The organism is Saccharibacillus sacchari DSM 19268, assembly GCF_000585395.1.
In the GTDB taxonomy this organism is placed as follows: domain Bacteria; phylum Bacillota; class Bacilli; order Paenibacillales; family Paenibacillaceae; genus Saccharibacillus; species Saccharibacillus sacchari.
Map to the genome: position 1 here is coordinate 4,580,298 of NZ_KK073875.1, position 230,686 is coordinate 4,810,983.

Annotated in this window: 197 protein-coding genes and 4 tRNA genes (1 of these 201 running past the window's edge); 43 read left to right on the forward strand and 158 right to left on the reverse strand. The window is 52.7% G+C overall.

From position 1 onward, the window contains the following. Positions 1-159: 159 nt before the first annotated feature. On the reverse strand, positions 160-885 hold the full coding sequence (locus tag SACSAC_RS19835) for a hypothetical protein (RefSeq protein ID WP_037289559.1): 726 nt from the start codon (positions 883-885) through the stop codon (positions 160-162). Between the two features lie 1,085 nt (positions 886-1,970). Here SACSAC_RS19835 and SACSAC_RS27300 point away from each other — a divergent pair. Beyond that, positions 1,971-2,606 (forward strand): YtxH domain-containing protein, encoded by a 636-nt coding sequence (locus SACSAC_RS27300; RefSeq protein ID WP_051507276.1) that lies wholly within the window; start codon positions 1,971-1,973, stop codon positions 2,604-2,606. 115 nt (positions 2,607-2,721) lie between these two features. Here SACSAC_RS27300 and SACSAC_RS19845 read toward each other — a convergent pair whose 3' ends face one another. The 29 genes from SACSAC_RS19845 to SACSAC_RS19990 all read right to left on the reverse strand — a co-directional run bounded on the left by SACSAC_RS19845 (position 2,722) and on the right by SACSAC_RS19990 (position 39,779). Further along, positions 2,722-4,344: an ABC transporter ATP-binding protein gene (locus tag SACSAC_RS19845; protein WP_037289563.1), complete on the reverse strand. Its 1,623-nt coding sequence runs from the start codon at positions 4,342-4,344 to the stop codon at positions 2,722-2,724. 106 nt (positions 4,345-4,450) lie between these two features. Continuing rightward, positions 4,451-5,989, reverse strand: a complete 1,539-nt coding sequence (locus tag SACSAC_RS19850; RefSeq protein WP_051507277.1) for a lipopolysaccharide biosynthesis protein — start codon at positions 5,987-5,989, stop codon at positions 4,451-4,453. Beyond that, the gene (locus SACSAC_RS27305) at positions 5,986-7,074 is read right to left on the reverse strand and encodes a glycosyltransferase family 2 protein (protein ID WP_051507278.1); all 1,089 of its coding nucleotides are present in this window, start codon (positions 7,072-7,074) and stop codon (positions 5,986-5,988) included. The genes SACSAC_RS19850 and SACSAC_RS27305 overlap by 4 nt, the downstream gene beginning before the upstream one ends. Beyond that, complete coding sequence (locus SACSAC_RS27310) at positions 7,074-8,207, reverse strand: glycosyltransferase (RefSeq protein ID WP_169833792.1); 1,134 nt, start codon at positions 8,205-8,207, stop codon at positions 7,074-7,076. The genes SACSAC_RS27305 and SACSAC_RS27310 overlap by 1 nt, the downstream gene beginning before the upstream one ends. 216 nt (positions 8,208-8,423) lie before the next feature. Then, positions 8,424-10,373 (reverse strand): PTS fructose transporter subunit IIABC, encoded by a 1,950-nt coding sequence (locus SACSAC_RS19865; protein ID WP_037289565.1) that lies wholly within the window; start codon positions 10,371-10,373, stop codon positions 8,424-8,426. 123 nt (positions 10,374-10,496) lie between these two features. Further along, on the reverse strand, positions 10,497-11,408 hold the full coding sequence (pfkB, locus tag SACSAC_RS19870; RefSeq protein WP_037289567.1) for a 1-phosphofructokinase: 912 nt from the start codon (positions 11,406-11,408) through the stop codon (positions 10,497-10,499). A 3-nt stretch (positions 11,409-11,411) separates the two neighbouring features. Then, on the reverse strand, positions 11,412-12,158 hold the full coding sequence (locus tag SACSAC_RS19875; protein WP_037289568.1) for a DeoR/GlpR family DNA-binding transcription regulator: 747 nt from the start codon (positions 12,156-12,158) through the stop codon (positions 11,412-11,414). Between the two features lie 438 nt (positions 12,159-12,596). After that, on the reverse strand, positions 12,597-13,673 hold the full coding sequence (locus SACSAC_RS19880; protein ID WP_037289570.1) for a suppressor of fused domain protein: 1,077 nt from the start codon (positions 13,671-13,673) through the stop codon (positions 12,597-12,599). 157 nt (positions 13,674-13,830) lie between these two features. Then, positions 13,831-15,819 carry a methyl-accepting chemotaxis protein gene (locus tag SACSAC_RS19885; RefSeq protein ID WP_037289572.1) on the reverse strand — a complete coding sequence of 663 codons (1,989 nt, stop codon included), beginning with the start codon at positions 15,817-15,819 and terminating at the stop codon, positions 13,831-13,833. Positions 15,820-16,103: 284 nt separating this feature from the next. Then, on the reverse strand, positions 16,104-16,883 hold the full coding sequence (locus SACSAC_RS19890) for a hypothetical protein (protein WP_037289574.1): 780 nt from the start codon (positions 16,881-16,883) through the stop codon (positions 16,104-16,106). Further along, positions 16,876-17,754, reverse strand: a complete 879-nt coding sequence (locus SACSAC_RS19895; RefSeq protein WP_037289576.1) for an ATP-binding cassette domain-containing protein — start codon at positions 17,752-17,754, stop codon at positions 16,876-16,878. The genes SACSAC_RS19890 and SACSAC_RS19895 overlap by 8 nt, the downstream gene beginning before the upstream one ends. Beyond that, entirely contained in the window at positions 17,751-18,128 is a 378-nt protein-coding gene (locus SACSAC_RS19900; RefSeq protein ID WP_037289578.1) for a GntR family transcriptional regulator, read from the reverse strand. The genes SACSAC_RS19895 and SACSAC_RS19900 overlap by 4 nt, the downstream gene beginning before the upstream one ends. Before the next feature lie 453 nt (positions 18,129-18,581). Next, on the reverse strand, positions 18,582-20,597 hold the full coding sequence (locus tag SACSAC_RS19905) for a serine hydrolase domain-containing protein (protein WP_051507280.1): 2,016 nt from the start codon (positions 20,595-20,597) through the stop codon (positions 18,582-18,584). Between the two features lie 127 nt (positions 20,598-20,724). Beyond that, positions 20,725-21,192, reverse strand: a complete 468-nt coding sequence (locus tag SACSAC_RS19910; protein ID WP_037289580.1) for a hypothetical protein — start codon at positions 21,190-21,192, stop codon at positions 20,725-20,727. Between the two features lie 119 nt (positions 21,193-21,311). Next, positions 21,312-22,604, reverse strand: a complete 1,293-nt coding sequence (locus SACSAC_RS19915) for a slipin family protein (RefSeq protein WP_084778227.1) — start codon at positions 22,602-22,604, stop codon at positions 21,312-21,314. 987 nt (positions 22,605-23,591) lie between these two features. Then, positions 23,592-24,365: a DUF4253 domain-containing protein gene (locus SACSAC_RS27780; protein ID WP_084778229.1), complete on the reverse strand. Its 774-nt coding sequence runs from the start codon at positions 24,363-24,365 to the stop codon at positions 23,592-23,594. A 62-nt stretch (positions 24,366-24,427) separates the two neighbouring features. Continuing rightward, positions 24,428-25,087, reverse strand: coding sequence for an ABC transporter ATP-binding protein (locus SACSAC_RS19925; protein WP_037289582.1), 660 nt, complete (start codon positions 25,085-25,087; stop codon positions 24,428-24,430). After that, on the reverse strand, positions 25,084-25,902 hold the full coding sequence (locus tag SACSAC_RS19930) for a hypothetical protein (protein WP_037289584.1): 819 nt from the start codon (positions 25,900-25,902) through the stop codon (positions 25,084-25,086). Before SACSAC_RS19930 ends, SACSAC_RS19925 begins: the two co-directional genes overlap by 4 nt. Next, complete coding sequence (locus tag SACSAC_RS27320; RefSeq protein WP_051507281.1) at positions 25,899-26,720, reverse strand: hypothetical protein; 822 nt, start codon at positions 26,718-26,720, stop codon at positions 25,899-25,901. The genes SACSAC_RS19930 and SACSAC_RS27320 overlap by 4 nt, the downstream gene beginning before the upstream one ends. After that, positions 26,714-27,907 (reverse strand): hypothetical protein, encoded by a 1,194-nt coding sequence (locus SACSAC_RS19940; RefSeq protein WP_037289586.1) that lies wholly within the window; start codon positions 27,905-27,907, stop codon positions 26,714-26,716. Before SACSAC_RS19940 ends, SACSAC_RS27320 begins: the two co-directional genes overlap by 7 nt. After that, positions 27,904-28,839, reverse strand: a complete 936-nt coding sequence (locus tag SACSAC_RS19945; RefSeq protein ID WP_051507282.1) for an ATP-binding cassette domain-containing protein — start codon at positions 28,837-28,839, stop codon at positions 27,904-27,906. The genes SACSAC_RS19940 and SACSAC_RS19945 overlap by 4 nt, the downstream gene beginning before the upstream one ends. Before the next feature lie 33 nt (positions 28,840-28,872). Next, positions 28,873-29,658, reverse strand: a complete 786-nt coding sequence (locus SACSAC_RS19950) for a hypothetical protein (protein WP_037289587.1) — start codon at positions 29,656-29,658, stop codon at positions 28,873-28,875. After that, positions 29,606-30,253: an RNA polymerase sigma factor gene (locus SACSAC_RS19955; RefSeq protein WP_051507283.1), complete on the reverse strand. Its 648-nt coding sequence runs from the start codon at positions 30,251-30,253 to the stop codon at positions 29,606-29,608. Before SACSAC_RS19955 ends, SACSAC_RS19950 begins: the two co-directional genes overlap by 53 nt. Positions 30,254-30,752: 499 nt before the next feature. Beyond that, positions 30,753-32,090 (reverse strand): L-lactate MFS transporter, encoded by a 1,338-nt coding sequence (locus SACSAC_RS19965; RefSeq protein WP_051507284.1) that lies wholly within the window; start codon positions 32,088-32,090, stop codon positions 30,753-30,755. Positions 32,091-32,244: 154 nt separating this feature from the next. Continuing rightward, entirely contained in the window at positions 32,245-33,045 is an 801-nt protein-coding gene (locus tag SACSAC_RS19970) for a LytR/AlgR family response regulator transcription factor (protein WP_037293365.1), read from the reverse strand. A gap of 2 nt (positions 33,046-33,047) precedes the next feature. Further along, positions 33,048-34,721, reverse strand: coding sequence for a sensor histidine kinase (locus SACSAC_RS19975; protein WP_037293367.1), 1,674 nt, complete (start codon positions 34,719-34,721; stop codon positions 33,048-33,050). A 97-nt stretch (positions 34,722-34,818) separates the two neighbouring features. Further along, positions 34,819-36,870: an ATP-dependent DNA helicase RecG gene (gene recG / locus SACSAC_RS19980; RefSeq protein WP_037289591.1), complete on the reverse strand. Its 2,052-nt coding sequence runs from the start codon at positions 36,868-36,870 to the stop codon at positions 34,819-34,821. An 11-nt stretch (positions 36,871-36,881) separates the two neighbouring features. Beyond that, the gene (locus SACSAC_RS19985; RefSeq protein WP_037289593.1) at positions 36,882-37,745 is read right to left on the reverse strand and encodes a DegV family protein; all 864 of its coding nucleotides are present in this window, start codon (positions 37,743-37,745) and stop codon (positions 36,882-36,884) included. A 255-nt stretch (positions 37,746-38,000) separates the two neighbouring features. Beyond that, complete coding sequence (locus tag SACSAC_RS19990; protein ID WP_037289595.1) at positions 38,001-39,779, reverse strand: DAK2 domain-containing protein; 1,779 nt, start codon at positions 39,777-39,779, stop codon at positions 38,001-38,003. A gap of 419 nt (positions 39,780-40,198) precedes the next feature. Between SACSAC_RS19990 and rpmB the strand changes: the two genes are divergently transcribed. Then, on the forward strand, positions 40,199-40,387 hold the full coding sequence (gene rpmB, locus SACSAC_RS27785) for a 50S ribosomal protein L28 (RefSeq protein WP_084778233.1): 189 nt from the start codon (positions 40,199-40,201) through the stop codon (positions 40,385-40,387). Positions 40,388-40,590: 203 nt separating this feature from the next. Here the strand turns inward: rpmB and SACSAC_RS19995 are convergent, their stop codons facing one another. From SACSAC_RS19995 to SACSAC_RS20065, 15 genes are all read right to left on the reverse strand, one after another. Beyond that, a complete protein-coding gene (locus SACSAC_RS19995; protein ID WP_037289597.1) occupies positions 40,591-40,845 on the reverse strand; it encodes a hypothetical protein in 255 nt (84 codons plus the stop codon). Beyond that, on the reverse strand, positions 40,842-41,507 hold the full coding sequence (gene rpe, locus SACSAC_RS20000; protein WP_037289599.1) for a ribulose-phosphate 3-epimerase: 666 nt from the start codon (positions 41,505-41,507) through the stop codon (positions 40,842-40,844). The genes SACSAC_RS19995 and rpe overlap by 4 nt, the downstream gene beginning before the upstream one ends. A 2-nt stretch (positions 41,508-41,509) precedes the next feature. Continuing rightward, positions 41,510-42,418 carry a ribosome small subunit-dependent GTPase A gene (gene rsgA, locus SACSAC_RS20005; RefSeq protein ID WP_037289601.1) on the reverse strand — a complete coding sequence of 303 codons (909 nt, stop codon included), beginning with the start codon at positions 42,416-42,418 and terminating at the stop codon, positions 41,510-41,512. A gap of 82 nt (positions 42,419-42,500) precedes the next feature. Beyond that, on the reverse strand, positions 42,501-44,783 hold the full coding sequence (pknB, locus tag SACSAC_RS20010) for a Stk1 family PASTA domain-containing Ser/Thr kinase (RefSeq protein WP_037289603.1): 2,283 nt from the start codon (positions 44,781-44,783) through the stop codon (positions 42,501-42,503). After that, positions 44,780-45,559 carry a Stp1/IreP family PP2C-type Ser/Thr phosphatase gene (locus tag SACSAC_RS20015; RefSeq protein WP_037289605.1) on the reverse strand — a complete coding sequence of 260 codons (780 nt, stop codon included), beginning with the start codon at positions 45,557-45,559 and terminating at the stop codon, positions 44,780-44,782. Before SACSAC_RS20015 ends, pknB begins: the two co-directional genes overlap by 4 nt. Before the next feature lie 6 nt (positions 45,560-45,565). Further along, positions 45,566-46,624, reverse strand: a complete 1,059-nt coding sequence (gene rlmN / locus SACSAC_RS20020) for a dual-specificity RNA methyltransferase RlmN (protein ID WP_037289607.1) — start codon at positions 46,622-46,624, stop codon at positions 45,566-45,568. Positions 46,625-46,822: 198 nt separating this feature from the next. Next, positions 46,823-48,304 (reverse strand): 16S rRNA (cytosine(967)-C(5))-methyltransferase RsmB, encoded by a 1,482-nt coding sequence (gene rsmB, locus SACSAC_RS20025; RefSeq protein WP_425414838.1) that lies wholly within the window; start codon positions 48,302-48,304, stop codon positions 46,823-46,825. Between the two features lie 482 nt (positions 48,305-48,786). Beyond that, complete coding sequence (gene fmt, locus SACSAC_RS20030; protein WP_281175783.1) at positions 48,787-49,728, reverse strand: methionyl-tRNA formyltransferase; 942 nt, start codon at positions 49,726-49,728, stop codon at positions 48,787-48,789. A 5-nt stretch (positions 49,729-49,733) separates the two neighbouring features. Further along, the gene (gene def / locus SACSAC_RS20035) at positions 49,734-50,216 is read right to left on the reverse strand and encodes a peptide deformylase (protein ID WP_037289610.1); all 483 of its coding nucleotides are present in this window, start codon (positions 50,214-50,216) and stop codon (positions 49,734-49,736) included. Positions 50,217-50,318: 102 nt separating this feature from the next. Beyond that, complete coding sequence (gene priA / locus SACSAC_RS20040) at positions 50,319-52,892, reverse strand: primosomal protein N' (protein ID WP_037289612.1); 2,574 nt, start codon at positions 52,890-52,892, stop codon at positions 50,319-50,321. Then, positions 52,889-54,325, reverse strand: a complete 1,437-nt coding sequence (gene coaBC / locus SACSAC_RS20045) for a bifunctional phosphopantothenoylcysteine decarboxylase/phosphopantothenate--cysteine ligase CoaBC (protein ID WP_037289614.1) — start codon at positions 54,323-54,325, stop codon at positions 52,889-52,891. Before coaBC ends, priA begins: the two co-directional genes overlap by 4 nt. 117 nt (positions 54,326-54,442) lie before the next feature. Continuing rightward, the gene (rpoZ, locus tag SACSAC_RS20050) at positions 54,443-54,682 is read right to left on the reverse strand and encodes a DNA-directed RNA polymerase subunit omega (RefSeq protein WP_037289616.1); all 240 of its coding nucleotides are present in this window, start codon (positions 54,680-54,682) and stop codon (positions 54,443-54,445) included. A gap of 95 nt (positions 54,683-54,777) precedes the next feature. Next, the gene (gene gmk, locus SACSAC_RS20055) at positions 54,778-55,350 is read right to left on the reverse strand and encodes a guanylate kinase (protein ID WP_037289618.1); all 573 of its coding nucleotides are present in this window, start codon (positions 55,348-55,350) and stop codon (positions 54,778-54,780) included. An 11-nt stretch (positions 55,351-55,361) separates the two neighbouring features. Further along, entirely contained in the window at positions 55,362-55,622 is a 261-nt protein-coding gene (gene remA / locus SACSAC_RS20060) for an extracellular matrix/biofilm regulator RemA (protein ID WP_005548256.1), read from the reverse strand. A gap of 61 nt (positions 55,623-55,683) precedes the next feature. Next, complete coding sequence (locus tag SACSAC_RS20065; RefSeq protein ID WP_037289623.1) at positions 55,684-56,571, reverse strand: YicC/YloC family endoribonuclease; 888 nt, start codon at positions 56,569-56,571, stop codon at positions 55,684-55,686. A gap of 214 nt (positions 56,572-56,785) precedes the next feature. Here SACSAC_RS20065 and SACSAC_RS20070 point away from each other — a divergent pair, with 214 nt between their 5' ends. Continuing rightward, positions 56,786-57,751, forward strand: a complete 966-nt coding sequence (locus tag SACSAC_RS20070) for a ring-cleaving dioxygenase (RefSeq protein WP_037289625.1) — start codon at positions 56,786-56,788, stop codon at positions 57,749-57,751. A 494-nt stretch (positions 57,752-58,245) separates the two neighbouring features. Here SACSAC_RS20070 and dapF read toward each other — a convergent pair whose 3' ends face one another. Next, positions 58,246-59,082 (reverse strand): diaminopimelate epimerase, encoded by an 837-nt coding sequence (gene dapF / locus SACSAC_RS20075; protein WP_037293374.1) that lies wholly within the window; start codon positions 59,080-59,082, stop codon positions 58,246-58,248. Between the two features lie 277 nt (positions 59,083-59,359). Here dapF and SACSAC_RS20080 point away from each other — a divergent pair, with 277 nt between their 5' ends. Then, a complete protein-coding gene (locus SACSAC_RS20080) occupies positions 59,360-61,114 on the forward strand; it encodes an Rqc2 family fibronectin-binding protein (protein WP_037289627.1) in 1,755 nt (584 codons plus the stop codon). 173 nt (positions 61,115-61,287) lie between these two features. Here SACSAC_RS20080 and SACSAC_RS20085 read toward each other — a convergent pair whose 3' ends face one another. The 6 genes from SACSAC_RS20085 to SACSAC_RS20110 form a co-directional block, all read right to left on the reverse strand. Further along, a complete protein-coding gene (locus SACSAC_RS20085; protein WP_051507285.1) occupies positions 61,288-62,202 on the reverse strand; it encodes a PHP domain-containing protein in 915 nt (304 codons plus the stop codon). Continuing rightward, positions 62,195-63,130, reverse strand: coding sequence for a selenium metabolism-associated LysR family transcriptional regulator (locus SACSAC_RS20090; RefSeq protein WP_037289629.1), 936 nt, complete (start codon positions 63,128-63,130; stop codon positions 62,195-62,197). The genes SACSAC_RS20085 and SACSAC_RS20090 overlap by 8 nt, the downstream gene beginning before the upstream one ends. A gap of 147 nt (positions 63,131-63,277) precedes the next feature. Continuing rightward, positions 63,278-63,715, reverse strand: a complete 438-nt coding sequence (locus SACSAC_RS20095) for a hypothetical protein (RefSeq protein WP_037289631.1) — start codon at positions 63,713-63,715, stop codon at positions 63,278-63,280. A 200-nt stretch (positions 63,716-63,915) separates the two neighbouring features. Then, positions 63,916-64,200, reverse strand: coding sequence for a YlbG family protein (locus SACSAC_RS20100; protein ID WP_037289633.1), 285 nt, complete (start codon positions 64,198-64,200; stop codon positions 63,916-63,918). A 45-nt stretch (positions 64,201-64,245) separates the two neighbouring features. Next, on the reverse strand, positions 64,246-64,683 hold the full coding sequence (locus tag SACSAC_RS20105; RefSeq protein ID WP_037289635.1) for a YlbF/YmcA family competence regulator: 438 nt from the start codon (positions 64,681-64,683) through the stop codon (positions 64,246-64,248). A 152-nt stretch (positions 64,684-64,835) separates the two neighbouring features. Further along, positions 64,836-66,011: a M20 family metallopeptidase gene (locus SACSAC_RS20110; protein WP_037289637.1), complete on the reverse strand. Its 1,176-nt coding sequence runs from the start codon at positions 66,009-66,011 to the stop codon at positions 64,836-64,838. 331 nt (positions 66,012-66,342) lie between these two features. On the opposite strand from SACSAC_RS20110, the gene ftsW reads away from it, so the two are divergent. Further along, positions 66,343-67,626, forward strand: a complete 1,284-nt coding sequence (gene ftsW, locus SACSAC_RS20115) for a putative lipid II flippase FtsW (protein WP_037289639.1) — start codon at positions 66,343-66,345, stop codon at positions 67,624-67,626. Positions 67,627-67,758: 132 nt separating this feature from the next. Here the strand turns inward: ftsW and SACSAC_RS20120 are convergent, their stop codons facing one another. Further along, a complete protein-coding gene (locus SACSAC_RS20120) occupies positions 67,759-68,145 on the reverse strand; it encodes an Asp23/Gls24 family envelope stress response protein (protein WP_037289642.1) in 387 nt (128 codons plus the stop codon). A gap of 193 nt (positions 68,146-68,338) precedes the next feature. Here SACSAC_RS20120 and cax point away from each other — a divergent pair, with 193 nt between their 5' ends. Further along, entirely contained in the window at positions 68,339-69,499 is a 1,161-nt protein-coding gene (gene cax, locus SACSAC_RS20125; protein WP_037289643.1) for a calcium/proton exchanger, read from the forward strand. Positions 69,500-69,592: 93 nt separating this feature from the next. Here the strand turns inward: cax and SACSAC_RS20130 are convergent, their stop codons facing one another. The 4 genes from SACSAC_RS20130 to SACSAC_RS20145 form a co-directional block, all read right to left on the reverse strand. Continuing rightward, positions 69,593-69,880 (reverse strand): Fpa/YlaN family protein, encoded by a 288-nt coding sequence (locus SACSAC_RS20130; protein WP_037289645.1) that lies wholly within the window; start codon positions 69,878-69,880, stop codon positions 69,593-69,595. A gap of 283 nt (positions 69,881-70,163) precedes the next feature. Next, positions 70,164-70,409, reverse strand: coding sequence for an HPr family phosphocarrier protein (locus SACSAC_RS20135; protein WP_037289647.1), 246 nt, complete (start codon positions 70,407-70,409; stop codon positions 70,164-70,166). Between the two features lie 121 nt (positions 70,410-70,530). After that, positions 70,531-71,646, reverse strand: a complete 1,116-nt coding sequence (locus SACSAC_RS20140; RefSeq protein WP_037289649.1) for an aminopeptidase — start codon at positions 71,644-71,646, stop codon at positions 70,531-70,533. A 246-nt stretch (positions 71,647-71,892) separates the two neighbouring features. After that, positions 71,893-73,878, reverse strand: coding sequence for a sensor domain-containing diguanylate cyclase (locus SACSAC_RS20145; protein WP_037289651.1), 1,986 nt, complete (start codon positions 73,876-73,878; stop codon positions 71,893-71,895). Positions 73,879-74,354: 476 nt separating this feature from the next. On the opposite strand from SACSAC_RS20145, the gene rpsD reads away from it, so the two are divergent. After that, positions 74,355-74,954: a 30S ribosomal protein S4 gene (rpsD, locus tag SACSAC_RS20150; RefSeq protein WP_037289653.1), complete on the forward strand. Its 600-nt coding sequence runs from the start codon at positions 74,355-74,357 to the stop codon at positions 74,952-74,954. Between the two features lie 221 nt (positions 74,955-75,175). Next, positions 75,176-78,367: a penicillin-binding protein 1A gene (locus SACSAC_RS20155; protein ID WP_037289655.1), complete on the forward strand. Its 3,192-nt coding sequence runs from the start codon at positions 75,176-75,178 to the stop codon at positions 78,365-78,367. A gap of 276 nt (positions 78,368-78,643) precedes the next feature. On the opposite strand, the gene ccpA is transcribed toward SACSAC_RS20155, so the two are convergent. The 3 genes from ccpA to SACSAC_RS20175 form a co-directional block, all read right to left on the reverse strand. Further along, on the reverse strand, positions 78,644-79,654 hold the full coding sequence (gene ccpA, locus SACSAC_RS20165) for a catabolite control protein A (RefSeq protein WP_037289659.1): 1,011 nt from the start codon (positions 79,652-79,654) through the stop codon (positions 78,644-78,646). 139 nt (positions 79,655-79,793) lie between these two features. Further along, positions 79,794-80,135 carry a bacillithiol system redox-active protein YtxJ gene (gene ytxJ / locus SACSAC_RS20170; protein WP_037289661.1) on the reverse strand — a complete coding sequence of 114 codons (342 nt, stop codon included), beginning with the start codon at positions 80,133-80,135 and terminating at the stop codon, positions 79,794-79,796. Positions 80,136-80,293: 158 nt separating this feature from the next. Beyond that, the gene (locus SACSAC_RS20175; protein WP_037289663.1) at positions 80,294-80,746 is read right to left on the reverse strand and encodes a hypothetical protein; all 453 of its coding nucleotides are present in this window, start codon (positions 80,744-80,746) and stop codon (positions 80,294-80,296) included. Positions 80,747-81,021: 275 nt separating this feature from the next. Here SACSAC_RS20175 and SACSAC_RS20180 point away from each other — a divergent pair, with 275 nt between their 5' ends. Continuing rightward, positions 81,022-81,546, forward strand: a complete 525-nt coding sequence (locus SACSAC_RS20180; protein WP_037289665.1) for a type 1 glutamine amidotransferase domain-containing protein — start codon at positions 81,022-81,024, stop codon at positions 81,544-81,546. Between the two features lie 673 nt (positions 81,547-82,219). On the opposite strand, the gene ptsP is transcribed toward SACSAC_RS20180, so the two are convergent. From ptsP to aroA, 4 genes are all read right to left on the reverse strand, one after another. Next, complete coding sequence (gene ptsP, locus SACSAC_RS20190; RefSeq protein ID WP_037289669.1) at positions 82,220-83,947, reverse strand: phosphoenolpyruvate--protein phosphotransferase; 1,728 nt, start codon at positions 83,945-83,947, stop codon at positions 82,220-82,222. Positions 83,948-84,000: 53 nt separating this feature from the next. Continuing rightward, positions 84,001-85,878, reverse strand: a complete 1,878-nt coding sequence (locus SACSAC_RS20195; RefSeq protein WP_037289670.1) for a glucose PTS transporter subunit IIA — start codon at positions 85,876-85,878, stop codon at positions 84,001-84,003. 236 nt (positions 85,879-86,114) lie between these two features. Beyond that, a complete protein-coding gene (locus SACSAC_RS20200) occupies positions 86,115-86,549 on the reverse strand; it encodes a CoA-binding protein (protein WP_037289672.1) in 435 nt (144 codons plus the stop codon). A gap of 17 nt (positions 86,550-86,566) precedes the next feature. After that, positions 86,567-87,859: a 3-phosphoshikimate 1-carboxyvinyltransferase gene (gene aroA, locus SACSAC_RS20205; RefSeq protein WP_037289675.1), complete on the reverse strand. Its 1,293-nt coding sequence runs from the start codon at positions 87,857-87,859 to the stop codon at positions 86,567-86,569. 108 nt (positions 87,860-87,967) lie between these two features. Here aroA and SACSAC_RS20210 point away from each other — a divergent pair, with 108 nt between their 5' ends. Next, positions 87,968-88,276, forward strand: coding sequence for a rhodanese-like domain-containing protein (locus SACSAC_RS20210; protein WP_037289677.1), 309 nt, complete (start codon positions 87,968-87,970; stop codon positions 88,274-88,276). A gap of 578 nt (positions 88,277-88,854) precedes the next feature. Here the strand turns inward: SACSAC_RS20210 and gndA are convergent. Then, the gene (gndA, locus tag SACSAC_RS20215; protein ID WP_037289678.1) at positions 88,855-90,273 is read right to left on the reverse strand and encodes an NADP-dependent phosphogluconate dehydrogenase; all 1,419 of its coding nucleotides are present in this window, start codon (positions 90,271-90,273) and stop codon (positions 88,855-88,857) included. Between the two features lie 332 nt (positions 90,274-90,605). Between gndA and SACSAC_RS20220 the strand changes: the two genes are divergently transcribed. Then, complete coding sequence (locus tag SACSAC_RS20220; protein ID WP_037289680.1) at positions 90,606-91,241, forward strand: YktB family protein; 636 nt, start codon at positions 90,606-90,608, stop codon at positions 91,239-91,241. A gap of 166 nt (positions 91,242-91,407) precedes the next feature. Here the strand turns inward: SACSAC_RS20220 and SACSAC_RS20225 are convergent, their stop codons facing one another. The 3 genes from SACSAC_RS20225 to SACSAC_RS20235 all read right to left on the reverse strand — a co-directional run bounded on the left by SACSAC_RS20225 (position 91,408) and on the right by SACSAC_RS20235 (position 94,754). Then, positions 91,408-92,202 (reverse strand): SDR family NAD(P)-dependent oxidoreductase, encoded by a 795-nt coding sequence (locus SACSAC_RS20225; RefSeq protein WP_037289682.1) that lies wholly within the window; start codon positions 92,200-92,202, stop codon positions 91,408-91,410. Positions 92,203-92,409: 207 nt separating this feature from the next. Continuing rightward, positions 92,410-93,693, reverse strand: a complete 1,284-nt coding sequence (locus SACSAC_RS20230) for an MFS transporter (protein WP_037289684.1) — start codon at positions 93,691-93,693, stop codon at positions 92,410-92,412. Between the two features lie 137 nt (positions 93,694-93,830). Beyond that, positions 93,831-94,754, reverse strand: coding sequence for a GNAT family N-acetyltransferase (locus SACSAC_RS20235; RefSeq protein WP_084778235.1), 924 nt, complete (start codon positions 94,752-94,754; stop codon positions 93,831-93,833). Positions 94,755-94,894: 140 nt separating this feature from the next. On the opposite strand from SACSAC_RS20235, the gene SACSAC_RS20240 reads away from it, so the two are divergent. Then, complete coding sequence (locus tag SACSAC_RS20240) at positions 94,895-96,373, forward strand: aminotransferase class I/II-fold pyridoxal phosphate-dependent enzyme (protein WP_037289689.1); 1,479 nt, start codon at positions 94,895-94,897, stop codon at positions 96,371-96,373. 398 nt (positions 96,374-96,771) lie between these two features. On the opposite strand, the gene SACSAC_RS20245 is transcribed toward SACSAC_RS20240, so the two are convergent. Then, positions 96,772-97,104: a DUF1292 domain-containing protein gene (locus tag SACSAC_RS20245; protein ID WP_037289692.1), complete on the reverse strand. Its 333-nt coding sequence runs from the start codon at positions 97,102-97,104 to the stop codon at positions 96,772-96,774. A gap of 117 nt (positions 97,105-97,221) precedes the next feature. Next, positions 97,222-97,770, reverse strand: coding sequence for a stalk domain-containing protein (locus SACSAC_RS20250; protein ID WP_037289693.1), 549 nt, complete (start codon positions 97,768-97,770; stop codon positions 97,222-97,224). Between the two features lie 239 nt (positions 97,771-98,009). Between SACSAC_RS20250 and SACSAC_RS20255 the strand changes: the two genes are divergently transcribed. After that, complete coding sequence (locus SACSAC_RS20255; RefSeq protein ID WP_037289695.1) at positions 98,010-98,738, forward strand: MBL fold metallo-hydrolase; 729 nt, start codon at positions 98,010-98,012, stop codon at positions 98,736-98,738. A 349-nt stretch (positions 98,739-99,087) separates the two neighbouring features. On the opposite strand, the gene SACSAC_RS20260 is transcribed toward SACSAC_RS20255, so the two are convergent. Together SACSAC_RS20260 and SACSAC_RS20265 are read right to left on the reverse strand one after the other, a co-directional pair. After that, positions 99,088-102,309, reverse strand: a complete 3,222-nt coding sequence (locus SACSAC_RS20260) for a bifunctional cytochrome P450/NADPH--P450 reductase (RefSeq protein ID WP_037289697.1) — start codon at positions 102,307-102,309, stop codon at positions 99,088-99,090. A gap of 389 nt (positions 102,310-102,698) precedes the next feature. Then, positions 102,699-103,055 carry a winged helix-turn-helix transcriptional regulator gene (locus SACSAC_RS20265; protein WP_037289699.1) on the reverse strand — a complete coding sequence of 119 codons (357 nt, stop codon included), beginning with the start codon at positions 103,053-103,055 and terminating at the stop codon, positions 102,699-102,701. A 286-nt stretch (positions 103,056-103,341) separates the two neighbouring features. Between SACSAC_RS20265 and hxlA the strand changes: the two genes are divergently transcribed. The 4 genes from hxlA to SACSAC_RS20285 all read left to right on the forward strand — a co-directional run bounded on the left by hxlA (position 103,342) and on the right by SACSAC_RS20285 (position 106,247). Continuing rightward, positions 103,342-103,992 carry a 3-hexulose-6-phosphate synthase gene (gene hxlA, locus SACSAC_RS20270; RefSeq protein WP_037289701.1) on the forward strand — a complete coding sequence of 217 codons (651 nt, stop codon included), beginning with the start codon at positions 103,342-103,344 and terminating at the stop codon, positions 103,990-103,992. A 4-nt stretch (positions 103,993-103,996) separates the two neighbouring features. Continuing rightward, a complete protein-coding gene (gene hxlB, locus SACSAC_RS20275; RefSeq protein ID WP_037289703.1) occupies positions 103,997-104,578 on the forward strand; it encodes a 6-phospho-3-hexuloisomerase in 582 nt (193 codons plus the stop codon). A gap of 220 nt (positions 104,579-104,798) precedes the next feature. After that, positions 104,799-105,506, forward strand: a complete 708-nt coding sequence (locus SACSAC_RS20280) for a Na-translocating system protein MpsC family protein (protein WP_037289705.1) — start codon at positions 104,799-104,801, stop codon at positions 105,504-105,506. Positions 105,507-105,551: 45 nt separating this feature from the next. After that, a complete protein-coding gene (locus tag SACSAC_RS20285) occupies positions 105,552-106,247 on the forward strand; it encodes a Na-translocating system protein MpsC family protein (protein ID WP_037289707.1) in 696 nt (231 codons plus the stop codon). Between the two features lie 91 nt (positions 106,248-106,338). Here SACSAC_RS20285 and SACSAC_RS20290 read toward each other — a convergent pair whose 3' ends face one another. The 3 genes from SACSAC_RS20290 to SACSAC_RS20300 form a co-directional block, all read right to left on the reverse strand. Beyond that, positions 106,339-106,605, reverse strand: a complete 267-nt coding sequence (locus tag SACSAC_RS20290; protein ID WP_037289708.1) for a hypothetical protein — start codon at positions 106,603-106,605, stop codon at positions 106,339-106,341. 88 nt (positions 106,606-106,693) lie between these two features. Further along, on the reverse strand, positions 106,694-107,281 hold the full coding sequence (locus tag SACSAC_RS20295; RefSeq protein ID WP_037289709.1) for a hypothetical protein: 588 nt from the start codon (positions 107,279-107,281) through the stop codon (positions 106,694-106,696). Next, positions 107,274-109,607, reverse strand: a complete 2,334-nt coding sequence (locus SACSAC_RS20300; RefSeq protein ID WP_037289711.1) for a beta-glucosidase family protein — start codon at positions 109,605-109,607, stop codon at positions 107,274-107,276. Before SACSAC_RS20300 ends, SACSAC_RS20295 begins: the two co-directional genes overlap by 8 nt. A 218-nt stretch (positions 109,608-109,825) precedes the next feature. Between SACSAC_RS20300 and SACSAC_RS20305 the strand changes: the two genes are divergently transcribed. Both SACSAC_RS20305 and SACSAC_RS20310 read left to right on the forward strand, forming a co-directional pair. After that, a complete protein-coding gene (locus SACSAC_RS20305; protein ID WP_051507286.1) occupies positions 109,826-110,641 on the forward strand; it encodes a helix-turn-helix domain-containing protein in 816 nt (271 codons plus the stop codon). 92 nt (positions 110,642-110,733) lie between these two features. Next, positions 110,734-110,805 (forward strand) — tRNA-Val (locus tag SACSAC_RS20310). A 52-nt stretch (positions 110,806-110,857) separates the two neighbouring features. Here SACSAC_RS20310 and SACSAC_RS20315 read toward each other — a convergent pair. Next, entirely contained in the window at positions 110,858-111,370 is a 513-nt protein-coding gene (locus tag SACSAC_RS20315; protein WP_037289713.1) for a copper amine oxidase N-terminal domain-containing protein, read from the reverse strand. Positions 111,371-111,606: 236 nt separating this feature from the next. Then, positions 111,607-111,819 (reverse strand): hypothetical protein, encoded by a 213-nt coding sequence (locus tag SACSAC_RS20320; protein ID WP_156951052.1) that lies wholly within the window; start codon positions 111,817-111,819, stop codon positions 111,607-111,609. Positions 111,820-111,987: 168 nt separating this feature from the next. On the opposite strand from SACSAC_RS20320, the gene SACSAC_RS20325 reads away from it, so the two are divergent. The 3 genes from SACSAC_RS20325 to SACSAC_RS20335 all read left to right on the forward strand — a co-directional run bounded on the left by SACSAC_RS20325 (position 111,988) and on the right by SACSAC_RS20335 (position 114,442). Continuing rightward, positions 111,988-112,308 carry a hypothetical protein gene (locus tag SACSAC_RS20325; RefSeq protein WP_037289717.1) on the forward strand — a complete coding sequence of 107 codons (321 nt, stop codon included), beginning with the start codon at positions 111,988-111,990 and terminating at the stop codon, positions 112,306-112,308. Positions 112,309-112,458: 150 nt separating this feature from the next. Next, positions 112,459-114,033, forward strand: a complete 1,575-nt coding sequence (locus SACSAC_RS20330) for a glycoside hydrolase family 32 protein (protein ID WP_037289719.1) — start codon at positions 112,459-112,461, stop codon at positions 114,031-114,033. Between the two features lie 151 nt (positions 114,034-114,184). Next, positions 114,185-114,442: a hypothetical protein gene (locus SACSAC_RS20335; protein ID WP_037289721.1), complete on the forward strand. Its 258-nt coding sequence runs from the start codon at positions 114,185-114,187 to the stop codon at positions 114,440-114,442. Positions 114,443-114,481: 39 nt separating this feature from the next. Here the strand turns inward: SACSAC_RS20335 and SACSAC_RS20340 are convergent, their stop codons facing one another. Further along, the gene (locus SACSAC_RS20340; RefSeq protein WP_037293380.1) at positions 114,482-115,045 is read right to left on the reverse strand and encodes a sugar O-acetyltransferase; all 564 of its coding nucleotides are present in this window, start codon (positions 115,043-115,045) and stop codon (positions 114,482-114,484) included. A gap of 48 nt (positions 115,046-115,093) precedes the next feature. Further along, positions 115,094-116,125, reverse strand: coding sequence for an ROK family protein (locus tag SACSAC_RS20345; protein ID WP_037289724.1), 1,032 nt, complete (start codon positions 116,123-116,125; stop codon positions 115,094-115,096). Positions 116,126-116,311: 186 nt separating this feature from the next. Here SACSAC_RS20345 and SACSAC_RS20350 point away from each other — a divergent pair, with 186 nt between their 5' ends. Together SACSAC_RS20350 and SACSAC_RS20355 are read left to right on the forward strand one after the other, a co-directional pair. Next, a complete protein-coding gene (locus tag SACSAC_RS20350; RefSeq protein WP_037289726.1) occupies positions 116,312-116,854 on the forward strand; it encodes an RNA polymerase sigma factor in 543 nt (180 codons plus the stop codon). Next, entirely contained in the window at positions 116,829-118,526 is a 1,698-nt protein-coding gene (locus SACSAC_RS20355; protein ID WP_037289728.1) for a DUF4179 domain-containing protein, read from the forward strand. The genes SACSAC_RS20350 and SACSAC_RS20355 overlap by 26 nt, the downstream gene beginning before the upstream one ends. Positions 118,527-118,630: 104 nt before the next feature. On the opposite strand, the gene SACSAC_RS20360 is transcribed toward SACSAC_RS20355, so the two are convergent. Beyond that, positions 118,631-119,800 (reverse strand): copper amine oxidase N-terminal domain-containing protein, encoded by a 1,170-nt coding sequence (locus SACSAC_RS20360; RefSeq protein ID WP_037289730.1) that lies wholly within the window; start codon positions 119,798-119,800, stop codon positions 118,631-118,633. A 189-nt stretch (positions 119,801-119,989) separates the two neighbouring features. Here SACSAC_RS20360 and SACSAC_RS20365 point away from each other — a divergent pair, with 189 nt between their 5' ends. Then, a complete protein-coding gene (locus SACSAC_RS20365; protein WP_037289732.1) occupies positions 119,990-121,096 on the forward strand; it encodes a glycerol dehydrogenase in 1,107 nt (368 codons plus the stop codon). A gap of 74 nt (positions 121,097-121,170) precedes the next feature. Here SACSAC_RS20365 and SACSAC_RS27325 read toward each other — a convergent pair whose 3' ends face one another. The 12 genes from SACSAC_RS27325 to SACSAC_RS20425 form a co-directional block, all read right to left on the reverse strand. Then, positions 121,171-122,883, reverse strand: a complete 1,713-nt coding sequence (locus SACSAC_RS27325; RefSeq protein WP_051507287.1) for a hypothetical protein — start codon at positions 122,881-122,883, stop codon at positions 121,171-121,173. Positions 122,884-123,070: 187 nt separating this feature from the next. After that, positions 123,071-125,380: a putative bifunctional diguanylate cyclase/phosphodiesterase gene (locus SACSAC_RS27330; protein WP_051507288.1), complete on the reverse strand. Its 2,310-nt coding sequence runs from the start codon at positions 125,378-125,380 to the stop codon at positions 123,071-123,073. 155 nt (positions 125,381-125,535) lie between these two features. Further along, entirely contained in the window at positions 125,536-126,726 is a 1,191-nt protein-coding gene (gene cntE / locus SACSAC_RS20380) for a staphylopine family metallophore export MFS transporter CntE (RefSeq protein WP_211251348.1), read from the reverse strand. Between the two features lie 21 nt (positions 126,727-126,747). Beyond that, on the reverse strand, positions 126,748-127,926 hold the full coding sequence (locus tag SACSAC_RS20385; RefSeq protein ID WP_342666495.1) for a PLP-dependent cysteine synthase family protein: 1,179 nt from the start codon (positions 127,924-127,926) through the stop codon (positions 126,748-126,750). Beyond that, positions 127,923-129,521, reverse strand: coding sequence for a nickel ABC transporter ATP-binding protein NikE (gene nikE / locus SACSAC_RS20390; protein ID WP_037289736.1), 1,599 nt, complete (start codon positions 129,519-129,521; stop codon positions 127,923-127,925). The genes SACSAC_RS20385 and nikE overlap by 4 nt, the downstream gene beginning before the upstream one ends. Positions 129,522-129,554: 33 nt before the next feature. Continuing rightward, positions 129,555-130,385 carry an ABC transporter permease gene (locus SACSAC_RS20395; protein WP_037289738.1) on the reverse strand — a complete coding sequence of 277 codons (831 nt, stop codon included), beginning with the start codon at positions 130,383-130,385 and terminating at the stop codon, positions 129,555-129,557. Next, positions 130,378-131,340, reverse strand: coding sequence for an ABC transporter permease (locus tag SACSAC_RS20400; RefSeq protein WP_037289740.1), 963 nt, complete (start codon positions 131,338-131,340; stop codon positions 130,378-130,380). The genes SACSAC_RS20395 and SACSAC_RS20400 overlap by 8 nt, the downstream gene beginning before the upstream one ends. A 28-nt stretch (positions 131,341-131,368) precedes the next feature. Next, the gene (locus tag SACSAC_RS20405) at positions 131,369-132,955 is read right to left on the reverse strand and encodes an ABC transporter substrate-binding protein (RefSeq protein WP_169833793.1); all 1,587 of its coding nucleotides are present in this window, start codon (positions 132,953-132,955) and stop codon (positions 131,369-131,371) included. Between the two features lie 21 nt (positions 132,956-132,976). Beyond that, positions 132,977-133,780 (reverse strand): class I SAM-dependent methyltransferase, encoded by an 804-nt coding sequence (locus tag SACSAC_RS20410; protein ID WP_051507291.1) that lies wholly within the window; start codon positions 133,778-133,780, stop codon positions 132,977-132,979. A 19-nt stretch (positions 133,781-133,799) separates the two neighbouring features. Next, the gene (locus SACSAC_RS20415; protein WP_037289744.1) at positions 133,800-134,588 is read right to left on the reverse strand and encodes a Rossmann-like domain-containing protein; all 789 of its coding nucleotides are present in this window, start codon (positions 134,586-134,588) and stop codon (positions 133,800-133,802) included. Continuing rightward, the gene (locus SACSAC_RS20420; RefSeq protein WP_037289746.1) at positions 134,585-135,832 is read right to left on the reverse strand and encodes an ATP-grasp domain-containing protein; all 1,248 of its coding nucleotides are present in this window, start codon (positions 135,830-135,832) and stop codon (positions 134,585-134,587) included. Before SACSAC_RS20420 ends, SACSAC_RS20415 begins: the two co-directional genes overlap by 4 nt. Positions 135,833-136,008: 176 nt before the next feature. Continuing rightward, positions 136,009-136,500, reverse strand: coding sequence for a YflT domain-containing protein (locus SACSAC_RS20425; RefSeq protein WP_037289748.1), 492 nt, complete (start codon positions 136,498-136,500; stop codon positions 136,009-136,011). 206 nt (positions 136,501-136,706) lie between these two features. Between SACSAC_RS20425 and SACSAC_RS20430 the strand changes: the two genes are divergently transcribed. Continuing rightward, positions 136,707-137,153 (forward strand): GNAT family N-acetyltransferase, encoded by a 447-nt coding sequence (locus tag SACSAC_RS20430; RefSeq protein WP_037289750.1) that lies wholly within the window; start codon positions 136,707-136,709, stop codon positions 137,151-137,153. On the opposite strand, the gene yfcE is transcribed toward SACSAC_RS20430, so the two are convergent. The 4 genes from yfcE to rnhA form a co-directional block, all read right to left on the reverse strand. Continuing rightward, positions 137,148-137,717: a phosphodiesterase gene (gene yfcE, locus SACSAC_RS20435; protein ID WP_037289751.1), complete on the reverse strand. Its 570-nt coding sequence runs from the start codon at positions 137,715-137,717 to the stop codon at positions 137,148-137,150. The genes SACSAC_RS20430 and yfcE overlap by 6 nt on opposite strands. A 420-nt stretch (positions 137,718-138,137) precedes the next feature. After that, positions 138,138-138,551 carry a hypothetical protein gene (locus tag SACSAC_RS20445; protein ID WP_037289754.1) on the reverse strand — a complete coding sequence of 138 codons (414 nt, stop codon included), beginning with the start codon at positions 138,549-138,551 and terminating at the stop codon, positions 138,138-138,140. Between the two features lie 24 nt (positions 138,552-138,575). Next, positions 138,576-139,244 (reverse strand): uracil-DNA glycosylase, encoded by a 669-nt coding sequence (gene ung, locus SACSAC_RS20450; RefSeq protein ID WP_037289758.1) that lies wholly within the window; start codon positions 139,242-139,244, stop codon positions 138,576-138,578. A gap of 215 nt (positions 139,245-139,459) precedes the next feature. Next, positions 139,460-140,104, reverse strand: a complete 645-nt coding sequence (rnhA, locus tag SACSAC_RS20455) for a ribonuclease H (protein WP_037289761.1) — start codon at positions 140,102-140,104, stop codon at positions 139,460-139,462. Positions 140,105-140,571: 467 nt separating this feature from the next. On the opposite strand from rnhA, the gene SACSAC_RS20465 reads away from it, so the two are divergent. Next, positions 140,572-141,429, forward strand: a complete 858-nt coding sequence (locus SACSAC_RS20465; RefSeq protein WP_037289764.1) for a polysaccharide deacetylase family protein — start codon at positions 140,572-140,574, stop codon at positions 141,427-141,429. A gap of 200 nt (positions 141,430-141,629) precedes the next feature. Here SACSAC_RS20465 and SACSAC_RS20470 read toward each other — a convergent pair whose 3' ends face one another. Continuing rightward, positions 141,630-142,922 carry a Gfo/Idh/MocA family protein gene (locus SACSAC_RS20470; protein WP_037289766.1) on the reverse strand — a complete coding sequence of 431 codons (1,293 nt, stop codon included), beginning with the start codon at positions 142,920-142,922 and terminating at the stop codon, positions 141,630-141,632. A gap of 138 nt (positions 142,923-143,060) precedes the next feature. Between SACSAC_RS20470 and SACSAC_RS28805 the strand changes: the two genes are divergently transcribed. The 3 genes from SACSAC_RS28805 (at position 143,061) to SACSAC_RS20480 (ending at position 143,909) form a co-directional block, all read left to right on the forward strand. Beyond that, on the forward strand, positions 143,061-143,201 hold the full coding sequence (locus tag SACSAC_RS28805) for a MerR family DNA-binding transcriptional regulator (RefSeq protein ID WP_084778239.1): 141 nt from the start codon (positions 143,061-143,063) through the stop codon (positions 143,199-143,201). Between the two features lie 45 nt (positions 143,202-143,246). Continuing rightward, positions 143,247-143,597 (forward strand): hypothetical protein, encoded by a 351-nt coding sequence (locus SACSAC_RS27335; protein WP_051507292.1) that lies wholly within the window; start codon positions 143,247-143,249, stop codon positions 143,595-143,597. A gap of 132 nt (positions 143,598-143,729) precedes the next feature. Further along, positions 143,730-143,909, forward strand: a complete 180-nt coding sequence (locus SACSAC_RS20480) for a DUF554 family protein (protein ID WP_037289769.1) — start codon at positions 143,730-143,732, stop codon at positions 143,907-143,909. A gap of 267 nt (positions 143,910-144,176) precedes the next feature. Here the strand turns inward: SACSAC_RS20480 and SACSAC_RS20485 are convergent, their stop codons facing one another. From SACSAC_RS20485 to SACSAC_RS20500, 4 genes are read right to left on the reverse strand one after another with little or no spacing between them, the layout of a single operon-like run. Continuing rightward, on the reverse strand, positions 144,177-145,118 hold the full coding sequence (locus tag SACSAC_RS20485) for a family 43 glycosylhydrolase (RefSeq protein WP_051507293.1): 942 nt from the start codon (positions 145,116-145,118) through the stop codon (positions 144,177-144,179). A gap of 46 nt (positions 145,119-145,164) precedes the next feature. Then, a complete protein-coding gene (locus tag SACSAC_RS20490) occupies positions 145,165-146,844 on the reverse strand; it encodes a type 2 periplasmic-binding domain-containing protein (protein ID WP_037289771.1) in 1,680 nt (559 codons plus the stop codon). 40 nt (positions 146,845-146,884) lie between these two features. Then, positions 146,885-147,754, reverse strand: coding sequence for a carbohydrate ABC transporter permease (locus tag SACSAC_RS20495; protein WP_037289773.1), 870 nt, complete (start codon positions 147,752-147,754; stop codon positions 146,885-146,887). Positions 147,755-147,770: 16 nt separating this feature from the next. After that, positions 147,771-148,565: an ABC transporter permease gene (locus tag SACSAC_RS20500; RefSeq protein WP_342666480.1), complete on the reverse strand. Its 795-nt coding sequence runs from the start codon at positions 148,563-148,565 to the stop codon at positions 147,771-147,773. Positions 148,566-149,070: 505 nt separating this feature from the next. Between SACSAC_RS20500 and SACSAC_RS20505 the strand changes: the two genes are divergently transcribed. Beyond that, positions 149,071-150,807: a sensor histidine kinase gene (locus SACSAC_RS20505; protein WP_037293392.1), complete on the forward strand. Its 1,737-nt coding sequence runs from the start codon at positions 149,071-149,073 to the stop codon at positions 150,805-150,807. Then, positions 150,785-151,516, forward strand: coding sequence for a response regulator transcription factor (locus SACSAC_RS20510; RefSeq protein ID WP_037289777.1), 732 nt, complete (start codon positions 150,785-150,787; stop codon positions 151,514-151,516). Before SACSAC_RS20505 ends, SACSAC_RS20510 begins: the two co-directional genes overlap by 23 nt. A gap of 530 nt (positions 151,517-152,046) precedes the next feature. Here SACSAC_RS20510 and SACSAC_RS20515 read toward each other — a convergent pair. From SACSAC_RS20515 to SACSAC_RS20550, 8 genes are all read right to left on the reverse strand, one after another. Then, positions 152,047-153,813, reverse strand: coding sequence for a prenyltransferase/squalene oxidase repeat-containing protein (locus SACSAC_RS20515; protein WP_037289779.1), 1,767 nt, complete (start codon positions 153,811-153,813; stop codon positions 152,047-152,049). 18 nt (positions 153,814-153,831) lie between these two features. After that, on the reverse strand, positions 153,832-154,800 hold the full coding sequence (locus tag SACSAC_RS20520) for a sugar phosphate isomerase/epimerase family protein (RefSeq protein WP_037289782.1): 969 nt from the start codon (positions 154,798-154,800) through the stop codon (positions 153,832-153,834). Positions 154,801-154,865: 65 nt separating this feature from the next. Next, positions 154,866-155,738, reverse strand: coding sequence for a carbohydrate ABC transporter permease (locus SACSAC_RS20525; protein WP_037289784.1), 873 nt, complete (start codon positions 155,736-155,738; stop codon positions 154,866-154,868). A gap of 65 nt (positions 155,739-155,803) precedes the next feature. After that, positions 155,804-156,745 (reverse strand): ABC transporter permease, encoded by a 942-nt coding sequence (locus SACSAC_RS20530; protein WP_051507550.1) that lies wholly within the window; start codon positions 156,743-156,745, stop codon positions 155,804-155,806. A 136-nt stretch (positions 156,746-156,881) separates the two neighbouring features. Then, positions 156,882-158,483 carry an extracellular solute-binding protein gene (locus SACSAC_RS20535; RefSeq protein ID WP_037289786.1) on the reverse strand — a complete coding sequence of 534 codons (1,602 nt, stop codon included), beginning with the start codon at positions 158,481-158,483 and terminating at the stop codon, positions 156,882-156,884. Positions 158,484-158,879: 396 nt separating this feature from the next. Continuing rightward, positions 158,880-161,120 carry a helix-turn-helix domain-containing protein gene (locus tag SACSAC_RS20540; RefSeq protein WP_037289789.1) on the reverse strand — a complete coding sequence of 747 codons (2,241 nt, stop codon included), beginning with the start codon at positions 161,118-161,120 and terminating at the stop codon, positions 158,880-158,882. Positions 161,121-161,326: 206 nt separating this feature from the next. Then, on the reverse strand, positions 161,327-162,484 hold the full coding sequence (locus SACSAC_RS20545) for a glycoside hydrolase family 88/105 protein (protein ID WP_084778243.1): 1,158 nt from the start codon (positions 162,482-162,484) through the stop codon (positions 161,327-161,329). 197 nt (positions 162,485-162,681) lie between these two features. Then, positions 162,682-162,764, reverse strand: a tRNA-Leu gene (locus SACSAC_RS20550). Positions 162,765-163,087: 323 nt separating this feature from the next. Here SACSAC_RS20550 and SACSAC_RS27795 point away from each other — a divergent pair. Beyond that, positions 163,088-164,211, forward strand: a protein-coding gene (locus tag SACSAC_RS27795; protein WP_156951053.1) for an IS630 family transposase whose coding sequence is annotated in 2 segments (ribosomal slippage) — positions 163,088-163,511 and positions 163,511-164,211 — 1,125 coding nt in all. Because the reading frame shifts where the segments join, the coding sequence is not laid out codon by codon here. A gap of 32 nt (positions 164,212-164,243) precedes the next feature. On the opposite strand, the gene SACSAC_RS20565 is transcribed toward SACSAC_RS27795, so the two are convergent. The 4 genes from SACSAC_RS20565 to SACSAC_RS20580 all read right to left on the reverse strand — a co-directional run bounded on the left by SACSAC_RS20565 (position 164,244) and on the right by SACSAC_RS20580 (position 169,565). Further along, a complete protein-coding gene (locus tag SACSAC_RS20565; protein ID WP_037289798.1) occupies positions 164,244-165,944 on the reverse strand; it encodes a methyl-accepting chemotaxis protein in 1,701 nt (566 codons plus the stop codon). A 520-nt stretch (positions 165,945-166,464) separates the two neighbouring features. Further along, positions 166,465-167,145, reverse strand: coding sequence for a stalk domain-containing protein (locus SACSAC_RS20570; protein WP_037289808.1), 681 nt, complete (start codon positions 167,143-167,145; stop codon positions 166,465-166,467). 75 nt (positions 167,146-167,220) lie between these two features. Further along, positions 167,221-167,457 carry a hypothetical protein gene (locus tag SACSAC_RS20575; RefSeq protein ID WP_037289815.1) on the reverse strand — a complete coding sequence of 79 codons (237 nt, stop codon included), beginning with the start codon at positions 167,455-167,457 and terminating at the stop codon, positions 167,221-167,223. Positions 167,458-167,747: 290 nt separating this feature from the next. Further along, the gene (locus tag SACSAC_RS20580) at positions 167,748-169,565 is read right to left on the reverse strand and encodes an APC family permease (RefSeq protein ID WP_037289817.1); all 1,818 of its coding nucleotides are present in this window, start codon (positions 169,563-169,565) and stop codon (positions 167,748-167,750) included. Positions 169,566-169,893: 328 nt separating this feature from the next. On the opposite strand from SACSAC_RS20580, the gene SACSAC_RS20585 reads away from it, so the two are divergent. From SACSAC_RS20585 to SACSAC_RS20605, 6 genes are all read left to right on the forward strand, one after another. After that, positions 169,894-170,076 carry a hypothetical protein gene (locus SACSAC_RS20585; RefSeq protein WP_037289819.1) on the forward strand — a complete coding sequence of 61 codons (183 nt, stop codon included), beginning with the start codon at positions 169,894-169,896 and terminating at the stop codon, positions 170,074-170,076. 232 nt (positions 170,077-170,308) lie between these two features. Further along, a complete protein-coding gene (locus SACSAC_RS20590) occupies positions 170,309-170,677 on the forward strand; it encodes a NucA/NucB deoxyribonuclease domain-containing protein (protein WP_051507552.1) in 369 nt (122 codons plus the stop codon). Positions 170,678-170,721: 44 nt separating this feature from the next. Then, entirely contained in the window at positions 170,722-171,096 is a 375-nt protein-coding gene (locus SACSAC_RS20595) for a YidH family protein (RefSeq protein ID WP_037289822.1), read from the forward strand. A gap of 112 nt (positions 171,097-171,208) precedes the next feature. Then, complete coding sequence (locus SACSAC_RS20600) at positions 171,209-171,574, forward strand: hypothetical protein (protein WP_037289825.1); 366 nt, start codon at positions 171,209-171,211, stop codon at positions 171,572-171,574. Between the two features lie 32 nt (positions 171,575-171,606). Then, complete coding sequence (locus SACSAC_RS28090) at positions 171,607-171,744, forward strand: hypothetical protein (protein ID WP_156951054.1); 138 nt, start codon at positions 171,607-171,609, stop codon at positions 171,742-171,744. Positions 171,745-172,323: 579 nt separating this feature from the next. Beyond that, on the forward strand, positions 172,324-172,950 hold the full coding sequence (locus SACSAC_RS20605) for an FMN-dependent NADH-azoreductase (RefSeq protein ID WP_037289827.1): 627 nt from the start codon (positions 172,324-172,326) through the stop codon (positions 172,948-172,950). A 186-nt stretch (positions 172,951-173,136) separates the two neighbouring features. Here the strand turns inward: SACSAC_RS20605 and SACSAC_RS20610 are convergent, their stop codons facing one another. From SACSAC_RS20610 to SACSAC_RS20630, 5 genes are all read right to left on the reverse strand, one after another. After that, on the reverse strand, positions 173,137-173,367 hold the full coding sequence (locus SACSAC_RS20610; RefSeq protein ID WP_037289830.1) for a hypothetical protein: 231 nt from the start codon (positions 173,365-173,367) through the stop codon (positions 173,137-173,139). 546 nt (positions 173,368-173,913) lie between these two features. After that, a complete protein-coding gene (locus SACSAC_RS20615; protein ID WP_037289833.1) occupies positions 173,914-174,843 on the reverse strand; it encodes a ring-cleaving dioxygenase in 930 nt (309 codons plus the stop codon). Between the two features lie 27 nt (positions 174,844-174,870). Beyond that, entirely contained in the window at positions 174,871-175,842 is a 972-nt protein-coding gene (locus tag SACSAC_RS20620; RefSeq protein ID WP_051507295.1) for a ring-cleaving dioxygenase, read from the reverse strand. A 200-nt stretch (positions 175,843-176,042) separates the two neighbouring features. Beyond that, positions 176,043-177,209 (reverse strand): DUF2264 domain-containing protein, encoded by a 1,167-nt coding sequence (locus tag SACSAC_RS20625; RefSeq protein ID WP_037289835.1) that lies wholly within the window; start codon positions 177,207-177,209, stop codon positions 176,043-176,045. Further along, positions 177,203-178,369 (reverse strand): glycoside hydrolase family 88 protein, encoded by a 1,167-nt coding sequence (locus tag SACSAC_RS20630; protein ID WP_156951055.1) that lies wholly within the window; start codon positions 178,367-178,369, stop codon positions 177,203-177,205. The genes SACSAC_RS20625 and SACSAC_RS20630 overlap by 7 nt, the downstream gene beginning before the upstream one ends. Positions 178,370-178,501: 132 nt before the next feature. On the opposite strand from SACSAC_RS20630, the gene SACSAC_RS20635 reads away from it, so the two are divergent. Further along, positions 178,502-179,287: a helix-turn-helix domain-containing protein gene (locus SACSAC_RS20635; RefSeq protein ID WP_037289837.1), complete on the forward strand. Its 786-nt coding sequence runs from the start codon at positions 178,502-178,504 to the stop codon at positions 179,285-179,287. 106 nt (positions 179,288-179,393) lie between these two features. Then, on the forward strand, positions 179,394-180,581 hold the full coding sequence (locus SACSAC_RS20640) for a serine hydrolase domain-containing protein (RefSeq protein WP_245608668.1): 1,188 nt from the start codon (positions 179,394-179,396) through the stop codon (positions 180,579-180,581). 76 nt (positions 180,582-180,657) lie between these two features. Here the strand turns inward: SACSAC_RS20640 and SACSAC_RS20645 are convergent, their stop codons facing one another. The 11 genes from SACSAC_RS20645 to pyrR form a co-directional block, all read right to left on the reverse strand. Beyond that, positions 180,658-182,229, reverse strand: a complete 1,572-nt coding sequence (locus SACSAC_RS20645; protein WP_037289842.1) for a sensor domain-containing diguanylate cyclase — start codon at positions 182,227-182,229, stop codon at positions 180,658-180,660. Between the two features lie 198 nt (positions 182,230-182,427). After that, a tRNA-Ile gene (locus SACSAC_RS20650) sits at positions 182,428-182,501 on the reverse strand. Positions 182,502-182,548: 47 nt separating this feature from the next. After that, positions 182,549-182,622: transfer RNA gene (locus SACSAC_RS20655), tRNA-Met, on the reverse strand. A 65-nt stretch (positions 182,623-182,687) separates the two neighbouring features. Beyond that, a complete protein-coding gene (locus SACSAC_RS20660; RefSeq protein ID WP_037289844.1) occupies positions 182,688-184,247 on the reverse strand; it encodes an ABC transporter substrate-binding protein in 1,560 nt (519 codons plus the stop codon). 235 nt (positions 184,248-184,482) lie between these two features. Then, entirely contained in the window at positions 184,483-185,124 is a 642-nt protein-coding gene (gene pyrE, locus SACSAC_RS20665; protein WP_037289846.1) for an orotate phosphoribosyltransferase, read from the reverse strand. A gap of 30 nt (positions 185,125-185,154) precedes the next feature. After that, positions 185,155-185,901: an orotidine-5'-phosphate decarboxylase gene (gene pyrF, locus SACSAC_RS20670; RefSeq protein WP_051507296.1), complete on the reverse strand. Its 747-nt coding sequence runs from the start codon at positions 185,899-185,901 to the stop codon at positions 185,155-185,157. A 135-nt stretch (positions 185,902-186,036) separates the two neighbouring features. Next, the gene (carB, locus tag SACSAC_RS20675) at positions 186,037-189,261 is read right to left on the reverse strand and encodes a carbamoyl-phosphate synthase large subunit (protein ID WP_037289848.1); all 3,225 of its coding nucleotides are present in this window, start codon (positions 189,259-189,261) and stop codon (positions 186,037-186,039) included. Position 189,262: 1 nt separating this feature from the next. Then, a complete protein-coding gene (gene carA / locus SACSAC_RS20680; protein ID WP_037289850.1) occupies positions 189,263-190,393 on the reverse strand; it encodes a glutamine-hydrolyzing carbamoyl-phosphate synthase small subunit in 1,131 nt (376 codons plus the stop codon). Between the two features lie 450 nt (positions 190,394-190,843). Next, positions 190,844-192,172 (reverse strand): dihydroorotase, encoded by a 1,329-nt coding sequence (locus SACSAC_RS20685; protein WP_037289852.1) that lies wholly within the window; start codon positions 192,170-192,172, stop codon positions 190,844-190,846. A gap of 66 nt (positions 192,173-192,238) precedes the next feature. Then, positions 192,239-193,150: an aspartate carbamoyltransferase catalytic subunit gene (locus SACSAC_RS20690; protein ID WP_037289854.1), complete on the reverse strand. Its 912-nt coding sequence runs from the start codon at positions 193,148-193,150 to the stop codon at positions 192,239-192,241. After that, complete coding sequence (gene pyrR / locus SACSAC_RS20695) at positions 193,147-193,704, reverse strand: bifunctional pyr operon transcriptional regulator/uracil phosphoribosyltransferase PyrR (protein WP_037289855.1); 558 nt, start codon at positions 193,702-193,704, stop codon at positions 193,147-193,149. The genes SACSAC_RS20690 and pyrR overlap by 4 nt, the downstream gene beginning before the upstream one ends. Before the next feature lie 662 nt (positions 193,705-194,366). Between pyrR and SACSAC_RS20700 the strand changes: the two genes are divergently transcribed. Then, on the forward strand, positions 194,367-196,328 hold the full coding sequence (locus SACSAC_RS20700) for a methyl-accepting chemotaxis protein (RefSeq protein ID WP_169833794.1): 1,962 nt from the start codon (positions 194,367-194,369) through the stop codon (positions 196,326-196,328). 209 nt (positions 196,329-196,537) lie between these two features. On the opposite strand, the gene SACSAC_RS20705 is transcribed toward SACSAC_RS20700, so the two are convergent. The 29 genes from SACSAC_RS20705 to SACSAC_RS20845 all read right to left on the reverse strand — a co-directional run bounded on the left by SACSAC_RS20705 (position 196,538) and on the right by SACSAC_RS20845 (position 230,477). After that, positions 196,538-197,791, reverse strand: a complete 1,254-nt coding sequence (locus SACSAC_RS20705) for an LL-diaminopimelate aminotransferase (protein ID WP_037289861.1) — start codon at positions 197,789-197,791, stop codon at positions 196,538-196,540. A 470-nt stretch (positions 197,792-198,261) separates the two neighbouring features. Continuing rightward, entirely contained in the window at positions 198,262-199,233 is a 972-nt protein-coding gene (locus SACSAC_RS20710) for an RluA family pseudouridine synthase (protein WP_037289864.1), read from the reverse strand. Positions 199,234-199,236: 3 nt separating this feature from the next. Then, entirely contained in the window at positions 199,237-199,743 is a 507-nt protein-coding gene (gene lspA / locus SACSAC_RS20715) for a signal peptidase II (RefSeq protein ID WP_037289866.1), read from the reverse strand. 199 nt (positions 199,744-199,942) lie between these two features. After that, the gene (ileS, locus tag SACSAC_RS20720) at positions 199,943-203,035 is read right to left on the reverse strand and encodes an isoleucine--tRNA ligase (RefSeq protein ID WP_037289868.1); all 3,093 of its coding nucleotides are present in this window, start codon (positions 203,033-203,035) and stop codon (positions 199,943-199,945) included. 470 nt (positions 203,036-203,505) lie between these two features. Then, positions 203,506-204,033, reverse strand: coding sequence for a DivIVA domain-containing protein (locus SACSAC_RS20725; protein WP_037289870.1), 528 nt, complete (start codon positions 204,031-204,033; stop codon positions 203,506-203,508). A 166-nt stretch (positions 204,034-204,199) separates the two neighbouring features. Continuing rightward, positions 204,200-204,982 (reverse strand): YlmH family RNA-binding protein, encoded by a 783-nt coding sequence (locus SACSAC_RS20730; RefSeq protein ID WP_037289872.1) that lies wholly within the window; start codon positions 204,980-204,982, stop codon positions 204,200-204,202. A 32-nt stretch (positions 204,983-205,014) separates the two neighbouring features. After that, positions 205,015-205,305 carry a YggT family protein gene (locus SACSAC_RS20735; RefSeq protein ID WP_245608669.1) on the reverse strand — a complete coding sequence of 97 codons (291 nt, stop codon included), beginning with the start codon at positions 205,303-205,305 and terminating at the stop codon, positions 205,015-205,017. Between the two features lie 7 nt (positions 205,306-205,312). Beyond that, a complete protein-coding gene (locus SACSAC_RS20740) occupies positions 205,313-205,765 on the reverse strand; it encodes a cell division protein SepF (protein ID WP_037289877.1) in 453 nt (150 codons plus the stop codon). Positions 205,766-205,767: 2 nt separating this feature from the next. Further along, the gene (locus SACSAC_RS20745; protein WP_037289879.1) at positions 205,768-206,457 is read right to left on the reverse strand and encodes a YggS family pyridoxal phosphate-dependent enzyme; all 690 of its coding nucleotides are present in this window, start codon (positions 206,455-206,457) and stop codon (positions 205,768-205,770) included. Next, a complete protein-coding gene (gene pgeF / locus SACSAC_RS20750) occupies positions 206,454-207,329 on the reverse strand; it encodes a peptidoglycan editing factor PgeF (RefSeq protein ID WP_156951056.1) in 876 nt (291 codons plus the stop codon). Before pgeF ends, SACSAC_RS20745 begins: the two co-directional genes overlap by 4 nt. Positions 207,330-207,514: 185 nt before the next feature. Further along, positions 207,515-208,648 (reverse strand): cell division protein FtsZ, encoded by a 1,134-nt coding sequence (ftsZ, locus tag SACSAC_RS20755; protein ID WP_037289880.1) that lies wholly within the window; start codon positions 208,646-208,648, stop codon positions 207,515-207,517. Between the two features lie 51 nt (positions 208,649-208,699). Further along, positions 208,700-209,953, reverse strand: a complete 1,254-nt coding sequence (gene ftsA / locus SACSAC_RS20760; RefSeq protein ID WP_037289882.1) for a cell division protein FtsA — start codon at positions 209,951-209,953, stop codon at positions 208,700-208,702. A gap of 206 nt (positions 209,954-210,159) precedes the next feature. Next, positions 210,160-210,927, reverse strand: coding sequence for a cell division protein FtsQ/DivIB (locus SACSAC_RS20765; RefSeq protein ID WP_037289883.1), 768 nt, complete (start codon positions 210,925-210,927; stop codon positions 210,160-210,162). Positions 210,928-211,132: 205 nt separating this feature from the next. Continuing rightward, entirely contained in the window at positions 211,133-212,266 is a 1,134-nt protein-coding gene (gene murG, locus SACSAC_RS20770) for an undecaprenyldiphospho-muramoylpentapeptide beta-N-acetylglucosaminyltransferase (RefSeq protein ID WP_037289885.1), read from the reverse strand. A 15-nt stretch (positions 212,267-212,281) separates the two neighbouring features. Next, positions 212,282-213,715, reverse strand: a complete 1,434-nt coding sequence (gene murD / locus SACSAC_RS20775) for a UDP-N-acetylmuramoyl-L-alanine--D-glutamate ligase (protein WP_037289887.1) — start codon at positions 213,713-213,715, stop codon at positions 212,282-212,284. 4 nt (positions 213,716-213,719) lie between these two features. After that, positions 213,720-214,685: a phospho-N-acetylmuramoyl-pentapeptide-transferase gene (gene mraY / locus SACSAC_RS20780; protein WP_037289889.1), complete on the reverse strand. Its 966-nt coding sequence runs from the start codon at positions 214,683-214,685 to the stop codon at positions 213,720-213,722. A gap of 7 nt (positions 214,686-214,692) precedes the next feature. Next, a complete protein-coding gene (locus SACSAC_RS20785; RefSeq protein WP_037293411.1) occupies positions 214,693-216,102 on the reverse strand; it encodes a UDP-N-acetylmuramoyl-tripeptide--D-alanyl-D-alanine ligase in 1,410 nt (469 codons plus the stop codon). Further along, positions 216,102-217,589, reverse strand: a complete 1,488-nt coding sequence (locus tag SACSAC_RS20790) for a UDP-N-acetylmuramoyl-L-alanyl-D-glutamate--2,6-diaminopimelate ligase (protein ID WP_037289891.1) — start codon at positions 217,587-217,589, stop codon at positions 216,102-216,104. The genes SACSAC_RS20785 and SACSAC_RS20790 overlap by 1 nt, the downstream gene beginning before the upstream one ends. A gap of 113 nt (positions 217,590-217,702) precedes the next feature. Then, a complete protein-coding gene (locus SACSAC_RS20795; RefSeq protein WP_037289893.1) occupies positions 217,703-220,102 on the reverse strand; it encodes a penicillin-binding protein in 2,400 nt (799 codons plus the stop codon). 81 nt (positions 220,103-220,183) lie between these two features. Further along, positions 220,184-220,594 carry a hypothetical protein gene (locus SACSAC_RS20800; RefSeq protein ID WP_037289895.1) on the reverse strand — a complete coding sequence of 137 codons (411 nt, stop codon included), beginning with the start codon at positions 220,592-220,594 and terminating at the stop codon, positions 220,184-220,186. 31 nt (positions 220,595-220,625) lie between these two features. After that, on the reverse strand, positions 220,626-221,582 hold the full coding sequence (gene rsmH / locus SACSAC_RS20805; protein ID WP_037289897.1) for a 16S rRNA (cytosine(1402)-N(4))-methyltransferase RsmH: 957 nt from the start codon (positions 221,580-221,582) through the stop codon (positions 220,626-220,628). Between the two features lie 47 nt (positions 221,583-221,629). Next, the gene (gene mraZ / locus SACSAC_RS20810) at positions 221,630-222,067 is read right to left on the reverse strand and encodes a division/cell wall cluster transcriptional repressor MraZ (protein ID WP_037289901.1); all 438 of its coding nucleotides are present in this window, start codon (positions 222,065-222,067) and stop codon (positions 221,630-221,632) included. A gap of 206 nt (positions 222,068-222,273) precedes the next feature. Then, complete coding sequence (gene bshC, locus SACSAC_RS20815) at positions 222,274-223,902, reverse strand: bacillithiol biosynthesis cysteine-adding enzyme BshC (RefSeq protein WP_037289904.1); 1,629 nt, start codon at positions 223,900-223,902, stop codon at positions 222,274-222,276. A gap of 188 nt (positions 223,903-224,090) precedes the next feature. Then, complete coding sequence (locus SACSAC_RS20820) at positions 224,091-225,005, reverse strand: ABC transporter ATP-binding protein (RefSeq protein WP_037293413.1); 915 nt, start codon at positions 225,003-225,005, stop codon at positions 224,091-224,093. A 42-nt stretch (positions 225,006-225,047) separates the two neighbouring features. After that, a complete protein-coding gene (locus SACSAC_RS20825) occupies positions 225,048-226,013 on the reverse strand; it encodes an ABC transporter permease (RefSeq protein ID WP_051507297.1) in 966 nt (321 codons plus the stop codon). Positions 226,014-226,017: 4 nt separating this feature from the next. Beyond that, on the reverse strand, positions 226,018-226,950 hold the full coding sequence (locus SACSAC_RS20830) for an ABC transporter permease (RefSeq protein ID WP_037289906.1): 933 nt from the start codon (positions 226,948-226,950) through the stop codon (positions 226,018-226,020). A 211-nt stretch (positions 226,951-227,161) separates the two neighbouring features. Further along, positions 227,162-228,889 carry a peptide ABC transporter substrate-binding protein gene (locus tag SACSAC_RS20835; RefSeq protein ID WP_037289908.1) on the reverse strand — a complete coding sequence of 576 codons (1,728 nt, stop codon included), beginning with the start codon at positions 228,887-228,889 and terminating at the stop codon, positions 227,162-227,164. 207 nt (positions 228,890-229,096) lie between these two features. Continuing rightward, positions 229,097-229,483: a DUF3397 domain-containing protein gene (locus SACSAC_RS20840; protein WP_037289911.1), complete on the reverse strand. Its 387-nt coding sequence runs from the start codon at positions 229,481-229,483 to the stop codon at positions 229,097-229,099. 40 nt (positions 229,484-229,523) lie between these two features. Then, on the reverse strand, positions 229,524-230,477 hold the full coding sequence (locus tag SACSAC_RS20845; RefSeq protein ID WP_169833795.1) for a ketopantoate reductase family protein: 954 nt from the start codon (positions 230,475-230,477) through the stop codon (positions 229,524-229,526). A gap of 179 nt (positions 230,478-230,656) precedes the next feature. On the opposite strand from SACSAC_RS20845, the gene SACSAC_RS20850 reads away from it, so the two are divergent. Further along, a protein-coding gene (locus SACSAC_RS20850; RefSeq protein ID WP_037293419.1) for a hypothetical protein crosses the window boundary here: on the forward strand, positions 230,657-230,686 show its 5' end (the start). 1,056 nt of this gene lie beyond the right edge of the window; 30 of the gene's 1,086 nt are visible here — the first part of the coding sequence; the start codon lies at positions 230,657-230,659; its stop codon lies beyond the right edge, outside the window.

Genomic DNA, 230,686 nt, shown 5'->3' on the forward strand with positions numbered 1-230,686 from the left:
ATTTCAAAGGCGAACATTTCATTCCTACACTGAATTTCTCTCTTCGTCTTCTCGCTTCCAGCTACGTTGGACTTTTTCGTCATCTTGACGCCCTTCGGGGCGTTTTTTGTTTGTATGGGTAGATAAGGGACAAAAAACCTTAAATAAAAGATTGGATGGTTAGGAAAAATTGCGGCTGAAGCAATTTGGGGATTTGCATTTGATGGTGTACCAAGTTCCGCCGTATAGGTATTGGCTGGGGTGTTCTTGGATCTCTAAGTGATTGCCGCAGCGAATGCACATTTTTTTCTCTAAGCTTTCTGCCTTGTATTCGCTTAGATATTTCTCTGCGACTTCAATTTCCTTGGTTGCACGTGTAAGACCTTCCTCGCTGATATCATAAGGTTTCTGATCTCCTCGACTTGAATCAATCGTTTTTGAAAAAGCCCCGAAGCCTCCTACTAATTCTCCGTGATGCGTACTGATCCCGCCCCCGCCTTTTTCAAATAACATGATCATCGGTTCATAGACATCAGGAAACTGTAAAGCTTTCTCCTCGCCGGCATCGATCAACAAACACCACCGAAGATAGTGCATGCACAAAAACTTCATTAGCCAATTATTGAGCGGCTTGAACTGAGGAAATTGGGCATGAAATTCATCCCAAGCCTCTTCGGCAATCTTGTACCCAATCAACATATCCATCCCCGCATAAATACCCGCCGCTTCCTTCGAAATCGACTGCAAAAACACTCCGACTCTACGATAATACTCCGCAATCAACACCGAATCTGCTTCATACTCCCCCTTCGACCTGATTTCCTCATACCGTTTCCCCTCGTTTCCAATATACCTCTCAACATCAATCCTCCCAACCCTCTCACAAGCTCTCTCGTACACACTCATTCCCCACACTCCCTTTCTTTCTTTTTTGTACCTTGATCTTTCTATTAATCTTTTTCTTTTTCTTTTGCTTTTGTTTTTGCTTTTTTCCCTTCTCCCCTCCAATCGAGAAATCCGATTCCGGCTCAATCCTAGCGGAGGGGGAAATTCAGTGAAAGACGCCTTTGAGCGAGGAAAGCTGCAAGCTTTCTTCGCGAGACAGCGTCTTGAACGAATTTCCCCCGCAGCGTCCCAGCTTCCTTTTCCGGCTCAATCCTAGCGGAGGGGGAAATTCAGTGAAAGACGCCTTTGAGCGAGGAAAGCTGCAAGCTTTCTTCGCGAGACAGCGTCTTGAACGAATTTCCCCCGCAGCGTCCCAGCTTCCTTTTCCGGCTCAATCCTAGCGGAGGGGGAAATTCAGTGAAAGACGCCTTTGAGCGAGGAAAGCTGCAAGCTTTCTTCGCGAGACAGCGTCTTGAACGAATTTCCCCCGCAGCGTCCCAGCTTCCTTTTCCGGCTCAATCCTAGCGGAGGGGGAAATTCAGTGAAAGACGCCTTTGAGCGAGGAAAGCTGCAAGCTTTCTTCGCGAGACAGCGTCTTGAACGAATTTCCCCCGCAGCGTCCCAGCTTCCTTTTCCGGCTCAATCCTAGCGGAGGGGGAAATTCAGTGAAAGACGCCTTTGAGCGAGGAAAGCTGCAAGCTTTCTTCGCGAGACAGCGTCTTGAACGAATTTCCCCCGCAGCGTCCCAGCTTCCTTTTCCGGCTCAATCCTAGCGGAGGGGGAAATTCAGTGAAAGACGCCTTTGAGCGAGGAAAGCTGCAAGCTTTCTTCGCGAGACAGCGTCTTGAACGAATTTCCCCCGCAGCGTCCCAGCTTCCTTTTCCGGCTCAATCCTAGCGGAGGGGGAAATTCAGTGAAAGACGCCTTTGAGCGAGGAAAGCTGCAAGCTTTCTTCGCGAGACAGCGTCTTGAACGAATTTCCCCCGCAGCGCCTCCATTGAGCCACCCCCGTCGAATTTTCTCGATGTTTCCCCCTGCTAACTCTGTTCAGAAACGCAACTATGGGTAATACTAGAGAAGAAACCTTTTGAACAGGAGGCTTACATATGTCGAATTCATCCTTGAAATTTATTGCCGGAATTGCAGCCGGAGCCGCAATTGGCGGGATTACTGCTCTATTATTCGCTCCGCAGCGCGGTTCGGAGACTCGCCGGGTTCTTGCTGACGGTGCGATCGACTTGAAGGACAAAGGCTTGGAACTGAAAGATCGCGGCGTCGTCGCGGCGATCGATCTGAAAGACAGAGGCGTCATTGCAGCCAACGATTTGAAAGACAAAGGTCTGGAACTGAAAGATCGCGGCGTCACAGCCGTGATCGACATCAAAGACCGCAGTGTCGACACCGCCCTGACGCTTCGCGACAAAGGCCAAGCTTCGCTAGAAAACGCGAAGGACAAAGGTCAAAACGCGATTGCGGTTCTGCGAGCCAAAGGCCAAGCCGCAGCGGAAACCAGCCGCGAGCTGATCGCTTTCGGCAAAGAAGTTGGCGAAGTCGCCATGGAATGGAAAGTCGAGATCGAAGCAGCCGTTCGCGACCTGAAGGTCGAGCTGGAAAAATTCCAGAGCGAGCAGGAGAACGACACGAAGCTTCAAGACGATATCGCCAAGCTCAAAAAGCAAACCGAAGAAACGGCAGCTGTCGTTAAAAATGCGCAGCAGCGTATCACCAACGCCGGCTCTTGAGACCACCACTGAACAAAAACGTCCTTAACATCAAGGACGTTTTTGTTTGCTTTTTCGTTGCAGGTCGCCCCTTTTGATCGCTTTTCATCTTGGCATCGTTTGCATATTGCGAATTCTACCATTCAAACGGTTTTTCCCTTTCGCTCAACCTCCCTTCCCGAAATTCAAGCACTCGGTCCGCGTATCGGGTTTCTTCCCGTAAATGCGTGACCACAATAACGATTGCGTTTTTGCCGAGCTTTGAGATCCGCTGCCAAAACAAATCGGCATTGCGCCTATCCAAACCTGCCGTCGGTTCATCAAACACGTAGACGTCGCTTTCGGCAAGCAATGCCCGGATCAATGCGACGCGCTTCTTTTGTCCGCCCGATAAACTGTCCCCGCCCTCCGTCAATACCGTATCGTAAGCGTGAGGCAGCTGTTCGAACACCGTGTCCATATTAAAATCGGCAGCCAGTTCTTTCAACTTTCGTTCAGACTTCAAACGACCCAAATTTAAATTATCCCGAATGCTTGCATCGAACAATACCGACTCCTGCCAAACCGGCATTATGCGTTCGGCGCTGCGGCCTCCCCCTACTATTCTTCCTTCGCTCGGTTCATAAAATCCTGATATCAGCTTGACGAACGTTGACTTTCCAGACCCGCTCGCCCCGACAACGACAATTCGCTCTCCTTTTTTTAAGATGCAATCCACGGAGTGAACCGCATTCGTCGAACCCCCCGGATATCGGAAAGAAAGACCTTCCAGAATCAAATCGCCTTGTTCGGGAGTCGCGGATTTGGCTTCGGGAATCGCCAGGAAAAGCAAAACGCGTGACGCGGAAGCCCAAGCTGCCTGCACTTCGCCCGCCAAGTCGACGGCATGCCTGGCCGGAAAAAAGATGATTTCGATCAAGGCCAAAAATCCGATCAGCTCGCCGATGCCCAGTTCTCCGTTCAGTACGCTTTGTCCTCCGACAGCCAGAACCAGTATATAAGCAGCGATCTCCGAAGCACCGCCGCAAATTTGCATGATGCCGTAGGTTGTGGATTTTTTGACCTCCGTACGCCCGGAGCGCATGCATGCCTTTTCAAAACGCCGAATGCCCCAGCGTTCGGCTCCCACGGACAAAAGATCTTTGGAACCTCGGAGCAGACCCGAGAAGGTCTCCGACATATCGGACATCGAATCCTGCGCCGCGCGATTGACATTGACCATGGTTTTGGAGCCGAATAACGGAATGATGAATCCTAGTGTAAGAAAAGGCAGGATTTGTAGTGCGAGCCCAAAATCGATACGGGTCAAGGCGATTGCCGATCCGACAGACTGAACCGCGGAATGAGCGATCTGCGCAAGCAAGGTGCCGTACAATTTGGCCCATGAAGGCAAATCCGAAAAGGCATAAGTCTGCATTCGTCCGAGCGGCTGACGTTCGTTTTCGATCAACGGAATATTTAACAGATGCGTCCATATCTCTACTCGAAGTCGTACCAGAATCTTTTGATCCAATGAGGTTCCGATACGGCGGGCAGACAAAGAAACCAGCCAACTCATGCCCCATACGCATAAATACGCACCTACGTACACGAATGCTTTGCTTTCCGGATCTTTACTCGCCAATTCGCCGATGATCATCCCGAGCAGCAAAGGCTTGAACAGGTTCAAGCCTGCCGCAGCCGCTCCGATCGCGATCGTCAATAAAACGAGCGGCAGTTCGGTTAGCAAAGGCATCAGCATTTTTTTGCGGGTTGACATGATTCATCTCTCCTTATGAAGGTATAAAAAAAGGAACCGCCTCAGAGAGGTCGGTTCCTTTTTTATGCTTATCAAGTATATATGCGGTTGAATCGATCGTTCAAGACTATCCTTTTTCCGGCGATTGAGCCGCGGAAGCACCGGAAGAGCGGCGGGACAGCCTTACGACAAAAGATAATACGTAGCGAAACGCTTCGCGTTCGAACACGGACAACGCCAGCAGATACGCCGGAACAATCAGAACGCCCAGCAGAGCAGCCCAGGCGAAAAAGGTTCCGTACGAAGAAATTGGCAGTTCGAAGCGGCTATGCAGCCATGCGGCGCCAACGAAAAGAACCGCGCACACAAGCCATTTTCTGAAAGTCAACCACGGGTTGCGACCTAACAGTCGCACGTTCGCATAAAGAATCATATCGACTGAACGGTACAGCAGCGCGGCTATGGTCCCGATCAGAACGCCGTACAAGCCAAGTACGAATACCAGCCCGAACGAAACGACCAAATTGATCGTCGATTCAAAAATCGCGCGACTTTGCGTACCGCGAAAATGTCCCGCAATATCGATCACGGTATCGGAAGGCGTTCGCGCGTTCATCAACAGTTTGGAAAGGGCGAACAATATCGGCAGCCACACATCGATATAATTCGCGTCGGTTATGCCTGCGGTATACAATTTCATGAAAGGCAGAACCAAAAGATAAGCCAATGTCACGATCGCGAAAACAAATCCGATAAAATAAGTCTCGTACGCGTTATAAAGCTTGTCGAACTTTTTCCTGTGTTCGAAAAAACTTTGTCCCAAAGCGAATTTGAGGCTGCCGCCGAACGTCTGCATAAAACTGTCCACCACGTTGAAAATCATGTTGTACAGCACGTACACGCTGACCACTTTCAAGTTGGTGAACAACGTCAAGATCAGCACGTCGGTATTGCGGAAAATCAGGTAGGACAACTCATGGATCAGAACCGAGTTTTTTTGGCCGATTGCCGCGTAGTCCGGTTTCGCTTTGAGGTCCAGCCAGTGATAGTGCCGGCGGATATAGATTTGGTACGCGACGATTTGCAGAATCACGATCACGAAATACGAAAACTGAACCGTCACGATACTGACGCCCTGCAGCAGCAAAACGATGCGAACGAGGCTGTTCACGATATTGCCGATCGTCACGACCGACGATTCGATATAACTTTTGCCCTCGGCAAGCAGCAGCACTTTAAACTTGCCTTGAAAATAATAATTGACCGCTCCGCCCATTCCGCTGAACGCGATGACCGCGAATACGGTGAGCATGGAATATCCGCTTTCCACGAAAAACGGATAAACGGCCGCCAAAAGCAGGACCGCGGCAAAATAGTAAATGCCGGTTTTTTTGTAATAAGCGGACGTGGCGGCAAGAATCGAATTGATTCGGCTCCGATCCCCTTCTGCCACGGGCTTATATAAGGCTTGCAGCGAAGCCGCGCCTACTCCTGCTTCCAGAAGCGCAAGATAAGCGATGATTTGCGAAACGGAATTGACGAGGCCGTTTGTGTCCGAACCGTATCCGACCAAAATCAGACGGGGAATAAAAAAGGCCAGCCCGATCGTGATGATCTGGCTGAGCAGCCCTGTCAGGGCATTGAGCAAAGCGCGTTTGAATCTCACGAATTCCCCTCCCCCGCCGCTCCGGTTCGGTTCGAAGACATTGGTGCGGCAGCGGATCTTGCGCTTCGCCTTGACGCGGCGGAACTTTTAGCGCGCAGAAGCCAACCGTAAGCGAACGGCGAAGCATGGAACAATCTCAATGCGCGAGGCAGCGCGATTCCCTCGGTTCGGCATTCCTGTACGCGTTTTTTCATTTTATCCGGCAAGCCCGGATAATGAAGCTCGATATCGCGAAGCAGCGCAGACATGCGGAAGTCTCCGGCTGCTAAACAGGTACGTATCGTATACAAATAATCTTCCAACAAATAAGGCCCGCCGAGCATGTCCGCGATCCGGTTCAATTCCGCGTCGTTTTGTTCGCGAAGATCCGCGGCCGCCCGATCGAAAGCCGCGGCGAAATCGAACTTGCGCACGTTATACGTGTAGGTTACCGAAGATCGGCGCTGTACGTAAAACATTAGCGGTTCATCGACGAAACGCACTTCCCGGGAACGGCCCAAAGCCCGGTAAATAAATTCCTGATCTTCACCGTTCACGCAGTCCGGTTCGTAAAGCAGTCCGGACTCGATCAAATTCTGCCGATGGTAGGCGATTCCCGAGATCGCGATTCGCAAGTCGCGATCGAAGAATACCTTTTTCAATGTATCGACTCCGCTAAGGGAATGCGGAAGAGCGGACTTGCCGCGGAAAAAATCCGATAAAACCTGGCCGTCTTCGCCGACTTCAAGAAAACGAAACACGACCGCATCGGGCGGCGCCGCATCCGAAATCACCGCATCGGCGATTTTTTCGACTAACGTCGGGTCCACATAATCGTCGCCGTCAAGAAAAATAACATATTCGCCTTTCGCTTCGGCCAATCCTCGGTTTCTCGCCCGGCTGACTCCCCCGTTCTCGGTGTGAATCAGCCGGGCTTGCGGCATATCGGCCAAATACGACTCGGCCGTTTGCGAGGTCCGGTCCGTAGAACCGTCGTTCACGATCAGCACTTCGAAATCGCGCAAGGTCTGCTGACTCAAACTCTCCAGCGTCCTGCCGATGTAGGATTGCACGTTATACGCCGGCACAATAATGCTTATCTTCATTAAATATCATCCTTTTTCGCGGAGATCGTCAAACTTCTTGCGCCGCTTTCCGTTTCCACGCTCAAAAGCGAAGGTCCGGCGGCGCCGAACGCTTTTAAGCTTTTAGCCTTTTTCAAAAATCGAAGTTTTCCGGATGCCGTACATAATGCGCGCAGCCAAAGCACGGCTGCCATATATCTTTTCTTTGCGCAAAGAAAAGCGAAAACGCGCATCGGACGCCAAGTTTCGGAATCTCGCGCGATTGCGTCCATGCGCTCGCTGAATCCGTGATATGTAGCAGCAAATTTCAAATCCTTGATGCTTTCGAAAAGGGCGACTCCGTAATCCGCATCATGCACGCAGCTGTTTTGAACGCGTTCGAAAAAAAGACGATTCAAAATCCGCGCATACACGTTGCGATCATCATAATCGGCGTACCATTCCTCGAATTTTTCGACCAAATGCAATTCTCGCTTCATGTAATCGGGTTTTCGGGTACTGGTGAGCGAGTCGGGACGTTGAAGGTAATAATACAGGGTATGCTTCACGGATACAAATACGTTCGCATGGCGCAAAAAACATAGATTGAATAACACGTCTTCGCTGAACACTTTGCTGTTCGATTCGAATCGCAGGCCGTGCGCCTCGATCAAACTTCTCCGATACAGTTTGTTCCATACCATGACCGCATATTTTTTGCTGTTCCATAATCGGTCCAGTCCGTATTGTTCGATGACGATTCGTTCCGTGCCCAGTCCGAGAACGTCGTGCTCGATCCGGTCTTCGTAAGCGAGCGCGTAATCGCAAGCGCAAATATCGGCTTCTTCGCGCGCAGCTTCTTCATACATCGCGGCCAAAGCATTAATTTCGATCCAATCGTCGGAATCGACGAAAGCGACATAAAGCCCTTTTGCCGCATTCAATGCAGTATTCCTTGCAGCGCTCAACCCTTGATTTTTTTGATCGATAATAATCACTCTGGAATCGCTTTTCGCGTAAGAATCCATGATTTCGCGCGAGCCGTCCGTAGAACCGTCATTCACGACGATAATTTCGATCCGCTTCAATGTTTGATGAATCAAACTATCCAAACATCTTCTTAAAAAACGCTCTACGTTGAATACAGGTACAACGACGCTAACCAACGGTATCACTTTACCGCATCCTCCCCGAATTAAACAATTTGAGCGTAACTTAATCTATGTATAATCGATGCTTCCTTTCCAGCTTGCAGCTTATATAACCCTCATATTTTCAAATTGAATCAAGTGAAGGAAAAATATTATTTAGTGGTTAAATAAGGGAAAACCCCTGCTTCCAGTTAAGGAAACAGGGGTTAAGGATTTCGAGTCTTTCGGTAAGCGATTGATTTATGCCGCTTTTTTAGCCGCGATTTCCGCACGTTGTGCCAATGTTTTTTTCCACAGACCCAGGATCAGGCCGGAGATGACCGAACCGATGATCACCGTCAGCAGGAACAATGCCGCATGGTTGGACAACAAGGCTACGAACACGCCGCCGTGCGGAGCCGGAACGTTGATTGCCCATAGTTGAGTCAGGCCGCCCGCTACCGCGGAACCGATGATACAGGAAGTCAGGACGCGCAGCGGATCTGCCGCAGCGAACGGAATCGCGCCTTCCGTGATGAAGCTCGCGCCGAGCACGTAGTTCGTGATGCCGGATTTGCGCTCTTCGTCGGTGAATTTGTTCTTGAAGAATGTCGTTGCGAGCGCGATCGCCAGCGGAGGAACCATGCCGCCCGCCATAACCGCCGCCATCCAGGCGCCGTCGCCCGTGGAAGTGAAGATCCCGATCGCGAACGTGTAAGCCGCTTTGTTGAAAGGACCGCCCATATCGATTGCCATCATGCCGCCGAGCAGAAGGCCCAGCAGAACCGCGTTGCCCGTACCCAGATTTTCCAGTACGTTCGTGATCCAAGTGTTCAGACCGCCGAAGACCGGATCAATGACGTAGTACATGACGATGCCTGTCAACAGCAGACCAAAGACCGGATAAAGCAAGATCGGTTTCAAGCCTTCGATGCTTTTCGGAATGCCTCTGAATACTTTGCGAAGACCGATCACGATATAACCGGCCAAGAAGCCCGCGACCAGACCGCCGAGGAAGCCCGCGCCGGATACGCTTGCCATGTAACCGCCGACGATACCCGGCATCAAGGCCGGACGGTCGCCGATGCTCATCGCGATAAAACCGGCCAGGATCGGAATCAGGAAGTGGAATGCGCTGTCGCCGCCGATATTCATCAGAAGTTTGAAGATCGGATTATCGGCTCCCCCGCCCCCATACTGCTCGAACAGGAACGAGATGGCAATCAGGATACCGCCGCCGACTACGAACGGAAGCATATGAGAGATGCCGTTCATCAGGTCTTTGTAGATTTTGCCGCCGACGCTGATTTTGGCACCTTTATCGGAACTGCCTGCTGTCGATCCGCCTTCGTGACGGTAGATCGGCGCATCGCCGCTTGCGGCTTTGCGAATCAGTTCTTCGGATTTGCGAATGCCGTCGCTGACCGGACGCTGGAGAACCGGTTTGCCGCTGAAGCGGGCCATCTCGACATTCTTGTCCGCCGCGATGATTACGCCGCTTGCGCGAGCGATTTCGTCGGCCGTCAATTCGTTACCGACGCCTTCCGAGCCGTTCGTTTCAACACGGATGTTCACGCCGAGTTCTTTCGCTTTTTTCTTCAACGCGTCTTCAGCCATGAATGTGTGCGCAATGCCGGTCGGGCAAGCGGTTACGGCTACGACGAATTTGTCGGAATTCGGGTTGCCTACGACAACGCCGGACGTTGCGGAAGCGCTTGCGCTAGCCGGCGGAGCGGAAGGTTGAGCGCCTTCGGATTCAGCTTGGGCCGCGTTGAACAATGCGGTGACTTCGGCCGGCGTGCGCACGTCGCGCAGTTTAGCCAGAAAATCGGGATCCAGCAGCATGCGGGAAAGCACTTTGAGCGCTTGAAGATGCAGGTTGGATTCGCCTTCCGGAACGGCGATCATAAAGAAGAAATGGGCCGGCTGTTCGTCGAGCGATTCGTATTCGACGCCTGCCGAGCTTTTGCCGAACACGATCGTCGGTTGGTTCACCGCGCTCGTTTTGGCGTGCGGCATCGCGATACCTTCGCCGATTCCCGTGCTGGATTGCGCTTCGCGAGCCAAGATCGCCTGCTTGAACGCTACAGCATCGTTGATTCTTCCGCTTTTGTTCAAAGACGCGATCAGTTCGTCGATAACGGCTTCTTTGGTAATGGACCGCAGGTCCAGGATCATGACCGGTTCAATCATCAGGTCCGTAATTCTCATCCTATTCCACTCCTCTGGAGGTGTTGTCGGCGCGCGGTGTCCGCACGCCGTTTATTGCGTTTTGCCTTGTCGGGCTTGAATCGTGATGCTTGCTTGATACTGCATGATCTATGGCGTGAATCGTTACACGGGATTAACTTGAACCTGCGACAGCAGCGAATCGATCTTCGCCCGCTCAGCCAGGTCATCCGAGAATGCAGTGGCGCTTCCCGAAGCTGTACCGGCACGGAGTGCTTCAAGCGGGCTGCCTGTCTTCGCCAGCGTGCCGACAAATCCCGCAATCATGGAATCGCCCGCACCAACGGAGTTGCGCACTTCCCCTTTCGGAACATTGGCGTGGTAGACTTGTTCGTCGGTCACCAGCAGCGCCCCGTCGCCTGCCATGGAGATCAGCACATTTTTGGCTCCCATCTCCAGCAGCTTGCGACCGTACTTGATCAGGTCTTCTTGACCTTCAATCTCAACGCCGAACAGTTCGGCCAATTCATGGTGGTTCGGCTTGACGAGAAGCGGACCGTGAGGCAATGCCTCGAGGAGCGCGTCCCCTGTCGTGTCGATCACGAATTTCGCGCCGCGTTCCTTGATGACCGCAATCAGTCGGTCGTAGAACGAACTCCCGAGCGAAGGCGGAACGCTGCCGGACAGAACGACGATATCCTCTTCGGTAAGCGCTCTCAGCTTCTCCGCCAGCGCATTGGCTTCCTCGTCTCCGATTCGCGGCCCCTGGCCGTTAATTTCGGTCTCGCCGCCATGCTTCAGCTTGATATTGATGCGCGTATCGTCTTGTACGCTGACGAAATCCGTCACGATCGACTCGGATTTGAGTACGTCCTCGATAAACCGTCCTGTAAATCCGCCCAGAAAACCCAGTGCCGTATTCTCAACGCCAAGGCGACTCAGAATTCGCGATACGTTGATCCCTTTTCCCCCCGGGAGCTTCAGGTCACGTTTCATACGGTTGAGTGCATCCAGCTTCAAGTCTTGCACTTCCACGATGTAATCGATGGAAGGATTAAGCGTTACGGTGTAAATCATGATTCATCCCTCGATTATTTTGGTTTTCTCAAGAATCGACTTTCTCCACCGCTCGGGAATCGAGTCGGTAATGATCGCGGCTTCCTTGAGATCGAATAATTTGGCAAAAGCCACTTCGCCAAACTTGCTGGCATCCGCCAATACATACGAACGTTCCGCCAACTGCCGGGCACGGCGCTTGATCAGCGCTTCTTCCGGGTCTGGCGTCGTAAATCCAAATTCGGCGTTCACCCCGTTGGTTCCGATAAAAGCTTTGTCAAATCTGAAGTTGTCCATATTTTGAAGGGCAATACTGCCGATGACGGCTTTCGTATGGCTTTTCATCATGCCGCCAAGTAGATAAGCACGAATATTCTTGCTGACCAGTGCTTCAACATGCGAAAGTCCATTCGTCACGACCGTAATGTCTTGTGCTTCGATAAAAGGAATCATAGCGAGTGTCGTTGTGCCTGCATCGATGTAAATACATTCACCGTCCCGAAGCTGACGGGCGGCTGCACGACCGACTGCATTCTTTTGTTGAACGTTTTTGAACGTTTTCTCTTCCATGCCGGGTTCTTCGCTTCGACGATGCAGCAGAGAAGCTCCGCCATGCACCCGCTTGAGCAGATGCTGCGATTCCAAATCGATCAAATCGCGCCGTACCGTTGATTCGGAGGTACCCAGCAGCTCGACGAGTTCCTGAAGCTTTACAATCCCGGAAACTTGTAAGCGCTGTAGTATGATTCGGTATCTTTCTTCTGTCAACATATTGATTCCTCCATCTGCCACTCATTGTAACCTACGACTCCGTAAAAAACAATCACTTTAATCCAAAAACATTCAAAATATTTCATCAATAATCTGAACTGTCGAAAACCCTTCACTTCTTTTTTATAAAGCTATGGTAACGCTTCCCTATTCATGCTTTTTCTTTCCTCAAAACGTTCAATCTTTCAAATTCATGCTGGTCTTTGAACCTATTATCGGATGCAAGGTTTTGACGGTTTAGCAAATCGGCGACTAATTTCGGTCCTATTTTGAATCAAGCATCAAAAAAGCCCGGGACTAACTTCTCCCCGATGCTTCCCGCAACATCCCTTATTTTCAAAAATAAAACAACGCAAAATACCGCCGCCGACCGCAATCAGCCGGTCGGTGCGGTATCCGTCATGCTTGCGTAACCTTACTTTTAGCGTTGAAAAGGTACTAGCCGATCGTCTCGACGATATTGCCGTCCGGATCGCGCATCAGCGTTTTTACAATGCGAATGGTCAAGCTGTCCATCGTCTCCAGTTGGAACTCGCTTTCTTTGGGCACCAAACGGCGCGTTAATTCAGCTACCGCATCCGCGTTCAGATACAATTGGAGAGCATTATCGAGTTCCACGATGCGATTCTGCACATCGGGGATCATCACGACGCCCGTGTCGGGTCCCATCAATGTTAAATCCCGATCATGCAGCAAACGTCCTGCCAGAATGCGCGCTAACGTTTCCGCCTGTTTAGCGCCAAGTTGAAGCGTGTAGGAATTGCTTTTGAGCAGATTTCTTTTCTCTTCCCAACTCAAACTTTCGAAGTACAGCACACCCGTGCTCGAGCCTTCCGTACGTACGCCCAATTCGGCAGCAGCTCTAATCTCGGAATCTTCGAGCAAAGAACTTCGGGTCAGATCGGTCAAATACAGAGGTAGGCGCTTCTGCGCCAAATCGAGAAAACTCCGCGTATTCCAGACTTTGATCATATCCAATTCATCCGCCGTAATCCCGACCACCTGCAAAAATTGAAACTTGCCGAAAGGCGAACTTGCTTGTCCCAATTCAGGGTCCTCCACAAAAGCGACGGCCGTAATCGGCGTATCCCTCTCTGCTTCGATCGGACCGTTAGCATCGAGATGGTGTCCGGGCTGGAATCCGTTTCCGCTGCTGAATACGTATCGCGCCAGGTTCTGAAGGAAATTGATCGCCCAGGCCGGGGGTTGCTCTTCACCTTCTCGTGCCAAACGCAATGTCAATTCAAAGCCAAAGCCGCTGTATTCCATATTGTCGAATTCCTTTTCATACAACTCGGTAAATCCGTACGTCACATAATGCCAATGAGGAACCGGCTCTTCACGGGCATATACGCTGACCCCATTGAGCGGATCGGGTCCCCCCAGTTGATACGAAATCAAGGTACCGTAATGGTAAGGCTCGACTCCCGGATAACGCTTGTTCAATACCGCATCAATCGCGTTCCAACCCGGTGCTTGATCGTCCTGGGCCTGCAATTCTTCATCTTCCTTCATCGCCCACTGCTCCTTTCGATGGCTTCAATGTCGCTTAAGCACTTCAACTTCGCGTCTCTCTACTTTCAGTTTACCCGAAGCCGGGCTTTTTTGAAAATATGCACAAAAAAACGTTCCCCTTGGCGCCTGCCATGAACAGGGGAACGTTTGGAATGAATCAGGCCGATTCTTCCGTTTTGAACTTGGCGATTCGAGCGCGCAGTTCGTCGGCGCTCACGGACACTTCGCCCGAGAGATCGGAAATGCTGGAAATCGCTTGCGCCTGTTCTTGCGTCGAGGATGCAGCTTCTTCCGTGCTCGCTGCGCTTTGCTCCGCAACGGCGGCGATATCGGTCATGATCGAAGAGACGTGGTCCGCGCTGTGCTTCAATTCATCGGATGCGATGGATACTTCGCGAATCCGGCTCGTGATGCCGTCGACCGAGCCGCGAATGACGTCGAACGCTCCGCGCGTGGAGGCCGCGGCTTCGATCTGCTTGTCTACCGTCGCTTGGAATTCCTGAATTTCGTCGATGCTTTGGCGACCCGCTTCTTGCACGCCCGCCAACAGCGTATCGATATCCGCCGCCGAAGCCCGCGTCTGCTCGGCAAGCTTACGCACCTCGTCCGCGACCACGCTAAAGCCTTTGCCATGCTCGCCCGCACGCGCGGCTTCGATCGCCGCGTTCAAGGCCAACAGATTGGTTTGCTTGGCAACCGTGTGAATCAGGCTGACGGCTTCGCCGATCTTCACCGTCTGGTCGCCGAGGCGACGGTTCGCTTCTTCCACGCGGCTGGCCGAGCTGCGGCTCGCTTCGGTCAAATCGCCTTGCGAAGCCACCGCTTCGAGGCCGCCTTTCATCGCTTCCGTCACGTCGTCCGCACTGGATGCGGCCAGACCCGCGCTGCTCGCGATCGCTTCGATCGATTCGTTCATATCGCCCAACTGCTCAACGCCGGTTTGAATCGAGGAAGCTTGATCGGTTGCGCCTTTTGCCAATTCTTCGATCACGACTGCGATTTGATCCGAGATATGCTTCGCGCCTTCGGCTTGACCGTGCATGTACTTGGCCGAATTTTCCACGCCTTCCGCGGAACCTGCCGCCGCATGGATCAGTTCGCGCAGACTCGCCGACATTTCGTTGAACGCGGTACCCAGCTTGCCGATTTCGTCTTTGCCTTTCACGTCCACGCTAACCGTCAGATCGCCTTCCGCCATGCTTTGCGCGCTCTTTTGCAGCAGGATCAGCGGTTTGATCAGGCGGGCGGCGGCGAATACGGCCAACACTCCCAATAAGACGGCCAGACCGATAATACCGCCGATAAACAGATTGCGCATTTGTACGTATTCGGCAAACGCGTAGCTTTTCGATACCGAAGCAGCTACATACCATCCCGTCCCTTCAACCTTTTGATAATACAGAAGTTGCGGTTCGCCTTTGTACGTGTAAGTCAGACTTCCCGATTCCCCGCCTTGCAGGATTTGATCGGCAATTCCCGAGTAATCCGCAATCTCTTTCAGCGGTTTGTTGACATTGTCTGCATCCGCGTGAGCCAGTACAACCCCTGTCTTGTCCGTCATGAAAGCAAAACCGCCGTCAATTTTGATATTATTAATGGTGTCCGTGAGCGTGGAAAGTTTCATATCGCCTGCAACTACGCCTGCAAATGCTCCGTCGGCTTCATGCAGCGGATAACCGATCGAGACGGCATAATCGCCACTGATCATATCGAGGTACGGATTACTGAAGTTCAGCGCATTCGCTGCTTTGCCTTCCATGTACCATGGACGAACTTTGACATCGTATCCAGCTTCAGGAACCCAGCCGGATCCGTCGATCATGCGTCCGTCTTCCATGCCCACGTAGATGTCGGACAGATTGTTTTTGTTTGATTCCGCCGTATAAGCTTGAAGCTGGCTTTCTTTGATCTGATCCAATGGGACCGAAGACTCAATCACTAAAGCAGTCGTTTCCACGACTTTTGCGTTTTTTCCGACCCAGCCTCCGATTTGCTCCGCCGTATTTTCAGCCGTGCTTCGCAAGTTATCGCTGATTGACTCTTCTGCTTCATTTCTCATAGTGCTCAGTGCCGCGATGCTAATGCTCCCCGTACCCAGCAGGGTCACGACCACCAGCAAAATTGCCAATTTCATTTTCAAATTCATTCCAATGACCCCCTTGATTATGCTAATCCGCTTAAGCTGCTACATGTTTCTCATCACGACACGCTTTCAAGGCATCGATGCCGTTCGAAAGGTGGAAGTATGCTTGGTTTCGATATTTATCGACATAATCAGCAGAAAATTTAGCATAAAAAGGAGGTACAAAAAGAAAAAGTGCAAAAGCATTTGCTTTTGCACAATAGAAACGTTTTTTTAAGGACTATAGACGCATTTGAACTTTTTTTCACATTTTCTTTCATTTAATGCATAGTCTGCTCTTGCACAATTTAGAACGTTCTGCGACGCGTGAACAGCCACGCACCTGCTATCCATACGAGACTCAACCCCAAATTAAGCCCGATCGCCGACACCAACGAATCATTGAATAGTAACGCCAGAAAAAAGTCGGCCACGTGTACCCGCAAAGACGCAATCGATGTACCGATCGGAATGGCCGCGATCAGAACCGTCCAGAGGATCCATGAGATCGGCGACTTTAATCCCGAGAACAACAGATTGAACAGCGTCAAAACAAAGAAGTAAAAAACGGTCTGATACAAAAAGGCTCCGATAAAACCAAACTGTTCCCAGTCGAACACTTCGATGAGGTTGTACGTCTGGCTGTAGGTGCGGATCACGTTTTGCTCGAACGGCCACCACAAGCTATTCACCAATGCCAGTATTATCGCGGACACGGCATAAACTCCGAGCAATCCGGCAAAATATCTGCGACGAGAATCCCCGAAGTTCATCATGGGACGGAACGTTTTTAAAGGCAGGATAATCGCTAGCAAAGGCAGCAGTATCAAAAGCATGTTCGCCGAAGATACATTGACGTTCTCCATCTCGGAAGGCACTTCGATCGACAGATCGTTATTGCCGGTAAGCTCCCGAAGCTCGCCCACGGCTGCGGCAATATCTTGCGCATCCTGCTGAGGATCGCTTCCGAGCGCCATGTTGATGGTAAAGTTGGCAATGACCGAGACCGCGATAGCCGCAATCAAGATCCATATCGCCAGTTTCATGCGGAGCCAGGATACCTGGAGCTGCACCTTCATTTTATTCATCCGTCTGTCCCTCCTCGATCAGGTAAGCAAAAAATTTCTGCAAAGGCACGCCTTCGACGGTCAACCCCTGACTTTCCGCGATCTTCCGGTCGTTCTCCGTCAAATCTCCATACACGATCGCCATCCCCGCATTTCCGTAACGTTCGCCGTGGATCACGCGCCTGCCTTGCACAAAGGTATCGAGCACCGCACCAAGTCCGCTAACCAGATGCGCACGCTCCCGAATTTGTTCAACCTCTTCCTGCATCAAAATGCTCCCCGATTCCATAATGAAGACTTGCTCGACCACGGTCGCGATTTCGTCGATCAAATGCGTGGATAACAAAATGGTACGCGGATGCTCGGCATAATCTTCGATCAGCGTCCGGTAAAAACGTTCCCGCATCAGCACGTCCAGTCCCAACACCGGCTCGTCGAAAATGGTCAAAGGCGCCCGGCTGGCCAGTCCGATCAGATTGCCGACCATCGATTCCATGCCTCGCGACAAATGCCGCATTTTTTTACGCGGATTCAGCTTGAACGTTCCGAGCAGCTTGGAAGCAAATTTCGCATCCCAATCCGGGTGGAACGCCGAGGCCATCTGTAACACGTCGCGAACTCTGGCATTGCCCGGGTAAAAGTTTTTCTCGCGTATGTAGCAGGTTTGTGCAGGCACATCGCCTTTTTTGAGCGGACTTCCGTGAACCGTGATTTCCCCGCCATCCGGAAAGATTCCGCCGGTAATCATGTTTAAAAACGTCGTTTTCCCCGCACCGTTGCGGCCCAGCAATCCATAAATCGTATGCTCGACAAGATCCATGTTCAGGCTGTCCACGGCATCCGTGCGTCCATATGATTTGCTTAGCTGTCTAACTTCCAAAACTGAACTCATTTGCGTTGTTCCCCCTTCTCACGCTTAATCATCTGAATCACGTCTTCGGTCGTCATCCCCAGCTTCTCCGCTTCTTCCAACAGCTTGACCACCAGATCACTGTAAAATCGTTCGCGGCGTTTGGCCATGATCTTCTCCTTCGCTCCGACGGCTACGTACATCCCCAGCCCTCGCTTTTTATAGATGATATCCTCATTCACCAGCAGTCCGAATCCCTTTACGATCGTGGCGGGATTAATCTGGAATATGCGCGAAAACTGAGTTGTCGAAATAATCTGATCTTCTTCCGCATAAGTGCCGTTTAGAATGTCGTCCTCGATTCGCTCCGCAATCTGCTGAAAAATGGGCCGGCTCTCGTCGAATGGAATCGGCATTGTTACCACCTTTCTGGTTTGTTAGTTATGTAACTAACCATAATGGTAGAGGTGGTTTTTGTCAATAGAAAAGGTCTGCGTAGATTCGCAGACCGGTTTTTGAAGTTCCTATTTGTTTTTTTTGAAAAGCTTAGGCGCTGCGGGAGAAATTACAAGCATATGCTTCCGAAGTGCATTTCTTCGAAATGCTTCACAAGACGCTGTCTCACTTGGAAAACTGGGATAAAATTTAAATGGAAGTTTTCCAAGTTCAAAGGCGTCTTTCACTGAATTTCTCCCTCCGCTAGAGCTTTTTTTATTACACACCTACACCTACACCTACACCTACACCTACACCTACACCTACACCTACACGATAAAGTTTAACGGGGTCTTTTCTTGGTGCAGAACATAGGTTAGTCAATATTTCGGTTGATTTGCATACTTCTCGAAAGCGAACGCCTCTTCGATTCTTTACTGCGTAACGTTGACCAGTTTGACCAACGTGATCGCGGCTTCTTGGCGCAGCAAAGGGGCGGTTGGGCGGTAGTTGTAGGTTCCGTCCGGATCGCGCTGCACTTCCTGGTCGTAGAGTTGGGAATCGATCATGAATTTGACGCCGTCGGCGGCCCAAGACGAAGGAGGATCCGAAAAAGTTACGGTACTTTCGCTTAGGGAAGTGCCGTAACTTGCCGAAGCGATGCGGAAGACCATCAATGCGGCTTCTTCGCGCGTGATCGGCTGGTCGGGGCGGAAGGTTCCGTCCGGGTATCCAGTGATTCCGCCAAGCTCGGTGAATAATTGGATGGCTTGGACATTGGGATCATCTTGGACATCGGCGAAGCGCGAAGGCGTGTTGAGGAGCTGACTATTCGCGACTTTGGCTAATTGTCCGACGAATTCGCTCCGGGTCACAGCTTCTTCCGGGCCGAAGTTCTTTTCTGATTCTTCGGTGGATAGGCCCATGAGTCGAATAGCTTCAATTGAGTCGGCATACGGGCCATCGGCGTCAACATCTTGATAAGCTTCGAAATCCGGCATTTTTTCATACCAAGTATCTTTATAATAATCGGAGTAGAGGTAATCGACCCGGCCTTCCTTGTCTTTATGGAATCCGACTCCGTTACCGTAAGTATCCCGGAAAAAATCAGCTTCGGATGACTGCGGCTGTAGTCGGAAATTCAACATTTCACTTGATTGAAATTGTAAAAATCCGTCGTCAGCCGTTACTTGGGCATACCGAGACGGTTGACGCAGATTGCGATAATAGCCTTCGTATTTTGCAAGTTCTTCGGTAGAAAGCGTTGGAAACTCTTCGTTGATCGACGTTGCTTCCGTTTTGGGATAATAATGATCCATGAAGCTTTTGAAAATCCCGTCGTAAGAAGCAAAAGTATCCGTATTGGTCACGAACATCGCGCCGACGCCTTGTTCGGGCAACAGCCACACGTAGGAATGAAACCCTCCCATGTCGCCGCCTTTGCCGGCTACGACTTCTCCGTTATACGACTGGCGCGAGAAAAACTCGAATCCGTAACCGGAAATGGGCTGCCGGTCCGACATTTTGAAATGAACAGCTTCCATATCGGTTATCGTATCCGACTGTAAAATACCGGTCTCCCCTTCACCCAGCATCGCCAGCATAAATTTCGCCATATCGGAACCTGTCGTGACCAAGCCGCCTGACGGCGCATAGGCCGGAGCTAAGCCATTTTTATAAACGTCGAGTTTCTGGCCCTCTGAACTGTAAGCATTCGCCAGACGACCCTCCGTTTGCTCCGCACGACCGAATCCGCTGTTTTCCATACCGAGCGGCTCGAAAATATTTTGTTTAATCACCTCTTCATAAGGCATATCCAAGACTTTTCCGAGTATGTAACCTTGAAGGGTATAAGCAAAGTTGTCGTAGCGATAGACGGTTCCCGGCTCGCGTACAACGGGCGGCATGGACTGTTCGACGAATTCGTCGAGCGTCTTCCGTGCCTCGGGCGGCATCAAAAGACTGATGTCCCCTTCGCCGCGTTCAAATCCGCTCGTATGCGTCAGCAGGTCAGCCATCGTGACCGGCACGTCCGTTTCATTGGGAATATTCAATCCGTCCATATACGTCTGTACATCGGCATCCAGGTCGATTTTTCCTTGCTCGACCTGCTGCATGACCGCGGCTGCCGTAACCGTTTTAGATACCGACGCCATAGCAAATAGCGTCTGATCCGCATCAACCGGCGTTTGCGTCTCGATATCGGCGTAGCCGTAGCCTTTATTGAGCAGCACTTTTCCGTCGCCGACAACCGTAAGCACGGCTCCGGATTGCTTGAAGCGGTTGGTCATCAGATTATCGGCAAACTGTTCGATCTCTGCCGGATCGCTTGGACCGCGAGGCGACGGCTCGGCAGCGGTCGCGGCTCCGGCAACTTGCGGAAGAACCAATAATACTGTCAGTAATAAGATTGCCGCAGGCTTCATCTTTACTCCTCGCAATTGGAACATCCTATTTCCTCCTCCTTGTTTTTTCTAATCCCTATCTATACGTTGCTAAATTGATAACGGTTTCATTCGCATGCCAAAAAACCGTCTTCGAGAAGACGGTTTCGGCATGCGACGCTTGGTTCGACGATCAATCAAAAGATTCGTGGTGCAGATCGAGCATTTTTTCCAACAACCAATTATCCCGCTCCAACTGTGAATAATCGTCGGCCTGCCATCGGCTCACGATTTCTTCAAGCAGCTGCGCGTTGTTGTAAATGCCTCGTTTTTGGCCGCCTTCGATCATTTGATCAAATAGGTTCAAACACCATTTGGACGATAGGAAAATCGGTGTCGACTTCGGACTCAGCTTGGCTTCGGATACGGATTGCATCATGCCGACAATCACGAACTCGTCGGGCCATTCGCCTCTTTTCAGCGAAGCGAAAATTTCAAGCTCCGGGCGGTCGTTGATCACCACAATGTTCGGAGCGTCGGCGATCGGATTCGGGGCGACCGGATAGACGCGTTTGTCGGAATCCGGCGTTTGAGCCGCATACGCGTTTCCGGAGCTCAACAGGATGGCTGCCGCAAATGCGGCGAAGATCGTTTTTTTCAATTCGCAGTCTCCTCTCGGTATGCAGGGTTCTTGATAAAGACGCGGAGCGGACGTAATTCGTTTGCCCAAACGACGAATTTCCCAAGTTTATTCGTCCGATCCGCCCGATCCGTTTCCCCTTAACCGAGCTCTTTTCGATCTTCCCCTTGCCGCAATCCGAGCAGCCCGTTCATCTGCTCAAGCAAATTGCCGCCGCCGCTAAGCGAAATGGTGCCGATCTTTTCGCAGATTTTCTCCACGAACTCCAATTCCTTGAGCCGGTACAGCGTCGCGTTTTCATCCATCAGCTTGGCCGTGTTCAGCAGGCTTCGGGTAGACGCAGTTTCCTCGCGCCGGGTAATCATGTTCGCCTGCGCCTTTTTCTCGGCCAACAGCACCGTATTCAGAATCGCGCGAATCTCGCCCGGCAAAATGACGTCTTTCAATCCTGCCGCAAGAAATTCAACCCCGTATTCGGCGCCGCTCGGCTTCAATCGACCCAGCACGTAATCACCGATCTCTTGTTTCATTTTCAGCAAATCATCCAGCTTCATCGTGCCGACATACTCGCGCAGCAGCAGTTGGAGTTGCACATAGACCTGCTCCTCGAAGCCTTTGATCTCCGCCGCGCGAAGCGGATCGGTAATCCGGTATTGGCAGACGAAATTCAAACGCAGCGACACTTTGTCCTCGGTCAAAATTTCCTGTCCCGTCATATCGAGCTGTTGGCGGCGCAGATCGAACTTTTTGACCGTGACGGCTTCCGAACCGCGCCAGAAGAAGCTGCGTCCCGGCGAAAGCTGACGTTGCAATCGGTTGTCGAAGTACAGCAGTCCAACCTCATGACTGGACACGTCGACCGTCTGAATATAATTCGCTCCGATCTTTTCCAGCAGCGCACGGTTCACTTCCGGTCCGACCTCCGGCGTTGTGGCATCGACACGGACAAAAGTATGCGTAATCGGCTCTTTCCAATAGGCGTACGTGCCGGACATCAATACATCACGGAATCGGCCGTTCTCCAAATGGATCACATATTCGCCGTCGCTGACCTCCGTCACGTTCAACTGAGCCATGAGATCCGCGTCATGACTGAACAAGCGCACATCCATCGCATCCGTCGCGCCAGCCAATGTTGGTCGATAATCAAACGGCTCGGTCGTTTTCTTGAATATCAATGTTCGAAGTCCTTCGCTCCAGGAAAAAAAACGATAAGATCCCGGCATCAGAGTGCGTACATAACGCCCTTGCTCAAAAAGCAAAGCACGCTCGTTATCGCCCACCTCAACCTTGCGGAATCCTGCACCCAGTACCCTTGTGCCGTATGCCCAGTTGTCAGCCGAATCGCTCGGACGGATATCCTTGCCCGGAAGCCCGGGAATTTTGCGCCCATGCGCTTGATTTATGTGGGATTGATGTTGAAAGTTTGTCATGAATAAGTTCCTCCTTGGAATCTTTGGGACGGAAGTTCGCCTATTCTCACGTGCGGAGCTTGGCTTAAGCCGATTCCGGTCGTGCAGGGAAGACAAAGATTCGTACAGCCGAAGATCGGTCCCGACTTCGAACCGACATCAACCTACTTTCCTTCTGCCTCTATGCCCGACCTTTACCGGCGAATCCGCCACGGCTGCAAAGCACACTCGCATATCGGACCCTGTATAAGCAGCACCGCCGGAACTCCTCGTCCTCAAAGATTTTCATTTGTGTCTCCATTTGAAGTGGAGAATGCTCAACCAAGAGCTCGCATCTAAAGCGAGTGGGGATTCGAACCCCGCAAATATTGCGCTTTTTTTGCGAATGCGGCTTCCGGTATACCGCCAGCGCATCGCGCCCGGCACCGCCGAACCTTATCGAAGTCCGTGCCTGGGGAACACATTCGCGAATTCCTCGTGGAATCTGTACCCATTATGTCCGATCCTTCAGAACTCCAACAGGGCGTAACTATGGCGACTGACTTTTTACGCAGCAAAAAAGCTGCCAGTTTGGCAGCTTGGATTGTCGAGAAAGTCACTTTGGCGAGGGAAGCGAGAAAACTCCGAGAGAAATTCGTTCAATCCGCTGTCTCACTTGGAAAACTGGATTTAAATTTGAGTGGTTGTTTTCCAAGTTCAAAGGCGTCTTGAACTGAATTTCTCTCTCCGTCTTCTCGCTTCCAGCTACGTTGGACTTCCTCAATACGTTAAGGCTGCCAAGTCGGCAGCCTTTCCCTTACTCCTATCAGTAAAGTTTGATTTGAAACGAAGCCTCCAGCGGAGGGAGAAATTCAGTGAATTACAGGATTTCGAAGAAAACCTGCGGTAACATTAAGCGCTATGTTGACGCCTTTGAGCGCGGAAAGCCGGAGGCTTTTTGCGCGAGACAGCGTCTTGAATGAATTTCTCCCGCAGCGCCTCGGCTTCCGATTCGAATAGGACTTTCCATCAATCCCACCAAAAGCTCCAGTTAGAGCTTCGCTTCAAATAAGCCGCATAGGCTCCGATCGAAGCGAATCCTTCGAGCACGTACGAACAAAACATAAAATGCTCGCGAGCAAGCTCCAACGCTTCTTCGTCACTTTCCGGCAATCGCGAAGCCCGCAGCAGCCATGAATCTTCGCTGACCGCCGTAGGAACAGCCCCGTACCGTTTTTGCCAATCCCGGAACAATGCCGCTTGCTCCACAGGTTGCGGACATTCGTTATAACCGCCCATCGGGATAGTCAAGGGAGCTGTCCAAGCATCCGCTTCCGGCAGATCCAACAGCAGCAGTTCGCCTTCTTCATTACGCTCCACCCAAGCCGCATTGGGTAAAGGCTCTTGCAGAACAGAACCCTCCTCTTCGACGTTCACAAGCTGCTCATCCATTAACTCAGGCTGCTCCGCCCATAAAGCCGCATAAGCTTTGTATGCAGAGCGCAGATCATCCTGCTTATGATCGATTGTCGGCAATCCGCTATCCGCAAGGGAATCGGCAACGACCTTTTTGAGTACATCCGATACAGACAGGCTCTCGGCCCGTATTAATTGTTCTTCAACATAGCTCCGAATCGAATCCTCACCGTCTGCCGCTTCCTCCAGCATTTCCTCAATGTTATCGCCAGCGACAACCAATACTCGATGCAGACCTTGGGACGCCTGTATCGGATACTGGATTTGTTCCGCCTGAACGACCGCTACCTTGTACGCCTGCAACAAGCCCAACACTATTTCGCTCACTCGCCGTTTCCTCCTTAACTCTATAGAGACATCGATTAAAACTCCTCTGTTTCTACTATAGGTCAAGTCAACGTTGAAACCAATTCCGGCTGTCTCTCCAACTTCCCGTCTTCGATCCGATACACCTCGTCGCACAACATCTCGATATCGTCCCGATGATGGCTGGTCAACAGAATCGTTCGTCCTTCCGTCCGAAACGCCATCAATAATTCTCTCACTTGGCCTACGCTGCGTTCATCCAAAGCGTTAAACGGCTCATCCAGAACTAACACTTGCTGCCCTTCCATAAAAGACTGAGCCAATGCGATCTTCTGCTTCATGCCGAGCGAATAGTGGCGCATCTTCTGACGCAAATCCGGGTCTAGCCCGACAGCTTTCATCGACCGCCGAATCTCTTCTGTGCCGATCAGTCCGCGAATTTGGGCAAGCCGGCGCAGATTTTCGTATCCCGTCTGGCTTGCCAGATAACCCGGACGGTCGATCATGATGCCGAAAGAATCCGGAAAACCTTGCGTACCGCGCCTATAAGCCGGATCGATCTCGATGATGCCGCGATCCGGTAGCATGAATCCGCAAATCATGCGAAACAGCACGGATTTGCCCGAACCGTTCGGACCGACAAGCCCATGGATCTTTCCTTTTTCAAAAACGGCAGACGCTTCCTTAAACAAATGAACGCCGCGAAACGACTTGCTGATTTTGTTCAACTGTATAACACTCACCTTAACAACCTCCTTTTTATTCGAAAGAGTCCTGCAAAAATGATCCGGTTACGCCTCAATGCGATCAGTCCGACGCATCCCAGCATCAGCAGCGGAGAACCGACGAATGCCGGCCAAAACGTACCGAACGTATGCCTCGCGTTGAGCAGCAGCAGCCAATTCGTGATCGACGCCCACTGCCACTCCGGGAAATGGGACTGTTTATGGTAAGCAATCAGACATCCGATCATCAGCCCGGCCGCAAGAAAACTGACCGTCCAGCTTTTTTCCGTATAGATCCAAGCCGTTGCGAGCCATACCGTGAGCATCTGTAAAAACAACGCCAATAGCAAAAACTGCGCGGCGATCGCCCCCCACGGCATCCAACCTTCTACGGCAAAAGAATGCGTGAAAAAATTAAGCCAGTGCGTAGAAGTCGTAAATTCGCTCCACATGTTCTCGAACGGCCTCGTTACAATCGTCGAACCAATCGCCAATCCCCATAGCATAAGCAGGATCACTAGCGGTACGCATAGCTTTTTGACAACCAACCCTAACCAAGCCCGATCATTCCGCACCCGGATCAACACGGTTGTTTCGCCCAATTCGATAATCGTCAGCAGCGAGAGCACCAACCAGATCGGCAGCAGCAGCCACAGCATGGCAAAAGGACTCATCACCTGATCAAAAACAATGTCCCAAACGTTATAAACACGATCTCCTTCATACATGGCCGCCTGATAGATAAAACTCGCTCGCTGCCGCCAACACCAAATCAGAAAAACAGCCAGAATCACAAGCCATTTGAGCTGAAAAATCTCATATTTGATTCTCATAGCAGCCGATTCACTTTTTCTTTAAATGAGTAAATGTACAGCGTCAAAGCTGCACAGCATAAAAGAATAAAGCCAAACGGAACGAACATCACCCACATCGGCTGCTGTACGGCGTTGAACGGAAAGACCGAATCGAAAAAATAAAATCGTCTGTCCGGCATTAGGAACGAACCGACCATATAGAGCAGAAAAGGAATGGATAGGGCAATAAACGAACGTTGAATGACCAGCAGCAGTAAAAATCCGAATGTCGCATACAGCGCAGCATTCAATCCGACCCACCCGGCACACGCGACTCCGTATACCCATTCCCCGTAAACAAGCAGCTGGTTCATCGTATGACGGCCTGCCTGCTCCTGAGTCCGCGCCGCCTCGTCGACAGGTCCGAACGTATTCGGGAAAAATTCGATCCAGCCGTAATGCGGAATGATGATATACGCCGCGATAAAGCAGAGCAGTACCGGAACCGCGAGAGCCGCAAAACTCAGCACGACGTTAGCCGTCAGCTTGATCCTCAGCAGCTTGCCTAAGGGCATCCGTATCCGCTCATAGATCAGAAAGCGGTGGTTCAACGTCTCGGAAAAAGCGACATCGTATACGGCAACCGCCGCAATAGCGAATCCGACCATAGGGATCACGTCCAGCATAAAGGTAAACACATCTATCCAATCGCTGAGCGAATAAGCACTGTGCGCAAACGCCAGATAGACGAACGGGTAGGCGCAAAATAGCACATACAAGATTAAACGAACCGGTGTGAGCATTCGGCGGATCTCGACGGATACGTTATAGGCGTGTGGAACTTTTTGACCTACCATCGGATGCGCCCCTTTTCCCGTTTCCAAGCGATATAAAGCAGTCCGCTCGAAATCGCCAGCAAAACGGCCAATTCGATAAACGTTTGGAACGGAGCCCGACCCAAGCCTACACTGAGAATATTGTTCAACATCGGATTCAAAAAGTAGTCGCCTTCAAAAAATAAAATCAACGTCAAAGCAACGGCTCCGGCCAACACGACATAATTCGGCGCAATAGATGAAAAAAATACGGTTAATAGCGCCGCGATCCAGCAAAGAGCAAATACGGCCATATAGGTCACCAACATATACCGCAAGAAGCTCATATCGTACCAGAAAAAGCCTCCTCCTTTTTGACTGATATCCGCTCCCATTAAACTCCATGTCCCGCTAAAACGATAGGCCAACAGCAAGGCGACCAACAGTACCGCCGCGACCAAGGTTCCCGCCAACAGCGCCGCGGCGACTTTGATGCGAAATACTCCTGTAATCCCCGCTTTCGAGGCTGCTTGTATTTCGCCGAGTCCTGCCCGACGGTCGCCGATATGAATGTGCATGACAAACAGCGAAGTGATCAGCATGGCCGTTATCGCAAGCCGATTCAAAAGATTCGTAGAATTATAGTCGCCTAAAAAACCAATAGGCAGCACTGAAACCCAGTCTCGACTTGTGATTTCCGCGATTCTTTTTGTCTCCTTTTCATTCATCCCGAACGTATTCAAAAAATCGTCTTCATAATACTGCACCCACTCGAACGACGCTTGCAGCTCCGCGAATAAATCGCGGGCCGGTCCCGCTTGGATGATTCGCCAGAGCTGCATCGTGCCGCCGTTCGCCATGCCGGATCGTTTAACGTATCTTTCGTAGCTATCCAGATCGGCTCTGGCGAATGCGGGCGTCGAACGAATATAAGCATCCGCTTCCGCAACCTTCGGCGCCAACGACCGTTTGAATTGTTCCGCCTCGGCTGCATCGATTTGATCTCCGTACTTCGCTTCCATGTCCACGGCAATTGCCGTATGCCAGTTTTTGAACTCCGAGCCGGGATACAATCCGTTGAACGGATACAACCATAACCCGCCGAGTAACAGCACCAACACCGCAAATCCAACCCTTTTCGGCATAAACAACTTCTTAAACTCCAGCCCGATCAAAGAAAGTTTCGACCTCCCGTAACCCTTGCCCGAACCGTTAGCCATCGCCTTCATCGCAGTCTGCCTCCTTCCCCGACACCGATCGGCTCATGCGAGAAAAGCCTCTGCTCCGCCGTTTGCCGTTCACGATCCCGATACACGTACAAAAACACGTCTTCCAATCCCGGCTTCATCGGCTCCCAATGCGGCAGCGTTTCTTCCCTCTCGGACACGAATCGCATCTGCCAACCGTCCGCTTCGCCGCGCTCGGCCAGAATCGGATAGTTTTTTCGAAAAGCTTCCACTTCCGTATCCGGAACCTTCGTCTCGTACACTTTTCCCGCCAGCATGGCGCAGATGTCTTCCGGCTTGTCTTTGGCAAAAACGCGTCCGTTTTTCAGCAGCACGATCTCGTTCGCGACCGACTCCACGTCCGAAACGACATGCGTGGACAAAATAACGATCCGCTCGCGGCCGAGCTTCGTGAGCAGACTGCGGAACCTCGCGCGTTCTTTCGGGTCGAGGCCGCCCGTCGGCTCGTCGAGAATCAGCACGCGCGGATCGTTCAGCAGCGCTTGCGCGATCCCGACCCGCTGAATCATGCCGCCGGAGAACGTCTTCATTTTTTTACGCTTGACCTCGCCGAGCGCTACCGCCTCAAGCAGAAGCTCGGAACGCTCCAAGGCTTCTTTTCGGCCCATCCCTTTGATCGCGGCAAGGTACTGCATATATTTAAGCGGCGTATCGCTGGAATAATAGCCGAAGCGCTGCGGTAAATATCCCAGCTGCATCCGATACTTTTCGTCCAAGGCGGCGATCGATTTCCCTTCGTACGAAATCTCGCCTTCCGACGGCGGAAGCAGGCCTGCCAACATCTTCAGCAGCGTCGTTTTTCCTGCTCCGTTCGGGGCAAGCAGACCGTAAACCCCGTTTTCGAACGACAAGTCGATTCCTTCCAGCGCAAGATCATTTCCGTATCGTCTGCTTACGGCATGTACAGTCAGCATCAACGCTCAACTCCTTTTCTTTTCCATGACCACTCAAGTCAACTTCGGTTTAAAATACAACAGGCGCCGGGCCTGACCCACGTAAACGGCGGCTCCCAGCAGAATCAACGCCGCATAAGCATAAACGGGAATGCTGGACAGCAAACCCAGATATCCGTGCGGCTGCGCGATCCATAGACCGACATTGAGCAGCGGCCACAGACCGACCAGCCCGTAACGGCTTGCAGCAGTCCGTCCGCGCAGTTGTCCGTACAGGAAAGCAGCGGCGAACAAAAACAACGACGACACCGACAACAGCACTCCGCGCAAAATGTCGACCTGCTGCGAAAATATCGCGATCCAGCACACGAATCCGATATTCAACACCAGCGAGACAGCGGCGAAAGTCAGCATGCGAAGCGACGCGAGCTGGTATACGTTGTAGCGGCAGGACATTTCGACCTGATACGTATCGCGCCTGCGCAGATCCGCAAAGAAAATAACGGAGACTGCCAGGTACAGCAAAGGCGACACGATGAAGATAAACGCGTAGATGCCTTCCGTATTGGCATTGGACAGTACGAACAAAGCCATAAAGACGAGGACTCCCAAGCCCAACGCCAGCACGAACACGATCTCCGTCAAATCCCGGAACAGATGCCGGAAGCCGAGCTGACGATACATCGCGCCTACCTGGCTTGAAAAGGAAGGACGAACCGGCAGCGCTTCATCCACGATAGAAGCGACGTGCAGCCGAATGTCGCGTTCGTTCGGATAATCGATATCGTCAAACGCCGGCCGTTCGCCGCTTCGAAGCTGTGTTTCCCGATTGTTCTTCATTCCGCTCCTCCTCGAATTTTTGTTTGATTTTGCGAATAGTCGCGTAGTAGTTCGTTTTGACCGTCGAATCCGGCAAGTTCATGATCTGCGAAATCTCGGCAAAGGTCTGCTCCGCAAAGAGCTTCAGCCTGACGATCTCCTGCGCGCGCCATTCGAACGTCCGCAGCAGTTCCAGCACCCGTCCCGCTTCATCGCGCCGTTCGAGTTCCAGCGTGAAGTCTTCGTTCGTCGAAAACTCGAAGTCTTCGATCGGATCGGTCAGCTTGGCATTCCGATGGGCTTTCGAACGAAAATGATCGATCACCCGATTCGTGGCGATTCGATATAACCAAGTTCGCAGCGACGCCGTTTTCCCTTCGAACGAACCGATGCTGCGCAGCATGCTGACGAATATATCCTGAGTGAGATCCAACGTGTGCTCCCGATCCTGAAGCTGACGGTAGACAAAAGCGTAAATCTCGCGGTAGTAGATCGAAACCAACTCGTCGGCGGCCGCACGGTCGCCTTTTCGTTGAACGCGCCGTATTAACCGGGCCTCATGTGCGTCTAGCTTTTTTTGTCCGTTGCCTTCTTCATTACTATAGGTTGTCTGCATAAACGTATTCCGCCGACCTCCTCTCCCCGATTTCCTCAAACCTTATTATCCGTCTAATCATATATGCGTTAGGCGCAAGCAAAAAGTCGGGAGTTTTTAATCTTTTTTTTAAAACACAAAAAAACCCCGACGTAGATTCGTCGGAGCTTAGTGTGTCGAGAAAATCCAACGTAGCTGGAAGCGAGAAAACGGAGAGAGAAATTCAATGGAGAAATGAAATGTTCGCCTTTGAAATCGGGAAAATTCCACTAAAAATTCAATCCTTTTTCCCGATTTCAACACGCGATCGGAATGAATTTCTCTCGGAGTTTTCTCGCTTCCCGCGCCAAAATGATTTTCTGGACAGACTGAAGCCCCGACGGGAATCCGCCGGGGCTTTTAGCCAACATCATATGTCTTTGTATCAGGGACCCGTTCGTTCCCGGCACCAAGCCGGAAAGTTCCGTAAACCGCTCGAATCCCCGGAAGCTTTTTCTTTCCAAGCCGATGCGTCCGTCGATCAGATGCCTTTGGTTTGCGGGTTAAGCCGCATGCCTTTTCCGTCTTTGCCTTGAGCATCTTTGCCGCGGGTACCTTTTCCAATCTCTTCGTCGCCTGCTGTCATTGCTTCGGAAGCAGATTCCGAGACAATCTGTGCGGCCATCGGTGCTTTGACCCACATGGCAATCAGGAACGAGATGGCACACAGCACGCCGATCACGAGGAACGTCGGTTTGAATCCGCCGAGCAGCGCCGCGATGAACGAAGCGGACAAAGCGCCGAGCCCGAAGCCCTGGTAAATCACGCCGTAGTTTTTACCCTGGTTTTTCAAACCGAAGAAGTCGCTGACGATCGCCGGGAATACGGTGATGTTGCCGCCGAAGCAGAACGCGATAGCCGCAACGCTGGCGAAGAACAACGGATAAGTCAATGTCGCGAAGCTGAGTACCATGACCGCCGCGAACGTAACGAGCAGCGCGCCGGATACGACTTTCAGGCGACCGACTTTATCGGACAGGGGACCGAGGATCAGGCGTCCGGCCGTATTGAAGATCGCGATCATCGCGACGGCGTTGGCGGCTGTCGCCACGTCCAGTCCCGCCAGGCGCACGCCGATGTCTTTGACGCTGCCGATCAGGTACAATCCGCTCATGCAGGCCGTGAAGAACACGACGAACAGCAGGTAAGCTTGTTTGGTTTTGAGCATTTCTTTGACCGTGAAGTCTTTGACGCGAATACCGGAAGCCGAAGCCGGAGTCGCCGCAACGACCGCTTCGCGAATCAGGAACGATCCGAACACGACCATAGCGAGAACGATAATGCCCCAGATCAGGAACGCTTGCGAGACGCCGCGCGATTCGATCATGGCGCCGTTGATGTATTTGAAAATCAAGCTGCCCGTGCCGTACGCGCCGACCGATACGCCGGACATGAGACCTTTATGTTTGGGGAACCATTTGATCAGATTGGACAACGAGCTCATATACGCTGTACCGTCCGCATAGCCAACCAGTAAACCGGCGACCAGATACAGCAGCCCGAGCGACGTGACCTGCGAAGAAAGCATCAGGCCGACGCCGAGCACAATACCCGAGGCGGCGATCAGTTTGCGAATACCGAATTTGTCCTGAAGCTTGCCGGAAAACAACGTGGCAAACGCGAGTGCGAAGCTGGTGATCGAGAACGTCATCGCCGTGCCGCCCAGTTCCCAACCGAATTTGTCCGCGAGCGGTTGGTTGAATAAACTCCAAGTGTAAATCGTGCCGAGTCCCATCTGTACGATGATGGTACCGATCACGATCCATAGGCGGTTAACCTGCGTCGAAGGGTTGTCGTTAGCTTTCGAAATGGCTTTCATCTCTATTCCTTCTCTCATTCGTTTTGCGTTTCGTTTGAACCTCTCTTATGGCTTAATTATAAGCTTGAGCGTTCGGATGAAAGCGTTTTTGGAATGAGATGCCGGAAAAGCGGAATGAAATGCACGGCAGCCGCCTTGAACGTTTTGAAACCGCTTAGAGCCGCATCAACTGCCGGAATTCTTTGGCTTTGCTGCGGCTGACCGGAACTTCCGCGTTCATGTCTCGCAATCGCAGCAGATACGTATTGTTGAACCACGGCACGATCTCGCGGATCTTCGACAGATTGACCGTATACGAGCGATGGCAGCGGAAAAACTTGTCCTGCGGCAGATTCGCCTGAAAATCGGAAATGCTCATGTGCATCGTATACTCTTCTTTGCGCGTGTACACGAGCGTCGTTTTCTCCTGGGCCGAAGCATAATAAATATCGTCCGCGTCGACTACGATGATTTTGTCGTCCTTATGGAGATTGATCCGATGATTAACCGCCGCAAGAGACGCAGAAGCTTCCGGACTCGCTTGAGCCGTCTCGCGGAATGCTCCGTTATGCGCGGAGATCGCTGCCGTTTCGGCTTCCTCCCGCTGCTTTTTCGCCGTAAACGCCGTTTCCAGCTTCATTAGCATCGCCGCAATACGCGGTTCGTGATACGGCTTCAAAATATAGTCAAACGCCTCGATCTCGAACGCTTCCGCCGCATGCTCCTTGTACGCCGTCGTGAACACGATGTAGGGTTTGTTCGCGAACTTGCTGACGCTCTTGGCAAGCAGTACCCCGTCGAGCGACGGAATATTGATATCGAGGAAAATGACGTCCACATCGTTCTCCTGCAAAAATTTCAGCACATCGATCCCGTCTTCGAATTTGTCGACGATCTGTACCGAGCTGTTTTTTCCGATCAGATAGTCCAATTCTTCCATTGCCAGAAATTCGTCTTCCACGATGATCCCTCTCATGCTCATTCGCGCTGCCCCTTTCCGACTGTAAAACCGATCACCGTGCCTTTATCCGCCCTGCGAATATTCACGCCTTCCCCGTAAATCAGCTTGAGTCGTTCGTGCACGTTCGACAGCCCGATTTTATTGGACGGCATGCTGCCGCTTTGGATGTGTTCCATCACGGACGGATCGATCCCCACACCCGTATCCGCGATTTCGAAGCGTACTTGGTCGCCTTCGTTTTTGACGCGGATCGTGACGATGCCTTTGCCTTTGTCTTTTAAAATACCGTGCACGATCGCGTTCTCGACCAGCGGCTGGATAATGAGGCTCGGAATTTTCACGTCCGTCTCGTCGTCGATATCGTACTCCACCTGAAGGCGGTTGCCGAAGCGGGCTTTTTCGATCTCGACATAATCCTTCACCTGCTGAAGCTCGCGATGTACCTCGATTAACTCGTCATTCAGCTCCAGATTATAACGCAGATAGCCGGACAAATTAATAATCAGCTCGCGCGCTTTGTCGGGATCGAGCCGGATCGACGAAGCAATCGCGTTCAGCGCGTTAAACAGGAAATGCGGACTGATCTTGGTCTGGAGCGCTTTGATCTCGGCTTTGTCCGCCATCGCTTTAATCTGCTCTACCCGGGACACCTCCATCAGCGTGGAAATAATCTGCGACAAGCCCACGGCCAGTTCGCGCAGCGAATAGGTGATCTGATGCGCATGCCGATAATAGATTTTAAGCGCGCCGGTCACGACCCCTTTTTCCTGAAGCGGGATAATAATCATCGACTTGATCCACTCGTTGCGGTGATCCGCATCGTTGTTGCGTATCGTGATGCTTCCGCTTCGGATCGACTGCTTCGTTTCCTCCGTCATGATCTCGTGCCCGATATTATAGCGCTCCTGCCCGAAGCCCGAATACGCCAAAATATGACTGGTGTCCGTGATCGCTACCGCGTCCGCGCCGATTTTTCGTTCGATGATCTCGCAAATTCGCAGCAGGGAAACGCTATCCACTTGACGAAAATACGGCAGCGTCTCGTTGGCGATGTCGAGCGCGAGTTTCGCCTGCTTGGCGGCCACGTTTTCTTTTTCCTCCTCGACGCTCTGCACCAGCATGACGATCAACCCGATCATCACCTGGGCCAAAATCATCGGTGCCGCGATTTTCGAAACGATATCCAGCCCCAGCTCATACGGTTCGGCCATCCACAAAATCAGCAGCATGGTCAAAGCTTCGCACAGCATTCCCGCGATAATGCCGTACAACCAGCGTTTGCGCTTGGCGACGCGCAGATGGATCACACCGGAGACGCCTCCTGCCACAATGCTCGTAATCAGACAAGGCAATGCCGTCACGCCTCCGATATCGATCAGGTAACGGTGAACGCCCGCAATAATGCCTGTCACGATCCCGACCCAAGGGCCGAACAGCAGTCCTCCCGACATGATCGCCACGATGCGGACATTCACGAGCGATCCTTCCACGCTGATGCCCATGTAGGTTCCGAAAATGGCAAACAACCCGAAAACGGCCGTAACCGTTACAAGATCCTGCGGACGATACTCTTCTTTTTGAAACACGGCTTTAAAGCGCGGGATGCGCGTGAGCACGAACAAACACATCAACAGCAGCGATCCCCGTTCGAACAACTGCAAAAAAATAGCCAGCGGATGCGTCGGGTCCATAGCGAAAATTCCTCCTTCCGGTTTTTCCAAAAGCAAAACCGCCGGCTTGCCCGCCGACGGTTGAAAAACGATAATTTTATGACCTATAAGCCCCGGCTTAGTCAATCAGCTCGCCGCGGAACTTCTCTTCCTTCTCCAAGTTGGCACGCAAGTTCTCGTAAGCGGGCGACGTCCAGAAAAACGAATCTTCAACCAGCTTCGCCGCATCGTCTCGCGCTTGCTCCAACACTTTGAAGTCGGCAACCATATCGGCCACTTTGAACTCTGGCAGACCGCTTTGCTTCGTGCCGAAAAATTCGCCGGGGCCGCGCAGCTCCAGATCGCGCCGTGAGACTTCGAACCCGTCGTTCGTGTCGGTCATGACGCCCATGCGCTGACGACCCATTTCGGATTTCGGATCGGCAATCAATACGCAATACGATGCATGTTCGCCCCGTCCGACACGGCCGCGAAGCTGATGCAGTTGGGATAACCCGAAGCGGTCCGCGTCCATGATGACCATCAAGGTCGCATTCGGCACGTCGACCCCGACTTCGACTACTGTCGTCGATACCAACAACTGCGTATCTCCGGCATAAAATTGACGCATCGTTTCTTCCTTCTCTGCCGCGTTCATGCGTCCGTGAAGCAGACCCACCTTGAATTCCGGCAGCGACTGGCTCATTTGCAGATGCAGGTCGATCGCATTTTGCACGTCGAGATTCTCCGATTCTTCGATCAACGGACAGATCATGTAAGCCTGCCGTCCTTGTCCCACCTCGCGGCGGATAAAGCCCAGCACCCTCTCCATCATCTCGTGCTTGACCCAATACGTTTCGATCGGCACGCGGCCTTTCGGACGCTCGGCGATTGTCGAGACGTCCATATCGCCGAACGCCGTGATCGCAAGCGTCCGCGGAATCGGCGTGGCGGTCATGGTCAGCACGTCGGGATTATAACCTTTCCGACGCAAAACGCTGCGCTGATTAACGCCGAAGCGGTGCTGCTCGTCCGTCACGACAAGACCCAGCGAGCGGAAATTGACTTCTTCTTGAATCAGCGCATGCGTGCCGATCAGAATATCGATCAAGCCCATTTGCAGGCTCGCCAACAGATCTTTGCGCTTGCGTCCGGTGACGCTGCTGGTCAGCAAACCGACGGTGATACCGAAAGGCTCGAACATTTTTTGCAAGGAACGCGTGTGCTGCTCGGCCAAAATTTCAGTCGGAACCATCAATGCCCCCTGGAATCCGGAACGAACGGAAGTAAAGAGTGCGATCGCGGCGACTGCCGTCTTACCGGAGCCGACATCCCCCTGAAGCAAACGGTTCATGCTGGACTCGGAACGCATATCTTTTAAAATCTCCAATTCGACGTTCTTCTGCGCATCCGTCAATTCAAAAGGCAGACTGCGCACGAACTCGCGAATAACCGAGTTAGGCGTCGTATGCACCACGCCGTCACGGCGCTCGCGATTCAGGGAACGGTACGCCTGAAGCTTGAGCTGGAACAGGAACAATTCTTCATACACCATCCGTTTGCGTGCTTCCTGGCCTTCGGCAAGGTCGCCGGGCTGGTGCAGCAGGCGGATCGCTTGCGGACGCGGCATCAGATCGTACTTTTTCACCAATACTTCCGGCAGCACTTCCTCAAGCTGATCGCCGTATTGGTCAAGCGCGCTTCCGATTGCTTTGCGCAGCGAATTCTGCGTCAGATCGCCGCCGATAGAGTAGACCGGTTGAAGCGATCCGCTGCGAATGACCCCGCGATCCGGAAATTCCGATTGCGTCACGTTCATCTGCAATCGGCGTCCGTCCCATTTGCCTGTCAGAATGATCTCGCGATCCAACTCCAGTTGATCCTTCAGATAATTGCGGTTAAACCATACGGCGGTAAACATCGAATAATCGGCCAACACCTTGCAGCTCAGCTTCGTCTTTTTGCCGAAACGCTGCACGATCGGCATGCCGACGATTTTGGCCTGTACGGTTGCTTTGTCTCCGTCTTTGACGTCGCCAAGCGATTTTTGCCGGTAATCTTCGTAACGAAACGGGAAATATTCAATTAAGTCTTTGACGGTAAAAATGCCAACGGCGTGAAGCTCCTCCACTTTGCGAGCGCCCACACCGTTGACTTCTTTCACCGGGATTTGGTCCAGGTGTATATTCATTGCGCTCTCCCTTATTTAACGGAAGGCCAGATATAGATCGCGTTGCAGCCCGGTCCGACATGCGTACCGACCACGGAACCGATATGCGAGTAGACGACATTGCCGACCTCGAAATGCTGACGCAGCAGTTCAAGGATTTCGTCGGCGGATTCAGGTTTTACCGTATGGCCGATGGCCACGTCGACTTTACCCGCGCTGCCGAGCTCTTGTTTAAACAGTTCCACGACCCGAGCCAAAGCTTTCTTGCGTCCTCTGGCCTTCTCTACCGCGTAAATGACGCCTTCCTTGTCGATGGACAGGATCGGCTTGATGTTCAGCAAAGTGCCCAGCACGGCTGCCGCACGGCCGATACGACCGCCTTTTTGCAAATACTCCAGCGTGTCGACGAGGAAGTACAAGCTTCTCGCCGATTGAAGATGTTCCACTTCGGCTTGAATATCCTGCGGCGAAGCCCCGTTCTGCGCCATCTCTGCCGCACGAACCACCATCAAGCCAAACCCGTAAGAAGCGGATCGCGAATCGATCAGGGTAATATCCGCGTCCTCGTTTTCCAGCATCGACTTTCCGAGCGTCGCCGACTGGAACGTCCCGCTCATTCCCGTCGAGATATGAATCGAAACGATCGGCGCTCCCGGATGCTGCTCCAGCACGCGCTGGTAAGCCTCGGTGAATTCAATCGGCGAAGGCTGCGATGTCGTCGGCAATTTGTCGGCGGCAACAAGGCGCTGATAGAATTCCGGGGCTTTGATATCAACGCCGTCCAGCAGCGCCGTATCGCCGAACATGACTTTGAGCGGTACAACGACAATGCCGAGGCGTTCGATCAGTTCTTCGGGAATATCGGATGTGCTGTCGGTTACGATAATCGGATTCATGAGGGTCACCGTCCTTTAAGTTAGGGGCAGCGGCCTAAGGCTGGCCGGAATTCTTTTTTGAAAGTCCTGTTCGATTGCATGGAGAAGCCAAAAGGACTGCGGGTACATTTCGTCCCAGGCGACTTCGATGAATCGAAAAGACTTTCAAAGCAATTCCGGCCTTTTACGGCCGATTAGGGTGTAGCGGGAAGAATTAAAAGCTAGGTATGTGCTGGAAAGCAGGCCAGCCCATGACGCTTTCATCGTTTTATTCGGTTAAGCTTCGACCGAGAACATGTAATCGTAGACCGGTTGGCCGCCGGTGTGGAATTCGACTTCGGCGTCCGGGTACTGTTCGGTCAGCCATTCGGCCAGCTCGGCGGTTTCGGATTCGGAAGCATCCTGGCCGGTGAGCAGGGTGATGACTTCGTCGCCGCTTTCGACCATGGCCGCCAGCAGGTTTTTGCTGGTTGTCAGGCGGTCTTCGGCCGTGGCGACGATCTTGGAGTTGAAGATGCCGATATAATGGCCGGCCGTGATCTCCAGGTCGTCGAACGTCGTATCGCGCACGGCGTGCGTGATCTGGCCCGTTTTCACGTGTTTGATCGCTTCGTTCATCTGCTCGGCATTGGCTTCCGGAGATTCTTCTTCCTGGAAAGCCAACGCCGCGGCGATGCCCTGCGGGATGCTCTTGCACGGAACGACGGTAATCTGACGTTCGCCTTCGAGCAGATCGCGGGCCTGCTGGGCAGCAAGAACGATGTTCGAGTTGTTCGGCAGCAGGAAGATGTGTTGGGCGGACAACTGGCCGATCGCGTTTACGAAGTCTTCGGTGCTCGGGTTCATCGTTTGTCCCCCGGACAATACGATATCGACGCCGAGGCTTTTGAAGATCTCTTCGATGCCCGCTCCGCTGGCGACCGCGATAAAGCCGTAAGGCGCCACTTCGTCGGCAGGCAAAGCCGAGAGTTCTTCGGGAGCCGGAGTCGGTGCCGGAATATCGGCGAACAATTCCGGCGGAGCTGCGCCGTCCATGCCCGCGTGGAGCAAGTCGCGATGCTGCTCGCGCATGTTCAGGATATGAATTTGCGTGATTTCCCCGTAACGCAGCGCAAGCGTCATCACTTCGCCGGGCGTTTTGGAGTGAACGTGGACTTTAACAATGTCATCGTCCGCAATGATGATGATGGAATCTCCGTTGACGGACAGCGCTTTCCGGAAAGCTTCTTCGTCGAAGAAATCCCGTGGGCCGTCGCCCAGTCCGCGGTTGATGAAAAATTCCATGTCGTACAGGAATTCGATATTTTCGGTTTCCAGTTGAGCCTGGGCGGACGCTTGGATATGCGAAGCTTGGGCTGCGGCGGCAGCTGCCGGAACCGCAGGCTTGGCATTCGTCGAAGCGCTCGTTGCAGACGGACGGGCCGATTCTGCCGATGCTCCATTTTCCAGATAATCCAGGAAGCCTTCGTAAATATAAACAAGGCCTTGACCGCCCGAGTCCACAACGCCGACCTGCTTCAACACGGGAAGCTGTTCCGGTGTACGGTCAAGCGCATATTGAGCCTTAGCAAGCACTTCGCGCATTAGTTCCACAACATCCGTCGTGCGGCGCGCATAGGCAGCCGCGTGCTTGGCTGCTTCTTTGGCAACAGTCAGAATCGTGCCTTCGACCGGCTTTACGACAGCTTTGTAGGCGGTTTCTACGCCAATTTGAAGCGCCGCCGCGAATTGAATCGCATTCAGTTCCTGATGCGAAGCCGCATAACGGCCAAATCCCCGGAACAACTGCGACAAAATCACGCCGGAATTGCCGCGTGCTCCCATCAATAGTCCTTTGGACAAAATGGTTGCCGACTGGCCGATCGACGCCGAGCTTCGCTCGCGAAGTTCGGTTACCCCCGCCGTCATCGTCAAATTCATGTTCGTGCCCGTGTCGCCGTCCGGCACCGGGAATACGTTCAACGCATTCACATGCTCCGCCTGACGCGAAAGTTTCTCCGCACCGGCCAATACCATGCCCGTAAAATCAGTTCCGTTAATCGAACGCCTGCTCAATGAAAATTCCCCTTCCTCAAACCTACTGGATACGCAAACGCCGAAATTCGGAAACGTCCGCTTTCTATTCAATGTCTAAACCCGTACATGCACTCGCTCATGCTCGCTTGCCCATGCTTATCATGCGCGCATCGGAAACCAGGTTTCCGTCCCCCGCGGTAATGTACAGGCTCTTATAACCGATATTACCCACCCTTTGCCGGATCCATACAGGTAACTACGTTTATACTCCCACACATCATGAGCCTTTTGCAAAATCCGGGCAATGTTTCAAAGCAGATTTTGCAAAAGGCCCCACCTAATATTGTACTATAAGCTTACGTAGAAATAAATAAAGTTTTTAGAACCGTTGACGGAGCTTTTTTTGTTGTGTTATGATGTTTGAAGTGTTGTTTGATCTAAGCAAGGAGGTGTCATTCATGGCTCGCAGATGTTTTGTATCGGGTAAAAAACCAAGCACCGGCAACAACGTTTCCCACGCTAACAACCGCAACCGTCGTACTTGGGGAGTTAACGTCCAAAAGGTTCGCATCCTCGTAAACGGCAAACCGAAACGCGTATACGTTAGCACCCGTGCTCTTAAATCGGGTAAAGTAACTCGCGTTTAATCCAGATATAGACGAGAAAGCACCTTCTTTGGAAGGTGTTTTTTAGTTTATGTCTTTCATGCGTCCATATTGTCGCATGAATGCTTCGAACCACAATTCATGGCATGCAAACAAGCCGCAGCGGTTCTCCGATCGAGAACCCTGCGGCTTATTTGTCCGATCCGGCAGGATATCGCGTTCCTGCCCATCCATGAACTTTTTCCTTAAATCAGGCCCATCCGATAACGAATCGACGCAATCAATACCGTGAAGAACAAGAAGTACACGACTACAAAAACGATAAACATAATCTTCGGTCCCCGCTCTTCGAGCTTTCGGAAATACCAGACTACCAAACCCGCGGCAAGCAGACCCACCAATGCGTTAAAAGGCACCGGCAGAAAAGCGAAAACCGCGATCAGCAGCCCGACGACCGAAGTAATAAGCGCAAGCATCAGCGTGGATTTAAAATTGTTCATACGCCTTGCTCCGCACTCTCGCGAATCGTTCGGATAGCCCCCGCACGATCTTCGGCTCCGTATACGGCGCTTCCTGCAACAAGGACGTCCGCGCCTGCCGCAACGACTTTCGCCGCCGTGTCTGCCGCAATGCCCCCGTCTACTTCGATATGCAATCCGGTCAACCCGAGCGAATTCGCCAGTTTCCGGGTCTCCCGAATCTTCTCTACCGTACGTTCGATGAACGCCTGCCCCCCGAAGCCCGGGTTAACGGTCATGATCAACACCAGATCCAGATCTTCCAATACTTCGCGGATCGCCGACACCGGCGTACCAGGATTGAGCGCTACGCCGGCTTTGACGCCTTGCTCTTTGATCAAATGCACGACGCGATGCAAGTGGACGCACGCTTCAGCGTGCACCGTAATGATCGAAGCTCCTGCTTTGGCGAATTCCGGTATGTAATTTTCCGGATTTTCGATCATCAAATGAACATCAAGCGGCAGTTTGGTATGCGGCGCGATCGAACGCATAATCGGCGCGCCGAATGAAATGTTCGGAACGAAATGCCCGTCCATAACGTCGACATGCAGCCAATCCGCACCGCCGTTTTCCACTTCCGCAACGTCGACTCCAAGCTTTGAAAAATCCGCGGATAATATCGAAGGAGCAATCAACACCATATTCAGTACCTCCGTTTTTTATCTTTCATTTCCTGGTAAAAAGCAGCGTAATGCTTGTAACGACTTTCGGCGACTTCGCCTGCTGCCAGCGCTTCGCGCACCTTGCAGCCCGGTTCGTGCAGATGCGTGCAGCCGCGGAATTTGCAGCCTTCCGACAGCTCGGCGAATTCCCGGAAACAGCTTCCGAGTTCCTCGACGCCCAGCTCCAGAAAATCAAGTTGGCTGAATCCCGGCGTATCCGCGATATAACCTCCGTTTCCGAGCTCCACCAATTCGACGTGCCTTGTGGTATGTCGACCTCGTCCCAACCGCAAACTGATTTCGCTGGTGAGCAGGTCGAGCTTTGGAAACATCGCGTTCAGCAGCGAAGACTTGCCGACGCCCGATTGACCGGAAAAGACGCTGATTTCGCCTTGCAGACGCTCGCGCAGCTGATCCGCTCCCACGCCTTGCGGAGAACTGGTTTCCAGCACTTCGTAGCCGATCGACGTGTACAACACCTTCGCGTTTTCGACAGCTTCTCGCGCAGCCGTATCGTCTTCATCGATCAAATCCATTTTGGTCAGACAAATCAGCGCGTCCAGGCCCTCGTGTTCGATATGCACCAAAAATTTGTCAAGGAGATTGAGACTCAGATCCGGTTCCTTAACCGAAAATACCAGCACGGCCAGATTGACGTTGGCAACCTGCGGACGAATCAGTTCCGTCGAACGCGGATGGATCTCGGTTACCGTTCCTTCCCCGTTTTCGGTCAGTACATAAGTCACGCGATCCCCGACTAACGGAGATTTCCCTTTGATTCGAAATACGCCTCTGGCCCGACATTGAACCGAAGCCTCTCCGGGCAATGCTTCGTCGTCCTTCACGTAATAATAACCGCTTAATGCCTTCACAATTAAACCTTCTGGCATGCTTCACCTTCCTTTGCCTTAAAGCGGAAGCGGGCCGGACTTTCGTCCGGCCTCGCCTGTCCGCTTGATTATTTATTCATCGTTATCTGCCGTTTCCATTGCCGTTTGCGTTCCCATTGCCGTTTCCTCGGCCGGAACCCGAAGCGTTCGCGGCCTCTCCGGCGGCAACCGCCTTGCCGGGAGGAACGAATGCCGACGGATCGGCTTCTTCTCCTTCGGCCTGTCCGTCGCCTTCCTGATCGTCGGCGGGCGGCGTTTCGACCTGCAAACCGTCTCCGGCTTCCGTTCCGTCACCGTTACCCGCGTCGCCTTCAGCGGCTCCCTGATCGCCGCCGTTATCGGCAGGAGGGTCCGCAGGAGCCTGCTCCTCCGGCGGAGGCGTTTCTTCCGGCTGCTCCTCCTCGGGGAACTGCGGTTGAACGAACGAACCGTTCTGAACGTCCGAATAATTGACGGTATACGAAGTAACGAATTGTCCGTCGCGATATACCGACACCGCTCCGTTCCGGTTAGGCGCCAGCACAAGGGATACCGGGAAAATACGGTTGGCCGAAATGGTGTCTGTTCCCCACTCGATTCGGTCTCCGCGCGCATCGCTGTATTCCAGACGGATCTTGGTTGCGACGCCATCCTGGGAAGGCTCTACGGGAACTTGCAAAATAAAGCTCGCCGCATCGGCCGGAATGCCGGAGCTGACAACGAATTTCACGACTTCGCCCGGTTTCAGTTCCGTTCCGGCTTCCGGACTTTGGCTCATGACGTTCCCCTTTTCGACGGTGAAACTTGCCTCTTCCGTCGACGACGGCGCCAATGCTTGACCGTTGATCAGATCGAGCGCTTGTTGACGCGTCTTGCCCACGATATCCGGTACCGACTTCTCTTCCACGCCCATGCTGACAGTCAACGTCACCGTGGCTTGATCCGGATCAAAGTCTTCGCCTTGTTCCGGAGATTGCTTGATGACCGTCTCCGGGGCAGCATCGTTGAAGGTTTCTTCGCGCACGATCCGGTCTTCCGTCACGCCGAGCGCCACCAAATCCCGTCGCGCTTCGTCGTAATCCGACTCGGTAAGCTTCGGCATGGCCGTTAACGGCTTTTCCGAACCTACCGTCAACAGCAACGAAGCGCCTTCCTTAACGGTATACCCTTCCAGCTTGCTCTGCCGGAATACGATTCCGGCTTCCGTGGAAGGGTCATACTCGTACTTCACGCCTTCGACTTCCAAATTGCGTGCAGCCAGCGTGCTCCGGGCTTCTTCCTCCGTCATTCCGATTACGTTCGGAACGGTGGTTTCCGGCACGACGAACTGAGCGCGAACATACAGCACCACGATCAGCACGATTGCCAGAAACAAAAGCGTTGCGCCGATAATAATCGCCGGCTTTTTCCAATTCTTTTTGCCTGCCGGCTTCTTCTTGTCCGTCTTGTCTCCTCGGTGCATCTCCGAAACGGGAGGCTCGTACGAAGAAGAACGGATAGCGGGTACGACGAGCGTACGATCCGCATCGTCCACATCATCGAACCGCACCTTTTGCTCTTCGCGGCGCGAAGGCAGCAGGCAGGTATCGAGATCGCTTTGCATCTCGGCTGCGGAAGCATAACGCTCGGACGGGTTTTTTCGCATCGCCCGGACGATAATGTTCTCCACGCTTTGCGGAATGGTCGGATTGAGCTTGCGAGGCTCTTCGTATTCGTCCTGCAAATGCTTCAAGGCTACGCTGATCGGGCTTTCGCCCTCGTAAGGAAGAGAACTCGTAAGCATCTGATACAGCACGATACCGAGCGAGTACAGGTCCGACTTTTCGCCCGCGGTCACGCCTTTGGCATGTTCGGGGGAGAAATAGTGAACCGAACCGACAACGGAGCCGGTCTGCGTGATCGTCGTCGATGTCACCGCGCGGGCGATCCCGAAGTCCGTCACTTTAATCCGTCCGTTGCGGCCGATCAAAATATTATGGGGCTTGATATCCCGGTGGATAATCTGGTTCGTATGGGCATGATCGAGCGCATCGCAAATTTGCGAAGCAATGCGAACCGCTTCTTCAACCGGCAGCGGCGCGCGTTCTTTGATCAGCTCGTCCAGATCGCGTCCCTCGATATACTCCATCACAATATACTGAACTTCGCCGTCCTGACCCACATCATAAATGCTGACGATGTTGGGATGGGACAGCGATGCGGCCGACTGCGCTTCCCGCCGGAACCGGCGGATAAACTCTTCGTCGTGCATGAACTGCTGGCGCAGCACCTTGACCGCAACGAAGCGGTTCAGCAGCAGGTCGAGCGCCTTATACACAAGCGCCATTCCCCCGCCGCCTACGCGCTCTACGATCTCGTAGCGGCCGCTGAACACCTGACCGATCATTGTACCCACTCCTTCGTCGCCGCATCCTGCCCGACGCGTCCGTTTTCAAACAGAGCCACGGTAATGTTATCGTCGCCCCCGGAATTCAACGCCATGCGAACCAGCTTATGCGCGCGATCGTCAAGTGCGGCCCCAGGCTTCAGTACCGTGCGCAGCATCTCGGCTTCCGCTACAAAGTTGCTCAATCCGTCGCTGCACAGCACAAGGCCTTCGCCCGGCTTGAGCACGATTTTTCTGAGATCGACTTTGACTTCCGCATCCGTGCCCAGCGCGCGCGTCAACACATTGCGTCTCGGATGCGCGCCTGCTTCTTTTTCGCTGATCTGTCCGCTTTTGAGCAGCTCGTTGACCAACGTATGATCGTCGGTCAAGCGCTCGATGCCGGAAGAGGTGACTTTATAGGCGCGGCTATCCCCGATATGGGCAATGATCCCTTGTTCGCCGCTAAGCAGCACGGCCACGACGGTCGTGCCCATATTGTGATACCGAATATCCGATTCGCCTTGGCGATAGACCACCTCGTTAGCATGCAGAATCGCATCGCTGAGCGCTGCTTCGCAAGCTTCCGGGGAAAGTCCCGGTTCCAGGCCGCTCAGGTCCGCGACCATGGTCTCGACGGTCAAACGGCTCGCCGTATCCCCGGCCAAATGGCCGCCCATTCCGTCCGCCACGATGCCCAGCGTATAGCCGCCGGGCTTGATCCGTCCCACCCAGGACAAATCTTCGTTGACGTTCCGTACGTTTCCGATATGCGTTGCATGAACGGTATGAATCACCCTAACTCACCTCGCAGCCTTTTCCTGTCCTTTTTCCATATGCTTCGCGCGCAATTGACCGCACGCCGCAGCAATATCGTGGCCTTGCTCGCGCCGGATCGTCGCATTGATGCCGTTTTCGATCAGAATCCGTTGGAAGTTGAAAATGTCGCTGCGCGACGTGCGGACGTATTTGCGTTCCGGTACATGGTTGACCGGGATCAGGTTGACGTGCGCCATGCGTGTTTTCAGCACGTCCGCGAGTTCCTGCGCATGCTCGGCTTGGTCGTTCACTCCGCCGATCAGGGCGTATTCGAACGTGAGGCGACGGCCTGTTTTTTCGAAATAGTAGTCGAGCGAAGCCATTACGTCGTCAAACGGGAAGCGGCGGTTAACCGGCATCAGCTTGGAACGCAGCTTGTCGTTCGGCGCATGGATCGAAATCGCCAGGTTGATCTGCGTGTCTTCGTCCGCGAATTTGTAGATGTTCGGAACGATGCCGCTTGTGGACACTGTAATATGGCGCTGACCGATGTTCAGGCCTTTTTCATGGATCATGATGCGAAGGAAGGTCATCGTCGCTTCATAGTTCTCGAACGGTTCGCCGGAACCCATGATGACGATGCTGCTGACGCGCTCTCCTTTTTCGTCGAGCATCTTTTGCGCTTCGACGACCTGGGCCACGATCTCGCCCGCGGTCAGGTTGCGCTTCAGTCCGCCCAGCGTGGACGCACAGAAGGTGCAGCCGATGCGGCAGCCGACTTGAGTCGTCACGCAGACGCTGTTGCCGTAGTTGTGGTTCATGATAACCGTCTCGATCGCGTGCTCGTCGTGCAGGCCGAACAAGAACTTCACCGTGCCGTCTTTGGACTGGAACTTCGTGATCTCGTTGAGCGTGACGAAAGCGAAATGGTCATCCATCTTTTGGCGCAGCGTTTTCGACAGGTTGGTCATTTCCTCGAAGCTGGATACGCGCTTGACGTACAGCCAGTCGAAAATTTGGTCGGCGCGGAATGCGGCTTCGCCGCTGGCTTTGACCCACTCGCGCAGCTCGTCGAGATTATAGTCGTATATGAAAGGTTTCATGTTGTTAAATATCCCCTGTTCGTTGATTTTATTGACTGTGTTGACTTTATCGGTTTCCATCTTATCTATAGTAGCACAAAAGCCGTTCATGCTAAAGAGGAACCCCTGCCGAAGCGGATAGGCTGCGGCTGCGGTTCCTCTTTTTGGTTCAAAAGCAACTTGTCATATTATCGGCATTTCCGAAAAAAACCTTAGCCTTTAACCTCTGCGGCGCAGCCGCGCAATATAGAATCCGTCCGATCCGAATTGATTCGGGAGGATCTGAACGCCGGCTCCGCCTGCCTGCGGCAAAGATTCCAACGCGGGTATTTCAAAAGGTTCGGCAACGAATTCCGCGTGATCGCGCAGGAACTCCGCAACCGCCCGTTGGTTCTCCTCGCGCTCGATCGTACAGGTACTGTATACCAGAATACCGCCTGGTTTAACGAGTCCGGCTACGGCACTCAGCATTTGACGTTGAAGACGGGCGATCGAAGCCGTATCGTCCGGCGTCTTGGCCCAACGTAGATCCGGCTTACGGCGAATGACGCCGAAGCCGGAACACGGTGCGTCGAGCAGTACGCGGTCAAACGAAGCCGGTTCGAATTGGTCTTTGAGCGCCATCGCGTCGCCGACGCTGGACTCGATGCACGACAATCCCAAACGCTCGGCCTGTTCCATGATCAAGCCCTGTTTATGCTCATGCAAATCGTTGGCGACGATGCGTCCTTGATTGCCCATTTTTTCCGCGATATGCGCCGTTTTGCCGCCTGGAGCCGCGCAGCAATCCAGCACGTTCATGCCCGGTTCGGCTGCCAACGCTTCGGCGACCAGCATCGAACTCTCGTCCTGAATACTGAAACGTCCGTCGCGGTACAAATGGTCGTTCGCCATGTTGCCGCCGCTTTCCACGATGATACCGGAAGGCGAAAGTTCGGATGCGCGCACGGTGCGACCTTCATTTTCCAGCTCGCGCATCAGCTCGTCGCGGTTGGCTCTCAACGTGTTGACGCGAATGCTGACCTTCGGCGGCTGATTGTTCGCTACGCATACCTCTTCCGCCGTCTCTTCGCCGTATTGGGTCATCCAACGCTCAACCAGCCATTGCGGATGCGAGTGTTGCAACGCAATCCGTTCTGCCGTCGGCAGGTCATCCGGAATCACTAGCGCATCTCCTTCACGCAGCACGCTGCGCAATACGCCGTTGATCATGGACGCAATACCTTGATGTCCGCGCTTCTTGGCAATCTCTACCGCTTCGTTCACAGCCGCGTGGGCCGGAATACGATCCAGGTAACGGATTTGATACAGCGACATGCGAGCCAGACTGCGCACCCATGGATTCAGACGCTTGACTTCGCTTTTGATAAAAAGGTTCAAGAAGTAATCAAGCGTGGCCTGGCGTGCAATCGTACCGTATACCAGCTCAGTGACAAGGCCGGCATCCGCCGGACTCAACTCGGCTTGCTGAAGCGAACGGTTCAACAGCAGATTGCTGTACGCCGCCTTTTCGTCGACGCTGGTCAGTACGTTCAACGCCACTTCGCGCGCCGTTAATTCGACTTTGCGTCTGCGCGGTTGTTCGACGCCTTTTGCAGCAGAAGCCGATTGCCGAGGACGTCCTGCGCCAGATCCGACCCGCTGCCCTTTGCTTGCCGGTGCAGTCGGCTGCGTTCCGCTTTTGGCAGCTTTGGCCGCAATGCGTTCGGATGCGCTTGTTGGTTTGGCACGGTTCGCTGTCGAAGCGCTCGGCGAAGTTCCGGACACCTTTTGGCTGGTGGATGGCCGCTGTTGAGATACGCTTGCTGCGGGCTTTGCCGATGCCGACGTTCCCGGCTTGGCAGCAGGCTTCGAATTCGGCTTGGTGCGTACGCTCGATTGTGCGGCAGAATCAGACTTCGGTTTTACGCCCGCCTTTGCCGGACTGCCTGTTTTCGCTTTCGCGCCGCCGGACTTGGCTTCGATCCGTTTAGCGGCACCGGAGGCGTTGCTCCGGCTAAACGAGCTTTTGCGATCCGTGCCGTTTTTTCGATCATCCGTCTTTTTTCCGGTTGTCGATTTTTTATCGTCTGAAGTCTTTTTGCGCTCTGGCAACTTGTTGGGATCGAATCCTCCTGCGGGTTTTGATCCACCGCCGAACATGCGAATACCCGATCCTTCCGAACCTTTTCCGTTATTTTCACTCATCCCAGCACCGTCCCTGCTTGCATCGCTGTACCCCGGACAAACTCGGACACAGGCATTGCTTTTTTACCGGCCGGTTGAACTTTCGTCAGCCGTACCGCGCCGTCGCCGCAAGCCACGACGATTGCGTTATTGCTCACGTCAAGCACCGTTCCCGGTGCCGCTCCGGCTTCGGGTCCGTTTTCTTCAGGACTTTCAACTTCCCAAATCTTGAACACTTCACCGTTCCATAGCGTATACCCGCCCGAAAACGGCGACAGCCCGCGTACCTGATTGAAAATTTCTCGGGGCGAACGCGTCCAATCGATCATTTCGTCCTGACGCGTCAGGTTAGGCGCATACGTAGCCAACGACTCGTCCTGCGGCTGCGCTTCAACCCGGCCTGCCAAAAGACGCGGAAGCTCGCGTTTAAGCAGCGCAGCTCCGGCTGCGCCCATTTTTTCGAACAATGTGCCCGAAGTATCTTCATCCGTAATTTCGACTTCCTCGACCGCGATCATGTCGCCTGTATCCAGTCCCTCGGCCATATACATCAACGTGATGCCTGTCTTGCTCTCGCCGTTGATAATCGAACGCTGAATCGGCGCTCCTCCGCGGTAAGCGGGCAGCAGCGACCCATGCACGTTCACGCAGCCCAGCTCCGGCACCTCCAGCAAAGACTTCGGCAAAATTTGGCCGTATGCCGCCGTGACGATCAGGTCGGGATGGAACGAAGCCAATTCCTCGACCGCTTCCTTATTGCGCATCCGTTCCGGTTGAAGCACGGGCAGATGATGCTTCAATGCCGCTTCTTTTACCGGAGAAGGCGTCAAGACTTTCTTGCGTCCTTGAGGACGGTCGGGTTGAGTCACAACGGCCACAATATTGCATTCCGATTCCAACAAGGCTTCCAGGCACGATACCGCAAATTGCGGGGTCCCCATAAATACGATTCTTTTCAATTCGCTCACTCCTTCGCCCCGCTTTCCCGGACAGGTTCATAGACTTTTTCGGCCACGTCGGTAAACAAGATTCCGTCCAAATGGTCGATCTCATGCTGGAATGCACGCGCTAGCAGCTCGCTGCCGGTCACCGTGAATTCTTCGCCGTCGCGGTTCAAGCCTTTTACCGTTACCGTCATGGCACGGCGAACGTCCCCGTTCAACCCGGGAATGCTCAGACATCCTTCGATCCCGAATTGTTCGCCGCTTTTTTCGACGATCTCCGGATTGATCATCGCGATCAAGCCGTTTTCGTCGCCGACGTCGATCACGATAATCCGCTTCAAAATGCCGACCTGCGGAGCAGCAAGGCCCACGCCGTCGGCGTCGTACATCGTTTCCGCCATGTCCGCCATCAGCTTTTGTACGTTAGGCGTGATTTTCGTGACTTCTTTGGCTCTTTTATGCAAAACCTCATCCGGTTCTTTTACGATCATGCGAATTCCCATTGCCGAACACCTTCCTCAAAAAAGTAATCAATTTTATCTGTGCATTCCGTTCATAACTTACCTGCCCGGTCCATGTCCATAAAAAAGACGCGGAGGACCGCGTCACATCATGACCTGAGGGTCCACGTCGATGCTGATGAGCAGATCCTGCTCCTTCGCCGTGTCTTCCAGTTCATCCGCGATTTCCCGCGCCAGCAGGGCAGCGTCCATTTCTCCACGCCATTTTATCATACATTGAAATCGGTATCTATTCTTGATCCGGGGAATCGGCGACGCGATCGGGCCCAGCAAATCAAGCACGTTCGGTGCCAATTTATCCATTCGGGCCAGCCAACCGCGCGCACGCGCCTTCTCCTTGACCATAGCCGCATAATTTTCGGCCATGCGCACGACAACCGGAAGCTGCTCGTGCGAGAACGTGACCAGAATCAAGCGGCAGTACGGCGGATATCCCAACTTGCGCCGATGTCCCAATTCTTCGCGCACGAACGAATGATAATCATGCTTCGAAGCGTGCTGAATCGAATAATGATCGGGGTTATACGACTGGATAAACACTTCGCCCGGCAGATGATGTCGTCCCGCGCGCCCCGCGACTTGCGTGAGCAATTGGAATGTTTTCTCTCCCGCCCGGAAATCCGGCAGATTAAGCGCGGAATCGGCCGCGATGACTCCGACCAACGTTACGTCCGGGAAGTCCAGACCTTTGGCGACCATCTGCGTGCCGAGCAGCACGTCCGCTTTTTTGTCGCGGAACCGCTGAAGCAGCTTTTCGTGCGATCCTTTTTCGCTCGTCGTGTCCACGTCCATCCGCACGACGCGAATACCGGGGAACAGCTTCGCCAATTCTTCTTCGACGCGCTGCGTCCCTGTGCCGAAATAACGGATATGCTCGCTGCCGCATTCCGGACACGTCTCCGGAACGGGTTCCGCATGGCCGCAGTAATGACAGCGCAGATTATTGGAACGTTGATGGAAGGTCAGCGAGATATCGCAGTTCGGGCATTCGGCCACGTAGCCGCAGGTCCGGCACATGACAAAGGTCGAGTACCCGCGGCGGTTGAGCAGCAGCACCGTTTGCTCTTTTCGCTCCAGTCGCTGCTCGATCGCTTTATGGAGATCGCGGCTGAACATCGAGCGGTTGCCTTCTTTTAACTCCTCACGCATATCCACGATTTGAACGCCGGGCAGCTCGCTTCCGAGCGCACGCAGCGAAATCTCGGCCAGCACGGGCGAGAAATGCGGATCGCTTTGCGAACGGGCCGCATGGTACGATTCCAGCGACGGCGTAGCGGAACCGAGAATAACGACCGCGTTATGCTGCTCGGCCCGTTTGACTGCCACGTTGCGCGCATGGTATTTCGGGCTTTCTTCCTGCTTGTACGAAGATTCGTGCTCTTCGTCCATCACGATTAGACCGATGTCTTTGAACGGAGCAAAAATCGCGGAACGTGCACCGATTGCAACCTGGACTCGGCCTTCGCGAATTTTGCGCCATTCATCGTAACGTTCGCCGCCCGACAGACGGCTGTGCATGACCGCGACCTTGGAGCCGAAGCGGCTTTTGAACCGTTCGACCATCTGCGGTGTCAACGAAATCTCGGGAACCAGTACGATGGCCTGCCGACCTTGAGCAATACAGAGTTGGATCGACTGAAGGTACACTTCCGTCTTGCCGCTTCCCGTGATGCCGTGTAACAGGAAAACACCTTCGCGCCGCGCGTTCAATCGGGCAATAACGGCATCATACACCTGCTGCTGCTCGCCGGTCAGCTTGGGCGGTTCGCTCGGCTTGAAGTTGCGGCCTGCGTAAGGATCGCGGAATACTTCCACGTCCTCCATTTTGACCAACCCTTTTTCCTCCAGTGATTTCACCGTACTTGCGGTTACGCCAAGCGTGCTCAGAATCTCTTTCATCGCCATCGGCACGCCAAGCTGCATCAGGAACTCAAACACTTCTTTTTGTTTTTTCGCACGCGCCGGGAAATGCTCCAATTCTTGCTCAGCCTGCTGCGCATCCACGTTCAAGGCTACGGTTTTGACTGTTTTCCGTCCCATCCGGTCGCGAATTTCCTGACTTTCGAACAGAAGCCCGCCGCGAATCAAAGCTTGTACCGTTTTTTCGCGGCCGGGGAAGTTCTGGCGAAGCTGTTCGGCTTTCACCTGACCGCGACTGCGTACGTATTCCAGAATTTCGTTCGCCGAAGGCACATCCGCGTTGGACGGACTTCCGAACAAAGACAACTCATCGTTGTCTTCCGGGATATCGGCCAATAATCGACCGATTTCTTCCGTCTCCTCGACATCGGCGTCCGGCTGCGCGGCATGAATAAAGCGTTCCGCTTTGCCTTTTAACGCCGAAGGAATCATCGCTTGCAGCGCCATCGTCTTGTGACAGGCATATTTATCAGCAATCCAACCGCCAAGCTCGACCAAATCTTCCGGCAGCGGAGGAACCAGATCCAACAGCTCGCGAATATTTTTGATCCGTCCGTGCTTATACTCGCTTTCGTCCGTCAATCCGACGACAAACCCTTGCACCGTCCGGCCGCCGAAAGGCACTCCGACCCGGCTGCCGACCGCAATCCATTCCTGCATTTCAGGCGGAATTCGGTAGTCGAACGGCCGGCTTACCGCCCGCACCGGCACGTCCACGATGACCCGCGCGAAATTCATCGCACCGCTCCCTTTTCCAAACGACGCGAAGCTTCAAGCAGAATTTCGCGAGCCGTATCGTACTTGGATTGTTTCGGCAGATCGGCGATGCGTCCTTCCGGGCCGAACAGTCGCACGATATTGGTATCCGATCCGAAGCCGGCGCCGGTCTGCGTAACGTCGTTGGCCACGAGCAGATCGCAGTTTTTGCGTTGCAGCTTTTCGGCCGCGTACGTGTCCAGGTCATGCGTCTCGGCCGCAAAACCGATCAGGAATTGATGTTCCTTTTGCGAGCCGAGCGTTTGCAGTACATCTACCGTCTTGACCAGTTCAAGCGCCATCGTATCGCCGACTTTTTTGATCTTGCGCGGGGAGCTGGATTTCGGCCGATAATCGGCAACCGCGGCGGACATAATGAGTATATCCGTCTTCCCCCATTCGTTCAGGCAAGCTTCGTACATGTCTTCCGCCGATTCGATGCGAAGCGTCGGGATGCCTGCCGGCAATTGCACCTGCACCTTGCCCGCAATCAGCTTCACGTCGGCGCCCAGATCTTGCGCGGCTTGAGCCAAAGCGATTCCCATTTTGCCGGACGAATCGTTCGTAATATAGCGGACCGGATCGATGCGTTCGATCGTGCCGCCTGCGGTCACCACGATTTTTTTGCCTGATAACGGTCCTTGCACGGAGTACGCGGCGGTCCCCGCAGAAGTCAAGTCGCCGGCAAGTCCGTGTTCCGAAGCTCCTCCGGCCGTCGCGAATAACGTTTCGCCGCTCGGGTTCACATTTTCATCCGCGCTTGTCGCAGATACGAACGGTTCCGGTCCCGGATCGTAAATATCGTTCTCCGATCCAGTTGCGCGTTCGGACAACGGAAAGCTTGCAAGACGCGAATTTTCGCCGACTTCGCGTTCTGCAAAGAAACGGCGCAATACTTCCACGATCGTCTCCGGTTCTTCCAGACGTCCTTTGCCGACATAACCGCAAGCCAGCATGCCGTCTCCCGGTTCGATCATCAGGGCGCCGCGGTCAACCAGCGTCTGCATATTGTGAACGACAGCAGGATGAGTATACATGTGAACGTTCATTGCAGGCGCAATCATCAGCGGAGCTGTCACGGCAAGCAATGTTGTAGAGAGCATGTCATCAGCCAGGCCGTTTGCTAGTTTCCCCATGATGTTTGCCGTAGCCGGGGCAATCAGCACCAGATCAGCCCAATCGGCCAAGTCAATATGATTCACGACTTTCGGATTATGCTCGTCAAAAGTATCGGTATGCACCGGATTGCGCGTCAGCACTTGAAGCGTCAATGCCGGAATGAACTGCCGAGCAGCATCCGTCATAATGACTTGTACCTGCGCTCCCGCTTTGATCAGCTGACTGCAAAGTGTCGCGGCTTTATAAGCTGCAATCCCTCCGGTCACACCGAGCAAAATCTTTTTCCCGTTTAACATGCGCTTTTCCCCTCCTGAAAAAAAATAACAACCGTGAGGTTGTTAGAGATGGAGCCTTACGGCTTATTTTGCATGATCTGCCCTGCCTGTGCCGTCAGGCCGTGCGTAACAGAACCCTTACAGGTTCCGTTTGCCTTTTTGTTCTTCGACCACTTCGTTCTCGTCGCGAGCTTCAACCTTAATATAATCGCCGTAGATTTCTTCGAGCGCTACGCCGACCTGTTTGTGTGCTCTAGGGCGTTGAAGTTCCGATTCCGAACCTTCGCGAAGCTGTCTCGCGCGTCTGCTGGCTGCTACAACCAAAGAATATTTACTGTCTACTTTGGTCATGATTTTGTCGATGGAAGGATACAGCATGTTTATCGTCCTCTCTGTATGTCCCTTGCGTAAACTGCGTAAGCGTCATAGGCAAGGGAAAAGCCCGGTTCTCCGGCAATCTGTTTGTTGAAAACTTACTTGGCGATACGACAATGTTCGGCCACGATGATCGATTCGATCCGCATGCAAGCCTTATCGACTTCATCGTTAACGACAGCATAATCGTAATGACGCATCAAGGCAATCTCTTCCTCGGCTACCGACATGCGGTTGTGAATCACCGATTCCGTCTCTGTGCCGCGTCCAACGATTCGATCCTTCAATTCTTTGAGCGAAGGCGGCGTCAGGAAAATGAATACGCCGTCCGGGAAGGTCTCCTTCACCTTGAGCGCACCTTGCACTTCAATCTCCAGAATGATGTCGTTGCCCGCTTCGATCGTTTGCTCGACGAAGTCGCGCGGCGTGCCGTAGAAATTCTCGACATACTGCGCATACTCCAACAATTGATCATTCGCAATCATATCACGAAACTCTTCCTGACTTTTGAAAAAATAATTGACGCCATGCTGCTCTCCTTCACGAGGCGAACGAGTCGTCGCGGATACCGAATAGACAAGCCCCGGCAATCTTTTGCGCAGCGCGCTGCATACGGTTCCTTTTCCGACTCCTGACGGTCCGGACAATACAATCAATAACCCTTTAGACATAGTTCTCCCCATTATTCGTCGTTATCGTCGTCTTTGGTGGACAGTCGGTGAGCGACAGTCTCCGGCTGTACCGCGGACAAAATGACGTGATCGCTGTCGGTGATGATTACGGCGCGCGTTCTGCGGCCGTAAGTGGCATCGATCAGCATATGCCTATCTCGCGCCTCCTGAATAATCCGCTTAATCGGTGCGGATTCCGGGCTTACGATGGAAATGATTCGGTTGGCCGATACAATGTTCCCGAAGCCGATATTGATAAGCTTGATTGCCATGTCTAGGTTTTCCCCCTATTAGTTGGTACTCTTTCTGTAAGTCGGGCCAGGCGCCCGGCCGTTATTCGAGATTGGCGGCCTGTTCTCGCATCTTCTCAAGCTCGGCCTTCATCTCGACGACATGGCTTCCGAGCGCCAAATGATTCGCCTTCGAGCCAATCGTATTGACCTCTCTATTCATTTCCTGAATCAAAAAGTCCAGCTTGCGCCCTTTTGCTTCGCTATTGCCCAGCAGCTCCGAGCATTGGTCGAAGTGACTTCGCAGTCTCGCCAATTCTTCATCGATGCTGCAACGATCCGCGAAAAGCGCGACTTCCATGCCTAAGCGGAACTCGTCCACCACGAAGCTCCCGTCTTGCAATTCGGACAATCTCTGCCTCAGCTTCGTCCGATAATCATCGACGACGGTCGGAGCCAAACGAGTCAACTCTGCATGCGCTGCTGTCAGGTTGCTCAATCTGAGACGGCAATCGGCTGTCAAATGATTGCCCTCAGAGCTTCGCATCGAAACAAGTTCAGACAAAGCATGCCCCAGACCTTCCTGAAGCACAACCTCCCAGTCCATCTCCTCTTGTCCCGCAACCGGAGCTTCTGTAGGAAGCATAACGTCCGGAAGCGCGAGCAATTCGGCGGCGCTGAGCTGACTATCCATGCCGTAAATCTGTTCCAGCTCGCGCGCCGCCCGAATATAGGAATCGGCCGCCGCACGGTTCAGCATCATCATGCTTCCCGATGATTCGCTCTCTCTGGTGATGTACACGTCAATCCGTCCGCGCCTGACATGCTGCTGTACAAGCCGCCGGAGACCTTCCTCGAAACTGTTCCATTCCCGGGGCATCCGAAGCACGACTTCGCAGTAGCGATGATTGACGGATTTGACTTCAAATTGAATTTTGTATCCGCCCCGATTCATGGCGGATTGACCATAGCCGGTCATACTGAAAGACATCGTCATCACATCCGTTACCCTATTTTAATGGATTATGCACATCGAAACAAGAGGGCTGGCGCGTGTTTGCGAATTCATGTTCCGGGGTTGCTTATCTTTAATCAAAGATATATACTAAAATTAATAAAGTCACTTAATTTATCTCACTATTTATTTCATTTAAATATTCTTTTCCTTACCCCGTTCCTCCCATTTTGCTAAGGAGATGATCGTTATGCAATTACTCGGACAACACCATGTATCGCTCATGACCGGAAAAGCCGAACAAAACTATGACTTCTTCACCCGGATTCTCGGCATGCGCTTGGTCAAAAAATCGGTAAACCAGGATAATACGACTTCCTACCACCTTTTCTACGGCGATGCAGTCGCAAGCCCGGGAACCGAGGTTACTTATTTTGATTACCCCGGAATCGGCCCTTCCTACCCGGGCGTATCCAGCATTTCTTCAACTTCGCTGAGAGTACCGACTACAGCCTCTTTGCACTTTTGGCAAGAACGTCTGGGCTCGCTCGGAATCAAGCACGGTGAGATCGTTCCGCGCGCCGGACGCAACACGTTGGCATTCGAAGATTTCGAAGGCACGCAGTTAATTTTGGCCGCCGACGAAGGCGAAGCCGGCGTCGCGCCCGGCGAGCCTTGGACTGCCGAAGGCATTCCTCTGGAACACGCGATCGTCGGTCTGGGTCCTGTCACGTTGACCGTGGCCGATGCGAAGCCGACCGCTCTTGTACTGACCCAATTGATGGGCTTCCGCAAAGTGGGAACTTATCCCTCTCCGGCAGGGGATTTCGCGGAAATCGAAGTGTTCGCGACCGGCGAAGGCGGCTCCGGCGCCGAAGTTCACCTGGAAGCCCGTCCGGATCTGCCGAAGTTCCGTCTGGGACGCGGCGGCGCGCATCACGTCGCCTTCCGTATTCCGAACGAGGAAGAGTACGATAAATGGATCGACCGGATCACGGCAAGCGGATTGCAAAACTCGGGGCGCGTCGACCGCGATTACTTCCGGGCGTTGTATTTCCGCGAGCCGAACGGCATTCTTTTCGAACTGTCGACAGACACGCCTGGATTCGATATCGACGAACCGATCGAGTCGCTGGGCGAAAAGCTGGGCCTGCCTTCGTTCCTGGAGCACCGCCGGGCCGATATCGAATCCAAACTCCGCCCCCTCAAATGGTGAGGGCGGAAAGCCTTTTTCATTGGAGTACGACTTTACTCCGTCGGGGAAGTCCTATTCGTGGGCAAAGCTGGGACGCTGCGGGGTAAATTCGTTCAAGATGCTGTCTCACCCGGAAAAGTCGATTGAAATTATAGTGGAATTTTTCCGGGTTCAAAGGCATCTTTCACTGAATTTCCCCCTCCGCTCAAAGCTTTGCTGGAATAACACTTCCTTTGACGTCGAGCCGTTTCCATGAGAACGGCTTTTTTATTTAGTTAAAAATAAAAAAAAGCCGCAACTTTGCGGCGGCTTAAGGGGTCGGTAAAGTCCAACGTAGCTGGAAGCGAGAAGGCGGAGAGAGGAATTCAGTGTAGGAGCGTTAGCGTTCGCCTTTGAAATCGGAAAAATTCAATCAAAATTCAATTCTTTTTTCCGATTTCAACACGCGACCGAAACGAATTCCTCTCGCAGCCTTCTCGCTTCCCCCGCCAAAGCAGCTTTCCCGACAGCTTGATTTAAGCGGTCAAGCTGCCGGTGTAGACGAAGGCGGCCGGGCCGGTCATGTAGACGTGGTTGTCGGATTCGTTCCATTCGATGAACAAGTCGCCGCCTTTGAGCGAGACGGTGGCTTCGCGGTCGCTGTGGCCGTTCAGGACGGAAGAGACCAGTGTTGCGCATGCGCCTGTTCCGCACGCCAAGGTAGGGCCTGCGCCGCGTTCCCATACGCGCATGTCGATCTGTTCGCGGCTGTTGACGGTCGCGAACTCAACGTTAACTTTTTTCGGGAATAACGGATGCTTCTCCAGAACGGGTCCCCACTTCGCAAGGTCGAAGTTTACGGCGTCGTCTACGTAGATCACGCAGTGCGGATTGCCCATGGAGACTGCGGTGAACCGGAACGATTCGCCCAGAGCTTCGATCGGTTGGTCGACCACTTGCTCGCCGTCCACGGCAACCGGGATTTTAGCGCCTTCGAGAATCGGAGCGCCCATATCGACGCGTACCGTTTGGGCGACGCCGTTTTCCGCATGAATCGTCAGCGGTTGCACGCCTGCGCCGATCGTCTCGATCGTGAGCGCTTCGCCTTGTGCCATTTTGTGATCGTATACGTATTTAGCCACGCAGCGAATCGCATTGCCGCATTGCTCGGCTTCCGACCCGTCGGAGTTCATGATGCGCATCATGAAGTTCGCTTTTTCGGACGGCAAAATATAAACAAGTCCGTCCGCGCCGACGCCGAAGAACCGATCACAGACCTTCACCGCAAGTTCTGCCGCATTAGCGGGAAGTTCTTTTTCTCCGTATACAATCACAAAGTCGTTGCCGAGTCCGTGCATTTTCGTAAATTCCATCATGTTATTTCCACTCCTTATCGTTTTCGAAGCCGGGATACGGGGCAATTCGCAAGATCCGAAAAGTTGACGAACGTCCCGGTTTCGCTCAATATATAGATCATGCCGCGTCCATTTGCGGAATCCGACCGTATATGGACTTCTCCGCGAAAGCTACATTAATTAAGATACCCGAACCCCCGCGCGATTACTATTGATTTTCTGCGTGAAACTTTGTGTTTTTCCGCGTGCTGGAGTCGCATTCATTTTGGTCATTAGAGAAAGAGGGTCGTTATAGATGGCATTGGACGGAATCGTTACACGAGCAATTGTCACCGAGCTTGGATCGCTTCAAGGAGCTCGCATTAGCAAAATTCATCAACCTTCCGGCAACGATATCATTTTCCAGATTCGTTCGCGCGAAGGCAACAAAAAGCTCCTGCTCTCCGCAAGCCTTACCTACCCGCGGGTGCAGTTTACCGAGCAATCGTATATGAATCCTCCCGAAGCGCCGATGTTCTGCATGCTGATGCGCAAGCACTGCGAGGGCGGCGTAATCGAAAAGATCGAACAGGTCGGAATGGAACGTATTTTGCATTTCTGGATCAGACAGCGGGACGAAGTGGGAGACGTATCGCTCAAAAAACTCGTCATCGAACTGATGGGTCGTCACAGCAACATCATCCTGCTCGACGCTTCGACGGACACGATCCTCGACGGCATCCATCATGTTACGCCGGCGATCAGCAGTTATCGGATCGTAATGCCGGGATTCAAGTATCAAGAGCCTCCGCAGCAGAACAAACTTAATCCTTTAGAAGCGACCGAAGAACAATTTAAGCAAAAATGGAACGAAAACATCGTCGAGCCTCCGGTCAACCGAATCGTGGACGCGTTCACCGGACTCAGCCCGCTTATCGCTCAGGAAGTGCTTCACCGTGCAGGCGGAGCCGACGAGCAAAACGATTCCGCCCCGGAAGGCGCGTCCGTCTGGACTGCGTTCGATGCGCTGATGAGCGATGTCCGTGAGGGACGTTTTGCGCCAAGCAGCGGTCTTAACGCACGCGGGAAGCTCGTTTTCTCCGCAATTCCGTTAACCCTGATCCAAGGCGAAAAGCGTACGTTTGATTCCATCGGCACCTGCATGGAGCATTATTACGGCGACAAAGCCGACCGGGACACCGTCAAGCAAAAAGTCAGCGATTTGCTGAAGTTTCTCCAGAACGAGCGCGGGAAAAACGTCAAAAAGCTCGACCACCTGGACAAAGACCTCGAAGAGGCCCAAGACGCCGAGCAGTACCGGATTCAAGGAGAACTCCTTTTCGCTTCGCTGCACGAACTTGAACGCGGGATGAAAGAGATCGAGCTGGTCAACTTCTACGACGAAGAACAACGCACGATCAAGATCGGGCTCGATCCTCTATTGAACCCGTCAGACAACGCCCAGCGCTATTTTAAAAAGTACAATAAATACAAAAACAGCCTGGCCGTCATCGACGAGCAGATCAAAAAAACGCACGAAGAAATCGCGTATATGGATAGTCTGCTTCAGCAGTTGAACGATGCTTCCCTGCGCGACGTCGACGAAATCCGCGCCGAGCTGGCCGAACAAGGATATGTCCGCAGCCGAGCGCCTCGCGGTGCCAAAAAGAAGAAAAAGAACGATAAACCGACGCTGCATCTGTACACCTCGTCGGAAGGCATCGAGATCTACGTGGGCAAAAACAATCTGCAAAACGAGTTCATCACCAACCGCCTGGCCCATTCCAGCGACACCTGGCTGCACACCAAAGACATCCCGGGCTCGCACGTCGTGATCCGCAGCAGCGAATACGGCGAAGACACGTTGAACGAAGCCGCCCAACTCGCCGCCTACTTCAGCCAAGCCAAGCACTCCAGCAGCGTTCCCGTAGACACCACCCAAATCCGCCATGTCCGGAAACCAAGCGGCTCCAAACCGGGCTTTGTGATCTACGACCATCAAAAAACCCTCTTCGTCACGCCTGATGAAGACTTAATCAAATCCTTGCCGAACAGCGTGAAAAACGGCTAATCACTTTTGATTTTCCCAAAAAATGCAAACATATTCTACAAGATAATCTTCACAACAAAAAGGTCAGCCTCCAGTCGGAGACTGACCTTTCTGCATATCCAACCTGGCGATGCTGCCAACGGCAGCGAGCCTAACCCCTCCCCCTAATAAAGAGGACGTGCCAGAGGGCGTGGTTAACGATCTAAGCGACTTCGGCTTTCCGTAGGAAAACGAGCGGAGCGAAGAGCGTTAACCACGCCCTCCTCTACAACGTACTCCCCCAACTCCCCATGAAAAACGACGCCTTGCCGTACTCCGTGATAGTCAGACCCCGCCGTCGCAATCAACTTATACTGGCGCGCCAGCTCCCGATACCGCTCTTCACCCGCTGCATCATGATCCGGATGACGTACCTCTATCCCGACAACGTTCGCCCCTTCGATCACTTCGCGCACCAGCTTGTCATCTTCATACAACCCCGGATGCGCTAACACCGGAACGCCGCCCGCTTCGCGAATCCATTCCGCCGCTTCGGTCGGAGTGATCCGCGGAGGAGTCACATAAGCCGCTGCGCCTTCCGCCAAATACCGATCAAAAGCGTCCCGCAAATCGACCGCATAGCCTTTTCGCACCAACACATCCGCCATATGCGGACGGCCGACGCTTTCTCCCGGCTTTAACGGACGACCGCCGCGATCTTTCACTTCGTCCAGTGTAATATCCACCCCGAGCTCCCGCAATCGTGCCAAAATCAGATCATTACGCTGATCGCGTATGCCGCGCAAACCTGCTAACCTCTCCAAAAAAAGCGTATCCGCCGGATTCACAAAATACCCAAGTACATGGATGTCTTTTTCGCCCGCCCGCGTGCTGATTTCGATACCGGGAACAAACTCCAAACCAACGAATTCCGCTTCCTCAGCGGCTTCCCGCGCACCTGCAACGGTATCATGATCAGTCAAAGCAATTCCTCTTAATCCGCGTTCCGCGGCAAGTCGAACCAACTCTTTTGGCGTATTCATTCCGTCTGAAGCGGTACTGTGCATATGCAAGTCGTATCGTTCAGAGTCTGGCAGGGTATCTTTCGAGACTTGATTTCCTTCATTCATCTCGCTTGCCTCCTTCCTCGGACACTTCCCCGATTTGGCGTTCGCGCAGGAAATTCAAAAAAGCGACCGCCGCAATCGGAAGCAGCGTCGACTTTAGTCGAATCGAATAGAACTGCCTTTTAAAAGACGCGTCCGCAACAGGAACCGCATGCAATAGTCCTAGAGCAAGCTCATGCTTCACCGAAGAAGGCGATAGCATCGTAACGCCGAGACCTGCCTCGACCGCCGATTTGACCGCTCCCGTACTGCCAAGCTCCATAACCGTTTGCAACGCGCGCGGATCCATGCCTTTAGCTTTCCATTCTTCCTCCATCACCTGCCGCGTACCCGAACCTTCTTCGCGCAACACGAAAGGATAAGCCGATGCTTCCTCCAACGTAATTGACGTTCGCTCCGCAAGCGCATGTCCGGTCGGCACGATCAAGCGCAATTCATCCTGCATCACCGACTCGCTAATGATATCCGGATGCGCGACAGGAGCTTCAACCAGCCCGAAATTCAAGGTGTGCCGGGCAATCTCGTCTAAAATTTGCGTCGTATTCATCACTTTGAGCGAGATTGCGATATCCGGATGCTGCCGGCCAAACGGGACCAAGAGCGGCGGCAGTACATACTCACCGATCGTGTTGCTGGCCCCGAATTGCAGACGCCCTTCCAACTTATGCGTAAAACGAGCCATTTCCGTGTCCGTTTCCTGCATCAGCTCGATACTGCGCCTGGCAAACGGAATTAGCATGCGTCCCGACTCGGTCAGCTCGATTTTTTTGGTTGACCGGTTGAGCAGCTTCGTCCCAAAATGCTCTTCCAACGCTTGTACCTGCATCGTAACCGCCGGCTGCGTCATATGCATCGCTGCCGCTGCCGCAGAAAAACTCCCTTTCTCCGCAACCGTATGAAAAATATGCAGCTGGTGAAAGTTAAGCGCCATTCCTTCGTCCTCCTCACAAAAAAAGGCATGAAAATCGAAATTTTCATGCCTGGCCTTACCGGCTTGTCAAAGTTAGGCAAGCCATTGCTTATTCGATTGCGGGGTATTCCCCGTATGACCGACGCCCGTGTTCCAACGTCTCGCTCGCTACTTTTTTTTGCGTCCGTTTTTCATCAGCGTCATTCTTCGCGAATGCCGCAGCCAAGAGTAATACGATTTCAAATCGCGCAGCTCAATGGTCTCCGACATTTTGCCAAGAAACGTCACCACGATCATTTTGTGCAGAGGGCCGCCTTCCACCTGGTAAGGGCCTGCCAACTCGCCGAATTCCGCTACGACGACAATATCGTCATCGATCAGATAAACGTCTTCTTCTTTGCGATAATACGGAAGCATTTGCTTGTTCTGCAAGCATTCCCACAGCCAGGCCGTAATCTCTTCCGTACTTTTTTGTCCGCTTTCGATCCGATCGCCATAGCGGCTTTTGGCATGATTCGTAATGACGATGTCTGCCACCTTTTTGTCGCCGAGAGCGATGAAAAAAGGTTCGTAAGTGCTCCATCGTTCCGTCGCCTTATCCCGCACCGTTTATCACTCTCCAGAGACTCGACTTGGTCTTTTCTAACATACAATAGGTCTTTATATCTATGTATATATACCCAATATATTACATCATGCCTCTAAGTTATACAAGCTGTTCAAGAAAAGCCAATTGCCAATCGCCCACGGTGCAGAAGAAGCGGCCCGAGCTGGGCCGCTTCTTCTTGTCTCCGCCAATCCGAAATTCAGCCTGACAGCGCTTCGGAATCCGGAAGCTCCAATGGAGCATCCTCCGGAAGTTTGCTGCCGTAATCCGTCTTCAGATCAGTCCGATGCGATCTTTCGATTTTGCGTACGTAGGAGAGCCTGCGCATATGTTTCGCCGTTTCCTCCGCCCGATCGGCATTGAGATAAACGACGGCGTAGTGCATCCGGCGCGATACGTAATGAAGCGTTCCGTATTTCTCCAAATTACGTGCCGCTTTCAGGTCGTTGACCCACACGATATAACCGATACGTTCCGGAACCATGATGCTCGCACCTTCTTTCTGTAAATAACCGGCCGGCATCTTAGCTTAGCCGCAGCCGCAGGAACCGCCGCTTCCGCAACCCTTTTTGGGCAGCGGATCATTCCCCGGTACCTTGATACTCGAAGAAACCGAATAGGCGATCGTCTCCGACATTTCAAAGAGCAGGTCGTCAAGCGCCTTTTCCGCTTCCTTAAAACGGGATACGGCCTCGATCTCCTCCATCTCCCGTTCGACGAGCTCGACTTCCTCTTTCGCGGCGTGGAAATTCGGGTGAAAATGTCCGAAACGCTGCGTTTCTTCAAATAGTTCTTTCTTGGCGTTCAACTTGCCCATGAGACGCCGCACTTCCGGATGCTCTTGCATCCTTTCGCGCCAATATAAATAATCCGCAACTTCGACAGAACCGTTGATCATATCGCCCAATTCATATGCGCTCATGAGCACACAGGCCATGTCGACTGTTTCAATCTCCGATACGCTCATTGTGTCATCCCGCTTCTGTGCTGAAACTCTACCCGTTCCCACCCGGGAAGGGCAGGTACAATTATCATAGCACAACACCGAGCAGGATGTAAGCCTTTAACAGAAGAGGACAGGGCAGAAGATCTTCCACAATGAGGTCAGAAATACTCCCTTTAAGCCTGGCTTTTATCTGTAAGCGCAGCTTCCGCCATTGCAATCAGTAACGAAGCCGAGGCCGCCATCGCTTGCTCGTCAAAATCAAAGCGGGGATGATGATGCGGATAAACGAATCCCTTTTCGGAATTACCCGCTCCCACGAGCATGAAGCACCCCGGACGTTCTTTCAAATAATAAGCGAAGTCCTCGGCAGGCATAAGCGGAGTCGCCGTTTCGACCTTAAAGCCGGGCAAAGCCGAAGGTGCGACACGGAAAAACCGCTCCGCCTCCTCTGGATCATTGATCAATGCAGGGTAGCCGACCAAATATTCGACTTGTGCCGATGCGCCATAAACTTCTGCAACATGACTGCTGATCGCTTCGATTCGCTGACGAATTAATGCTCGCGTGTTTTCGTCGAACGTGCGCACCGTTCCGGTAATTCGCGTTTTCTCCGCTACTATGTTTTGCGCCGTGCCTCCGCTGATGGTTCCGATGCTCAAGACGGCCGGCCGAAGCGGGTCGACAGATCGGCTAACCACCGTTTGAAGCTGCATGACCAGAGCCGATGCCGCCACGATACTGTCGACGGTCTCGTGCGGCATTCCCCCGTGGCCTCCGCGTCCCGTTATGTCAATGAAAAACTCATCCGTCGAAGCCATCATGGCCCCAGCCACGGAAGCTACCGTACCGACCGGAATCGGAGTCCACAGGTGAACGCCGTACACCGCATCGACGCCTTCAAGCGCTCCGTTTTCGATCATCGGCTTGGCACCGCCCGGGCAGACCTCTTCCGAAGCCTGGAACAACAATCGGATTTCTCCTTGCAAAGATTCCCGACGATCCGCAAAATAACGCGCTACTGCAAGTAACGCGGCCGTGTGCCCGTCATGTCCGCACGCGTGCATAACGCCTTCCCGCAGGGAGGCATACCCCGCTCCGCTTTCTTCCTTGATCGGAAGCGCGTCCATATCGGCCCGCAGCGCGATAACTCGGCCAGGCAACGCTCCGCGCACCGTACCGATTAAACCATAACCGCCCAGGCCTGTACGAACTTCGATACCGAAGCTTTCCAGTTTTTTCGCGACAAAAGCCGCCGTCTCGCGCTCTTTATAGGACAATTCGGGATGTTGATGCAGATGCCTGCGCCATTCTACCATCTCCGCAAATCTGAGTTCCATTGTTTCATTCATTGTTTCAGGTCCCTTCCGTTTAGCTTGTCTTCCACTGATAACCGCTTGCTTAATGCGCCTTTTCGTCATTGTAGCAAAAAACAAAAGCATCGCCCACCGTTGTGGCAGGTCTTGCACCCCGGTTTCAAAGCGACTATGATGAAAGGTGAAGTTTTAGTACCTTATCAACTCTTAATCAAAGGATTATGTTCGCTGGAAACCCACACGCTTTAAGTGGGTTTCCGGCGGGCATAACCTTACTTTTAGCGTTGATAAGGTACTAGACGGGAATTCACATCATCTTACACATAAACGGCGCTTTTCGCAGCGGCCGCCGAAGGATTGAACTTACATGAGCACAATTAGAACCAACAAAAGCAGTCAGACAGGTCGCTCAGGCGTCAAAACGAAAGCCAGGCCGCCCAAAGCTCCGCCCGATTTTCAATTATTGATTCTGACGCTGATTTTGACCGGATTCGGTTTGTTGATGGTATTCAGCGCCAGTTCGAGTTTTACGCTGCTTGGTAGTAAATTCAGAAATGATCCTTTGTATTTTGCCTTACCTCAACTTCAGTACGCTGTGCTAGGCATCTTCGTGATGCTGATCACGATGAATATTCCTTATAAAAAGTTCAAAAAACTGTTTATTCCGATGTTTTTCCTGACCTTTATCCTGCTTGTGGCCGTACTGTTCATGCCTGCCGTCAACGGCGCGCACAGTTGGATCAGAATCGGCTCGTTCACCCTTCAACCAACTGAACTGGCGAAAATCAGCACGATTTTGTACCTGGCTGCTTTGATTTCGAAAAAAGGCGAACGTTTCCGCGATCTTCGCTCCGGCTTTATGCCCGTATTCGTCATTGTGTCGGTGATTGCCGGACTGGTCATGCTTCAACCCGACTTTGGTTCCTGCATGATTCTCGTTCTGGCTTGTCTTCTCGTGATCTATGCGGGCGGAGCGAGCATGAAGCATATTCTGGGCTCGATGTTGATCGTGGCCGTCATGCTCGGACTTTTTCTCGGAGCCAAAGAACTTCTCACTCCGAAAAGCGCTGACGAGGCCAGTGCGAATTCCAGTTATCGCGTCGATCGGATCCAAGCCTATCTTGATCCGTTCGCCGATCCTAAAGGCTCTACCCAAAACCTGCTCAATTCGCTGATTGCCGTTGGCGAGGGCGGCACGACGGGTGCAGGTTACGGACAAAGCATTCAGAAGCTTTCGTATCTGTCCAACCCGCATAACGACTTTATCTTTGCGATTATCGGCGAAGAATTCGGATTCATCGGAACGGCAGCGTTCCTGCTGCTATATCTGTACTTCTTGTGGAGAGGATTGTTGGTTTCGCTTCGCTGTCCGGATATCTTCGGTACGCTGACCGGCGTCGGCATCGTCGGCCTGATCGGTATTCAAGCCTTTATCAACATCGGCGGCGTGACCAATACCATTCCGCTCACCGGCGTTACGCTTCCGTTCATCAGTCACGGCGGCACGTCCCTGCTCATCACCTTGTTCAGCATGGGGATCCTGCTCAGCATCTCGCGCGATTCCAAAAAAGCAAACTCTTCGATCAAGCAAGAGTCGACGGAAACGGTAACCGTGCCGGAACGCCGTCCGGCTTTGTACCGTTCCCGATAATCAAGCGACGGTTGAGGACAATGCGCATGATCGCTTGTCCTACCCGATCGATCCACGTAAAAAGGTTCTCCCTAGTCATCGGGAGAACCTTTTTTTGCTGCATGTGACGAATCGCCCGCTGATCTGCCTGTTTTAGCGGATACGGGAAGGCTCCTCGATCGAGATGTCGTCCTTGAAGGCGACGCCTTCGACTTTGACATTGACTTCGACCACTTTCAGTCCGGTCATATTTTCTACGGCTTCGCGAACATTCTGCTGCAGCATGCGACAGACTTCATGAATCGGCGTTTCATACAAGACGATGATGCGCAGGTCAATCGCCGTCTCCAACTGGCCGACTTCGACGGTCACGCCCTTCTGCACGTTTTTACCGCTCAGACGCTTCGCCCAGCCTTCTGACAAGCCTCCGGACATCGCGGCGATTCCCGGAGTTTCCAGTGCAGCCATTCCCGCAATTTTAGCTACGACATCGTTAGCGATTTGTACATTTCCATTGTCCAATTGCAATTGTTCGGACATGACCATCCCTCCTTACTTCATACCTCTAGTTTAAGGGCTAACCCCCTCGCAGCGCAAATGCCGTTTTTGACATTTTTCGCTTTCTTGTCTGTAAATCGTTTCATAAGCCATAAAAGTGACGTATATTTGGAATGGACCTGTTATATTGATTTTTACATACCAAGCGAGATTTTATCGACGGAGGCCTGACCTTATGAAAAAAATGCTTTCTCCCATCCTGCTCATTCTGACTTTTGCACTGAGCGCAGCGGGGCATCTGCTCCATTGGAATCCCACGCTGGAGTTTGTACTCTCGGCGATCTCGGTCATCTTTGTAGCCGGCTTTCTCGGCCGCGCTACCGAAAGCGTTGCCCACTATGCCGGACAGAGACTGGGCGGATTTTTGAATGCCACGTTCGGCAATGCGGCAGAGCTCATCATCGCCATTTTGTTGGTCAAAGAAGGACTGTTCGATATGGTGAAGGCCAGCTTGACCGGATCGATTATCGGCAATCTGCTGTTGGTGCTCGGTCTCAGCTTGTTTGCCGGAGGAATGAAGTTCAAAGTGCAACGATTCAATGTTCCTCTTGCCGGAATGAACGGATCGCTGATGATCGTCGCAGTCATTGCTTTATTCGTCCCTGCCGTATTCTTGAATACGCACTCCATTGAAGGTTTGCAGATCGATACGCTCAGCCTGATCGTCGCCGGAATTCTGATCGTGGCTTATATCGCTTGGCTCGTTTTCTCGATGATTACCCATAAAGATTATTTGGCTGATCCGGTCGAAACTTCGCACGCAGGTGCAGCTGCAGTCCACGGAGCCGCAGGAGCGACATCCGGCAGTGCCGAAATGTCTCCTCCAGCTGCGTCTGACACAGCCGCCGGGGAGGAACATGCCCCGACTTGGTCAAAAGGCCGCTCCATCCTCTATCTCGTGATCGCCACCGTCATGGTTGCTTTTGTCAGCGAATGGTTGGTCGGCACGCTTGATACGTTTACTACCCAATTCGGGCTCAGCGAACTGTTCGTCGGAGCGTTCGTCGTGGCGATCGTCGGCAACGCCGCCGAGCACAGCGCTGCAATTATGCTGGCCATGAAAAATAAAATCGGGGCTTCCGTCGAGATTGCAGTAGGCAGCAGCTTGCAAATTTCGCTGTTCGTCGCACCGGTGCTGATCTTCGTCAGCTTCTTCATGGGCGGTCTGAGCGGTACGATGGATATCGTATTTTCAACCATCGAGATCGTCGCGATCGCCGTATCCGTGTTCGTAGCCAAATCCATTATTCAGGACGGCGAGACCAATTGGTACGAAGGATTGCTATTGATCGCCGTCTACATCATCCTTGGCGTCTCGTTCTTCATGGTTCACTAAATTTCAAAAGCAAACAAAAAAAGCGCGTACGGAGTCAATTCTCCATACGCGCTTTTGTTATGTCGAAGTCTGAAAGAAGCAACGATCTGTTCGCTATTCCTTGTTGTTCAGAGCTTCGTAGAGAACCGCCAAATTGCGCTCCAGCTTGCTCACGATCTGCTTGCCTTCCGACTCGCCGACGAGGCCTGCACGAATCGCAAAATCAACCTGTCTGGAAAAACCGTACATTTGCGTATCCAGCACTTCCTCATAGAGAGGACAGTAGCGGGTCGCCAGATTCTCCATCTGTACTTCTATCAATTTCTCGATTTTATCTGCATCTTCCTGAAGAAGATTGGCTGCCTTGATTTGAAACTGCTCTTGCACGTCAGATGAAGTCATATTTTCTCCCCCCTATGCCCGAAAGTGTGGCCGGCGTTTCTAATCTAATATTAGACGAATTTGAAGGGTAATACAAGAACCAGCTAACAAAATGTAAACGCGCACGAGCAAAAGCACCGTCCCGTTTAACAACGGGCGGTGCTCAGTACGTCGACTTCGTATCTGATCAACTCTTAATCAGGGGATTACGTTCGGATCGAACCGTTCGCTTTTAAGCAAAGGTTCGCCCGATCCGCTCACCGAGCGTACACGGTCAACGTACAGGCTTGGAACTCGTTCCTGCTTATTCGGGTGCGATCACGACGTTGAGGTCGTGTTTTTCAAACACTTCAACCATAGCCGCTTTTGCCGCCTCGGCGTCCGGACCGATTACATGCAGCTCGTACTGTTGGCTGCTTACCAGCGTCGTGAACAATCCGAGGATGCTCTTGACGTCGATGTACTTGTTTTCGGATTGAAGAACGATCGAAGAAGAGAAGCGGGATGCGGTTTGCGCGATTTCGACAACCGCAGCGTTGTTTTTAGCCATTGTTATCCCTCCGTCTTAGTTTCAAAATAATAGCTGGTGCTCACATGTTCCATGATAACTTGTATCCGCTTTCTTATCAACCGTTTTCCGCGTTTCTGAAACCTTTTGCGTGATTTAAAAATTATTTCAAGTTTTCTGGATTCAAACATTCCAGTTCAGGAACAACGAAGATTCCGTCTTTGCGAATCAGTCGGTCGTCGAAATAAATCTCGCCGCCGCCGTACTCCGGACGTTGGATAAGCACGAGATCCCAGTGGATCGAAGAACGGTTGCCGTTATCCGCGATCTCGTAAGCTTGACCGGGCGTGAAGTGCAGGCTGCCCGCGATTTTTTCATCAAACAAAGTATCCTTCATCGGAGTCAGGATATATGGATTGAACCCGATCGCGAATTCGCCGATATGGCGGGCGCCTTCGTCCGAATCGAGAATTTTGTTCAGCTTCTCTGTATCGTTGGACGTCGCTTCCACGATCTTTCCGTTTTCAAAACGGAACGTGACATTCTCAAAGGTAATGCCGTTGTAAACGCTGGCCGCGTTGTAGGCGATCGTGCCGTTGACGGAATCGCGAACCGGCGCCGTGTAGACTTCGCCGTCCGGAATGTTAGCCGTGCCGGAGCACTTGATTGCCGGAATGTTTTCGATGGAAAACGACAAGTCCGTGCCCGGGCTTACGATACGCACTTTCGATGTTTGGTTCATCAGTGCTTGCAGGGAATCCTGCGCACGGTCCATTTTGGCATAATCCAGATTGCAGACGTCGAAGTAGAAGTCTTCAAAGGCTTGCGTACTCATATTCGCGAGCTGCGCCATGCTCGGGCTAGGATAACGCATGACGACCCATTTGGTATGCTTGACGCGCTGCTCGCTATGTACCGGATGATTGTAGAGCGAATTGTACATTTTCATCTTTTCTTCCGGTACATCGGCCAGCTCGTTCACATTTTCGCCCGAACGAATACCGATATAGCCTTGCATTTGCTTCATTCGGTTCAGATCCGTTTCCGCCCAAGTCCGGATCATGTCCTCCGTCGCATTCATCAGCATCGTACGCTGCACCATCTTATCGGTCAACAATACGAACGGATTGCCACCCAGCGCCGCGATTTCTTCCACGACAGCTTGAAGCAGATCGCGCTCAGGTCCAATCATTTCAACCAGAATATTCTCGCCCGGTTGTACGTTAACGGAATAACCCGCAAGCGTTTTGGCTAACTTTTGTACTCTAGGATCACGCATTGTATCTATTCCCTCCACGAATGGGCTCCGCTCTAACAGATCGGAATCCCTCTTAAATTGAACGACGGTCAACAAAAGGCGCCGCCGACGGCTTTACCATTGTAGCATTTCCCCCGCTTGAAGTCATGATTCATTCCGGCTTCCTTCGCAGAAAACAAAAAAAGACGTTCCGTTAGGCTGCCAAGCCGCATCAGAACGTCTTTTTCGTTGGAATGCTTATACACCGCTTCGTATTCGTCATCCGAATCACTCGGCCAACGCCGTATGAATTCGATTCCGGCCGCTATGCTTCGCTTGATACAAGGCCATATCCGCCCGGTAAAACAATGATTCTACGCTGATGGTCCCATTATCCTGCGACCATTCCGCGACCCCGCAGGAAACGGTGACCGAAGGGTCCGTTTCTTCCTCCACGAGACTGCGAATACGCTCGGCTACCAGCAGCGCTTCGTCCAACGTCGTTTCCGGGAAATAGATGGCCAACTCTTCCCCGCCCCAACGCGCCGAAACGTCAGTCATTCGGATCGAGCTTTTCATAATGCTGCTGATCTGCTGGAGAATCGAATCCCCGATCTGATGCCCGTACGTATCGTTGACCTGTTTGAAGCGATCGATATCGATAACGAGCAGCGCGCCCTTGGAACCTTCCAGTTGATGGGCATGAATCCGCTCGTCCAGATGACGGCGTACATGCAGACCGGTCAGCGTATCGCGATTAGCCATGCGTTGAAGCTCGGCATGCAACGTCGCATTGCCCACCGCTAAGCCGATATGGGTCGATAACATTTGCAATAATTTAAAGTTTTCGTAAGAGAAGTAATGATGCTCCCGCTGAGCGAGCAGCACGGCACCCATCGTTTTGCCATTGGAAATCAACGGGGCGGCGATCATGGAACGAGCTTCCCCCAATTCCATGAACCTCGAGGATACCGACGATTCCAGATAATCCGAAACGATCAGCGGCTCCTGGGTACTTAGCACCTGTCCTCCGAACCCGTAGTCGCGGCTGAACGATGCGCCTTCAAGTTCGGATAAGTTGCATGCTACCACGTCAAAACGCTGCTCTTCCGGATTGTCTTTGACAATGCAGCAGTACTCTGCGCGGAAGATGCCCACCAATTCCTGGATCGCGAAAGAAAAGACGTCGCTGAGCTGCAAATTCTGATTCAAGCGCTTGGTCAGCTCATTGATCAGCAGCAATTCGCGAATCAGCAAATTGGATTGTTCGTACAATTTGGCATTTTCGAAAGCTTTGCCTGCCGTATCTGCAACCATGCCGAGCAAATGCGTGTCCAGGCGCTCCGGCGGCAGGTCGAGAAAGAAGTGGAACACTCCGTATACTCCCTGATGTCCGGCAAGCGGAAGAGCGACTTCGATTCTCTCCGGATGGCCCGGCGCAGGAATGCGTTCAACTTCAACGCTGCTCCGCATGAATGCGGTTGTGCAGATGTCCCTTTTTCGCTGATCCAATAAAAAGGCCTTCAACTGAGGGTTCGTGCTCTGGTAATCCTGCGTCATCAATAATTGGCAGCGCGCAGATGGATGCAAAACAAGCACGATACGAAGAAGCTCTTCCAATACGCCGTCGACGTTAAACTTGTCATACAACCGCCGAACCATGCGAAACAACGCCGAATCGCCGCTCAGCGCCGTCGCGCCGGCCTGCTTGGTGTACAGCGTATCGCGAATGAACGAATACTCCAGCCTCTGGTAAAAGCAGGTACGAAAATGAGCGCCGCCCATTTCAACCAAGCGCGGCATTCCGGCTGCTTCAGCTTCCGGAACCGAGCAACCTAGCACGGCAAATACGTCTCCGCCGCTTCGAGTGAAGATCGGAACTGCCAATGTTGCGCGGCCTCGCAAATACTCGCTTTCATGATGTTCCGGCGGAACGGTTACCGATTCCCTGCGCGCAAGGGACATCCATCCGGCATGCCGGGGTTCCTTTTTCAACTGGAGAATCAAGTTCGGATCTCCGGCCGCCGCCTCGCCTTCATGGCTAAACAAAAACCATTCCACCTGCGGATCCTGCGAAAATCCCGCATTCTGCTCCTGCCAATCCGCGAAGCTCTCTCGAAGCAAAGCTTCTATATAAGGAAAATCGGCCGTACCGATGTCTACCGACTGAATCCAGAAAGACGGATCTTCGCGCGAAATGACAGGAAACAACGCTTCGCCGATTTCATCGCGCCGAATTTCTTCCACCGGGTTCTTCCCTGTGCGTTCGGACATAACTTCTCTCCTTTGCCGAAAACAATACCTAGCGCAAAGCCCGGTTTTTTGCAAAAAAAGAAGCTGCAAAAGCCGGGCTGGAATATTAGTAAAAATACCTCCTTCCTATATTACTCTTTTCGCCCCAGTTTTGCATCTTATTTTTCACTATTTCTACTCTTTATTGGGTCTTTCGGCTCAAGACGGTTATTACTTCGCCTATTTATTTTTTCTTTTCTTTTTAGCCTTGACTCCTTCCTCGTTATCCTATAAAATTTAACGATGTATGAACGCCGGATACCTACGTATCCGGGTGTAACGGTGCGTCACCCTCACGCGTTTTGTTGCTATCGGGACAGCGGCTGAACTCTCCCGATATGAGTACGCTGATTCGTTTCTTCTATATGTAGAGAAGCGTCTCCGGCCTGCGTACGCGAAACAAAATACGGCGCACACGCTTCCCCGGTCATTACACATGACAAAGGAGTTTTTCCAATATGGCACGTTATACAGGTCCTAAATTCAAACTCAGCCGCCGCCTCGGTATTTCCCTGAGCGGTAACGGCAAAGATCTTAAGCGCAACTTCCCTCCGGGTCAACACGGCGCTAACCAACGCAGAAAACAAAGCAACTACGGCATGCAGCTTCAAGAAAAGCAAAAGCTGCGCCACATGTACGGTCTGGGCGAGAAGCAATTCCGCACATTGTTCGCAAAAGCACAAAAAATGCAAGGTATCGCCGGCGAGAACTTCATGTTCCTGCTGGAAAGCCGTTTGGACAACCTCGTTTACCGTCTGGGCTTCGCTAACTCCCGCGCAGGCGCGCGTCAGTTGGTTGCTCACGGTCACGTGACTGTTAACGGCAAAAAAGTCGACATCGCTTCTTACGCTGTCAGCCTTGGCGACGTAATCGGTCTTCGTGAAAAAAGCCGCGGCCTGTCTTCGATCAAAGAAGCTCTGGAAAACCGCAACCATGTACCTGGTTATGTCGAGTACAACGAAGCGGCTCTGGAAGGTAAATACCTTCGTTTGCCTGAGCGTGCGGAACTGTCGCAAGAAATCGATGAGAAGCAAATCGTCGAGTTCTACAACCGTTAATCGCAAGTCCGCTTTATACTCGCAAGCTTCGCGCTTGCGGGTATTTTTTATATCCGGCAGCTTGACCAAGTTAAACGTAAAGTTGCTTAGCCCCTTTTTCCGGCGTTTTTTTCCCGGTCTGCGCAAATCCCTCCTTCTTAGGCCCTCCTCCCCATTTCATATGCTGTTTTTCTTGTTTTTGTGCTATAATAAGCCCTGTCCAAAAGGAGGAAGATACGCCAATGGCTGATGAGAACAAAAAGCCCAAAACGAAACCTCCCGTCAAGAAAAGATCTTTTTTCCGCAAAACGCTGACCTTCTTTAAATGGGTCGTCATTCTGGGTTTTGCAGCGGTTCTTTTCGGAGGAGGCGCGGCAACGGGGTATGTAACCTCCATACTCAAAGATGAGCCGGTGCGCACCAGAGCATCCATTGAACAGGCCATCGACGAGAACGCGATTACGGGCTTCGCTTATTTTCGGGACAGCTCCCCGATCGGTCAACTTCGTACTGACGAAGATCGCAGGCCGGTCGTTTACGACCAGATTCCGGAAAGTGTTATCGATGCGCTGGTTTCGATCGAAGACAAAAGCTTTTACGAGCATCCCGGCATTGATACAAAGGGTACGCTTCGCGCCGTCAAGCAGAAGCTGCTCAACGAACCGGTACAGACCGGCGGCAGTACGCTGACTCAACAGCTTGCGCGGCGGGTGTTTTTAAGTTTGGATAAGACGAACGATCGCAAGATCAAAGAAATCCTGTTGTCCCTTCGCATGGAACGCTTCTTGTCCAAGGAAGAGATCATGACGGCTTATCTGAACAAGATGCCGTTCGGCAAAGGCTCGGCAGGGTATAATCTGTTCGGCGTGAAGGCGGCGGCCAAAGGCATTTTCGGCCTTAGCGACCCTTCGCAGCTCAATCTGGCCCAATCCGCTTATTTATCGGGACTTCCGCAGCTTCCGACTACGTATTCCGCTTTTGACAGCCAAGGCAATTTTAACGAAAAAGGCTTCAAAAACGCGGTCAGCCGCCAACATCGCGTATTGGAAAATATGCTGGAGGACGGCAAGATCACGCAGAGCGAGCATGATGAAGCATTGGAATTCGATCTGCAAAGCTCTTTGGCAGGCCAAACGCCGAAAGCGTATGCGACTTATCCGTACTTGATGGCGGAAGTCGAACGCGAAGCGACAAAGATTATCATGACGCTGCAAAATCCTAGCGGCGACGATGCTTCTTCAGAAGGAACCTCTTCTTACGAAGCAGCCAATCAAATGCTGTTGACCGGCGGTTATCGCGTGTACACGACGATCGACCGGGATATTTACAAAACGATGCGCGGCGTGGCGGAAAACCCGTCCAACTTCGGCGCGGCCGATCCGCAAGGTCTTCCGCAGCAGCTTGCCGCAAGCCTTGTCGATCAAAAAACAGGCGCGGTCATCGGCATGATCGAAGGCCGCAGCTTCAGCACGCTGGAGATGAACCTGTCCACCCAAATGAAGCGCCAACCGGGATCGACGATGAAACCGATCGCCGCTTACCTGCCGGCGCTGGACACCGGATTGATTCAGCCGGCGGGAGTGGTCGACGACGCGCCGATCATTTTGCAGACGGGATCGACTTACCATATCCCGAAAAACGCCAACGGACGTTATCAAGGACTCGTGACGGCGCGTTATGCGCTTAATCAGTCCCTGAATATTCCCGCGCTCAAATTGTTCAACGAAAAAGTGGGCATCGACAACGCTTGGGCATTCGCCAAAAAGCTCGGCATCACGACGATTACCGATACCGACTATAAAGCCCAAACGGGCGTGCTCGGCGGTATGAGCCAAGGCGTCACCGTCAAGGAGCTGACCGGCGCTTACGCGGCGATCGGCAACGGCGGCGAGTTCAACGAGACCTACATGATCGAAAAGATCGTAGACTCGAAAGGCAATATTGTCTACAAACACCAAGTCAACCCGAGCCGAGTATTCTCCGAGCAGACGGCTTACCTGATGACAGATATGCTGGAGAGCGTAATCAGTGACGGAACAGGCAACGCCCGCGGCAGCAGCATTCCGCAAATGTTCAATCAATACGGCAACATCGCGGTCGCAGGCAAGACCGGATCGACGCAAGATTACGGCGACGTTTGGTTTATGGGCTTCACTCCCGACGTTACGCTGGGCGTATGGTCCGGTTATAACGAGCCCGTCAATACGATGAATGACGATAAAGGGCGCGCACGGGTCCTATGGGCGACGATCATGAACGAATTGACGTCTTCACGTCCGGAACTCTTCCCTACGACGACATTCGCGGAACCCGAAGGTATCGTCAGCAAAACGGTGTCCGGTTTCAGCGGCAAGCTGCCGACGGAATTGACCGTTCAATCAGGCAAGCTGGTCACGGATATTTTCAACGAAAAATACGTGCCGACCGATTACGACGACGGGCTCGTTAACGCCAAGTATATTGTGTATAACGGCGTTAACTACGTGCCTCATCCGGAAACGCCGGACGATATGGTTCTGAAAAAAGTAACCGTCAATCGCGAAAAACCGATCAACCAACTCATTATCGAACTTAAAAACGCGTTATCCAAAATGCGTAACGCTCAACCGCTGGACTACTATATTCCGGCCGATGCGGGCGTGGATATGCCGAAGGAAGTCGATCCGCGCAGCGATGACGGTTCAGCCCCTTCCGCCCCGGTCAATGTCTGGATGAACAATTCCGGTACGGCGATCGCGTTCACGGCCAATTGGGAAAACGACGTCGTCGGCTACCGCTTGTACAGTTCATGGGACGGCGGCGGTTCCTTCCAATATGCCGGAGCCGTTCGAACAGGAGAGTTCTTGCAATTCCAAATCTCTCCAAGTTCGGCAATCCACTACGTGGTTGCAGTCGATGTAGCCGGCAATGAATCGGCACCGAGCCGAAAGGTAGGAGCAGCATACAGCCCGCCTCCTTCCGCGAATGAAAGTACGGAGGTTCCAACGGAGCAACCGGTGGTTGAAGGCACCGTAGTTCCGAACGACACTACCGAAGAATCGCCGGAAACCGAAACGCCGGTTGAAGAAGGACAACCGATCGGCGAGCTTGGCGGCGGAAGCAGCGACCCGACCGAACAGCCCGAAGAGACTCCGGTCGAAGAAGAAGCGCCTCCTGCGGCTGTCACGGCTCCGGTCGCTCCGGAACAGCTTCAAGGCAGCGCTTCGGCTTCCGGCGTTCAATTAAGCTGGAAAGCATCGGAAGGCGCCACTTCGTACACGATCTACTACAGTGCGGCAGCGGATGGTCCGTTCACGGCAATCGGAAACTCTGCTTCGGCTTCGTTCACGTATACCGCTCAAGCCCCGTTTGAAGCTTTCTTCAAAATATCGGCTTCCAACGAAGCCGGCGAATCGCCGCAGTCGCAGACGCTGCACTCGGCGGCCAGCCAGTAAGAAGTAGAATTCGGCAATCGATCAGCAATCTTCTGGCCCGGCTCGCACGGAAACTTGTTTGATGAAAAAGGCTGTCCCGGTACCGAATTTCGGTGACGGGACAGCCTTTTTGTGTCTGAGCAACAATCGAATCCTTTACGATTGCGATGGAATAGGTAATGCCCGCAACCATACGGTTGCGGGCATTGTCCGTTTCGTCAAGCTGCTGCTTGACTTCTTCATCCGTTGCGCCCATAAGCGCGATCGGATTATTTATTCTACTCATTCAAAAGTCGCCTAGTCGTTTACACGAGCGACGGACAGACGGAGAATCGTTTCATGCGGCAGGATCACCTGCGAGTTTTCCACGTTCTCCTTCTTCATCAGCTTGGTTAACAAACGCATCGCTACCGCACCGATGTCATACATCGGTTGAGCGACCGTCGTCAGCTGAGGACGCACCATCGAAGCCATATGAATATTGTCGACGCTGATGATCGAGAAGTCATCCGGGACTTTGTAGCCTTCGTCCTGAATGCTGTGAATCGCGCCGATTGCCATTTCATCCGTCGCCGCGAAGATCGCGGTCGGCTTATGCTTCAGGCCGAGGAAATACTTCATCGCTTCCACGCCGGACTCGTAACGATAATTGCCGATCCGAACCAGATCTTCCTGATACTCGATGCCTGCTGTTTCCAGCGCGCGTTTGTATCCTTGGAAGCGGGAGTAACCGTTTGCGGGATCTTGCAGCGTACCGCTGATCATGGCGATTTCGCGGTGTCCGTGACGCACGAGCGTGCTCACTGCATCAAATGCAGCCGCTTCGTGATCGATGTCAACCGACGGAATCGTACCGTTTTCATCTTTGGTCGCGCAAAGAACGATCGGCACGGATGCCGTCTGGAACGCTTGAACATGATCTTCGGTGATCGTTCCGCCCATGAACAGCAGACCGTCCACTTGCTTTTCAAGCAGCGTATTGATAACGCGAATTTCCTTGTCTTTCTTTTTGTCGGCATTACATAAAATAATATTGTAATGGTACATGTTGGCGATATCTTCGATGCCGCGTGCAATTTCAGCGAAAATCGAGTTCGAAATATCAGGAATGACCACACCGACCGTTGTCGTCTTCTTGCTTGCCAGGCCGCGTGCAACCGCATTCGGACGGTAGCCGAGACGTTCGATAGCCTCGTATACCTTTTTGCGGGTTTGCGGCTTTACGTTAGGGTTGTTGTTTACGACCCGCGAAACGGTGGCCATCGAGACTCCAGCTTCACGCGCCACATCATAAATAGTTACCGTCACATCTTTTCTCTCCATTGCCAGTAAATTTTTCAATCAGGTTTCAATGAATTACTTTCAAGCTTTCATTAGTACCATGATACGATAAATTTGCTTAGTGCGCAATGTTAACGCTTCACTTTTTCCAAAAAAGGCGACTGTCCTAAGACAGTGCCTCTTGCAATGACGCAGAAGTGATCCGCGAATGTGAAGTGTTCCAGACCGCACGACCTTCTTTCAGCAAAATTGCTTGCGGAGAAGCATGTTCCACGCCGAGACGATCCGCCGCTTCCAGCGATACCGGACGGTCCTCGACGACATGAATCAGTACATAGGAAGCATCTTCGTTCGGCGAGCCTTCCAGATAGCGCTGCGCTTCCGCATAAGCTCCCGCGCTGATCGGGCAGCGCGTGCTGTGTTTGAACAGCAACACCGGTTTTTCCTGAGATTCGCGGATGGCCGCCTCCAGCTCCTCGCTGGTCGTAATTTGTGTAAAAGTGCTCATGAGCCAGTCTCCTTCCCATTTTGCGATAGTTATGGACGCAAGTCGATTATGCAAGACTTGCCTCCAGTGTTAGTACCCTGTCAATGCTAAAGGTAATAGATTTTAGTTTAACAACCAGGCAAAACGAAGTCAAAAATACGTGATATTCACTGACGCTTTTATGCCGGGGAGAAACGAACTTCCTGTCCATTGACGCACACTTTTTCCGTGAGCTGAGCCAGACGCGCCTCGATTTCTTTCATCCATGAAGAGTCCCCTACATCCCCCGCACAGCGGTACAAATCAAGCAGTGCATTGATCCGCGACGCGCAGCTGGCCATAATTTCCGCTTTGAGGGCATCCTTGGTATCGACTGCGCTGCACGTAAAGATCGTGTACACGATATGAGCCAGCTCGTTAAAATCCGTGAAATCCAAACCATAAGGCTCTGCATCGAGTGGCAGGTTCCGCAGCAGTGCAGCCATATCTCTTCTAAGCCACGGAAGGACCTCTTCATGTTCGCATTTCGGGCAAATCAGAACCGGCACGTTGTCGATGCTGACATGCTTTTTGTAATCGACGAGCCGAAAATCCAGATCGTATCTTTGTCCGCAATTGCAATGTTCCAGCATCCAACAACCCCTCCAACATTGATAGTTTGCACCTCTTCCCAGCACGCTAAGGGCCAAGAAAAATACGAAAGAAACATAGTTGAGAAGATCTATTGAAATGGATTCGCTATAGCTTACGCAAATTCCTGCTTGTTTTCCAAATAAATTAAGCGCTTTCAAGAAATATTCTTTATCTTTTTCCCTCGTTTTGCGGACATCCTAACGGACTGCTACAATGGTAGAGGTACGATTGATCTTTTTACATCACTTGCAGCTCAGAGAAAGGATCGGTGTATATGCGTCTTGACGGAAAAAAAGTCATTGCTTTGGTGGATGAAGAGTTCGAGGATTTGGAATTGTGGTATCCGATTTACCGGGTACGCGAAGAAGGAGCCGAGGTTCATCTGGCCGGAGCGGAAAAAGGCAAAACGTATATCGGCAAATATGGCGTTCCGGCAAAAACGGATTACGCCTTCGATGAACTGAACAGTTCGGACTACGACGGGATTCTGGTTCCCGGCGGATGGGCACCGGACAAGCTTCGCCGCTATCCGAAAGTCCTTGAATTGGTTCGCGAAATGCACGAGGCCAAAAAGCCGATCGGACAAATTTGTCACGCGGGCTGGGTGCTTGTATCCGCCCGTATTCTCGAAGGCGTGACGGTGACGTCCACGCCGGGCATACGCGACGATATGGAAAATGCCGGCGCGATCTGGAAAGATGAAGCGGTTGTTGTGGACGGGCATATTATTTCGGCTCGGAGACCGCCGGATCTGCCTCCTTACGGCGTCGCTTTTTGTGACGCATTGGCGGAAAGATAACAAGAAAAAGCGTTTTTTTGAAAAAGGTGCTTGGGATATCGCCGGACTTCCTATTCGTGGGGAGAAGCTGGGACGCTGCGGGAAAAATTCGTTCAGACCGCTGTTTCACTCGGAAAATGGATTGGATTGGGATAAGGAATTTTCCGAGTTCAAAGGCGTTTTCACTGAATTTCTCCCTCCGCTAGAGCTTCTCGTACGAATAAGAACCTGCGATATGCCGGCGCCCTTTCAAAGGGCGCTTTTTTTGTTAAGGTATTGGAGAGGGAAAGATAAACATAGAAAAAAGGGACGCGAACCGGAATGTTTGCCGTCCCTTTTTTGAAGATAAGGATTACTTGCTTGGAAAAATACGATTGTTTAAAGATTCGTATAAATAACTGCGGATATCCATTTATGTTTTTCTAATTTCGGGATTTCGGGCAAATAAATGCCAAGATACATTTAATCGCTCTGTTTTGCGTCTATTTTCAATTTTTCTGTTGAAATAACTGTATATCGGCACTTATTTCTTTTTTCGCAAAAGGTCCGGATCGAATAAATGTATTTACGCACTTAATGAGTATTCATCCGTTCCAAGCGTACTTCTTTCTGTTTCTACGCTACTGAAAACAAGTTCGCTTGTCCATGAAATTTTAAGCGGAATCAAATTTCGCTTTTGGTTTGTTGCTCGCCCTTAAGGACTCACCGGAGTTACGAAATCGGACAGTAGGCGTTCGATTTCGCCGGAGCGGGCGAGACGGAAGCTTTGGCGACCGGTTTCGCGGGCCGATGAAGCCGTGGTGTTCAGCACGCGGTGTTTGACGCGCAAAAGGGATTGGGGAGACATGCTGAGCTTTTGAATGCCCAGCTCCAACCAGATCGGGATTGCGCGTTCGTCGCCGGCCATTTCGCCGCAGACGCTGACTTCGATGCCACGGTCGCGGGCAGCGTTGGCAGTCATTCGCAGCATGCGCAGAACCGCGGGATGGAACGGGTGATACATATGGGCGATTTGTTCGTTCATTCGGTCGACCGCAAGGACGTATTGGACCAGGTCGTTGGTTCCAATGCTGAAGAAATCGACTTCTTCGGCCAGAAGATCGGCGATTGCGGCGGCGGCGGGAACTTCGATCATGATGCCGATCGAAAGGTCGCGATCATAACTCTCGCCTCGCTCGTCGAGCTGGATCATCGCTTTGCGCAATAATTCTTTGGCTTGCCGAACTTCGTCGACCGAAGAAATCATCGGGAACAGCACACGTACGTCGCCGAACGCGCTGGCTCTTAAGATCGCCCGGAGTTGGGTCAGGAAAATGTCCGGGCGGTCCAAGCAGATGCGGATCGCACGGTAACCCAAAAACGGGTTATCTTCTTCCGGCAAAGCAAAGTAATCCAACTGTTTGTCGCCGCCGATATCCAGTGTGCGAATCACGACCGGATGGCCGGATGCGCGCTCCGCAATGCGGCGATAGATATCGAATTGTTCTTCTTCTGTCGGGAATTCGGAACGGTCCATATAGAGGAATTCGGTACGGAATAAGCCGACGCCTTTGGCACCGTGTTTCATCGACGTTTCTAATTCTTTAAACGAACTGATGTTGGCCGCCAGCGTCAATTGTTCGCCGTCGCGCGTTACCGCATCGACTTCCGCCAACAACTGAAGCTGTTCCTTTTTCCGTTGAAGCTTCAGACGCTTTTCCTCGTACACGCGCTGGGTTTCTTGATCCGGATCCACGAACAGATGGCCCTCGTCTCCGTCGATTGCCAGCAGCTCACCTGTTTGGAAAGGCTCTTCGCGCTTGCCTTCGAGTCCTGCAACGAGAGGAATTCCGATTGCGCGCGCCATAATTGCCGAATGCGACGTTTTGCCGCCGATTAACGTCACGATTCCCAACACATGATTCGGATTAAGATGCACAAGCTGCGATGGTGAAAGTTCTTTGGCGACCAGGATATAAGGCTGCGTATCGGAAGGAAGCTTGATCTCCGGCGCTCCCAACAAATGCTTAAGCAGTCGATTGCCTACATCTTTAATATCCGCGGCCCGTTCTTTCATATATTCGTCATCTAGCAGGTCGAACATGGTGACGAAGTGGTCGATCGCTTCTTTGACCGCCACTTCCGCCGCTTTGTACTGCCGTTCGATAATCCCCCTAATTTCACTCATGAATACCGGATCTTCCAAAATGGCAAGATGGGCATCGAAAATGCTCGATTCTTCCGGTCCCACCATTTCTTTGACTTCTTTTTTCATGTCTTCGATCTCGCAACGGGATGTGCGAATGCCTTCGGTCAGACGTTCGAATTCGCGCGTCAGATCGACAACGTCCATCTTCTGATCCGGTATATCCCACTCCCATGTCGGCAGAACGAACGCTCTCCCTATCGCTACGCCGGGTGCGGCTCCGATACCGATTATCATCGTCCTCCCCCTCCCGTTTCTCTGTGTTTGGTCGTACCTGGACTGAAGACCATTCATTTGGAACCCGTCTCCTTGTCATAGAGCACGACCGACATGACCGACCCTTGTCCTTTTTTAACCGCTTTGAACGGCGCGAAGCTCCAAGACCGCACGCGGTCCGGATTCGTAATCAACATCGGCGTTGCCAGCGATTTTGCTTTTTCCCGCAGCAGCGGCAAATCGAATCGGATCAAAAGCTGTCCCGGTTCGACGATGTCTCCCACTTCGACGAATGCTTCGAATGCGCCTTCGATATGCGAGGTGTCGATTCCGATATGCAGCAGCACATCGACCTCCTCGTTTGTACGAATGCCCAGCGCATGCTGCGTCGGATAGATATGCAGCACGGTACCGGCCACCGGTGACACCAACTCGTCTTTTTCCGGAATGAACGCGACCCCGTCGCCAACCAGTTTTTTCGCGAAAATCTGATCCGGCACTTCGTCAAGCGGCATCATTCGACCCTGCATCGGCGACGCGAACAGCACATGATCCAACTCGCGGTCGATCAGCTTGTTTATTTCTTCCCGGATCAACTCGGAGTAAGTACCGAACACGACCTGCACGTTTCCGCCGCCCAAGCGGATCAAGCCTGCCGAACCCAATGATTTGAGCGCATGCCCGTCGACTTTGCGATCGCTTTTGACGGTCAAACGAAGTCGCGTGATGCACGCTTGTACTTGAACGATATTTTCGCGTCCGCCCAGCGCTTGCAAGATCAGAGGAGCCCGATACGGAATATTGCCGGCCCAGTCTTCGAGCGTCGAACCTTCCTCCCGTCCGGGCGTCGGAATTTGGAACTTGCGAATCGCCCAACGGAACAAAATATAATAGCCCAGCCCGTATACGATCCCGATCGGAATCAGCAGCCAGCCGTTCGTCGACAAGTGGAAGTTTAATACGAAGTCGATCAATCCGGCCGAATACGAAAAACCGTGATGGATATCGAGCGCATACGTCAGCCACATCGCAAATCCGGCCAATACGGCATGCAGCGCGAAAAGGAACGGCGACGCGAATAAAAACGCAAATTCGATCTGTTCGGATACGCCCGTCAATAAGCAGACGAGCGCGGCACGCACAAACGTTTTGCGCACCTTCGGCTTCAAGTCTTCGCGTGCCTCGTGGATCACGGCCATCGCCGTTGCGGGCAGCGCAAACATCATGATCGGGAACAAGCCCGCCATGAAAAATCCCGCAGTCGGGTCGCCGGCAAAGAAGCGAGGCAAGTCGCCCTGCACGATCATGCCGGAAGCCGTCTCGTAGGAACCGAATTGAAACCATACGACATTGTTGAGCAAATGATGCAAGCCGAAAGCGGATAACCCCCGGTATAAAATCCCGTATACGAACAATCCGAATCCGCCGGTGGAACGAACCTCCGAATTCAGGAAATCGATCAGTGCCTGAAGAACGGGTCCGACCGCCAGCATGGCAAAAGCGAACAACGCCGATAATAGCCCCATGAATAGCAGGACAAAGCGTGATCCGCCAAAAAATTGGATCGTCTCCGGAAGCTTGAAGTCTTTGAAGCGGTTGTACAATGCGCCGGCAATCGCGCCGAGCAGAATACCGATCAGCGTCGTCGGCTGAATCTGTCCGCTTGCGAAATGATCGATAACCCTCTCGTAGATGACCATGCCCATAAGCGCTGCCAAGCCGGCATATCCCGCCTGATTGGCAAGCCCCAGCGCAACGCCTACGGCAAATATATAAGGCAGGTAGAGCAGCACGCCCGATCCTGCTACGTTCAACGCTTCGGAAACAGCCGGAAGCCCCCACGCTCCCCAGGGGAGACTGCCTGCGCTGAGCAGAATAGCCGCTGCAGGCAGGACCATCGTCGGGATCATCACGGCCCGGCCGAGCTGTTGAAGCGAACCTAACCAATTCAAAGACGTCCCTCTCCTCTCTTCCCTACAAATGTTAAGCTTTGAAAGATCGTTTGTCAAAGAAATTACGAGGCTGCAAATCAAAGAAAAAACAAACGGCCGGACAGGGTGATTTTCCACTTAAACAGAAAGAGTATGTATGCAAAATGAGCGAATATGGATCGAGTCGAAAAAATGAAGCGGCCGCACTTATCGAGCGCGGCCGCTTCTTCATTCTTCATTCGACTACAATCCGCGGATCAGCGTCGGCTTCCGGCACCGGTCACGGCGTCTTCCACCTTGATGCAGCGATCCATGATGACGGTCAGTCCTGCTTCTCCGGCAATCTCGGCAGCTTCGTCGCTGAAGACGCCGGATTGCAGCCACAGTGCCTTGGCGCCCGCCGCTACGGCTTCGCGCGCAACGTCCGCGCAAAATTCGCTGCGGCGGAATACGTCCACGATATCGATCGGCTCAGGCACCTCCGCTAATGAAGCGTAACAAGTCTCGCCGAGAATCTGTTGTCCGGCGGCGGTCGGGTTTACCGGAATGATCCGATAGCCGCGCGACTGCATCGCTTGCGAAACCATATAGGATGTCCGGTCGCTTTTATCGGAGAGTCCGACCACGGCGATATTGCCCGCTTTTTCAAGCAATGCGCCGATCTCGTCCCGGCTTGGATTTTGAAAAGGCATAGATATTCCTCCTTTTCTTATTCTTTTACCCATTCGACATTTGCGCCAAGCGCGATCATGTCATCGAAAAAGCCCGGGTACGATTTGGCAACGTGATGCGCGTCGGTGATCGTCACCGGCTCGTCCGCTCTAAGTCCCACGATCGTCAGCGCCATAATGACGCGGTGGTCGTAATGCGAATCGATCCGAACGCCGCCCGCTACGCCCTGCGGACGCCCGTGCACGATAATCTCGGCCTGCTTTTCCTCGACGTCGGCCCCGGCTTTGCGCAGTTCGTTCAGATAGTCGGTAATCCGATCGCATTCTTTGTAACGAAGGTTCTCGACATTGTAAAAACGCGAGGTTCCTTCAGCAAAGACGGCTGCCGCTACCATCGCAAGCACGGCATCGGTCGCAGCGTCGCCGTCGAATTCCAAAGCTTTCAGCTGACCGGTTCCTTTTACGACCGCGATATCGTTCTCATGCGTCAACGGAGTTTCCATCATTTGCAGGACATCGACCACGGCGCGTTCGCCCTGCTTGCTGTTTACCGCCAAACGGCGTACAGTGACGTCGGACGGAACTACCGCAGCTGCCGAAAGGATCGCCGCGGAACCCGGATAGTCGCCTTGAACGGAATATTCGCCTGCTCGATAAGCTTGGCCTCCGGGCACGCGGAACAGCGAATAGTCTTCGTTGGCTTCGACCCGGATTCCCGCTTGCTCCAACACTTCCAGCGTTTGACCGACGACGACTTTCGATTTCAGGTCGCCGGTTACGGTAATCTCGCTATCGGCTTCGAGCAGCGGCGTCAGGAACAGAAGCGCGCTCAAATACTGCGAACTGACTTCGCCGGATACGGTGATTTTGCCGCCTTGCACGGGCCCTTTGACCGTGATCGGCAGACGACCGCCGTTATCGTCGATCGTCGCTCCCATTTGACGCAGCGCCTCGATCAGATCGTCATGCGGGCGTTTGCCGAGGGAATCGGGATACGTATTGACGAAATGTACGTCTTCCGACAACGCGGCGATCGCGAGCAGGAAGCGCAGCACCGCGCCTGCATTGCCTACATTAAGTTCCGCGACGCGTTTCGGATTGCGGCCGAAGCCTTTGATCACGATTTTCTCGTCGTCTTCTTCAAGTTCCGCGCCCAGCTCCGCAATGCAGCGGCGCATCGCATCGCTGTCTTCGCTGTGTGCCGGGAAACGTACCGTGCTTGTTCCGTCCGCAAGCGCGGCGACAAGCAGGTAACGGGTCGTGTAGTTTTTGGAGGACAGCGCCTCGATCGTTCCTTCAAGCTTTTCCGTTCGTCTGACAATCACGTCCATGACTATATTCCTCCAATATTGTGGGTCTGATTTCTATTTAAATTTGACACAAGTTTTTCCTCTTCGCTATCATGGATTTATCCCAACCGAAAGAAAGGCAGGATTGCCATGAATTCTATTGCACAAATCCAACCTTCGGAGCTGCGCGAGCGCATCGAACAAGGTAATGTACCGCTGATGATCGACGTACGCGAACCCGAAGAAGTCGCCCAGGGCATGATCCCCGGCGCCGTCCATATCCCTCTCGGCCAGTTGGCCGGCCGATTGGACGAACTCGATCAAGATCGCGAGACAGTGTTTATTTGCCGCAGCGGCTATCGCAGCGAACGGGCTTGCGAATATCTGGAGCAGTCCGGATTCGACAAGGTGATCAATCTCGAAGGCGGTATGATCGCCTGGAGCGAAGACGAAGCCTGATCCGGGCGGCTTATTCGCGGGTGACGCGGAGGGCGCTGCGGGAGAAATTGCCAGCATAGGCTTCCGAAGTGCATTTCTTCGAAATGCTTCACAAAACGCTGTCTCACTCGGAAAACTGGATTGGAATTTAAATGGAAGTTTTCTGAGTTCAAAGGCCAACATAGCGCTACATGTTACCGCAGGTTTTCTTCGAAATTCTGTATTTCACTGAATTTCTCCCTCCGCTCGGCGCGTGTCCAAGAATAAGAGATTTTTTTAATTAAATAGCGTTACTGAAATACCATGAGGAGCCGTAGGGCTCCTTTTGTATATCAAATAAAAAAGACTGCAAAGCTTGATCGCTTCTATTACTATACATGGTTTTGCTTTTTAGTTCAATAATTAGACGCTGTGAAGCGTTAAAATATCTACATTTGAGGCCGCTGATGAACAAGTTTATATTCGCGACTCGATCACCGCTAAAAATTCCGAATAACAAAAAACGGCTGAGGGCAGTCCCGGAAGACGGCCCCCGCCGTTTTGCGAATTCGAACCGGGTTAAGCGTGAACGATTCGAAGTTGGTTTGAAAATTTGGGTCTTAGTTGTCCAGTTGCAGCCATTCGTGGTGGAACACGCCTTCTTTGTCGATACGTTTGAACGTATGGGCGCCGAAGTAGTCGCGTTGCGCTTGCAGCAGGTTGGCCGGCAGGCGTTCCGTGCGGTAGCTGTCGTAGTAAGCCAGGGCGCTGGAGAATCCAGGAACCGGAATACCGTTTGTGACAGCCGTCGCGATGACTTTACGCCACGAATCCTGATAGTTCTCGACAACGTCCTTGAAGTAGTCGTCGAGGAGCAGGTTGGCAAGTGCGCCGTCTTTGTCGTAAGCGTCCTTGATGTTTTGCAGGAACTGCGAACGGATGATGCAACCGCCGCGGAAGATCATGGCGATGTTGCCGTATTGCAGATCCCAGCCGTATTCGTCGGAAGCCGCGCGCATTTGGGCGAAGCCTTGCGCGTACGATACGATTTTGCTTGCGAACAATGCTTTACGCACGTTCTCGATGAACTCTGCGCGATCGCCGGAGAAAGCTTCGGTCTTCGGTCCGCTCAGCACTTTGCTTGCGGCAACGCGCTCTTCCTTCATTGCTGACAGGAAGCGCGCGAATACGGATTCCGTAATCATGGACAGCGGAACGCCCAGGTCGAGCGCGCTTTGGCTTGTCCATTTGCCCGTGCCTTTTTGGCCGGCGGAGTCCAGAATCACGTCAACCATGGCTTTACCTGTTTCTTCGTCTTTTTGCGAGAAGATATCCGTCGTGATCTCGATCAGGTAGCTGTCGAGTTCGCCTTTGTTCCAATCGCCGAAGATCTGGTGCAGTTCGTCCGTGTCGGCACCTACGACGTCTTTCAGCAGGTGGTAAGCTTCGCCGATCAACTGCATGTCGCCGTATTCGATACCGTTGTGCACCATCTTGACGTAATGGCCCGCGCCGCCCGGTCCGATGTACGTGCAGCAAGGATCTCCGTTTACGTGAGCCGAGATTGCAGTCAGGATCGGTTCAACCAATTCATACGCGCTCTTCGGTCCGCCCGGCATGATCGAAGGGCCTTTCAGCGCGCCTTCTTCGCCGCCCGATACGCCCGTGCCGATGAAGCGGAAGCCTTTGCCTTCCAGCTCTTCGCTGCGGCGCTGAGTGTCAGGGAAGTAGGCGTTGCCGCCGTCGATGATGATGTCGCCTTGATCCAGGAAAGGAATCAATTGTTCAATCGTCGCGTCAGTTGCCGGACCCGCTTGAACCATGATCAGGATTTTGCGCGGTACTTCGAGGGATTGAACGAATTCTTCCACCGAGAACGTGCCGATCAGGTTTTTGCCTTTTGCTTCCTCGACCAGATCGTGAGTCTTCTGCGGGGAACGGTTATATACCGAGACGGTAAACCCTTTGCTTTCGATATTGAGCGCCAAATTTTTGCCCATGACGGCAAGGCCGACTACGCCAATTTGCTGTTTCGACATTTTAGGTTCTCCATCCTTTGCGTATGAAATAGAGTTGCAATAATTTTCATTGTACCCGTTTTGTTTAGTAAAGTGAAGTCCTCGGAATTAGGAATACATTCAAAATGATATACTTAATCCGTGGATTTTTAAAAAGATTCGGTCGCTTTAACGTCGCAAAGCGCGTCAGTAAGCCAAAAACGCGATTTTGTTCACTCGGAATCTTTTCGAAAAATAAATCACGGCTTCATAAACTCTTCATGTTCCCCAAGCTTGTTCGCCCCCCTCCCGCCTATGCTATAATGGCCGATGAATCGCTTGTCCGAGCGGCTATTTTTGAAAGGGGCACGAACATGGATTTTCAGGGTTTTGTCGAAAAAGACTTTGCTGTATTCGAAATAGAGGGGCTGGAGCCCCGCATGGACGCTTTGATCGCGAATGTCCGTCCAAAGCTGACCGAGCTAGGAAATGCGCTGACTCCGTTTCTGACGGCTACCTGCGGCGAAGAAATGTTTCCGCACGTCGCCAAACACGCTCGCCGCACCGTCCATCCTCCGAACGATACCTGGGTTGCCTGGGCAGCCAACAAACGGGGCTATAAAGCGCTGCCGCATTTTCAAGTAGGAATGTTCGCGGATTATCTGTTCATCGTAATGGCTGTCATTTACGAAAGCCCGAACAAAACGGTGCTCGCCAACGCGCTGGGCAAACACGAACGCAAAGTGCTGGATCTCGTGCCGAAAGAACGGCAAGAACAATTCTACTGGTCCGTTGATCACACAAAACCCGGCGGCACGAAGCATTCGGAACTGGGCAAAAACGGTCTGAAAAGCATCGCGGAACGTCTGGGCACGGTCAAAAAATCCGAAGTGCTCTGCGGGCGTTTTCTGCAAAAAGACGATCCGCTGCTGCAAGACGGGGAAGAGCTCGTCAAAACAATCGAAGAAACGTTCGAGACGCTGCTTCCTCTGTATAAAATGGCATTTTGACGCCAAAGACCGCCGATTCGCTTCATGCCACGCATGCGCGAACCGGCGGTCTTTTTACGCGACGACATCGCCTCGATAACTGTGACGCGAAAAAGATCGGTTAGCGCCAGAATGCCGAATCTTTCGCGACTCCGCTCCGGAATGCCGACGCGGGCGCGGTTGACCTTTACATCCCTTTGAACGAGCCGCCGTTAACCGGATACTCCGCCCCGAACGCGTACTCGGCACGATCCGAAGACAGGAACACGATCATCGACGCGATATCCTCGGGCTGGCCGATCCGTCCGACAGGCAATTCGCGCACCTCGTCCACGAAGAAGTCGATGACCTCGTCTTTCGGCTTGCCGAACTTTTCCGAAATCGCGTCGATCATTCCGCCCGGCTGGTCCCAAATATTCGTATGCGTCGGTCCCGGCGATACGGTATTGACGCGCACGCCTTTTTCCCCGAATTCCATCGACAACGCTTTGCCCACGCTGAGCAGTCCCGCCTTGAAGGCCGAATAATCGACCGACATAGGCTGCGGTTGGCGCGCGTCTTCCGAAGCCACGCTGATAATGACGCCTTTTCCCTGCTCCACCATATGCGGAATCGCCGCTCTCGACGTGCGCACCATGCTCATCAGGTTGTTTTGATACGTTTCTTCCCACTGCTCTTCGGTCGTCCCGAGAAACCCGCCCAGCCTGGAATGCGAAATACCGGCGTTGTTAATCAAAATGTCGATGCGCCCGAACTTTTCGATCGCGGCGCGAACCAGCTTTTTCGGACCTTCCGCCGTGCTCAAATCCGCTTCCACCGCCAAAACGACGTCTTCGCCGCCAAGCTCGCGAATCTGCTCCGGATGCCGGCTCGCCCCGACGACTTTCGCGCCTTCTTCCAAAAACAATTTCGCCGTGGCCAGCCCGATCCCTGAACTCGCTCCCGTCACGATCACGACTTTCCCATTCAAATCCAGCTGCATGCGATATTCCTCCTGTTGATCCGATTTAAAGCGTTTTACTGAACAAAACTCACCTTCTTTTTTTAACCGTTTCGGCAATATTCAATCTTGAAGAGTTCGTGGAATATAAAGGAAACAAAAAAAGCCGCCATGCATGGCGGCTTCAGGTTATTGAGAAAATTACGCTTGTGGGAGAAGGCAGAAGCCTCCTATTCGCACACGGCCGAGTTACTGGGAGAGCCGGGTTGCCCGGGACATCGAAGCATGGATCAGCAGCAAGAACACCATGGAAATCGCACTTGCCCAGAACGGGGCTTGAGGTCCGATATGATCCCAGGTCCAGCCGCCCGCCAGAGGTCCGATGACCGTTCCGAGTCCCTGAAGCGTAAGGAATACCCCCCAGATCGCTCCCCGTTCCTTTTCAGGCACCAGTTCCGCCAAAAGCGTATTCCAAGCCGGAAGAATCATCGCGAAGCCTAAACCCGCGGTCAGCACGAAGCTCCAAACCATCAGCATGGCATGCGTCGAAGCCAGTCCGCTTAACGCAACCACCGCAAGCAGAAAGCCGATGTGCAAAAACCAACGCGTCCCGAATTTGTCGACGAGTTTCCCCACGGGAATCATCCCGACGACGGCCACGCCGCCGCCCACGATGAGCAGCAGGTTAAACTGCCCCGGCGTCATCCCCAATTCGTTGCGAATATAGACGGAAATAACCGGGCTCAAAATGCCGATGACAAAAGATTGAAGAAACATCGCCGGGTACAATAACGGAGTCAACTTTAGCGCCGTCAATGCCCGAAACACTTTGCGTACGGAGTAAGCCGAACGGACGGTATGGCGCTTGACGAGACGGTGAACCTTTTTCGAAAAAGAAAAACCGGCATGCGGACGACGAATCAACTTGGGAGTTAGCGGAGTGAACATTTGGCGGGGCAACAATATCGCGGCGGCGGTCACGACGGCCATAACGCCCAGCAGCACCCAAAACACGACCCGGTACGTATCGCCGATAATCAGATTGGATACGACCGGACCCGCTCCGGTTCCCGCCAGGGTCGCGATCTGAATACTGGCCATTTTGGACCCGGTTCCCCCATTCTGTTGGGCGTCCATGCTGATGGTGCTCATGACGACGGGCCAGATCGGCGCCGTTCCGATTCCCAGCAGCGCGCAAGCGGTAATCAGCGAAGGTCCGGTCATGGAGAATGCGATCACCACGACCGCCGCCCAGGACAGCAGCAATCCTCCCGTAATGGTACCTCGCAGGCCCACGTGTTCAGCCATCCATCCTGCCGGACTGCGCAGCAGATTTTCTCCCACGTACTGCAAAGAAAAGGCCAAACTGATCGTCAGCGCCGACAAACGCAGCGTATCGTGCATATAGACGGGCAGTACCGCTACCAACAATGCGCCTTTGACGAACTCGACCAAGAAAACGATAATCCACAAACAAGTAAACACGGAAAAAAGCTTCGGCATCGACTTTGCGCCCTCGATCCGTTTGTTCATAACCTCTTGCCCCTTTCGGGCCGCTTGCGTGGTCATCGCAGCAGGCCTCTCCACATCCCGCGCTCTTTTGAACGCGGTTTTCTATTTATCGATCCATACGTAGCAAGTTCCTTATGCCATTATATCGGCTCCTTTGATCAGAAGTCTAACAAGCCGGACGGCGCTTCAGGCAACATAGGCAGATCATACGCATCCAACTCCTCACGCAGCTCAAAACCGCATTTTACATACAGATGGGTTGCCGCCGCGTTGGCTGCCGCAACCGTGAGTCGAACTTCGCCGGGCGCAAATTCCGTGAATAACAGCTCCAACGATGCCAAAAGCAGACGCGTTCCCACTCCCTGTCCCCTTGCTTGCGGCAGCGTGGCCAGAAATTCGATATCCCCTTCCGCAAACGTCCCATTCCCCGAAATACAGGCATAGCCCAGCAATTCCCCTGCATGAACGCAGCCCAACAATCGATAGTCCGTTTCCTGTCGGCTCAATAGAGAAGCACCGTTTGCGTAGGAACCCGGAAAAGCTTCATCATGCAGACGAGCAAACGCTTCGTAATGAACAGGTTCCAACGCATTGATCCCCTCGGCGTCCGCCGCTCCCTGGAAGCGTTCGCGCTGTAAGGCCAGCGTCATATGTCGGCTTTTAAAGTTAGCTCCGACTCGCTCCATCAGCGCAGCAGCTTCGGCGTTCCGGCGATGATAGAACCCTTGAAGCCTTGCAACTCTTCCGTTCAGATCAATCATGCCCGCATTCCACAGCTCGCGCACAATGACTTCTCGACTTTCCGTTTCGGTACGCACAAAAGGTCCCCATATCTCTGCCGTGCCGCTCTCCGAATCCACGTCGAATCCGAGCAGGCCCGCCAGTCGATCCTCTAAAAAAGCGACTTTAAAATTCCGGCTTAGTTCTTCTTCCGAAAAGTCGTTTTTCAGCGTATGCCCAATCTCGGTCGCATGCGTGCCGCAATATCCGACATGTCGGTGTTCCAACCGATTTTGCTCCGAAATAAGAATAGACATGGCTTCGATATGGGCGATTCGGGCGCTCCTTATACTGACGTTCATCTCTTCTTCTCCCCCCGCATATCCGGGTCCGCAAAATTGCCTTCTTGCAATCCGGCCCCGTTTTGCTATACTCAGTTTGTTTGATTTTTTTATTAGTGCTTCAACATACTCTACGCACACGAAAGGTTGTGACAACCCTAATGGATCATGCTCGTACTCCGCTTTTCACTGCGCTTCAGCGCCATGCGGATCAAAATCCGGTACAGTTTCACATTCCAGGTCACAAGAAAGGAATGGGGATGGATCCGGAATTTCGTGAATTTATTGGGGATAACGCCCTTTCCATAGACCTGATAAATATCGCTCCCCTTGACGATTTGCATCAGCCTATGGGCGTGATCGAAGAAGCGCAGCAGCTTGCCGCGGACGCATTCGGCGCTACGCATACCTTCTTCTCCGTTCAAGGCACAAGCAGCGCGATCATTACGATGATCCTGTCTGTGTGCGGTCCGGGCGACAAAATCATCGTCCCGCGCAACGTGCACAAGTCGATTCTCGGCGCCATCATTTATGCAGGAGCCAAACCGGTATTCATTGCGCCGGAACGCGATACCAACCTCGGGATCGATCACGGCATCACGGTAAGCTCGGTGAAAAAAGCACTGAAACTGCACGGCGATGCCAAAGCTCTGCTCGTTATCAACCCGACCTACTACGGCGTGTGCGCGGATCTGCAGCAGATCGTCGCATTGTCGCACAGCTACGGCGTTCCCGTGCTGGTCGACGAGGCTCACGGCGTCCTGATCCATTTCCACGACCAATTGCCGTTATCGGCGATGCAGGCCGGAGCGGACATGGCAGCGACGAGCGTGCACAAATTGGGCGGTTCGATGACGCAAAGCTCGGTACTCAACGTGAATACGCGCAACGGCTACATCAATCCCAAACGGGTACAGACGGTGATCAGCATGCTGACCACGACGTCCACCTCTTATATTCTGCTCGCTTCGCTCGATACGGCCCGCCGTCAGCTTGCGCTGAACGGATATGCGATGGCCGAGCGCGCGCTCGATTTCGCAGACTATGCGCGAAGCGCGATCAACCAGATCGAAGGCCTGTACTGCTTCGGCGAAGAAATTCTCGGCAGCGAAGCGACGTACGACTACGACCCGACCAAGATCACGATTCAGGTTCGCCGTCTCGGCATCACGGGATACGAAGCCGAGAACTGGCTGCGCGACAATCATAACATCGAAGTCGAAATGAGCGACATGTACAACGTCCTGTGCCTCATTACAGCCGGCGACAACGAAGATACAGTCAAGATCCTGCTAAGCGCGCTGCGCGAGATGGCTGAGGAATTCCGCGGTCAAGGCAAAGCGGTCAAAGAACTGGCAGTCAAGATTCCGGACATTCCGCATTTGGCCCTGCTTCCGCGCGACGCTTTCTACGGCGAGACCGAGTCGATTCCGTTCAAGGATTCGGCGGACCGCATCATCGCCGAGTTCATCTACGTGTACCCGCCGGGCATTCCGATCCTGCTGCCGGGCGAGGTTATCACGCAAGAGAACATCGATTATATCACGGATCACGTCGAAGTCGGCCTGCCGGTCAAAGGACCGGAAGATCGCAGCGTGCAGTTCGTCAAAGTTATCGTAGAGCCGGGCGCGATCCGTTAAAAGGGGTTTGTGCATGGTGTTCGGGAAGGCCGCTCAGGGGGCCTCAGGCTGTCGAAAAAGTCACGTTGGCGCGGGAAGCGAGAAGACTCCGAGAAAAATTCGTTCAATTCGCTGTCTCACTCGGAAAGTGGATTGGATTTGAATAAGGTATCTTTCCGAGTTCAAAGGCGTCAACATCGCGCTGAATGTTACCGCAGGTTTTCTTCGAAATCCTGTATTTCACTGAATTTTTCTCTCCGTCTTCTCGCTTCCAGCTACGTTAGACTTTCTCGACATGTTAAGGCCGCTTATGCGGCCTTTTTGTTTTGTGTAGTATAACGCAAAAACGGATGCGCTCGTTCGAGACATCTGTTTTTTTGCATCAAAAAAGCGGCCTCGCTCGGGGAGGCCGCTTCTTCTTATTCTTCGCCTTGTGCCGCAACCAGCTCGTTATAAGCTGCTTCGACCTTGGCCCACTCTTCTTCTTCCTCAATGTTGACGAGAACGGTCTCGCCGTCTTCTTCTTCGAGGCGCAGAATGAAGCCGTCGGCTTCCGGATTGTTGCGCTCGAGCAGCAAAGCATAAACGTCTTCGCCGACGTCGAAAGTCTGTACGAGAACCATTTCTTTCTCGTTGCCTTCTTCGTCGCTGAATGCGACTACGATCTCTTCGTCGTGGCTATGGTCATGACCGCATCCGCAATCGTCGCCGTGCTCGTGATTGTGGGAATGGTTATGTTCGTGTTCGCTCATTGTGGTAAAACCCCGTTTCTACAGCGCATACGCGCAAGCATATACGCCCTGAATTTAATAGACACAGATTATCCTACCACTTCGTCCGCCGGAGGTCAATTTGCCTCGTCACTTCGTTTAATCGACGGCGTTGATCGTTTTTTGAGCCACCATCGAGTAGGAACCGCCGCTCTTTTTGATATAAAACTCGACGTAATATTTGCCCGCGCGGCTGAAGTCGTAGGTAAAGTCGTACGTCTTGAACCAGAAGTTGTCTTTGCGCGAACTCAACTCCTGCGACTGAATGTCTTTCACTTCCCCGGACGGGTTGCGAATGGCTACTTTTACGGCTTCGATATCGGTATTCAGGTTGTCGATTTGCGAGAAGATATAGAATTTCAGCTTCCCTACGCTGACGTTACCGAACGGCGTATCTCCTTTGAAAAGAAAAATATCGACGTTGGGCTTGGTAAAAGTCACGGTTCTCGTATTGTCGTTATACTCAGCCAAACCGTCGAACTCGCGAACCGGCACATATGTAGTTCCGTCGATCAGGTAACCGCCCGTGCTTACCGCGCTACCGTTAATCAGAACCCGTATTTTCTGAAAAGCCGAATCGGCAAATGCAACGGAACCGCTGAGCAGCGACAAAGCCAGCGTACAGACCGCAATTCTTTTCCACCTCATTTTCCGGCGTCATCCTCTCTATGTCGTTGGAATTTTCGCAAGTCGAGGCACTTCCCCTCTGCATCGCTTGCAGGCCTTTTCATAAAGCCTTTCTTATACATGTATACTCCGCCGCCGCTGTCAAGTTGCGGTCCTTTTGTTGATTCCGGCAGGGAAATCGTCCATAATAATGCGGAAGAAACGGCATGCGTCGGATAGGTCGCCGATGCTCGTCGACTACAGAAATGGGGGCATGTGCAATGAAGCTGCAAATGATCGGAACAGGAAACGCTTTTGCCAAGAAATACTTCAATAACAACGCATTGATCGAGCAAGACGGATTCAAGCTGTTGATCGACTGCGGCATTACCGCGCCTCTGGCGCTGTACGAGCTGGGCATCGGCATGGAAGAGCTTGATGCCGTGCTGATCACGCATACGCACGGGGACCATGTAGGCGGCCTGGAAGAGTACGGTTTTCAGATGAAGTTCAAGCATGGACGCAAGCCGGTGCTGTATATGGCGGATACGTTGATCGAACCGCTGTGGAACCATACGTTATCCGGCGGGATGACGCAGGAAGGGTTGGACAAGCTCGAAGACGCGTTTGAAGTGAGGCAGTTGCGGGCAGGCGAAGTTCAGGAGCTTGCGCCGAATTTATGCGTGGAGCTGCTGCGGACTCGGCATATCGCGGGGAAGAAGAGCTATTCGGCCATTTTGAACCGGGATGTGTTCTATAGCGCGGATATGACGTTCGACCGGGAGTTGTTGGAGACCTTGGTGCGCGATCGCGGGATACGGAGAATTTTACATGAGGTACAGCTTGAAGGGCCGGGTCAGGTGCATACGACGCTGGACGAGTTGTTGTCGCTGCCGGAAGAGATTCAGGAGATGACGAAACTGATGCATTATGCGGACAATAAGGATCAGTTTGAAGGACGGACGGGGAAGATGGGCTTCCTTGAGCAGGGGGAGGTTTATTCGATCTGAGGGTGGCGCTTGGGGCGGGGCTGCGGGGGAGTTCGTTTCGGTCGCGTGTTGCAATCGGGAAATTTGAATTGGGTTTAAATGGGGATTTCCCGATTGCAAAGGCGAACGCTTCGCTCCTGCACTGAACTCCCCCTCCGCCCTGCTTCGACGCTCGGATAAACGTTTAGGGATGTAGAGCTTGCGAGAAAAGGATCGACGCGAATTTGCGCCGATCCTTTTCTCGTTGCTTAAAACGCCTTATTTTTAGTTCGCATGAGTTATGCGCGCCCTGCTCCCTTCGGGAGGACGGGAGAGAGCTCTACTTCTACTTCTACTTCTACTTCTACTTATCATACAGCCTATTTGTGACTTAAATCCCTGTCCATACGTCCTTCACGTAGCGGCCGGATTCCTGGAGACCGTCGAGCCACTTCTGCGACTCTTCTTCGCTTGCGCCGTGAACGTCGGCGTAAGCGCGGCGCAGGGTGGTTTCGACGTCGGGTGCCATGCGGGTGCCGTCGCCGCAGACGTAGAAGATGCCTCCCGCGTCCAGCAGGCGGACGACTTCGGTTGTGTTTTCGGCCATGCGGTGCTGCACATAGGTTTTGGGTTGGCCGTCGACGCGGGAGAAAGCGGTGTGCAGGTGCACGAGACCTTCTTGAGCGTAGGCTTCCAATTCGTCTTGGTAGAGATAGTCGGTATCCGGGTTGCGGCAGCCGAAGTAGAGTTGGGCTTCGCCGAGGGCGATGCCTTGTTCATGTTGGACGTGACGGGCTTGCAGGAAGCCGCGGAACGGGGCCAACCCTGTTCCGGGGCCGACCATGATGATCGGCGTCGTTGGATCTTCCGGCAAAGCGAAGCCGCTGCCCGGGTCGCGGATAAAGGCGGATAGTTCGGTGCCTTCAGGGAGCGAAGCCAGGTAGTTGGAGGCAATGCCTGCGTATTCGCCGTTGCCGCTGCGCGCCGGGCCGCGAACGACGGCTACGGTGAGGCTTAGTTTGCTCGCGTCAAGCTTGGGTGAGCTGGAAATGGAGTAGTAACGCGGCTTCAATGGCGGAAGCAACGTCAAGAAGCGATGGAATTCCATTTCGCAGGCCCGGTATTTTTCCAGGATATCCAGCATGGTCAGGCGTTTGAACAAGACTTCGCGCTTATAGGTCTCGTCGTCGTTCATTAGGGCTTCGATTTCGACGCGATGCGGCGGACAAACGGTATGTTCCGCAAGTTCCTTGAGCTGTGCCCGGGTGGCAGGCTCCTGAAGTTCCACGCTGCTTGTGAGCAGTTCGCGCAGCTCTACGGCTTGATCCAACGGCAGATGCGCCGCCGCGCGGCCGCTGCCGCGAAGTTGCACTTGCGCATCTCCCTGAAGACCGAAACGGGATAAGACCCGATCCACTAACGTACGCGGATTGCGCGGCAGGACGCCCAGATGATCGCCTTCTTTGTATGAAGCGCCGGAAGGTACTTGCAGTTCGATATGCAAAGTGCTGCGTCCGCCTTCCGGCCGCTGCAGCTCGAAGCTGCGCAAGAGGGTCATCGGAATCGCGCCGTACGTATCCGCGAGCGGCGATGAAGATCGGGAATCCTGGATGAACTCGACCGCGATACCGCCTGCTTGTTCTTCTGCCGCTTCAGGTACCTTCGCTTCAATCCCCAATGCTTTTAGCGCGGCCGGCCACAGTTGAATTTTCCACTCGTCGAGCATTTGCTCGAAGTCATCGTTGGCATCGCCTTCGCCGCGTTCCAGCGCTTTTTGCCCGCCGATCCGTTCCAGCGCTTCATCGACCAGGCGAGGAATCCGCTGATAAGTGCTGGCCCAGTTGCGGTCCCCGCAACCAAAGACGGCGTAGTGCAGACCTTTTGCTTCGTTGGCTTGCGCCTTTTCCAACCAAGCGACGAAATTCCCTGCATTGGACGGCGGACGTCCGTTGTAGGAAGCGGTAACGACGATCAGCAGACCTTGTTTAGGGAGGTTATCCGTCGCGTTGTCCATTTTCGATACGGTCGGCCGGAAGCCGAAGCGCTCGCCCTCCTCGGCCAGCTCATGCGCAATCCCCTCCGCCGTTCCCAAATTGGAGCCGTACAAAATCGTTAACGGAGTCTCGTGTCGATTCACTTCGATAAGCTGTTCTCGGGATTCCGGTTCGGCAGCCGCTGCTCCGGCCGGACCGCTACCTTCGCTACCGAATACCGAACCGACCGGAGCCATCGGCGCATTGGCGCGCGGACGTACTTGCATCGTGAAGCCGTCCGGCTTGAGGGTTAGCGTCTCCTTGACCTTCAGTTCATAATTCGCGCCGTCCGCAAACTCGAAATGCCGCAGCAGCACTCCCAAGACCAGCGTTGCTTCGTGCAGGGCAAACTGCTGACCGATGCAAGCCCGCTGGCCGTTGCCGAAAGGCTTATAGGCATCGTCGGGCACTTTCGAAGGATCTTCGAACCGTTCGGGCCGGAAAGCTTCGACGTCGTCGCCCCATGCGTCTTTGTCCCGATGCAGCACCGGGATCAGCACATTGACCGCCTCGCCCTGTTTCATCGGGTAACGTCCGGCGAGCAGCGTATCTTCTTTGGCTCGCAGGGAAAAGGCTGGGGCGGTCGGCCAAAGTCGCAGCGATTCGCTCAAGATCATCCGGATGTACTTCATCTCGCGCACCTGCTTGTAAGTCGGCGCAGAGGAATCGCTCAGGATCCGGTCCACTTCGTCTTGCGCTTTTTTCAGCTTATCCGGATTATGCAGCAGGAAGTATAGGGCAAAAGACAGCAATCCGCTGGTCGTCTCGTGTCCCGCGATGAGGAAAGTAATGATCTGATAGCGGATATTTTCGTCGGACAATGCTTCGCCCGTATCGGAATCTTCGCCGCTCAGCATGTTATTCAATAAATCGTTCTCGCCCTGGTCCCCGTGTTCGCGGCGTTCCTTCACGATCTTGTCGACAAGCGAGAACATGTAGTCGATATCATGACGCATTTGCGCCTTTTTGCCGATCATCAGCTTATTCTGCACGCCCAGACGCTGAAGCTGACTCATGGCTTCGTCCAGCGAACGCGTCATGGCTTCAACGAACGGATGATTGGACTCCCGGTAAAAGCTGTTGAAGCGATAATGGAAACCGCATAGTCCGATCGTATCCAATGTCAGGCGAGTCATGTCTTCGGGCACGTCGACGAATTCTTCGGGATTCAGCCGCGCCCACTTCTGCACAAGCTGCATCGCGATATCGACCATCATATCGTGATAGCCGATCATGGCGCGTTGACTGAAGCTCGGCATCAAAATATTGTGCGCTTTGCGCCAGTTGGGTTCTTCCGTCCAGCTCGTAAACAGTCCGTCTCCGGCAAAGGAACGAACATTTTGCAGCGGAGCCCAGACATTTTTCTCGAATCGGGATTCGTCGCAGGCATCGCCTACCAGCTCTCGGCCGGAAATATAAAGATTGCCCGAACGTCCGGGCAGATCCATTTTGAAAATAGGACCCTGCTCCTCCGCCAGCTTCATGAGCGATTGGACGGGAGCTTTAGTATCGACGAGCGGCAAATTGCCGAGCGGGCCGAATGTTTTGGGTTGAGGAATGATCGTTTCGTTCGTTGCCATGTTTCGATCTCCTTTCTTTGCTTCAGCAGACCATATGACTGATTGACCCATTTGAGCATTCGGTTCTGAAGCACTTCTCTACCCTTGTCCCGTTCACCGCTGATTGAAACGAATTTTTCAGAAAATAAGCAAAAAGCCCTCCCCGTGTCTTCAGTCCCTATAAATAAGGAGCGAAGTATCGAAAAAGGCTGTTATTTAAAAAATGGTAAATATCGACGCTTTATCTTTCCCGCTCCACCGTAGCTGGAAGCGAGAAGACGGAGAGAAAAATTCAGTTCAAGACGCCTTTGAACTTGGAAAACCTACAACTAAAATTCCAATCCAGTTTTCCAAGTGAGACAGCGAATTGAACGAATTTTTCTCGCAGTCTTCTCGCTTCCCCGCCTACCTCACTTTTTCCAGATCACTTCTTCGCCGTACTTTTTGCCCCAATCGTACATCATGCGCAGCACGGGGGTCAGGCTTTCGCCGTAGGCGGTCAGCGAGTATTCGACTTTGGGCGGGACTTCACGGTACACTTCCCGATGGACGAGCAAGTCTTCCTCCAGTTCGCGCAATTGGTTGGTCAGCATCTTTTGCGTAATATTGGGAATCAGCTTTTTCAATTCGCTGAAGCGCTTCGTTCCTTCGAGTCCGAGATGCCAGAGGATGATCAGTTTCCACTTGCCTCCGATGACAGCCAGGGTGAGTTCTTTTTCGCAGTTGATTGCTTGCAGGTCGATCCGTTCTTTGACTTCGCTTGCCATCGTTAAATCCCTCCGTATATAGGTTGGTGAGTTCCAATAGTATACATTAGAACCGTACCTTCCTGCAAAGAAAGTAAGGGCAGATCGGATACCGGCTTCGCTCAATCCCTTGTCCCGCGCAATAGTATCCCCCACGTAACTTCCCCACTTCAAAGTGCCTTCTTCCGCTTCTGCCGGTTGAGGCTTACAATAAATCCAGACGGCACGCTGTCCGGTTCGCCCGGATCGCTGAAAATAAATTCGAACGTGCCTTAAACCCAACTTAACCGATAAGGAGTGTTTGTATATGAAATTGCAATTGGCATTGGATCTGGTCGACATCCCTGGAGCGATCGAAGTCGTTAAAGAGGTAGAAGCTTATATCGATATCGTGGAAATCGGCACGCCGATCGTCATCAACGAAGGCCTGCACGCGGTAAAAGCATTGAAAGAAGCGTTCCCGCAGCTCGACGTTCTGGCCGACCTGAAAGTCATGGACGCAGGCGGTTACGAAGTCATGAAAGCAACGGAAGCCGGCGCAAGCATCGTGACGGTTCTGGGCGCGTCGAACGACTCGACGATCCGCGGCGCCGTGGAAGAAGCGAAAAAGCACGGCACGCAAATCCTGATCGACATGATCAACGTGCCGAACCTGGCCGAGCGCGCCGCTCAAGTCGACGCTCTGGGCGTGGACTACATCTGCGTGCACACCGGCTACGATCTGCAAGCGGAAGGCCAAAGCCCGTTCGAAGACCTGCAAACGATCAAAGCCGTCGTGAAAAACGCGAAAACGGCTGTTGCCGGCGGCATCAAGCTGGACACGCTGCCGGGCGTTATCGCGGCTCAACCGGACCTCGTAATCGTAGGCGGCGGTATCGCGGGCCAAGACGACAAAGCAGCTACAGCCGCTGAAATGCGCCGCCTGATCCAAGAAGGTTCTGCTGCGGCTCAGGTCTAAGCATATGAGCAGCCAACCTTCGGCACTCGCGGTCACGACGGATTTTGCCGCGCAAGTGGCTGCCGAACTGACCGAGGCCGTGCGCGGCATCGATCAAGCGCAGGCCGAAGCATTCGTTGAAGCACTGGATAGCGCGGCAAACGTTTTTACGGCCGGCGCGGGACGCTCCGGCTTGATGGGCAAAGCTTTGGCGATGCGGTTGATGCACGGCGGCTCCGCGGCCCATGTGGTAGGGGAAACGACGACGCCGGGCATCGGTCCGGGCGATCTGCTCGTTATCGCATCGGGTTCGGGCGAGACCCGGACATTGGTGCCCATGGCTGAAAAAGCGCGTGAATTGGGCGCCGATGTTGCGGTGGTCACGTTGAAGCCCGACTCCACGCTCGCCAAGCTGGCGACGCTGGTCGTTCAGCTTCCGGGAGCTTCCAAGTCCCGCGAAAATGACGACTACGCAACCATCCAGCCGATGGGTTCGTTATTCGAGCAAACGCTGCTGCTGTTTTTCGACGCCTCCGTACTGCGCTTAATGCAGCGGCGGGGACTCGACGGCAACAAAATGTACGGCAAGCATGCCAACTTGGAATAACGCTCAGTACGAAATTTCAACCGAAAGCCGATTCTTCTTTACGAAGAGTCGGCTTTTTCGGGCTTTTTCCTTCTATCATGAACTTTCTTTTTTTCATAATCTGTCGATAAAAAGGTTCCGAGAACTTATTTAGGTTTATTTTTAAATTAGACGTTTCCTTGCCTTCCTTCTACTTCTACTAATGCTCCTGCACAATCCGAGAAAAGGAGCCGGACCCCTTATGTCCAATTACACCGTTTCGGACACGATTCGTTATAAGACGCTTTCTTTGTTCGCCGAGCATTTCGGCATTTCGCCGGCGCGCGTATCGGTAACGGTAAACGACAGCTGCGTCATCATCTGCGCGGAACGCTTTTTGCAGCCGATCGTGGAATCGATGATTCACGAAGCTTCGCAAGGCGCCCTTCAATCGACCCGGGAACTGATGGTCGGCTATTTGATGCCGGAACTTTGCCGTTATATCTTCAACGATTGCGGCCTTCCGGTCGAAACGCATGCCTACGATTGGAATGACGACGATCTATCCTGCCTGATTTTCATGATGTTCAGCGAGCCGGCCTGTTTGCGCGAAAACGAGCCTTACCCGGAGCAAAACAAAGTTCATCGCAATATCGCCACGCTGACATACGATCTTCAGCGGTTTCCGGAAAAAATCTATTCGTTTTGGATGGAACGCACAATGCTCGTGATCATTCGGGACGGCACGCTGACCGAGGTCGAAAAAGCTTTGATCGAAGACGAACATTGCGAAGTGTTGCGCATCTCCAAACGGCGGGTGGAAAAAAAGAAGTTTTGCGAAGAACCGCCGTTCGGCGGCATCGCGAATCGAAGCGTAAAAGGCATCTACATCGACTGGATTTTCCCGCACGATCGCAGCATATTGGTGTACGTATTCGATAAAGCCCGGCCGAAGCTATTTTACGACTGAGATCGAATCCAAACGCTACTTTATTCAAAGGAGACCTACTTGACCATGACGATTGAAAAAATCACCCACTCTATCCGACAAACCGTTTTTTCGTTATTCGAGACGAACTTCGGCAAACGACCCGAAGCCGTCAGGGTCTCCGCCAACGAAAAATGTTTGATTATCCGCATCGAAGGTTTTCTGGGCAGCATCATGGAAACGATGATTGCCGAAAAATCGTACGGCGCTTTGAACTCTACCCGGGAGCTTATCGTCGGCTACATGCTGTCGCAGCTCGACCAAGACTTGAGCAGCGAATTGAATTTGGACGTCGCCCATTTTTATTACGATTGGAACGACTCGGACCTGAGCTGCACCATTTCCGTCATTTTGCGGGAAGACGAGCATTATGCGTTGGACGATCCTTATCCGGGCAAAGAAGAAGTGCATCAGAAGGTCGTCGATATTACGCAAAAGGTACAAAAGGTCCCCGAGAAAATCCATTCGTTTTGGGTAGACGGCGATTTTCTGGTGGTCATCCGCGGCGGCCTGCTGATCGAATTGGAAACGGCGCTGCTGGAAGCCGGTCACGAATCCGCTCTGCGGATCGCCAAACGAAAAGTCGAAAAGCGCTATTTCGCGCAGAAAATGAATTTGGCCAAAATCGTGGGACGTCAGCCTACCGGCGTCTATCTCGACTGGGCGTTCGATCTGGACCGCAGCATGATCGTCTACTCTTTCGATTCCGAAACGAGCCGTTAAGGTAAATGGACAGATTTTGGATAAAAGGCAAACAAAAACCGGCCTGGTGAACAGGCCGGTTTTTTCAGTTGCTGCTTGTCGCTTTGTTGCGTCATTCGTTCTCGCCGGTCATTTCGATGCGGTCGATCCCTTGCACCGTGATCGACACTTCGAAATTGCCGTCGCCTACGGGACTCATCCTCAGCAGGCCCCGTTCGGCAAGATAGCGGTAAGCGAGCTTGCGCTCCGTCTCTCCGTTGATCTCGTCTCCGGACAAGATACTCGGCTCGCCCGCAAGCTCGAACCAACTGTCGTACAGCCTGCCCAGCACTTCGCGCCGAAGGCCCCGGCGGCGGTTGAACTGTCCCATGCGTTCCAAAAGACTTCTCCTCCTTCGTGTGTGGATCGCGGGGCCCTTCGCTTTGCGCTTCGGCTTCAAACGAAAGCCCTCACTTCCTATTACACGATTAAGGTCTTGTTCGACGCTCCGTCGATTCTCGAAGAATCCCGGCAGCCAAGGCATGAACGCGTTCCAGCTCCAAATCCGCTTCGATACGCGCATACGGATTATTCGGATCGATCGGCTCCGACTCGACGGCTGTCGCTTGCCGCACGATGTCCAGCAGGCGCTTCAACGCTTGAGGTTCCAGCATATCCGGATCGATGCAAGCGCAGGCCGTAAGCACGCCTTCAAACGCCAGGGCGATCGTCAGCGACAGGCTTTCGTACTGCTTCCACTTTTGCTCCGCGAACGTGACCAACGGCTCACCCGCACGCTCCGGCCGAAACCGCTTGAACGCTTCGCAAACGGCGTCTTCGTCGGCAAAGCCCAATTCTTCAAGCAGACGGCGTACCGCAACTTCCGAACCCCGTTCCGCCAAAGCCAGATAAGCCAGCTTCCGATGCGGTTTCTTTTTGGAATCCGCCAGTTCGAGCAGAGCCGCTTCGTTCGGGTGCTCCAGACCTTCCGCCGCTAAAGCGGCTTGCAGTTTCTCCAGCTCTTTCGCGGAAAAATCAGGCTTGACGCCGTCTTGGAAAAACGGACGATCAGCCATTAAGCTTCTCCAACAGTTCGTTGAGCTTTTGCTCGCCGTCCGGTTTGGCAGCGAAACCGACCGCGGCCCGAAGCGGCAGGTAACGTCCGACCGCCTCCATCATGCCGGCCTGATCGTGTCCATCGTCATCTTCATCTTCGCTCTGCGCTGCCTTTTCGTCCTCCGCAGGCGGCGTGAACAGTCCGCCTTGCAGGAATTCGTCCAGCAGCGCTTTCTTCTCCGGGGACAGGCGTCCCGGCTGCATCAAGTCGCCGATCAGCGAGTTGCGATGCACCGGTTCCAGGACAGGCTGGTCGCCTTCGATCTGCACTTCGGCCGTCAGCGCGATATCGCGCGAAGACGATCCGACGCCCACCTCGAACATGCCGCTCTCCACGCGCCAACCGCCGGTTTGAACGTCGTAGTAGGCGAAGGCTCTGCGGTCGAGCGTCAACGACACCGTCTTGCTTTCGCCCGGCTCAAGCTCTACTTTTTCAAACCCCTTCAATTCTTGCTGAGGACGGTCCACGGTGCTTTCCACGTCGCGGACATACAGCTGCACGATCTCCTTAGCCGCGACGCTGCCCGTATTTTTCACCTGCACGCTGACTTCAAGACCTGCATCCGCCGAAGTCTGCGAAGCGCTCAGCTTCAGCTCGGAGTAAGCAAACGTCGTATAGGACAAGCCAAAACCGAACGGGAACAATGGCTGTATCGCCTTCTTGTCATAATAACGGTAGCCGACGTAAATGCCTTCCCGGTATTCTACCCGGTCGCCGACGCCGGGGAAACTGAGATACGCCGGCGTGTCTTCGATACGCACCGGGAACGTCTCGGCCAGCTTGCCGGAAGGACTCACGTTGCCGAACAGAATATCCGCGATCGCGCCGCCCAGTGCTTGACCGCCGAGATAGGCTTCCAGCAGCCCTTTGACCCCGCCGAGCCACGGCATCTCAACAGGCGAGCCGTTGCTGAGGACGACGACCAGATTCGGCTGCGCTTTCGACAGTTCTTCGATCAGCTTGAGTTGGTTGTCCGGCAAACGCAGATGCGTGCGGTCATACCCTTCCGACTCGTAAGCATCCGGCAGTCCCGCATAGAGCACGACCACGTCGGAATTCGCTGCCAGTTTCACCGCTTCCGCAATTTTCGCTTCGTCGACGGTGTCGCCTTTGAGGCTGTAGCCGCTCGCATAACTGACCTCGGCATCGCCCGCTTCCTGCACAAACTCGTCATACGCGACTTCCAGCTTGGTCGGCTTGATATGCGAGCTGCCGCCGCCTTGGTAACGGGGACGTTTCGCCAGTTCGCCGATGACCGCGATTTTGCCCGAGCGCTTCAGCGGCAGGACGCGATCGTCGTTTTTGAGCAGCACCATGCTTTCGCGGGCCACGCGGCGGGCAAGAGCATGATGCTCGTCTTTATCATACGTCGCATTTTCGACTTTCTCGGCCACGGAACGGAACACGACGCGCAGAATTCGCTCAACAGCCGCGTTCAATTTCTCCTCGGATAACGTGCCGTTTTTGACCGCTTCCGCGATCTTGCCGTCCCCGATTCCGCCGCTCGACGGCATTTCCAGCTCCAGTCCCGCCGCAAGCCCTTCCGCCCGTTCGTTTACGGCGCCCCAGTCGGATACGACGAAGCCTTCCAATCCCCACTCTTCCTTTAAAATATCATTCAGCAGGTACGGATGTTCTGAAGCATACGTGCCGTTGACGCGGTTGTACGAGCACATCACTGTCCACGGTTGGCCTTTTTTAACCGCGCCCTCGAAGCTCGCCAGATAGATTTCGCGCAGCGTGCGCTCGTCGACGATCGCGTCCACGGACATGCGGCGATGCTCCTGATTATTGACGGCAAAATGCTTCAGCGACGTGCCGACGCCCTGGCTTTGCACGCCCTGGATATGGCTGGCCGCGATCTCCGAGGATAGGTACGGATCTTCGGAAAAGTATTCGAAGTTGCGTCCGCACAGCGGCGAGCGCTTGATGTTCGCACCCGGTCCGAGCAGCACCGCCACGTTCTCCGCCTGACATTCTTCGCCGAGCGCCGTGCCCATTTGCCGGATCAGGTCGCGGTCCCACGACGATGCGATCCCGGCCGCCGAAGGAAAACAGGTCGCGGGCACGCTGTCGTTCAGCCCCAGGTGATCCGCGCCTTCCGCCTGCTTGCGCAATCCGTGCGGACCGTCGGTCACCATCACGGACGGAATGCCCAGACGCTCGATGCCTTTGGTATGCCAGAAATCCTGACCCGAGCAAAGGCCCGCTTTTTCCTCCAACGTCATTTGAGCGATCAGTTCTTTGATATTCGGCGTTTCTTTGGCTTGATTATGCTGACTCATATTCGATCTCCTCTCGGTATGGGGCAGGAATGGCGAAGATACTTGCAAGACTAACTAAGTTGTTATTTGGACCGTTTGGCGGCATTTTAATCGTTCACGATTATTGTAGAGCGTTTTCATTGCAAAATTCTATTAAGAAAAAGACCTTTTTTGTAGTTTTCGCAGCTAACCTTTAAAATGATAGCAAGAAGATTCGGGAGGGCGAGGGATTGTTGGATATGGAGAAAAGCCGAAGCGAAACGGGCGATACGTTGATGAAAGATCAGAAGGTAATCCATGACGTCTCGACGTCCTTTTCCGCCTTCGCGGACGATCGGGAGCTGCTGCGCAATCTGGCGAGAAGTCGGCAAAATCAACATCTGCATCACGACCTCCCTACCGAACGCAAAATGCTGCAATACATACGCGAAGGCCGCGGCGAGGAATTGGAAGCTTTTTTGACGGACTGGGGGCAGCGCGAAGATTTCGGCATCTTGTCCCGCAGCAGCTTGCTTCGCCATAAGAAAAATCTGACGATCTGCGGCATTACGCTCTATACGCGGGCGGCGATCGAAGGCGGATTGAATGCCGAGATTGCATTTACGCTCAGCGATCTGTTGATCCAGCGCGTGGAAGAGCAGCATTCGCCGGAAGACGTGGATCGGTTGTCGACCGTCGCGGTACGCGAATTCGCGCAGCGGGTACGGAAAGCACGGGAATCTTCGGGCAGCGGTACGTTCGAGGCTTGCCGGCAGTACATTTTCAATCATTTGTATGAGGAACTGCCTCTCTCCCGTCTAGGCGCCGCGACCGGGCTTAACCCCTCTTATCTGTCTCGACTGTGCAAAAAGGAAACGGGGTTGTCGCTGTCTGCTTATATTCGGCGGGAGAAAGTGGAGGAAGCGAAAAGACTGTTGGAATTGAACGAGTATACGTTGTCGGAGATTTGCGTGCTGCTGCGGTTTAATGATCAGAGTCATTTTACGCAGGTGTTTAAAGCATGGAGCGGAGTAACGCCGGGGGCGTATCGGAAACGGTTTGCGAAGAAAAATTGAAGATTTTAGGGGAAAGTGCTTGCTATACGTCTGGGACCTATGGTATGATCTTTCTTGTCGACAAGAGTTCAACTCTTGTGCAAGCCATATGAAGGACGGTAGCTCAGCGGGAGAGCACTATCTTGACAGGGTAGGGGTCATGGGTTCGATCCCCATCCGTCCTATACTTAAAAACCACTTGGATATCCAAGTGGTTTTTTGTTGTGTGAATATAAATTACTCAGTAACCTTTGCAACTTTATTAGCATTATCCCACTTTACAGTTGCACCTGCTGCCTCTACTGCATTTCTCAAACTTACAAAGACACGATTGCTTTTCGTCTCAATGAACGGAACGTGACGCATAGGTAAAGTCTTCTTCCCATTTACTTCACTAGTAAAACTTTTTAAAGAATATTTTAACTCAAGCCCAGACTTCGAGGCAGTAAGAGCCAAGCGATTTTTATCAAAAGTAAATTCCATTCCTAACTGTTCAAAAAGATCTTTAGCAGGTACCATTAGGCTTCCGTTTACAATAACTGGTTTAGGGGTAGTGCTTAGAGCTTTTCCATTCCAATTCAAATTGCCTATTGTAGAATGCGAATATGGATTATCTACAACATATGGAGGCTCCACGAGACCAACCGGCGGTTCCGAATCAACATGATTAGTTGCGGCGCTCGCTTGTACGCTTAAACCAATTGCCGTGCCTGCTACCATTAAAAATGAGAAGATCTTTTTTGTTCTCAAAAGTACTACCTCCTTTAATTATTTTGTTTAATCATATGAACGATGTTCATTGGAAAAAGTTGCATTTAACTTATATATTTATTAAGGCGTGTCTTCAAACCTCGGTAAAAGATGCACGTTGGCAGGTTTGAAGACACGCCCTAGATAACTCATGCAACCATAAACGTAAAAAACCGCTCCTTTTACAAAGGAACGGTTCGTGCGCACGAGCTTTATCTAATTGCCAAATTTCTATTCTACGCTTCTTCCCCGCTATCCTCTTCCCGAATATCATAAAACCAGAAATACTTGATCGTCGCCGTGTTGATGGTATTGCCGTCGATCTCGATCCACGCATTCGAGGTGATATCTTCCGGCAGTCGTTCGAACTCTTCTTCGCCGATTCCGATCTCCAGCACTTCTCCGTCGGTGAAATGAATCGCGATTACTGTCGTTTCTTCCGTTTCCATCTTCACGCCTCCCCCTTTGGTTTCGACTCCCCTTTTCAATTCGACGCCGCCGGTCCGTTTCCTTTTTCTTGACCGCATCTCCTATTTTCGAAAACGCATACGGTAGATTTGGGTTGCTGCCTTCCCTTCTGGTAAACTGAAAGAGACTTCAATTAGAGGAGGATGTTCATGCAGCTTAATCAACTGACCCGTCAGGGAGAAGAGCTTCGTCATAAAGTCGAGAAGGCCGAGGATTTTCGGAATATTACGCTCTGGCTGTCCAGCGCCGCCGTTTATTTGGAAGCCCGGCACAAAGGGCTCAAAGAAACGGCTTCGTTCATCGCGGAAAAAGACAAGTTCAAATCGCTCGTGCTCGACAAGGAAGAGTATTCGATCAATCTGTTCGACTCCCTGATCGGAACGCTCAAAGCAATTGAGATGCTGGAAGACATGCAATCTCAGAAACAAAGCGAATCGAGCCGCGGCGCGCGCAACTGGAACGACTTTTAAATACCTACGTTCCCTTTCAACTCTTAATCACAGGTTTACGTTTTCCTGAAACGCATACGCTTTAGGTGCGATTCAGGAAAACGTATTCCTACCTTTAGCGTTGACAAGGGACTAGACTTATGCACCCAACCCAAAGGAGGATGAACCCAGGTGACATCGCCGCAAAAAAAACATCTCGAAGCGTTGGAACGCGCCGAAGCTTCCATCGCCGAGGCACGGGAACGCGTCGCGCAGGACCGTTGGAGGCTGCGTTATCACGCGGCGGCTCCCGCTTATTGGATCAACGATCCGAACGGCTTCAGCTTTTACCGCGGCGAATACCATCTGTTCTATCAGCATCATCCATACTCGCCGGAGTGGGGACCGATGTATTGGGGACACGTTAAAAGCCGCGATCTGGCGCGTTGGGAACATCTGCCGATCGCTCTCGCGCCGACGGAAGACTATGAGCGCGACGGCTGTTTTTCCGGCAGCGCGATCGAAAAAGACGGCAAGATTTGGCTGATGTACACGGGCAACGTCTGGACGGGCGAAGATCGGGATCACGATTTGAAGCAGGTTCAGGCGTTGGCTTACAGCGAAGACGGGATCCGTTTTGAAAAGTTTGCGGGCAACCCGGTTATTTCCGCTGCGCCGGAAGGCGACGTGCATCCTTTCCATTTCCGCGATCCCAAGGTATGGAAGCACGGCGAGACCTATTATTGCGTGCTGGGTTCGCAGACGACGGATCGCCGCAGCGGCCAGGTTCTGCTCTATCGGTCAAGCAATCTGACGGACTGGAGTTTCGTGAGCATCATGGCCGGCGGTCAAGAACCGACCGAGACGCTGGGCTACATGTGGGAATGCCCGGATTTGTTCGCTTTGAACGGTCAAGATATACTGGTCTGCTCGCCTCAAGGCATGAAGCCTGCCGGCGAACTTTACCATAATCTGCATCAATCCGGCTACATGCTCGGCAAGCTGGACTATGATACGGGTCGTTTCGAGCACGGCGATTTGCAATTGCTCGATTACGGTTTTGACTTCTATGCCCCGCAAACGACCGAAGACGATCAAGGGCGCCGTATTCTGATCGCTTGGATGGCCATGTGGGAGGACAAAATGCCGGAGCAGATCCGGGGCTGGGCGGGTGCCATGACGATTCCCCGCGTGCTGACGCTCGAAAACGGGCGGATTCTCAGCAGACCGGCACCGGATCTCGCAAAGCTGCGCGGCGAAGGCGTGACCTACGGGCAGATCCGGATCGCCGATACTTCTCGGGAAAAAATCTATGCCGAACGTGAAGAATACGTGATGCCTTCGGTAAGCAGCGATATTCGCGGCGGGCAAGAATTCGCGGGCGTGAACGGCGATTGCTTGGAGCTGGAAGTCGAATTCGATGCCGGGTCCGCCGCGTCCTTCGGCCTTTCCTTGCGCGTAGGGGAAACATCGGGCGAAGAAACGCTTTTGACGTATGATCGGGAGCAGCAGAAGCTGATCCTGGATCGGGAACGCTCCGGGGCGGGTTCCGGCGGAATCCGCAAAGCCCCCCTTGCTTTGCGGGAAAATCGGCTCCGGATGCGAATATTCATCGATCGCTCTTCCGTCGAAATCTTTGCGGGGGACGGCGAAGTGGCAATATCCGCGCGAATTTATCCCGGCGTCGACTCGACGGGGATACGGTTCTTCGCGGAAGGCGGCGAATCGGCATTGACCGCGCTGCACTGCTGGCCGCTGGACCGATAACTCTCAACTTGGGCATCGCCTTGGAGCGGTTTCTTCGCATATCCCGAACGGTCGGCAATAACTCGTTCCGTGCCTCGACAACAGTGACGTACATCACTGTTGTTACCGCTTACAAGGGTTATGCTGGAAACACGAATCAGGGAAGGTGGCGATGGAATTGGCAACTCCTAATCTTCTGTACCAGATTTTAAAAGAAATTCAATGGGAAAAAGACCCCACGGCACTCAGTCTCGGCGTCGATCAAAAGAAGTTCACGCAGGTATTGCTCGAAGTCGATCAGGCAGGTTACGCGTCCAACATTTCATTTCTCCAGACGAACGGCGGTGCGGCTATTCCGTTCGCCGAGTACTCCAGGCTAAGACCGGCCGGCATGGAATTTATAAAAAGTTACGAACACGGCGTGCGATAATTCGCACGCCGTGTTTTTTTGATGTAAAAGTCCGGACTTTTACATACCGGCTACAGGCTTCTCACCCACTTCGATGGTCCGGATCACGCGAGCGGGATTGCCGCCGACAATGGTGTTGTCAGGTACATTTTTCGTCACAACCGCTCCGGATGCAATCACTGCATTATCTCCGATAGTCACGCCCGGATTGATAATCGCCCGGCCGCCGATCCAGACGTTATGCCCGATCGTGATCGGCTTGCCAAGCTCCGGCCCGGCTATTCGCTCGTACGGGTCAATCGGATGCGTCGCCGTATAGATGCTAACGCCCGGCGCCAACATGCAGTTGTCCCCGATCCGCACCTCGCATACATCCAGAATCGTGCAGTCGAAATTGGCAAAAAAGTTTTCTCCGACATGGATGTTGTAGCCGTAGTCGACGCGCAAGCTCGGTTCGATATATACGTTTTCCCCCGTCGACCCGAAAAGTTCCTTCAACAAAGCCGTCCGTTGTTCCGGTTCTTCCTCTGTAGTCGCGTTGAACTGTCGAATCAGCTTTTTGGCATGCAGGCTCTCCGCGCGCAGCTCCTCGTCCCAAGCTTTATACAATTCTCCGGCTAACATTTTTTCTTTTTCGGTACGTTCGCGTTCCACGATTCGATCATCCTTTCTTTAATAACGTTTCTCCACGAGTTCCAGCGAATAAGACAAGCTCTCCATCGTCATCGCAATCAGTCCGTTTAAATACGGTTCTCCCGGCGATTCCAGCCAGAGCAACTGCGGCATATGCTCGGGCGGAATGACATCCAGGCAGCGTTCGCGGATCATCGCCAGATCGTTCTCCTCCACCTGTTCGCCCGTCAGCGCAATCAAACCGGGATTCACGATAGCCGTTAGACTGGCTACCGCATGCGCGGCAAGTGGAATAAAAGTCTTCTTCGAATTGAGTCTTCGCAGCTGCTCTTCACGCGAAATTCCGAACGGCAAAAAGGAGACCTCTCCGGCAAAACGACTGGTTCCCCGATGGATATGTCCGTCGATCATCAAGCCCGCACCCGGAAAACAATCCGGCACGAAGATCATTACGGCCAGCGTTCCCGGCTCTTCCCAGTTCTGCTCCTGATATAAACCGTACACGGTCAGATTCATATCATTTTCCACAATGACCCGTACTCCGTACTTCTCGCTGATTCGCTGCTCCAGCGGCACGCCGATCAACTTTTCCGCGTCGCAAATGTTGATGATGCCCTCATGTACAAGCCCGGGAATCCCGATTCCGACCGCCTTGATCTGTGCATGCTTGCCGAGCAGCACGCCGACCAACGTATCGATCGCAGCTTCATCGAGCGCCGATACTTCACGGGAACGTCGCTCGATGACTGTTCCGGACGAGTCGGCAATAGCATACACAAGCATGGGACGGCTATTTTCAAATACGGCACAGATACAAGCGATATACGAATAATCGGCGTTGTATGCAAAGCGTCTGGCGCGTCGTCCTCCGCTGGATGCTTCCGGCTCGTCCTCCAACGCCTCTCCGCGATCCAGCATCTCGCTTAGCAGCGTGCCGCATGTCGCGATACTGAGTCCGGTGGCTTCCGCGATCGAAGATTTCGTTCCGTATCCCTCGCGACGAAGGGCATGGCGTACCCGCTCTTCATTCATCTTCTTCACTTTAACCGAACTATGCGCAACGGACGGCATGTTCTCACCCTTTCGTCGATGGCCACTTTCAATAATACTTATCGAAAGTAAAATCATAAGACACACTATACTTATATCGCTTGCCTTTGTCCAGCTGAACGATAAAAAGTACAATTAAAAAATGAACCGTTCGAATCGTTCGTTTGTTGTATAGGCGAATCTACCGGAAAGGAGACTAGGCTGACCGTGACCAACCAAGAGCTATTCGAGACTTACCGTTCCGACGTCTATCGAATGTGCTATTACATGCTCGGACAATCCGCCGACGCCGAAGACATCTGCCAGGAAGTATTCATGACAGCTTTTTGGAGCGATTGGGCCAGCATGACGAACGTGAAGGCTTGGCTGCTGAAGATTTCCGTCAATCAATGCCTGAATGTGTTGAGACGCCGCAGCAATCTGCGTTCCAAGCTAACGAAGCATTCGCATCGATTCGTCGGAAGTCCCGAGCGTACGCCGGAAGAACAGTTCCAGGCACGCGAAGGAGCCATAGAATGGGCCGAATGCATCTCGCGCTTGCCGATCAAAATACGGACCGTGATTTCGCTGCGGTTCGTGCATGATCTGAGTACAAGCGAAATTGCCGAGCTGCTCAACATTCCGCAAGGAACCGTCAAGTCCAGGCAGTACAAGGGATTGAAGCTGCTTCGAAGCCAACTTGAACGCGCAGAAAAAAAGACGGAATCAATCAAAGGAGGACGTTATGAATACAAACCTCACAAAGGATAAATCCCCATCGTTAGAAACGCTGGAGACGACGCTGCATCAACAGGTCGGACCTCAGGTTGCGATTCGCGAGCCGGATTACGATGCGATGTGGATGCGGATGGAAGCGGAATTGGAGCGAGGCAATCGTTCTGCGGCAGGCGGCCGTACAACGTCTCGGGCTCGCGTTCGCAAGGTCGCGTTAGCTACTACGCTCGGAGCCGCGCTGATCGCGGTCCCTGCTTATGCCGCTATTCAGTACGACTGGAGCGATCTGCTGCAAGGCCGCGAAGGCATTCAGACGGCTTTGGCGCAAGGCTTGGGGCAAGAGATTGATCGTTCGGTCACCCACGACGGCGTGACGCTGACGCTGCATACGGCAATTATCGACGAAGGTCGGACCCTGATCTTGTACAGCCTGGACGGCGAAGCGCGCAGCGATCAGTTCTCGGGCTTCTCGACGATCACGATTACAGATGCAAATGGTAAGGCGTTTGAAGCTTATGCCCACGTCGCGCAATCCGCTGATTCGGGAGACGACTCCCGCCTTGCTACAGGCTACTTCGAAACGGATTGGTCGCCCAGCGCTTCTTCCGAAGCCGTAAGTTTCAGCGCAGACGGGATTACTTTCACGACAGATGCCGAAACTCCGCTTGCCTTCAATGCTTCGGATACCGGAACCTATCGCACGGATGTGCATGAATCAGGGATCGCTCAAGTCGAACTTGGCGCCTTCACCCAACCTGACGGACAAACGCTGATCCGAACCACGTTAATTCCGGAATCCGGTTCGCAGCAAGCCCCTTCCGCCAGCCTTGTCGCCTATGACCGCACGGGAAAACTCATCCAACCTGTAAAAGGAAGCATGCACGGAACGCCCGACGGCAGCGGCGGCTTTTTCAATCAGGATACGTTTTCTACAACGGATCTGCTTCAAAAAGGCGTAACGTACAAGCTGCTTTACAGTAAACAGAGTGAACAGATTGACGCAATCTGGGATTTCCCGTTAGTTCTGGACAAGTCCAAAATGGCTCATGCCAGTACCAAACAAAAGCTGGATATCCAGTTTGGTTCCGGAGAAACGGATGTACGAATCAAGCAATTGACGATTACTCCGGCTCAAATTCGGATCGATATGAATCTGGGAAAGCTCGGCCATTTGACGCCATTCAAAGAATATCAGTTGTTGGTGGACGGAAAAGCAATCGACTTGGGATTTTGGTTGGCGAGAGAAAAAAATCCCGGAGACGTCATTCTGTCGCTGGATCGCCCTGCCGACTTGCAACTCACAGCCGACTCTACGATAGAATTGCGTGCGCGTCATGAACTATTGAACCATAAAGGCGACCTTCCTGCCCCTGTGCAACTTGCAAATATCGGCGAGCAAAAACAGTCTCTAACCACGAACTTCGGCGGCTATCCGGTCACCTGGACGTATTATAAGCAAGAAGGCAATCTGGTCGTTCAGACTTCCAGCGAAGATCCGAATTTCGGCGGAATCGGCCAAACGTACATCGGCAGCAAGCGTATCCTGTCCGACGAACGTTCCTTCCGAATTTGGGGAGACGCCGGTAATTCGCTTACGGAAATCTACAACAATTACGAAGGCGATTCCGCCGAGATGCACATTTTCAGTTACAGCGAGCATCGACCGGAGCAGGAAGCCAAAGCGACCCTGTATTCCCCGGCACAATAAGACTCGCTTGTACATGAGCAGCGTCAGCCAACTCAAAAAACGCCATTCTTCCCTTTTGGGAGGACTGGCGTTTTCGTACGATTACGGTCGATTGTTCACTGCATTTATTTCGACAGCTTGTAGCTTACCGTAGCTTCTTGTCCGAATACAGATCCCGGCGCAATCCGCTTGTAGGTGAAGATTAACTGCTCGCCGTCTTGCCGGTCGAAGCGAAGTCTCGAACTCAGCAGCAGCGGATCGCCGACGTCGCTCGATACTTCAGACCACTCTTTTGCTTCCGCAGCGTCCAGCAGCTTCTGATCCAATCTCGCCGCTTCGCCCGTTCGAAGGTTCGCGATCGTCGGTTGAAGCGTATCGAAAGCGCGAACCAGCAAGTAATCCGCCGTCACGGACTCTACGATAAACGGCCCTGTCTGCTTCGTCAGTTCTGCCAAATTATATTCGGCCGCCGGACTGCCCCCCGCGCCCACCACTTCAACCGTCTGTCCATCCGTCAGGTAGGCTCGTTGCGCGGGAAGCCGCTGCGGTCCCAGCTCCGTAGGCAGGTACATGCCGGAGTATCGAAAATGTGCTTGCTTCTTTACAATGCCGTCTTTGACGAGATATTGGAAGCGATTCTGCACGGCCTGCATGGAAGCTCCGTATTGCCGTTCTACCGTCAGTACATAAGCGTTCCCGCCCAAGCCGCGCACATCGACAGTTCCCCATTCCAGTTCCGAGACGTCCGCTTGCGCAAGCTTTTTCGGCACGCCGGATTCCAACGAGTAGACCTCGCCCGAAGTAAACGACACCCATGCCGTGCGGCCGCCGGATGTATCCATGCGATAACGCTCAGGGTCTTCAAGCGTAGCGCTTCCTCTCGCGGAATCCCAACCGGCTTTACTTTTTAGTGCTGTAGATAGCGTGCGCAGCGGGACGAACACCTGATTATTTTCCGAAAATGCTGCCGTACTCTTCATCCGCTGTCCGTTAATCTCGGCTGTTTCATTCCCCAGCTTCATCCGAACGGTGGCATCCGGTCGCACTAGCGTCAATATTTTGGAGTCGCGATCATACTCGACGAGAAACCCGAGCAGTTCCGAGAGCCTGCTGATCGGCATGTACGTATGTCCCGCGCGAACTTCAAGCTCTCCGTTTTCTACGGAAGATCCATTAATGGACAACGATAACGGTTTGGGTGCAGCCGCTTGGGCTTCTTGATGCGGCAGCGGCGCGATCAACAAGCTGCCCGCAAGCAGTCCCGCCGCCCATTTGACCCATCTATTTTTCATCATGATAGGTAATACCTCCGATCGGCATTGCGCCATACGGCGCAAATCTTCTTTTATTAAGACGTTCGGAGTCAAGATTTAGTTTCCGAATGTCCCGATCCTTTTTTCCATTTTACATCAAGTCGAGTCAGTTAGGGGCTTTTTCGGGTAATGCACATGCTGTACGCCCAAATCGAAAGGAGCCCAAAACCGATGAGTGAAAAAGTATTTATCAGCCCGGGCAAGTACGTGCAGGGCAAAGACGTTGTAGACAAGGCCGGAGAATATGCCAAAGCGCTCGGCAAATCGGCACTGGTGATCGCGGATTCGATCGTTTGGCCGATCGCAGGCGATCGCGTTACCGCAAGTTTCGAAGCCGCAGGGATCTCTGTTACCAAAGCCGAATTCAAAGGCGAAGCCTCCCGCGGCGAGATCAAGCGAATCGCGGAATTGGGAAAAGACATCGACCTGGTCGTCGGCGTAGGCGGCGGCAAAACGCTGGATACGGCAAAAGCCGTCAATGACGTGCTCGGCGCGGCATGCGTCATTATTCCGACCACCGCTTCGACCGATGCGCCGACCAGCGCCCTATCCGTATTATATACCGACGACGGCGCGTTCGACGCGTATTCTTTTTATAAGAAAAATCCGGATCTGATTCTGGTTGATACGAAAGTCATTGCCGGAGCGCCTCCGCTCTTCCTGACTTCCGGCATCGCAGACGCTCTGGCGACTTGGGTCGAATGCCGCGCGGTGATCGAAGCGCGGGCAACGACCATGGCGGGCGGCCTGACCACGCTGGCGGCAGAGGCCATCGCGCGCAAATGCGAAGAGACGCTGTTCGATTACGGGCTGCTCGCTTACGAGTCGGTCAAGCGCAAAGTGGTTACTCCGGCGCTGGATGCGGTTATCGAGGCCAATACGCTGCTCAGCGGTCTGGGCTTCGAAAGCGGCGGCTTGGCCGGAGCGCATGCGATCCATAACGGCTTCACGGTGCTGGAAGGCGATATTCACCATATGACGCACGGGCAAAAAGTGACTTTCGGCACGCTCGTTCAGCTGGCGTTGGAGCGCCGTCCGATCCATGAGATCGAGCGCTACATCGACTTCTATCTGAAGCTGGATCTGCCGGTGACGCTGGAAGATCTGCATCTGAAAGACGTCTCGAACGAAGACTTGTACCGCGTGGCCGAGGCCGCGACGAAAGAAGGCGAGACCGCGCACAATCTGCCGTTCCCGGTGACGGCCGGCGACGTGCTGGACGCGATTTTGGCGGCGGATCAGTATTCGTTGGCGTATAAGGCGAAGATCGGCGGCTAAAACCCGATATCCCGAAAACCCCTGACTCCGAATATGACGGGGTCAGGGGTTTTTTATGAACGGAAAACCAATAGTTATTCGAATGCCGGAAGCGTATAAAGGGCGCGTCCGGATACCGAATCTGCATACCAAATGACTTGCTCCCCGTTCAAAACGGGCTGCCCTTCTCCCAAACGATAATAAGGCATGCTGCGAACCGGTTCGACAGGTGTCCCTTGCTCGTCGATACGCACATATTTCAGATCGCCGATTTTCCCGTTCAGATCATACTCCTGCCACAACACCATCAAACGGTTTCCGGATAATTCGATCAGCTTCGGAACCGAGCCGATTCGATCGGTACCGCTGTAGGTCGCGAGCGTAACTTCACGAACCGCCGATTCGTTCAATGTCGTTTTCGGCAGTGCGCTGAGTTTGATATCCCGCTGATCCAGTTCCATGCCGACAAGCTCAAAAGAGGTATATCCTCGAACCTTGCTATGGTCGACCGAATTCCAAGCGACCAGATAATCCGACGTCGTTGCTTCGAATCCCCCGATCGACACCCCTGTCACGTTCGCCCCCGTTGAACCCGGAATATCGAAAAGGTCAACCTCTTGGTACGAAGTTCCGTTCCCTTTATGAAGCACGATCGACCTTGGATACGCATCGCCGTGATCGACCAGCACATGCTCGTTTCCGTCGAAAGTGACGTATTGATCAAAAGAGTGGCTGACATGGTTCTTTTGGAATCGGCCCAAATCGTTGGATACAGTCATCGTTGATGTATTGATGATGATCGTCAGTTGCGATTGATGGTTCAGTCCATCGTCGGTGGTGTATCGTTTTCGGGCCGTATGGACCACGAGCGTATCTCCTTGTTCGGCCATACGCAAGCTGCCCGACTGAAATGGGCTTACCGTATAACTCTGCCCTCCGGTGACGGATACGCTGTCGATTCGTTTGAAGCTTTTATCATAGCGCACGATTCGAATCACTTCTTTTGCGTCATTTTCCTCTGTGTTGATCTGTCCGTAAACTGCGTAATGATAATTGCTTCCACTGAAAAAACCGCCGAAAATCGGAAGTTCGTAAGGAATCGCTTCGCTTTTTTGCAGCTTGTGATCGGCCGAATATGTCTCGACGGTCAATGCGGATCGGCTATCGTTGCCGAACACGCTGCGTGTTGTTCCCTCGGAATCGGCCAACAAATAGGCATGGGTCGGCTCTTTCCAACGAGAGAATTCACTTGAAGACTGATATTGCGTGCTCACCGGATACGCGCTTTGCAGCGAGTATGCGCCTTCCGGAAGCCGGGCGGAGAGTTCAATCCGGTCTTCGATCGAGTCGTAACGCAAATTGAAATCCGTCAATCGGGCTAAATCACGCAGACGGAAGTAGGTACTGCCTTCAATCTGATACGCATCCACCAAAACTGGTCGGCCGTCGATCAAAATGTCGGCATTCGTTTTTTGGGCATAGTTCTCGTACTTTACGGACGGTTTGGCTTGACCAGGCTCACCCGCGTAAGCCTGACCGTTCAAGATTTCGACTTTGCGCTGCTCTTCGTTCCAACGAACCTGAAATTGGCTGGATGTTCCGCTGAACAGCTCAGCCACGTCGCGCAGACGATAATAGGTGCTGTTTGCAATCGTATAACCTTTCAGGTCGGCATAGGTTCCCTCCATCGTTACCTGGCTCCACGCCCGGCTCGCCAACACTTTTGCGTTTGCCGCGGAAACGGAGACGGATGCCCCTGCACCCGTCAACAACACCACGCCCAACAACCCTAACATTATTTTTTTCATCTTGCTCCCCCTCTGGCATCTATACCCTCTTTGTATCTTGCTAACTAGCTTATATACAACTTTACCATAAAACCAAAATTCTTCTTGAGCCATTCGGTCTATTCCATCATGTCCGAACGAAAAAAAGACCGTCGATACGCGACGGCCTTTCCGTTTCATTATTCGAAGCTGTGCAATGATTCGACCTTTATACCGTACGCGTGATGCGGTAGGGTCCGAGCAGCAGCTGCTCCACCCCTTCCGCGGGTAACGGTCGGCTCAGATAATAGCCTTGTACTTCATCGCAGCCTGCCGCACGCAGGAACTCCAACTGCTCGATCGTTTCCACGCCTTCAGCAAGCACTTCCATATTCAAGCTGCGCCCGATAGCGATGATCGCCTGAACCATATTGCCGCGTTCCTTCTCGATATCGATTCCGTCGACGAAAAAGCGGTCGATTTTCAGCAGATGAGGTTCGAAGGTGCGCAGATATTTCAATGAAGCGTAGCCGGTTCCGAAATCGTCGATGGCCAGCCGGATCCCTGTGTCGCGAAGCAAGCGAAGCTGGGCGGATACCTTTTCCACGTCCCGAATTGCCAGCGACTCCGTCACTTCGATGGTCATGTTCTCCGGATCGACTCCGGTTTCGCGCAGCGTATGCAGAATCTTTTCGACGAACAATTCGTCTTGGAACTGATACGGCGAGACGTTCACGCTCATCCGAAGCGAACCATAGCCTTGGCGCATCCATTCGACCTGCTGCCGGCAAGCCGTCTTCATCACCCACTCGCCGATCGGAATGATCATGCCGGTCTCCTCCGCAACCGGAATAAATTCGACGGGAGAGATCGGGCCTAATGTCGGGTGGTTCCAGCGAATCAGCGCCTCAACGCCGACAATATGACAGGTTTGGATATTTTTTTGCAGCTGATAATGCAAGGATATCTCTCCGCGCTCAATCGCGCCGCGCATCTCGTGTTCCAGTTCGACTTTATACGCCAGGCGCTCCCCCATGCTCGGTTCGAAGAACAAGCTTTTCTGGTGCCGGTTCTTTTTCGCCTCGTGCATGGCCATATCCGCGCTTCGCATCAATTCGTCCGCCGTGGAACCGTCTCGCGGATATAATGCAGCACCGATGCTCGCGCAGCCGTAAAGCACGATGCCGTCCAGCATGATCGGCTTTTTGAACACTTCTTCGATCGCCGCAATGGTTCGGTAAGCCTCCACTTCCCCTTCAAGCGGGTCGACCAGAACGGTAAATTCATCGCCTCCCTGGCGCGCGAGCAGGCGTGAAGCCGGAATGTATTCGCGCAGCCGGTCGGCAACCACTTGCAGCAGTTGGTCGCCGATCGTATGTCCCAGGCTGTCATTAACATGCTTGAAACGATCCAGGTCGAAAAAGAGCAGGGCAAGCTGATACCGCCCCTCTTGCGCACGCTGTACAGCTCCGCGCAGCTCGGCATCGAATTTGCGGCGATTCGGCAGTCCGGTCAACGAGTCGTGATTGGCTTCATGTTCTTTGACTTCGACCGTATGCGTCAGCCGCCCGAGCAAGTAGTCGTTTTCGATAAAGGTCAAGATCAGGCGCGCAATAATGAGCAGCACGGCCAGCGCGCTGCCTACGACCATGACGTTAAACTCCGACAGCTCTTGCAGAATGATCGCGAACAAAGCAATCAGGCTGACATAAGGCAACAGCCGCCGCAGCCAGCTCAGATGGTTCATCCAAGCGGCGGACGTTCGTTTGCTGCGCTCTTTCGGCCCGCCTTCCAAAGAATCCAACCCGGCGAGAGCGATACACAAGATCGAAGCCGTCCAGGTCAGGTCGATCGGACTGCCCAGCAAATACGTGCCGTTCAATTGCATGTACAGATAGATCGAATCGCCTAAAGCCAGCAGCAAAACGCTCGCGACCAGGCCGGAATCCGTCCGGACATTACCGATGGTTTGATTCGCGAACAACAGCAGGCTTAACAGGAACAGATTGCCCAGATCAATAATGGGGTAGCTGAGATTGAATAATGCCTGAGTCCAATTTTCATCCATGGACATGACGAGCAGCGGCGAAATAATCAGACTCCAGCTAAATACCGCCGTCGTGGACATGAAAATGGAAGCATCCAGCAAATACTGTATCAGCCGAAGACTTTTCAGCCGCTGATACACGACGATAAGCAAACCGAGGAACAAGAGTCCCCCCTGCGAAACCCAAAAAAAATCAGCAAGGCTGGGAGAAGCCAAGACGATCCGATCCGAAACCGTATCGACGAACAGAAGCAGCAGCGACAACAAATAAAACAAACTGCTCAAAGTCGCGAACATCCAGAATAGGCGATTTTGCGGTGCCGAACGCAGCGTCACGCGCAGCAAAATCAGCGTACATATTAGAATCGGCACGATATTCAAATGGCCGATCCACGTAAGCGCGGTCTCATTCCCTTGGTTCAAGCGAGATAAAATAAAGAAAAGAACGAGATAACCCGCAGAGATTCCATAGAACAGGGATTTGTGTTTCATTTCTGCGGCCTCCGATAAAAGAGTAAGAGCTACGACCTTGTCCACTTTTAGTCTTAACTTGAGCGTTGACAAGGTAATACTTTTTATATCGGCTTCTTGCTTATCCTCGCTTAGTCGTTTTTACTTTTAATTACATAATTTAATTTCAAAGGGAGTCAGGTCACTCGATTTCGATACATTTTTTCCACTCCGAACAAAACAATTAACAGCACCGCGCACACTCCGTACATCCCCGAATACGAAAGCCGATCCGCTAACGGCCCCATCACTAAGCCTCCGAGCGAAATGCCCAAGTCCGCCGAAGCGATAAACAAACCGAGCAGTACGTTCCGAGATGCTTTGGGCAGGCTGAAGGTTAGGTAGGTCGTTAATGCCGGATATAAAAAAGCCTGTGCAAATCCCATTAACAAGGCGGCTGTATAAAAAGCAAACGGGCCGACCGTCGAAGCAAGAGCCAGCAGCAATGCCGACAAAAGAGCGAGCGTAATCATTCCCTGCACAAAACGGGGCCGCCATATTCCGTCCGAAGGAATGCGTTTACGCAAAACTAACCTTGCAACGACAATGACCGCAGCCTGAACCGTCATATACAGGCCCGCGTTGCCGTAAGCGACCTGCGAGGCGTACAACGGAATAAATACGGTAACCGCCCCGAATACCACCGAAGCCCCGAGCATCAGCCACGTGCACAACGCAAGAGGGCGAACCGTTAACACTTGTGCAAAAGAGCGCCAAATTCCGCCTTGTTCCGGCTGGCTGTCGTCCGATTCGTTTGTCGTCTGACCTCCAGCTTCCACCGGAGTGGTAAACCCGAATATCGCTGTACTTACCGCAATGACGACCAATACGGCAACAAACGCGTCCATGCCGCCCCAATCCCATAAGGCCAGCGCAATGACGGGTCCGATAATGCCGGGCATATAGGTAAATAAAGAATATAACGAAATGCCTTGCGACCGCTCTTCATCGGACAACGAGTCAATAATAGCGATTTGCAGCGACATGGAGAAAAAGGCCGTCGAGATGCCTTGCAGCAAACGGGCGGCAAAAAAACCGGCTAAGCCTGTCCACGGATAGAGCAGCAAAGCGAATCCGTTAATCAGTAAAATGATCCGCAAAATGCGGGCCGCTCCGTAACGCTGGATAAACTGGCCCGCCATCGGACGAAAAAACATGCAGGTCAGCATATACGTGCCCATGATCCAACCGATCGTGGCATTGCTGGCTCCGATCGATTCGCTTCGGAGCGGCAGCACCACGGCCAGAATCGAATTGGCGCTGAAAAATAAAAAAGCCAAACCGTATAAGCGGATAAATGTCCAAGAAGTCACTCGCGATTGCTTCAATGTAGAATAACCTCCGTAACTCTAATCAAGAAAAGCGCTAACCGGTGCCTTTTTCTCCTGCTGCATCTGCCGGATATGAAGTTCGGCATTGGCTAGCAGCGTCGTTTGAGGCACATGCAGACTTTCGATCAGCGACATTTTCTCATTCGCACATTCGCTTGGCGATTCGCTCCACGGTTCCAACTCATAGGCTAGATTACGAATCTCCGCAATGCTGGCTGTCGTCGAAAATCCTTGACCGTGCATCCATTCATCGTCGAACAAAGTATGGATATAACGATCGCCGCCATCGGAGACCATGCATACAATCTGCTGCTTGGAATCGATCTGCCGAGCTAGCTTTAACGCAACCAGCGCACAAGCCCCGCTGGATGGTCCCATCAAGATTCCTTCATGACGGGCAAAAGCCCGAGCCGTAGCAAAAGCCGCGGCATCCGACACTTTGTACGCGTAATCGAGATTCGATAAGGTCAGATTCACGGGCGTCCAGCTTAAACCCACACCCGGCGTGCGGTACGCATTGGCTTCTCCGCCGAAGATCGTCGAACCAATCGCGTCGACGCCGACGATCTGTACCTGCGGGGCATAGGTTTTGAAAAAACGCGAGATGCCGCCAAGCTGGCCGCCCGTGCTGACTGCCGTGATGAACGCGCCAAGCTTACCCGAACATTGTTCGAAAATTTCACGTGCCGTCCCCTGGTAATGCGCTTCCTGATTCAGTCGATTGAAGCATTGATCCGGCCGATACGCATCCGGAATCTCGCTCGCCAACCGATTGGCCAACGCGATACGGGTCTTGTGATAGCTCCCGCTGTCGTCCTGCTCGGTGACTACGATGACTTCCGCGCCAAAACCTTTCATCAGTGCCAGATTGGCCGCAGTCGTCTTGGGGTCTACCAAAATAATGACGCGGTAGCCTTTGGCCGCTCCGATCATCGCCAACGAAATGCCGAAATTGCCGCTGGAGGATTCGATCAACGTTCCGCCCGGCTTTAGCCAGCCTTTTTGCTCGGCCGTCTCCACCAGATATAGCGCCGCGCGATCTTTGATGCTTCCTCCCGGATTGTACCGTTCATATTTGAATAATACCTGTGCTTCATCGGGTGTATTCATGTTGGAGAGCGAAATCAGCGGAGTCTGGCCAATCGTTTGCAGAATCGTAGCGTTGATCGAAATCTCCTCCTTTAAAGAGTAACTTATAAGCTTTCCAGTTCTTCTGCGCCATGCAGCAGTAAGCGGGTGTGGGCATGCTCGCCGGATGATAGACGATTCCCTTGAAGAAACTCGACAAAGCGTCCTTCATGCATCACCGCAATCCGATGACAAAAGGCGCGCAGTACCCGAACGTCATGAGAAATCATCAAAATCGAAAACCCGAACTGCCGATGCAGCCGTTGAAGCAATTCTAATATTTGCGCCTGAACGCTCATATCCAGAGCCGATACCGCTTCATCGCAAATCAGCACTTCCGGCTGCAACGCCAATGCCCGGGCGATTGCCACCCGTTGGCATTGGCCGGTACTAAGCTGCGGCGGCCTGCGATGTTGAGCCGCTCCCGTGATGCCTACTTCCTCTAATAAATATCGCGCACGTTCCAGCCGTTCTTTTCGATCCCCGACCCGAAAGGTATGTAAAGGCGTTTGCACAAGCTCCAGCGCGCTGAATCTTGGATTCAAACTGGCTCTGGCATCTTGGAAGACAAGCTGGATCTGTCGGGCCAGTCGGCGCCTTGCCGTTCCTTTTGCATAGGTAATATCCTGTCCCTGAAAACGAATGCTGCCACTCTCCGCCTGCTCTAACCCCACTACGCATCGGGCCAGCGTCGACTTTCCGCAGCCGCTTTGACCGAGAACGCCGATGATTTCCCCGGCATGCAGCCGCATGCTCACTCCGCTCAAAGTCGGTCGGCCGGAACCGTAGGCTTTGACCAGCTCTTGGATTTCCAGCAGACTTGCAGCATCAGGGGATGAGCTTGCCTCTGCATCCGATGTCAGATTGCGAGACGAAAGTAACCGCCGCGTATAATCGTGACTAGGTTCACGCAATACTTGCGAAGTCGGTCCGCTCTCCACGATATGTCCTTCGTTCAACACAAGCACCCGATGGCTAAGCGCCTCGGCAAGCGCGATATCGTGCGTAATAAGCAGCACCGACAAGCCCAGCTCCCGTTGAAGGCTTTGCAGCAGATCAAGCACTTCTCGCTGATTCACGGTATCCAAAGCAGAGGTCGGCTCGTCGGCGATCAAGACTTGTGGACGCAAGCACAGCGTAAGCGCCAGACAGACGCGTTGACACATTCCGCCGCTCAGTTCATGCGGATAAGCGTTCAATACCGTCGAAGGATCGGAAAAACCCAGACGAGCCAACCCTTGTTCGCTAATCGAACGAATCTGCTCTTTGGAAGCAAGCCGATGCGCAAGCAAGGTTTCCCGAAAATGGTCGCGAATCTTCATCATGGGGTTAAGCGCCAGCCGGGCATCTTGAAATAACATGGCGATTTCCCGCCCCCGAATCCCGTTCCAATTCTTGCTCGGTTGCGAAAGGTCGATCGGCGTTTGGCCGGACAAGCTCAATATTCCGGATCGGACGATCGCGGACGGAGAAAGTAAGCCCAGCAGCGCTTTGGCGATCGTCGACTTTCCCGATCCGCTTTCGCCCAAAAGGGATAGAATCTCTCCTTGATGCAGCGTGAAATCAACGGATTTCAAAGCCGTCTGAATCGCTCCTTCCTGCCGATACGCAACTTCCAGTCGCTCAATACGAAGCTTTTCCTTCAGATCTTCTGCAATCTTCATGCCTCCTCCCCTTTTCTGTCGTAATCGACTGTCTTATCCAATTCGCGCTTTCTCGTAGGGATCAATGCGGTCCCGCAGTCCTTCGCCGATACAATTAAACGCCAGCACGGTCAGGATGATCCACAATGCCGGACCGAGCAGAACATGAGGCGAGGTCATAAAATGGGCTCGCCCGTCGGCCAACATGCTGCCCCATTCCGGCGAAGGCGGCTGAGAACCCAGTCCCAAAAAGGATAAAGCGGCAATCGCCAAAATCAGGTTGCCCAGCTCGAAAGTCGCCAATACGAGAACCGGACCAAACGCTTGCGGAAGCAATTCGCGAAACAAAATCACGGATTTCGAAGTCCCGAGTACGCGAGCGGCATCGACTGTCGTGCTGTTTTTCGCCTGGAGCACAAGGCTGCGCGTCAGACGCGCAAAACCTACCCACCAGACGACAACGACGGCAAGCAGTAAATGAAAAAGACTGGTTCCGAACAAAGCCGCAATCACCATAGCAAACACCATAAACGGAAAAGCCAATAGCACATCAATGATTCGCATCAACGCGATATCGAACAGGGAACCGTGAAACATCCCGGCCAAAGCACCGAGCAGCAGTCCGATCAGCACGGCGGACAATAACGCGAGACCGCAAGAGATCAAAGTCGTTTGCCCGCCATGCAGCGTACGCGTCAAAATATCGCGACCGAATCGGTCCGTACCTAACCAATGCTCCATACTGGGCTGCTGTAATCGCGCGCCGACGTTCATCGCCAACGGGTCATTCGGCGATAACCACGAAGCGGCGAGTACCGATCCTGCCAGCAAGGCTAGAAGGGCAACCCCGAATCCTAACGTATAGGAGGCTCGGCGACTATTCATGGGCAGCCTCCTTTTTTCTGCGCATCATCCTTGGATCAAGCCAGACGTAGAGCGCTTCGACCATCAGATGGATGACCACGACCGACAACACCATGACCAACGCATAGCCTTGAAGGGCGGGATAATCTTTGTGCAAAATACCGTTCAATGCGTATTCCCCCAAGCCGGGCCAGGCAAAGACACTTTCAATAACAACAGCACCGCTGATATACGACGTGAATGAAAGCCCCATTAACGTAATCGTCGGCAGCAGCACATTTCGCATCGCATGCCATACCGCCCGGGTCGAACCCAACCCTCGCGATAAGGCAGACTGGATGTACACCTGCCCCAGTTCGCTAAGCAGATTGGCTCGGACCACACGAACGACCTGCGGAGCCCCAAGCAGTCCCATGGTCAGAGCAGGCAGCCATAATCGGGATAGCGCAGCCTGGCTGCTGATCTCGTAGACGCCCATTTGTACCGCCAACACGAGCAGCAATACCAGTCCGATTACAAAGCCCGGAACGGAAGCCAATCCTACGCAGAGCAACCGGACAACCGTGTCGAACCATGTTCCGGAATGTACGGCAGACAGTATGCCGACAAGCAAGCCAATCACCGTCTGAATGATCAGCGCAGTCCCAGCCAACAGTAAGGTCGAAGGCAGACGTTCGCCAATCTCGGCAGCGACGGATCGATCCGTGTAAAAGGACGTTCCTAAATCCAGTTGCAGCAGACTGCCTATCCACGACACATACTGGCTGAACACACTTCCGTTCAACCCCATCTCTTCCCTCAGCTCGTTCAACGTAGTTTCATAGGCAGCGGCGTCCCAAGCAATTTCCATCGTTCGCCCGATCAGCAGCTTGGCCGGATCGCCGGGCGCAAGTCGGATCAGCGCGAACAGAACCAGCGAAGCTACAAAAACAGTAATCAACATTTGCAGAACCGTAATCAGCAATCGCCTTCCCATCGGCGCCTACCTCCTTTTGCATTTTGCATTATGGGGATACAAATTTCAGATTTTCGTTCACCAGATTTTCAAACGGACGGAAGTGATCGACAAACCCTTCCAGGTTCCGGCTGATCGCCGTAATTTGCGAACGCGGATACAAGCTGATTACCGGAGCCTGTTCGGCCACATGCGCATTCACTTCCAAAGCCAACGCGTGCCTTGACGCTTCGTCGGACGCCTCGCTCAATTGCTGCAGCAGCTCGTTCGTCTTCGCATCGTCGAACCCGCCGTAATTACCGCCGCCCGTAGGCGCATACTGCCCGCTTAACAGCGTGAACGGCTCGCCGAACGTGCTCCAGGCTTCAATGAACGCATCCCATTCACCCGATTCCCGCGCAGTCTCGATCAGACTGTAGTCGCCATGCTGAACTTCGGCTTGAATGCCCAACTGGGTCCATTGATATTGCAAGGTCTCTCCCAGAGCACGATCGCCGCCCCAAGTCATCAGCTTGATGCTGAGCGGTTCTCCGTCCTTCATGCGAACACCGGAGCCATCCAACACCCATCCGGCTTCATCCAGCAGTTGACCCGCCCGATCCAAATCGTATCGCGTATATACGGCATTTCTCGCTTCGGCAAAAGCCGGATTGGAACTGAGCCACGTCGTCACCGGGAAACTTTGTCCTTCGGCAGCCTGAACGATCAGCTCTTCACGGTTGACGCTCCATGCCAACGCCTGTCTAACCTTTACATCTTGGAACTTGAGCCGGTTCAGGTTCAGATAAACCGTCTGCGTGTTCGAAGCCGGCGTAGTCGACAGGGTCACTGCTTCTTCGGCTTGCAGCTGCGAGATCGCCGATACCGGCATCTTTTGCGCGATATGGCTGTTTCCGCTCAACACGGACAGCATACGCGTCTGCTCGTCGCTGATCTGCTCATGCACGACGCGCGCAATGGTCGGCTTTGGCCCCCAGTAGTTTTCATTGATTGCCAGTTCCATCCGTTTTTGCGGTTCGAATGCAGTCACGGCATACATCCCGGTCAAATCCATATGTTCCACGGAATCGTAGGACGCCTCTGCATTGTGAATGAGTGTCTGGTAGGAAGATAAATTCAACGGTACGTCCATATTCGCGCGAGCCGTTTTGACTTGCAGCGTGGATTCGTCTATTGCGGAGAACGTCAAGTCCTGAATGTACGGCATAATTTGTTTGTCCAATTCGCGCGAACGCTCCAACGAAGCTACGACAGCCTCGGCGTCCAGCTTTTTCCCGCTCCAGAACTGCGCATTCGGCTTGAGCCGAATTTCCCAAGTCGCTGCATCCACGGCTTCGGCGCTGTCCGCCAAAATCGGTTGAATCTTCCCTTCCGCATCGGCTTTGAATAAAGTCTCTCCCGCGCCGATCGCCACTAAATAACTCGAAGTAAGCGGCTGCACCGGATCAAGCGCGGCGGCAATTTCCTGATCAGCGATGATCAGTTCTTCCGGGGCTTTGCTGTCGGTTTGCGAAGTCGGTTCATTCGTAGGAGCTGCACTTTCACTGCCTTCAGTCACAGGCTGATTGCCGCTGCATCCTGCCAAGATTAAGATCAGCAGCACAAGCATGGGCCAAATTATTTTTTTTCTATTCATAGAACTAACCCCCAACATGATTTATATGGCTTGAGCCAACACTTGAAGTCTTCTGCCCTGCAAGCTTTCTCCGAAAGCAAGCGGTTGATCCGCCTCGAAAGACCCGATATGCGGTGCAGGATGGTCAAACAATTGCAATAATCGGAACCCGCTTGTATGCAGATAATGAACCAGTTCCTGAGGAAACAAGAGCCGATGCTTCAGATGCTCCACAATAGGCTTCTGCCCCTCAAATTCCCAACTATAATCGCGCAGCAGAAGCTGATTGGGAAGATCGATCGAAAAACGAGTGCGCAGGGTTACCGCTTGCCTGTTATAGGTACGCTGATCCACAAGCTCTTCTTGCAGCCAACGCTGCCCTTCACGCGTAAGGAAAAAAGCCGCATTTCGCATATCCAAATACAGCAAGCCGCCTTCGTTCAAATGGTTGCGAAAGCTGCTCAAACTGGACTGCATCTGTTCATTCGTAAAATTGTATAAAAACGTGCTGCCTACGCAGGTTAGCGCATCAAACTTTTGATCAAGTTCGAAGCTTTCCTGATCGCCCTGCACAAAAGAAAGATGCGGGTAACGCGCTCTCGCCCATTGCAGCATCTCCTCCGATTGATCCAAGCCGGTTACGTCGTATCCCGCTTCATGCAGCCATGCCACTTCACGCCCCGGCCCGCATCCGATGTCCAGAACTTTCGAGCCCGCTTGGAATTCCTTCAACAGCTTATGCATAAACTGCGCCATGCCCGAATTTTCTTCTCCGTTAAACGTTAAATACAAGGCGGGGTTGGCATGCAGAAAGTTATCGCGATCCGCATTCATGCTGATGGTCATTGCGTATCTCCTTCCAAAATCAATCGTAGATAAACAACTCCGATGTTCCTCCGCTAAACTGCGTAAAAGGAAACGGCTCCGCCACAAGAGCACTTACTCCTTTGCCGTAAAAAGCTGCAACGACGGCGCTCCCGGTCTGGGCATAGACGGTTAACGGAATGCCCCGCTGCTTCACCTTTTCCAAGATCAGATCGAAGCTCCCGTTGCTTAACGTCATTCCGGTACAAACGACCCCGTCCGCCTGTTCCAACACGATGTTCATATCTTTCTCTACAGGCTGCCCCCACTGCGTATGTTCCATTTGCAAATCGCAGGGCAAGCAAATTCCTCCGCGCTGCACGATCGCCTCGACCAGCGGATTAACCACGCCGATCAGCGCAATCCGGCTGCCCGACGCGATCCGCGCAGTGTCGGCAATGTGTAGATCGCGCTGCTTGGCTTTTTCCAGAGGCGTACCGGGCTTGATCCCGATTACCGCTTTGCAGTTTGTACGATGCGGCCTTACCGCTCCCAAATAGGCGTCCATCGCAGCAATGCGAACGGGTAATCGATGATCCTGCAAAAGTTGCGCTACAGAGCGTCCCGAGCATTGTTCGGCCACTTCCCTGGTCAGCTGCTCGGGCATATGCGAACAAGCTCCAAAAGCTTCTTCGACGCGCAGCAGCACATAATGATTATGGTATTTGACGGAAGAGCCCGGAAATTGCGTAGTCTGGTACATGCTTACCGCTCCCGTAACGGTTAGCGCTTCCGGATCCGGACCGAACTCTTTGCGCAAAATGGCTTCCTGCAATCGAATCAGATTCATTTTGCGGCTCCGCCTTCTTCGAGATAATGAAGACGCACGCGGGATAAAGCACTTTCCGCATAACTTCTGGCCTCTTGTCCTTCAGGGTCGCAAGCGACCACATGGCCGAGATAACAAGCGTTATCAATAGGCTTGTTGACGAAACGGTTATACCCGTCGACGAACTGGAACCGAACGATTCGCGGATCGGACTCCAAAGTCTCTATGCCTTCCATCTGCGCGATTATGCCTTCGTGCGGAGGAACCAGGAAAGCGATCGCCGCACTTGCAGCGCCTTGATCCTGCTGCTTGAGCAGCGGCTTTTGACCGAGCGCAAGATCCGCGAACACTTCAAGCAAATCCAATCCCGTGACACGTTTCACAAGTTCAACAATATAATTGCCGGCCGTTCTCGGGTTGATCTCGACGATGCGCGGACCGTTTGCAGTCAACATGACTTCCGTATGCGCGATCCCGTGATCAAACCCGACTGCATGCAGCGCCTGTTCCACAAACTGGCGAACTTCTTGCGCTGTTTGTTCGTCTACTTTTGCCGGGAACATATGTCCGTTTTCAATAAAATAAGGAGTTCCCGTAACCGATTTATCCGTAATTCCCAGCGTATGAATATATCCGTCATAGCAAACAGACTCCACGCTGACTTCGGTTCCTTGCATAAATGCTTCCAACAATATGCGACGATCCCGCTCTTGGTCTCTGAAATTGAGCGAAAAAGCATCAAGCGCCTTATAGGCTGTATGTAACTCATCCGGATTGCGAATCAAATTGACAAAGGCGCTGGATGCCAGGTCAACCGGCTTGGCGACTAAAGGATAACCGATCTCTTCAGCTGCCGCCTTCGTTTCTTCCCAGCTGCGCGTGATTCGGTAAAGCGGATTGGCGAGTTTGGCTTGATCGAGCGACTCCCGCATTCGATATTTGTTCCGAACAAGCTCGACCGTATCCGGAAACGGGCAAGGGAGGGAAAAAGCCTTCGCTACTTCTCTAACCGTGTCGATGTAGTAATCGCATACCGTAATCACGCCGTCAAACGAATACGGGCGCAAAAATTCGATCAAGGCTGCGGGATCATTAGTCTCGGTAACCAGCACCTCATCGGCATGGGCAATAACGGGATGCGGCGGCTGGACGTCGGGTTCGCCATAGTGACCCAGCCTTCTTGTAACAAAGGTATACGAATGTCCTCTAGCTTTAAGCAGCGGCGGTAACAGATTCCCGCTCGCTCCAACCCAACTTTCAATCATCAATAAATGGGCCGTAACGTTCCCCTCCACTCTATTTCGTAATCATTACGATTATACAATACATACCATTCAAATTTAAGTCAATACATCCATAAAGATAAAAATGGCAAAAAAAAAAGACCGATGCGAGTGCATCGATCTTTTGATTTCGAAGATATGATCCTACTGTTCGGAAATTACTGGCTCGTATTCGCAGTCGTACCCAAAATGCTGCGAATGGCGCCGATGTCACCCGAGGTTTCTTCCAGCAGCAGCAGAATCGAACCTTGGCGAACCGCCTCGTCGTATTTCTCCGCCTCCGCTTCGTTGAAGCCCAGCGAAGTGAAATCGTCTTTCCAGCCGTGACCGCCGGAATACGTGTCGGAGCCGATAAAGCGGTGAGCCAACGGGCCTGCCGCCACATAAGGCCCGACATTAGTAAACTCGCTGTCACCCGACTCGGTAAAGGTATCGCGGATACTATGCAAAAATCCTTTGGATTCTTCCGGTTTCACGTTGGATTCGGGCGATTCGAGATTCGTGTCTTCGGCAATCTCTTCGATCGGGTTCGGGTCCTGTCCGACCACCGTAATTCGGTCGTTCCCTACTCCTTGCGCCTTCAGTTGATGAATCGCGTCAAGCGCGGCCTGTTCAGTCGGAAATACGCCTATAATCGTTCGATTCGTCATGATTTCGTCCTCCTGTCTCGTCCTGTTCTTGTAAAAGAGCTTCCTGCTTTCCTTCTCCCTATTAACCGCTTTCGCCTTGTTCTAACCGAACGGTTAAGCAAAGCAACCGAATCGAAGTCAACATAGATTTTTCTTGCCCTCTTGGTTATAATGAATCCTTGAATCGCAGAAATGCCCGCGAAAACGGATCAACAGGAGGACTTCCCATGAAAAATTTCAAGATCGTTACGATCGAAAACGAAAGCCAGCTGCAACGTTGCCTGGCTGTACGCCGGGAGGTCTTTGTCGAAGAACAGCAGGTACCCGAGGAACTGGAAGTCGACAGCTACGACCGCATGGATTCGACTGCCGGACACGTGCTGGTAGAAGCCCCGGACGGCGACGCGGCAGCCGGACGCTTCACGCCTTATCAGGACGGAGCAGCCAAAATGCAGCGAGTCGCGGTCCGCTCCGCTTATCGAGGTCAGGGACTGGGTCGAGTCTTGATGGACGGACTGGAAGACGAGGCGCGCTCGGCAGGATACGAGCGTGCTATCTTGGATAGTCAATGCCATGCCGAAGGCTTTTATCATTCCCTCGGATACCGCACGCTTCCCGGCGAGCCGTTCTATGACGCCGGTATTCTGCATGTACGGATGGAAAAAGAATTATAAGCCTGAATCAGCTTCGTTCAAATCAAGCCGAAGGAGTTCGGCTCCGTCCAATCCTTTGACGAGCAAGCCTTGTTCGTCCAGCAGTCCGTAGGAAGGCGGATAGCCTCCTTTGGGCAGCGATACCGACCCCGGATTGAACAGGTGAATGCCCGAGCGCGTCTCGGCTACCGGGATATGGGTATGCCCCTGCATGAAAACATCTCCCGCGAGCAAATCCGGCAGATGATCCATATGGTGATGATGTCCATGGGTCACGAACACTTTACGACTGCCTTGCAGCAAAACGGCATACTCGCCCATAATCGAAAATTCAATCAGCATTTGATCGACTTCCGCATCGCAGTTACCGCGAACGGCCAAGTCGATCTGCGCTTTTCGCGCATTGAGCAGGTTGGCTACTTCTTGAGGATCGTATCCGTCCGGAAGCGGATTGCGAGGGCCGTGGTAGAGCAAATCTCCGAGCAGAAGGATACGCTGTGCGCCTTCCCGGTCTGCCTGCTCCAAAGCTCGCTCCAATCCGGTCAAAGAACCGTGAATATCCGAAATGATTGCCAATTTGTTCATTGTTGTGATCTCTCCTTTTTGTACAGGTGCATGATTCTATGTTCATTATAAGCTGTGAGCTCAGGGAGGCGCTGCGCGAGGTGATACTCGGCTTGATTTTTGTTTTCGCATATCGTAATCAAGTAGTCAAGATGTACTTTTTGCAGCATTTTGACTTGAAAACTATTGTTTTGACAAGTGAAGTTGTAAGAAATGCAGTCTGCGAATCGATAAGGAAGTTTGGACATTGTGAAGTGTCGTATAAAAGGAACATCTGCGGAAATAAAGTCCTATCAAGAAAGGCTGTCGAGGTTAGCTCGACAGCCCGGATTGAACTTCCTGGATGATCCTTGTTTGAATGTGAAGCAAGGTCGAATACAACGTCGATTCTAACTGCTGCTTGAGTAAGAATCGGCATTATCCTTCGATTGTTTCTCTGCTCTATCCGCGGAAGGACCGAACGATAAAACGATGCTCGCGCTTGTCCAATACGGTTCCGTCTTCCAACGTAACAGCCTGGTCGTTATGTTTGATCATACGCGCTCGCGAGGCCAGCAACTTATTGCCTTGCCAGACCATGACTTCCGAGCGAAATAGGACGGCATGCTCAAACTGACGCATCGTTCTCATCACGTACCCTATCGAGTTTGGACGTCCCGCAGCCTGACGGCTTTCTTGCGGAAGGACGTCGATTTCACGGATTGACATAATATCTTTCATGCCGATCCGGACTCCGCCGGGGCTGAGTACAATGTATTGTTCTTTGTCGTTCCAGCGGATCAGGGTCCCGTAGCGCTTCGTCTGATACGGACCGCCGTTGTCGACAACCACTTTTTTTCCTACCCAATGTTTCAAAGCGCGCACCTCCGGGCAGTCGCTTTACAGCGACGGTATTTCCCAATTTATCGGCTGGATGCCGTGTGAATTCAAGTAATCATTCGTTTGTGAATAAGGCTTGCTGCCAAAAAATCCGCCTCTTGCCGATAATGGGCTTGGATGTACGGATTTCAGCACGGCATGACGATTGGCGTCAATCAACGCTTCTTTCTTCTGGGCGTGAGCCCCCCATAGAATGAAGACTGCCGGCTGTTCCCGCTCGCCTACTGCCCGGATTACAGCATCGGTAAAACGCTGCCATCCCAGCTTTTGATGCGAAGCGGCTTTACCGTCTTGCACGGTTAACACCGTGTTGAGCAATAATACGCCTTGCTCGGCCCAGTGAATCAAGTAACCGTGATCCGGTGCCGCAACCCCCAAGTCGGAGGTCAGTTCCTTATACATATTTCGCAGTGAAGGCGGAATTCGCACACCCGGTAAAACGGAGAAGCTTAGTCCATGAGCCTGTCCCGGTCCGTGATAAGGATCCTGACCAAGAATAACGGCTTTGACGGCGGCAAAAGGGGTTAGCTTCAACGCCTGAAACAAAAGCGGCTCCGGTGGATACACGGTATGCGTCCGGTATGCTTCCTCTACCCGTTGCATCAACTCCTCAAAATACGGCTGACGAATCTCGTCTTTCAGTACCTCATCCCAATCGTTGCCAAACATTCGCTTCGCTCCTTTCCAAATTTTCCGACACGGCATGAAAGAAATTCGTCCCGGCCTTCATTACCCCAAATTTGCGCGTACGCTCCGAACGCCCCAAAACGGTCAAAAAGCCGACTCTCGCGCGAACAAGAGCCGGCCTGGCGGTCCGGTAAACGTTAGAAATTATACTAGCACGTTTGGGTGTACGGCGCAATTTGGCAAGCGCTTCGGGACGCTTATTTTCTGCCATAGTCGGCTTTGATTTCGCCCCAATCCCGGGTCTCCCACTTCATGATCTTCGTGCTGTATGGATGCGTCTCCAGCCACTGAACCGCCCGATCGACCAGGTTCCACATTTCTTCAGTTGATTTATCGCGTGGCAGCGTTGAAGACACCCGTCGTTGCTTCACCCATTTCATGGCATTGACTGAGTCAGTGTAGATGGACTTGTCACTGCCTTCCTTTTGAATATGGGCGAGCGCATGCACGATGGCGAGAAATTCTCCGAGATTGTTCGTTCCCTTGGCAATCGGTCCGTGCGAGAATATCACCTCGCCGGTCGCCGTATCCACCCCCTTGTACTCAACGGGTCCGGGATTTCCGCGCGTTCCCACGTCTACCGAAATGCTGTTGTAGTCGATGTCGCCTGCCGGTTTGGCACCAGGCTTCGGGTTGCCCGCTTTCTTTGCGTTTCCGGCAGAGCCGGACCGTATGTACGGCTTGGCGCCTTCGGCATATGCTGCTTCTGCTGCGCTTCTCGATTCGAACGATTTGTATCTGGCGCCCGGAAATCCGTCCACCTGCGCCTTGCATTCTGCCCAGGTCGCGTAGACGCCGGGTTGTTGCCCCGTCCAGACCACGTAAAATTTTGACTTACTCATGCGCACCTCCAGCCTATTATGACGTTTTTGTGTAACACTTCATTATAAATGTTCCCCCGATGCAAATGCAACCGGGCTGCCTGTTTCCAAAGACCTAAAAACCGCATTCCCAAGCCGTTTTCAAACAAAATGATTGTGGAAACCTCACCCAATAGACTGGATTTTTCTTCTTGATCTGCGTCATAATAAAAAGGAAGCTTCACTTCCTTAGGCCGCCCTCGAAAGTCACGTATGCGTGGGAAGCAAGAAGACTGCGAGAAGAATTCGTTCCGGTGGCGTGTTGAAATCGAGAAAAGGATTGAATATTGAGCAGAATTTTCTCGATTTCAAAGGCGATCACTATCGTTCCTTCACTGAATTCTTCTGTCCGTCTTCTCGCTTCCAGCTACGTTGGGCCTCCTCGACACCTTAATAAAGCTTTGCTTCTTTCACCCCGATACGAAACCCGAATAACGGAGGGATTTCTAATGTTGACTTCGAAAAACCGATACAATCACAAATTTTTGATCGTTCATGCCGATGATTTTGGGATGTGCCATGCGACCAACCGTGCGATTCTGGATCTCTGGGAACGCCGCGCGATCACTTCGACGACGCTCATGGTCAACTGTCCCTGGGCTTTGGAAGCCGCTGCTGCCGCTTCATTTGATCCGAAGCTCGATATAGGCGTGCATCTGACGTCAACCAGCGAATGGGAGTTTTATAAATGGGGACCTGTGCTGAATCAGCCGGGTGCGGAGACATTAACGGACAAACAAGGACACTTCCCGCCGGATGCCGCGTATATGCCGGACGTCGATCCGGCTGTCGTGCGCGCAGAGATGAATGCACAGATTATGTTGGCAAAATCATGGGGTCTTGAGCCTACCCATCTGGATAACCATATGGGCAGTCTGCGCAATGTTCATCATGGGTTGTTGATCGAATTGGGCGCGGAACATGATTTGCCTGTACGGTTCTCGATCAATCCGGCTTATGCGACGGGAGACGAAGCCGAGATTTCGGCGCTTGCCCAAGAGCTCGGCGTGCTGCATCCGGATCAGGTTATCGGACTCCCGTTTACCTACGATGAGGATCAAGATTATACCTTTGCTCGGGATCATGTGATTGAGCTGCTGCGCGGACTTGAGCCGGGGATTACGGAAATGTTGTTCCATCCTTCGCTGGATACGGACGAGCTTCGGGCCATTACGGACAGTTGGCCGTCTCGTGTGTTCGACTACGATCTGTTCCAGGATGCGGAGGTTCGGCGCGCGATCGAGGAGGAAGGGATCGTGCTGATCGGCTGGCGGGAGTTGCGGGAGGTTCAGCGGGGGAAACGCTGAAGACACTATGCGGTAGGTAAGCTTGGGTGGCTGCGGGAAAAATTCGGTCAATACGCTGTCTCACTTGGAAAGCCTTCCGCTTTCCGCGTTCAAAGGCGTATTGACCTGAATTTTCCCTTACGCCTGTCGCTTGTAGTTTGACATCTTTTTGGGTATTAAAAAGCCGCAGGCGCTGCCCCTGCGGCTTTTATCATTCCGGATTATTTCGGCATCCGGACCAATTCGTCGACTTTCACCGCTCGACCTTGCGCGATCGAGATATTTGCCGCGATTCCGGTCAGAATCGAACGCGCTCCGTCGATATGGTTAGCAGCGCGGTTGAAGCGGTCATCGACGGGCTCGCCGAATAGATCGTTCAGCAGTACCGGATCGCCGCCGCCGTGGCCGCCTTCGGCTTCTTCGAATTCGGCTTTGTACGCTTCGCCGAACATCGGGAAGACGAGGATGTTCGCACCTTGCAGGGCGCCTTCAAGGGCCTTGTCGCCGCCGGAGTTGACGTAGGATTGCTCAACAACATTCGCCTCGATTCGGCCTTTCGTCCCGTTGAACGCGATCCGGTAGCCTTCCCACGGTAGATAAGCGTTGAGCGAATAGGTCAGCAAGGCACGGCTTTTATAGCGAACCGTGACGCTCATCGTGTCTTCGATCGAAATTCCATCGCTGAATACGCTCTGATCGCGTCGGTAACCGTCTTCGACTTCGGCGTCCAGGTACATCGCTTTTAGATGTTCGTTGTCGTCAAGCGTCAACGCAAACGGATCACCCTTGGCATTCGGATTTCCGGTGGCCCGGTCGTAGAATTTCGTCACGCCGCGTTTTTCCGCGTTTTCACGCCCGTAAAACAGCATATCGCCCATCGCGAACACCGTTTCCGGCTGCGAGCCGATCCAGAAATTGACGAGGTCGAAATGATGCGTCGATTTGTGTACCAGCAGACCGCCGCCGTTGCGCTTATCCCGGTGCCATCTACGGAAATAATCAGCGCCATGCTTCGTATTCAACAGCCATTCGAAGTGAACGGAAGTCACATCGCCGATTGTCCCGTCTTCGATTAGCTCACGAATTTTGGTATGATGCGGAGCATAGCGATAATTGAAGCTGACCCGCACATTCCGCCCTGTACGCTCGACGGCGTCGATGATCTCCTGACATTTTACCGCATCCGTCGTCATCGGCTTTTCCGTAATGACATCGCAACCCAATTCCATCGCCCGTATGATATACAGATGGTGAGTACGATCTACGCTGGTTACAATCACGCAGTCTGGCTTCAATTCATGGATCATATCGTCGAATCGGTCGCTGGTGTATGTTTTGACCTGCGGATAATCGTATTTTTCTTTTAGAATCCGATTGGAGTAATCCATTCGCACCGTATTGATATCGCAGAAAGCCAGCAGCTCCGACGTTTCTCGAAATTGGCTTGCGATCGCACCGTAGAAAAATTCCGCACGGCCGCCTGTACCGACCAACACATATGTTTTTTTACTCATTCCCTTGCTCCTCCTCTGCTTGCTCTTCTCGCATGTAAGCGTAACGCAAAATTCGCCGGGACTCTCCGCTTTTTATATGGTAATTTCCAGAACCCCGCTTATTTTGCTCACCCTCATAAAAAGGAGTCTATATGTATCATGAAAGAATGGTTTATTATCGGTGAAGTCTCCAAATTATTCGGCGTCAAAATTCCTACGCTTCGCTACTATAATGAAATTGGATTGCTATGTCCCGAGTATGTGGATCCCGAAACTCATTACCGTTATTATTCAACGTAGCAATTTGAACGACTTAATCTCATCAAGTATTTACGAGCGGTGAACATGCCTTTGCCTCAAATCTCGGCTTTTTTCGAATTGCGGGAAGTGGAAACAATGAAGACCTTACTGATCCGGCAGCAAACCGAAATCGCTACGCAAAGAATGTTGTTGGAGCGCATGGAGCGGAAGATCGCAAAGCGTCTGGAAGGTATCGAAGATGCGCTGCATCTCCCGCTAGACCGTATCGAGACGGTGACTTTACCGGAACGGCGCGTGCTTTATTTAAGACATAACTATGCAGCCAGTGACGATATCCAAGAAGGCCGACATGATCGATATGCCGGAATCTTTATGCTGCTGGAGGAGGAAGATCCGCAGTTTCCCGCCTCCTCCATATTTCCCGCTGGCACCTAGCTTCGTTTGCGTTTCCAAGGCACTCACCGCGAAGCTTCCCGTCTCTTCTTCACAGTGATTCGCTCTTGAACCTCTAGCTTAGCTACCGGAGACTTTAAGGTAAGAGATATCGACGGAAAAAGGAGAGGGCCTATGTTCGGAACGTTATTCAACGCAGGTATGATTGTGATGGGTTGCTTGATCGGTGGCATTCTGATCTTCAGTTCCGGGTTAAGCATTATGGGAATTAAAAAATTCAAATCCATGAATCTGCTCCCTGCCCTGCTTGTTCCACCCGTATTTTTTGCCGCAAAACATGTACTGGGCCTATAAAGTCAGCAACGCAAAAAAAGCGGACTTCAAAGATTTTGCAGTCCACAGTTTGTCGAGTAGGCACGAGAAGCGAACATACTACGAGAAAAATTCGCTCAAGACGCTGTCTCACTTGGAAAAATCGATTGAAAGTTTGAGTTGAAGTTTTCCAAGTTCAAAGGCGTCTTTCACTGAATTTTTCTCTCCGTCTGCTCGCTTCAGCTACGTTGGACTTACTCGACACGTTGTGGGCTGCAAATCTTTTGTAATCCGCTTTATTGTCACGTTTCAAAGCTGAAAATGGATCACCCCGGTCGTGGCTTCAAGCTGGATATGTTCGAAAGGACGCAATACGGGCTTTTCTGCTTCAAAATGAATCGGAAGGATCACGTAGCCGGATCGGTCGTACTCCTGCGCATTCCAACGATCGGAAACGTAAAGGAACTCGTTCTCAGAAAGTTTCAGGACGAATGCGGGTTGCGTGTCATACGTTGTCTCGTCGCCGAAATCGTGGAGCAGGCTCCAGTCTCCTTCCATAGAATCGGCGACGGCGTATTTACCTTGATTCGGCGCCCACCCGGTACAAAATGAAGAAAGCATGTAATACCGTCCGTTTCGTTTGAACACTGCCGGAGCTTCACGGTACTCGCCCTGCCACAATTTACGGATCAGGCGGTCGACATTGAGATAATCGTCGGCCAGCCGATACACGTGCAAATCCGCATTGTCTCTTGCTGCCGAGATGAAGTAGGCGCTGCCGTTGTCGTCCTGGAACAACGTGCAATCGCGCGACATATAGCCGTACGGATTGAAGCTTCCATGATAGACGAATCCTTCGTCGGGACGGTCAGAAGTGGCGATCGCGCAGGCGGCAGCCCGATAGTCTTTGCCGTTCTCGTAATGCGCCCACAGCACGAATTTTCGTGTAAGCTCGTTATACAGCACTTTGGGACGCTCCAGATTGATCTTGCTTCCGTCTTCGTTCGACAATCGTAAATCGGTTCGAACGCGGATCGGCTCGGTCTGCGTATTCACGGTCAAAATATGACTTCGGAATTCCCAATGGAACAGATCGGCGGAACGATAACAGGACACATAATTTTCTGCTCGGCGATCTTCACCGTACCAGTAATAAAAGCCCTTATACCACAGCATATGTCCGCCGTGGGCATGGATCGGTTCCCCTTGCTCGTCTGTCCACACTTCTCCGTTAACCAATCGGTTGGGCATCTGTATTCTCCTTTCGATCGTCTGATCCGGCCTGCCTATCCTTCTATTATTGCAGTCCCATTTTGCCCATTACTTCTTCGATGTTCGTTTTGCCGTACCAATCATTAATCTCTTGAGTGACCTGCTCCCCGCCTTTGGCATACCAATTTGTCACGAAGGTATCGTACGCTTCAAGCGGTTCGTTGCTGTAAATGATCTTGGTAAACGTTTCTTTTTCCATCGTGCTGAGTTGTTCCCATGAAGTCTGCATCGTCGGCGTCGGCGGGCCGTTGAACGCGCTAGGCAGCAGACTGTCGCGATTCTCATACGAAATCACATAGCCGTCCTTACTGGTCTGCTCGGCCGAATTCGAACGCAGCAGCACACCGTTCTCCGGTTCGACCCCGTTTGCCAGATCATAATAAGACTTACCCGCAGGATCGGCACTCGGCGTGTTCTTGGTAAAAGCCATCTTGCCTACGCCTTGCACGGCTTCCAACGGCTCATTGAATTTTTGCGGATCAAACACAGGCTTACCGTCTACGATATCGTAGTCATACCCCTGCGCGTAACCGTAAGTGAAATCGCCTGTCCCGAACGCCGCATCATAAAGTTTGTCATAGTACAGGAAGAAGGCTTCCATGTTGTTGAAATCTTTGTTGAACATAAAGTATCCGTCGTTCAGCTGTCCGGACTGATAGGTGGGTTCTCCGCTCACGCCTTGGATGGTCGGATAGGCTGCGATTTTTGCGCCGTCTACGTTCTTCTCGACGTCGCGCACGCTATCATACAGCCATGGACGACCGACGATGATTCCCGCTTTGCCTTCCGTAAAGTCAGCCAAAGCGTCCCATGCCCCAAGCGTTGCCAACTCCTTATTCAAATAACCCGCCGAGTACCAATCACGCAACTTCGCCAGTGCTTCCTTATTTTCTTCGACGACGGAACCGTACACCAGCTTACCGTCTTTTTCCTGCCATTGAGCCGGAATGTTTTTACCGGTGTACGCGCTGAAAATCATGACGGGATCGCTAACCCAACCGGTGTTATAACCGTCTTTGCCGGAAAAAGTGAAGCCGTACGTATCCTTTTTGCCGTTGCCGTCCGGGTCTTGGTTCGTGAACGCTTCGATGACCGTCTCGAATTCCTCGATCGTGGTCGGTGCTTCGAGATTCAGCTTATCCAGCCAGTCTTGGCGGATCAGCATCACTTCGCCTTCCGTAAGGTTGGGAGAGATCGCCAGTCCGTACACCTGCCCGTCGCGAACGACCGGATTGAAGGTGCTCGGATACTGCTTGTAGATTTCTTTTAAACGCTCGGGCATATATTGCTGGATGTCGGCTGATATTTCTTTGACCCTGCCGGATTCGATCAGATCGTTGGCGAGCGTCGTATCGTACACGGGAAACAGATCGGGCAGTTTTTCCGAACCCGTGAGCGCCAAACGCAGCTTGGTGTTGTAATTGGTCGAGTCGCCGCCGAGCAGCGTGGTTTGCGTGCGGATACCGAGATTTTCCGCCGCCCAACGGGTCAACACATTGTCGTCGACGCTTTCGCCGTCTTTGTATTTCCCGGCATTCTCGTCCAACTGCTTGCCGATCGCGATCGTCACGGGAGGATCATATTTGCCGTCTTTGAGCACGCCTGCCGCCGCAGACTCCGATTCGCCGCCCGAGCCGCAGCCTGCCAATAATCCCGTCAACATCGTTGCCGCTGCAAGCCATATGCCTGTTTTCTTTTTCAACATAAAATCCGCCCCTTTATTGATGAATGGATGGTGAACGCCGTTATTCCTTGACCGCGCCGAGCACAATGCCTTTGACGAAATACTTTTGCAGGAATGGATACACCGCGATAATCGGCACAGTGCTGATAAAAATCTGTGCGGCTTTGATACTTTGCTCCGACAACGCCGCCGCTTCCGACGGACTGAGCGCCACGTTCTGAGCCGAGTTTTGCACCACGACCGTTTGCAGGAAAGACGCGAGCGGATATTTTTCCGTCGTGGACATATACAGCAGCCCGTCGAACCAGGAGTTCCAATGGCCGACCATAATGAACAACCCGATCGTCGCGAGTCCGGGCAGCGACAGCGGCAGGTAAATCCGGGTAAAGATCACGAAAAACGAAGCGCCGTCGATAAACGCCGCTTCCTCCAGCGCTTTCGGAATCGTTTTAAAAAAGTTCATGATCAGGATCAGGTTATATGCACCGAACGCTCCCGGAAGCACCAGCGCCCAGATCGTGTCTTTGAGTCCCAGTTCGGAAATCAGGATATACGACGGAATCAATCCGCCGGAAAACAGCATCGTGAACACGAAGATCCACATTAAGGCGTTGCGTCCGCGAAAGTCTTTGGATAGCGCGTAGCCCGCCGTCGTGATCACGAACATGCCGATCAGCGTGCCGAGGACGGTGCGCATGATCGAGATCCACATCGAGCCCATGAAGTTACGGTTGTTGAACGTTTTGACATAGGCGTCAGTGTTGAATTCGACCGGCCAAAACGAGACCAGTCCCCCGTTGACCGCCGCCTTGCTGCTAAACGATTGCGCGAGCAGATGCAGCAGCGGCAAAAAGCAGGACAAGGCTACGACGATCAGCAAAATATGGTTGAATACCGAAAAGATCCGATACCCTTGCGATTTATGATACATCCGGCAGCCTCCTCGGTCAGAAAATTTTGTAGTTGGCGAATTTGTACGCGATCCGGTACGAAATCACGATCAGGATCAGGCTAATCCCCGATTTGAACAACCCGACTGCCGTACCGAAACCGTATTGCCCGTTGAGCAGCGAGGAGCGGTACACGTACGTATCGATAATATCGCCGGTGCTGTAGACCAGCGGATTGTACAGGTTGAAAATCTGATCGAAACCCGCGTCCAAGATTCCGCCCAGGCTGAGCGTCGCAATTACGATGATCATCGGCAGCATGCTCGGCAGCGTCACATGCCAGATTTGCTGCCAGCGGTTGGCGCCGTCGATCTCCGAAGCTTCGTAATACGAGGGGTCGATCCCGGCGATGGTCGCCAGGTACACGATCATGCCGAAGCCGAAGTTTTTCCACAAGTCGCTCACGATTACGGTCGGCCGGAATAAATTCGGATCGCCGAGGAAAAAGATCGGTTCGCTGCCGAACCAGCCTGTAATGATCCGGTTGATGCCGCCGTCGAGTCCGAGGATATCGATCATGATGCCCGCAATCGTGACCCAGGACAGGAAGTGCGGCAGATACACGAGCGTTTGGATACTTTTTTTCAGACCCGTCAATCGGATCTCGTTCAGTAAAATCGCCATAATGATCGGGACGACGATGCCTACGATGATCTTGATCACCGCAATAATCAAAGTATTCATAATGGCCTGCGTGGCTTCGTCATATTGAAAAATACGCTCGAAATTCTCCAACCCAATCCAGCGTGATCCGGTCATGCCCAGCCACGGCTTGTAATCTTGAAAAGCCATGACAAGCCCCACCATCGGCCCGTATGAAAAAATAAGCACGAACACGAGCGCCGGCAAACAAAGCAGATACAGCGGCCAGTGTTTGCGAATTTCGATCTTCCAGGGCGTTTTATGCGTTTTTTCTCGTTCTTTTACGCCCGCTTTCTCTCTTGGGACTTGCGCTAGTTTAGCGATACCCTAGACCCCCTTTTCTAGTACCTTATCAATTCTTAATCATAGGATTATGTTCGCCTGAAACCCACGCGCTTTAGGTGGATTTCAGGGGGCATAACCTTACTTTTAGCGTTGATAAGGTGCTGTTTCTCGTCGCGACGACTTCTGTCCTTTTTAGGCTAACAAAGAGTATCTCCGTAAAAAATGTCCCAATTTCAACATCGTAGCCCCATTCTCAACCTTTTTAAAAGCGCTTACAAATTTTCTTTTTATTTTGCCCGCTGCCCTTTATGATAGAATCAGGCTCCACATACAGAACTTACGAATGGATTGCCGTTGGGAAGTGAACAAGATGCAAAAGGTCGATATGAAGCGATTTATTTATTTTTTCGTATTTTTTCTGCTGCTGACGTTGAGTTTGTTTTTCGTGATGAACACGTTGGATTCCCGCACCATTCAGCAAAGTCTGGTCTCTAACGCCAAAAACCAGGTCAGCTACGCGGAAAGTGTCGTCGACGATATGTTGTATGAAGCGAGCATGTACGGCATTCAGTATACCGCCGACAGCTCCGTGCGCTTTTACCGTCAACAGATTCGCGAATTGGACAGCTATAACGCCCAGATGAAAAAAAACGCTTTGGTGGAACGTATGGACAATGCCCTGCTTTCCAACCAGTCGATTGAATCGCTTGCCGTGTATTGGAAACAAGAACATGCGATGATTGCCACCAGACAAGACCCTCTCGCCTACGAGATTTACGGATCGGTAGAGAAGCGCGGCTGGCAAATGGTCAATGGGAACCTCTACTATTTCTCGTTATATCCTTACATACGCGAACCTCGCACGCCCGATGAGATTCAATACGTGGTCGGCGTCAAACTGAAAATGGACTATCTGCGCAATGTGCTGAAAAAGTCGTTCAATGAAGGCGGTTCCGAAGCTTTTTTCCTGGTTGGAGACGGGCCTACGATCAGCAATGGCCCCTTAGTGGAAGGCATAGCGAATCAAGCGCGCGAGACCGTTGCTCCCGACCCGAAGGAGATTCTCAAATTCGACTATGCCTCGGGCCGCGAAGATTATTTCGTTTTGTCCAAGTATATCGAACCGATCGATACGTATCTCGTCACCTACACGCGCACCAGCGATCTATTGGAGCCGCTTAACCGCAATCGGCAAATGTTTGTCGGAAGTATCATGGCGGTGCTGCTGATCGGATTGATCGTGATCGGCATCTTTTACCGTAACTTTTATCGGAATGTTCAGCTTCTGCGGAATCGGTTCCGTCAGGTCGAACGAGGCGACTACGGCGTACGAATCGGCAGTATCCCCGGTGCGGCCAGCACGGAATTTGGCACGCTGTTCGGCGGCTTCGATCATATGGTGGCGCGTACCGAAAGTCTGCTCGAATCGCTCAAGACAGAGACCGATCTCAGGCGCAGCGCGGAAATGAAGCAGCTTCAAGCACAGATCAATCCTCACTTTTTATACAACAGCCTATTTTTCATCATGTCGATGGCCCGCAGCTCGCCGGAAGCGGTTATTCGCATGAGCAAGCATCTGGCCGAATATTACCGTTATCTGACCCGGCTCGGCTCGGAAAGTATCACGCTGGAAACGGAACTTGAACTGGCGGATCATTACCTAGGCATCATGGCGCTGTGCAAAACGATGGAATACGAGATCATACTGCCTGATTTGCTCAAAAAACAACCGATCATGCCGCTGATTATCCAACCGATCGTGGAAAACGCCATTTTGCACGGGATCGAGGAACGTCAAGGTGCGCACCGGGTATCGATTGTCGTCGAACCTGCCGATACGGGAGCCGTCATTACGGTAGCCAACGACGGACGCGGCCTGACTGCGGAAGAATTGCATCAGCTCAAACAAGACGTGGCAAACGCCGAACCACCATCGGGAAGCGGAGGCGTCGGACTTTGGAATATTGAAAAGAGACTCAAAAATGCTTATGGAGACGCGGGAAACCTGGAGTTTGCCGTCAACGAATGGGGAGGGCTTTCGGTGTCCGTACGCATCGAATTCGCCGCTCAAGAAGGAGGAAACTATGGAGTTATTGATCGTGGATGACGGGCAGTATGTCGTGGAATACCTGAAGCATCTGCTGGATTGGAAAAAGTTCGGGATGGAGCATGTGGAAACGACGACCAACCCTGCCGAAGCGCGTGCTCTGATCGACAGCGGCCGTTTCAATCTGGTGATCAGCGATATCCGCATGCCGGAGATTTCGGGACTTGATTTACTGGAACATATCTATGAGAGCCGACTACATACGAAAGTGATTTTCCTGTCCGGCTATTCGCAGTTCGATTACGCGCAAAAGGCGATTCGTTTCGGCGCGCTGGATTATTTGCTGAAGCCGGTGGACCAGCGCGATATGGAGACCGCAATGACGCAGGCGACCAAGCATTTACAGGAACATGACCCAAGCAAATACGATCAGCCGGAGCCTAAAGTGTCCCCGCAAAACGTAGTTCGCGTGATTCAAGCGTATATTGCCGACCACCTGGGCGAACCGCTGAGCCTGGAAGACTTGGGACGAATTGTGCATCTGCATCCCGTGTACCTCTCGCGTTTGTACAAACAGGAAACGAGCGAAAACCTGTCGACTCATATTCTGGGCATGCGCTTGGAACGCTCGGCACGGCTGCTTGAAAACTCGACGCTGCATGTGGTGGATATTGCGCGAATGGTTGGATACCGGAAGCCGCAGTATTTTATTAAATTGTTCAAGGAGAGATACGGGACGACGCCTTATCAGTATCGGCGAGGCGGATAAAAGGAGGGGGAAGCTGGGCGGCTGCGGGAGAAATTCGCATCTAGCTTCGTGAAGGATAAGAAAGAAGACAACAGAGAAAAGGAGATGTAATGGCGGTATCCAGTTTGGGTCTTATTACACAAAAGAATAAAAAATTACATGCAAAACCGAGAAAATTGTGACGAAAAGTCAGTATTTTCTCGGTGAATAGTGCAATTTCGAAAAAATGTTGACGTTTTGTGCAGATTTTCTTTTTAAAAAGGTTCAAAGGGCTCTTTTTATCGGAAAATGTGTGCAAAAAGTCAACATCGATTGGAATTCGTAGCTTTTTATAGGCGAAAAGTGATCAAAACGACCACATTTTGCAAGGTGATTAAGGCATATATGCAAACTCCAACGGAAGAAAATTGAGCTGAGTTTGCTTACATGCGATAGTACCTTGACCAAGTTAAAAGTAAGGTAGGCCAAGCTACTAAATTCGTTACTCGCAACGTGTGGTCGTTTGATTTCGTTCGTATAGGATCGGATCTTATCTTATCAGGCTTTTCGGCTCAAGCCTTCGGAGAAAGACGGATGGTGACGGTTTTGTCGAACGGCGTTAGCAGGTTTAGCAGGACGACTTTGCAGGAGCTTGGCAGATTGGCTTCGCGGACGGATGTAGATCGGTGGGCGAGTTCCGCTCCCTCCAGTTCGATCCAGTCACCGCCGCATTCATAACGAAGCGTGCCGTCGCTCCAGATCCAGCGGTCCGGTCCGGCTTCCAGCAGTTCGCCGGAGGTAATCTCGCCCTCGGAGCCGAACACGAACGAGAGTTGCGTCATGACATCTGCCGGCTCTTGAGCCGCGACGTGCAATGTCCAGGTCTGGCCATCCTCCGACGGTACGGCTTCGATCCGCACGCCGAACGTCTGCTCATGCGTCAATTCACGCGATTGATGCGGCAGCAGATACCAGGGACTGATCGGCGTAGCTGAGGATGCGGGCAGCAGCTCCGTTTTCACAGGGCCGTAGTAGCCTTTCTTTTGCTCGCCGGACAGCACGTAACCTCCACCCTCAAGCGTCTTCATGTCCTGCATCGGCACATATCCAGGCGAGAAATACGAAGAAGCCTGCACCGCCAGCAGCCGGGTTGATCCGTGACGCAGCGCGAAGAAAGACGGCGTCTCGGTCATCAGGGTGACACTAGTATTGCCGTCGCGAATCCGGGCTACGGGAGCCCCGAAATCGGTATGCAGCCGACTATGGAAGATGCGCCCGTGATGGCCTGCCGCCTCCATCTGCCCCAGATAACCGTCGCGCAGGAATTCGCCGTTTAACACTTTCTCGTATTTCATCGGCACGGCATTGGCCGCGGATGTATCGTCCGGCGCAAACGGTCCGCGAAGCTCCGGCTCCAGCAGCATTCGCACCAGCACATTGACCGAAGCGACGCCCGGATCTTCCAATGCTTGTCCCGCCAGTTCGGCCATGCCTGCAAGCAGCGGATCTCCATCTTGCAGCGCCAACATGGCATACGGCAAATAATACGGAGACAGGTTGTGAAAATGTCCTAAATCCTGCCGCCCAGAATAATCGGTCACGATCTCGCCGGACGGATGCACCAGATAAACCATCATGCGCAGATTAAGCCGTACAGGTTCCAACAGCTCCGGCCGATCCAGCAGACGCGCCGCATAGATCAACATGATATCGCTCACCGCGCTATAAATCCCGTTGCTGCGCTCCGTCCATTCGCCGTCCGGCGTAATGTCCATCCCTTCGGCCAGCCATTCGTCGGCGCGCATCAGCAAAGCCTCCCCGCCGAAGAGCTTGTGCAGACAGCCCAATGCCGCGCACAATACCCACCGATGGTTCGGGGTATGGCAGCCGCCCGTCACGAGTGCCGGAAGCGTACGCTCCAAGAACAATCGCATATTTTCCAATACGGGCCGAAGCGGCTCCCAGCCGGATCGGTCCAATAGCTCATATAACTGCGAATACCCGACGACCACGAAGGCCGTATCCGGCGGGGAATGGTAATTCGTCCAGCCCGGCGAAATCGAACCGTCGGCATGCTGATTCCGAAGCACGAATTCCGAAGCCAGCAGCAGTCGTTCCAGCAGTTCCTTATCCTGATAAAACGCGGAATCCGGATTGACCAGCGCCGTTCCCCAATTGCACATATCCGTCGGCGTTCCCGAAGTATGATTGACCCAAGCGATTCCCGTCGAAGGATCGACGGTTCCCCCGTAATATCGACTCTCCCGCTCCAAGATCTGCCTCGGAAGTCCTTTGCGCACGGCTTCATCATTTTTTTGCACCAGCCGCTCGTATAGCATTTCGTTGTCCCCCGATCTTTATCCCGTCTGTTTTCTTGCCGCAAGCTTCTCCAGCAACAGCCGATGGCTTTCGTGAATTTGCTCCGGCTCGCAGGCGGCTTTCAGCTCGTACACTTTGACTCCGGCGCGTTCGATCATCGGCAGGTACGCGTCGTAAAAATTCGGATCGCCGCTGTGCACGTACGGGCACCAGTGGTCGGACAGTCCGATCGTCTCATGAATATGTACGCCGACGATATGATCCATTAAGCCTTCCATCTCGCCCACGCTGTCGTACAAGCCGAGCCGATCCATCATGATGGCATGTCCGGTGTCGTACCAGATGCCTACAGGCGCGCCTTTTAACGCATCGATGATCGTTTTCGCTTCCGCCAGCGTCGGCATCTGGTTCGGGCGCGAACGGGTTTCGATGCCGAAGCGCACGTTCAGTCCTTTGGATGCGGCGAGATTACTGACCTCATCCAAACTGGAAATGATACGTTTGACGTAGCCGTCTGCTTCGCTTTCCCGACGCTCGATAAACGAAGCCCAAGCTTTGCGGTAAACATCAGACTCACGGCCTTCTTCATGATACAGCTTCTCCAAATGCTTCACGTCGGCGTGGGGGATCGGAACTTCTCCGGGATGCACCACGACCGCTTCCGCTCCGTAGCGATGCGCATATTCGGCCGAACGTACCAGCAGCTCCACCGCTTTGCGCCGACGTGCTTCGTCCTCGAATCCGAGCAGCACGGAGTCCGTACCGTAATCCGGATCGGGCGTATGGGGAAACGTATTATGCACGCTGGAGATGCCGATCTCGCCGCGTTCGATCATCGGCTCGATCTCCTTCAGCATCTCCGTGGTCACGTTATAATTCAGCTCCACGCGGCGGAAACCAAGTTCGGCAATTTCTTCGATCATCGCCCGTCCGCCGGACTGCCGACGAATATTCCAGCAGGTCGAGAAAGAATATTCGCCTTTGTCGTGCAGAAGACTTTCTTTCATCCGGCAGCTCTCCTTTCCTGTCCGTTTTGCCGCTGGCGATCATGCCGACGACGGCAGCGGCGCGATCAACCTTTGACCGCTCCCAGCATGACGCCGCTTACAAAATACTTTTGCAACCACGGATACACAAGCAGAATCGGTACAGTTGCGAAAATGACGGTGGCGGCTTTCAACGCTTCAGGCGTCAATGCCGTGCGGTTTGCGCCTTCCATCTGGGTCAGCTCGGTTACCATGTTATTTTGTACCATCTGGAATAATTTAAGCTGAAGCGGATAGATTTGCGGGTCGTTGATATACATGAGCGCATCCTGGAAACCGTTCCAGCGTCCCACCGCGTAAAAGAGCGCCAGCGTCGCCATAACCGGCAGCGACAGCGGAAGCACGATTTTGAGCAGGGTGTGCATGTACGAACTGCCGTCGATCTCCGCAGATTCTTCCAGGCTCGGCGGAATATTTTTGAAAAACGTAATCAGGATAATCAAGTTGAACGGACTGACCAAGCCTGGCAGGATCAGCGCCCATACCGTATTGATCATATGCAGGTCGCGGATCAGCAGGTATTCAGGAATGATCCCGCCGCTGAAGAACATCGTGATGACGATCAGGTACATGAAGAATTTGCGGCCTTTGAGATTGCCTTTGGTCAGCGGATAAGCGGCCGCGATCGTGAACAACATGCAGAGCAGCGTCGTCGCCAACGTCAGAATGACCGTGAAGCCGAGCGAAGTCAGCATCGAGTGGTCAGAAAAGACCTGAGTATAGGCGCTCCAGTTCAATTCAACAGGGAACAAGGTCACTTCGCCTGAAGTAATCGCCCGGTTGGAGCTGAGCGATACCGCGATCATATGCACGAAAGGCAGCAAACAGAAGAGGACAAACAGGGACACGAACGTAATATTGACGATATCGAAAATCCGGTTAGAGGTGCGTGCGCTCATCTCGGAGTCTCTCCTTTCCCTGGTTCAAAAATGGATGATATGGCAGACGGCGAGAGGCATTCACGTTACAAGATGCCGTCTCCCGTCACTTTTTTCGAAATATAATTGGAGCCCAGAATGAACACGAGACCGACGACCGCCTGGAACAATCCGACAACGGTTGCCAGCGTGTATTGCCCTGCCTCCAAACCGATCCGGTACACGAAGGTACTGAGTACGTCCGAGTATTCGCGCACGGCCGTATTACCGATGATGTAAGGACGATCGAAGCCGATACTCACCATTTTGCCGAGATTGAGGATCAGAAGCGTGATGATTGTCGGCTTGATGCTCGGCAATGTGATATGCCAGATTTTCTTCATCCGCGACGCCCCGTCGACGTCCGCAGCCTCGAACAACTCCCTGTTGACGCCCGTCAAAGCTGCCAGGTACAGAATCGTTCCCCAGCCCGCGCTTTGCCACACGCCCGTGAACAGATACGTGATCAACCATGAGTTTTTGTCGGTCAGGAAAGGAATCGCGTCCATGCCCATCGCTTGCAGGACCGTATTGACCATCCCCGATTGGGTACCGAACAATTGATACACGATCCCGCCGATGATGACCCAGGAGATGAAGTGAGGAATGTAGAGCAGGGTCTGCGAGATTTTTTTGAACCAGGCATTCCGGATCTCGTACAACATGATCGCCAGAATGATCGGAGCCGGGAACGAGACAAGCAGATCAAGAAAATTCAGCATAAAAGTATTGCGCAGCGTAATATAAAAATCGTTCATGGCAAACACTTCGCGGAACGCCTCGAGACCGATCCATTCGCTGCCGTTGATGCCTTGGAACAAGTTAAAGTCTTTGAACGCAATCTGTACCCCGTACATTGGGCCGTAGCGGAAAATCAGGAAGTAGGCAATCGGCAGCGAGAGAAGCGCGTAAAGCTGCCAGTAGCGTTTGATATAAGACTTTCTTTTGCCGAAATCTCCCGTTTTGGTTGCTTGAGTCGCTTTGGTCAAAGTCAAGTCGGTCTCCTCCTCGCGGACAGATCGGACGTCGTCGCCTGCATGAAGAAGGCTTCGATCCGGTCTGAAAATGAAACCGGGGCAAACTGCTCATCGTCTGGCGTTTGCCCCGATCCTTTCTGTTTATGGCTTAGTTTTGAGCTTGCAGCGCTTGTTCCAGTTCTTCTTTGAGCGCGGAGCCGCCGATGTTCATGTAGTCGTTCATTTCGCGTTCGTACACGGCTTCGAACTGATCCGGTTTCGCCATGGCCGACTGCACGATGATGATTTTGAGTTTATCGTTCAGCGCCGTGCCGTATTTCGATTCGGCTTCGATCGGACGGTCGAAGATGATCGGGCCTACCGTGTCCGCGTTCGCGACGTCGATCGATTCTCTCATCAGTTGCTGATTGTTTTTCGGGAAACCGGCGATCCATGCTTTCTCGTTCATTTCCTGATCGCCGATCACTTTGCCGTTCGCCATGATCGCCATGTCTCCGGCATTGTATACGCGGTCTTTAACGTCTTGTGCCGCATCTTCCTTGATTACCGGAATGCCGTCGACCATATCATAGTTCTCGCCTTCAACGCCGTTGGACATGGTGAGCAGATTATCTCCGGATGTCATCCAATCCAGGTACTTGACGGCTTCGGCCGAGCGTTTGCTGCTTTTCGGAATCATGATGTATAGACCGTTCGTTCCGTAACGGGATTTGATATGTTTGCCGTCCGCATTGTCGTTGGTATACGCATCGAGCGCCACGACTTTGCTGTCCGGAAGGTTTTTGTACAGATTTTCCAACGTGCCGTCCGCATACAAGATTTGTCCGACGTCTTCGGTCATGAATCCGGTCAGGCCGTTTTGGAAGTCTTTGTTCAATTGTTCCCTTTCTTCATCCAAGCTGAAGTCCTGGCTGATCAGTCCTTCATTGTACAGCTTGTTCAGGAACTGCATCGCGTCTTTGAAGCCTTCGTGCAAAGGCAGTTCATAACGTTGGCTGTAAGTCCGATCTTCTTGAACAGGCTTGATGAAGGAATAGATTAGCGGTTCGTATTGAGCAGGTGCGAGTGCCATCCCCATCGGAATGACTTTGGATCCTACGCCGCCCGGATCTTTCTCTTTAAACGCTTTCAACGTTTCATACAGCTCGTCTGTGGTGGTTGGAGCCTTCATGCCCAGCTTATCCAACCAGTCCTGACGGATATAGGAGTTGTAACGCGCGGTGATGGCCCGTTTGCCCGGAATCGCGAACTGCGTGCCTTCCAATTGACCGAACTTCAATGTATCGTCGCCCAAGTAGGATTTGATATTCGATCCGTTCTCTTCAAGGAGCGGGCCGACGTCCGTCAAGCCGCCTTGCTGCGCATAACGGAAGAACACGCTGGAGTCGTACACGAATACGATATCCGGTACATCGCTTGCGCTTGCCATCAGTACGTTCAGCTTCGTTGTTTCTTCCGAACGCTGGATCGGCACGAATTCGACGTCGATGTTATTCGGATCGCCGAATTCTTTCTGTACATATTGCGTCAGCCAGTTGTTGGTGATCGTGTGCGGCGATGGACTGTTGCCGCGGTCGAACACTTCTACCTTTAATGTAACGCGTTCTCCACCTGTGCTGGCCGATCCCGATGCCGCTTCTTCATTGGAAGCAGAGCCGCTACAGCCCGACAGCAGCGCGACGCCCATTACTGTGGCGAGTGCAGCCCCCATCGCTTTTTTCATGACCCCTCTACGCGTGTTCCGTGTCATTGTCCCATCTCCTTTTTCTGTGGTATGGCAGACTATCGGAAAATCTTTGGCCTCCATCCGGCAAGCTTGTACGTTGACCGTTTCGGAGTGACCTCAGTATTCCATATCACGACGCCAAGTGGCAATAAACCTCTTTCGGATACCGCCTTCCAGCCAAAATCTACCTTTCGGTTTATTGCCCTGACTTTTTTCGTCCAACCGACTTTTTTCGTAAAAAAATCAACAAAGAGATCGCTTACATCGTATGGGATCGTGATGTCGATAAACTCTTTTCGTGCAATGAACTAAATTCGCATTCACGTTTTTTGCGCGAAAAAGCCGCATTGCAGCGCTTTTCCCTGGGGGAGAACAAGCGGCCAATGCGGCTTTCGCATGCGGTATTCTTTTCGAGCGTGATTAACGCACTTCATTCATCATAGCCCTTTTCTGCCTGCGATAATCCCCCGGCGTAATCCCCGATATCCTTTTGAACACCCGACCGAACGTAATCGCGTTGGCGTATCCCACCTGAAGAGCGATATCCTGAAGCGGGCATTCGGTCTCCAGCAGCAATCGCTCGGCTTCCTTCATGCGCAGTTCGGTCACGAAATCCACGAACTTCATATCGAATTCGGTCTTGAACAGATAACTGGCGTATTTTCCCGAGATCTGGAACCGATCGCTGAGATGTTTGAGCGAGAGGTCAGGATTGGCAAAGTTTTCTTCGATATAGGTCTTCATCTCGCTGACCATCGCCCGGTAGCTTTTCGTTTCGCTTGCAGAGACGTACAGTCGGAACAGGTCGGTTAGGTAATCGGCCAGAATACTTTTGACCTCGGCTAATGTTGCGGCATCTTGAAGACGCTGCTCAAGCCCGGCCGTCTGCGCGCCCGATAACCCTTCTTCCAATCCTTCGGACATCACGGCAACTTCGCGGCCCAGCATTTGCAGCAAAGCTTGAATCAACGAAAGAATCGCCTCATCCTTCACGAAATCCCGCTCAAATTCAGCAAATAACAGATCCAACTGCTCCCGCCATTGACCGTTTGACATCCGGAATTGCTTGACCAATTCCGCGATCGTTTGCAGATATCGATAAGTCTCCAGCCATTGAGGCGCGGAATCCTCGGCATCTGCCAGCATGACGTCGTCGCTCAGAAGCAGCTTGTGCCGCATAACCGACTCGGCAGCCTCGTAAGAGGCTCGAATACGCTCGGCTGACTGCACGATCGGGCCTATGCCGCAGCAAAGAGACAATCGAAGATGACTGGCTACCCATTCCTTATAGCTTTCAGCAAGTCTGCGAAGCTCTTCCGTGGTCTCCTTGTCATCTTCCCCGGCCAGGAAAATAACCGCAAGCCGGTCGTTTCCGACCCATTCGGCCCAAGCCTGAAGCTTTGCCCCTCTGGATAGTTCCTGGAAGACATTCATCAGGGCATATTTTAGAGTGTTCTGATCCCCTCGGGTATACCGATCGCGAAAGACGCTCTCGTACCGCTCGATCTCATGGACGACAACGGCGAAACGCGAAGACGCAGAAACTCCGATTAAAGGAGAAAACGTTTCGAGTTTGCCGGCGGCCTGTTCGGTGCGCTCTCCCCGCAGCAGCTCGGTAAATAACCGGCTGCGCTGGAGCAGCTCGTTCTCCCGGCTTTTCTGCTCGTAATCCTGAGTGTGGTGAATCAGATTCTCCAATACGCCGTCGATTAGCTTTAATTCATCCGTACGTTTTTCTCCTTGGTCCATGGCACGAATCTGATAGGCTTCAATTCGATTCATGATCACCTGCACGGGTTTGTAGTTGCGTCGAGTGACATAGATCAGATACAGAATCGCGCAGACCACCGTTCCGACCGCAATCGCAACCCACAGATAAGAGATCACGGACACCCATCCGAACAAGCTGGCCGCCCGAATCCCGCTGGAGAAGGTCCAGCCCAGTCGATTCAGCTTCAGCTCGTTGAGAGCTTTGCCATTCCCTTCTTCTGCATGGGCTTGATAAACCAAATCCCCATTCGCATTGGCAATCGTGACAAACGACAATTGTTCATTGACCATATTGTCGATGAGACGCTCCAACGCGCTCATTTTCAGATTAATGACCAACATCCCGTCCGTTCCGAACGGAAGCGGCATATTCTTGTTGATCGTAAGCACCCGAATCGGCTGAGCCGAGAAGCCTGACATGTATTCCCGCAACGGCTGCCAACCCGGCGCCAATTTGCCCGAGTTGATCTGCTTGAGCCAATCTGCATCAGAAAAGCCGGCAGCGTCTGCACGACCGCTTTGAGTTAAAACGCTTTCATTTTTTCGATCATAGAGATACACGGATTCAATGTACATGGAAGCGTCCGTCATGCTGCGCAGACTGCGCGCGATCGCATAGACGTTGGCCGTTCGGCCCCCGTCGGTTTCATTGAAATAAGCTTTGTAAGCCGAAGTTTCTTCGACCGCTTCGAGCACCGATAGTTCGGCCTCCTGTACCGCGCGATCCACGTTGTCCACCAGATAACGAGAAGCGACGCCGTCGGCTTTCTTCGTCTCTTGACGAGAAATATCGTTCACGAACACGAAAGAGGCAAAAATCAAAATAGTGACCGTAAGCAAAAAAATCGGAAAATAAGACAGCAATAGCCGTCGGTACCATGTTCGGGACAATGGACGACTCCCTTCTCGCACGTTAACGATTCAACTCCGTTTGAATCATTGGCACGATATAATAATGACGACTAATCCTCTATATTATCTCAAATGGCGGGCTTATGTGGCGTAAAGTACGAACCGGGGAAAAGAGACGGCAGCGTTCATCCGTCTCTTTTCGTAATTTTTCGCCATTATAACATAGGCTTTCGGCAATCAGCCACTTAACTTCGGTACAGCGCTTCGCCAAGCAGAGCAATAGTCAGCGCCTGACCATACGCCATCGGCGCCATGACAATCTGCGCATAATCCTCGCGCAGCTTCCCGATGGGCGTGCCTGCCGATACCCCTTCCACCGATCCGTCTTCTCCGATTCGCTCCAATACAGCCTCAACGGCTTTCATCGCCGCCTCGGCAAAACGCTCATCCAGCAGACCGCGTCTTACCCCGAATAGAATGCCTGCTGCGATTGCGGCAGAACCGGATGTTTCGGCATAACTTGTCGAATCGTCCAGCAGCGTATGCCAAAGCCCCTCTTCATGCTGCACTTGCAGCAAAGCTTGACTTTGAGACCGGAACGTCTGGGTGAGGTAGAGAAGCACGCCTTCATCCAGATAGGGACGCATCAGATCGATATATTCCGGAAGTCCCAGCGTGAACCATCCGTTGCCGCGACACCAAAAGGCTTCGCTGAAGTTATGACGTCCGGTAAAGTTCCAGCCATGGAAGAACAGCCCGGTCTTCCGGTCATATAAATATTTGATATGCAGCAGCAGCTGATGCAGCGAAGATTGTCGCCAATCTGCACGGTCATATTTAACCCCCATTCTGGCCGTGAACAAAATAGCCATGAACAAAGTATCGATCCAGATTTCGTTTTCATTCAACGTGACTTCGGCAGCCGTGGCCCCTGTCGTGACATGCTGATAGCCGTCTTCTTCTGTCCTCGGCAATCCGCTTGCCAACCACTCGGCCCATTCCAAACTGAGCGCCTCGGCTTCCGGAAGTTCCATGAGCGATAAAAGCGGTGCTGTCGTATTGATGTTACGGCTCGGCAGTCCTTCTTCCAGCCGCTGCATCATCCATGGCTTGGCATATTCGGAAAAGCGCCCATCCTCAAAATACGCACCTACTTTAGCTAATCCGTAAAGTCCGATGCCTTGCGGCCAATCCCAGACATCCATTCCGAAATCCCGTGCGAAATAACCCCGACGCGCGGCATCCCCATCAAGCGCTCTCAATTCGTCTTCATTATCGGGGCGCTGCAAGTTCATGAGCCTCCGGGTGACTTTGTCCAACGCATCCACGATCCGATCTCGCCGCTCCCCGCTTGGTGCCGAAATTCCATTTAACTTCGTTTCCGTGGCTTTATTACTATTCATGTCCTGCCTCCGTCCACCTGTTTATGTAATTCGTAAGCCAGGCAGCCCCATTCCATCGAACCGCATAGCAGCAAGAAATTAAGCGCTTACTTTCTTGTTATCAGTCATTATACCATCTCCCCCGCCGGTGCAACACAAAAAAACGCCGTGCATCTTTTACTTCAAGTAAAAGATGCACGGCGTTCTGGCGTTACAGATGCCGAGGACCGGACTCGAACCGGTACGGGAGTACTCCCGGCAGATTTTAAGTCTGCTGTGTCTGCCATTCCACCACCCCGGCATATTGAACAAAATCGTTTATTGCCGACTTGAAAGATCATAGCATGGGTTTCCTGGCTATGTCAATAAAAAGCCGTACACGAGTTACTTCATTTCATGAATAAAGCAAATCATGCACGGTGATTGCATTAACCCTGAAAAAGTTAACCGCCTATCGAAAAAGGTCAACGCAATTCAGGGCGTGTGCGCTAACTTAACGATGTGAATCTAAATCTGCTTCCTTCGAAGTTTGCGCACACGCCCTAGTACTGCGTATCCAAAGAAATTAATAGTTGAGATCTTAAACGCCGATAAATCGAATAAAACGGATTTGAGGTGCTGACGATGCAAAAAAGATGGGTCGTTGAATTAAGCCAAGACGAACGGACACAACTCGAACAGTTGATCCAAACCGGTAAAGTTGCCGGTTACAAAATTAGACACGCTCACATGCTCCTCCAAGCCGACGAGAGCGAATGGGGTCCCTCCTGGTCGGATACCCAAATTGCAGAAGCTTATCATACGAGTGTCACTACCGTTCGAAATTTGCGAAAACGGTTGGTCGAAAAAGGCTTTGAAACCGCGTTGGAGCGCGAAAAACAAACGAATCGCAAGATCAAGTTCGATGGAGACACGGAAGCCAAATTGATTGCTCTAGCTTGTAGCGAAGCTCCCGAAGGCTACAGCAAATGGTCGGTTCGACTGCTCGCCAATCGAATGGTTGAATGTGAAATCGTTAATGAGATTTCGCCGATGACTGTTCAACGAATGCTAAAAAAAATCAACTTAAGCCTTGGCTGAAGAAACAGTGGTGCATCCCGGAAGCCTCTGGAGAATTTGTGGCTCACATGGAGGACGTTCTGGATGTATACCGACGTTCCTATGATCTCAAACGTCCGGTGATCTGTTTAGACGAAACGAATCGACAGCTCACTTTGGAAATTCGGCCTTCCACGCCAGCCGCGCCGGGTTCGCCAAAGCGAGTGGATTATGAATACGAGCGAAATGGCGTTGTGAATCTATTCATGATGTTTGCCCCACTTGAAGCCAAGCGCTATGTGCGCGTGAGTGACCACCGTAAACGCGTCGATTTTGCCGCGTGTATTCAGGAGCTCGTGGACGTCCATTATCCGGATGCAGAGCGAATCGTGCTGGTCATGGATAACTTGAACACGCATCGTTTGGGTTCGCTCTATGAAGCGTTTGAGCCCGCCGAAGCCAAACGTCTGGCAAGCAAACTGGAGATTCATTACACGCCTAAACATGGAAGTTGGTTAAACATGGCTGAAATCGAAATTGGCGTATTAAGCCGACAAGCATTATCCGATTATGTCGAGACCAAGGCCGATATGATCTCGCGTGTAGCCGCTTGGCAATCGGACCGAAATGCCGCACAGGCGACTGTAAATTGGCGATTTACCACCCAGGACGCCCGAATCCGACTCAAACGATTGTACCCTAAAATTTAAGTGATACAGAGTACTAGACGACAAAACTAAGATTAGATCTTAAAGCGGTTTACATTGGTATACAGCTGCTCGGCCGTTTCAGACAACGAAGAGGAAGAAGACGCGATCTCTTCCATCGAAGCCAACTGCTCTTGAGTCGCAGCCGATACTTCCGTCATTCCCGACGATGCTTCGCCGGCAATGGTCGAACTTTGGTTCACGTAGTGCAGAATCTCGGTTGTGCTGGCAGACATCTCTTCCGCTCCAGCCGAAACTTCTTCAATATCCCCTGCTACTTTGCCGACGGCTTCAAGAATATCTTCGAATGCCTCGCCGGCTGCCGATACCATCTCGATGCCTTTGTAAACTTCGCGGTCGTTCGCATCCGCTGCTTCGATCGCGCTGCTCGTATCGGCTTGGATGAGCGATACCAGCTCCGTGATCCGTTTGGCCGATTCGGACGATTGTTCGGCCAGCTTGCGCACTTCGTCTGCTACTACTGCAAATCCGCGGCCTGCTTCGCCTGCGCGTGCCGCTTCGATGGCTGCGTTGAGAGCCAACAGGTTCGTTTGGGACGAGATTGCCGTAATATCGCTCGTAATCATCCCGATTTCTTCCGAACGCGTACCCAGCTCTTTCACGACGCCGCTCATCGACGTTACCGATTCGCGGATCGAGTCCATCTGGCTGATCGCCTGACGAATCGCCTGGTTACCGCTTTCGGATTTATGCGCCGCTTCGGCAGCCGAAGTCGCAACGGTCTGCGCGCGTTCCGCGATCTGTTCCGCGCCGAGAGACATTTCTTGCATGGCTTGCGAAGACGTCTCGGCAATATCGACCTGACGGACCGTACCCGCCGCCGTTTCTTGCACGGTAGCGGCGATTTGCTCCGATGCCATCTTGTTCTGCTCCGCGCTTGCCGTCAATTGTTCCGAAGAAGCAGCCACCAGCTCGGAGGAGGAAGCAACCGATTCGATCAGTTCGCGCAAGTTGAGCGTCATGGAGTTGAAGGAAGTGGCCAATGCCCCGATCTCGTCGCGTCCGCGCACTTTGATGGCTTCACCCGTCAAATCGCCTTCCGCGATACGTTCCGCGGCTTGCTGAACGCGCTTCAGAGGCGTTGCGATCATACGACCCAATAGAACCGCGATCAGAGCAGCCAATACGATCGCAACCGCACTCAACGAGATAATCACTGTGCTTGCGCTAGCTGCGCGATCCACCGTTACGGAAGTCATCTCGGTAGCTCTTTTATTGTCCAATTGGATCAGCGTCATGATCGCATTGTTGGCTGTTTCCCAAGAAGGATAGGCGGCGCGATGAAGTTCTTGAGACTGCTGCATTTGATTGTTTTGAGCCGCTTGAATCAACGTCGGCATTTGAGCAATGAACGCGTCGTAATTTGCGGAAAATTCGTCATATAATTTTTGTTCTTCGTCACTTTGGATCAAAGCTTGATATTGCGCTCGCTCTACCTCGATTTTTTCCAAAAGTGCAGTATAGCTTTCCAAGATCGAAGTGAACTGGCTGGAACGGTTTTCGACAATCATATTTAACACGAGACGCTCTACGTCGGATACGTCGCCGTTCATTGTTCCCAGCAACGTCACGCTCGGCATCCATTTGTCATTAACTTCTTTGGCTTGATTCCCCATTCCGTTCAGATTGCTTAGCGACATAAAACTCACCAATACGAGCAGCAGGATGACACCCAAAAACCCGCTCAATAACTTGGTCTGGATCGAAAATTTCATTCTTTGTCTCTCTCCTGTCTATAATTGTTCGACCAAAATACGCACAAACTCCGCTTTCGTTCAGGAGCTTGCGCCAACCTTATTTATTATCGACGAAATTCGCCAAAATATTAGAGAGAGACTTAGAATCCACGGATTAATTATTCGGCAAGTCCAAACTCCCCACATAGAACTTTTGTGAATTTTTCACCTTTTTATTCATTAATATGGAGAACAAAATATTGGAAAAGTTTATTGGAAAAAGGGTTGGCAGCGCGTTTACACTGTGCTAATATAATCCCAACAAGAAAGGAGGTGCGTTCACATCTGTAACAGTATGCTGAGCGTATCCCTTACCCAAGCCGGTGCAGCTCTTTAATTAGAGATTGCCCGGCGGCGCGGGATACGGAAGCAAAGAAAGCAATAGCGCCATGGGTAGAAAGGCCGTCCTCCGGGACGGCCTTTTCTTTTTGCAACCCTATTTAAAATTGAGCTGTCCCCAGCCATGATGTTGGCTTTTGGAACAGCTCGATTTTTTATATTATTTAAGACTTCCGCCTACGAATAATTGATCACTCTTGCCGATTCCTCCTGAAACAGAGATCATCAATTTTTTGGCTGCTTGAATATCTACCGTTACGCTTTGCGGTGCCGAAGCAACCGCAATTTTAATTTCTTTAAAAACAATTTTATTTTCATCCATAAGTTGAACAGTAAGCTCACTTTCATTTTCAATTCCTGCAAAAGTCAATTCAGCCGCCTGATAAGTTCCTTTTGTCAGCAACGTAGCTTCACTGCTTGCCGAGTTAATGTCACTGAATAATAAACCCGATTTATAGTCTTTGCCTGCTTGAACGGTAAATTGTTTATCCTTTGTTTTCTGTACGTCATAATCATTTTCCAATGCAAACGAGATCAAATCGACCGAATCCTGCTTCTCGCCCACGTAAATCGTATTGCTATCCTTTTTCCAATCCACTGCAACCCCTAACAGATCAGATACGGCCCGTACCGGCAGATAAGTCGAGCCGTTGTACGTGATCGGCGGGGTCTTGTTGCCGGCTGAATCCTTAGGCGTCCATTCCAATCCTGCGTTCTCCAGCTTGACTCCCCAGTTCAAAGTTGCCGTGATTTTCTCGGTTACAGGTGCTGCACCTGCGCCGATCGCTGCTCCCGTTAACAACGTACCCGCCAATATCGTAGCAAAAACCTTCTTCTTCAACACAATCTCTCCTCTATTAACAATTTACGGATTGATTGTATACCAAGTTAGATAGCAAGCGATATGAAATAAATCTCACCCATGCAAAGTAATGGATCGATTATTCTTCTCCATCTCCCGCCGCCGAAACGGCGAAGGCTTACATGCCAGAATCCGATCTCTACGAAACGTTCGCCGTTCCCCGCTCGTCAAACAAGTCGAATATACCAACTCACCGCGGATGCCGTGCACTTCGATCCTTCGCTGCGATAATTTCCCGTCCTTGTCCATATACACGATCTCCACGACTTCCCCCACATATTTCGTCGGCATATTCAAACCTCCATTCAAACAAGAAAATTTGTTCTATACTCAAATTATATACGAACACACGTTCTTTATCAAGCAAACAAATCTTATTTTTCCACACAAAAAAAGCCGCCGATTACAACCGGCAGCTTGCTCTTCCTACCCCAAACGATCTTGTACGCGCCGCAGCAGCGGAGGGAGAAATTCAGTGAAAGACGCCTTTGAACGCGGAAAACCAAAGGTTTTCTGCGTGAGACAGCGTCTTGAACGAATTTCTCCCGCAGTGCCTCAAGAAGCGAACAGAATCTCCCCCTCTACTTATGAAGGTGAAACGGCACAGTCGTCACGATAACATCCTTATAGTTAAGCAGATAAGCCCTCATCATCAAGCTCGTCTGATTATGCAGTACCGCTTCCCACCAATGCTTCGTGATGAACTGCGGAATCAGCACGGTGATATTGTCCTGTTCGCCTTTTTTCCATTCTACCGTATCAATGAACTTGCGAAGCGGACGCATGATGCTGCGGTAACGGGATTTGAGCACGATCAATCGGATGCCCGGGTCCCATTCCTCCCACTTCTCTTCCATCTTGCGAATCGACTCGTCATCGAAACCGATATACACGGCGACCACGCTATCCGACAGCGTCTTGGCGTAGCTGACCGTGTTGCGAACGACCTGCGTAATGCCGGATACCGGAATAATAACCGTGTTTCCTTTGACGCAAGGCTTGTCGAGCGCAAGATCGATCCGAAGCTGATCCGCCGTGTTTTCGTAATGCCGATGGATCTTCGCGAACAAATAGACGACGATCGGCAGGAAAATGAATACGACCCAAACCTGCGCAAATTTGGTGAAAATGAAGATCAACGTAATGGACAGCGTCGTCAGCATCCCGATCGTATTGACGACAAGTTTGCCCTGCCAGCCTTTCGGCTTGTGTTTGACCCAGCGAATCATCATGCCGAGCTGGGACAGCGTGAACGGAATGAATACGCCGACCGCGTACAGAGGAATCAGGCTATCCGTATTCCCTTCGAACACGATGACCAGAATCGCCGACATGACGCTTAAGAAAATGATTCCGTTCGAGAAGCCCAGACGGTCGCCGCGCACCATGAACATATGCGGCAGGTATTTATCTTTCGCCAGCATGAATGCCAGCAGCGGAAAAGCCGAGTATGCCGTATTGGCCGCAAGGAACAGAATGACCGCCGTCACGCCTTGAATCACGAAGTACATCCAACCGCGGCCGAACGTAGCCTCCGCAATCTGCGAAATGACGGTCGCTTTTTCGTCGGGACGAATACCGTACCAATAAGCGAGCAGCGTGATGCCGGTAAACATCGCGCCCAGGATCAGGCCCATCATCACGAGCGTGGCCGCCGCGTTTTTCGGAGCGGGATCGCGGAAGTTCGGAATGGCATTGGACACGGCTTCCACGCCGGTCAGCGCAGAACAACCCGAGCTGAATGCCTTCAATAACAGGAACAGGCTGACGTTAGATATGGTCGCCTCCATCTGCGGAGCCGCCGCAGGTGCGCCGCCAGTGAAGTAATTGATCGTGCCGATGATAATCAGAAGGAAAATCGACACGACGAACGCATAGATCGGAATCGCCAGCACGGAGGCGGATTCCGTCACGCCGCGCAGGTTCATCAGCGTAAGGAACACGATCATGGCAAGCGCGATCAGTACTCGATCGTCATGCAGCGCCGGAAAAGCTGACGTGATCGCGTCCGTGCCTGCCGAGGAGCTTACCGCTACGGTCAGGATGTAATCGACGAGCAGAGAGCCGCCCGCGATCAGACTGGAAAATTTCCCGATGTTATCCTTCGCGACGATATACGCGCCGCCTCCGGTCGGGTAGGCGAAAATCGTTTGACGGTAGGACACGATCAGAATAGCCAGCAAAGCCAGCACCGCCAAGGCAATCGGCAGAGAATACCAGAGCGCGGCGGCTCCGGCCAAGATGAGGACAATCAGAATTTGTTCGGTTCCGTACGCGACGGAAGACAATGCGTCTGACGAGAGAATGGCCAACGCTTTGAGCTTACCGAGCTTTTCGCCCTCGAGTTCGTTCGATTTCATGGGTCTGCCGATCAGAAATCTTTTGATTTTGCCTGTCATGGTTGGTTACTTCCTTCTTTGGTTGATGTCGTAAGTTTAGAGGTTCGAACACGGGTACGCTTAATCGCCCGAAGCAGAATCTACCGCTTTACTTTAAGGATTTCACCCATAATTAGCAATCTCAGATTAATGCCGTTTTCATTCGTTTTCGTCCTTTTTCTCACACTTTCAAGATAAGGGTTCCTCGCCGCGAAGCGCAGCGCGTCCAATCTCATCCGTACGCTGGAATTCGCGATTTGTGAACGCTTGGAGATCGAATTTCACGAAATGTTTCACTCAAGCGGAGAACGTGTAAGCTTTTAAGAAACCAGCAGAAAGGGTGAGAAGCATGACGAGAGATCCCAAAGCCGAAGTGAAGGACAAAGGGCCAGGCCCTGACGGCATTCCCGAAGCCGATCCCCACTACGAAGACACCGATCCGGGCGAATTCGAAAAAGTGACCCGGGACAACTTGACCAACGACGAAAGCCTGATCGTCGATCCGGAAGATTCCGAGGAATACGACCGTTGATTTTGTCTCTTTTTTACAGACTCGTTTCCGTTCATATCAGCAAATTTTCGTACACGAAACAGCCTCTTTTCCGGTATAATGAAGCTTCGACTACCGGCTAAGGAGGCTTCTTCGCGTGAGCAAAAAAAATTCCCGCAAAAAAAAGGGGCGCGCGCCGTCGTTAATTACGATTGTGATCGCGATTGTACTGGCTTTGTTCGCTCCTCAAATTTATAAAGCGGTCGGTCCTTTATTGGATCTGGATGTTGATTTCGGCAATACGGGCACACGCACCGGCGAGGTCGTCACGCTCGAATTTCCGGTGGACCGTTACCCGAAAACCGCTGCCCATATCCAAAATGCCATCAACAAAGGCGAATCCGCCGTTTGCACGATTGATCGCGACGGAGCCAAGGAGAACCGGGAAGATTCGCTGCGCGGCATCCCGACGAAAAAAGGCTTTGACCGCGATGAATGGCCGATGGCCATGTGCGAAGAAGGCGGCACGGGTGCGGATATCGAATACATTTCTCCTTCCGATAACCGGGGAGCAGGTTCCTGGGTCGGCAACGCGCTCGAGGATTACCCGGACGGCACCCGGGTAGAATTCGTTTTCGAATGACCGCGCAGCGCCGCAGCATTTGACCGGAAACGGAGGCGATGAACATGAAATCGACGAACGGCCAGCCGCCGTCCGAACAAAAATACGTACAGCAGCATCTTGCCAACGAACGCACTTACCTGGCCTGGATCCGTACCTGCATTGCCGTCGCCGGGTTGGGCTTTCTCGCGGCAGGTCTGACATTCAACTCCGCTTACGGCGAAAAAGCGCATGTTTTCGCCGTAGTGGCCGGCATGGGTTCGTTGACCTTCGCGCTTTCGCTGCTGCTGGCCGCCACCCATGAATACCGGAGCAAACGCCGGGACATTAATGAAGAGGTTTTCCGGGCTTCGCGCTTGGCCGTTAATCTGACGCTCGGATTTATGCTTGTGTTGTTCGTCCTGCTGTTCGTTCTGGCAGGATTCATCCTTTTTGGATAAAAAGATTCATGCGCAAGAGCGACTTGACCGTTTTTGCTTTTTCCAACGATAATGAAAAGAGATTCGTCCCCGGCAGAACGCGGGACAGAAGTTCGGGAAAGGAGGACCCGCCATGCGGCTTCGCGGAAACGAACGTCGTTTATATGAAAAAATAGCCATTCTATCGTTATGCCTGCTTTTTTTGCTTTTGCCTGACGTTCGGTTCGCCGGCACGGGCGGCAATGCTTCCGATACGGATCTCCGACACTCGGGCTATCATCAGCAGCACCAATATGCGCCGCCCGCGGTTTCCCATGACACGACTGCTCCCGACGGATCGGCGTGGCGTTGGGTACTCGGCTTAGCCGCAGCGGGTCTTGCCTTCTCGCTGCAAGCCCTTCACGCCGAGTCGCGCATCCCGATCCTGTGCAAGCATCGGATGCTGAGGCCGCTCAAATTCAGGTGTTCGTTTTTGACCCTTTTCCGGTTTGCGAACTGAATACGAATTCGCCCGGAAAGGAGGAAACACGCATGTCTAAAGGAACTTTGCACCGTACGGAAGACCATCACAAGCATGAAGGTCTGATCATGGTTCGCGAGCTGCGCACGATTCTGTTCTTTACGTTGGGATCGGTTGCGGTTGTGGTGGGGTTGTCGTTCTTTATGTAAAAGGTTGAGTTGCTATTCGTGCGGGGCGGGGCTGCGGGAGAAGATCGTTCAAAACGCTGTCTCACTCAAAAAGCTGCTGAATGAAAATTCAAGGAAGAAGCTTTTTGAGTTCAAAGGCGTTTTTCACTGATCTTCTCCCTCCGCCCTCTCGCTTCGCTCGAAATAGAACCTCTTAAATAAAGAAGTATGGAATAGATGAGCAAATAAAACAGGTTGTCTTGGAAGTCGGGATCGGCTTCGGGGCAGCCTTTTTTTGTATGCGCAAATTATCAAAGACACGGAGCGTATCAGCCAAAAAACAAAAAAAGAGCCCCGGCGCCTAAGCGTCGGGGCTAAAGTCTATGTTACAGAGGGGTTGTGTCATTAATATATCCAGTTTAGCTTAAGCGTACCTGATAGAAACCTGAAGATTATATTAAAATTTCGAAAAAGGATCGAAAAGGCGAAAAAAAGGGTTGATCGTACCCATTTCACGTAACTTGCTTTCTTTTTTTCAAAAACGCTTGACACTTACCTTTACATCATATACTATAATTAAGAAAGTAAATACTAAAGATATTGTTCAGGAGGAAATTATCCATGTCCCACGTTCTTTTCGTTAAAGCAAACAACCGTCCGGCTGACCAATCCGCTACGGTAAAACTGTACGACAGCTTCGTACAAAGCTATAAAGCCGCTAACCCGAACGATCTGGTAACTGAACTGAACCTGTTCGAAGCCGATCTTCCTTACTACGATAACGACATGATGACAGGTCTGTACAAAGCAGCCAACGGCATCGAAGCGACTTCGGAAGAGCAACGCCTTGCAGGTCTGGCTAACACGTACCTGGACCAATTCCTGGGTGCTGACAAAGTCGTGTTCGCATTCCCGCTGTGGAACTTCACCATCCCGGCTCAACTGCTGACTTACCTCTTCTACCTGAACCAAGCAGGCAAAACGTTCAAATACACGGCTGAAGGCCCTGTAGGTCTGGTAACGGACAAAAAGGTTGCCCTGCTGCAAGCACGTGGCGGCGTGTACTCCATCGAGCCAATGAGCGGCATGGAAATGTCCCTTAACTACGTGAAAAATACACTGGGCTTCTGGGGCATTCAAAACCCTGAGACTGTTGTTGTCGAAGGACACAACCAATTCCCGGACCGCGCAGCTTCGATCATCGAAGAAGGCGTGAAGCAAGCGGCTGAACTGGCTGCAAAATTCTAATTCAACTTTCATTAAAAAAAGGTCCGCTTCGGCGGGCCTTTTTTTGCGCGGCGATCATGCCGATCCCTTCTTCGCAAAACGAAAAATAAAAGCCTCGTTCAAAAGAACGAGGCTTTTCTATAGCAGCTCCCTTTTTTATGGCAAAGGCTCTGCTTACTATATAGGATCAAAGTATCTTGCCGACTGTTAATATTGGTGGCCTGGAACTTCCGTACTCGAAATGTCTTCGATAGAGAGTTCCTTCAGTTCTCCCCATTTGCCGATGGTCAGCTTTCCGCCTCCCAGATCGAGTTCCGTAATTTGTCCTACGAACAGCTCATCTGAGCTATACACCCGAATCACGACAAAGTAGCCATTCGTAAAAATGCGCTGCAAGTCCGCGTGCACCTTCGTTACGTTCCGTTCTTCGATTTCCATATGAGTCTCCTTAATAAGGATTCCACAAACGGACAGTCCGAACTGTTGAATAAGCACGGCTATCAAGTTGTACTCCTTTTGCAATACCCTAACTGTAGCACTCCGATGTGATAAAAAGCAAACTTTTTTCAAAGATGAAACGTTTCGGCGCGGAAAAATCGGGTAAAGTAATAAGTTATATGTCAGTTTTTCTATCCTTTCTTTCCGAAAAAGAGCAGCTTTTTAATATGTTTTTGAATTTCCGATGTAACCTTTATCCTTTTTTTTCGTACCGGAAAGCAGCGATACATTCCAAGGCGACAGGAGAGGTCAACGAATGGCATGGCAATCAAGGCGTCAACGCAGAGAGCGCAGAGGAAGATTCGACGGGATTTGGGACGTGCTCGAAATCTTGTTTGAACTGCTAGTTTGGGCTCCTAGATTGATTTTCGGCTTTTTTCGCATCATTCTGAAGATTTTCGACTGATCGGTTCACAAGGAAAGAGCCTGCTCCTTTTATAAGGCAAGCAAGCTCTTTCCTTGTCTCAATATTCCGGCCCGCTTAAATCACGGCGCGATCGGCTGAAGCTTGGGCAATATACGATCAAAACGCGGACGCTCCGATTCCAGCCACGGCGGGAGCATCAGGCGATGCCCCAGCGCTTGCGACGCCTCATCGACAGCAAATCCCGGCGGATCGGTCGCAATCTCAAACAAAATTTCGCCGTGTTCTTTAAAATAGACGGCTTCAAAGTAATTGCGATTTTTCACTTCGGTCGGCTTGAAGCCCTCTTCGACCAGTTGATCGCGCCAGCGCAACAATTCCGCCTCGTCTTTCGCTCTCCAGGCAATATGATGGACCGTTCCGGCCCCCATTAACCCGCGAACCTTACCCTGCTCTATCACGTCAATGCGATTGCCGATCTCTCCATTGGCCTGAAAACGAATCCGCCCGTCTTCCCGACCGATCTCGCTTAATCCCAGCACGCGTTGAAGCACGTCCGCCGTCTGTTCAGGCGCAGACGTTAACAATGTCGCTCCCGACAATCCCATAATCGCTTCATTTTCGCCGATCGACCCGAAAGCTTGGCCGCGAAGCATTGTCGTCCGTCCCACGAGGTCAAGCTTCAATCCGTCCGGGTCTTCAAAAGATAGTACAGGTTCTCCGAACAAGATCCGACTGCGGAACTCCACGTCGAAGCGCGCCAGTCTTTCTTTCCAAAAATCCAGCGAATCGACCGGAACAGCCAGCGCGGCCGTCTCGACCTGCCCGGTTCCGATTCTTCCCTTCGGCTGCTTCTCCCACGGAAAAAAGGTCAGCAGCGTGCCCGGTGAACCTGCCGGGTCGCCAAAATACAGGTGGTACACTTCGGGACGATCGAAGTTCACCGTTTTTTTCACCAGCCGCACTCCTAATACTCCTGTATAGAAATCGAGGGTTCTTTGTGCAGAGTTGACCATCGAAGTAATATGATGAATTCCCGCTGTCGTTGGCATTGCGCTGCCTCCTTTCGTTGTTGCTTTTTATTTATCTTCCTGTTTCTCTGCCTTGCCTTCTTCATTCAGTTCCCGTACTTCAAACGGAATCAACGTCTGTTCAAGCTGCGTCCGATATTGCTCGTACTGTGCAGGCAGCTTCAACGCGGTTCCCATACTTTCCGGCGTCTCGTCGTGCGCAAAGCCCGGAGGATCCGTCGCGATCTCGAACAGAATTTCGCCGTGCTCGCGGAAGTATACGGCATTGAAGTAATTGCGATCTTGCACCTGCGTCACGCCGTACCCGTTATCCGCCACATAGTCCTGCCATTCCCGTTGATCCGCATCGTCCGACGCTCTCCAAGCAATATGGTGCACCGTGCCGACGCCCATGGTGCCGCGAGCGATCGGCGTGAGTTTCAGATCAATGATGTTGCCGATATCCGACGTTGAACGGTAGCGCGCCAGATCGCCGTCTTGTCCGATATATTCAAGTCCCATGACGTTCGCAAGCAAATCTGCGGTTTTTTCCGGATCGGCCGACAGCAACGTTGCTCCGCCGAAGCCTTTGATCGCGGTCTCAGGGGTAACGCCGCCGAACGTCCAGGTGTTGACTTCGCCTTCCTCGCGTTCTACCAGTTCCAAATGCAATCCGTGCGGGTCATCGAATTCCAGATAACTTTCGCCGAAACGATCAAAATCGCGAACCGCTACGTTAAACGAAGTCAGGCGCTCTTTCCAGAATGGCAGCGAGCCGACCGGTACGACGAACGAGGTGATACCGACCTGGCCCGCTCCGATCTTGCCTTGATATGCATTCGCCCAAGGGAAGAACGTCATGATCGTGCCCGGCTTGCCTCCGTCGTTGCCGAAGTAGAAGTGGTACGTCTCGGGATCATCGAAGTTGACGGTCTGTTTCACCAAACGAAGTCCGAGCACGCCGGCGTAAAAGTCTACGTTTTCCTGAGGGTGACCTACGATTGCGGTGATATGGTGGATACCTGCTGTTTGTTTTTTCATGAGAATAACCTCCGTTTTTATTTTATATTAAGAATCTTTAATTTGAAGTATTTCTGATGAGTTCATCATATCTTGAATTAAAGATAATGTCAACAGCGAAGATTCGTCTTTGAAAAAATCATGTTATGATCGCAAAAAACCTACCCCGAAAGGGGTAGGCTTCGTTTGTAACCGTTAATCTCTATTTTTCTAGTAGCCGTTCAAAGATACAAAGCCTGATCCGCCGCCATGCGTTCTCCCGCGGCAATCTTCACTGACGTCCATTTTGCATCTTCTTCAGCCCAAAAGCGATCGGCCGGCGATAAGCCCAGCGGCAGGAACACGGTCGAGCATAAGTATAAACTCCCTACGCTGATGTAGCCTTCCGCAAGCTCCGGCTGATATCCGTACAAACCCGGCGTCAACCATCCCTGCCCGTCCAACGTACCCGGAGCCTGCATAATACGTCGAATCACGGCGGTCAACGCACAGCGTACCTGCTCCGGCACCACCTTTTCCTCCAAAAAATGCTGAAGAGACGCCTGAGACAGATGCTGGAATGCCCCGAATCGGTAGACGATGGAACGACCGATCGGCGGGAACGTGCCGTCCGGCGCGATCATATGCTCCAACACCGACGCGTAACGCGTGGCTCTCGCCAGCACGGTATCCGCAATCTCGGCATAACCGGGCGACGCATCGCGAAGCAGTCCCACCAGATCCACCAACATCGGCTGGATGACGAAGCTGTTGTAGTAGTCCCAATGAAAGTCTTTGCCGTCTCCGTACATGCCGTCGCCTTTGTACCAGTCCATGTGCAGATGCAGCGCCAGATCGATCCGCATCCGGTCATAGTCCTCGTCACCCAGCAGATACAATGCCGCTTCGACCATCGCGCTGAACAGCAACCAATTGGTCTTCGGCGGAACGGTCCGGCGCGTGCGGCGCAGTTCCGTCATCAGGCGCTGCTTGACTGCTTCAGGCAGTTGACCGGCGATCGTCTTCGGAGCACGAACCAGCGCATGAGCGAGAAAAGCGGCATCCACCAGCGGCTGACCGATATCGGAAAAGTTCATGTAATCGGGCGAAGCCGGATCGGTGGCGGCATCGATGCCGCTGCGTACCTTTTCCGCATATGCCGCACGAAGCGCTTCCTCTTCGCCTTCAAGCCCCTCCGACTCCAACCAGGGTGCCATGCCGCAGATCAGACGTCCGAACGCTTCCAGACACGCATAGGGAGCACGATCCGGATGAAAATCTATCGGCAGACGTTCCTTCAACTGTCGTTCGCCGAGCGCATTCAACACCGGGTCCGCAATCGTCAGCATCGTATCCAACCAATATTGCCGTGCTTCTTTTCCGCTTGTGCCCTCTTGTTGATCTACCATAAGTGCTTGTCCTGATTCAAGAAACGAAGCACGGCTTCAATAAAGAAGTAATCCCCGTAGATAATCGGAATTTCGTGTTCGCCGCCGTGGTAAGCAACGCTTCCCCCGCCGACGATTCCGTCCTCTTCGGGATTCCAGTTCACGAATTTCGCCTCGGTTGCCTGAAGCATGCGCAATGCGGCTTTTACATATAGAGCTTGTTCATATTCCGGCACTGCACCTGCAATCTCCAGCAACCCGCATGCCGCGCACATCGCTGCCGTCGTATCGTACACGACCGGTTCGGCAGGCGCCCGGAAGTCTGCCAGCGGCAAGTCTCCTGTCGAAGCCACGTTGGCGATAAAATAATGCGCGATAAGCTTGGCGGCATCCAAATAATCCTGATTTCCCGTATGACGGTGGCTCAGAGCCATGCCGTAGAGCGCCCAGGCCTGTCCTCTGCTCCATGAAGAACCGCTTTCGAATCCTTGCCCGCCCGGATTTTCCAATACCGAACCGTCAGCCGGATCGAAGATCATGATATGGTTCGACGAACCGTCTCCCCGCAACGCGGTGCGCAATACCGTATCCGTATGCAAAATGGCGATATCCCGGTATCTCGGGTCCTGCGTCTCGTCGCTCGCCCAGTACAATAGCGGAATATTCATCAAACAATCGATAATCATCCAACCGGATCGATTGTTGCCCGGATCATCGTTCCATGCGCGCAGGAATTGCCCCGCCGGATTGTAGCGTCCTGCCAAAATATTCGCTGCGTGCAGTCCCCGTGTCCGCGAGCGCGGATTGCCGGTCAGCCGATAATCGGCAACCGCCGAATGCAGCCACATAAAGCCGACATCATGATGCAGACCGTCAAAGCCGTGGAGTGCGGTATCCAGCCTTTCCTCGACCTGCTCCGCCGCCGTCCGGTAAGCACCGTCTCCGGTCGCTTGGTACATCTGCCACAACATCCCCGGCCAAAAACCGTTCGTCCACCAGTAGATATCTTTTTCGCCCAAATCCTCGTAACGTCCGTTCACCGGGATATAAGGAATATTCGCGCCGATTCGAGCACATTCTGCCGACATCTTGGTTTGAAGTTTAGCCCAAGCACTCTCCAGCCACATCCGATCTTCGCTGCTTATGGGCTTGCCCGCCTGCTTTTCTACATTCGTATTCATGCTGATCTTCACTCCTTCGTCAAAGTGATCATCCTTGTACCTTCTTCTTTACTATAAAATCTTGCAGGGTCGTAAAGCGATAATCTATAATGAGCGAAAACTGACACATTGTGCGAATGAGAGGAGATCCTTATGCTCAAGCTGGTAAAATGCGGCTTCAATTCGACCCATCCCGAAGGGATTTTGATCGATCGTCCGCAGGGTTCGGGCTACTATGTTTTCGTCTTGTTCAAAAGCCGGACGCAAATCGAACTTACAGGTCGAAGCCTGATCGCGAACCCGGATACGTGGATGATCTTTCGACCGGATACTCCTTATCGTTACCGCAATCTGGACCGCTCCTTCGTGAACGATTGGCTTCATTTCGGCGGAGAAGAAGCGGAAGCGCTGCTCGGCGACTTGAAATTGCCGCTGGACGAACCCGTTCCTGCCGTCTATTCGGCTTCCCTGTCGCGCCTGGTGATGGAACTTCAACGCAGCGTCTGGCTCGGCGGCCCGCTGCAAGAACGAATTATCGCGTCCGACTTGACCGGCTTTCTGATGAAGCTGGGCAATTTGCGCAGCCTGCGCCCGAGACCCGAACGGACGGATCGTTATTTCCCGCAGCTGTCCGAAATCCGAAGCCGACTCTATAGCACGCCGCAGCAGCGATATACGATCGACGAGCTGGCAGCGGAGGTCAGCTTAAGCCGCTCCCATTTTCAACATGTGTACAAAGAGCTGTTCGGCTGTCCCGTCTCGCTCGATATGATCCATAGCCGCCTGGAATTCGCAAAATACCTGCTAGAAAACGGCTCGCAACCTGTTGGCGTGATCTCGAATTTGTGCGGATACGACAACGAGACGCACTTTATGCGACAGTTCAAAAAATTCACCGGACGTACGCCTAGCGGATATCGGAAAAGTTTGCGGACATGAAACGTGCATTGCCCGGGAAATACGCAGGAAAAGCCAAATCCCCCTCTGTACAAACGTTCAAAATCGGCTTACGATTTATCAGGATATGATTAAAGAGAGGAAGTTAATGAATATGTTCGAGGCACGTACAGTCAACCAATTGCAACAAACACTGAGAAAAAGCATCGAAAACCATGAAATTGCGGGTGCAAATCTGATGGTCATCCAAGATGGCGAAGAAGTATTTTACCATCAAGATGGATTCGCGGATCTGGATCGTCAAAGCCCAATCAGCCGCGATACGATCTTCCGCCTGTATTCGATGACCAAGCCGATTACCGCGACTGCGGTGATGATGTTACTGGAGCGCGGAGAAATCGATCTGTTCGATCCCGTAAGCCTTTACATCCCAAGCTTCCGCAATCCGATGGTGGAAAAAAACGGCTCACTGCTTCCGGCGATGCGTGAGGTCAATATTCAGGATCTGCTGAACATGACCTCGGGACTGGTGTACGGTGGAGAAAATCTAGCCGGACAGCATACGGACGCCCTGTTCCGGGAGCTGAATCAGCGTCTTAACAGCGATACGCCGATGAGTACATTGGAGTTTGCGAGTCGTTTGGGTGAAGGTCCTTTGGCTTTCGAGCCTGGCTCCGATTGGACGTACGGCACTTCCGGGGATGTGCTGAGTGCCATCGTGGAAACGGTGAGCGGAAAACGTTACGGCGAGTTTTTGCAACATGAAATCTTTGAACCGCTGGGTATGTCCGACACGGGATTTTGGTTATCCGAGGCGCAGCGCAGCCGATTGTCGAAAACGGTTCAAAATAATGACGAAGGCGGATTGAAGTTGTATGCCGACAACCACTTGGGCGTGCTGCATCAACTGGATCGGGAGCCTGCATTCGAATCGGGCGGCGCAGGTCTGGCTTCCACAATCGTCGATGCGGCGAAGTTTACGACAATGCTGATGAATGAAGGACGACTGAACGGCGCTCAATTGCTGAATCCAAAAACGGTTCAAAAAATGACAATGCCGAGCCTGACTTCCCGGCAGCAAAAAGGATTCGAAGGTTGGCATTCCCTCGTCGGCCACGGCTACGGCAATCAGATGCGCATCATGACCAACCCCGGACAAGCCGGTTTAATAGGCAGCGTAGGCGAATACGGTTGGGACGGCTGGTTGGGTGCCTACTTCACCAACAGTCCGCAGGACAAGCTGACGTTCCTGTTCATGGTGCAAAAACGGGATGCCGGAACGCTGCCGATCACGCGGAAGTTGAGAAATATCGTGTTTTCTTCTCTCCAAAAGTAACGTCGCATCCTTAAAAGCCCGCTTTCGGGAGAGTTCGAATCTCTCCTGAAGCGGGCTTTGCGCATTCCCGGATTTCTTATTTGAATATTACGCTGCGGTTCCGACCGGATTCCTTTGCTCGGTACAGAGCAAGGTCTGCTTTTCGAAATAAAATTTCCGAAGTCGATTCGTCCGTCCGGATCGCGATTCCGAGAGAAACGGTAATCGGCTGAGGAATAGGCATTAAGCTGATCTCGACAGTCGTTCGAATGCGCTCAGCCGTCAACATGGCCGTCTCTTCGTCTCCATTCGACAAAAGCAGCACGAACTCTTCGCCGCCGTAACGGAAGCAATGATTGTTTATGCCGATCTGATCGGACAACATGGCGCCCATTTCTCTCAGCACTTCATCTCCTTTTTGATGCCCGTACGTATCGTTCACGGATTTGAAATGATCGATATCAAGGAAAACAACGGAAAATTTCTTGTTTTGCTGCATCCATTCGTCCGTTAAACTCTCCAAGGTCCGACGATTCAGAAGCCCCGTCAGCGGATCATGATTGGCCTCGCGCAGCAAATAGGCTTCTGCCTCGCGGCTTTTCCTCTCCGCCAGCAAAATGGCCTCTTTCAGCATCTTGGTCTCGTAATTCCAATCCTCCACATTCGGAATTTCCTTCGGTCCTTTGCGGTTGGCCATATTTTCGGTGTACAAGGCCAAAGTATGCAGCGGCATCGAGAGTTTATGCGAAACATATAACGTCATCAGCAGAACAACGACGACTGCCGGAAGCATGTAGATACCGGTTTCGAACGTAGACGCTTCGGCGGATTCCAGCACATTGGCATACGGAGTCTGAAACACCACGCACCAGCCCGTTTGCGGGATCATGGCATGGCCGGCCAAAAAGCGCTTGCCGTCCTGCTGATCGATGGTAGCCGACCCGCTTCCCCCTCTGGAAAAGGCATACCGAACAAACGTATCCGATACTTCTTTCCCGATCCATTGCTCGTTAGGATGATACATGTATTTGCCGGATTGGTCGATCACATAAAAATAAGAGCCATCGTCCTTATGGTTTTGGGTGCCGAGAATCTCGCCCAATCGGTTTTCTTCTTTCAAATAGATCGAACCGGCAAGCATTCCGTGGTACATGCCGTCACGGGAAAACAAAGGCTGGCTAACCGTTACGATATACCTTCCGGTCGGGGCAATATACGGAGCGGAAATGGAAGGGGTTTTGCCGGCTAATGCTTTTACGAGCTGCGGCGTCGTAATCGTCGTTCCTTTCAAACCGAGATCCGGCGTGCTATAGGTCAAGACGGAACTATCGTTAATAATCACGACAGAGTTAAAAAAACCGTTCGACTTTCTGAAATAGTCCAAATTGCGCTGAATCATCTCCGGCGAAGAATCGGTCGACATGATGTAATCGGCCGACTCCAGCAAAGATTTTTGCATCGTCTCGATCGCCGTACTGCTGATTCTCGCCAGCTCGCCCGCATGATACTCGTTCAGCCTGAGCGTCTGCGCAGCCAAAGCCTCCCGGCCGTTGATGTAACTCATATACGACCCGATTCCGGCTGCCGAAAGCAGGATAAAAATCGACAATAACCCGATTACAGTGGATAATTTGATTCCCTGAGCGAACCTTCCCGCTTTCCTGTTCATATTCCCCTTCTCCTCGACAGCAAGATAACCGCCAAACTATGCTTTCTGTATATATCGGAAATTGGAGGCGATTAATTTCGACAGAAAACGAAAAAAATTAGGATAAAACAACTACAAGTCATGCGTCGATAGTTGCAACTTTTAAAATAAAACGCAAAAATCCCCCTACTCCTTGCGGAGTAAGGGGATTCGCCATGATGGACCCTACAGGACTCGAACCTGTGACCAACCGGTTATGAGCCGGTAGCTCTAACCAACTGAGCTAAGGGTCCTGGTTCCAAAGCAGCCGTAAGGCTGGTTCGGGACAGCCAAACTGTAATTGCGGGGGCAGGATTTGAACCTGCGACCTTCGGGTTATGAGCCCGACGAGCTACCGAGCTGCTCCACCCCGCGACATTGTACAAGCTGTTTATTTCGAACAGCGACAATGAATAGTATAGCTTTTTTTGCCAAGAAAGTCAAGACGTTTTTGAATTCAACAAGGAGAGAAGGGTTTGCCACTGCGGAGATTCGGTGCCGAACGTCAGCGTTCCCTCATCCGTGAACGGCCCTTTTAACCAGCGGCGCCCTTCATTCTCCCATTGCTCTAAAGCTTGCTTCGCAGGAATCTGTCCCTCCAGCACACGCTGGAACAATTGCCTGCCGGCATCACCGATCTGCCACAACTGCGGGTTCGCCTGAACAGCTTGATCTTCCCGCTCCGCAATCGGCTCGGCAGGTCTCAGCTTCGTGAAGGCGTCGCTTCTATAGCCATACTTTTCCGCTTCCGACGCGATCGCATCCAAGCGGCTCGGCATCCGATAAGGATCATGCAGTTCCATCGCTTGCACGCGTTCTCCTGTAACAAACCGAATAAATTCCCAAGCCTCGTCTTTACGCGTGCTCGACGAAACGATCGAGAAAGTATCTCCAAGCTTCACACTGGCACCGATATCTTCTTTGCCCGGATGAACAGGAACCGTCACCGTTTTCCATTCAAATGGATCAAAGCCGCTGATGCGCTGCGCATTCCGAGCTGCCGTTTGCAGATCGGACGCATAGCTGCTATCCGCAATCGTCATGGCTGCCTTTTCTCCAAGGAACAAGTCTCCGCCGAACGGATCATACTTCTCGGGATCCGTCGCCGCACGAAGCGCCAGCGGAATCGCTTCCTGCTTGGTCATGTCCGCTAGCTCCGTCCAAAGTTCCAGCCACTGCGGCGTATCGACCTTCATTTCCTCCGATTCCAGATCGAAGGTAGAAAGGCCCAAAGGCTCTGTATAAGCGCGTATCGCCCACAAAGGATCTTCCGCCAACGTCGGGGTAAAAGACAATCCGTAAGTCGTAGCCCCTTCTTCGTCTTCGCCGCTAGCAGCACGCGCCAAAGCAAACGCTTCGTCCCAAGTCATTCCGTCTTCAGGCGGTTTCACGTTATGACGTTCAAACCAATCGACATTATAATACAAGGCAGATGAAGCATAGTCCGGCGTGAGCGCGTAAAGTTGTCCTCCGCCGAGATCCTTGAGTCCATTGATCACGGCAGGAGCAAATTCCTGTTCGGCTTCGCCCGTTTTCTCCATATAAGGAGCAAGCGGCTGCGTCCATCCTTTGTCCACGGCCGAACGAAGCATCTCCGCGTCCAAAATCAACACGTCAACCGAAGCCTTTCCTTCTGTCAACTTTTGCAATTCCTCAAGAGGCACCCGGGTTCGAACCTGCTCCGAATCCGGATCCAAGTAGCGATAACGCGTCGTATCAATCGCGGGTACAATCTCGATGTCCAACTCCGGGTGCATATATTCATAAATATCCGTATAGGTTTCCCGATAATACCGATCTTCCGCTTCTCCGGTAACAATTCCGATTCGCAGCGTGTTCGCGACTTCTGATTCTTCGCTTTTCACGCCACTGGACACTCCTTCTTCCGGCGCTTCTACAGACGGTTGCTCACTGCCAGCCGAAAAGCACCCAGGCAGTAAAAATAACGCTGTCAGGGCGGCCGCGACGCCTTTCCAGGAAAGGCTTTTCTCCTTCTGCATGACCTTCTGCCCCTCTCGTTGTCTCGTACGGGTATGTTAACGTTAACTAATCGATTAACGTCTCTTTATATTGGACGCTGCGTTGGGCAAATTGGTTGCGCATGGAATGATTGTTTAAAATCAGCTTACTTCATTGCACGCATGCCGTCCAGGTACCAAGTCGGTCGAAAAGCAAAAAGCCGGAATTCCGCTCTGGAAGTCCGGCTTACTCTGTGCAGCTGTCTATAATACGCGTTTATTTGCCGAAAGCAGACGGATCTTCACGCCATGATTTCAACAATTCGACCTGACTTTCCTGAATCGTTCCCAGTTCCAACGCCGTCTGCATAAGCGCTGTGTAGTTGGACAATGTCGCAAGCGGAACATTGGCCTCGGCAAAGACTTGAATCGCGCGATCCAACTGGTAGCTGAAGATCGCAAGCACGGCCAGAGGCTCCGCTCCCGCTTCGCGCACGGCCAGGGCTGCTTTAAGCGAACTGCCGCCTGTAGAGATCAGGTCTTCGATCACGACGACCTTTTGCCCTTCTTTGATCAGACCTTCGATTTGATTCTGTTTGCCGTGTCCTTTGGCTTTGTCGCGAATATAAGCCATAGGCAGATCGAGTTTCTGAGCGACCCAAGCCGCATGCGGAATACCCGCTGTCGCGGTTCCCGCAATCACTTCCGCGTCCGGGTACCGGGTACGGATCAACTCCGCAAAACCTTCGGCAATCCGATCGCGCACTTCCGGGTAAGCCATCGTCAGGCGGTTATCGCAGTAAATGGGAGATTTGATGCCTGACGTCCAGGTGAACGGCTCGTCCGGCTGCAATGCTACCGCACCGATATTCAGCAGGTCTGCTGCAATTTTAGCTTCGATCGTGGTTTGTGTCGTCATATTGATGTTCCTCCAGAATTTCGAATTGGTTTACGCCTGTCCGTTGCCCATCTCCGCCAAGATCTGAAGCGCCGCTGCTCTCGGGTCTGCCGCTGCGGTGATCGGCCGTCCGACTACGATATAATCGCAGCCCCCGTTGATCGCTTGGCCCGGCGTTTTGGTGCGCGATTGGTCGTCAGCCGCGCTGCCCGCAGGTCGAATACCCGGCGTTACGGTCAGGAAATCCGCTCCGCAAGCGGCTTTGATCCCTTCCGCTTCGAGCGGGCTGGCTACAACGCCGTCCAATCCTGCTGCAGCAGTCAGCTTCGCATAACGAATCACGGCATCTTCCACGCTTCCCGGAATACCGATTTCTTCGTTCATGGTCAATTGGTTCGTACTGGTCAGCTGCGTGACCGCGATCACCCATGGACGATTCAGCGAAGGATCTGCGACAAGCGCCTCTTCCACGCCTTGCATGGCTGCCGACATCATCGCCGATCCGCCTGCGGCATGGACGTTGAACATGTCGACGCCCAACTTCGTGATGCTGTTCGCGCCGCTTTTTACCGTATTGGGAATATCGTGCATTTTCAGATCGAGAAAGACCGAGTAGCCGAGCGACTTCAGTTCCTCTACGAATTTAGGTCCTGCCTGATAAAAAAGCTGCATGCCGACCTTCATATAACAAGGAATGCCTTCCAGCTTGCGAATCATTTCCCGTGCCGAAACATCATCCGGGTAATCGAGCGCGACCATCAGCCGCCGTGCCAGTTGTTCATTAATGATCGAAGTCATACATTTCCTCCGTATGTGAATTTGAAAGTCCCGCCGCCCGGGCGCACAGGAGAGGCGCCCGCAGAATTCTGCACGGCGCCTTCCGTTCGAGCGCGCTCGCCCGCTGCTGCCGGGAAAGCCGTTCGAATATGTGATTTATTGAGGCTGGGCGCTCACCGGCATCGCACGGGAAGTGAAGCTTACCGTTTCCAGCATGTCGAGCAGCGCCGCTACCGTATCGAGCGAGGTCATGCAGACCACGCCGTTTTCGACCGCTTCGCGGCGGATACGGAATCCGTCGCGTGCCGGCGTTTTGCCTTTGGTCAAGGTGCTGAATACGAAGTTCGCTTCGCCGTTGCGGATTTTGTCCAAAATGTTCGGCTCGCCTTCGCTCAATTTGTTGACGCGAGTGACCGGAATGCCCGCTTCTTCAAGCGCTTTGGCCGTTCCGCCCGTTGCCATGAGCGAGTAGCCGAGGGTATAGAAGCCCTGCATCAGCTTCACCGCTTCTTCTTTGTCCTTGTCGGCCACGGTTACGATGATCGAACCCGTGGAAGGAATCTTCATGCCCGCGCCGACCAGACCTTTGTACAAGGCTTTGGCGTAGTGCTTGTCGCGGCCCATGACTTCGCCCGTCGACTTCATTTCCGGACCGAGCGTCGGCTCGACGCGGCGCAGCTTCGCGAACGAGAACACCGGAACTTTCACCGCAACTTGTTGGCTTTCCGGCCACAGCCCTTCTTTGTAATCGAGATCCGCCAGCTTCACGCCGAGGATTGCTTGAGTCGCCAGGTTCGCCATCGGGATATCCGTTACTTTGCTCAGGAACGGTACGGTACGCGACGAACGCGGGTTGACTTCGATCACGTAGACTTCGTTTTGGAAAATGACGAACTGGATGTTGAGCAGGCCGATCGTTTTGAGTTCTTTGGCGATTCGAATCGTAACATCGACGACTTTTTCTTGCAGTTCTTTGGACAGATGCTGCGGCGGGTACACCGCAATCGAGTCTCCGGAGTGGACGCCTGCGCGTTCGATATGCTCCATGATGCCCGGAACGAGCACCGTCTCGCCGTCGCAGATCGCGTCGACTTCGACTTCCTTGCCCAGCATGTAGCGGTCGATCAATACCGGATGTTCCGGATTGATATCGACGGCTTCCCGCATATAGCTCAGCAGCTCCTCATCAGAGTAGACGATCTCCATTGCCCGGCCGCCGAGTACATACGACGGTCGCACCAGTACCGGATAACCGAGTCCCGATGCCGTTTCGACCGCTTGATCGACCGAAGTGACCGTTTTTCCTTTCGGCTGTGCGATGTCCAGACGATTCAACATCGCCTCGAACCGCTTGCGGTCTTCCGCTTCGTCGATGCTGTCGAGCGAAGTCCCGAGAATGTTGACGCCTGCATCCTGCAGCGGCTTCGCCAGATTAATCGCGGTTTGTCCGCCGAATTGTACAATGACCCCAATCGGTTTTTCCTGCTCGATTACGTTCATCACGTCTTCGAAGAACAGCGGTTCGAAATACAAGCGGTCCGACGTATTGAAGTCTGTCGATACCGTCTCCGGATTGTTGTTGATGATGATGGCTTCGTAGCCCGCTTTGCGGATCGCCCATACGGCGTGAACCGTTGAGTAGTCAAACTCGATCCCCTGTCCGATACGGATCGGACCGGAACCCAGCACGATAATTTTCTTTTTATCGGTTTGCGTCACTTCGTTTTCCTGCTCGTAAGTCGAGTAGTAGTACGGCGTTTCCGATTCAAATTCGGCCGCGCACGTATCGACCATTTTGTAGACCGGAACCAGACCGATTTCTTTGCGGTACGCGCGAATGTCGGCTTCTTTCGTCAGCTTGCCGCCTTCGCGTCCCGGAGCGCGCAGCTCGGCAATCGCGCGGTCGGTAAAGCCCATTCTTTTCGCTTCGTAGAGCAACTCGTCGGTCAGATCTTCCGTCTCGGCCAGTACGGTTTCGAACACGACGATGCGTTCGATCTTGTCGAGGAACCACCAGTCGATCTTGGTCAGGTCCTGAATGCTTTCAAGCGTATAGCCGCGGCGGAACGCTTCGGCGACCAGGAACATGCGCTCGTCGTCCGGTTTCGCCAAACGATAGTCCAGATCTTCCCGGGACAGCTCGTTCGCGCCTTTGAGCAGCAGGCGGTGCGTGCCGATCTCCAGCGAACGAACCGCTTTGTGAATCGACTCTTCGAACGTGCGTCCGATTGCCATGACTTCGCCGGTCGCTTTCATCTGCGTGCCCAGCTTGCGGTTGGCGCGGGTGAACTTGTCGAACGGCCAGCGCGGGATCTTCGATACGATGTAGTCCAGCGTCGGCTCGAAGCAAGCATAAGTCTGACCCGTAACCGGGTTGACGATCTCGTCCAGCGTGTAACCCATTGCGATCTTGGCGGCCATTTTCGCGATCGGGTAGCCTGTCGCTTTGGAAGCCAGTGCCGAGGAACGGCTGACGCGCGGGTTAACTTCGATGACGTAGTATTGGAAGCTGTGCGGATCGAGCGCGAACTGCACGTTGCAGCCGCCTTCGATGTTCAGCGCGCGGATGATTTTCAGCGACGCGGATCGCAGCATTTGATATTCGCGGTCGGACAGCGTCTGGCTCGGCGCGACGACGATGCTGTCGCCGGTATGTACGCCGACCGGATCGAAGTTCTCCATGTTGCACACGACGATACAGTTATCGTTCGCGTCGCGCATGACTTCGTATTCGACTTCTTTCATGCCTGCGATGCTGCGTTCGACCAGACATTGTCCGATCGGGCTGTAGCGCAGGCCGGAAGCCACGATATCGCGCAGTTCTTCTTCGTTCGCGCAGATACCGCCGCCTGTTCCCCCCAGCGTATAAGCCGGGCGAACGATGATCGGATAGCCGATCTCGTTGGCGAAATCAAGCGATTCTTGAAGCGTTGTTACGATCACGCTGTCCGGTACCGGTTGTTCAAGTTCGCGCATCAGTTCGCGGAACAGATCGCGGTCTTCGGCTTTTTCGATCGAGTGCAGCTGCGTACCGAGCAGCTTGACGTTCTCGCTTTCCAGCACGCCTGCACGTGCCAGTTCGACCGCCATGTTCAGACCGGTTTGTCCGCCGAGCGTCGGCAGCAGGCCGTCGGGACGTTCGTGACGAATGATCTGGGTCACGAACTCCAGCGTAATCGGTTCGATATAGACTTTGTCCGCCATGTTCGTATCGGTCATGATCGTCGCCGGGTTGCTGTTGATCAAAATGACCTCGATGCCTTCTTCTTTCAGAGCTTGGCACGCTTGCGTTCCGGCATAGTCGAATTCGGCAGCTTGACCGATAACGATCGGACCGGAACCGATCACCAGGATTTTTTTGAGTTTATCGTTTTTCGGCATATTAACGTGCTCCTCTCATGGCGGCCATCATTACGGCTTGGCGCGGCTGTTTCGGACTGCTTTTTTTGTGCTCGCGGATCATTTCGATGAAGCGGTCGAACAGGTAGCTGTTGTCGAAAGGCCCGGGCGCGGCTTCCGGATGATACTGCACGGAGAAGGCCGGTAATTTCGTATGGCGCACTCCCTCGATGGTCTTGTCGTTGTTGTTGATATGCGTGATTTCGAAGTCGGTACCCGCCAGCGAATCTTCTTTGACGGTGTAACCATGGTTTTGCGACGTGATGTAGCAGCGGCCCGTCGCCAGTTCCTTGACCGGATGGTTGCCGCCGCGATGTCCGAATTTCAGCTTCTCGGTATCCGCTCCGCCGGCCAGTGCCAGAAGTTGGTGTCCGAGGCAGATGCCGAAGATCGGATATTCGCCCAGCAGTTCCTTGATCGTCTCTACCGCGTGCGGTACGTCTTTCGGGTCCCCGGGGCCGTTGGATAATTGGATGCCGTCCGGGTTGAGGCGGCGTACCTGCTCGGCCGTGATATCCTGCGGAACGACCACGATGTCGCAGCCGCGGGCGCTCAGTTCGCGGACGATGCCGCTTTTTGCGCCGTAATCGATCAGCACGATACGCTCGCCGTGACCCGGGCTGTTGTACACGTGCGGCGTCGATGTTTTCTTGACTTGATCGTTCACCAGTGCGGAATCTTGCAGCATCTCCTTCAGCTCTTCGACCGAATGCTCCCCTGCAGTCAAAATGCCGCGCATCGTGCCATGGTTGCGCAGGATGCGGGTCAGCATGCGGGTGTCGATATCGCTGATGCCGACAATTCCGTGCTCCTTGAGCAGCTCATCCAGCGTATACTCGGCGCGCCAGTTGCTCGGCACCGGCTCGTAGCGCCGCACGACGAAGCCGTTCACGAACGGGCGGACCGATTCGAAATCGTCGCGGGTGATGCCGTAGTTGCCGATCAGCGGGTAGGTCATCGTCACGATCTGGTTGCAGTACGACGGATCGGACAGTACTTCTTGGTAGCCTGTAATCCCTGTATTGAACACGACCTCGCCGGTCGTGTTGCCTTGAGCGCCGAACGAGCGACCTGTGAAAAGGGTGCCGTCTTCGAGCAGAAGTTTTGCCTGCATGGATGTGAGTCCTCCTTAAGTTTGGTAGAGATGGAGACGCTGCGGGCTGAAGAGGGCTTTCGATCGCTGTTGAAATCCGTTTTTCTCTGATTGGAATAAGACATGGCTGGTGGGAGAAAAACGGATTTCAAAGGCGAGCGCTACGCTTCTTCAGCTCCTCTTCAGCCCTCCGCTCCTGTTGGTGGGTGAAGTTAGGTTCAAAAACTTACAGATTCAAAGACTTAAAGATTTGGATTTGGAAAGCGTCATTGAAGTTTGATGCTCAAACTTCTCGACGGTTCGGGTGAGCTTGCAGACGTTGCTTTTTATATGGAAGAAGAATTTTTCTTCGGGTGGTCGTTGTTAAGGCGACGGCGCGAAAAAGGTTAGATTGCGAAAGCCTTTTCCGGGTCGCCGGACTTGCTTGCACGGTCAGGCTGTTAAGACCTGACCGTGCGGTTTGCGTCCGTGTTAAGCATTTACGGGTTGAGCCAGGTCTGCTCCGTAGACGGCGCGGCCGGCTACGAGGGTCATGACCGGCCAGCCGGAGAGTTTACGGCCGGTGAACGGGGTGTTGCGGCCTTTGGTTGCGAATGTTTCCGGGTCGACGGCTTGTTCAAGCTCCAGGTCGATGATGGCGATGTCGGCAACTGCGCCGACTTCGAGTTTGCCGGATTCGAGACCGAATACGCGTGCCGGATCTTGGGTCATGCGGCGGACGAGGAAGTCGAGCGTCCAGCGGCCGGTTTTGACGAATTCCGTATAGAGCAGCGGGAAGGCCGTCTCGAAGCCGACGATGCCGAAAGGCGCAAGTTCCATGCCTTTTGCTTTTTCTTCCGCGCTGTGCGGGGCATGGTCGGTTACGATGATGTCGATCGTGCCGTCTTCCAACGCTTCGATGCAAGCCGCAACGTCGCGAGGCGTCCGCAGCGGCGGGTTCATTTTCCAATTGGTGTCCATGCCCGGAATGTCTTCGTCCGACAGTACGAGATGGTGCGGGCAAATCTCGGCGGTGACTCGGACTCCGACGGATTTGGCCAGGCGGATCAACCGAACGGACTGTTCCGTGCTCACGTGGCAGACATGATAATGCGCGCCTGTTGCTTCGGCCAGCAGAACGTCGCGGCCGACATGAATCGCTTCAGACTCGTTCGGAATGCCTTTGATGCCGTGTTTTTTCGAGAAACTGCCTTCGGAGACGTACAATCCTTTGACCAACGAGTCGTCTTCGCAATGCGCGATGACCGGCATGTCGATCGCGGCTGCGCGGGTCATGGCATCCTTCATCATCTGCGCGTTTTGCACGCCTACGCCGTCGTCCGTGAAGCCGATCGCCCCTGCTGCTTTCAACGCTTCGAAGTCGGTCAGTTCCTGACCCTGCTCGTTTTTCGTGATTGCCGCATAAGGCAGTACGTTGACGAGGTTCGCTTCTTTGGCTTTGTCCAGCACCAGCTTAACCGTCTCCGGGTTGTCCGTTACCGGCTTGGTGTTCGGCATGCAGGCGATGGTCGTGAAGCCGCCTTGAGCCGCCGAACGCGCGCCGCTCTCGATCGTTTCTTTATGTTCGAATCCCGGTTCGCGCAAATGCACGTGCATGTCGATCAGACCCGGTGTTGCCAGCTTGCCCTGTGCGTCGTACACCTTCAGCGCATCTCCGTTCACGTCGCTAGCTGCCGGCTTTTCCGCATCGTTCAGAATCGCCAGCACCTTGCCTCCTCCAATCAGAATGTCGCGGCTGCCTTCTTCGCCCGGCACGCTTGCATTTTGAATCCATACATCCACATTTGCATAATTGGTCATTTTTAAAAGTCCCTCCGGTTCACTTCGTTTTCCGTACGCGTTGCTTCTATATGATGCTTGTATTCGTTATCTCAATGCCCGTTCGACGACCGCCATGCGGATCGGCACTCCGTTGCTCATTTGCGAGAAAATCTTCGAGTTTGACGCTTCCACCAGATCTCCGTCGATTTCGACATCGCGATTGACCGGAGCCGGGTGCATGATGATCGCGTGCGATTTCATGGTCTTCGCCCGATCCACCGTCAACCCGTATTGAGCGCGATATTCGCTTTTCGACTTCAGGATGCCTTCGCCGTGACGTTCAAGCTGCGCTCTCAGCATCATGACCACGTCCGCGTTCAGCGCCTCTTCCATCGTCACGTACGGCGCGTAAGCTTCCAGCTCCGGCGCTCTCATGCTGTCCGGTGCGCAGAATTTCACGGTGGCGCCCAGCGTGCGCAGCGCCCACAGATTGGAGCGTGCCACCCGGCTGTGCTTCACGTCTCCGATGATCGAAACGGTCAGGCCGCGAATCTCGCCGAACTGTTTGCGCATCGTGTACACGTCCAGCAGCGCTTGCGTCGGGTGCTCGTTGTTGCCGTCTCCGGCGTTGATCAGCGGCACTCGTACCTGCTTCGCCAATTCTTCCAGTACGCCGATCGGCTTTAGGCGAATAACGCCCGCGTCGATGCCCATGCTTTCCAGCGTGCGTACCGTATCGTAGATCGACTCGCCTTTTTCCATGCTGGAAGCGGCAGCCGCGAAGTTCAGCACTTGCGTACCCAGACGCTTTTGCGCCATTTCGAACGAGAATCTTGTCCGCGTGCTGTTTTCGAAAAACATGTTGGCGATAAAGCGGTCTTCCAGGATCGGTGTTCTTTTTTCCGTATGGCTTTCCCAGTAAGCGGCTCTCAGCAAGATCGAGTCAAGCTCGGATGCGCTCAAGTCTTTGAGTCCGAGCAGTTCGCGTTCGCGAAGCGAGGAGCGGTAGGCGATCATACCAACACCTCCCGGCGGCTGCTGATGCGCACTTCTTCGTTATCGTCAATCTCGGTCAAAAAGACTTCGATTTCTTCGGTGCGCGAGGTCGGTACGTTTTTCCCTACGTAGTCGGCGCGGATCGGCAGTTCTCGGTGTCCGCGGTCGGCGAGTACGGCGAGTTGGATCATTTGCGGTCTTCCGCAGTCCATCAGGGCGTCCATCGCGGCGCGAATCGTACGGCCGGTGTAGAGTACGTCGTCGAACAGGATCACGGTTTTCCCTTCAATAGAGACTTGGGATTCGCCGAACAGTTCTTGGCAGTTGATCGTAGCGTCGCTCTTCTGGCGATCGTCGCGGTACGAGCTAATGTCGATCTCCCCGCAAGCAACCGGCGTTCCTTCGATCTCGAAGATGCGTTTGGCGATCCGTTGTGCCAGCGGCACGCCGCGCGTCTTGATGCCGACGAGCACGCAGCCTTCGATGCCTTTGTTTTTCTCCAAAATTTCGTGGGCGATCCGGGTCAGTGCGCGGCGAATAGCGGCTTCATCCATAATGACGTGTGTTTCGTTCATGTGTGTGCGCCTCCTCAGGCAAAAGGTTTGTCACCCTTCGGCCCCGTGAACGTCGGTGTCTTCTCGCATCTGCATGCAAAAAGACTCCTTGCCCAGGCGGGCAAGGAGTCGAAATCGACATGTTGATTCGACGAAGAGCGCTAAAAATCGTTCCGCTCTCGGCGGACGTATTCTTAGTGAATCGTCGTTCACGTTACCTTGCCAGTCTCACGGGACTGAATTAAAGGTGCTATTCATTGGGCGCAAGTTCCGCCTCTGTTGCAATGAATTATGACAGAAGGGTTATCTCCTGTCAACCACCTGTATTTCATTTTGTCGATCCCTTTTACAATAGGAGAAACGAAATGAAGTTGACCGATATGCACCTTTTACACATGAATTGTCAAACAACATCATGCCCTCTTGTTTTCATATTTATAATTATACATTTAAATGTTGTATTTATTCAATACTTTTTTTGAATTCTATTTTTGACTCCTAATTTTTATGTCTGCACGAACATATAAATCGAAAGACCTATAAATCGGGCGTTCAGACATGGCTTTTTTCCGAAAACGTTTGCTTGAATTTTAGTCGAAACCTGCCGAAATATAAGATATCTATGCAACGAGGGGAGATTACACAGAATGAACTTTTTTAAAAACAGGCGTGTTTCATTATCTTTGGGCAATAAACTTTTGATTTTCTTTACGGCTATTCTTGTTATCTCGCTTCTGGTTTCCGCTATCCTTTCTTATGAATCGGCAAAAAGCGCGCTTAGCAAAGAATTGACTTCAAACGCGACGTCTAGCGTTCAGACCATGAATGCGATCGTTACGCGCGATATTCAAGCAAAAGTCGATGCGGTTGACTATTTGGCTTCCATCGTCACCTCCGAAGATTTCGATACCGGAGGCTTCAAAACAAACTCGGTCAACGCGCCGCTCGAAAATTACGATCTGACGCAAAATGATGTCGATTTGGCTTATGCCGGATCGGAAGCGGGCGTGTATATCGGTTCGGCTTCCAGTTACGTCGATCTTCCGTCAGACTATGATCCTCGTACGCGCAGTTGGTACAGCCTCGCCATGGAAAACCCGGATCGGGCCGTCGTGACGGAGCCTTACATCTCGGCTTCAAGCGGAAAAACGGGAATCACGATCGCCAAACGCATGGACGACGGAAGCGGCGTGATCGGTCTGGATATTTCGATCGATGCATTGCTGCAAACGACGGAGACCATGCATATCGGCAAAGAAGGATATGCCTTTATTACGACGGAGAGCGGCACGTACATTTCCCACCCGACGATCGAAGCCGGATCAAGCGACACGATCTCTACGCGATTGTCGAACGAAAAAGAACCCGAAGGCATGTTCAATTATATATTCGAATCCGAACCCAAAGTGCTTGTCTATGCAAAAAACGAACTGAGCGGTTGGGTGATTGCGGGCAGCTATTACGAAAACGAGGTTCAGGAAGCGGCTCAACCGATCCTTTACCGCCTCATGACGGTATTGGTTATATCCCTGGTCGCGGGCGGAGTCTTTATCTGGCTGCTGACCCGATCCATAGCGCGCCGACTCAAAAATGTCGCACGCGTTGCGGAAGCAATCAGCTCGGGCGACCTGACGGGCACGATCACCGATCACGGACGCGACGAGATCGGGCAATTAGCCTCTTCGTTCCAGAGCATGAATGTATCGCTCAGCGGGCTTGTCCGCTCGATTACGGGTTCCGTTTCCGACGTCGCGGCTTCGTCCGAAGAACTCAGCGCAAGCGCCGAGCATACGGGTAAAGCAACGCGTCAGATCACGGAATCGATCGAAGCTTTCGCTTCGAACAGCGAGCGTCAAAGCGATAGCGTGGCAGACAGTTCCCGCCGCTTGGCAGAAGTCTTCGAATGGCTCTCGGAACTTCGCAAAAATTCCGAACGTTTGGCCCAAGCCTCGCGCGGCTCGGCCGAAATGGCCGAGGAAGGCGATCTGCTCGTGGATCAAACGCTCGAACGTATCCGGGAAATCGATATCTCCGTCCGCGAAGGCGGCGTGGTGATCTCCGGCCTGTCGGATAAATCGCAGACGATTACAGGCATTCTGCATACGATCGACGAGATTGCTTCGCAAACCAATCTGTTGGCTTTGAACGCTTCGATCGAAGCGGCACGCGCCGGCGAAGCGGGACTCGGCTTCACCGTCGTGGCAAACGAAGTCAAAAAGCTTGCTCAGCAATCCGCCGATTCCGCCAAAACCATTGAAGGACTGATCCAGGATATCGTCGCCGATATTCAAGCTTCGCTGGAAACCTTCGTCAAGATTCGCTCGTCGGTGACCGGCGGCTTGGAGACAGCCGAACGCACGGCGGAAAACCTGCGCCAGCTCAAAACGGCTTCGGAAGAAGTTTCCGACGACCTGAGCGGCATGAATACGCAGGTCGGCGAAATCGCCGGTCACGCCGAAGAAGTCGCCCAGTCCGTTCGCGAGATTTCAAAAGCTGCGGAAACCAACCAATCCAGCACGCACGAGATCGCGGCGGCTGCCGAAGAGCAATTGGCTTCGATGGAACAAATCGGACAGTCCTCCGCTTCCCTGGCTCTGCTCGCCGAGCATCTGCAAGGCGAGGTCGAGCGTTTCAAGATCGATTAAATCGATACGCCGGAATCAGGATTCGAACGGCTTTCGCGGCTCAATCTTCGGAAGCCGTTCGGACTCCCTCGCTGACGGCAAACCGCATGTGCCCGGACTCGGCATACTCGAATGAATTGCACGAAAAAAGCAGGCTCCCTGATGACGGGAGCCTGCTTTTTCAATATCTTTTTGCTTAAGCGGCCTGTTGCCTAAGCTACAGTAACCGATTAAAATTCAAATTCAACATCGTTCAAGCGACGCTTGATTTCTTCGATGACGCGTTTTTCTTGCTCTTCGCCTTTTGCTTCGAACGTCACGGAGAAACGCACGAACGAGCCTGCATCGTCCCAAGGCACGGTGGAGATCAATTTCTCGCGGATCAGGAACTGCGAGAATGCTTCGCCGCTGCCGAACGCTTCGCCGCCCTTGATGCCTTTAGGCGCTTGCACGTACAGGAAGAACGAGCCTTTCGGTTTGGTTGCCGTGAAGCCAAGTTCGTTCAACGCTGCTACGAGCATGTCGTGGCGACGGGAATACTTCTCGGCGATTTTTTCCGTGATCAACGGATTAGCCAGACCGTAAGCCGCCGCTTTTTGGATCGCGATGAATTGGCCGGAATCGTTGTTGTCTTTAACGTCGCTGAACGCTTTGACGATCAGCGGGTTACCCGCTACGAATCCGATTCTCCAGCCTGTCATGTTGTAAGACTTAGACAGGGAGTGCAGTTCGATGCCGACGTCTTTTGCGCCCGGCGTGCTCAAGAAGCTGAGCGGCTTCAAGCCGTCATAAGTCAGCGCGGCATACGGAGCATCGTGAACCACGATCACTTCGTTCGCTTTGGCCCACTCTACCACTTTGGCAAAGAACTCCGGAGTCGAGCTTGCGCCTGTCGGGTTGTTCGGATAGTTCAGGTACAGCAGCTTGGCACGCTTCGCGATGTCGGCCGGAATCGAATCCAGGTCCGGCAGGAAGTCGTTTTCTTTGGTCAGCTGCACGTTGTAGACTTCGCCGCCTACGTATTTGGTGTGCGTGCCCAGAACCGGGTAACCCGGAACGGTCAGGATCGCCACGTCACCCGGGTTGATGAACACGGACGGCAGCATCGCGAGCGCCGGCTTGGAGCCGATCGAGTGCACGATTTCCGTCGTCGGATCAATGCCTTCGACTTTGAATACGTCAGCCAGGTATTGAGCCGCAGCGGCTTTGAATTCCGGGATGCCGTTGTCGGCGTAACCGCGGTTTTCAGGCTTTGCCGCTTCTTCGGCAAGCTTGGCCACGATGCCCGCGTCCGCCATTTCATCGGGTTCGCCCACGCCCATGTCGATCAGTTCGACATCGGGGAAAGCTTGGCGTGCTGCTGCTTTGGCGCGTTTAATTTTTTCGAATTTATAAATGTTGGTGTCCTTGCCGTAGTTCGCTCCGCCGATCCGATCGGCGAAAACTTGCTGGACGAATGTGTTTTGATACTCTTCGATACTCATGGTTAAGGTCAGCTCCTTGGGCAGAATGTTCTATGTTCTATCATGCCTCAAATTTATGGGCAGGGACATGGATTATGTGGCGGAAAATTTAGTTTTTTTGCGCTGAGGGGGGTGTGACGCTTCGGGGTGGAAGGGCCTGCGGATCGCTGTTGCAGTCCGGTTTTTCTCGATTGGAATAAAACCTGTACTGGTGGTAAAAAACCGGACTGCAAAGGCGAGCGCTACGCTTCCTTCGGCTCCTTCCACCCCTCCGCTCCGTCTGCGCATTGTGGTAAGGGGGCAAAGAGCGAAAGAGAAAAGCACCTGCCCTTTTGAACGGGGCAGGTGCTTGGGCGGGCGTTGCCCTTGGGTTCGCCTGATTGGGAGGCGAACTTAAAGATGGGCTCCGCTTTGCGAATCGCCGAGGGCCGGGTCAAGTACGGGCTCTCGGCTGTGCGAATCGCCAGGTGCATGGAAGCAGGGCAACCGCGTTAGCGGCTGCGGAGGTAGGTCAGCAGCTCTTCCATATCGGCAGGAACGGGGGCAGAGAACTCAAGGCGTTCTCCGGTCGTTGGGTGCGTGAAGCCTAATGACGCGGCGTGCAGGGCTTGGCCTTGCATTTTGATGCCGCCGCTGCGGCCGTACATGGGATCGCCGACCAGAGGGTGGCCGATGAATTTCATGTGGGCGCGGATTTGGTGGGTGCGGCCGGTTTCGAGCTTCAGTTCGAGCAAGGCATAATCACCGAAGCGTTCGAGGACGTTGAAGTGCGTGATGGCGTGTTTGCCGCCGGCTTGGACAACCGTGTACATTTTGCGGTCGTGCGGGTCGCGGGCCAAGTTGGCTTCTACGGTGCCGTGGGTGTGCGCAATGTTGCCGCGTACCAATGCGTTATAGATCCGGCTCACGGAGTGGTCTTTCAGCTGCGCCGACAAAGACGCGTGCGCTTTATCGTTTTTGGCAGCCATCAGCAGGCCGCTGGTGTCTTTGTCGATGCGGTGCACGATGCCGGGGCGGAGTTCGCCGTTGATGCCGGACAGGTCTTTGCAGTGGAACATCAGGGCGTTGACCAGCGTGCCGGATGAATGGCCTACAGCCGGGTGAACGACCATGCCGCGGGGTTTGTTGACGACGATCACGTCGGCGTCTTCGTAAACAATTTCAAGCGGAATGTCTTCGGCTACGATATCGACCGATTCCGGCTGCGGTACGCGGACTTCGACTTGCTCGCCTGCGGAAAGCTTGTAGTTCGCTTTTACGGTACGTCCGTTTACGGTGACGTGCCCCTGCTCGATCCAAAGTTGAATCTGCGAACGGGAGACGTCGCCTTCGATCGATTCGGTGACGTATTTATCAAGGCGCTGCTTATTGTCTTCGGCAGCAACGTTCCATTGCAGGATTTCTTCTTCGTTACCGTTCTCTTCCGCCGAAGCGTCAGGAACGTTGGTTTGCTCTTCAGTCATTAATTAGTCCTCCGTACGTTGTTCTGGCTGGTTTGCGGGTTGAGGTTCATTCGGACGACGCGAATCGAGCAGCGTATCGAGGATAATCAGAACCACGCCGACCACGATGCAGGCATCGGCCACGTTGAAGATCGGGAAGCTGTAGCTGCCGAAATTGAACAGGAAGAAGTCCACGACTTCGCCCATGCGAACGCGGTCCAGGAAGTTGCCGAGCGCTCCGCCCAGTACCAAGCTGAGGGCGATCGGAAGCATGCGCGCCGAACCTTTGGCGTTTTTCACACGCTGAAGATACCAAATGATCCCGGCTACCACCACCAGAGTCACGATGATAAAGAACCACTGCTTCTCCTGCAAAATGCCGAATGCGGCGCCTTTATTTCGGTGCGAAGTCAGAATGAAAAAATCGCCGATGATCGGAATTTGATCTCGAATTTCCATACGCGTAGCTACCAGATACTTTGTTCCTTGGTCGATCAGAAAAGCTACAAGCGCGATCACATAATAAATCACGTTAATCCGTCACCTCGTATTTAAGATACATGCTCATGAGTCCCGGGAAACGGCAGCAAATGCGTCCTTTCCAACCCGTCTATTGTAGCACAGCGCCGATTAGAGCGTCTATCATTCGACCCCTTACAAACAAACAGCGCCTGTCGGATTTGCACAGGCACTGTTTGCTGCGTCTTATTTTTTTCGATACTGCCGTCGATTAATCGACTTTGATTCCGACCTCTTTACCGTTTAACGTTACTCGCTCCATCCCGTCTTGACTACCAAAGGATACGTTGTTGACCAATACGTTCTCGCGAAGCACGGAGTCGAACGCGTTAAGCGCGGCTTGCAGTTCGGCGTCGACGTCAAGCGTCAGATCCACGTACTGCTCAACCTTGAGGTCGAGCTTTTTGCGCGTATCCTGAACGGCACGGACGATCTCGCGCACCCAACCTTCTTGTTCAAGCTCCGGCGTCACATCGGTGTTCAGCGCCACGGTCAGGCCGTAACCCGAAGCGGAAGCGAAACCTTCTTTGGCCTTTTTCTCGATCAGCAGCTCTTCGCTACTCACTTGCAGCTCTTCGCCTTCAGTCGAAGTGATATTGAACGAACCGCTATCCACGACCGCACGCGTTTCTTCGGCCGTCATGCCTTTGAAATGGTTTTGCAGGAAGCCGACGTTTTTGCCGTACTTTTTGCCTGCAACCTTCAGGTTCAGCTTGAGCGTGTAATCGACGAAGTCGCTGTCTCCGCTCTCGATACGGATTTCTTTCACGTTGATCTCGTCTTTGACGATCTCGGCGTAATCCGCCAGATCGAATTCGCGGTCCATGGACACGATCAGCTCGGACAGCGGTTGACGCGTCTTCAAGCTGTTTTCGTTCCGCACGTTGCGCGCAAGTTCCACGATCTGCTGCGACGTTTTCATATCGCGCTCCAGCTCGGCATCGATCAGCGAAGCATCGGCTTCCGGATAGTCGGCCAGATGCACGCTTGTTTTTCCGCCCAGATTGCCGTATAGGTCTTCCGCCAGCACAGGCATGAACGGTGCGATCAGACGCGCCAATGTGCTCAGCACTTCCGTCAACGTGCGGTAAGCATCCAGCTTATCTTCCGTCAGGCCGCTGCCCCAGAAGCGGTCGCGCGAACGACGGATATACCAGTTGCTCAGGCCGTCGACGAATTCTTCGATCCCTTTTGCAGCAGCCAGGAAGTCATTGTCGGACAAGGCTTCATTAGCCGCCGTTACCAAGCTGTGCAAACGGGACAAGATCCAACGATCCAGACGGCCTGTCGGCACTTGGAACGGATGCTCCGCCGGATCGAAACCGTCGATGTCCGCATACAGCGTCAGGAACGCATGCGTGTTGACGATCGTGTCCACGACTTTCGATTTCGCTTCGCCTACGACGCTCTTCGAGAAACGCTTCGTGTTCCACGGCGCGCTGTCGGCCAGCATCACCCAACGGAACGCGTCCATGCCGTACTCTTCGAGCACTTCCCACGGATCGACGACGTTGCCTTTGGATTTGGACATTTTCTGACCGTTTTCGTCCAGGATATGGCCGGTCGCCATAACGGATTTGTACGGCGCTTCGCCGGTAATCATCGTTGATACCGCGAGCAAGCTGTAGAACCAACCGCGAGTTTGGTCGATGCCTTCCACGATCATGTCGGCCGGATATTGCGCCTTGAACGTCTCTTCGTTTTCGAACGGGTAATGCTGCTGGGCAAACGGCATCGATCCGCTGTCGAACCAGACGTCGATCACTTCCGGCGTACGGGTCATTACCGCGCCTTCGGCAAACGGCGATTTCAGCTTGATCTCGTCCACGTAAGGCTTGTGCAGCTCGATATCTTCCGGTACGAAGTCCACGGCGCGCTCGCGCAGGTCAGCGATGCTTTTCGGTGCGTACTGCTTGCCTGTCTCTTCGCATACCCAGACATTGAGCGGCGTGCCCCAGTAGCGGTTACGGCTGATGTTCCAGTCGATCAGATCGTCCAGGAACTTGCCGAAGCGACCGTCGCGAACGTGATCCGGGTACCATTTTACGCCTTTGTTGTTTTCGACCAGCTTGTCTTTGACCGCCGTCGTTTGGATGAACCAGCTATCCGTTGCGTAGTACAGCAGCGGCGTGTGGCATCTCCAGCAGAACGGGTAGCTGTGCTCGTATTTCTCTTTGCTGTACAGGCGGCCTTTTTCCGACAGATATTTCACGATCTCGATATCCGTCTCGCCGTCTTTGACGAAGCGTCCCGCGAAGTCGGTCACGTCGGCTACGAAGCGACCTTGCGAATCGACGAGGTTGATAAAGCTGATTCCGTTCTCGCGGCAAACGCGGTAATCGTCTTCACCATGAGCCGGAGCCAAGTGAACGACGCCCGTACCGCTGGAATCCGTAACGAAGTCCGCGCCGAGGATGATATGTCCTTTTTCCGGCGTGAAGTAGTGGAACGGAGCGTCGTAGCTCAAACCTACCAATTCGGAACCTTGAAGCTCGGACAACGTTTCGTATTCGCCTTTCAGCACGCTTTCGGTTAAGTTTTTCGCCAGGATCAGCACTTCGCCTTCCTGCTTCACTTTCATGTACGTCATCGTTGGATTCACGGCCAAAGCGATGTTCGAAGGCAGCGTCCAAGGCGTCGTCGTCCAAGCCAACACGAACTCGCCGTTTTCCAGCTTGAACTTGGCCGTTGCGCTCAGGTCTTTGACGTCTTCATAGCCTTGGGCCACTTCGTGCGAGCTCAGCGTCGTTTGACAGGACGGGCAGTACGGGCTGACGCGGTGTCCGCGGTACAGCAGTCCTTTATCATGGATCGTGCCGAGCAGGTTCCAGACGCTCTCGATGTACTTGTTGTCGAGCGTGATGTACGGGTTGTCGAGGTCTGTCCAATAGCCGATCGCTTCGGTCAGGTCGCGCCACTGTTTCTCGTACGTGAAGACACTCTCTTTACATTTCTTGATGAACTTCTCGACGCCGTATTCTTCGATATCGTGCTTGCCGGAGATGCCGAGCTGCTTTTCCACGCCCAGTTCAACCGGAAGTCCGTGCGTATCCCAGCCTGCTTTACGCACGACATGGAAGCCTTTCATCGTCTGATAGCGGCCTACGAAGTCCTTGATGACGCGTCCCAGCACGTGTCCGATATGCGGAACTCCGTTTGCGGTCGGCGGACCTTCGTAGAAGACAAAATTCGGCTTGCCTTCGCGGTTTTCGATCGATTGTTTGAACGTGTTTTCTTCATTCCAACGGTTGAGTACACGCAGGTCGCGTGCACGCGCTTTTTCCTTTACATCGACTCTTTGCATCGTTGTCGGCTCCTTTTTTGGTCAAAAATAAAACCCCGCCCCTGAAAAGGGACGAGGTTAGCTCGCGTTACCACCCTTGTTTCGCCTATTGCACGTCCTGTCCGAAAAACGTCTGAGCACTCCGCTTTTCGGGCACCGCGCAAAAAAAGCGACACCTTAGTCTCCGTATCAAACAATACGGGTCCGCTGTAACGGTCGGCTTCCGGTACGGCCTACTCTCTTTTTGCGGACCTTATGATCACTTGGCAAAAAGGATTCGAACGTACTTCTCCGGGATGATCTTCGGTCGATGCTTCGTACGCCGGCTTGCAGCTCGTAAAGGCCCGGCTCTCTGAAGAACGAATGACATGACTTACTGTTCCCATCGTTGAATTTGATCCATGATTATTTGCGAATAAAACGCCATACGGCGTCTTTTATTTATAGCGCTAACCGCGCCGGTTGTCAATAGTTGACACAGGAGCGGCTGCTTAGTACAGCTCGCTTGAACGACGGTCAGCCTGGGCTTGTTCCATCTCCCGATCAAGCTCGCGACTCTGACGGTCCAAGGCATCCCAACCATCCTGGGCAAGCAGTTCAAGCTGTGCTTCAATCAGTGTGCGGAAACGCGTGCGGTAGATCGAAGCCTGCTTTTTCAGTTCTTCCATCTCTACGGCAACTTTACGCGATTTGACCAGCGACTCGTTGATGATGCGATCCGCGTTCTTTTCCGCTTCTTTCACGACCAACTGTGCTTCCTTCTTCGCGTTGCCGCGGACTTCGTCCGCCGCTTCCTGCGCCACGATAATCGTCTTGCTCAGCGTCTCTTCCAGGTTCATGAAGTGATTCAGACGTTCTTCCATGGATGTCATCCGATGCAGCAGATCTTTGTTTTCCCGAATCACGCTTTCGTAATCCTTAATAACCTGATCCAAAAACTCGTTGACTTCATCCTCGTCGTATCCCCGAAGACGCCGGCTGAATTCTTTGTTATGTATATCCAGCGGTGTTAATGCCATGATGTGCACCTCCAATGTATTAAGCACGCTGCCAACCCCTCGGCAAAAGCTCAGGCTGTATCACGTCCGTGCATAAGACCGCTGCGCTTACGCGCAGACAGTCCTTTTGGTTTTATCGGAATTTCGACATCAAAACGTGAATTCCTGCATAGTTCCACACAAACCGTTATACAAATTTACCAATTCGGACGCGATAGCGCCCCTTTTTGGTTAAATCGCCGATCTCCAACACCCGGAAGCGGCCGAATCCTTGGAGCGATACCGTATCGCCTTCGCGCAACGTTTTGGAAGGATCTTCTTCGACTTTCCAGTTGACGCGACAGCGACCGGCTTTGATCGGCGCGAGAATCTTTGCCCGACTCATGCGGTAAACGTCGCTGACTATTCCGTCAAGACGCGGCGATGCGACAGTCAGTTCGATTTCGGCAAGCTCCGATTCCGAAGCGGACAACGCGGTAATCGGCAGCACTTCGGTAAATACGCTGACCCGATGCACCTGTCTCAGCTCCAGATTAAGAAAATCCGCGATCTCGGCAGCTACCACGATGTGGCAACCGTCTTCGCGCGGATGGATATCACCGATCTTGGATCGCTTCATGCCGAGTCCAAGTACCGATCCCATATAGTCACCGTGCGCAAGCTCCGTGAACTTGCTGTCCGCCGGAGTGATCGACAGCACGGCCAATTTCATATCTTCGTCGCCCAAGTCCCGATAATCCGGCGCAATGACGGCTCTGCGCCGCTCCGCCCGGGGGCTTCCGCCTTCCAGGCGAACCGCGACGTCCGGCTCGGAATTGGCCAACATCGACAGAATTTGAAGCTGACGCGGGTCGAGAAAATCAGTTAGCTTCAGCTCATGATAGCGGGCCGCTCCTTCCAACCATTCGGAAGCACGATCCACGAATTCTCGCTCGTCGGGATGGACGTGTTCATGTATGTTTTTAGACATCTGTCAAACTCCCTCTAACATTCATGATCCGTTTACGCTATAGCGCGGATCAACAATTGGAACAAATATAAAATTCCGCCTTGCACGAACTGCAAAACGAACAACGCAACGATTGGGGAAATATCCAGCATCCCGCCGATCGGCGGGATGAATCTGCGGAAAATGGACAAGTACGGCTCTGCGATTTTCCCCAAAATTACGCCGACTTGGCTTTCCCGAACATTGGGTACCCAAGACATCAGGATGTAAATGATCAAAATCCAAGAATAAATCTGGAACAACGTTGGAATGAGTTGATAAATCTGAATCAAGAATCCTACCAAGCTATCGTCACCTCATTTGATTAAATTCGTGATCTTCGCGAATCAGGTCTGCAATCGAACCTTCGACTTCGACCGTATCCGGCGTGCAAAGGAAGATGTCTCCTCCGACTTTGGAAATGTTTCCGTTGATCGCATAGACCGTACCGCCCAAAAAATCGATAATCCGCTTGGCATGGTCACGGCGCACCTGCTGCAAATTCACGACAACGGAGCGATGCGCGCGAAGATGATCGGCAATCTGTTGGGCATCGTCGTACGTACGAGGCTCGACCAAGATCACTTTCACGTTTTTTTGCGAATGAATACTCACTACGTTATTCGCTTTGCCGTTTTTTCGAGGTTCCTGATTAGCAGCCGATTCATACGGTTGGTCATCGGATTCCACGACTTTTTCGCGCTCCACGATCTCCTCTTCTTCCTGCAGGCCGAGAAAATTCATAAAACGGTTCATGACACCCATCTTCAGTCCTCCTCTTTTCCTACCAGAATAGAGCCCAGGCGAACCCAGGTCGCACCTTCTTCAATGGCGACTTCAAAATCTCCCGACATGCCCATCGACAAATGTTCGATCGGCTTCGCTTGGACGTTTTTCGCATTCAAGTCTTCTCGCAGCTCTCTTAATCCGCGAAAGACCGGACGGGCCGACTCGGCATCCGAATCAAACGGAGCCATCGTCATGAGCCCAATCACTTCGATATGAGGGAATTCACCCAGCTGCCGAATAAAGTCAAAGACCTTCTCCGGCGGCATGCCTGCCTTCGTGTCTTCACCCGACACATTAACCTGAACGAATGCCTTTAACGTTATATCGGCCGCTGACGCCTGACGCTCCAGTTCTTTGGCCAGGGACAAACGATCCAAGGAATGGATATACGCAAACTTGCCGATCACATCTTTTACTTTGTTGCTCTGGAGCTGACCGATAAAATGCCAGACGCCGCGGCTTCCCAGTGCTTCCCACTTGGGTTTCGCACTCTGCCAGCGATTTTCCCCGAGGTGGACGATGCCGCTATCGAGCACTTGTCTTGTTTTGTCGACAGAAACGTATTTCGTCACCGCTACAATGTTCACTTCTTCGGGCGATCTGCCCGCGCGTTCACAAGCTTCCGATACGACCTTGTTCACGTGCGCGATCCGCTGTTCCAATGTCACCGGAACGTGCCTCCTTCTTTCAGTCCTATCCAGCTTGCCATTCTTCCGGTCTGTCCGTTTTCCTGTCTATGCGAAAAGAACAGATCGGTCCGGCTGCTCGTACACCAACTCGTGCACGCGATGCTTTCCGGACGTATTCCTGATCTTATCATAATGTGTCGGTTCAATTCTTTCAAGTTCAGCAGCGCTTTCCCGCCCCCGGAATCTACGGAAAAGTCGGATAATTCGCGCGAACGGGCAGGCAAGTCCCGATTAAGCACTTCACGCACGCGATCCAATACGGTTGCATCGACTTCATAACGACTTTCGCCGATACAAGGTCCGATCGCCGCCCTGATATCTTCGGACCGACTGCCGTATTGTTCATTCATTTTCTCCACCATGCGACGTCCGATCTCTGCGACCGTACCTTTCCATCCCGCATGCGCAAGACCGACAACCTGCTTAACCGGATCGAAAAAGTACAACGGCACGCAATCGGCATAAAACGAAGTCAGCAATATGCCCGGAACATTCGTGAGCAGGCCGTCCGTATCGGGAAAAGCACTTTCGCGATTCAGCCGTCCCCGGCCGCGGTCCGCTTCGGCGACAATCGCAATCTCTGCCGAATGTACCTGTTCGCCACACGTCCAGTTTTCAAAGCGAAAACCTGCCGCCTCCGCTACTCTGGATCGATTCTCCGCTACATCAGCCGGATTATCGCCTACATGCAGCGCACAGTTCAATTCGGCATGATACCCTTTGCTTACCCCACCTGAGCGCCCCGTAAAACCTGCGCTTAGCAAATCGAACGCTGTCCATGCCGCAATATCGAACACTTCTGCCCCGTTATCCGCCATTCGACGGACAAACGGCTCTTGAACGCTTGTCATTTCTCTCGCTTCCTCCTTACCTGATGCGCGCAGCACCTTATCGAAACTTCCTTTGGCCCTATTGAAAAAAAGATCCGCTTCCGAATGACGAAAGCGAATCTTTCTTAGATCGGACTGCGTGGAGCAGTTTGTCTTCATTCAACTTGAGTCGGACAAGCTCTCCGATACATTGTCAAATCTAGTATCTAGTCGTTATTTTGACGCGAACGGTTGCGAAGGAACGTCGGGATGTCCAACTGATCTCCGCCTTGCTGTTGAGGATCAAAGGCCGGGCGCTGCGGCTGTTGCTGCGAACGGTCGGTTTGAGCTTCGGGTTGTTGCTGCTGGGTCGTAGGTTTGCGAACGATCGGTTTCAATGGAGCAGGCTTGTGTTCAAAACCGGTCGCGATAACCGTTACCTTGATCTCTTCTTTCATGTTCTCGTCGATAATCGCGCCGAAGATCATGTTGACTTCCGGATCGGAAGCTTCGATAACGATCTCGGCTGCTTCGTTGACTTCGTACAGCGACAGATTCGATCCGCCGGTGATGTTCATGATCACGCCTCTAGCGCCTTCGATGGACGTCTCCAGCAGCGGGCTCATGATCGCTTTGCGCGCTGCATCCGCCGCGCGGTTTTCGCCTGATGCTTCACCGATTCCCATCAAAGCGGAACCGCGTTCCGTCATGATCGTTTTGACGTCCGCAAAGTCAAGGTTGATCAGACCCGGAACCGCGATCAAATCGGAAATGCCTTGAACGGCTTGACGCAGCACGTTATCCGCTTCGCGGAAAGCTTCGAGCATCGGCGTTTTCTTGTCGACGATTTCGAGCAACCGGTCGTTTGGAATCACGATCAGCGTATCTACCTTTTCCTTCAACGCTTCAATGCCAAGCTCGGCTTGTCCGGCGCGTTTACGGCCTTCGAACGTGAACGGACGCGTGACGACCCCCACCGTCAGCGCGCCGCACTCGCGTGCGATTTCTGCAATAACCGGAGCCGCGCCCGTTCCCGTACCGCCGCCCATACCCGCAGTAACGAATACCATATCCGCGCCTTTGAGCGTGTTGCTGATCATCTCGCGGGATTCTTCCGCCGCTTTTTTGCCGACATCCGGATTGGCCCCCGCGCCAAGACCCCGAGTCAGCTTATCGCCGATCTGCAATTTGTGCTCCGACTTGGCCAAATGAAGGGCTTGCGCATCCGTATTGACCGTAATAAACTCCACGCCTTGCACGCCGTTCTCGATCATGCGATTGACCGCATTGCTGCCGCCACCGCCAACGCCGATCACTTTAATGCGTGCCAGGCTCTCCATTTCGAAATCGAATTCCAACATATTCCTCCATCTCCCCCTCGTTTTCCTTGGATGGGCTCGTTTTTGTGTTCTTCATATAAATTCGCTAAACATATTTTTGAGCTTTTCTAGGAAACCGGTTTTCTGGCCCGTCTCCGGTTTTGGGCTCGATTGAGGACGATTCACGGGCTTTTTACCCGGAATTGCGGCGCTCCGACTGCGATTCTTGCGAATCACGCTGTACAGGATACCGATTCCGCTGGCAAAAGCCGGGTCGCGAACGCCGATGTAATCGGGCACCGCGAGCCTGACGGATGCCGCCAGTTCGCTCTGTGCAACCTGTAAAACACCCGGCATCGCAACGGTTCCGCCACTCAGTACATACCCCCCGGAGATGTCCCGATAACCCATACGATGGATCTCCTGATGGATAAGTTGGAAAATTTCCTGAACACGCGGCTCGATAATGGCAGCCAAGTCTTCCTGAGTATATTCCTTCTCGACCGAGCTGCCGATCCGGTTGACCTTAAATAACACGTCCGCCGCAGCGTCCGCCATCATGGCGCAACCGTACTTCAGCTTAACCTTCTCCGCTTGATCGGTTACTGTGCGCAAACCGTAGGCAATATCGTTCGTTACGTATTCGCCCCCGATCGGAAGCGTCGATACGGCGGTAAGATGACCATTTTCAAAAATAGAAATGGTGGCCTGTCCCGCGCCGATATCAAGCATGGCTGTACGCATCGTCTTCTCATCCTTGGTAAGTGCCAGCTGGCCGGCCCCGAGGGAAATCAGCACCAGTTCTTTCACCTTGAGGTCGGCTTTCTCCACGCAGCGCAAGAGGTTATGTATAGCCGTCTTGGCGCCGGTGACGATCGTAGCTTCCACCTCCAGGCGGGATCCGATCATGCCCCGCGGATCCTGAATTCCCTCCAAGCCGTCAACCACGAACTGCTTGGCAACGACGTCGATGATTTCACGTTCCGGCGGAAGAGCCACAACCTCGGCGGCTTTGGTTACGCGTTCGATGTCGTCCTCTCCGATCTCGCGATCCTCGTTCGATACGGTTACGACTCCACGACTTGCTTGCAATCCGATATGGCTGCCCGATATGCCGACGTAAACTTCCGTTATTTGAATGCCGACCATTCGCTCGGCATGTTCCACTGCGCCGCGAATCGATTGGACGGTTTGATCGACGTCAACGATGGCGCCTTTTCGGATTCCTTCCGAATCGGCCGATCCAACTCCAATAATATTAAAGGTTCCATTGCTGATTTCCCCGATAATAGCACGAACTTTGGATGTACCGATGTCCAAACTAACAATGATGTCATTGTTGCTCAAGCCCTTGGCACCTCCCGTTTGCAAAATTGATCACTTGGTTTGTTTAAAGCCGGGCTTTATTCGTATCTTCATAGAATAATTCAACACGGCTTAAACTTTCCCTCTTTCATTTCGAATTTTTTTATGCAGTTTGTGTATCTTTTTGCGAGAATACAGCAAACATTATAGCATCTTTTATAATCCGGGAGTAGCAGGCCTTAAGGCTCTTATTCGCCCGAGTCGGTTTCGAGTTCGGCATTTACGAAAGGAACGTAAACATTGGCCTCGAACATTTTGATCGATCCCGGACTTTGGGTTTCGGTGATGCCGTCCAAAATTCCCAAGCGATCTTTGAGAAGGGACACGGTAGTCTCCACTTCAAAACGCGATCGCGTGTAAATTCGGATTCTATCGGGATACGATTCCGTAGAAGCCGGCATGATCTCGGACAGATCGGATAATAAACTGTCCGGCACCGAAGCCAACACGCGGCAAAGCCTTGCCTTTTCTTCTTCTTTCCCCTCCCATTCAGTCAGCATCGGCTTTTCGGCCGGCAGCCCCTGATCCCGAAGCGGAATCTCGGCGCCGCTGCCCAATAGAGCCTGTACGCTGCCGTCCTCAAGCAGCTCGTAAGCGACCGGACTGTACTCGTCTACGCGAAGCAGAATCTTCCCGGGAAACCGCTTCTCTACCGTCGCAGACTCGACCGCGTTCAGATTCGACACGATCCGCTGCTCGACGTTCGTCGCGCTCGACGCGAAGAATTGACCTCCGATACGCAGTCCCGCCGCTTCGATCACCGCCGAGCGGTCGACGTACACGTTGCCTTCGACTTCGATCTGCTGAATATGGCTTAACGAAGAGCGGAAAAAAATAACGCTCAACGCAGCGACCAGCAGAACGGTCAGGAGCAGCCAAAGTTTCCAGCGTCCCTTGCGTCTAGGCTTGCGCGACTCTTGCTCTTGATTTTCGATCGGTTTAACGACTTTCAGCATGGCCATTCTCCATCCGGCCGCCAGGCGTCCGTCCCGGAAACGCAACAGGACGAAGCCAAGCGGTTAATTGCACAGTACGCGGAATTCACGTCTCTTCCATATAAGCCCAATCGTATTTGCGGTTGGGGTTGCCTGTTCGGGCGACGGAATTTTGTGTTACGTTCATTATACACGTGCCGCGCTCGATGGCAAAGACGAAGGTTGCTCACAAAGCGCCCCGGCGAATGGCTTGGGCCCGCACGGCCAACTTTCGAAGCTCAGCCGTGATCGCGGCCGCGGAATCCGGCTTGCCGAGTCTTGCCGAACATTCAGCCATTCTGAGCCGCAAATACTCATCCTGAACGACTGCTTCCACTGCCCTCAAAAGACTTTCCCCGCTGAGATCCCGCTCGGCAATCACAATGGCAGCTCCATCCTCCTCCAACGCCCTGGCGTTGACTTCCTGATGATTATTGGTCACGTTCGGCGACGGAATCAATACGGCGGGAATTCCCAGAGAAGTCACTTCGGCCAAGAATGAAGCTCCCGCACGGCTGATGACAAGCATGGATGCCGCCAGAACTTCCGGCATTCGCTCTACGTAAGGCAGCACGTGCAGGTTGGAAGGCATCACCCACGGGGCCTCTTCCAGACTGCGCTTCGCTTCTTCGTAATAACGTTTACCCGTCACGTACACAAAGTGCACGTCCGGCATGCGTACGATATCCGTGACCATTTGCAGCATGGCCTCGTTAATCGCTTTTGCTCCGATACTTCCGCCGACCACAAGCACGACAGGCGTTCCTTGAGGCAATCCCAGTAAACGGAATCCTTCAGCGGCATCCGCCCGGTGAACCGTCGTGGCTCTCGGGTTGCCGCTGTACATCACTCTTTTAGCTTTGGGAAACTGATCCTGCGTGCCGTCGAAACTTACGGCGACCGTACTCACGTATCGGCTAAGAAAACGATTGGTCAGCCCTGGAATCGCATTCTGTTCGTGGATCAAGGTCGGAATTCGCAGTTTATGGGCAGCGTAGACCACGGGGCCGCACACATAACCGCCGGTTCCTACGACCACGTCGGGTTTGAACTTCTCCAACAACTCGGATGAAGCCTGTACACCTTTTAAAAAGCGAAGCACGGTCTTGATGTTATCTGCTGACAAACTTCGTCGAAAGCCTGTAATATCAAGCGTTTCGAACGGTATGTCGGTTTCGGGCACGATTGAATTTTCCAATCCCCGCTTGCCTCCGATATATAAAAACTCGGTGTCGGGCCGGTCTGTCTTCAACTGTTCGGCAATGGCAAGAGCCGGATAAATATGACCTCCCGTCCCGCCTCCGGTCAATACGACGCGCATACGATGTCCTCCCGTCTATTCGGATATCGAGCGAACGGCTTCCTTGAACAGGCGGCCTCGCTCCTCGAATGATGCGAACATATCCCAGCTCGCACAAGCCGGAGACAACAGCACGGTATCTCCGATTTCCGCCAAACGCTTCGCTTCGCGTACGGCTTGGCGCAGCGTATCTGCCGGATCTTCCATAGGCTCTACCACCGAAATGCGTTCGACTCCCGCTCGTCCGGCAACGCCTGCGATTTTCTCGCGCGTCTCCCCTAACGTAACGATCGCCTTAATCTTCGTTTGCATGGCCGGCATCAGTTCTTCGTAGTCGGAACCGCGGTCAAGACCGCCCGCAATCAGAACAACGGGTTGGTCAAAAGCCGACAATGCCGTTAGCGTCGCTTTGGAATTTGTTGCTTTCGAGTTGTTGTAGTAAAGAATGCCTCCATGTTCACCCAAAGCTTCCAGGCGATGCTCCACGCCTCCGAAGCTGCTCAGAGGGCCTTTTAACGCGGCAGGGCTCACTCCGGCGGCAATAGCCGCTGCGCAAGCTGCCATCGCGTTCGCCGCATTGTAAGCACCCGGAATACCGAGTTCGGAAGCCCGAATAATCTCGTGAACCTCTCCGGCTGCATCCCGATACACGATAAGCCGCTCCATATCGTCCGCTTCTCCGTCCGCCGGATAGGAAGGCGAAGCATAGACGCCTTCCAATTTCAGTTCTTCATTTACGGAAAAAGGAAGGATTTTCCCTTTCAAATAAGGCACCAGTTCGCGGCAGAAGGGATCGTCCCAGTTGATGATGCTTGTATCTTCCGGTGTCTGATTGACGAAAATCCGGGCCTTGGATGACGTATAATCTTCCATGGAACCATGATAGTCCAGATGCGTCTCCGCCACGTTCAACAGACACGCGATCCGCGGAGCAAAAGTTTGCGTGCCTTTAAGCTGGAAGCTGCTCAATTCGACAACAAGCCAATTGTCATCTTTTGCTTCCAGTGCGGCATCGCAAAGCGGGGTGCCGATATTGCCTGCAACGATAGGCTTTAATCCGGCCCCCTCCAGCATATTGCCGACCCAGGTCGTCGTAGTCGTTTTCCCGTTCGAACCGGTGATGCCGATGATCGGGGCCGATGACAAGTGATAAGCGACTTCAACCTCCGTCACGACTTCGATTCCCAGCTCCAAAGCCTTGGCAATAGGCGGAGCCGAATACGGGATACCCGGATTCTTAATAACCAAAGCGACGTCCGAGCGAATCAAATCGTCCGGATGCCCGCCGCAGATCACATTAATCCCCAGTTCTTCAAGCACGGAGGCTTCCGGACTTTCTTCGCGAGGCTTACGGTCATTAACCGTCACTTTTGCGCCGAAAGCGTGCATCGTTTTGGCTGCCGACACGCCGCTTCGAGCCAGACCCAACACGACAATTTCCCGATTTGCATACTCCTTCGGATGTTCCATCTCTCTACAGCCCCTTATCCAGATAAAGTCCGATTGCCGCCAAAATCAGCGATACGGCGAAGAAAATTCCGACGATTCGCCATTCCGACCAGCCGGACAATTCGTAATGGTGATGAATCGGACTCATTTTGAAGATTCGTTTGCCGCGCGTTTTAAAAGAAAGGACCTGAAGCACGACGGACAGCATTTCGATAACGAAGACGCCGCCGATAATCAGGAACAAAAACTCGTGCTTGGTCAAAATCGCAATCATTCCGATCGCTCCGCCGATGCCGAGCGACCCGGTATCTCCCATGAATACTTTGGCCGGATGCGCGTTGTACACCAAAAAACCCAGTGCCGCGCCTGCCATTGCAGAAGCCGCGAGAGCTGATGGGAATTGCGTCGCCTGCACGGCAATCAGCGCGTAAGCGCCGAACGCCGGAACGCTGACCGCCGAGAGCAAGCCGTCTACGCCGTCCGTAAAATTGACCGCATTGGATATCGCCAGCAGCATCAACGCGATAAACGGATAGTAAAACCATGCTCCCCAATCAAAAGAGAACGAGGTTCCCGGAATCGACAACGCCGTGCTATGCCCCGAGTCGATCAGCAACCAACAGGCAACCGCGGAAAACAAAAGCTGTCCCAGCAATTTTTGCAAAGAGGTTAAACCCAATGAACGTCTTTTCAATATTTTGATCCAATCATCCAAAAAACCAACCAGCCCGAAACCGAGCGTTACAACCAATATCACATAAAATTCGGTATTGACGACGGAAAATTTGACGAAGGCCAGCGTGAAAGCCAGCAGAATGACTACACCGCCCATTGTAGGCGTTCCAGCCTTCTTCAAATGCCCTTGAGGCCCTTCGCCGCGAACCTGCTGACCCAGCTTTAGTTTTTGCAGCAACGGGATGCACAGCGGGCCTGCCAATACGGCAAGAATAAATGAAACAGCGGCCGTCACAATTAAAAGCTGCAAATCCATAAGTCCATTAAACTCCTTCTGTAGCTAGTGGCTCGTCGCGCAGGGCATAGACCACTTCTTCAAGCTTCATGCCGCGCGAAGCTTTGACCAGAACGGCATCATCCGGCTTCAAACTCCGGCGCAGATGGGCGATCATCTCCTCTTTGTCGAGGAAGGCATGCACGGAACCTGCTCCCATCGTCTCCAAGGCGCCTTCTGCCGAGTCGGCAGACAACGGCCCATACGCATAAATCGTACGGATTCCCGCCTTCGCGGCATAACGACCGATTTCCCGATGATACTCGCGCTCTTGTTCGCCCAGCTCCAACATATCGCCAAGTACCAATACATTTGAGGCGTATCCGTCCAGCCCGGCAAGCACATCGATTGCGGCGCGCGCCGAAGTCGGGCTTGAATTATAGGCGTCGTTCAAAATCGTTAGCCCCGATATGCCGACTAAACGCTCGATTCGCATGCCCGTCAACTGCATCGTCGCAAGCCCGTCTTTCATTTTGGCTGCCTCGACACCAAAGGTGCGAGCTGCGGCCATCGCCGCAAGCGCGTTGGTTACGTTATGGCTGCCGAGTACGGGAAGGGAGAAACACAGGTCTCCTTCGCTCCGAGCAGAGAAGGTCATGCCTCCGCCTCGGCGCATCATGCCTGTCGGATAATCGTCGTTGGTTCCTTCCAGGCCGAACGTAAACGTACGAAGCCCTTCAGGCAGCGAATGTTCAATTTCCTTCAGCACAAACGGAATCAACGGCTCATCGCCGTTGTACACGAGCAGCCCTCCCGGCTTGATTCCCGATGCGATCTCCAATTTGGCACGGGCGATATTCTCACGACTGCCCAGATTGAGCAGATGAGACTCTCCGATATTCGTGACGATCGCCACATCGGGAGGCGCGATCTTGGCTAACAAGGCAATCTCGCCAAGATCGCTCATGCCCATTTCAAGCACGACAATCTCGGTATCTTCCGGCATCGACAGCAAAGTCAGCGGCAGCCCCAAATGGTTATTGAAATTCCCTTGCGTTTTGTGAACGCGGAAAGAATTGCCCAGCAGGGCAAACACCATATCTTTGGTTGTCGTTTTGCCGTTGCTGCCTGTAATTCCGATAACTTTAGCACCGCTCTCAAGCAGATACGCGGAGGATAATTGTTGAAGAGCTTCAAGCACGTCCTCGACTTCGATCAACGCGCCTTCGGGGGCACCTTCGCGTCCGCGCTGCCAGAGCGAAGCTCCGGCGCCTGCTTGCAAAGAACCTTCGACAAACGCATGTCCGTCCACATTCGCTCCGCCAAGCGGCACGAAGAGAACGTCGGTCGTAATTTTGCGGGAATCGATAGCGACTCCGGCAATCTTTTTTTCAGGGGAAGCCGTACCGATCAGTCGGCCTCCGCACATATCGGCAACCTGGCCGAGTGTCCGTTCAATCACTTTGCGACTCCCCTTACGGCTTCCGCTGCAACAAGACGATCGTCGAAGTCCAGCACCTGTTTGCCCACCAATTGATACGTCTCATGTCCTTTGCCCGCGATCAGTACCACGTCTCCGGGCTGTGCTTCGGCAACAGCCAAGCGAATCGCTTCCGCACGATCGACAACCAGCTTATAGCGGGATTGTTCTACGCCGTCTTCAATCAAACCTGCTTCGATATCGTTCAAAATGGCATCCGGATCTTCGGTACGCGGGTTATCCGAAGTGACGTAAGCGATGTCGCTGTACTTCGCCGCGATGCGTCCCATGATCGGGCGCTTCGTCCGATCGCGGTCCCCTCCGCAGCCGAAAACGCACAGTACGCGCTTTTCCGCGAATTCGACTACCGTTTTCAGCACATTTTCCAGACCGTCGGGCGTATGCGCGTAATCGACGATAATCGCAAACGGCTGTCCGGCGTCGACCGCTTCCACGCGACCGTCTACCCCTGCAACCGACTCCAAACTTTGCTTAATCCGATCCAGCTCCACGCCTTCGATCAGCGCAGCCGCAATCGCAGCCAAGGCGTTATAGACATTGAATTTGCCGACCATGCGCAGTTGGATGTCGGTCGAACCTATGAATGTATCCACATGGAAAAACGTTCCTTGGGCCGTGATCCGAATATCCGACGCGCGAACGTCGCAGTCCTGCTCCACGCCGTAAGTAATCACTTCCGCGGAAGTCACTTTCGCGTATTCCGTCGACGCTTCGTCATCCGCATTCAATACCGCATATTTGCGCTCGGACGGATTCGCCGGAAGCGCATTGCCCAGACGGGAAAAGAACAAGCCTTTGGCTGCCCGATATTCCTCCATCGAGTGATGGTAGTCCAGATGGTCTTGGGACAGGTTCGTGAAAATGGCGGTGCGATAATCCGTCCCCTTAACGCGTCCTTGCTCCAATGCATGAGAAGAAACTTCCATGACGCAGCATTCCACGCCCCGGTTGACCATATCCGCAAGCGAACGCTGCAATCCCAGCGATTCCGGCGTCGTACCGGACATCGGGAACGTTTCGCCGTCGTAACGCATTTGGATCGTGCCGATCAAGCCTGTGTTCACGCCGTGATCTTGCATGATGCGTTCGATCAGGTAAGTCGTCGTCGTTTTGCCGTTCGTTCCGGTTACGCCGATCATGCGCATCTTGCGGCTCGGTTCGTCAAAGAACGCGTTCGCCAATACCGCCATCGCCATACGGCTATCCCGCACGAGCAGCTGCGGCAGCTGCGTATCCAGTTCACGCTCAACGACAAGCGCGACTGCGCCTTGTTCTTCGGCTTGCTTCGCATAGTCATGACCGTCTACGGTGAACCCGGGCAAACAGATGAACAAATCGCCTGTACCCGCTTTACGGGAATCGATTTCGATCCCTGTACATTCCGTATCTCCGTTGCCGATCAATCGAGCCGTAATCAATTGTTGCGCCAGTTGGTCCAATCGCATAGCCTATTCTCCCCTTATTTCATTATTCGTATTTTAGCAGCCTCCGCCATTCCCCTATGCCAGAGCCGCAAAATGCCCGAGCCCGCCAATGGCAGGCCCGGGCAGTACTTCCCTCAGTTGAGCGGAGCTGCATCGCTTTCCGGCGCGGGATCGGCCGGGACAACGGTTCCGCCGTCGATTACCGGATCGCTGATTTCGGTCTCCGCGCTTTCTTCGACAGGCTCGTCGGCCACGGCTTCCCCGCCAACAGACACGTCTTCGGATTCGGTGTCTTCCGTACCTGTTATCGTCGTTTTCGCCGACTTTAGCGTCAGGACCACGATCCGATTGCCTTCGGCATTTTGGGTCAATCTTTGTTCGGAAACGAACCCTGAACCTTTTGTGCTGATCGATACATTCAACAAAGTCAAAATATCGACGGCATCCCGAAGCGACAATCCGGTCAGGTCAGGCACGCTCATTTCGTCTTTGTCTTCCGTGAGCAGATAAATTTTTTGTCCGGCATACATCGCGCTTCCCGCGGAAGGATACTGTTCAAGCACGGTCGCGCCTGCCCCTACCTGCTCGTAAGCAACGCCTTCGTCGAGCAGTTTCGACTTCGCGTCTTCAAGCTTCATTTCCAACAAATTCGGAGCCGTGACTTTGAGCAGCGTTTCTCCGGTTTCGGCATTTTCGCTTTGGCTTTGAATTTCCGTGTCGGAAAACTGTTTGGCGACGCCCATATATTCAAGCGTTTGGGACAAAATTTCTTTTGCGATCGGCGCAGCGATCCTGCCGCCGCTCGCGTTCGGATCTTCCGGTTCGTCCAACATAACGAAGATCGCCACTTTGGGATCGTCCGCCGGAGCGTAGCCGATAAAAGAAACGGCCGAGCGCGTTTTGTCGTAAGCGTTACCCGAAGCGTCGACGGTACCCGTTTTTTCGGCAGTACCCGTTTTGCCCGCTACGCGGTAGCCGGGGATGTAGGCGTTGCGTCCCGTACCGATGTCTTGGTCCGACACGACTTGTTCCAGATAACCGCTAACGGCTTTTGCCGTTTCGGGCGTAATCACGTCGCGAACTTTTTCGACTTCGTTACGTTTGATCACTTCGCCCGTTTGCGGATTGCTTTCCGATTTGACGATATGAGGCTTCAATAATTTGCCGCCGTTGGCTACCGCGGAAATCGCCGCGATCTGCTGAATCGGGGTTACGGCCACGTTGTGTCCGAACGTGATCGCAGCCTGATCGATCAACGGACTTTTTTCGGTTACGTTCATGGTACCTTTGAGTTCGCCGGGCAATTCGATTCCGGTCGGCTCGCCGAATCCGAAATTTTTGATGTATTCGGTCAGTTTGCTCGTTCCGACCATTTCCATCCCCAGTTTGACGAACGCCACGTTACTTGAATGCTTGACGCCTTTCAAATAAGAAATGGTTCCCCAATTCCGGCTGACGTCATGCACCGTCTGCCTGCCGATTTGAATAGCGCCCGATTGGTACTCGGCATTGGGATTGAATTTTCCTTCTTGCACCGCTGCGGACAGCGTCACGATCTTGAACGTGGAACCCGGTTCGTATTGTCCGGTAACGGACAAATTATTAAAATCTTCAAGCGCCTTTACGCCGGAATATTCGTTCGGATCGAACGTCGGCATATTCACCATCGCCAAAATGTCCATCGTATTGGGATCGGCCACGATAATGGAAGCACTTTTCGGCTTATACTGCTCGAATGCCTTTTTCGCCGCTTGCTCCGCATAATACTGAATGGTGCTGTCGATGGTCAGCTGGATCGAAGTGCCGTCTTTCGGTGCCACGACCTCGCTGCTGCCTTCGGGCAGTTCGACTCCTTTGGCGTCTCTTTGGTAAGCGATCCTGCCGTCCTCGCCTTTCAACTGGTCTTCAAAATAGGACTCGATGCCGTACTTCGGATTTCCGTCGTTATCGACGAAGCCGAGCACGTTGGCCGCCAGCGTATGCTGGGGATAGAAACGCTTGATCTGATCATCGAACACGATGCCGATGTCTGTCGTTTCGCTCAGTTCCTTTTCTTTTCGAACCGCGGCGATCTCCGTTTCGATCTCCGCTTTAAGATCGCCGTCGATCTTCCAGCCTTGCGGACGAACCTCGACCCAGACGCTGGGATCGCCTTTTTTGTAGGTGCCCGACTCGCTATCCTTTTCGTAAGTGCGGGAAACCATCTCCCGCAGCTTGTCCTCGGACACGCCCAACTTATTGTGCAGGATTCTCACGACATCATCCGCGGTTCCCCGCTTGCCGATAATATTGGGCTCCACGACGACGGAATAAGCCGGCGAGTCTACCGCTAGTTCTTTGCCGTTGCGATCCGTGATGGCGCCGCGCTCCGAACGCAGAATCTTGGAAGCGGACCATTGCTTTACGGCTTCGTCATGCCAAAAATCCCCTTGAACGATCTGAAGGAAGAAAATCCTCCCGACAAGAACGAGAAAAAAGAGGGTAATCCCCCCTCCGATTAAAAGCGTTCGCATTCTTACTCTTTTTGTCAGCATGGCGATAGAACCTCCTGCTTGCTTCGATCAACGCTTTCGCGCGGGGCCAGGCGCTTTTCGGCGCCACGGCCTCTTTCGTTACTAATTATTCGCGTCTGCTGCCGGTGTTTGCGATCCCTCGCCGCTGTTACGCTCGACGAAGATCGGCTCGTGTTCCGTTGCTTGAACAAGACCCAAAGCCAGTGCTTTCGGTACGATATCCTGACGCAGTTCCTGCTGGTCCCGCTGCGCCTGAGCGATATCCTTATTAATCTGATTCGTCTGGCTTTGAACCGACGCGATCTGATGATTCAGGTCATAGATATGTACGTATCGCCATGCCACAATACTGCACAAGACGACAGCGACCAATACACTGGTCAGATAAAGCATCTTTTCCCGCATCGGGAGTTCGACCCGGCGGGTCACTACCGTTGTCTTTTGCCGGTACTGCTGTGAAGATTGCTGCTTCTCCCGTTCCCGGATCGCCAGATTTCCGCGTGTCTGTGCCATTGATCAATCTCCTCATTTTGGAAGTCAGTTTTTATTTCGTTTTTTCAGCCACTCTAAGTTTGGCCGAACGCGCTCTTGGGTTCTGCTCGATTTCTTCATCCGTAGGCAAAGCCGGCTTACGGTTGATTAATTTGATGCTATTTGGTCCTTCGTACACTTCGACCGGAAATCCGGGAGGAGCGACGTTTTTACCCGTGTAGCCTAACAAAATCTGTTTACAGATTCTGTCTTCGAGCGAATGGAAGGTAATGACGCTCACTCGCCCGCCTTTTGCCAAACATTTTACCGAAGCATGCAGCGCGTCTTCAAAAGCAGACAATTCATCGTTGACTGCAATACGCAAAGCCTGGAAGCTGCGCTTGGCCGGGTGGCCGCCCGTTCTTCTTGCCGCGGCCGGAATGCCTTCTTTGATAATCTCTGCAAGTTCCGTCGTGGTCTCGATGGGTTGTTTCGCTCGATGCTGCCCGATCTTTCCCGCAATGCGACGCGAGAACTTCTCTTCGCCGTACCGGTACAAAATACGCGCGATATCTTCCTCCGACCATTCGTTCACGATGATTTTCGCGGTCAACTCGGAAGAACGATCCATTCGCATATCGAGCGGCGCCTCGTGATTATAGCTGAATCCTCGAGATGCTTCGTCAAATTGAGGCGAAGAAACACCAAGGTCAAACAAAAAACCGTCGACTTGCGGATTGCCTTCCCCGTCAAGCGGCACGCCTGCTTTCTTCAGCGCAACCTCCAATTCCCGGAAGTTGGTCTTGACCAACGTCACCACGTCTTCGTACGCCGCAAGCTTCTCGCGTGCGTTATCGAGTGCCCAATCGTCTTGATCCAATGCGATCAGACGACCGCCTTCTCCCAGTTGCGACGCAATCAATGCGCTGTGTCCGGCTCCGCCGAGCGTGCAGTCCACGTAAATGCCGTCCGGCTTAATGTTAAGCCCTGCGACCGCTTCTTCCTTTAGTACCGTGATGTGATGAAACAATTTCGTATCCCCCAGACGTACGCTGTCGAATTAATAAGTCGTTCCTTTTAAAAGTCAATATCGAAATCGGACAGCTTCTCCGCAATGTCGCCAAAAGACTCTTCGGACTGTTTGTAGTACCGGTCCCAGTTGTCTCGGCTCCAAATCTCCACCCGACTGCCTGCGCCGATCACGACGCATTCTTTATCCAATTGCGCGTATTCGCGCAAATTGGCGGGTAAATTTGCTCTTCCCTGCTTATCCCATTCGCACTCTGCCGCACCCGAGAAAAAAAACCGGGTAAACGCTCTGGCATCGGACTTCATAAGGGGCAGGTTGTTCAGCTTGCGTTCGAGAAGTTCCCATTCCTGCTCGGAGTAAACAAAAAGACACTGGTCCAGTCCGCGCGTAACGATGCAGGCTGTTCCGAGTTTGTCGCGGAATTTGGCCGGCATAATCATCCGTCCTTTGTCGTCGATGTTATGCTTGTATTCCCCCATAAACACCGTTCGACCCACTCCTCGCCTTTTTCCCTCCACTTCATACCACTTTCCACCACCTACAGCATAATAGATTCGACGAGCAAAATCAAAGTCCTTCCGCAAATTTCACGATTTTTCGCCGAATTTGACGTTTTTTTCGTACTCATTCTCCTTTTTTCACAAAAAAAGGCCGTTACTCCCTATTTGCGCGGGAATAACAGCTTCTTCGCTTACACTTCAATAATTCGATGCCCGCCTGTCAGATCGGGCTCCACGCTCATCAGCGTGTCGATCCAATCCAAACCATAGCGGTTCAGCACATAAAAGACGGTGTATACACGCTCCTGCGGACGATCCAGCGGGAATAACGTTTTGTACATCCGATCCCATCTGCGCAGCTCCGCTTCGTTTTGCCGGGCGATGGTCTGTTTGGTTTTGGTCTGCAAAAAAGCAATTTGGTCAACGATCTTCGCCTGGTTTTTCTCACCCAGACTCGATAGACCGGGTTGAAGCTCACCTAAGCGTCCAATCAACGGTGCATATAACCGTTCAAATTCGGCTTTTACCTGTTCAAACATTTCGTCCATGCCCAGCTTATCCTGCTCGGCCAGCCAAGTTTCTTTCCGAGATTCAAAACGCTCCATGACATCCTCGAAAGTCAAAGAGTACTGCTGCATATGCTTCTTCGTCACCGAATCAAGCAGCGTAAACGACATCCGCGGCAGCAAGATCGGCATTTGCATGCCTGCGACCTCGAATCCGTCCTTCGTGCCTGCCCAGTACGCGATCTCGCCCAGTCCCAAAACCGCTTGAAGCACCGGGAACAAATAATCCTGCATCAACGGGCGGGTCAAGACGTTATTGCTGAATCGCTCGGGACATCGATCCAATAGATCGAGCAATTCTTCTTTGGTGAAAATGACCGCGCCTCGCCGATCCATGAATTTTCCGTCCTGCTTGTACAACAACAGGCGCTGGCCTTCATGAATATAAAACAGGTTCGCTGCACCTTCTACGGCTTGAGCCTGTTGTTCGTAACCAACCTCTTCTATTCGTGCGGCGGCAGTCAGATAAGCCTGTTCAAATTCGTCGCTGCGCTCAATCAACTGCTTGAACATCGGACGTTCGATTTTACGCAGTGCCGGATCGGCAGAATCAACCAGCACGAGACCATAACGACCGAATAAACGGCCCACTAATCTGGCAAACCCTTCGCTCAAGTTTAACGCCTCTGCAAGTTCATGACGCAAAAGCTCTAAAATCTCTGTTTTGAATTCCGAGTCTGCCAGTACATGCTCAAGCTCCGTAACGGCTTCTTCCCATTTTTCTTTCGGAACCGCAATCTGGCTGACCGAAGATTTCCCGTCATGCCAAGATTCCATGCGCAATCTGCGTACTTCAAGATCCGAAGTCAACACGTAAGTATGATCGGCTTCGTCCCAATCATGATCTTCGCCGGCAATCCAAAATACCGGCACAACCTCACGACCGAGCTTTTGCGAAGCCATGCGGGCAGCATGGACAATCGTCGCCGCCTTATATACAACAAGCAGTGAACCGGTAAACAATCCGCTCTGCTGCCCGCCTACGACGACGAGCGACTGCTCGTCTTTTAATTTCTTCAACGACATACGTACAGCCGGATCATCGTTATATGTCGCGTTGTAAGACGTCAATACTTCCACTAGCGCGTTACGGTCAACACGCGGACGATGAGCGGCATCCAGCCATTCAGCGCGACGCTGAAGCGATTGATCGCTTTGCAAATCGTATTCGTATAATTCATGTGCATGTTGCCCACGCACGTAATCTTCTCCCAAGGCCGAACCCTTGCGAAGCGCCTGCGGAATGACATTCATGTCTGGCCTTGCCTCCTGTCTGCAATCTGCTTAAACCCTTCTTGATTGTACCCAATCGTTCCCAAGTCGTCAAAATAACTTTCATCCTTTTCGGAAGAAAGTTATTTTTCATAAGAAAAAGAAAACACCGCCCTTCCGAACGGCATCCGTTCGAAAGGGCGGTGGAACTTGCTTAACTCAAAACGAACTTAGTGAGGCATAGCCACCCAGTGTCCCGGCGAAACTTCGACCAGCGACGTTTCTTCGGTTTTTTCATCGGCCGAACGAATCGGACCGCCGCCTTCGGCGGACATCAAGATACGCTTTCTTTGCGATTCGACTTCCGGGTCCGGAACCGGAATCGCAGACAACAGCGACTTGGTGTATGGGTGGATCGGATTGCTGTACAGTTCTTCACTGTCCGCCAATTCGACCATTTTGCCCAGGTACATCACGGCTACGCGGTCACTGATATGCTTAACCATCGACAGATCGTGCGCGATGAACAGATAGGTCAGGCCAAGACGGTCTTGCAGTTCCTGCAACAAGTTAACAACCTGTGCTTGAATAGATACGTCGAGAGCCGAGATCGGCTCATCGCAGATGATGAATTTAGGGTTAACCGCCAAAGCGCGGGCAATCCCGATCCGTTGACGTTGTCCGCCCGAGAACTCGTGCGGATAACGCGTTGCGTGATCCGTATTCAGGCCTACCAAGTCAAGCAATTCTTCGATGCGCTTTTTGCGCTCGCCCGAGCTGCCTGCCATCTTATGAATATCCAATGCTTCGCCGATGATATCCGATACCGTGAAGCGCGGATTGAGCGAAGCGTAAGGATCTTGAAAGATCATTTGCATATCGCGACGCATCGCTTTCATTTTACCCGGAGATAGCTTGTAAATATCCGTACCGTTAAAACGAACGCTGCCTCCAGTCGGTTCATACAACCGAAGAATGGTACGTCCGGCTGTCGATTTGCCGCAACCGGATTCGCCTACCATTCCAAGCGTCTCGCCTTCGCGAATAAAGAAGTTTAGGTTATCGACCGCTTTGAGCACTTTGCCGCCGCCTACGTTAAAATACTTTTTGAGTCCTTCAACTTCAATCAGATTCTTTCCTGTCATAGCTCCCATGGCTGACGCCTCCTTCTTTATAAAATCTGCGAATTATTTGTTTTTAAGCGACGGATCCAGTGCATCTCGCAGTCCGTCTCCCAGCAAGTTGAACGCCAGCATGATTACGCTGATCAGAACCGCAGGGAACAACATCCGCCAAGGATAGTACATCCAGCCTGTCAGAGCGTTTTCGACCATCGAACCGAGGGACGAGATCGGCGCTTGTACGCCCAGGCCGAGGAAGCTCAAGAAAGACTCCGCGAAGATCGCGTTCGGAACCGACAAAGTCAACGTAACGATGATCGGACCGCTCGCATTCGGCAACAGGTGACGGAACAACAGTCTGCCTGTGCCTGCGCCCATCGAACGGGAAGCCAAAACATATTCGCGGCTTTTCAGTTTCATGATTTCGCCGCGAACGATCCAGGACATGTTAATCCAGCCCGTAATCGTCAATGCCAGGATGATCGTACCCAAGCTCGGCTCAAATACAACCAGCAGCAGGATCGTAACGAGCAGGTAAGGAATTGCGTACAGAACTTCGGAGAACTTGTTCATGATTGTGTCGACACGGCCGCCGAAGTAACCCATGATTCCGCCGTAGATAACCCCGATCAACAAGTCGATCAGCGCCGCAGCGACGCCGACGATCAAGGAAATTCGAGCACCGGACCATGTCCGCACGAACATGTCGCGACCCAAATCGTCCGTACCGAACCAGTGCAGAGCCGACGGTTTTTGGTTGGTTGCCATCAGATCGTTCGTTTGGTAATCATAACCGTGTACCCAGTAAGCCACATAAGGCCCCAAGATTGATGCGATGATAATTACCACTAATGCTACGAGACCGGTCATCGCGACTTTGTTGCGACGAAGACGTTCCCAAGTATCGCGCCAAGCTGTTAAGCTTTCGCGTTTAATGACTTCAGATTCGCGTTCATTAATATTAACAGGCTCGAAGTCAGCCGCCGTGACAGCGGGAAGAGACTGCTTGTTTGTGATGTTGTCATTCGCCACTTGCTTAGCCCTCCTTGCCCGATGTCAGTTTGATTCGAGGATCGACGAGTACGTAAACGATATCGGTAATGAAGCGCGCAGCCATCAAAATGATACCGTAGAAGAGCGTAATGCCCATAATCAAGGTATAGTCGCGGTTAGTGATACTGTCGACAAACACCTTACCGATACCGCCGATACCGAAGATCCGTTCCACAACGACAGAACCCGTAACAACGTTAGCCGTCATCGGTCCGACGTAAGTCACGACAGGCAGGATACCGTTACGAATAACGTGCTTCCAAAGAATGGCCGGCCATTTCAGGCCTTTGGCTTTAGCCGTTTTGATATAGTCGGCATTCAAAACTTCCAGCATGCTCGAACGTGTCAAACGCGCGATATACGCAATCGGACCTGCGGACAAGGCCATGACCGGAAGCACATATCCAAGTAATGATTTCGTTCCCGTAATCGGGAATAAGCCCAATTTCAAACCAAACGTGTATTGCAGCAGTGACGCGAGCACGAAACTCGGTACCGCGATGCCTATGACGGCGACTACCATGACTAAACTGTCGATAAATTTCCTATGATATAACGCGGCAAGCAAGCCTAGAGCCACACCAACGATCGTCGATACGACAACGGCAATAAGACCCAAACGAAGCGAAACACCGAAGGTTTGACCGATGATGTTACCGACTTCTTGATTGAGTTTTTTCATCGAGATCCCCAAATCACCCTGTACGATATTACCAAGGTAATTCACATACTGGGTCATCAGAGGCTTATCGAGGCCATACTGTGCTTCGAGTCGTGCTCGGATTGGAGCGGGTACTTCTTTTTCGGACATAAACGGATCGCCCGGAATTGCTTTCATCAAGAAAAACGTCGCCGTAATCAAAATAAATAGCGAAAGCAACGTGTATAGAAGCTTGCTGGTTACGTAGCGTGCCATCTGCGAACCTCTCCTCCTTAATTCATTCTGCTTAATAGTAACCTACCTGATTTATAATTGCACATTCATTATTTTCAACCCTATTTACTGGTTAAGCAAGAGCAAAAATGGAAGTTTGACGAACATGCAAAAAAATCGGGATATATATGTTTTTCCATATATACCCCGAGCTGTTATTAACTTGGGTCGTGCCAATCAGACTTTGGAAGTCTTATTGTTGTTCCAGGTAAGCGCGAGTGAAGTTGATCGCACCGGAGAAGTCAGTTGTTACGCCTTTCAGGTAAGGCTTAGTGAGCGATGCTTGAGTGTAGTAGTAAACAGGCATGATAACCATGTTGTCGCCAACCAGAATTTTCTCTGCGGCAGCCATATCCTGCATACGTTTCTCTGGGTCGTTACCGCCTTTGTAAGCAGCGTCGATCAGAGCGTCATACTCTTCGTTTGCAAAACCGGTGTTGTTGTTACCGCCGCCCGTTACGAACATATCCATGAATGTCATTGGATCGTTGTAGTCGGCAGACCAACCGGCACGAGCGATTTGGAAGTTGCCTGTTTTTCTGCTTTCCAGGAATACAGACCATTCTTCGTTTTTCGTTTGGATCTCTACGCCCAAGTTGTTTTTCCACATATCAGCTACAGCCAGAGCCAGCTTTTGGTGGTTTTCGCTTGTGTTGTAGAGCAATGTGATCGAAGGAAGAGTTGTAATTCCTTCTTCAGCCATACCTTCTTCAAGCAATGTTTTTGCTGCTGCTGCATCTTCTTTGAAGTAGTCGGCATCCGGATGCTCGTCGCGGAACGATTGATTGTTCAGACCCGCGATCGAAGTTGGTACGAAACCGAATGCAGGCGTTTGACCCGCTTTTGTAACGTTGTCGATCAGGGCTTGACGATCGATCGACATTGCAAAGGCTTTACGGATTTTAGCGTTGTTGAATGGAGCTTCTTTTGTGTTGAACTCATAGTAGTAAGTCGAAGCGATGTCCGTCAGCTTGAATTCGTCTTTCAGTTGCTCGGACAGCGGTTGAATTTGGTCAGTCGGGATTTCGCCGGTAGGCGCGCCCGCATAATCGATTTCTCCGCCTTGGTATTGGCTTGTTTCTGTAGCGCCGCTGTTTACGATCGAAGCCGTAACGTTAGTCAGCTTGATGTTTGCAGCATCCCAGTACTTATCGTTTTTCGTCCAACCCATTTCCGAACCTGTAACCCAAGTCGTCAGAGTGAACGGTCCGTTAGTTACCATTGTGCTTGCGTCAGCAGCCCAAGCTTCGTTGCCTTCAACTGTTGCTTGGTGAACCGGGTAGTACGTATAGAACGAAGTCAGACCCAAGAAGTAAGGAGTCGGGTTTGCCAGCGTTACTTCCAGCGTGTTCTCATCAACGGCTTTAACGCCTACAGTCGAGAAGTCTGTTGTTTCGCCGGTGTTGAAAGCTTCAGCACCTTTGATGTAGTACAGTTGGTAAGCATATACCGGAGCCGGAACAGTTTCCGGGCTCAGTGCACGCTGCCAAGCAAATACGAAATCGTTTGCTGTTACAGGATCACCGTTGTTCCATGTTGCGCCTTGACGCATGTGGAACGTGTAAGTCAGGCCGTCTTCGGAAATATCCCAGCTTTCAGCAGCGCCTGGAGCAGGGTTGCCGTCAGCGTCGATTGTCGCGAGACCTTCATACATGAAGCGCAGCGCAGTGTTGGCTTGGCTGTCTTGAGCTTGTGCCGGGTCAAGTGTTGGCGGCTCTGCACTCAGGTTCAGGCGCAGGGTTTGGTCAGCTGCCAGGTTGGCATCGGTAGCAGGTTCGGTAGTTGCACCTTCACCTGTCGTCGTTTCGGTTGGCGTACCCGAATCCGTAGTAGTTGTCTCTTCGGCGCTTCCGCATGCCGCGAGAACCGTGCCGATTACAAGAACCAGCGTCAGAAGCATCATCCAGCTTTTCTTTTTCATCCTGCAACTTTCCCCCTAAAAAAAGATTAATTTTTTTATTGATTATACCCCGCACTGCAAAAAAAATCTATAACCTTTTTTCAGAATTTTGCGCTTTTTTTCAATTTCCGCTCTGTTTCTGTCACATTTCCTGTCTCAAACCTTGATTTTCCGGCAAAAAAGCCGGTTTTATTTTCACTTTTGTTTTCTTTATGTAACATCACTATGTTAGCTATTTATAATATGCATGATAAAGCCAAAGATCCCCAGCAGAATGTAGCAAGGTGCCAATAACAGAAAACTCATGCGCCAAAACCCTCTCGCCAACCGACCCGGTTCGACACGTCCGCGCTTGCGATTTTGAGCACTTCCAAGCAATCCGAGAATAATCAGCAGAATCAGCAAAAGCACGTAGAAGCCTATGGAAGAATTCGAAACATAATTATAAAGAGCGGAAACCGCAAAAATCAAAAAGGGCGTTGTAATGTCCATGGCCCGCTGAAACGATTGTTTTATCGGTTCTTTACGAAGCGCGCCAATCGCATAGACGAGCACGAAGGGTAAAAAAGGCAAAACGCATAGGGTAATCAGCACGCCGGAGACCGTTTGAAACATATCATTCCTCCTGCTTCAACGAATTTTCGATTCGCAATGTCTATCCATTTAACCCTTCAATCAGATTTAGAAGGGTCTGATTGATCGGCGCCTGTTTCCCCGCACGGCGGGCAAGCTCGACGACGCCCCCGCTAATCCAGGCCGCTTCCGTTCGGTCTCCGCGACTTACATCTTCCAGCATCGAAGATCGATTGCGGGCCGTCGCCCGACAAACGTCCAGCAGTTCCTCCCACCAAACTAAAGGAGCTTCGATTCCGGCGGCAGAGTAAACTGTCACGATTTCATCAAAAACAGCCCGCATGGTCGTTATTCGCTCTTCCTTTTCGAGCAACGCGCCATTTTCTATTTTCCAGAGGGCAGTTAAAGGATTAATCACGGCGTTAATAAGCAATTTTCGATACATCGCGATCTCGATTTCATTCGACGCGGCTAACGATAATCCTCCCAAGCCAAGGGCCTTAATCAACATTTTCTCCGCTTGTTCCTGTTTGGCCAAGTATAATTGCCGAGCGGTTGCAGTCTTTCCGAACAACGTGCTCCCTTTGCCTGCGTGCAACACAACGGCGGCGTCAAGTCTGCGCGCTCCCTCCGTGGTTACAGCCGCATACACCGGAACTTCCGGTAGAGCCTCCATTAAGCGCTCAATATGTCCCACTCCGTTTTGCAAACAAAAAAGCCGGTCTTCCGCTCGAACATTGGCTTGAAGCTTGGCGATCAATGAAGCATCCAAATGCTTTTGCTTAACGGCTAACACGATCCAGCGCAGTTGATCCCCGGATTCTGAAAAAAAATCTGTCGTACAGGCCCTGATCGCATGAGAACTCATACTCCATGGGTTCTTCTCCGCCGGTTCGCTGACTTGAATACCTGAATCCATAATGCGCTCCGCTTGTTCTGCCGTGCGGGTATATAAAACGACTTCCGCGCCGCCTTTTGCCGCCGCTGCTGCAAATAACAGGCCCAGCGCTCCTCCGCCGATGACTTCAACTCGCACTTTAATCCCCCTACCGATCGTTTTGAATTTCTGCCGCAGTTTACGCCCGTAACAGTCGGCCGTATAATTAAAATAAGAAAAACCTGTTATAAGCCATTATTTTACCATAGCATGTAACTCATCATCATTACGTTTCAAAAAACGCGCCTGATGAAGTGCCGGAAAGCGAGGGTTCCTTTGTGTCAAAACGTCTATATGCCGGCCTGCTC

What these genes read in the sequence shown, in the direction of transcription:
- SACSAC_RS19835 (WP_037289559.1), bottom strand. Translation starts at nt 885, where the DNA reads ATGAGTGTGTACGAGAGAGCTTGTGAGAGGGTTGGGAGGATTGATGTT.
- SACSAC_RS27300 (WP_051507276.1), top strand. Translation starts at nt 1,971, where the DNA reads ATGTCGAATTCATCCTTGAAATTTATTGCCGGAATTGCAGCCGGAGCC.
- SACSAC_RS19845 (WP_037289563.1), bottom strand. Translation starts at nt 4,344, where the DNA reads ATGTCAACCCGCAAAAAAATGCTGATGCCTTTGCTAACCGAACTGCCG.
- SACSAC_RS27305 (WP_051507278.1), bottom strand. Translation starts at nt 7,074, where the DNA reads ATGAAGATAAGCATTATTGTGCCGGCGTATAACGTGCAATCCTACATC.
- SACSAC_RS19865 (WP_037289565.1), bottom strand. Translation starts at nt 10,373, where the DNA reads ATGAGAATTACGGACCTGATGATTGAACCGGTCATGATCCTGGACCTG.
- pfkB (WP_037289567.1), bottom strand. Translation starts at nt 11,408, where the DNA reads ATGATTTACACCGTAACGCTTAATCCTTCCATCGATTACATCGTGGAA.
- SACSAC_RS19875 (WP_037289568.1), bottom strand. Translation starts at nt 12,158, where the DNA reads ATGTTGACAGAAGAAAGATACCGAATCATACTACAGCGCTTACAAGTT.
- SACSAC_RS19880 (WP_037289570.1), bottom strand. Translation starts at nt 13,673, where the DNA reads ATGAAGGAAGATGAAGAATTGCAGGCCCAGGACGATCAAGCACCGGGT.
- SACSAC_RS19885 (WP_037289572.1), bottom strand. Translation starts at nt 15,819, where the DNA reads ATGAATTTGAAAATGAAATTGGCAATTTTGCTGGTGGTCGTGACCCTG.
- SACSAC_RS19890 (WP_037289574.1), bottom strand. Translation starts at nt 16,883, where the DNA reads ATGAATAAAATGAAGGTGCAGCTCCAGGTATCCTGGCTCCGCATGAAA.
- SACSAC_RS19895 (WP_037289576.1), bottom strand. Translation starts at nt 17,754, where the DNA reads ATGAGTTCAGTTTTGGAAGTTAGACAGCTAAGCAAATCATATGGACGC.
- SACSAC_RS19900 (WP_037289578.1), bottom strand. Translation starts at nt 18,128, where the DNA reads ATGCCGATTCCATTCGACGAGAGCCGGCCCATTTTTCAGCAGATTGCG.
- SACSAC_RS19905 (WP_051507280.1), bottom strand. Translation starts at nt 20,597, where the DNA reads ATGTTCCAATTGCGAGGAGTAAAGATGAAGCCTGCGGCAATCTTATTA.
- SACSAC_RS19915 (WP_084778227.1), bottom strand. Translation starts at nt 22,604, where the DNA reads ATGACAAACTTTCAACATCAATCCCACATAAATCAAGCGCATGGGCGC.
- SACSAC_RS19930 (WP_037289584.1), bottom strand. Translation starts at nt 25,902, where the DNA reads ATGAGAATCAAATATGAGATTTTTCAGCTCAAATGGCTTGTGATTCTG.
- SACSAC_RS27320 (WP_051507281.1), bottom strand. Translation starts at nt 26,720, where the DNA reads ATGGTAGGTCAAAAAGTTCCACACGCCTATAACGTATCCGTCGAGATC.
- SACSAC_RS19940 (WP_037289586.1), bottom strand. Translation starts at nt 27,907, where the DNA reads ATGAAGGCGATGGCTAACGGTTCGGGCAAGGGTTACGGGAGGTCGAAA.
- SACSAC_RS19945 (WP_051507282.1), bottom strand. Translation starts at nt 28,839, where the DNA reads ATGCTGACTGTACATGCCGTAAGCAGACGATACGGAAATGATCTTGCG.
- SACSAC_RS19950 (WP_037289587.1), bottom strand. Translation starts at nt 29,658, where the DNA reads ATGAAGAACAATCGGGAAACACAGCTTCGAAGCGGCGAACGGCCGGCG.
- SACSAC_RS19955 (WP_051507283.1), bottom strand. Translation starts at nt 30,253, where the DNA reads ATGCAGACAACCTATAGTAATGAAGAAGGCAACGGACAAAAAAAGCTA.
- SACSAC_RS19965 (WP_051507284.1), bottom strand. Translation starts at nt 32,090, where the DNA reads ATGAAAGCCATTTCGAAAGCTAACGACAACCCTTCGACGCAGGTTAAC.
- SACSAC_RS19970 (WP_037293365.1), bottom strand. Translation starts at nt 33,045, where the DNA reads ATGAGAGGGATCATCGTGGAAGACGAATTTCTGGCAATGGAAGAATTG.
- SACSAC_RS19975 (WP_037293367.1), bottom strand. Translation starts at nt 34,721, where the DNA reads ATGGACCCGACGCATCCGCTGGCTATTTTTTTGCAGTTGTTCGAACGG.
- recG (WP_037289591.1), bottom strand. Translation starts at nt 36,870, where the DNA reads ATGAATATACACCTGGACCAAATCCCGGTGAAAGAAGTCAACGGTGTG.
- SACSAC_RS19985 (WP_037289593.1), bottom strand. Translation starts at nt 37,745, where the DNA reads ATGAATCCGATTATCGTAACCGACAGCACATCCGATATTCCCGAAGAA.
- rpmB (WP_084778233.1), top strand. Translation starts at nt 40,199, where the DNA reads ATGGCTCGCAGATGTTTTGTATCGGGTAAAAAACCAAGCACCGGCAAC.
- SACSAC_RS19995 (WP_037289597.1), bottom strand. Translation starts at nt 40,845, where the DNA reads ATGAACAATTTTAAATCCACGCTGATGCTTGCGCTTATTACTTCGGTC.
- rpe (WP_037289599.1), bottom strand. Translation starts at nt 41,507, where the DNA reads ATGGTGTTGATTGCTCCTTCGATATTATCCGCGGATTTTTCAAAGCTT.
- rsgA (WP_037289601.1), bottom strand. Translation starts at nt 42,418, where the DNA reads ATGCCAGAAGGTTTAATTGTGAAGGCATTAAGCGGTTATTATTACGTG.
- pknB (WP_037289603.1), bottom strand. Translation starts at nt 44,783, where the DNA reads ATGATCGGTCAGGTGTTCAGCGGCCGCTACGAGATCGTAGAGCGCGTA.
- rlmN (WP_037289607.1), bottom strand. Translation starts at nt 46,624, where the DNA reads ATGAAACCTTTCATATACGACTATAATCTCGACGAGCTGCGCGAGTGG.
- def (WP_037289610.1), bottom strand. Translation starts at nt 50,216, where the DNA reads ATGGGAATTCGCATGATCGTAAAAGAACCGGATGAGGTTTTGCATAAA.
- priA (WP_037289612.1), bottom strand. Translation starts at nt 52,892, where the DNA reads ATGAATTTCGCGCGGGTCATCGTGGACGTGCCGGTGCGGGCGGTAAGC.
- coaBC (WP_037289614.1), bottom strand. Translation starts at nt 54,325, where the DNA reads ATGTTAAACGGGAAAAAGATTTTGCTCGGTGTGACCGGAGGGATTGCA.
- rpoZ (WP_037289616.1), bottom strand. Translation starts at nt 54,682, where the DNA reads ATGCTGTATCCTTCCATCGACAAAATCATGACCAAAGTAGACAGTAAA.
- gmk (WP_037289618.1), bottom strand. Translation starts at nt 55,350, where the DNA reads ATGTCTAAAGGGTTATTGATTGTATTGTCCGGACCGTCAGGAGTCGGA.
- remA (WP_005548256.1), bottom strand. Translation starts at nt 55,622, where the DNA reads ATGGCAATCAAGCTTATCAATATCGGCTTCGGGAACATTGTATCGGCC.
- SACSAC_RS20065 (WP_037289623.1), bottom strand. Translation starts at nt 56,571, where the DNA reads ATGTCTTTCAGTATGACCGGCTATGGTCAATCCGCCATGAATCGGGGC.
- SACSAC_RS20070 (WP_037289625.1), top strand. Translation starts at nt 56,786, where the DNA reads ATGCAATTACTCGGACAACACCATGTATCGCTCATGACCGGAAAAGCC.
- dapF (WP_037293374.1), bottom strand. Translation starts at nt 59,082, where the DNA reads ATGGAATTTACGAAAATGCACGGACTCGGCAACGACTTTGTGATTGTA.
- SACSAC_RS20080 (WP_037289627.1), top strand. Translation starts at nt 59,360, where the DNA reads ATGGCATTGGACGGAATCGTTACACGAGCAATTGTCACCGAGCTTGGA.
- SACSAC_RS20085 (WP_051507285.1), bottom strand. Translation starts at nt 62,202, where the DNA reads ATGAATGAAGGAAATCAAGTCTCGAAAGATACCCTGCCAGACTCTGAA.
- SACSAC_RS20090 (WP_037289629.1), bottom strand. Translation starts at nt 63,130, where the DNA reads ATGGCGCTTAACTTTCACCAGCTGCATATTTTTCATACGGTTGCGGAG.
- SACSAC_RS20100 (WP_037289633.1), bottom strand. Translation starts at nt 64,200, where the DNA reads ATGGTTCCGGAACGTATCGGTTATATCGTGTGGGTCAACGACCTGAAA.
- SACSAC_RS20105 (WP_037289635.1), bottom strand. Translation starts at nt 64,683, where the DNA reads ATGAGCGTATCGGAGATTGAAACAGTCGACATGGCCTGTGTGCTCATG.
- SACSAC_RS20110 (WP_037289637.1), bottom strand. Translation starts at nt 66,011, where the DNA reads ATGAATGAAACAATGGAACTCAGATTTGCGGAGATGGTAGAATGGCGC.
- ftsW (WP_037289639.1), top strand. Translation starts at nt 66,343, where the DNA reads ATGAGCACAATTAGAACCAACAAAAGCAGTCAGACAGGTCGCTCAGGC.
- SACSAC_RS20120 (WP_037289642.1), bottom strand. Translation starts at nt 68,145, where the DNA reads ATGTCCGAACAATTGCAATTGGACAATGGAAATGTACAAATCGCTAAC.
- cax (WP_037289643.1), top strand. Translation starts at nt 68,339, where the DNA reads ATGAAAAAAATGCTTTCTCCCATCCTGCTCATTCTGACTTTTGCACTG.
- SACSAC_RS20130 (WP_037289645.1), bottom strand. Translation starts at nt 69,880, where the DNA reads ATGACTTCATCTGACGTGCAAGAGCAGTTTCAAATCAAGGCAGCCAAT.
- SACSAC_RS20135 (WP_037289647.1), bottom strand. Translation starts at nt 70,409, where the DNA reads ATGGCTAAAAACAACGCTGCGGTTGTCGAAATCGCGCAAACCGCATCC.
- SACSAC_RS20140 (WP_037289649.1), bottom strand. Translation starts at nt 71,646, where the DNA reads ATGCGTGATCCTAGAGTACAAAAGTTAGCCAAAACGCTTGCGGGTTAT.
- SACSAC_RS20145 (WP_037289651.1), bottom strand. Translation starts at nt 73,878, where the DNA reads ATGTCCGAACGCACAGGGAAGAACCCGGTGGAAGAAATTCGGCGCGAT.
- rpsD (WP_037289653.1), top strand. Translation starts at nt 74,355, where the DNA reads ATGGCACGTTATACAGGTCCTAAATTCAAACTCAGCCGCCGCCTCGGT.
- SACSAC_RS20155 (WP_037289655.1), top strand. Translation starts at nt 75,176, where the DNA reads ATGGCTGATGAGAACAAAAAGCCCAAAACGAAACCTCCCGTCAAGAAA.
- ytxJ (WP_037289661.1), bottom strand. Translation starts at nt 80,135, where the DNA reads ATGAGCACTTTTACACAAATTACGACCAGCGAGGAGCTGGAGGCGGCC.
- SACSAC_RS20175 (WP_037289663.1), bottom strand. Translation starts at nt 80,746, where the DNA reads ATGCTGGAACATTGCAATTGCGGACAAAGATACGATCTGGATTTTCGG.
- SACSAC_RS20180 (WP_037289665.1), top strand. Translation starts at nt 81,022, where the DNA reads ATGCGTCTTGACGGAAAAAAAGTCATTGCTTTGGTGGATGAAGAGTTC.
- ptsP (WP_037289669.1), bottom strand. Translation starts at nt 83,947, where the DNA reads ATGATAATCGGTATCGGAGCCGCACCCGGCGTAGCGATAGGGAGAGCG.
- SACSAC_RS20200 (WP_037289672.1), bottom strand. Translation starts at nt 86,549, where the DNA reads ATGCCTTTTCAAAATCCAAGCCGGGACGAGATCGGCGCATTGCTTGAA.
- aroA (WP_037289675.1), bottom strand. Translation starts at nt 87,859, where the DNA reads ATGGACGTGATTGTCAGACGAACGGAAAAGCTTGAAGGAACGATCGAG.
- SACSAC_RS20210 (WP_037289677.1), top strand. Translation starts at nt 87,968, where the DNA reads ATGAATTCTATTGCACAAATCCAACCTTCGGAGCTGCGCGAGCGCATC.
- gndA (WP_037289678.1), bottom strand. Translation starts at nt 90,273, where the DNA reads ATGTCGAAACAGCAAATTGGCGTAGTCGGCCTTGCCGTCATGGGCAAA.
- SACSAC_RS20220 (WP_037289680.1), top strand. Translation starts at nt 90,606, where the DNA reads ATGGATTTTCAGGGTTTTGTCGAAAAAGACTTTGCTGTATTCGAAATA.
- SACSAC_RS20225 (WP_037289682.1), bottom strand. Translation starts at nt 92,202, where the DNA reads ATGCAGCTGGATTTGAATGGGAAAGTCGTGATCGTGACGGGAGCGAGT.
- SACSAC_RS20230 (WP_037289684.1), bottom strand. Translation starts at nt 93,693, where the DNA reads ATGAACAAACGGATCGAGGGCGCAAAGTCGATGCCGAAGCTTTTTTCC.
- SACSAC_RS20235 (WP_084778235.1), bottom strand. Translation starts at nt 94,754, where the DNA reads ATGAACGTCAGTATAAGGAGCGCCCGAATCGCCCATATCGAAGCCATG.
- SACSAC_RS20240 (WP_037289689.1), top strand. Translation starts at nt 94,895, where the DNA reads ATGGATCATGCTCGTACTCCGCTTTTCACTGCGCTTCAGCGCCATGCG.
- SACSAC_RS20245 (WP_037289692.1), bottom strand. Translation starts at nt 97,104, where the DNA reads ATGAGCGAACACGAACATAACCATTCCCACAATCACGAGCACGGCGAC.
- SACSAC_RS20250 (WP_037289693.1), bottom strand. Translation starts at nt 97,770, where the DNA reads ATGAGGTGGAAAAGAATTGCGGTCTGTACGCTGGCTTTGTCGCTGCTC.
- SACSAC_RS20255 (WP_037289695.1), top strand. Translation starts at nt 98,010, where the DNA reads ATGAAGCTGCAAATGATCGGAACAGGAAACGCTTTTGCCAAGAAATAC.
- SACSAC_RS20260 (WP_037289697.1), bottom strand. Translation starts at nt 102,309, where the DNA reads ATGGCAACGAACGAAACGATCATTCCTCAACCCAAAACATTCGGCCCG.
- SACSAC_RS20265 (WP_037289699.1), bottom strand. Translation starts at nt 103,055, where the DNA reads ATGGCAAGCGAAGTCAAAGAACGGATCGACCTGCAAGCAATCAACTGC.
- hxlA (WP_037289701.1), top strand. Translation starts at nt 103,342, where the DNA reads ATGAAATTGCAATTGGCATTGGATCTGGTCGACATCCCTGGAGCGATC.
- hxlB (WP_037289703.1), top strand. Translation starts at nt 103,997, where the DNA reads ATGAGCAGCCAACCTTCGGCACTCGCGGTCACGACGGATTTTGCCGCG.
- SACSAC_RS20280 (WP_037289705.1), top strand. Translation starts at nt 104,799, where the DNA reads ATGTCCAATTACACCGTTTCGGACACGATTCGTTATAAGACGCTTTCT.
- SACSAC_RS20285 (WP_037289707.1), top strand. Translation starts at nt 105,552, where the DNA reads ATGACGATTGAAAAAATCACCCACTCTATCCGACAAACCGTTTTTTCG.
- SACSAC_RS20295 (WP_037289709.1), bottom strand. Translation starts at nt 107,281, where the DNA reads ATGGCTGATCGTCCGTTTTTCCAAGACGGCGTCAAGCCTGATTTTTCC.
- SACSAC_RS20300 (WP_037289711.1), bottom strand. Translation starts at nt 109,607, where the DNA reads ATGAGTCAGCATAATCAAGCCAAAGAAACGCCGAATATCAAAGAACTG.
- SACSAC_RS20305 (WP_051507286.1), top strand. Translation starts at nt 109,826, where the DNA reads ATGGAGAAAAGCCGAAGCGAAACGGGCGATACGTTGATGAAAGATCAG.
- SACSAC_RS20320 (WP_156951052.1), bottom strand. Translation starts at nt 111,819, where the DNA reads ATGGAAACGGAAGAAACGACAGTAATCGCGATTCATTTCACCGACGGA.
- SACSAC_RS20325 (WP_037289717.1), top strand. Translation starts at nt 111,988, where the DNA reads ATGCAGCTTAATCAACTGACCCGTCAGGGAGAAGAGCTTCGTCATAAA.
- SACSAC_RS20335 (WP_037289721.1), top strand. Translation starts at nt 114,185, where the DNA reads ATGGAATTGGCAACTCCTAATCTTCTGTACCAGATTTTAAAAGAAATT.
- SACSAC_RS20340 (WP_037293380.1), bottom strand. Translation starts at nt 115,045, where the DNA reads ATGTTAGCCGGAGAATTGTATAAAGCTTGGGACGAGGAGCTGCGCGCG.
- SACSAC_RS20345 (WP_037289724.1), bottom strand. Translation starts at nt 116,125, where the DNA reads ATGCCGTCCGTTGCGCATAGTTCGGTTAAAGTGAAGAAGATGAATGAA.
- SACSAC_RS20355 (WP_037289728.1), top strand. Translation starts at nt 116,829, where the DNA reads ATGAATACAAACCTCACAAAGGATAAATCCCCATCGTTAGAAACGCTG.
- SACSAC_RS20360 (WP_037289730.1), bottom strand. Translation starts at nt 119,800, where the DNA reads ATGATGAAAAATAGATGGGTCAAATGGGCGGCGGGACTGCTTGCGGGC.
- SACSAC_RS20365 (WP_037289732.1), top strand. Translation starts at nt 119,990, where the DNA reads ATGAGTGAAAAAGTATTTATCAGCCCGGGCAAGTACGTGCAGGGCAAA.
- SACSAC_RS27325 (WP_051507287.1), bottom strand. Translation starts at nt 122,883, where the DNA reads ATGAAAAAAATAATGTTAGGGTTGTTGGGCGTGGTGTTGTTGACGGGT.
- SACSAC_RS27330 (WP_051507288.1), bottom strand. Translation starts at nt 125,380, where the DNA reads ATGAAACACAAATCCCTGTTCTATGGAATCTCTGCGGGTTATCTCGTT.
- nikE (WP_037289736.1), bottom strand. Translation starts at nt 129,521, where the DNA reads ATGAAGATTGCAGAAGATCTGAAGGAAAAGCTTCGTATTGAGCGACTG.
- SACSAC_RS20395 (WP_037289738.1), bottom strand. Translation starts at nt 130,385, where the DNA reads ATGAATAGTCGCCGAGCCTCCTATACGTTAGGATTCGGGGTTGCCCTT.
- SACSAC_RS20400 (WP_037289740.1), bottom strand. Translation starts at nt 131,340, where the DNA reads ATGGGAAGGCGATTGCTGATTACGGTTCTGCAAATGTTGATTACTGTT.
- SACSAC_RS20405 (WP_169833793.1), bottom strand. Translation starts at nt 132,955, where the DNA reads ATGAATAGAAAAAAAATAATTTGGCCCATGCTTGTGCTGCTGATCTTA.
- SACSAC_RS20410 (WP_051507291.1), bottom strand. Translation starts at nt 133,780, where the DNA reads ATGACCATCAGCATGAATGCGGATCGCGATAACTTTCTGCATGCCAAC.
- SACSAC_RS20415 (WP_037289744.1), bottom strand. Translation starts at nt 134,588, where the DNA reads ATGAATCTGATTCGATTGCAGGAAGCCATTTTGCGCAAAGAGTTCGGT.
- SACSAC_RS20420 (WP_037289746.1), bottom strand. Translation starts at nt 135,832, where the DNA reads ATGATTGAAAGTTGGGTTGGAGCGAGCGGGAATCTGTTACCGCCGCTG.
- SACSAC_RS20425 (WP_037289748.1), bottom strand. Translation starts at nt 136,500, where the DNA reads ATGACGAATCGAACGATTATAGGCGTATTTCCGACTGAACAGGCCGCG.
- SACSAC_RS20430 (WP_037289750.1), top strand. Translation starts at nt 136,707, where the DNA reads ATGAAAAATTTCAAGATCGTTACGATCGAAAACGAAAGCCAGCTGCAA.
- yfcE (WP_037289751.1), bottom strand. Translation starts at nt 137,717, where the DNA reads ATGAACAAATTGGCAATCATTTCGGATATTCACGGTTCTTTGACCGGA.
- ung (WP_037289758.1), bottom strand. Translation starts at nt 139,244, where the DNA reads ATGTTTGGCAACGATTGGGATGAGGTACTGAAAGACGAGATTCGTCAG.
- rnhA (WP_037289761.1), bottom strand. Translation starts at nt 140,104, where the DNA reads ATGAGTAAGTCAAAATTTTACGTGGTCTGGACGGGGCAACAACCCGGC.
- SACSAC_RS20465 (WP_037289764.1), top strand. Translation starts at nt 140,572, where the DNA reads ATGTTGACTTCGAAAAACCGATACAATCACAAATTTTTGATCGTTCAT.
- SACSAC_RS20470 (WP_037289766.1), bottom strand. Translation starts at nt 142,922, where the DNA reads ATGAGTAAAAAAACATATGTGTTGGTCGGTACAGGCGGCCGTGCGGAA.
- SACSAC_RS28805 (WP_084778239.1), top strand. Translation starts at nt 143,061, where the DNA reads ATGAAAGAATGGTTTATTATCGGTGAAGTCTCCAAATTATTCGGCGTC.
- SACSAC_RS27335 (WP_051507292.1), top strand. Translation starts at nt 143,247, where the DNA reads ATGCCTTTGCCTCAAATCTCGGCTTTTTTCGAATTGCGGGAAGTGGAA.
- SACSAC_RS20480 (WP_037289769.1), top strand. Translation starts at nt 143,730, where the DNA reads ATGTTCGGAACGTTATTCAACGCAGGTATGATTGTGATGGGTTGCTTG.
- SACSAC_RS20485 (WP_051507293.1), bottom strand. Translation starts at nt 145,118, where the DNA reads ATGCCCAACCGATTGGTTAACGGAGAAGTGTGGACAGACGAGCAAGGG.
- SACSAC_RS20490 (WP_037289771.1), bottom strand. Translation starts at nt 146,844, where the DNA reads ATGTTGAAAAAGAAAACAGGCATATGGCTTGCAGCGGCAACGATGTTG.
- SACSAC_RS20495 (WP_037289773.1), bottom strand. Translation starts at nt 147,754, where the DNA reads ATGTATCATAAATCGCAAGGGTATCGGATCTTTTCGGTATTCAACCAT.
- SACSAC_RS20500 (WP_342666480.1), bottom strand. Translation starts at nt 148,565, where the DNA reads ATGGCTTTTCAAGATTACAAGCCGTGGCTGGGCATGACCGGATCACGC.
- SACSAC_RS20505 (WP_037293392.1), top strand. Translation starts at nt 149,071, where the DNA reads ATGCAAAAGGTCGATATGAAGCGATTTATTTATTTTTTCGTATTTTTT.
- SACSAC_RS20510 (WP_037289777.1), top strand. Translation starts at nt 150,785, where the DNA reads ATGGAGTTATTGATCGTGGATGACGGGCAGTATGTCGTGGAATACCTG.
- SACSAC_RS20515 (WP_037289779.1), bottom strand. Translation starts at nt 153,813, where the DNA reads ATGCTATACGAGCGGCTGGTGCAAAAAAATGATGAAGCCGTGCGCAAA.
- SACSAC_RS20520 (WP_037289782.1), bottom strand. Translation starts at nt 154,800, where the DNA reads ATGAAAGAAAGTCTTCTGCACGACAAAGGCGAATATTCTTTCTCGACC.
- SACSAC_RS20525 (WP_037289784.1), bottom strand. Translation starts at nt 155,738, where the DNA reads ATGAGCGCACGCACCTCTAACCGGATTTTCGATATCGTCAATATTACG.
- SACSAC_RS20535 (WP_037289786.1), bottom strand. Translation starts at nt 158,483, where the DNA reads ATGACACGGAACACGCGTAGAGGGGTCATGAAAAAAGCGATGGGGGCT.
- SACSAC_RS20545 (WP_084778243.1), bottom strand. Translation starts at nt 162,484, where the DNA reads ATGAATAGTAATAAAGCCACGGAAACGAAGTTAAATGGAATTTCGGCA.
- SACSAC_RS20565 (WP_037289798.1), bottom strand. Translation starts at nt 165,944, where the DNA reads ATGAAATTTTCGATCCAGACCAAGTTATTGAGCGGGTTTTTGGGTGTC.
- SACSAC_RS20575 (WP_037289815.1), bottom strand. Translation starts at nt 167,457, where the DNA reads ATGCCGACGAAATATGTGGGGGAAGTCGTGGAGATCGTGTATATGGAC.
- SACSAC_RS20580 (WP_037289817.1), bottom strand. Translation starts at nt 169,565, where the DNA reads ATGACAGGCAAAATCAAAAGATTTCTGATCGGCAGACCCATGAAATCG.
- SACSAC_RS20585 (WP_037289819.1), top strand. Translation starts at nt 169,894, where the DNA reads ATGACGAGAGATCCCAAAGCCGAAGTGAAGGACAAAGGGCCAGGCCCT.
- SACSAC_RS20595 (WP_037289822.1), top strand. Translation starts at nt 170,722, where the DNA reads ATGAAATCGACGAACGGCCAGCCGCCGTCCGAACAAAAATACGTACAG.
- SACSAC_RS20600 (WP_037289825.1), top strand. Translation starts at nt 171,209, where the DNA reads ATGCGGCTTCGCGGAAACGAACGTCGTTTATATGAAAAAATAGCCATT.
- SACSAC_RS28090 (WP_156951054.1), top strand. Translation starts at nt 171,607, where the DNA reads ATGTCTAAAGGAACTTTGCACCGTACGGAAGACCATCACAAGCATGAA.
- SACSAC_RS20605 (WP_037289827.1), top strand. Translation starts at nt 172,324, where the DNA reads ATGTCCCACGTTCTTTTCGTTAAAGCAAACAACCGTCCGGCTGACCAA.
- SACSAC_RS20610 (WP_037289830.1), bottom strand. Translation starts at nt 173,367, where the DNA reads ATGGAAATCGAAGAACGGAACGTAACGAAGGTGCACGCGGACTTGCAG.
- SACSAC_RS20615 (WP_037289833.1), bottom strand. Translation starts at nt 174,843, where the DNA reads ATGCCAACGACAGCGGGAATTCATCATATTACTTCGATGGTCAACTCT.
- SACSAC_RS20620 (WP_051507295.1), bottom strand. Translation starts at nt 175,842, where the DNA reads ATGAAAAAACAAACAGCAGGTATCCACCATATCACCGCAATCGTAGGT.
- SACSAC_RS20625 (WP_037289835.1), bottom strand. Translation starts at nt 177,209, where the DNA reads ATGGTAGATCAACAAGAGGGCACAAGCGGAAAAGAAGCACGGCAATAT.
- SACSAC_RS20630 (WP_156951055.1), bottom strand. Translation starts at nt 178,369, where the DNA reads ATGAATACGAATGTAGAAAAGCAGGCGGGCAAGCCCATAAGCAGCGAA.
- SACSAC_RS20635 (WP_037289837.1), top strand. Translation starts at nt 178,502, where the DNA reads ATGCTCAAGCTGGTAAAATGCGGCTTCAATTCGACCCATCCCGAAGGG.
- SACSAC_RS20640 (WP_245608668.1), top strand. Translation starts at nt 179,394, where the DNA reads ATGAATATGTTCGAGGCACGTACAGTCAACCAATTGCAACAAACACTG.
- SACSAC_RS20645 (WP_037289842.1), bottom strand. Translation starts at nt 182,229, where the DNA reads ATGAACAGGAAAGCGGGAAGGTTCGCTCAGGGAATCAAATTATCCACT.
- SACSAC_RS20660 (WP_037289844.1), bottom strand. Translation starts at nt 184,247, where the DNA reads ATGCAGAAGGAGAAAAGCCTTTCCTGGAAAGGCGTCGCGGCCGCCCTG.
- pyrE (WP_037289846.1), bottom strand. Translation starts at nt 185,124, where the DNA reads ATGACGACACAAACCACGATCGAAGCTAAAATTGCAGCAGACCTGCTG.
- pyrF (WP_051507296.1), bottom strand. Translation starts at nt 185,901, where the DNA reads ATGACTTCGATCATTAATGAACAACTGGCACGGCGGCTGATGGTCGCG.
- carB (WP_037289848.1), bottom strand. Translation starts at nt 189,261, where the DNA reads ATGCCGAAAAACGATAAACTCAAAAAAATCCTGGTGATCGGTTCCGGT.
- carA (WP_037289850.1), bottom strand. Translation starts at nt 190,393, where the DNA reads ATGCAGGCAAAACTTCTGCTCGAAGACGGCACCCTTTTCACAGGTCGC.
- SACSAC_RS20685 (WP_037289852.1), bottom strand. Translation starts at nt 192,172, where the DNA reads ATGACCAATTATGCAAATGTGGATGTATGGATTCAAAATGCAAGCGTG.
- SACSAC_RS20690 (WP_037289854.1), bottom strand. Translation starts at nt 193,150, where the DNA reads ATGATCGCCTACCGCTCCTCGCTTCGCGAACGCGAACTGCTCGGACTC.
- pyrR (WP_037289855.1), bottom strand. Translation starts at nt 193,704, where the DNA reads ATGAACGAAACACACGTCATTATGGATGAAGCCGCTATTCGCCGCGCA.
- SACSAC_RS20705 (WP_037289861.1), bottom strand. Translation starts at nt 197,791, where the DNA reads ATGAGTATCGAAGAGTATCAAAACACATTCGTCCAGCAAGTTTTCGCC.
- SACSAC_RS20710 (WP_037289864.1), bottom strand. Translation starts at nt 199,233, where the DNA reads ATGACTGAAGAGCAAACCAACGTTCCTGACGCTTCGGCGGAAGAGAAC.
- ileS (WP_037289868.1), bottom strand. Translation starts at nt 203,035, where the DNA reads ATGCAAAGAGTCGATGTAAAGGAAAAAGCGCGTGCACGCGACCTGCGT.
- SACSAC_RS20725 (WP_037289870.1), bottom strand. Translation starts at nt 204,033, where the DNA reads ATGGCATTAACACCGCTGGATATACATAACAAAGAATTCAGCCGGCGT.
- SACSAC_RS20730 (WP_037289872.1), bottom strand. Translation starts at nt 204,982, where the DNA reads ATGTCTAAAAACATACATGAACACGTCCATCCCGACGAGCGAGAATTC.
- SACSAC_RS20740 (WP_037289877.1), bottom strand. Translation starts at nt 205,765, where the DNA reads ATGGGTGTCATGAACCGTTTTATGAATTTTCTCGGCCTGCAGGAAGAA.
- pgeF (WP_156951056.1), bottom strand. Translation starts at nt 207,329, where the DNA reads ATGACAAGCGTTCAAGAGCCGTTTGTCCGTCGAATGGCGGATAACGGG.
- ftsZ (WP_037289880.1), bottom strand. Translation starts at nt 208,648, where the DNA reads ATGTTGGAATTCGATTTCGAAATGGAGAGCCTGGCACGCATTAAAGTG.
- SACSAC_RS20765 (WP_037289883.1), bottom strand. Translation starts at nt 210,927, where the DNA reads ATGCTGAAAGTCGTTAAACCGATCGAAAATCAAGAGCAAGAGTCGCGC.
- murG (WP_037289885.1), bottom strand. Translation starts at nt 212,266, where the DNA reads ATGCGCGTCGTATTGACCGGAGGCGGGACGGGAGGTCATATTTATCCG.
- murD (WP_037289887.1), bottom strand. Translation starts at nt 213,715, where the DNA reads ATGGAACATCCGAAGGAGTATGCAAATCGGGAAATTGTCGTGTTGGGT.
- mraY (WP_037289889.1), bottom strand. Translation starts at nt 214,685, where the DNA reads ATGGATTTGCAGCTTTTAATTGTGACGGCCGCTGTTTCATTTATTCTT.
- SACSAC_RS20790 (WP_037289891.1), bottom strand. Translation starts at nt 217,589, where the DNA reads ATGCGATTGGACCAACTGGCGCAACAATTGATTACGGCTCGATTGATC.
- SACSAC_RS20795 (WP_037289893.1), bottom strand. Translation starts at nt 220,102, where the DNA reads ATGCTGACAAAAAGAGTAAGAATGCGAACGCTTTTAATCGGAGGGGGG.
- SACSAC_RS20800 (WP_037289895.1), bottom strand. Translation starts at nt 220,594, where the DNA reads ATGGCACAGACACGCGGAAATCTGGCGATCCGGGAACGGGAGAAGCAG.
- bshC (WP_037289904.1), bottom strand. Translation starts at nt 223,902, where the DNA reads ATGAATGTCATTCCGCAGGCGCTTCGCAAGGGTTCGGCCTTGGGAGAA.
- SACSAC_RS20820 (WP_037293413.1), bottom strand. Translation starts at nt 225,005, where the DNA reads ATGACAGGAAAGAATCTGATTGAAGTTGAAGGACTCAAAAAGTATTTT.
- SACSAC_RS20830 (WP_037289906.1), bottom strand. Translation starts at nt 226,950, where the DNA reads ATGGCACGCTACGTAACCAGCAAGCTTCTATACACGTTGCTTTCGCTA.
- SACSAC_RS20835 (WP_037289908.1), bottom strand. Translation starts at nt 228,889, where the DNA reads ATGAAAAAGAAAAGCTGGATGATGCTTCTGACGCTGGTTCTTGTAATC.
- SACSAC_RS20840 (WP_037289911.1), bottom strand. Translation starts at nt 229,483, where the DNA reads ATGTTTCAAACGGTCTCCGGCGTGCTGATTACCCTATGCGTTTTGCCT.